Raw genomic sequence first — 229,302 nt, forward strand, 5'->3', positions numbered from 1 at the left:
GAGGGCCGCACGATGGTGGTGGTCACCCATGAAATGGCATTCGCCAGACAAGTGTCGAACCACGTCATGTTTTTGCATCAGGGCAGGGTAGAAGAGCAGGGCGTTCCGGGTATTGTGCTGGAGCAGCCTCGTAGCGAGCGGTTGCAGCAATTCCTGGCGGGGAGCCTAAAATAACGGAAAACACCCGGACGCTGGCGAGGCGCGACGCGCGCAAACTTCTCGGGTAAATCCCCCCGCCGGGTGCTTGATGAGGCATAGTCGCCTGACACCAGGCGGCTCATGCGGTCCTGGTCATAAAAAGGGCGAATGAAGAGTCGCCATGTGATCAGGATCCAGGGAGTCTCATGGGCCATCCATCCATTAAAGATCGTATTGAAAAATCCCGATCTGCCTTGCCCTTGATAGCCGAGCAGGCTGGGGCAACGCTCAAGGTTCGCTCGGTGGTGTTTCTGCTCGTAGCGGTGTGCCTGTCCATGACGGCAATCGTGATTTGGGAAGCCTGGAATTCGCGCCAGTACCATCTGCATGAGAAAGAAGTGGCGATGTCCAACCTGGCGCAGACCCTGGCCTCGCAAGCGCAAGCCTCGATCAAACAAGCCGACACGCTCCTGTTTACCTTGGTGGACCGCCTCGAAAACGATGGCATGGGACCGGCGCAATTGCCCCGACTGCAACGTCTGCTCAGCGCCCAGCGCAGTGAGCTGCCACAGGTCCATGGTTTGTTCGTGTATGACGAAGAAGGGCGCTGGGTCGCCAACTCCAATGGCGCTGAACTGTCCAGTGCGAATAATTCCGACCGTGAATACTTCATCTTCCATCGCGATCATCCTGACCGTGGGCCCCACATCGGTCCGTCGATAAAGAGCCGTTCGAGCGGTGAATGGATCATGACCGTGTCGCGCCGCATCAATCATCCCGACGGCCGCTTTGCCGGCGTGGCATTGGCAACGCTCTATCTCAGCCATTTCCTCGAGCTCTACGACAGCATCGACATGGGCAGTAACGGCGTGATCAACCTGTTTGCCGATGACGCGACCATCGTGGTACGGCGGCCGTTCAAAGAGGCTGAAGTGGGCACCAGCGTGGCAAATGGTCCACTCTTCACCCAGTTGTTGCCCAATGGCGACGCCGGGACTGCAACGATCAGATCGGTGATCGATGGCGTGGAGCGAGTGGTGGGGTTTCGACGGGTCGAGGGGTATCCGTTGACTGTCCTCGCCGCGATCGACAAGGACGAAGTCCTGGCCGGCTGGCGCAAGGAATCAATGCTGAGCGTGGGCATCGTGGCATTGTTGCTGGGGTTCTTGGGCATTTTCGGTTATCGCCTCATTCGTCTCATGAAGCAGCAGAATCATGTCCAGGGCGTATTGCTGGAGGCTCAGGAAAAGCTCATCGAGGTCAATCGCAGCCTTGAGTTGCTGGCCCTGGAAGACGCGCTCACGGGGCTTTCCAATCGGCGCCAGTTTGACTTGTTCATCCAGGCGGAAGTGGGCCGTGCCAGGCGCAGCCTGACCAGCCTTGCCCTGCTGATGATTGACGTCGACCATTTCAAACTGTTCAACGATCGCTATGGCCATTTGGCCGGCGATGAATGCCTGCGCCACATCAGCGCGATCATTGTCGACAACATCAAGCGCCCCGGTGATCTGGCCGCCCGCTATGGCGGTGAAGAGTTTGCGGTGGTGCTGCCCGGGACTGATTATGTCGGGGCGTTTCTGGTGGCGGAAAAAATTCGTCGCGCGGTTCAGCAAGCCGCTATCCAGCACAGTGAGGGTGCCGAGGGCTTGGTAACGGTCAGCCTGGGTGTCGCTGCTTACGATCCGGCGTCACAAGCCCGGCCCAACGATCTGGTCGATGCAGCCGACAAGGCGCTGTACGTGGCCAAGGCCAGCGGGCGGAACATGAGTGTAATTGCCAACTGAACCCAGACAATCCGGTGGTTGCCCTGAACCCGCTGGGCGGACAGGGTCGCCTCGAAAGGCTGTGATCCTTTAGCCGGCCCGGCGTAACTTGCACAATCTGATCAACCGCACATAGACCGCCACGTTGATCGCCAGCACCACGCTGCCCAACCCTAGCTGAATCGTGGGTGTCAGCCCGGCCGGATAAATGATTGGCCACACGTAATGCTCGATGAAACCGTTGCCATAGCCGGTTTGCCCGGCCGCGTGGCGCATCAGGTTTTCCCAGTGGGTGAGCGGGCAGGTCAGCTGGAAGACTTCCACGATCACGCCCCACGCGGCGGCGGGCAGGTGCCACCCGATCAAGTGGCGCCATTTGAGTGCCAGCAGCCCGCCGAACAGCACGAACAGAATGAACAGCAGATGAAACAGCACCAGCCCATCGGCAGCGATTCGGTAAAGCATGTCGACTCCCTGGCGTATCAGGTGAATCGCTTCATGGTACTCGGGTGGGTTGTGCTGGCTCTACCGATTAACGGCGCTTAAGGAAACTCGGCAAATTCGGCGCGCATCCGGCCGTTGTGCTTGGCCTTGTAGAGCAATTTGTCGACCTGTCCGACGAATTCCAGCGCCGTTGTCTCTGGCGAAGCCTTGATTGTGCCGACGCCGAGACTGATGCTCAGCAGCGACGACACTGCCGAGAATTCGTGGGGGATTTGTTGTTGGCGGATCAGGTTCAGGCATTTGCGCGCTACTTGCCTGGCGGATTCGGCATCGGTTTGCGGCAGGAGCCAGACAAACTCTTCACCGCCGATCCGGGCGATGAAGTCTTTCGGTCGATTGGCCGCGAGCGACAGGGTCTGGGCGACACGACGCAAACATTCGTCACCCTTGAGGTGCCCGTAATGGTCATTGAACTGTTTGAAGTAATCGATATCCAGAATGATCAGCGACATGGCTGATCCACTGCGCTGGGCGTCGCTCCATTCGCGCTCCAGCACGGTGTCGAACATGCGCCGGTTGGCGATACCCGTCAGGCCATCCTGGAAGGAGTATTCCTCGAGTTGCTTCTGCAGGCGATTGAGGTGCTCTTCGGTTTTCTTGCGCTCGCTGATGTCGAACATGAAGCCCACCAGCGCTTCCACTTCCCCGTCCTTGCGCACCACGTGCACCACGTCGCGGATCCACACGTAGTCGCCGCTGTGGGTCAGTGCGCGGTAGTCCGCTTCATGGTCCACCCCGGCCCGGGATTGCGACACGCAGAATTCCACCACGTAATCCCGATCATCCGGGTGCATGCGCTCTACCCAGTCGTTGACCGAGGCCCAGCTGGTTTGCTTCCAACCCAGCAACGCCTCTATCTGCGGACCGATGTAGCTGAAGGTCATGGTTTTCCAGTCGATCCGCCAGGGAATCGCTTTGGTCGATTCAAGCAGGGTTTTGTAGACATCGGTATCGACTGAACTCATGGCGGGCCAGACCTCAATGAAAAATTCAGCGCCATCATGTTGCTACTATCGTGTCGAATCAAGCGTGCAGCCGATGAGTGGACAACGTTTGCGGCGCACGATCGCCGCTCAAGTGCGCAAGATTGTTCAAGCCATCGGCCGTGACTGCTGGCACAGTCTGAGGTCTTTCCCTGGTTGTAGAGCGTTATGTCCAACTCACTCATGCCACGCAGTGCCTTTCTTCGCGGCGCCGTGGCGATCATGCCGTTGTCCCTGGCGACCGCGCCCTGGGGGTTGCTGGCCGGTTCCATGGCGATCGAAGCCAATCTCACGCCCCTGCAAGGCCAGGGCCTGTCGAGCATCGTGTTTGCCGGGGCCGCCCAATTGGTGGCGATCGGCATGCTCAAGGGCGGGGCCGGGATCTTTTCGATTCTGCTGACGACGTTGCTGCTGACCTCCCAGCATCTGCTTTATGGGATGAGCCTGCGATCGGTGATTTCACCGTTGCCGGGGCGTTGGCGGATGGGGCTGGGCTTTCTGCTCACTGATGAACTGTTTGCGCTGACCAGTCAGCATGACAAACAACAGTTCAATCGCTGGTACGCGTTGGGTGTCGGCCTGACGTTCTACATTGCCTGGAACCTCTTCACCCTGGCCGGCATCGTGCTGGGCAGCAGCATTCCGGGGCTGGAACACCTGGGGTTGGACTTCTCCATCGCCGCGACTTTCATCGCCCTGATCACCCCGGTGGTGCGCAACGTACCGACCGTGGTGTGCGTGGCGGTGTCGCTGTTCTGTTCGGTGCTGTTCAGCTACTGGCAATGGGGTTCGGCGCTGGTGCTGTCGGGGTTGGCGGGCATGACGGCTGGCTTTGTCTGCAATAAATTCTATGGGGCGCGCACATGATGGTCTGGGCGGTGATTGTCGGAATGGGGGTATTGGTTTTCCTCAACCGTTACGTGTTTCTCGAGCCACGGTTGCCGGTACGCCTGAGCAGCAATGCCCGGCAGTTTCTGGGTTTTGCAGTACCGGGCATGCTGACGGCGATTTGCGGGCCGATTGTGTTTATGCCGGACAAACAATTGAATCTGCACTGGGACAACCCGTACCTCATCAGTTCGCTGGTGGCGGTGGGGTTGGTGCTTTACACCCGCAACACCTTGCTCAGCATGTTGTTGAGCATGGGGTTTTTCTTTTTGCTGCGTTGGTGGCTTTGAACCGGGCGCTTGAAAGTGTTCTACGCTTAATACGGATAAGTGATCCCTTCGGGAAGAGAGGTGGGCATGGCTACTGATCAAAAGCATCCGGAGCCGGAAGACGACATGGATGAACCTACGGAAGAAGAGATCGAAGAGCAGAAGCGTTCGATACCGGACTGGAAACATCCGGACGATGGTAAAGAATTGTCAGAACGTGATGTGGAGATGCCTTTGAAGCCCTGAAAGGGGGGGTGATTGGGTGTACATATCCATTTCTTTGGTAGCGGCTGCTGGCGGTTTCGCCCTTACGGCGAGTCCCTTTTTCAAACGCCAAAAAGGAACCAAAAGGCTTTGCCCCTCCATTCGGTGCCTCGCTAAGGCTCGGCATGCCTTAACGAAGGCATTGCTCCGGGGGCCCGCCGCCATCGGCCATCCATGGCCGGGGGCGGCTACCGCGGCATCCTTGTCGCGGTGCCCCCTGCGCAACGTCTGGGAAAGGGGCGGCAGATCTGAAGCCCAAGCAATGTAGGAGCGAGCTTGCTCGCGATGAATTCGAAGGCAACGCATTTTTCCAGACAGTACGCGTTATCGTTCACGTCCATCGCGAGCAAGCTCGCTCCTACAATGGATATTGGATCGGCGTACCGCTTTTGATCCTCACCACTCATCAGGCCGAGCGTTAGCTCGCCTTCAGCTTTTGATCTTGATGCACCGCCCCCTCGAGAGGCCGAGTGGAGGTTCTGCGCAGTGGGCAACCCGGCATGGATGCCGGGTTAGCCGCCCCCGGCCATGGATGGCCGATGGCGGCGGGCCCACGGAGCAGGACCGGAGCGAGGGCATGCCGAGCCACAGCGAGGCACCGAACGAAAGGGGCAAGAGCGCTTTGGTTACTTTCGCGCTTTTCGAAAGTGACTCGCCGTAAGGGCGGAACCCATAGCGGCCGCTACCAAAAAAACGGATATGCCCCCCACCCCAACTGACAACAATGACACTCAAATCGCCGATATTGATGCGTTCACGTTATCTCCTCAATCAATGCCGCGCCTTGATTTCTGCTATTACCGATCGCTTTACCCACCTTGTGCCACTCGAATACATCACTGGGTTCTCCCTGCAAAAGCGCCATTTGTTCGGCACGCTCTCGGGGCGTTGCCGGATCAAGCCATTCCCTTGCCAGCGCCGCAGACAAGACGACCGGCCTGCGGTCATGAATGTCGAGCATGCCACCCGCGCTGTCCGCCGTGATGATCACGAAGCCGTCGTCGCCCTTTGGTGCACCCCCGCCAGAGGGGAATTGTCCAATCGCCGCGCAAAAAATCGGCGCCCGATCCCGGCGGCGGATAAGCCACGGTTGCACATCGACCCATTCGAACCAGTTGTCGATGGGTACGATCGCGCGGTGCGGCCATAGGGTCCGGAAGAAGGGGCCGTGGGCGACTTTCTCGACCCGCGCATTGATCGGTGCAGCGCGATCCTTCGCCCAATGCGGCCGCCAGCCCCACCGTTGCGAGTCGGCGTGCAGGCCGTCGATTTCCAGATGCAGCAGGGCCAGTTGCGTGGTCGGCGCGGCGTTGTAATGCGCCAAGGGTTCGTCCCCGACGTGGTTGACCAGCGCGTCGGGGATGCTCAGCGCCGCGACGAAATCGTGAATGCCCCGGTACTGCGACAGTCTTCCACACATCGGCTGATCCTCCGGTTGCAGCCTTCAGCTTAGTTGCCTCAGATCACGTGCGCGCCGATCATCGACAATTCGCTCCAGCCGCCTTTTATCCAGTAACTCCTGATACCGGGCCGCGGCGGAACCAAACTCTGTGTACCCTGATCCAACCTCGGCCCGCAGCGACCTGCGGGCTGGCAAAGGATGAACGGGCAAAGGATTTTTGCCGTTTGAAGTGGTGACCGAAACGGTCTGGCCCAAGGCAAAACATGAAACAGTTGTTCAAGGTTCTATCGGCGATCGCCATGGCAGTCAGTCTGCTGGGTTGCATCGCGGCCCCCATCGAAATGACACCGCAGACCGAACAGCGTCTGCGCGCACAACCACCCATCCGCTTTCTGCTGACCTTCGATGACGGTCCCAGCGCATCGAGTTTCTGGAACCCGACCGAAACCGTGCTCGATAGCCTGGCGCGTAATCCGCTGCAGCCGGACATCAAAGCCGTGTTCTTCGTGCAGACCCGTGCATCGCGAGCCGGTGGCAGTGAGATAGGGCGCGAGGTCATGCACCACGAGCGGGACGCCGGACACATTCTGGGCTTTCATACCGCCACGCCTTCGCACACCAACCATCGCTCTCTCGATCCACAGGAACTTGAACAAGCACTCACCAATGGCAGCGCCGACATCGCCGCGATCACCGGCGCACCGCCGACGCTGCTACGCCCGCCATTCTGGAGTTACGACAAGCGTACCTTCGCCGCTTATCAGCAACATGGCTTGCATATGTTGTTGACCGACTTGAGCGCCAATGACGGCAAGATCTGGGGTTTTAACGCCAGCCCCCGGCGGCGGGCTCACTTCCTGCGCTCAATGTCCGAAGTGCGCGAGCGCATTGCGTTGGGAGAGCTGCCGGTGGTGGACGGGGTGATTCCGGTGGTGGTGACTTTTCACGACCTCAATCGCTATACCGCCCGGCACACCCGCGAGTACCTGCAAATCCTGCTCGACAGTGCGCAGGCGACAGGCGTGAAAACCGCAGAGCAACCGTTTTACGACGACACCGCCGCACTGCAACGGGCGGCGATGGCGCGAACAGTGCGCGACAGTTCTCAGCCGGTTGAATTGCCGGGGATCTGGAATTGGATCTGGAAAGGTAATTCCAGTGAATAACTGTTCGAAGTGAGAGGCAGCTAACAGTTTTTCTGGCGCAGAAACGGCAAAGTGCATCTATCCTCAGTGGATCCAATCCGATCAACTGCAGACAGAGGCGCCGGCCATGGTTCCCATCTCAGTCCTTTGCAACATTGTCGAGTCCGGTTTCATGCCGTTGTCCTGCGAATGCACGGAGAGCGGCGGGTTGCTGCAAATCACGGTTTATGAGCCCAGCAGCAGGCGAATCGAGCTGTTGATTCGCGGTGTCTCCACCGAACATCTGGACAGCGTGCGCGCCATCTCCGATTTCATTGGTGAGTTACGCACCGAGATGAGCGCGGGGCGCCGGGCGTTTGCCGGCTGAGCACCAGGTTGTCAGAGACGATCACTGAAACTGTGGCAAGGGAACAAGCTCCCTCGCCGCAGGGCTCACTCTTTAAGTGTCCGGCGTTGATGCCCGCACCTGCGGTTGCAACACCTCGATCACCTTCAAACAATGATTCAACCCCGGTGAAACATCGCCCACCCGCCGACTGAGAATGATCGGCGAGGTTGCGTTATCTTCCAGCAGCGGCGTGAAGCCGATGTCGTCGCGGTGCAGCAATTGCACCGAGGCCGGCACCAGGGTGACGCCGATTCCAGCCCCCACCAGACCGATGGCTGTTTGCAGCTCGTTAGTCCATTGCGCGACGTGGATGCTCACGCCATAGGACTCAAACAGTGCAATAACATGGTCGGCGTAACTGGGTCGCGGGTTGCCGGGGTACAGCACAAAGGGTTCCTTCGCCAGTTCGCGAAGGCTGATGGGGCCGGCCAGCAGTGGATGGCCAGCGGGCAGGGCGGCAACCAGCCGATCTTCGGTCAAGACGGTCTGGATGATCGCCGGGTCGTCGATGCGGATTCGGCCGAAGCCGATATCGATCCGCCCGGCTTTCAGCGCCTGCACCTGTTGCAAGGTGGTCATTTCAGAGAGCCCTAACTCGAGCTCCAGCGTTTCCCGACCGCGCAAGCGGCGAATCAGCTCCGGCAACACGCCGTAGAGTGTCGATGGCGCAAAACCGATGCCCAGCCAGGTCTTTTCGCCCAGGCCGATCCGTCGCGTGTTGTCGCATACCTTACCCAGCTGTTCGAGCAGGGCGGTGGAGTGTTCATGGAAAAACCGCCCGGCGTCAGTCAACTTTAACGGCCGCCCACGCTCCAGCAGCAACACGCCCAGTTCGTCTTCCAGCTGCTGGATCTGCCGGCTCAAGGGAGGTTGGGCGATGTGCAGCAGTTCGGCGGCGCGGGTGAAGTTGAGGGTTTGAGCCAGCACCTGAAAATACCGCAGGTGACGCAATTCCATGGGGCCTCCAAACGTCAATCGGTTGCATACCTTTAAGGTATCAAGCCAGACCAATTCTATATTGGCTTCGGGAAAAAAGCCGTACCAGAATCGGTTCCAGAACTTTAAGAACCTGACGGGTATCGACATGCTTGCAACAGCCATTGAATCGATCGAGACAATCATCGTCGATCTGCCGACCATCCGCCCGCACAAGCTGGCCATGCACACCATGCAGAACCAGACGCTGGTGGTCATTCGCGTGCGCTGCGCCGATGGCATCGAAGGGATCGGCGAGTCCACCACTATTGGTGGTCTGTCATATGGCAACGAAAGCCCGGACAGCATCAAGACCAACATCGATAAACACTTCGCGCCGCTGCTGCTCGGTGAGGACAGCGGCAACGTGAATGCCGCGATGTTGCGCCTGGAGCGCAGCATTCGCGGCAATACATTTGCCAAATCAGGTATTGAAACCGCATTGCTCGACGCCCAGGGCAAACGCCTTGGCCTGCCGGTCAGCGAACTGCTGGGCGGCCGTGTTCGCGATGCGCTACCGGTGGCGTGGACCCTGGCCAGTGGCGACACCGCCAAGGACATCGCCGAAGCGGAAAAAATGCTCGACCTGCGCCGCCACCGGATCTTCAAACTGAAAATCGGTGCCGGTGAAGTCAACCGCGACCTGGCCCACGTCATTGCCATCAAGAAAGCCCTGGGCGACCGCGCCAGCGTGCGGGTCGATGTCAATCAGGCCTGGGACGAGGCGGTCGCTTTGCGTGCCTGCCGGATCCTCGGCAGCAACGGCATCGACCTGATCGAACAACCGATCTCGCGCAATAACCGCTCGGGCATGGTGCGCCTGAATGCCATGAGCCCGGCGCCGATCATGGCCGATGAATCCATTGAATGTGTGGAAGATGCGTTCAATCTGGCCCGCGAAGGCGCGGCGTCGGTATTCGCCCTGAAGATCGCCAAGAATGGAGGACCGCGAGCGGTGCTGCGGACCGCCGCCATTGCTGAAGCGGCCGGTATCGGCCTGTATGGCGGCACCATGCTGGAAGGTGGCATTGGCACACTGGCCTCGGCCCATGCCTTTGTCACCCTGAATAAACTGGCCTGGGACACCGAGTTGTTCGGCCCGTTGCTGCTGACCGAAGACATTCTCAGCGAGCCGCTGGTCTATCGCGATTTCGAGCTGCACGTTCCCAGGACACCAGGCCTGGGTCTGAGCCTGGACGAAGAACGCCTGGCGTTCTTCCGTCGCGACAAGACATCCACCGCCATTCATCAAGCCTGAGGAGAGCATTATGCTGTTCCACGTAAAAATGACCGTGAACCTGCCGGTCGACATGAATCCAGAAGCGGCCGCCAAGCTGAAGGCTGACGAGAAAGCGTTGGCCCAGCGCCTGCAAGATCAAGGCAAATGGCGTCACCTGTGGCGCATTGCGGGGCTCTATGCCAATTACAGCGTATTCGATGTCGACAGCGTTCAAGAGCTACACGACCTGCTGATGCAATTGCCGCTGTACCCCTACATGGCGATCGAAGTCACCGCGATGTGCCGGCATCCTTCTTCCATCCGTGACGACGACCGCTGAACCCAGCCTGTTCAGTTTGCCACGTTAATAATTACAAGATGAGGAACCACCATGAACGTCAAGATTTCCCACACTGCCAGTGCACAGAAATTTCTCGAAGAGGCCAGCGGCCTGCACAATGACGCCGGCAACCCACGCGCCAAAGCCTTGATCTACCGCATTCTGCGCGATTCGGTGAACATCATCGAAGACCTGGCCGTAACGCCGGAAGAATTCTGGAAAGCCGTCAACTACCTCAACGTACTGGGCGCGCGCCAGGAAGCTGGTTTGCTGGTGGCCGGGCTCGGTCTGGAGCATTACCTCGACCTGCTGATGGACGCCGAAGACGAGCAGGCCGGCAAATCCGGTGGCACACCGCGGACCATCGAAGGGCCGCTGTATGTGGCAGGCGCACCGCTGTCGAATTTCGAAGCGCGCCTCGATGACGGCGTCGATCCGGGCGTGGTGCTGTTCATGCAGGGCCAGGTCAAGAACACCGCCGGCGAACCGCTGGCAGGCGCCGTCGTAGACGTCTGGCACGCCAATACCGGCGGCACCTATTCTTACTTCGATACCACGCAATCGGAGTTCAATTTGCGTCGCCGCATCGTCACCGATGCCGAGGGCCGTTACCGTTTCCGCAGCATCGTGCCGTCGGGCTACGGTTGCCCTCCGGACGGTCCGACCCAACAACTGCTCGATCAACTGGGCCGTCATGGTCAGCGACCAGCGCACGTGCACTTCTTCATTTCCGCGCCGGACCATCGTCACCTGACTACCCAGATCAACCTGGATGGCGACCAGTACCTGCACGACGATTTCGCCTACGCCACCCGTGATGAGCTGATCGCAAAAATCACCTTCAGCGATGATCAGGAACGCGCGAAGGCGCACGGCGTCAGCGGCCGCTTTGCTGAAATCGAATTCGATTTCACCTTGCAGTCGTCTGCGCAACCTGAGGAACAACAACGACTTGAACGAGTTCGCGCGCTTGAAGACTGATAGCGCGATATGAGCCACCCTGTGGGAGCGAGCCTGCTCGCGAAAGCGGAGTGGCAGCCAACGTTGATGTTGAAGCTGATGCCCTCTTCGCGAGCAGGCTCGCTCCCACAGTTAAGTTGTCGTACACAATTGCAATGCTCGGCACAAAATTCTTGTGGGAGCGAGCCTGCTCGCGAAGAGGCCAGAATGCTCCCACATGTCAGTCCACTGACACACCGCTGCAAGCACTGCCTTAGAATGGCCCGATGTAATCGATAACAACAACGAGAGTGACCCGATGATGCACGCGCAACTGTTGAGTCAGCGCAGCAGAGTGTTCGACCACGCCGACCCTTATGCGGTGTCGGGGTACGTCAATCAACACGTCGGTAACCATTGCATCCTGATGCCCAGCACCGGTCGGCCGCTGGCCAGTCTTGACCACCGCAAGTTCGCCAGTCTTGACCTGTGCCGCATCAGTTACGGCGCCAGCGTGCGGGTGACCTCGGGCGCACTGGACAGCATTTATCACTTGCAGGTGCTGCTGCGCGGCAACTGCCTGTGGCGTGGCCACGGCGAGGAACATTACTTCGCCCCGGGCGAGTTGCTACTGATCAATCCCGACGATCCCGTGGACCTGACCTATTCCGAGGATTGCGAGAAATTCATCCTGAAAGTCCCGACTCACCTGCTGGAGTCGTTGTGCGACGAGCAGCGTTGGCGGTATCCGGGGCAGGGTGTGCGGTTCCTGGAGAACCGTTATCAACTCAATGAGCTGGAAGGTTTCGTCAATCTGCTGGCGATGATTTGCCAGGAAGCCGAGGCCACCGAGCAGATCCCCAGGGTTCAGGAGCATTACGCGCAGATCATCGTCAGCAAGATGCTTAGCCTGATGAAGACCAATGTCAGCCGGGTCTGCCTCGGCTCACCGGCGGCCACGTTCGAGGTGATCGCCGATTACATTGCGCGCAACCTCAAGCAGGACATCGACAGCGAAGAATTGGCGCGTCAGGCGCGGATGAGCCTGCGCTCGCTGTACGGATTGTTCGAGCGCAACGCTGGCGCCACACCGAAAAACTACATCCGGCAGAAGCGGCTGGAGCGCATTAACGCCTGCCTGAGCGACCCGACCTGCAACGTGCGCAATGTCACGGAGGTGGCGATGGATTACGGCTTCCTGCATTTGGGAAGGTTCTCCGACAGCTACCGCAAGCAGTTCGGCGAATTACCCTCCGACACCCTCAAGCGCCGGCATTGACACAGCGGATGCACCTCATCCCTGTAGGAGCGAGCTCGCTCGCGATGGACTTGAAAGCGCCGCGTTGATTCAGAATGCACGCGTTATCGTTCACGTCCATCGTCGGAACGCCGCCCGGAGCAAGCTCGCTCCTACATGGGTTTGGGTGTTCTGCACAAAACGGATACAGGTCTGCACCCATCGGATAGTCCGCTCCATCCCCCCGTCCTAGCATGGCCTTGCCTGATAAAAACAATGGAGGCGGCGGCCATGTCCCTGCGACCCGAATACCTTCACTCCCTGCTTGAAGACAATCCAGAGCAGGGCATCTATCGCTGCAAGCGCGAGATGTTCACCGACCCACGGTTGTTCGATCTGGAGATGGAACACATCTTCGAAGGCAACTGGCTGTACCTGGCCCACGAAAGCCAGATCCCCAACATCAATGATTTCTACACCACCACCATGGGGCGCCAGTCGGTCTTTATCGCGCGCAACAAGGACGGTGTGCTCAATGCGTTTATCAATGCGTGCAGTCACCGTGGCGCGACGCTGTGCCGGCACAAGTCCGGCAACAAGAGTTCCTATACCTGCCCATTCCACGGTTGGACCTTCAACAATTCCGGCAAGCTGCTCAAGGTCAAGGACCCTGCAGCGGCCGGCTACCCGGCGAGTTTCAACTGCGAAGGCTCCCATGACCTGACCAAAGTCGCGCGCTTCGAGTCCTATCGCGGCTTCCTGTTCGGCAGCCTCAAGGCTGACGTAGTGCCGCTGGTGGAACACCTGGGCGAGTCGGCGAAGATCATCGACATGATCGTCGACCAGTCCGCCGATGGCCTGGAAGTGCTGCGCGGTTCCTCCAGCTACATCTACGAGGGTAACTGGAAACTCACCGCCGAAAACGGCGCCGACGGCTACCACGTCAGCTCGGTGCACTGGAACTACGCCGCCACCCAGAACCAGCGCAAACAACGTGAGGCCGGCGACACCAACCCGACCATGAGTGCCGGCAGTTGGGCGAAGCAGGGCGGTGGTTTTTACTCCTTCGACAAGGGCCACATGTTGCTGTGGACCCGTTGGGCCAACCCCGAGGACCGTCCGCTGTACGAACGTCGCGATGAATTGGCCCAGGACTTCGGCCAGGCCCGCGCCGACTGGATGATCGAGAACTCGCGCAACCTGTGCCTGTACCCGAACGTGTACCTGATGGATCAGTTCAGCTCGCAGATTCGCATTGCGCGGCCGATCTCGGTCAACCGCACCGAAATCACCATTTATTGCATCGCCCCCAAAGGCGAAAGCGACACCGCACGGTCGAGCCGGATTCGTCAGTACGAGGACTTCTTCAACGTCAGTGGCATGGCCACCCCGGACGATCTGGAAGAGTTTCGCTCCTGCCAGACCAGCTATCAGGGCAGTGTCACGACGTGGAACGACATGTCCCGTGGTGCCGAACACTGGATCGATGGCGCCGATGACGCGGCCAAGGAAATCGACCTGCATCCGCTGCTCAGCGGTGTACGCACTGAAGACGAAGGCCTGTTTGTGCTGCAACACAAGTATTGGCAGCAGACGATGCTCAAGGCGCTGGCCGCTGAACAGTCCGAATTGATTGCAGTGGAGGCCGTGCAATGACCATCACCTACGACAGCGTGCGCGATTTCCTCTACCGCGAAGCGCGCTACCTCGATGACCGGCAATGGGACGACTGGCTGGAGTTGTACGCCCCGGACGCGACGTTCTGGATGCCCTCCTGGGACGACAACGACGAACTGACCGAAGACCCGCAGCGCGAAATCTCGCTGATCTGGTACGGCAACCGCACCGGCCTTGAGGACCGTATCTTCCGCATCAAGACCGAACGCTCCAGCGCGAGCATTCCAGACACGCGCACCTCCCACAACATCAGCAACATAGAGCTGCTCGAACAGGCCGACGGGCTGTGCATGGTGCGCTTCAACTGGCACACCTTGAGTTTTCGCTACAAGACCGTCGACAGCTATTTCGGCAGCAGTTTCTACACCCTCGATGTGCGCGGCGAAAACCCGCTGATCAAGGCCAAGAAAGTGATCCTGAAGAACGACTATGTTCGTCAGGTCATCGATGTTTACCACCTCTGAGGCGGCCGTCATGACTCATTCCATTGCGTTCAATTTCGAAGACGGCGTCACCCGTTTCATCGACGCCAACGTGGGCGAAACCGTGGCCGATGCCGCCTATCGCCAGGGCATCAATATTCCGCTGGATTGCCGCGACGGTGCTTGCGGCACGTGCAAGTGTTTCGCCGAGGCCGGTCGTTACGATCTGGGCGAGGAGTACATCGAAGACGCGCTGACGGCCGACGAGGCCGAGCAAGGTTTTGTCCTGACCTGCCAGATGCGTGCCCAGAGCGATTGCGTGGTGCGGGTGCCGGCCTCTTCACAGGTCTGTCGCACGCAACAGGCCAGCTATGATGCGACCATCAGCGCCGTGCGCCAGTTGTCCGACAGCACCATCGCGCTGTCGATCAAGGGTGAGGCGCTGAGCAAACTGGCGTTCCTGCCGGGGCAGTACGTGAACCTGGGGATTCCCGGCAGCGAACAGACGCGCGCTTACTCGTTCAGTTCGTTGCAGCGTGATGGCGAGGTCAGCTTCCTGATTCGTAACGTGCCCGGTGGCTTGATGAGCAGTTTCCTCACTGGCATGGCCAAGGCCGGCGACAGCATGAGCCTGGCCGGGCCATTGGGCAGCTTCTATCTGCGCGACATTCGGCGACCGTTGTTGCTGCTGGCCGGTGGTACAGGGCTGGCGCCGTTTACCGCGATGCTGGAAAAAATCGCCGAACACGGCAGTGAGCACCCACTGCATTTGATCTACGGCGTGACTCACGATTTCGACCTGGTGGAGCTCGACCGACTGGAAGCGCTCGCCGCACGAATTCCGAACTTCAGCTTCAGTGCCTGCGTGGCCAGCCCCGACAGTCAGCACCCGCTCAAGGGCTACGTGACCCAGCACATCGAGCCAAAGCATTTGAACGATGGCGACGTCGATGTCTACCTGTGCGGCCCACCGCCGATGGTCGAGGCAGTCAGTCAGTTCATTCGCGAACAAGGTATTGCGCCGGCGAATTTCTACTACGAAAAATTTGCCGCCAGCGCGGCCTAAACATCTTTTTGTGTCGACTCACTTTTGTAGCAGCTGGCGAAGCCTGCGTTCGGCTGCGCAGCAGTCGTAAAGCCTATGTGCGCGGTCGTCCTGATGCACCGTATTGCTTGATTTAGCGACTGCTTCGCAGCCGAACGCAGGCTTCGCCAGCTGCTACAGATAGCGTTTCCCGCGAAAGCGATTTTCGCAACGAGGTATGTATGAACAGATTTCACGATAAAGTCGCGCTGATCACCGGTGCAGCGCAAGGCATCGGTCGGCGTGTGGCCGAACGCATGGCGGCTGAAGGTGCGCGACTGATCCTGGTCGACCGCTCCGATCTGGTGTTCGAGGTGCAGAAGGATTTGGGGCAGGGCAGCCAGGTGCTGGCCCTGACCGCCGACCTTGAGCAATACAGCGAATGCAACCGCGTGATGCAAACCGCTGTCGAGCGTTTCGGTCGTCTGGATGTGCTGGTCAACAACGTCGGCGGGACGATCTGGACCAAACCGTTCGAGCATTACGAGGCGCAGCAGATCGAAGCCGAAGTCCGCCGCTCGCTGTTCCCGACATTATGGTGCTGCCATGCGGCGCTGCCGTTCATGCTGGCGCAGGGCAGCGGGGCGATCGTCAACGTTTCGTCGATTGCCACGCGCAGTGTCAACCGCGTGCCATACGGCGCGGCGAAGGGCGGAGTGAATGCGCTGACGGCTTGCCTGGCGTTCGAAACGGCCGGCCGTGGGGTTCGGGTCAACGCCACCGCGCCGGGCGGTACTGAAGCGCCGCCACGGGTGATTCCTCGCAACAGCGCCGAACAAAGTGCAGAGGAAAAGGTGTGGTATCAGCAGATTGTCGACCAGACCCTCGACAGCAGTTTGATGAAACGCTACGGCACGCTGGATGAGCAGGCAGGCGCTATTCTGTTTCTGGCCAGCGACGACGCGTCTTACATCACCGGCATGGTCATGCCGGTGGGCGGCGGCGATCAGGGCTGAGGGGATTACAGGCGACGCTGAAACGCCTTGACGATTCTGAGCGTGGCCTCGCTGGTGCTCAGGTTTTGAACGGCGTCCAGCGGATGCCAGATGCAATCGAAGATTTCATTTTGTGGCCGAAGCGCATCAAAGTTCACCACTGAAGCTTCGTAAACATGGTGCCGGGTGCCGCCCATGTCCAACTCCATCAGGTACAGCATGCTGTCAGAAGCGAGACCGGTTTCTTCCTGAAGTTCACGCATGGCGGCGCCCTGCGTGGTTTCACCGCGCTCGACTTTTCCGCCGGGCAACATCCAGCGACACCGTAGCTTGCGCACCAGGAGAATATGGCGGTCCTGCTCACAAATGACGGTTGCTCGTACTTTCATGCGTTACCTGAGCTCGATGTCATAAAACAGTCATAAAAAAGCAATATTCAGGCCGGAGTGGTTGCTTTTCAAGGGTTGGAGCGAGGTGGGTGACGAAAAGTGCAATTGGATGCTGGAATATTGGCGTGACGTCTGGTTGGCACCTGGGTAAAGGTCGGGTGTAAGGTAAGCACGTCAATAGCGGATATCACTGCCGAAAAGGAGGTGACTATGAGCATTCCGGTTCTGAACAAAATGCACCTGAACGGTTATGACGTACTCAGCGTCAATAACGGCCCTTGGCGAGTTTGCACCAAAGGTGACCGACTCGGCGCTTTTGCTAGCCGGGAGGAAGCACTGGCGTATGCGGCGGCACTTCCGGCCTATAGAGCAAGGGCGCGATCGCCGGTCAGTCAGAAGTCAGAGTGAACGTGGGTTTGAAGGCCTGGGATGTCGGTAATGCTGTTTACTTGAAATGGTTATTGGACGGGGCGGCTACCGCGGCTTCCTTGCCGCGGTGCCTCCTGCGTTCGGCCTCTGGGAAAGGGCCGCCAGATCTGAAGCAGAAGCAAAGCAAAGCAACGGCAAGATCAACAGCTTCGCGAGCAGGCTCGCTCCCACAATGGATCGGCGTACAGCGTTTACTTTTCACCGTGCACTTGAAGAACCGAGCCGAAGTAAACAGCATTAAGCAATATCGGGGCTTTTTTTGAAATATTAATACCCACCACCGCCAGTACTGGGGGAAGGTTCCCTGGCCCTTTGCTGTACCGCGCTCCACTCCGCACAGGTCATGAAGCTTGTATGATCAACCTTGCCCCGATCATTGAAACTGACATTGAAGGTCTGCTGATGTCCGGCCTGCACCAGTTTGTAGTCAAAGCACGAACCCGGCTCAACGGTGCGATCGGTGATCGATAAAGGCTGGCCGCCGATCTGCTGGACTTGCTCCTTGCTCATGCCGTTCTCGACCTTGGCGACCAGCGGCTGATCTCGATAGAGACTTGATTCACTGCTGCAACCACCCAATGCCGTCAGTACGACGACCAGCGCGCAAAGGGGCTTGTTCATAGCCGCCCTCCCTCTATTGAGCTTTCGTTCGAGTAATGGTTTTGGCTTTGATTTCTTCGGCGTAGCCCGCCAATCGTTCTTCATCTCCCTGAAACAGCTCGCATAGCCGGGTCGCGGCCTGGGCATCAACCTCATTTCCGGCCTGGCGCAACTGCTCTGCTATGCGCAAAAGTTCCACCGCCGACCATCGCAGATCCGACGCTACGCCTTGCAGGTCGCGCCGAAGTTCTTGTTCAGATTCGTTAAGCCACATGATGACCTCCTGGCAGTCTCCGCTACAAAATAGTAGTCCCATTTCGACGGCGGGGCGGATGTGTTCGTCTGATCCAGCGAGATTGCCTTTTGTCGGGAATATGAAGGCAAATCATCAGATTTGCTGTCGAAGGGGGGGAGTGACTTTTCGCTAGGGTGAGGCGCCAAATGACGACTACCGATGATTTTAGATTTCACGCTCATGAGCTGATGGTTGATTTGGACGCGGCCACCACGGAAATGATGAAACTGATTTCCGCTCATCAGCTGAGCGGCCCGGAATGGGAGCGGGTCACTCGATGGCAGCATGAAGCGTATGAGCGATGGATGACTTATCTGAACGAGCGGTCCTATCCGGATCCGGGCGAAAACAATGCCGTCCCCTGAAATGTGTGTGCAGCGGATGGATGTCTGGACGCCGACGCGTTACATTTCCATTTTTTCAGGATAAGGAAGCGTCATGCGGATGTTCCTAGGGGGAGTTGGGCTGGCGCTGCTGGCAGGTTGTTCATTGCCCGCGTCCCTGGTGCCAGGTGAGCCAAATGTCAGCAAGTACAGTGACAAGACACCAAAAGACTATGCCGCGTGCGTTCTGCCCGCCTGGCAGAAAGAAATCCCCAAAACGGCTCAAGTTTCCATTTCCAACGGCTACAGAATCACTGCGCCCAGCATCATCACGGCGGATGAAATTGTCGACGTCGTGAAGTACAAGGATGGCAGCCATATATCGCTGTATCAGGGGCCGCCCTGGGCGAAATCAACCGTGATGCGCAAGGCCGTGCGGGACTGTTTGTAGGATCGGTCGGAGGCAGTGTTGTTTTGGGATAGCGTTCGGTTCTATGGTTTACCTTAAAAATAGTATGGATATTTAAGGGGTTAGAAGATTTAGTAACTGAATGGTGAATCAAAACATCTTGTTACAAGGCGAAATATTAAGTAATATTCGCTCCGCGTTCACCACCACGGTTTATGCATTTTTAAATCCCGGGCGTCCATCAGCTGCCTGGGATTTTTTTTGCCTGAAATTCAGCGTTGCTATCGCATTCCCTATCGCGAAATGATCCCGTGATCGATGGCGTATTTGACCAGGATCGCACGCCTGATGTTCGGCATGCCTGACTACGACAATCCTGTAGGAGCGAGCTCGCTCCTACGGTAGTTGACTTCGTTGCAGCGCTGGGAGCCGGTTAAGGTTTGGGGTGAACAATCGCAAGTAAATGACTGTTTGCATTGGGTAAGACTATGCTTTACTTATGTTCGTTTACCCCCTGATCAAATAACCATAGTGATCGCATGAACCCATCAGTGAAGCGTGCAACGGCCTTAGCGTTATATCCCGAGGATTCCCGTGAAGCGGCTGCGTTACTCAAGCAGGCGGTGCCGCTGATGGTTCGTCACAATATTCCGCCGAATCCGGTGCACTACGCGCTCTGGTACACCTACAGCAAAGGTGCGGACCCCGAACTTAATCGCCACCTTGATCGAGTGGTGAGGGACTTTGAAAGTTTCCCGCCTGAGTCGGCCACCAAGCTGTTTCGCGAGTACATCATTCGCGACGAGCTGGAAGATGCCCGGGTAGGGCAACAGCAAGCGATCAATCTGGTCGACGGCATGGAGCGGGATGTCTCGCGTAGTGTAAATGGCAGCCTCAACTACCAGAACAGCCTGGGACATTGTCTCGAAATGCTTGATGGTCCAGTTGAGAAGAGCCTTCCCAATATTCTCAATGAGCTGCAACAAAGCACTCAGCTGATGCAGGATCAGCAGGCGCTTTTTCTGTTCCAGCTGCGTGCCGCTCAAAATGAGATCAAAACCCTGCGCGAAAAACTGGAGCAGACCAGTCTGGCTGCCACGCTGGATGGCCTGACCCAACTGCTGAACAGAAATACCTTCAACCGCGTGTTGGAGCAGGCAATCAGCAAAGCGCCGAAAAAAGTGGCGCTGGTCATGCTGGATATTGATCACTTCAAGCAATTCAATGACGAGTACGGCCATCCGTTGGGCGATCGTGTCCTTGAGCATGTCGGTCAGGTGCTGCGCAATTCACTGCCGCCCGAAGCCGTAGCGGCGCGCTATGGGGGTGAAGAGTTCTGTGTGATCCTGCAAGAGTGCGCGGATCTCGACAGCGCCCGTACATTTGCTGAACAGCTGCGCCTGAAAATTCAGTCGCTGCGGATCAAGGCGCGAGGAACCGACACGGTGCTCGACACAATATCGGCGTCCTTCGGAGTGGCCATTTCCAAATCCGGTGACACACTGGAAAGCCTCCTGACCCGTGCCGATGATGCGCTCTACCTGGCCAAGCGCAATGGACGCAATCGAGTGCAGTGACCTTTCAACGCAGTTCTTGCCTGAAACGACGAAGCCCTGAATAGTCAGGGCTTTGTCGTATAAAAATCGGGTCGGACTGCGTTCACGTCGACGACAAACCTCTCATCCGAGCAGGTCTTCTTTCTCACCCAAGGGTGATGATTGACTGGCGCATTCGCGTAGCCAGTTCATAAAAGCCAGTAATCGTTTGGGGATAGTCGCGAGCGGCGGGTGTACCAAATAATAATCGTAGTGGCCTGATCGGCTGAATCCGGCGAGGGGCAGAACGAGTTCGCCGCGATCAACCCGCTTCTGTACCAGTTGTTGACGGCCAATCGCGATACCGGCGTGGTTCATGGCCGCCGTCACACTCAAATCCGAGCGATCGAAGGTCAAGGTGCGTTTGGGAAGTGACGCGAGCAGGTTGTGCTGCTCTGCCCAGAGCGTCCACTCGGCATCATAGGCCGCATGATCCCAGGCCAGGGAGTCATGCAACGTGGTGCAGTGCCTTAAGTTCTCCGGGTTTTCCTGCAGACGATGGCGTCGCGCGTAGTCAGGACTGCACACGGGGGCCAGTTGCTCTCGCATCAATCGGTGGCTGGTCAGCCCGGGAAATTCGCCATTGGCGTAGTACAAGGCCAAATCAATTTTGCGGGTTCGAAAGTCGACGTTGTCATTACCTACCCGCAGATCCAGTGAGACCAATGGGTAACGATCAACAAAGTCCGCCAGCCTGGGAACCAGCCAGCATTGGGCCACTGAGGGCCTTACGTAGAGCGCGATGGAACCGGCAATTTCCGCCTGTGACGATTGCTCAAGGGCCTCGGACAATTCGCCCATCGCATACTGGAGTATTTCGAAGATGCGTTCGCCTTCGTCAGTCAGGCTGACCTGGCGGGTCAGGCGCTGGAACAACTTCATCGCCAACGCGGTTTCCAGCCGACTGATGCGGTGGCTTACGGCGCTGGCGGTTAAACACAGTTCCTGCGCCGCACGGGCGAAGCTCAGGTGACGCGCCGCCACCAAAAAGGTGTGAAGGTTGGCGAACTGGCTGCTGTTGAGCCGGGAACTGATACGAGGAGGGAGGTTGAGCACGACAGTTTTTCCTCAAGCCCAAAAGCCACCCTGCGTTGTACGCAGGGTTAGCGGTCAAACGTACCGGAGGTGGCAAGGCATTCATCTTGCCACATCCGGTTTTGCGCTGACATCGGCGAGTCTGCGCTGCACTCAGGCTGCTCAGGTGCCTGTTGGCCTGATCAACCCTTGGCCAGCAATTCACGACCCTTGGCCAGATAAGCGTCCATCTCGTCCCCCGGCACCATGTTGCCGCCTGTAGCCCAAACCAAATGGGTGGCTCGCGCCATGGCTTGGTTGTCCAGGCCCGCGCGAGCCAGGTAGCCTTGCTGGTCGGCATGGACTCTGGCAATGCCGGGCACGCCGGCGAGCGCGGAGGGCTCAAGGCGAACACCCTCGCTGCGCTCCATCAGTGCCAGCAAGCTGTACATTTCGTCGTCGCTGACGGTGAAGAAACCATCAAGCAAGCGCTGCATGGCCTTGCCGACAAAACCCGAAGCGCGCCCGACGGCCAGGCCGTCAGCGGCCGTCACGTTGTCAATGCCGAAGTCTTGCACGCTCACTTCGTCGTGCAATCCGGTATAGACGCCCAGCATCATGCAGGGCGAGTGGGTGGGCTCGGCGAAGATGCAGTGGACCGCGTCACCGAAGGCCAGCTTCAGGCCGAAGGCTACGCCGCCAGGCGCGCCACCCACGCCGCAGGGCAGATAAACAAACAATGGATGTTGCGCATCGACGGTGATGTTGGCTGCTGCCAATTGCTTTTTCAGGCGCTCGGCGGCCACCGAGTAGCCCAGGAACAGGTTGACCGAGTTTTCATCGTCCACAAAATGGCAGGCTGGATCGGACTCCGCTTGCTTGCGGCCTTGCGCAACGGCCACGCTGTAATCGGAGGAGTACTCAATCACCGTAACGCCGTGTGAGCGCAACTTGTCTTTCTTCCATTGCCGCGCATCCGCCGACATGTGCACGGTCACCTGGAAGCCCAACGCCGCCCCCATGATGCCGATGGACATGCCGAGGTTGCCGGTCGAGCCGACGGCTATTTTGTATTGGCCGAAAAACGCCCGCGCTTGATCGCTGTCCAGCACGGCGTAGTCGTCATCAAGGGTCAGCAGATTTCCGGCCAACGCCAGGTCTTCGGCATGCTTGAGCACTTCATAGATACCCCCGCGCGCCTTGATCGACCCCGAAATGGGTAGATGGCTGTCCCGCTTGAGCCACAGCGCTCCTTGCAATACCCGACCGTAGCGCTCGCTGAGCAATTGCTGCAGTTTTGGCACCGACAGAATGTCCGACTCGATTATGCCGCCACTGCATTGCGTTTCCGGAAACGCACGTCTGAGGTAAGAAGCAAAACGCGTCAGTCGAGCGCTGGCGTCGGCTACGTCTGCGGCCGTCAACCCCACATCGCTCATCGATTCCGCGACCGGCGCCACGGCAGGATTAAACCAAGTGGTTTCTTGCAGCGCGACCAGATCGCGAATCAAGGGGTAGCTGGCGTACCAGCTTTCAAGTGTTCTTCCCAAAATCATAACGTGGTCTCTTTAAACAATCAGGCTGAAAAATACGGGTGGATTCAAACAAAACACGACAGCAGCAGGGTCAGTCCCAGCGCGACCAGCGAAGCCAATACGGTGGCCAAGGTGAATTTCTTCAAGGCTTCGGCGAGCGAGACACCCAAGTATTCCTTGACCACCCAGAAGGCGGAGTCCGTCACATGGGTCCAGCCAATGGCGCCGGCGCCGATGGCAATGCAGATGATTTCCTTACTCACGGTTGGATGAGCGCTCAGCATTGGCATCACCATGCCCGCGGCGCTGATCATCGCCACCGTCGCCGAACCGACGGCGAAGTGCATCAATCCGGCCACCAACCACGCCAGGACGATGGGGTTCATATGCAATTGGGTCAACGTATCGGCCAGCACGTTACCCACGCCGCTGTCGACCAGGATGCCGTTGAATGCGCCACCCGCACCGATGATCAGCAGAATGCTGGCCAGTGGCGGAAAACTCTTTTGTGTGTGCGCGAGCAAGTCAGGCATGGATAAGCCGCGGCGCAGGCCCAGCGCCCAGTAAGCGAATACCACGGCAATGGACAGGGCGATCAGCGGCGTTCCCAGGAACGAAATAACACTGAATATCCCCGAGTCATGAGCCCGGCCGGCCGAGAGGCTCTTCCCTACCATCAGCAGTAGTGGCAGCAGAATAGTCAGCAGCGTCAAGCCAAGGCTTGGCAAGTCCCGGGTCATGCTGTCGTCGCAATGTTCGTCCAGAAAAGCTTCTTGAGTGGCAGGCGCTTCAGTCTTGCAGACCAGCTTGATCCACAGCGGCCCGGCAATAATGGCCGTCGGCAGCGCGACAATGAGGCCGTACACAATCACCTTGCCGACATCGGCGCCCAGCATCCCAGTGATCGCCATAGCGGCAGGGTGCGGGGGCAACATGCAATGAACGGCCATCAGCGACACGGCCAGGGGCACGCCCAGGTACAGAAGGTTGATCCTGGTCTCTTTCGCGACCACATAGATCAGCGGAATCAGCAGGACGAATCCAACTTCGAAGAACACGGGGATGCCCGCAATAAACCCGACGAGCATCATGGCCCATGACGCACGCTCTTTTCCCAACGCGCTCAATAGCGTCTGGGCGATGCGCTCCGCGCCACCGGATTCTTCCAGCATTTTGCCGAGTATGCCGCCAAGGCCAATGATCGTTGCGAGGAACCCCAGTGTTCCACCGACACCTTTTTCATAAGCAGTGACCAGTTGCGCCAGTGGCATGCCTGAACCGATACCCACCACAAAACTCGCCGCGGTCAAGGCCAGGAAGGCGTGGACGCGAACTTTGACGATTAGAAAAACGATCAGAAGGATGGCGCAAAACAACACCAGCAATAGAGTAGGACCGCTGTGCATGGGATCTCCTGGAAGAGCTTTTATTGTTGAAATTAGTGACCGGGATCACTCGGCTTTCCGGCATTAGAGGCCACGGCACAGGGCCTGACAAAGGATGGATTATCAAGGTACAGATGACATGGGATCATCTATGAGGGGGCGTGGGACACCAGGCACTCAAACACCGCTAAAGTCATCTTGATGAACGCTTCGTTTTGGTCGATTGCGGCCAGGTCGCCTCGTGTCGGCGACTTCACCTGATCCTCACAGCTCAACCCAGATTGTGAGTTCCATGATGGCCGCTTCAAGGATGAGTCGATTTTCGTTGACCTTAAGCAGCAGTGAAGGGAGTAGTGAATACCGTTCTCAGTCTCTCCTCGATACCGATGAGTACAGGATGAAAATATGAGTAGCGAACGTTCAAACACCAACGCTGAGCCTTTTCGTATTCCACGCACGATCTGGGCTCTTGGCTTTGTCAGCCTGTTCATGGATCTATCATCCGAGCTGGTACACAGTTTACTGCCTGTGTTTTTGGTCACTACATTGGGGGCCAGTGCATTGGCTGTCGGAGTGATCGAGGGTGTTGCCGAATCGACCGCCATGCTCGTCAAGATATTTTCCGGTGCGATCAGCGACTTCATTGGCCGGCGCAAAGGATTGCTGCTGCTTGGATATGGTTTAGCCGCTCTGACCAAACCACTTTTTCCTCTGGCTCACTCGGTTGAAGTGGTCTTTACCGCACGCTTTCTGGATCGAATTGGCAAAGGCATTCGTGGGGCGCCACGAGACGCTCTGGTCGCAGATGTGGCTCCGCCGGAAATCCGTGGTGCCTGTTTTGGACTGCGCCAGTCGATGGATACCGTCGGGGCTGTTTTTGGCCCTGCGCTGGCCATCGTGCTCATGTTATGGCTCGCCGATATACAGCTTGTCCTGTGGTTCGCAGTGATTCCGGCAGCCGTGGCGGTGGCACTCATTGTCACCGGAGTAAAAGAGCCGACTCATCTCCCCGGCGAACACACATTTCGATCTCCCATTCATTGGAGAGTCCTTCACGACTTCTCCCGCGGGTATTGGTGGGTCGTCATAATCGGAGGGGTGTTTACGCTTGCTCGTTTCAGCGAGGCGTTTCTGGTATTACGAGCGCAACAGATAGGCCTGTCGATCACCTGGACTCCGCTGGTGATGGTGGTGATGTCCCTTCTGTATGCACTGTCCGCTTATCCTGCAGGCTGGTTATCCGATCGCATCAGTCGCAGCAAACTGCTCTGCTTGGGGATGGGGTTGCTCGTCCTGGCGGATCTGGTACTTGCTCAATCCAGTTCTGTCATCACGATGATGCTGGGCGTTGCCTTGTGGGGGCTTCATATGGGATTTAGCCAAGGCATTCTTGCCTCGCTGGTAGCCGATACATCTCCCACGGAACTCAAGGGCACGGCATTCGGCATTTTCAATCTTGTCAGTGGGATATGCATGCTGATCGCCAGCGTTGTTGCAGGCTGGCTCTGGCAAAGCATTGGCTCAGACAGCACGTTCCTCACGGGTGCACTGCTTGCTACAACAGCTCTGTTGTTACTGTTATTCAAGAAGCAGTAAGTGCGGGCAATCTTGCGGGACGCCGTGTCTGGAGCGGCCATGTCGCCTTTCACGGGCGCAGGACACGCGGCCGATCCATGGCAGGAGAGCTTGGTGACGGCAGGTTTTGCGAGCGTTGGGGTTGCCATCATCGTTGCAGCAGTGCTGATGCTCTGGGGGCTGCGCCAACTACCGTCCGCTCAGTAAGTGAGTCGTGGTGATCCATTCCATGTAGTTCCCAGGCCCGCTACTCACCCTTCTCGGCATTCAGGATGGTCAGTTGTCTGTGCTTATGGTCGCCGCCACCTTGCGATGGGTAATCCACTCGTTGATGGCAGACATCACCGCTTTCTCGCGCCCGACAAAACCATGGGGGCTGAAGGCTTCGCAGGCATCACCTCGCGGATTCTTGCTGCCCTCAACCGTGAGCAGCGGAATGTTTTTCTTGCGCTCGACAATACTGGAGTAGCGAGTGACATGGCACGGGTCGTCCTTATTGTGCACGAACAGCTGCGGCACCTTCGCTTGTGACCAGTCGAAGGACGCCATAACGGCGCCGTGAGTATTTGCCCCGCTTGGGTCGGTGAAGGTTGAGGTGTGAATAGCCCCGTCGATCTGTCCACCGAGATTGCGTGCCAGGAATGAGCTTGAGACTGTGCCGTAACTGGTTCCCAGAATATAAACCTTCTGTGCGCCAAACTCTTTTCGTACCGCTGCGATAACGTCGCTGACATCCGCTGCCTGTTCGGCGGAAGAGCGGTAGCGGTCATCGCAAGAAGACAACTTATCCATCGGGCAATCGACCATCACCGTGAAGTTACTGTCGTTGTTCAAAAAGCGCCGGGCCCGAATCACAAAATTCCCGCTCAGGTCATAGGTGATATTCCCGCCTGCGTTCTTCAAATTGAGCACCCCGGGGTAACCGGGAAACAACAGGATTGCTGTAGTGGGCATCTCGCCCTTGCGCTTATCCACCAATATATTCAGTACGCTGCCGCGCTTGAGGGGGACTGCATGGAACGTCTCGATCAGGCCTTCAGCGGCCTTGGCTTCATCTGCCCGAGCGGCTGGGTTCAAGAGCAATAGCAGGCAGCTGAGCATTAGGACGTAGCGGCAGGGCATGATGAACTCCAGCGTCGATCCAGGCAGGGGGGCTCTTTGTTTACTGCTTGCCTATGGAGGGCAGTGGTTTGAACTTACTGGAGGTATAGCAGAGCGAGAGACTCATGGTGATGTCGTGGTGCAAGCTCCTGCAGCCATGATTTTGAAAAAATAGAGGTGCCGCAGCACCTCTATTGTTCAACTACCTGGCCGAGCCGGGAATGAACTCACTGATGCAGTACGAAAGTCGCCAGGGTTTGCAGATCGTCCGGGCTTAACTGCGTGAAAGGCGGCATTGGGATATTCCCCCATTTGCCGGTACCGCCGTGCTGAATGCTGGCCATTACCTTGGCCAGTGCCTGCGGGTCATTGGCATACTTGGCAGCCACATCGTGATAGGCCGGGCCTACGACCTTATGATCGATTGCGTGGCAGGACAGGCAGGTGTTGCTCTGCAGCAAGGCCATGGCGTCGACTTTGGCGACAGGCACCGCCGGGGTTTGGACGGCCGATGGGTTCGAGGCAGCCTGCACATCGGCATCGCTCGCATGGGCACTACCGTAGGTAGCCGCAAGGTAGGCGCCGATGATGCTCACATCCCGATCGCTGATCGGAGCACCATACACATGCTGCATCTTGCTCGCTTCCCCAGTCCACTGCGCCAGGCTCATGCCGGGAGGCTGGAAGTTGATGTAATCGGCGGAATGGCAGGTGGAGCACTTCTGTTGAGCCAATGGGTACCCGGGCAGAGCACTGGGCCTGAGCACAGCCGTTTCGGGCGGCAATGTGATGGATAGTGGCGCGGCACTAGCCATGGCGGCCAAACAAACCTGAGCCGCGCACAGCAAGGTGGTCATACGTTTCATGCGGGGCCCCCTCAGGCGATGGTCACGTGGCTGGTTTCTATGACATGGCGGCGGTAGCCACCGGGGTTCCAGTCGGCTCGCAGTGGCTGCGTCTCGCCCGCACGGTTACTGGCGCGCACCATCAGCTGTGTAGCGCCCTTGCTGGTAAAGGTGACCGGCAGCGTCCACTCGCGGAAGGAAAAACGCCCAAGATCCACCCCAAGCCTGGCTTCGCGCCAACTTTGTCCACCGTCGATTGACACTTCCACCTTGTTGACCCCAACGCCGCCGTCGAACGCAATGCCCTTGAGCTCCACGTCCTTTTTAAGCGGCAACACATCGCCGTGTTTGACGTTGGTGATGAAGCTGCGTACCGGCATCTTGGAAATCGGCTGCGTTTGCGCCGCAGTGGTGCCAGGGGCGACGCAGAAACAATCGTTGTCCGGAACGCGATAACCTTTAGCCATGAAGAAACCGTCGTAGGTGTGGTCGACGACTTCGATCTCACTCAGGTGCTTGACCCAGTACGTGCCGAAATAGCCCGGCACCACCAGACGTATCGGGTAACCGTTGAGGAATGGCAGGTCGGTACCGTTCATCGACCAGGCGATCATGGGCTCGCCGTCCATGGCATGGCTGATGTCCAGGGCCTTGATGAACTCGGGTGTGCTCGGCAGCACTGGCTTATCGAGCCCACGGAATGTCACTTGCTTGGCGTCGGCTTTCACACCTGCCTTTTCCAAAACCGCCTTGAGCGGTACCCCCACCCAGCGGGCATTACCCATTGAACCATTGCCCAACTGAGCACCGAACACGCGCGGCATCGAGAAGCCACGGCTGTTACCCGAACACTGATTGACGGCCACCACTTCTACCGGTTCGGCCAGAGACTTGAGTTCTGCAAGGGAAAGTGACAGCGGTGTGTTGACCGAGCCCTTGATCGTCAGACGGTAACTGTCCGGATCGATGCTGGTAGGGATATTGGCTAGATGGTAACGCACAAAAAAAGCGTCATTCGGCGTGATGGGCCCTTCGTTGAAGATGGGGAATGGCGTCTCAAGGTGCGGCGGGCGGGTGGTCACCAGGGTCAACGGTCGTTTTTGCGGGTATTGCACCAGCGGCCGTGGCCCGGCAGCAAAGGTCACTTCTTCCGGTGTTTCGTCGGCTGCTTTGGCAAGGTTTGCCAATGGAGAAGCTGTCAAAGCCAGTGCGAAGGCATCGCGTAGAACGCGCCGGCGGCTCGGGTTGCCGTTATCAACAAGACTGAACTTCATGCTGTTCTCACTTTGATTTTTTTTATTGAGATGTATCTCACAGCACCCACATACCCCAATGGGGAGGAGAGGCATCCGACGTAGCGTGTAAATGGATTTTCAATTAACTGACCGACTTCGATTAGGCAGCCAGTATCGTCACGCGCAAAGCGACTGCTTTTCATTGAACGTCAGTGACTTAGCATTTGATGACAGGCGGCGCCGACAGGTTAGGTATAGCCAACTAATGACTGACCGGGCATAAGTTGCGCCGGGCTCTCTTTCTGGATCAGGGGATGATAGGCATTAACAAGCCCGCTCAATGGCGGGCAGGGATCAGACCAGTCGGGGAGGGCGTGGCCCAGAAACGAAAGAGCCCGGCATCAAGCCGGGCTCTTTATACACGTGGCCAAATCCCTTTGGCTGACCGCATTGTGCCGGGTCGGTGTGACGAAGGAATGACAGGGAGGCCGAATGTCGCGTGACTGTCAGGCATTTTGGCGATGCTCAGGCAATACGCCTAGGCTCAAGCAAGATCTCACCAGTAACCAAAAGACGAGGTGCAGCATGCGACTGAAAAGCTGGAGTTACACGTTTATGGCTCTTTTTCTATCAGGCTGCGCGTCTTCTGGAGGCTACGTTATCAAGCCAGTAACACCTTCAGCTGTAGCGCTGGATGATAATCAAGTCCGCAGCACCTTGATTGGAAACAAATTAAATAACATTGGAACCTCTGGCCGCCCTTACACATTGAGTTTTAACGCCGACGGGACCGAAATTTTTGAAATGTCAGGCAACCCGCCAGAAACAGAGCGTTGGACCGTCAAAGATGGAGTGATTTGTTTTACTTCTGCCAAAAACCCAAAAGAGTGCTATCGGCTTAAAAAAGATATGGAAGACTACTGGTTGGTGCATCCAGATACTGGGGCGGTCCACTATCACTACACCCTTACCCCCCAATAAGTGGAGAGCGAACGGGTATAGCCAGTCACATCGAATCGCAGGCAAAGAAAAGCCCGCACGGGGCGGGCTGTTTTTTTCACACTGGGCGCTGATCCGTCAGCTGAAGTCAGTGTAGACGGTGCTTGCAGAGGCGCAAGTCAGAAACGGAAAGTCTGGCAAGTGAGGCGATACCCTGGAGGTCACGTATCCGCCTTTCAATGAGTCCATGGCAGGTCCTCAATGAAGCGTCACAACCCTGCGACTTTCGCCAATCCTGATCCGGTCCAGCGCCCGGTTTAGAGAGTCCAGGGCATCAAGGAGGGCTTTCGCCTCGGCCTCTCGACCATCTCCCCATAGGCGCTCGGCCATTTTATTCAGGGCTTGGATAGATCTTTCAATGTCTGCAGCGGTTGCTGTAGTGGTGTCTGTCGGTCGCTTCTTTGGCATGGTCAAAAATCTGAAAATTCGGCAGGGTAGGGCTCAACGGCCTCGGCCAACGCGCCGACGGCAACCTAGCTAATAACAGGGTAGGACTCGACCACGCCGCACGCATGCGCTCATCACGCGAGATTGTCGAGCTGGTCGACTCTCGGCATGACAGCGTGAAGCGGACCATCGAAGGCTTGGCCGAAATAATAGTTGCACACTCAAGGCCCCCGGTTCGACTACCACACGAATGGTACAAGACGATACCGGACCCGTTTCAGGTATGCGGTATAACCGGACAGATTCCTGGCAAGGAAGCGTTCCTCGTCAATGAGTCGCCATATCAGAAATGGCATCATTGCGGCGATTGGGACAAACCCCCAATAGGAGCCTAGCGCTAGCGGTGTGCCAAGAAGGTACAGGGATGCGCTCGCGTACATAGGGTGGCGAACGATTGCATAGGGCCCGGTCGAAATAACCTGCTGATTCTCCGCGACCTCGATCGTTGCTGAAGCGAACGTGTTTTCTTGATACACGAGGAAAATGAGATAAAAACCAATCGCAACAAGCGCATCTCCGGTCATAACACCTGCGAGTGGCAGGGTGGACCAACCCAAGCGGTGGTCAAACGCTGGCACGACAAGAAGGGCTATAAACGCGATTGACGTACACAGCATGATGAACTTCTGAGCGGGTTGCTGTTCCGCCGCCGGACCGCCGCTCATCCGACGCTCAAGAAGCGCCGGGTCCTTTCGCATGAGATAGAACGTAATGAGGACCGATGCGCCTGTGAAGATCAACAAGTACGCCCACGCTTCCCAATAATGAGCGGTCCCCGCGGGGACGAACAGCAGAAGGCTCATCACAACGGCGAGCACGGCAAGTGCCAGCCATGCCCTCGTATTAAGGTTTTTCATAGCAATCCTCCAAGGTGATTTCAGCGTAGCAGCAGGAAATCCAGGGGGGAGGAGGGGGGCTTTTAGACAATGCACGCTGCTCAGATACTCAAACAACTTGGCCGCTTCCGGCGCCAGTTGGGTCTGACTGCTGACCCCCACGAACAAAGTGCGATGAGCCCAGTCATCAGTCAAATCGACAGTCTGAATTCGGCATAGGCGATTACTCGGCGGATGAGGGCATCGCAGCAGTGGCAGTTCTGGTTCGCGTTATTGCCATGTAGTGGGTTACAGCGTTTCTGGTGATCCTGTAATACCGCCAGGGGCTATGTGTCTGCGCTTTTCAGTTACCATTGCGTCTCTAGGAATAGATAGCGACTACTCGCAAGCGTTGCACATGGAAGGGAATCAATAACATGGATGGTGTGCGTTCTGTACAAGTTATCGCCGTGAGCGGCGGAAAGGGCGGCGTCGGCAAGACGACTGTGGCTGTGAATCTTTCATTGGCGCTGGCGAAGCTTGGAAGGCGAGTCGTATTGCTTGATGGCGATCTTGGCTTGGCGAGTATCGATGTCCTGTTGGGGCTCTCCCCGCAGTACACGCTTGCCGATTTAATCGAAGGTCGCTGTGAGCTATCCGATGTACTTTTGCGCGGTCCGGGCGGGATACGAATCGTCCCCGCGGCTTCAGGCATCCTGAGCATGGTGCATTTGTCTCCGGCTCAGCATGCAGGCCTGATCCAGGCCTTCAGTGAAATCGGTGACAGTCTCGATGTGCTGGTGATTGACACCGCTGCGGGCATCGGCTCGTCGGTGGTCAGTCTCGTCCGGGCGGCCCACGAAGTCTTACTGGTGGTCTGCGACGAACCGACCTCGATCACCGATGCCTACGCACTGATCAAACTGCTTAATCGTGATTACGGAATGGACCGTTTCCGGGTGCTGGTCAATATGGCGCAGAGCCCGAAGGAAGGTCCCGCCCTGTTCGCTAAATTGGCCAAAGTCACCGATCGCTTCCTCGACGTAACCCTGCAGTATGTGGGAGCGGTTCCGTACGATGAATGTGCGCGTAGGGCCGTGCGGAAGCAGCGAGCAGTCTACGAACACTTTCCGCGCTCCAAGTGCGCCCAAGCATTTCAGGAAATCGCTTTAAAGGTCGACGCTTGGCCTTTGCTGGATACCCCCAGAGGGCATATGGAGTTCTTCGTTGACCGACTCGTCCATAATTCGAGAAGGTGACATTTCTCTCCCTATATTGTTCGGCAACATCACGTTCAAGGACGGGCGAATTGAACAGGGCAATTTTGACACCTGTCGTGTGACCAAATAAGCCTGCGGAGCTGCTTCCGCATAGCTGGGCGCCGTTACGCAACCTGTAAGGCCATTTGATTACGGTGGTACATATCCAATCGTTATTAGACCGTCTATCCGAAGAACGTCTGGATTTGTATAGACGACTAAAATTTAGAGGGGGATTACTTCAACGCGCCTTTGTTAGGCGGGAGGTTTCTCGATGAAAATCGAATCTTCGCTGGCGTTGATGGTAGCGGTAGGGTGGATCTCCGTGGCTGGTGCAACCCAGGAGCAGATCGACACCGTTCCCTTGAACGCAACTATTTACAATACCGGGCATATCGCTCAGGCCATTCTAACCCCCATGAACAGTAGTGAGACGAAGCTCACATTGCTCGTGGGTGGTATACCCCAGGGCACTGTAATGCCGGCGCACTTGTATACCTATATCTACTCGGGAGGCTGTACCAGGCATGAGCTGAAACCAGCCTATTCACTCAACAATCTAATTACTGACATCTTCAACCACCATGCGGTAATCCGATTCCAGAAGACTGTGCCTCTGGGTTACGACACTCTGCGTTCCGGCCATTACGCGTTGGTGGTGCAGGCAAGCCCGGCGGATGGCAATCAAGATATTTTCTGCGGTGACCTTATCTAAGATCCTCCCCTTGCTTCCACGCAAAAGCGTGGGAGCGGGGAACGAGAAAGCGTGTTGGCCGAACGCTTAGTGCGCCAGTTAAAGCTGGCGGAGGATAGTCGATGAAAGTTCGATACTGGTAAGAAATGGCGAATCAACCAGACCCCAAGTCATGCATGTTGCACAGTGAGGTGCAGGGTGAAGCGTTGACAGGGCAAACCGCTGGGCCAGCCATACAGCCGTGTAATCAGGAATCCGGGATGCCGATGTTGTTAAGCGAAGCACAAGGCAATACGGAGCATGGCGTTATACGCCAGTCATGCTCTGATCCCGCGCGGTCGGAGACCTTGTGCAGGTCGGGAAGTCCTTCGCACAGATACTGGGAGGTCTCAGCGGTGCCCGGTGCGCAAGTACCGGGCGGAGCAGGAAAGGCCAAAAGCCGTAACCCTGCTGTCCACGTTGCTGAGAAGTCGAATACGTCCGTAGTACCTGAGAAGCCATCGAACAAAGGGCGTGGCCCTGCGGAGATAGTGGAGGAAAGGGACGTAGCCAAGTGGAACACCGACATGCCCCCCGTGCCCCGGACACTGAGCCGGATCAGTTGCGCGTCGATAGGACTTGAAGGTGTACGTGAAGCAGCCCAAAGGAACAAGGGGAAGCAGTTTACGGCGGCCAACCATGTGAGTTGAGCAGTTGAGTCACTGTCAGTCGGAACCAAGGTGTGGAAGACGTCCGTTTTTTTAAATTATCGTTCTGATAGTAGAATTAAATACTGTATAAAGAATTGAGCAGGATAAACGGCCTGCTCAGTCACGCCCCATAAAAACAAAAACGGTAACCACCATGTCATTCCTGAAAGGCCTCTCCATCGGTGCCAAGCTTCTCGTGCTGCCCGGGCTATTTGTGCTCGCTCTACTGGTTGTCTCGGCTATGGCCTACTACGGGCTGGCCAAGCAACATGCGGTAATCGAAGAAATCGACCAGTTGCGCTTCCAGCAGTATCGCCAAGTGTTGGAAACCTCGGCCGCCTCGCAGGCGGCGATGGTCGGCGCCTATGCCACAGGCGCGCGCATCCTTGAATCCAGTGGGCAAGCTTCCGCTGAAGAGTTGGAGTCCTATCTTGAGGATATGCAGGGCAGCGTCGACGACATGCGTGCCGGGTTGGACAAGGTGGCCCGCGAGACACGCCTGGGCGAGGAAGAGAAGGCTCTCTATCAGGCGGTGCAGGAGCAGGCTGCCGTGGTCGGGGAGGGCCTTGCCGAATTCAAGCGCACCGCCTTGAGCGACCAGATACAAGCTGCCTCGCTGCTGGGCCGGGTGCGCGCCGACAACAATGGTCTGCAAGGTCAATTCAACCGCCTGCTGGGCCTGCAGGCGGAGCTGACCTCTGGCGCCTTTGCCGAGGCCGGCGCCATGCAACGCCAGGTGTCACGGATGCTTGTCGCGGTACTGCTGGGCGCCAGCGCTCTGGCTATTTTGGTTAGTCTACTATTGCGTGCGCAGATTATCCGACCCATCCGGGAGATTGAACAGGCGTCGATCGACTTGCGAGATGGTGATCTGACCCGGCGCGTGCGCGTCATGGGGCGAGACGAGGTTGCCCACACGGCTCAGGCATTCAACGAACTCATTGATAGCTTCCAGCAGGCAATGCGCAAGGTTGCCAGAGTCGCGGCATCGGTCGGCGCCTCGGCCGAGGAGCTGGTGGGCACCTCGGCGCGCGTGGCCGAAAGCTCCACGGCACAGGCCGGCGCGGTGGGCGCGGTTTCAATGACAATCGAGCAGATGAGCGACGGGATTGCGGCGATCTCCAGCCATGCTGAAAGCCTTCGTAGTTGTGCCGAGGCCAGCTTGCGCGGTACAGAGGACGGACACTTGGCGCTGTCGCGACTGCTCGAAAAAATCGACAGCGTGCGCCTTGCATTCTCGGCAATCCGCGGCTCGGTGGGCGATTTCGTCGAGAGCACCACGGCGATCACCGCCAGCATCGGTCAGGTCAAGGACCTCTCCGCGCAGACCAGCATGCTGGCGCTCAACGCGGCGATCGAGGCGGCGCGGGCAGGTGAGAGCGGACGCGGCTTCAGCGTGGTGGCCGACGAAGTGCGTAACCTTGCACAACGCTCCGCGCTGGCAGCCAACTCGATCAACCAGTTGACGGTGAAGCTGGAGAGTCAGTCCGAGGTCGTCGACGAAGCTCTGCGCGCCGGCACGGTAGCATTGGACGATAGTGGCCGACTGCTGAGTGAGTTGGAAAGTACCCTGCAGCAGGCAGCGGAATTGGTCGGCGATTCCACGCGCGAGGTGGACCGGATTGCCGATGCGGTGAGCGTGCAGAGCGAGGGCGGGCGCGGCATCGTGTTGAACGTCGAGCACATCTCCCGAATGGCTGGCGAGGGTGATGCGATCACTCATCAGGTGTCGAGAGCCGTGGTTTCTTTGCGCGAGCTGTCCGATGAGCTGAACCTGGCGGTGGGACGCTTCCGCTTCGAGACTTGATCGAACCTAGGCTGATTACTGGGGTGTGCTTTTTTGAGTCTTCGGCGTCCTGAATATCAGCAGCAGCGGTATGACGCCAATGGATAACCACATCAGCAACTTGAAGTCATCCAGGTAAGCCACCCAGCTGGCCTGCACGGTGATCATGCTGTCCAGCGCCGCACGTCCACCGGCGGTCAATGGATTGAGCAGGCCGCTCACTGGCCAGGCATCGAACAGCCGATTGAACGGCGTAATGTTCGCACCGATTTCGGCATGATTGATCTGGGTGTTCTGTGCCAGCAGCACCGTCACGATTGAGATGCCAACGCTGGAGCCGACGTTGCGTGACAAATTGTACAAGCCGGTGGCGTCACCACGTAAATTCGGGGGCAGGGTGCTAAAGGCAATGGTAGTCAGTGGGACGAACAACAGGCCCAGGCTCGCGCCCTGGACAAAGCCAACGTAGACGATAGTGTTGATGGACACTGCCGGCGTCCAGCCGGTCATCATGTACATCGACCAGGCAGACAGCACCAGACCGCAAAACAATATCCAGCGAATATCGACTTTGCCGATGATCTTTCCGGCAAGGAACATACTGAGCATTGTCCCCAGGCCGCGCGGCCCCATGACCATGCCAGCCGTGAGCACCGGGTAGCCCATCAGGGTTTGCAGGTAGGGTGTCATTAGCGCCAGTGACGCCAGGTAGGTGATACCAATGATGAAGATAAATACCACCGCCACCGAGTAATTGCGGTCCTTGAACAGTTTCAGGCTGATAAAGGGCTTGTCGTGGGTGAAGGTGTGGACGATGAAAATATACGAAGCGACAGCGGCTACCAGCGCCTCCAGGAGGATTTCCCCAGAGTCGAACCAGCCTAGTTGTTCGCCGCGGTCGAGGAATAATTGAATCGACATAATGGCCACACTGAGCGTACCAAAGCCCAGCCAGTCCAGGCGTGCGGCTTTGTCGGCCGGGGTTTCCCGAATGAAGCGGGTCATGCCGATAAAGGCCAGTAATCCGATAGGCAAGTTGATGAAAAACACCCAGCGCCAGCTAAGGTGCTCTGTTAACCAGCCACCGAGCATCGGCCCCAGCACGGGACCGACCATGACTGATACCCCGAACAAGGCCACTGCCGAGCCTCGGTCTTTCTGCGGGTAAATATCCAGAAGTATGCCTTGCGACAGTGGCACCAATGCCGCCCCTGCCAGCCCTTGCAGCAGGCGAAACAGGATGATTTCTTCCAGGGAACGGGCGATGCCACAGAGCACCGACGCCAAGACAAAACCAAAGATTGACCATAGCAACACACGCTTGCGACCGAAGCGCCGGGCAAGGAACGCCGAGGGCGGCGTCATGATGGCGGTGGCGACGATGTAGGAGGTCAGCACCCAGTTAATCTGATCGGCGCTGGCCGATACGCTGCCCTGCATATAGGGCAGGGCGACGTTGGCGATGGTGGTGTCCAGAGCCTGCATGACCACTGCCAACACCACACACAATGTGATCAGCAACCGCAGCGGCGAGGGTGGCAGTGGCCCGGTCACTTCACTCATGATGGCGTGCGAACAGGTTTGCCAGCGGTTTCGGCAGACCACGGGCGGTGCCGGTATCGATATCAACCACGGCGCTCATACCATGGCGCAGCGCGGGTTTACCACCAGCATCGTCGATACGGATCCGTACTGGAATGCGCTGTACAACCTTCACCCAGTTACCCGTGGTGTTCTGTGCCGGCAATAGCGAAAAGCTTGAACTGGAAGCCGGGCTGATGCTTTCCACGGTGCCATGCCAGGTCACACCGGGGTAGGTGTCCACTTCAATGGTTACGCCTTGGCCAATGTGAATGTTGGTCAGTTCGGTTTCTTTCGGTGACGCGGCCACCCACAGGTGTTCGCTGGACACCAGGCTGAAACCCGATTGTGGCGGTTGCAGGTACGCACCCACTTGCAACGAGTCAACGTTGGTCACGATGCCGTCGAAGGGGGCTGTCACCACGGAGTTGCGCAGATTACGTTCGGCTTCATTCAATGCGGCTAGCGCTTGCAGGTAGGAGGGATGCAGCTCCAGAGGTCTGTCCAGCCGCCCTCCTAGTTGGGCCAGCGCCGCGGCAGCCTGGGCCTTGGCTACCGACACCTGCTGACGGGTATTGTCGAGGTCCTGGTGGGCGTCGTCGTAGATTGTCTTAGATACGGCGGCAACGCTGACCAGCTTTTCCAGCCGTTGGAGATTGGTCTGGTAAAAGGGCAGCTTGGTTTCAGCTTGGGTGATCTCGGCCAGCGATTGGTTGTAGCTGGCCTTGAGGTAAAGGATCTGGTTGCGTGCGCTTTCCAGCTGCGCCTTGGCGCGGGCCAGGGCGATTTCAAAGGGTTCTGGCTTGAGTCGGAACAACACTTGGCCCTTGCTCACGGCTTGGTTGTCATGCACTTCAATGGCCGCGACTATCCCGGCCACATCGGTAGATACCCCCACTCGTTCTGCCTGGATATACGCATTGTCGGTGCTCACGATCTGGCCTCCAAATACATACCAGGCGGCACATACCGCGACGGCGATGGGTGCCAGCAGAAACATGCCGATGCGCCAGCGTTGGCGTGCCGGGGCAGTCGGTTTTTGAGCCGGGCTATCAGGGGCCGGAGCTTCGGGTGCCGACACTTGAGGTTTTTCCAGTGGCTCGAGCGGTCTGGCTTCAGCGTGCACGGCAGGTCGCTGCAATGTTGGCTCAGCCATGCTTCACCTCGCCCGCCACACAGACTGCGGATTCATCCACGGGTTGACCGCAGGCAGTCAGCAAGTGTTCACGCATACGTTCGAGGTACTGCAGCAATTGGTCGTGCTCCTGGATGGAGAAATTCGTCATGGTTTCCAGTCGGGTTTGCTCGCCGATGGTGCGCATGAATTGCAACAGCGGATGGGCGGCCGGGGTGAGAAATAATAAGGAGTAACGGCGGTCGGTGGGGTGGTTGCGGCGCTCAATCAGGCCGCGCTCCTGCATTTTGTCCAGCAAGCGGACCAGCGTGACTGACTCGATTTCCAGCAAGTCAGCCAATCCTTTTTGGTGGATACCCTCATGAATGGAAAGCTTGGCCAGGACTTGCCATTGAGAGCGCGTGAGACCGGCTGCGCGAGCCCATTGTTCAAAGCGTTTACGCATCAAACGGGCAACGTCATGGAGGACAAAGCCGAGGGTGGATTGGGTCATCGTCAGCGCACCTTGGGGTCAATGAGCATGCTCATGGTAATCAGGCTTATGGATTGCTCGCTAGCTATTTCCTATTAGAACATGATCACTATAAGAAAAAATGTCCATTTGTAGGTCGATTAAAAAGCCTGAATGTGCTCATAAAGCCATTTTTATTTGATTTGTCTAGGTGTATGGCGCTTAAGGTTGGGGGTTTTAAGAATATCGACATAATGTAAAATACTGTTTATTTGTGTTTGCCCTATCAACCTCGAAGCACTACCGTTAGCGCTGACTGCGTTCAACGCAATTACCCAAAACACAATAACAATGAGGCAACCCGATGATGACCCCAGGCTGGTGGGCCATGGCGCTTTCCGAGGCCGTGAATGATCAAACGCCATTGGCAGTGGCCTTTGGTGGCGAGGAACTGGTCCTGTTCCGTAACGCCGCCGGTCAAGCCTTTGCTTTGGAGGACCGTTGTCCACATCGACGTGTGCCGCTGGCGTTGGGTCGGGTTGTGGAGTCCGGTTTGCAATGCGGTTATCACGGCTGGACCTTTGATGGCGCCAGTGGTGGCTGTACGCAGATCCCCAATCTGCACGCGGGTGAACGCGTACCTGCGCGTTATGCGGCGCGCGCCTTTGCGGTGAGCGAGGCAAATGGTTTCGTCCATGTGTGGTTGGGTGAGGGAACACCGCAAGGGGAATTGCCCAGCAGAGATTACCAACCGAGCGGACGCGAATTTACCGGGTCCACCATCGTCAACATGAGTCAAGACCAGTATCTGGACGCGATGCTCGATGGCCCGGAATGCTTGCTCGACTTTACCCATGTGCGCCTCACCGATTTTTTCCTTGGCGATCTGCGCAGCGAGCAGGGGCGTGTGGTTTTGGAGCGTGGTGCGGTATGGACCACACAATTTCTGCCGTCGCAGTTTGTGGTGGATTATCCCTTGATTGTGCGCACCGCCGTCGCCTTGCAAAGAGGCATTATTCGTGTGGATTTGCTCAGCGAAGACGAGTTACCGCTCATCACGCTGATGATCTCGACCGGTGCCAACCGTCGTGGCACCACCAGCCTGTGTTGGCGTGGCTACGTGCATGAGCAGGTGCCGGCCAAAGCACCGTTGCGCTGGCGAGTAGCACGCCTGCGCAAACGGGCGCCTTTTCGCGTGAACGGTCTGATTGATGGTATGGCCGTCGCGGCCTTGCTCGAAGCTTCATCCCGCGAGCTGAGAACCTTGCGTCAACCGCACTTGATTCCCGTCAGTGCAGTCGTCTAAGCATTGGAGAACCCACTATGCATGCCGTGCCTTCCTCCATTGATACCCTCCCTGGCAAAGTGCGGGGTGACTGGACGCCGATCAACTACGACCTGCGTGACACCTGGTTCCCGGTTTCCCATAGCCGCGACCTGAGCGCGCGGCCCATCCGCCGCATCATTCATGCTCAGCCCTACTACCTGTGGCGGGACAACGGGCAGCCGGTGGCCGCTGAGTTTCACCCCCATCGCCCCCGTGACAAGCCACTGGTACTGACCGCGTTTACGGGAGGTCGCGGATTTTATCCCTTGGTGGAGCGATACGGCTACATCTGGGTCTGGTACGGCAACCCGGACGCTGCCGACACGCTGTTGCTCCCGCATATTCCGTTCCTACCGCAGGATGGCAGCCTTCCCGGTTACACCCAGCGCACCGTGCGTTTTGATGCGACATCGGCGCTTTCGGTGGAAAACCTGATTGACCTGACCCATGCCGATTTTCTACACGCCAATACCATTGGCGACGGTATCAGTGAATCGGACGTGGTGGAGGTGCAATGGACCTCCGAAACCGTGACCCGCACGCGTACCGTGGCACAAAAGTCAGTCGCGCCGATCATGCGCTGGGTCGGCGGCGTACGCGCCAAGTACCAGGATTTTCGCGCCGTGCTGCACATTCATTTACGCAGTAACGTCTGCATCTCCTATCCGCGTTTTCGTCCCGGCTATGACGTGCCTAACCTGCAACCGTTCTTGCCAGTGGGCAAGCATCGCTCGCGGTGTGATGTCACCTTCAACACCACCGCGGCCCCCGCGCCTTTTCGCTATGTGATGCCGCGCATCAACTACATCATCCAGCCTCAGGACAACTCGGTGGTGCGCCCGCAGAATCAACGCTATTTCGACACCGACGAGCGTCGTGACCTGCATTCGCGCTTCGATACGCCGGGTACTCGGTATCGCTACCAGATGGAGCAGTTGGTCGAACGCCAGCGCGCCGGCCAATTCGCCTACGGCAGCGACGCTGAGCCCGGGCGCGATATCAGTGCCTTGTTGGGCATGAACGACTGACGCCATCACGCGAGGAGTACTGCAATGGATCTGGGTATTGGCGGGCGTATTGCCGTGGTGTGCGCATCCTCCCGAGGGCTTGGCAAAGCCTGTGCGCTGGCATTGGCGCAGGAGGGCTGCGATGTGCTGATCAACGGCCGCGATGCCGAGACCTTGGCACAAACCGCGCAAGACATTTTGCGCAGCTCTGGCCAGTTGCCCCGTACGGTGGTCGCTGACCTGTCCACCATGGCTGGGCGCCAGGCGCTCCTGGCCGCGTGCCCGGTGGTGGATATCCTTGTGACCAATAACGGCGGCCCAGAGCCGGGCCGTCTGGAAGACTGGGACCACGCGACTTGGCTGGCGACCATTGAGGCCAACATGCTCTCGGGCATTCTGCTGATTCAGGCGGTGGTGGGTGGTATGCGCGAGCGTGGTTTTGGCCGCATTGTCAATATCACGTCGGCGATGGTCAAGTCGCCACGCTTGCCCTTGGGACTTTCCACGGCTGCGCGTGCTGGGCTGACGGCTTTCTGCAAAGCGCTGTCAGTCGAGGTCGCGCGGGATAACGTGACCATCAACAATCTGCTGCCTGAGAGTATTGAAACCGACCGTCTGCGTTTCATGACCGAGCAGTTGGCCAAGCATCGGCAACTCAGTGTCGAGCAGGCTCGGGTGGAAATGCTCAAGCCGATAGCGGCGCGTCGATTTGGCCAGCCGAGTGAATTGGCGGCAGCCTGCGCGTTTCTGTGCTCGGCTCAGGCCAGCTATATCACCGGGCAAAATCTACAGATCGACGGAGGCAGTTACTCCGGACTGATTTAGCGGCCCCGGTAATCCTTCCAATCGGCTGGCGGCTCTTCGCTGGCGTCGAAGTCCAGTTCCACTTCAACCCCGTTGGGGTCTTGCATGAAGAGCTGCCAGGTGCGCTCTGAGCCTGGAGCGCGAATGATCTTGAAGCGCACTCCGTGCTTGGCCAGGTGCGCGCACATCGTCTGCAAGCCACCAGCACGAAAGGCCATATGGTCGAGCACACCGCGGCGCGGCTCCGGCATTTGCGTTACGCCCACCACATGCAGGACTGGCTGGTTCTGGGTATACAGCCAGAACCCGGGTACCGGGAAAGGCGGGCGCGGGCCGTCGACCAGACCCAGTACCTCAACGTAGAAATCCCGTGTCGCTGCTAGCTGGTCAGAGACGATGGTGAAATGGTCCATGCGCAGGATCATATAAAGGCCCTTGATCGGTTTACGGGTGGTATCTAAACAAATTATTATTTATTGTTCATATGAGTACTTATGATTCTATATTCGGAATACTAATCTTTATATGGAATATTGTGTCGATGGCTTAGGGTGACGCCATGGATTCGTTCTGCAGCTTTGCTGCAGAACGCTATGAACAGAACAAGACACTAAGGGTGCTTTATGAGTCAGGCAATCCTCGAAGGTATTCGCGTCATCAGCCTGTGTTCCGGCATTGCCGGTTCAGCCGCCGGCTTGCAACTGCGCGAAGCGGGTGCCGAAGTGGTGATGGTTGAGCCACTCGCTAACCCGGCCAGAGATCAACAGGCGCTCTTCGCCGTGCTGAACCGGGGCAAGCGTAGTGTCACCCTTAACCTGGAAAACCCTGCCGACCGCCAGCAGTTGCAATTACTGCTAGCCACCGCCGATGTGCTGCTGCACGACTTCACCCCCGCGGTGGCACAGGCCCTTGGTCTGGCGGACGCGCAGCTCGCTGCCGATTTTCCTCGCCTGGTTATTTCCGCGATCGGCGGCTGGCCCCAACGGCATGCGCTGGCGAATGCCATCCCTCGGGAAACGTTGATCCTGGCGCGCCTGGGCCTGTTGGACGAGCAGCCTGCGCATCGTCCTGGTCCGGTGTTTGTGCGTATGCCATTTGCCAACTGGCTCGCCTGCTGGCTCTGTGTGGTCGGGGTGATGGCGCGGCTGCTGGCGCGCGACCGTGACGGCTGTGGCGGCATCGCTCATACGAGTTTGGCCCAAGCAGCCCTGGTGCCAATGACCATGCATTGGAACCGCGCACAAACGCCGACGCCGGCTTTTGCCAAGGGCCTGGATAAACACATTCCAATTCCATTGCACCAGTGCGCCGATGGTCGCTGGCTGCATGTGCACTATTCGCCGGACAAATCACCGTGGATGGCCGCGGCGCTCGGTGAGCTGGGCGAAACCGAAGTGACTCGCTTGAATGCGCTGTGGCCGCCGAGTCATGTGGCGCCTAACTTCGGCGCCAACAAGGCGATCATCGCCACCCGACCGGCACAGGACTGGGTCGAGCATTTCTGGCAGCACGATGTTGCCGCGCAAATTGCCGGCGTCTTTGGCGACATCTACTTCGATGAGCAAGCGCGCTTGAATGGCTATGTGGTTGAAGTCGACGATGGGCAACTGGGCAAGACTTTGCAACCAGGCCCGGCCTGGCAGGTGCAGCCACCTGCGCGAGTCGGCGGCAGCGCGCCACAGGCTGGTGAAGGGAACGCCGAACTGACAGGACACGACGTTGTGATCCCGGTGCAACGGCAAGCGTCGGACCCCGCACCTCTGCCACCGTTGCACGGCTTGAAAGTACTGGACCTGGGCGCCTACCTGGCCGGGCCGTTTGCTTGCATGCTACTGGCGGACCTTGGTGCCGATGTCATTAAAATCGAGGCACCCAAAGGTGACGCCATGCGCCGGCTGGAGCGGATTTTCAGCGGTACGCAGCGTGGCAAATTGGGGGTGGCGCTGCAATTGGGTGATCAGCAAACCGAGCCCGTTATTGAGGCGCTGGCCCGCTGGGCCGATGTGGTGCACCACAACATGCGGCTGCCGGCCGCACGCAAACTCAAGGTCGACTACGAAAGCCTAAAAGCATTTAACCCGCAGCTGGTGTATTGCCATGTCAGCGCCTACGGCCCGACCGGTCCGCGTGCGGATTGGCCGGGCTTTGACCAACTGATGCAGGCCTCTTGCGGCTGGGAAGTAGAGCAGGGCGGTGAGGGGCAGGCGCCGATGTGGCTGCGCTTTGGCGTGGGCGATTTTTTTGCCGGTTTATCTTCGCTCTATGCCTTGCTGCTGGGATTGTACGAGCGCAACCGCAGCGGCAGCGGGCAAATGGTCAGCTCCTCATTGTTGGGCGCCACGTTGCTGTCGATGAGCGAAGCGGTGGTGCTCGAAGACGGCAGCCTCACGCCGATCGCCCATATGGATGCGCAGCAGACTGGCCTGAGTGACGCACATCGCCTCTATCTGTGCAGTGATGCCTGGTTGGTGGTGGCCGCGGTGCAGCCAGATGAGGTACAGCGCTTCAACGCATTGGTGGGCAGTCAGTCGCAAGATTATTTTTCGGGTCTTACCCGGCAAGCGGCACTCGCAGCCCTGGCTGACGCGCAGGTTCCTGCGCAGGCCGTGCTGGAGGCACAGATGGATGCGTTTCTCGACAGCGCCGAACACGCCGCCGCGGGATTGCATGCCCATTATTCCCATGCGGTGTACGGCGACCTGCAACAAATTGGCGCGTTCTGGGATTTCGGCAATTTGCCGTTGTCGCTGCAGCGCCCGCCACCGGCCCTGGGCCAACATACCCGGCAAGTCCTGGAAACGCTCGGCTTTACCAACGGCGAGCTTGAGCGCCTGGTCTCAGCGGGTCTGGCAGCATTGTAACGGCCGGCTTATTACTCGGCAGCATTCATTGACAAGAACAAGGACTACCCATGTACGAGTTGGATTTCAGCGGCAAAACCGTGCTGGTGATCGGCGGTTCCAGTGGCATCGGCAACGGCATTGCGCAGAACTTTCGCCAGCGCGGCGCCGAGGTATACGTCTGGGGTACGCGAGCCTCGGCAGCCGCTTATCAGGATTCACCCGATTCCAACCTCGAAGGCCTGCACTACGCCCAGGTCGATGTCGCGGATGCGGCGTTGATTGAGGCCGCCAGAGTGCCATTCAGCCGTTTGGATGTGTTAGTGCAAGCGCAAGGAACGGTGCTCTACGACCGTCAGGAGTTTCTGACCGAGGGTTTCAAGCATGTGCTCGACGTCAACCTCACCAGCCTGATGGTGTGTGCGCAGAAATTTCACCCGCTGTTGATGGAGGCCAAAGGGTCGATGATCACGGTCAGCTCCGCTGCCGCGTTCCACTCCACCCGTGGCAATCCGGCCTACAACGCCTCTAAAACCGGCGCCTTTGGGCTGACTCGCACCCTGGCCGAAGCCTGGGCCCGTGACGGTATCCGGGTCAATGGCATTGCCCCGGGCCTGGTGGAAACCAAGCTGACGCGGGTGACCACGAGCAACCCTAAACGCCTCGAAGGCGCGCTGCGCGCGATTCCTCAAGGGCGTTTGGGCACGCCTCAGGACATGGCCAACGTGGCCCTGTTTCTTGCCTCGCCGCTGGCCAGTTATGTGCTCGGCCAAACCCTGTTGGTCGACGGCGGCATGCTGCTGGCCTGATCACTCTTTGCTAGGAGACACACCATGGCCTGGGACTTTGAGACTGACCCCGAATTTCAAGCGGAACTGGATTGGATCGAGCAGTTTGTGCGTGAGGAAGTCGAGCCCCTCGACCACGTATTGGGCAGCCCCTGGAATATCCATGACCCGCTGTTCAAGCAACTGGTCAAACCGTTGCAAGCGCAGGTCAAGGCACGCAAGTTGTGGGCCTGTCACTTGGGTCCGGAACTGGGCGGGGCAGGGTATGGCCAGGTGCGCCTGGCATTGATCAACGAAATTCTTGGCCGGTCGCTGTTTGGCCCGATTGTGTTTGGCTGCCAGGCACCGGACTCAGGCAACGGCGAGATCCTCGCCCATTACGGCACCCCGGCGCAGAAGCAGCGCTACCTGCAGCCGTTGCTCGACGGCGACATCGTGTCCTGCTTCGCCATGACCGAACCGCAAGGCGGGGCGGATCCCTCTGTGTTCACGACTGAAGCGGTGCGTGATGGCGACGACTGGGTGCTGAGTGGCGAAAAATGGTTCGCCTCCAATGCCCGCTATGCGTCGTTCTATATCGTGATGGCGGTGACCGATAAACGCGTGTCGGTGTATGAAGGCATGTCGATGTTTATCGTGGCCGCTGACGCTCCAGGGGTGAGCATTATCCGCAACGTCGGTATCGCCGACGACCCGGCTGCCACCCATGCTTATCTGTCGTTCGACAAGGCACGAGTGCCCGCGAGCGATATGCTCGGCGCACCGGGTCAGGCGTTTGTTGTGGCGCAGGTGCGATTGGGTGGCGGGCGCGTGCACCACGCCATGCGCGTCATTGGCCAGGCGCAAAAAGCCCTTGATGCGCTTTGTGAGCGGTCCCTGTCGCGCAGTACTCAGGGCAGCCGTCTGGCGGACAAGCAGATGGTCCAGGAAAAAATTGCCGACTCATGGGTCGAGCTGGAGCAATTTCGTTTGCTGGTGATGCGCACGGCATGGCGTATCGACAAGTATCAGGACTACAAGCAAGTGCGCAAAGACATCGCCGCAGTGAAGTCTGTCATGCCCAAAGTGCTGCATGACATCGCCGCACGCGCCCTGCATGTGCATGGCTCGTTGGGGGTCAGCGAGGAAATGCCGTTTACCGGCTATATCGTGCGCTCCTTCCAGATGGGACTGGCTGACGGGCCTACCGAGGTGCACAAAGTCACGGTCGCCAAACAACTGCTGCGCGACTATCAGCCCTGCGAGGCGTTGTTCCCCGATTACCACCGGCCCACGGCCGCGGCCCGTGCCCGGGAAAAATACGCCGACGTGCTGGCCACCCTCGGCGAGCGGAACGCATGAACGACTGGGAGGATTTGGTCGACCTGGAGCGCCTGGCGCTCTGGATGGACACCAAGGGCCTGGAACACGGGCCCATCGAGGCTCCGGAGCGCCTGACCGGAGGCACGCAAAATCTGTTGCTGCGTTTTCGGCGTGGCACGCGTGAATTCGTGCTGCGTCGGCCTTCCAGGGAATTGCGCGAAGTCGGCGGTAAAACCATTGCCCGTGAAGCGCGATTGCTCAAGGCATTGGCCGGATCACAGGTGCCCCATGCCGGTTTGATAGCCGACTGCGTTGACCAGACTGTTCTGGGCGCCAGTTTCTACTTGATGGAGCCGGTGCAGGGTTTTAATCCCAACAGCGCGGCGGGTTTGCCGGCGCCTCATGCGCAGCAGCCTGCTATGCGCAGGCGCATGGGGCTGGCGATGGTGGATGCGCTATTACGCCTGGGCGAAATTGACTACCAGGCAGTGGGGCTGGCGGATTTTGGCCGGCCCGAGGGGTTTCATCAGCGTCAGGTCTCACGCTGGCTGGCGCAGCTCGACAGTGTCAAAGACTATCCCGGCTGGCCCGGTGCCGGCGGCCTGCCCGGGCTCGAACGTTTAGCCAACTGGTTGAGCGATCATTGCCCGCAGCAGTTCCAGGCCGGTATCCAGCACGGTGACTTTCACCTGTCCAATGTCATGTTCCGGCACGACGGCGGGGAGCTGGCTGCCGTGGTCGATTGGGAACTGGCAACCATTGGTGATCCGTTGCTCGATCTGGCCTGGCTGGTGGTGACGTGGCCTGGAGCAGACGGTCGCGGGGCGGGCACCATCGAAGTCCATCCCTGGGATGGCTTTTGCAGCAGCGATGAACTGGTCGCCCATTACCGCGCCGGCAGCTCACGCTCGTTGTTGGACTTCACCTGGTACCTGGTATTGGCCGGTTTCAAGCTCGGCATCTTTCTAGAAGTCAGCCATGCTCGTGCTTGTGCAGGCAAAGCCTCCATGGTGACGGGTGAAAAGCACCACGCGTCGGCGCTGCGCTTATTTGCGGCGGCGTTGCAGCGCATTGATCAAACAGCCTGACAAAACCCAAACAAGAGGAATAGCCCATGCAACTGGCCGGTAAACGGATCATCGTCACAGGGGGCGCCCGTGGTATTGGCGCGGCAGTGGTCAAGGCATTTGTGGACGAGGGAGCCTATGTCGTCAGCCTTGATCTGGGCGAAGCCGCCTCGATAGCGGGGGAAGGTGGTGGTTGGGCGCACACACGCGTCTGTGATATCGCTGACAGCGAATCGGTGAATGCAGCCTTTGCCTGGGCTAGCGGACAACTCAACGGTCTGGACGTGCTGGTCCATGCCGCGGGCATCGCGCCAAACGCCAGTGCCGACAGCATCACGCTGGACGAGTGGGAAAAGGTTTTTGCTGTCAATACCCGTGGCACTTTCCTGACCAACCGTGCGGCCTATGAACTGCTCAAGGGCAGCGGCGGGCGGATCATCAACTTCGCCTCTGCCGCAGGTGTGCTCGGACAGCCGGGCAAAGCCCACTACGCCGCCAGCAAAGGCGCCGTGCTGGCATGGACGCGTACGGTGGCGCGGGAATGGGGCCCATTGGGCATTACCGTCAACGCCATCGCTCCGGCAATGTGGACGCCTATGTATGACGCCACCCGCGCGAGTATGAGCGCCGAACAATTGAAGCAACACGATGCGTTTATGGCCGGGCAAGTGCCGATCGGCGGACGACTGGGCGAACCTGCCCGTGACCTGGCCCCCGTGCTGGTATTTCTTGCCGGCGACGGTTCGCGGTTTGTCACCGGTCAGACACTGATGATTGATGGCGGGATGCTGATGCTCAGTTGAGTGGCAGGTGGTGTGCCTGGGGTGAACCCGGCACACCGCCTAGCAGCCGCGGATCAGCTGCAAAAACTCCTGGTGGGTGTTGAACGACTCGCGAAAGGCGCCGAGCATCACCGAAGTGCTCATTATCGAGTTCTGCTTCTCCACACCGCGCATCATCATGCACATGTGCTTGGCCTCGATCACCACCGCCACCCCGGCGGCCTCGGTGACCTGGGCAATGGCGTCGGCGATCTGCCGCGTCAGGTTTTCCTGAATCTGTAAGCGGCGGGCGAACATATCGACAATACGTGCGATTTTCGAAAGCCCCAGCACCTTGCCCGTCGGTATATAAGCGACATGGGCCTTGCCAATAAACGGCAGCAGATGGTGTTCGCACAGGGAGTAAAGTTCGATGTCCCGGACGATGACCATCTCATCGTTGTCCGATTCAAACAATGCGCCATTGACGATGTGTTCGAGGCTTTGCTGGTAGCCATGACACAGGTACTGCATGGCTTTTGCCGCCCGTTTGGGCGTATCCAGCAAGCCTTCACGTTCTGGATCTTCGCCCACGTGGCGGAGAATCTCCCGGTAGTTTCCAGCCAGTTCTTCGTTCATTGGTCGACCTTATTGTTTTAGCCAACATCCCGGGCTTCACCGCGTGCCGCCCGGATTGTCACGCCTTGCCCAAGGGAACTGCGATTTACAGCTGAGTTACGGCGATTTTTCCGGTGATCTGGCCGGCATCGTGGAACAGCCCGGCTGGGCCATTGCGCCACTGTTCCAGCAATTGTGCCTGGCGCTGTTCGGCATGGCCGAGGAAACGCTCTTTGACCGGACCATAACCACGAACGCTGTCTGGCAACTCCGCCAGATCCTGAGCCAAGCTCATTTTGTCGGCAGTCAAGCCAGTCAACACTTCGTCGAGGACGCTTTCGTAGTTGGCCAGCCAATTGCGCTCCACCTTGCGTTCATGGGTACGGCCGAACGGATCGAGCCAGGTGTTGCGCAGGAACTTGAGTTTGGCCATCAGCTTGAAGCCTTGCAGCATCCACGGACCGAAGCTGCGTTTTTTCGGTTCACGGCCTGAGCCGTTATCGTTCAGCAGCGGCGGCGCCAGATGGAAGCGCAGACGGTAGTCGCCCTCGAAGCTGGCCTGGATTTTTTCCAGGAATTGGCCATCGGTGAACAGGCGTGCCACTTCATATTCATCCTTGATGGCCAGCACTTTGAAGTAGTAACGGGCGACGCTTGCCGACAGCTCGCCCGGTTGTCCGAGCAGTGCCGTTTCCGCCTTTATGAATTGCTCGACCCGTTGTCGATAACGCTCGGCATAGGCTTTGTTCTGGTAGGCCGTGAGGAACTCGGTACGTCGAGCCAGCGTTTCTTCCAGGCTTTGCGACAGCTGACGGTCTGCACTCTGCACTTTGCCTGCTTCCAGTTTGCGCAAAACTCGCGGCAAGTCTTCGGCGCTGCGCCGACCCCAGTCAAAGGCCGAGAGATTGAAGGGCACCGCAGTGCCATTCAGTTCGATGGCCTGTAACAGCGCTGCTTTGCCCACCGGCAGCCAGCCTTTCTGGTAGGCATAGCCGAGCATGAAGGTATTGGTGGCAATTGAATCGCCCATCAATGCCGTGGCGATTTTGCTCGCGTCGACAAAGTCCACCTGGTCAGGGCCCACCGCTTCGGCAATTTGTGCCGACATACTCCGGGTCTTGAATTTTGGGTCGGGGTGCTTCAGCAAATCACCGCTTTCCGCTTGCTGGGCGAAGGTGCGCACAAAGGCGCTGGTGATGCTTTCCTCGCTGTTGATCAAGGCATGGGTAACACTGTGACGCAGCTTGGACAGGGTTTCGGTGTTGGCGCTGACCACCAGGTCGCAACCGAGCAGCAGGGCGGCTTCACCTTCGGCAATGCGGGGTGCAAACAGCTGTTCCTGGTGCGCGGCGATGCGGATGTGCGACCACACCGCGCCACCTTTTTGCGCCATGCCGGCCATGTCCAGGTTGAGCGTGCCTTTACCTTCGATAAACGCCGCCATCCCCAGCAGGGCGCCGATGGTGACCACGCCCGTACCGCCCACGCCAGTGACCAGGATGCTGTAAGGCTCATCCAGTGCTACGGTCGCGGGCGTCGGCAAATTCCACTCGTCATCCTTCGCGGCCGCCAGGGCCTTGGGTTTGCGCAAGGAGCCGCCTTCGACAGTGACAAAACTCGGGCAAAAGCCGTTGAGGCACGTGAAGTCTTTATTGCAGGAGGACTGATCGATTTCACGCTTGCGGCCGTACTCGGTTTCCACCGCCACTACCGACATGCAGTTGGACTTGCTGCTGCAATCGCCACAGCCTTCACACACCGCTTCGTTGATCACGACCCGACGTGCCGGGTCCGGGAACTTGCCGCGTTTACGGCGCCGACGTTTTTCCGCGGCACAGGTCTGGTCATAGATGATTGCGGACACACCCTGGAACTGGCGCAACTGTTCTTGCACTTCATCCATCTTGTCGCGACGCAGCACCGGCACGCCGTCTGCCAGATCACGGATGTGTTGATATTTCTCGACATCGTCGCTGACGACCATAATCCGCTGCACACCCTCGGCCGCGAGTTGCCGGCTGATCTGCGCGACGCTGAGGCTGCCGTCCACGGGCTGTCCGCCGGTCATGGCCACGGCATCGTTGTAGAGAATCTTGTAGGTGATTTGCACCTTGGCCGCGATGGCGGCCCGAATCGCAAGAATGCCGGAGTGGAAATAGGTGCCGTCGCCCAGGTTGGCGAAGACGTGCTGGGTCTTGGTGAAAGGCGCCTGGCCGATCCATGCCACACCTTCACCGCCCATCTGGCTGAAGGTCTGGGTCTGCGGGTAAATCCACGCCGCCATATAGTGGCAACCGATACCGGCCAGCGCACGACTGCCCTGCGGGACTTTGGTCGAGGTGTTGTGCGGGCAACCGGAACAGTAGTGGGGCACGCGTTCCATCAGGTTACTGAACTGGCCTTTGCTGGCCAGTTGCGCATCCAGTACTGCCAGGCTCACTTGCAGCGGGCCATTTTGATGCAGGCGCAAAATACGCTTGGCCAGCGCACGGGCGATCATCGCCGGTGTCAGGTCATTGGTGGCCGGCAGTAACCAACCCGTGTGCGGCAGGCTCCATTCGCCCTTGTCGTCAAACTTGCCGACGATGCGTGGGCGTACGTCTTCGCGCCAGTTGTAGAGTTCTTCCTTCAACTGGTATTCGATCATGTGGCGTTTCTCTTCCACCACCACAATTTCTTCCAGCCCCTCGGCAAACTGCCGTACGCCTTCCGCCTCCAGCGGCCAGACCATGCCGACCTTGTAAACACGCAGGCCGATTTGTTGTGCGAGTGTTTCGTCGATACCGAGGATTTTCAGCGCCTGGCACACATCGAGGTAGGACTTTCCGGACGTGATAATGCCGATGCGCGCTTTCGGCGAATCCATCACGATACGGTCGAGACGGTTAACCCGGGCGTAGGCGAGGGCGGCGTACAGCTTGTGTTCCAGCAGTCGCTGTTCCTGCGCCAGGGGCGGGTCTGGCCAGCGGATATTCAAGCCGCCGTCGGGCAACGGGATATCGGGAATGATCGACTGTATGCGATGAACGTCGATGTCGACAACGGCCGCGCTTTCCACCGTATCGGCTACCGCTTTGAGGGCAACCCAGCAACCGGAATAGCGCGACATGGCCCAGCCGTGCATGCCGTAATCGAGGTATTCCTGCACGCCCGAGGGCGCCAGTACCGGCATCATGACCGCTTTGAAAATGTGTTCGGTCTGATGGGGCAGCGAGGAGGAACGGGCGCCATGGTCGTCACCGGCGATGGCCAGCACACCGCCGAATTGTGAGGTGCCGGCAGCGTTGGCGTGACGGAACACATCGCCGCAGCGGTCCACGCCCGGACCCTTGCCGTACCACATACCGAACACGCCGTCGTAGGTTGCGCCTTCGAAGATATTGACCTGTTGCGTACCCCAAATCGACGTGGCAGCTAGATCTTCGTTCATGCCCGGATGGAACACCGTGTGGTGCTCCTTGAGATAGTCCCGGGCCTTCCACAAGGCTTGGTCAAAACCACCCAGCGGTGAGCCGCGGTAGCCGGAAATGAACCCGGCGGTATTCAGACCGTTGGCCAGATCGCGTTGGCGCTGCATCAGAGGCAGGCGCACCAGCGCCTGAATCCCGGTGAGCAAAACTTTTCCGCTGTGCTGGATGTATTTGTCATCCAGAGACGGGGACGCACTCATGTTCATCCTCCAGGCTTTATTGTCATGGCGGTGCCGGGGAGAACGGCGTTGCCTAGTTGTTGGCCGGAGTCTAGGGAGGGGGTTATGGATCGTAAAATCACAAAAACAGCGGAGTGGTATTGGATATTCAAATACCGGAATCTGGGTGGGTTTTTGACGGCTTTGTAGAAGCAGTCGTTTACCGGTGAGGCGTCAATTTCACTTCGGTTATTGCTTGATATCCCCGCAGGAAATATCCATGTTGCCATCGGCCGGTATGGCCCTTATAACCACGGGGTAACCGCCGGAAAACAGCACTGACATTGCCACAGGCGCGCTTTGTGAATAGTCCAGCCACGCGTTGCGGAGATGCGGTTGGTGTTGATCTGGTCATTCATTGCATAGGCGACGGGCCCGTCCCTTGGCTACTGACGCTGGTGAGTCTCCTCGTTTTCAAGCTAAACGATGGTAAGCAGACACGTTGGCGATTGATTTCAGTAAATATATGGACAAATAACTGATATATGTTCAATTATCTGTCCGGGCACTTACTGAAAACAAAACAGAAAAGGAGAAACCCATGCGTGCAGCAGTCATTTCCGAACGCAATGCGGCGCCGGTAGTCGGCGAGTTTCGTGAGCCGCAAGCGCAAGACGGCGCAGTATTGATCGATGTTGAAACTGCAGGTCTTGGCGGCTGGGATGTGTTGGGGGCCTACCGTCTGGGTGTCGAGTATCCCTGTGTGATTCGCGGAGAAGGCGTGGGCCGTGCCCCGGATGGTCGGCGGGTTTATTTCGGAGAGCGCTCGGTATTGCCTTTCGGCGCCTGGGCCGAACGTACGCTGGTGCCGCAAGCCGAAGTGTGGAATGTACCGGACGACGTCGATGATAAAACCGCAATCAGCATGGGCATCGCCGCGACCGGCGCCATCGTGCCGCTGGAAAAAGCACAGATCCAAAAGGGCGAAAAGGTCCTGGTACTGGGCGCCACTGGCACGCTTGGCCAGATCGCCCTGCAACTGGCGCGCGGCATGGGCGCGGGCAAGGTTGTCGGCGCGGCGCGGTCTGCTGAAGCACTGGGGCGTTTGAAGTCGCGCGGCATCGCTGACGAGGTCGTCACTTTGGGCGGCAGCGATGATGTCGCCGCGCTCAAAGAAGCCGCAGACGGCGGCTTTGATGTGGTGCTCGACTTGGTGTGTGGTCAGCCGATGCTGACGTCCCTGAAAGCCACTAATTGGGGCGCACGGATCATGACCATCGGCACCGGCGCCGGTCGTCAGCTCAATCTGGATATTGCCGATCTGTTGTTCCGCAACCTGTCGTGCATCGGCACCGGGCAGCGCCCGCCCGCCGACCGCGAACAAATCTGGCTGCGTCTGCTGAAGATCGCCAAAGAGCAACAGATCCAGGTGGATTACGTTGATTACACGCTCGACCAGGCGGCGCAAGCCTGGGCCGCGCAAGTCAGCGGACCGCACGCCAAGATCACCGCCACGATTCGTCGCTAAAAACCTCCAATGCAGAGCGCCCTTTGAAAGGGCGTCTTCAGCGCTGTAGGTGACGCGCTGATGCAAAGTGATGCATGGGGTGTTTTGCAAGGGTGACAGGTATCAGGAAATCGGATGATCAAGGGCAAAGACATTTCCATGCGTCAGTTGCGTTACTTTATCGCGGCTGCCGACACCGGGCGGTTCTCCCAAGCAGGGTTGAAAGTACACGTGTCGCAATCAGCGATTACCGCGGCGGTGCTGCATCTCGAAGAGACCATGGGCGTCAGCCTGTTCGACCGGTTACCCCATGGCGTGGCGCTGACCGCTGAAGGCAACAAGTTTGCCCAGCACGCCAGGCACATTCTCGACACCTTGCAGGACGCCCTCAGTGAACCGCTTTTCCTTGGCCACGCCATGCAAGGCACCGTGCGCGTGGGCGCCTCCTACACAGTATTGGGTTACTTCCTGCCCGCACTGTTGGCACGGTTCAAGCGTAGCTACCCCCAAGTGGAAATCGATCTGATCGACATGGACCGTCAGAGCATCGAAGAGGCGGTGAGCAATGGTGATCTCGACCTGGGCCTGGCGATCGTATCCAACACACCCAGCCTGAGCGGTTTCGAGCACCAGGTGCTGATTCGTTCCCGTCGGCAACTCTGGCTGGCCAGTCAGCACCCGCTCATGAAAGCCACTTCGATTAACCTCGAAGACGTCGCCGAGCACGCCTATATCCTCGCCACGCTAGACGAAGGTGATACCTCGACGATGCGCTATTGGGAGTCCCGTGGAGTGGCGCCAAAGGTGGCTTTTCGCACCTCATCCATGGAAGCGTTACGCGGGCTGGTAGGGCATGGTTTCGGCGTGACCATTCTCTCGGACATGCTCTACCGGGCCTGGTCCCTGGAAGGCAAGAAGATAGAAATCCGCCCGCTGGTGGACGTTATTCCACCCATGGAGCTTGGGCTGATCTGGTTGCCGGACCATCGTTTGTCGGGACCGGCGCAGGCTTTCCGGCAGTTTCTGATCATGGCCTGCGCCTCGTAGCCTCCCAGGAAACGCAACGCTGATTGCATCGAGTGAACACGCTTTTTGCGGCCTGAGGGGGCCGCTTTTTTTTGGGGGCTGTTTTCCCGAAGACGATGGTTTTTCAATGTTCAGGGAGCGTTTTATTTTTGATAATAAACTGAACACATATTTAAAATATGTTTATATTGTTTTCGCCGTATTTATCCCTCATTTCAACCCGAACGCCCCGCCAATCGGTCGTTCGGTCTGCTGGCTTATTACAACAAGGAGAACGCCATGCTGATTGATGTCCACGCCCACTTGCTGACAGAGGGCATGCTGAACCGCCACGAGTTCTGGGGGCCGTTCATGAAAGTGCAGGGGCTGACCGTGGGGCATTTTTCCCTCGGCACCAAGCAGCCGGCCAAAGCGGCCACCGATGTTGAAGCGCAAGCCAATCTCCTTGCGCGCATGACCCACGCCAGCCGTCGTAAGCTGATGGCCGAGCGGGGTGTCGACAAACTGGTGATGTCCACGCCATCCCACTGCTTCATGTATTGGGCCGGTGATTTCGCCAATGAGTACGCGCGTATCTGCAACGACGAGTTGTCGGCGTTTTGCCGGGTCGATCCCGACCACTTCGACTTCTGGTGCCACGCCAACCTGGCGGACCCGCAAAACGCGGTCAAGGAAATCGAACGCGCGGTGACGCAGTTAGGGGCCAAGGGCGTGTGCGTCGGCGGGGCCAATTTCAATGGCCTGGAAGCGCACGATGAACGCTTGTTTCCCGTCTGGGAAAAGCTCGTTCAGCTGGATGTGCCGATCATGGTGCACGGCTTCAACCAGTCGATTTACTGGGGCGAAAAACACACAGACGACAAGTTTGAAACCACCTCCATCGTGGGTGACTGTGTCGATGAAACGCTGTTTTTCTGGTACCTGATCTGCGGCGGCGCGCTGGATGTATTCCCCACCCTCAAAACATACATCACCCATGCCGGTGGCATGGCGGTATTCCAGTTGGGCCGCTTGAGTGAGCTTAACCGGGCCATGGCACCTGACTCGCGCAACCAGCGACCGTTTATGGATTACATGCAGAACTTTTACTTCGACCTTGACGTCCATGCGCCCGGCTTACGCCGGGGCGTCGCCGAGGTGGTGGGGGCGGAGCGTTTGTTATACGGCACCAACTTTGGTGGCGCCTATGACCATGGCGACCTGACTGAAGGGCTGGGTTTGTCCTCTCAGGATCGTGAGCGGATTCGCAGCGTTAACGCTATCGAACTGCTCAAGCTCAAGGTTCCGACCCACGCTGGCCGGGTACTGACGCCTTGACGGACAGCCTGCCGGCCATGGCCGCCGGGCGGCCCTACCCGCAGCGCAGTGGGCGTCTGCCTCGGCAACTGAGTGAAATCACCGCAGCCTGGCTTACGCAGGTATTGCAGCCGCGCTATCCAGGCATCGAGGTCCTGGCGTTGACAGCAGTGGAGGTCCGTAACGGGCACACCACCAAATTCCGCGCCAGGCTTGAGTTGAACGAGGTCGGTCAGCGCGCGGGCATTCCTGCGAATGTGTGCCTGAAGTCGAACTGGTCCGAGGGTTTCGAGAGCGGTGATATCTGTGAGCTGGAAGCGCGCTTATATCATCTGGCGCGCGGCTGGTCTGACGCGCCATTGCCGACCACCTGGTTCACCGACTGGGACGCCGATGGCGGTGGCCGGGGTGTGGTGATGATGGAAGACCTCGGCCTGGCCGTCGGGCAATTTGGTCATAGCACCGATCACCTTGGCGTGGACGGGGTTGCTCAGGGGCTCGAGTCACTGGCGACGGTGCATGCTGCTACCTGGAACAGTTCGCACTTGCAGGAACAGCGCTGGTTGCCGGTATCAATGGCCAACCCGGTGGACAGCGACGGTCTTTTGCGCATGTATAACTACATCAAGGTCAATCTGCGCAAACCCGAGTATCAGCAACTGCTGCCGAAATGGATGTACGAAACGCCGGAGTTGTTTAGCCATGCGTTCGATGAATTGGCAGCTTTTGAACTGGACCAGACATCACCCAGCTGTTTGATCCATGGTGACTCCCACCAGGGTAATAGTTTCTTGCGCAGTGACGGTCAACGTATCTGGCTGGATTGGCAACTGGCCCGACGTGGCCGGCCATGGCGCGACGTTGTCTATTTCATGCTCGGCGCGCTGACCGTGGTGGAGCGCCGCGCTGAGGCGCCGCGCCTGCTGCGTGTGTACCGGGAAAAATTGATCAGCCTGGGGGCCGAAGGCGTGCTGAGCCAGGACGCTGCCTGGGACCAATTGCGGCGTTGGCCGGTTTGGGGGATGCAGACCTGGATGTCGAACATGGATGACTGGGGGCAGGCCGGATTGCCAATGGTGGAGCGGTTTTTCGCCGCCGCAGAAGATTTCGATACCGTTCGCTTGTTGACCCACGGCCGTAAGCCACGCCGCACACCGATATTGGGGCAGGGTGCACGACCGTTGACGCAAGCGTATCAACACTTATTGGAGAGTTGAGCATGGTCAATCAGGAAGATTTGCGTCTGCAAGGCGCGGATAACTTTCGCAGCTTGAAAGGTATGCCCACCCGTTGTGGTCGTCGCATTGGCGGCGATGTTCTTTTGCGGGCAGACCAGCTGCACGGGTTGACGGCTGAAGACTGGCAGTCACTTCAGCGCCTGGGGTTGCAGACCGTCTGCGATTTACGCAGCGCGGGTGAGCGTGAACGTTACCCGAACCGCTTGCCAGATAGCGCAATTCAGGAGCTTCACCTGGCGGTCATCGGCGATGTCCGTGCCGATCCACGTATTGCCGCGATGCTGGCAGACAACCGGGGGGCGGAGGGCGCCCAGGACATAATGCTGGGCGTTTACCGGCGACTGCCGGGAATGTTGGCGCCCCTCCTGCCAGCGTTGTTTGAACTGTTTTTTGAAGGCAACGGGGCGGTGCTGATTCACTGCACCGCGGGCAAGGACCGCGCCGGCATCGCGGTCATGCTGCTGTTGCACGCACTTGGTGTCGCGCCCGAACACATCATGACCGACTATTTGCGTCCGGCACGGCGTTTCAATCAGTTGAGTGCAGAGCGTCAGGAGGCGATGAGTCACGCGGTGAGCGGAATGGTGGGTCAGCCGGTCAGCGAAGCGACGTTCGACGCGGTAGTGGATGCCCGGCCCGAATATTTGAATGCCGCTTATGCGGTGATCGAGGCCGAGTATGGTGGACTTGATCGCTATCTGCAGCGCTTCAGTGGTTTGAGCACCGCGCACTTGCAGACGTTGCGAGATACCTTGCTGGTCGCCTAGGTCGCAGCCCGGGCCAAAACCCGGGCTGGTTTCCATTGTGCCAATCCAATCCCCAGCAAAATCAACCCGCCACCCACTGCGTGGTACAGGTGCAATGTTTCTCCGAGCAGCACAATCGCCAACACTGCGGTAAACAACGGCACCAGGTTCATCAGCACGGCGGTTTTTTCTGCGCCAAGGGTTTGCAGGCCGCGCATCCATAATCCTGGGGCCAGCGCTGAGGCGAACAGGCCAGCGAATAGCACCAGCGGGATGTTCTTTGCCGTCAGGGCTATCGACGGTGCCAGCACGAAAGGCGGCACCAGCAGCAGGGTGCCACAGATAATTTGCACGTACAGACTTTCCCAAGTTGGCAGGGGAATCTGCCAGCGCTTCACCAGCACGCAGTACAGCGCGTATGACAGCGACGCCAGCAACATCATCAGTTCACCTTGGCCCACTCCATGCTGCCAGAGCGAGGGCAAGTCGCCTGCTGCCAGCAACCAGGTCAGGCCGGTAAACGAAACCAGAGCGCCGACCAGCAACGTTACAGTCGGTCGGGTATTGAGTACCGGGAAGGCCAGCAGCACGGTGAGTAGTGGCATGGTCGCCAGAATCAGGCCCATGGAAGTGGCGCTGACGGTGTGCGCCGCGAAATACGCCAGCGACTGGTAAAGCGACATGCCGAGCAAGCCCAGTAACCACAGTTTGAGCAGATGTGGGCGGATCTGGCGACGCAAGCGCCATACCCTGGGCAACAACACTGGCGACAACACCAGCAATGCAGTCAGCCAACGGTAGAAAGAAATTGCCGCAGGGTCGATCACCCCAACCGACAGACGATTGACCACCGTACTGGCGGCCCAGATCAGTGTGGCAAGGACAGGTAGCAGCAGATTCATCACGGGTGCGCCAACGTTGAGGGTGCGCGGAGCGCACCGGGACCTACGCCGCTTTCGCGGCGATCAGTGAATGCTCAGTTGCGCGCGCGTTACTCGCTGGCAGCATTGCGTGCGGCAATGGCTGCGGCAAAATCGCGCTTGAGTGTCGGGAAGTAAGCAATCTGCCCCCCCATGCCGCCTGCTATGTCGATCGAGGCAGCGCTGATGAAGCTGGCGTACTCGCTGGACAGGAACAGCACCATGCCGGCGACATCTTCCGGTTTGCCGTAACGGCCAATCGGCACCACCTTCATCACCATGGCATCGAACTCCTCTCGGCTGACGCCAGGCCCCATTTCCTTGTAGTGGCGGTCCCACTGGCCAGTGTCGATCCAGCCCATATTCAGGCTGTTGACCAGGATATTGTCTTTGGCCAGCGACATTCCCAGCGAGCGGGAGAGGGCAACGCACGAAGCGCGATTGATCACCGATGGAATGCCGTCCGGGGTCGGTACAGTACCGGCCAGCGCATTGATCTCAATGATTCGTCCCCAACGCTGCTTGCGCATATGAGGGACCACCGCCTGGACAAAGCGGAAATGGCCCATTTGCAGCACATTAGCGTGTTCAAGAATGGCCTCGGGCGTAAGCGTATCGAGGTTGCCACTGCGTCCTTGACCGGCGTTATTGACCAAAATGTCCACGCCCCCCCAGGCTTCGCACACTTCGGCGACAAAGTGTTGAACACCTTGAGTATCGGTTACATCCACCGCACGAGCCAGAACGGCCTGAGCGCTTTCCTGCAACTGACGGGCGGCATCGCTAACGGCTTCCAGGCTACGCGCGCAAATCGCCACACGGGCGCCTTCCAGGGCAAAGGCGCGAGCAATGGCAAGGCCTATGCCTCGCGAGGCTCCGGTTACAATCACGCGTTTTCCGCTCAGATCGATGTTCATTCGGGGCAAGCTCCTGTTGTTCTTCTTTTGAAAGCGAAGGCGCACCAAGGGCGCCCCTGGGATCTATTTACCCGAAAAATGCTTTCAGAGCAAAAAATATTGAACAGTTAATATTTTTATGTGCAATATCGCTTGCCGAGTCTTTCCATGCTTACAGGGGCGCGGAGGGTTTTTGAACGAGGATGTCGTCTGCAATCTTGTAATTCTGTATTGAGAATTGAAATCTTTATATGGAATTATTTTTTTGCCTCGGTTAGTTTGATTGCAGGCTGCAAGGGGGTATTGCCGAGTAGGGGCATAAGCAATACCTCTCGTGAGGCTTAGGCCAGGTGCACGAACCCCGTACTTCATAAAGGCTGCAGTGTTCACCCGACCTTACATAAACGACTGAAAATAAAAAGAAAGGTGGTTGTATGAAAGATAAGACCAAGCAGGGTCGGCAGGTGTTCAGCCGCAGCGTCCTAGCGCTTGCGGTGCTAGGTGGCATGAGTGGCGCCCAGGCAGTTCAGTTCGATATGAGCAACCCTGACTACAAGCTACGGTGGGACAATACCGTGCGCTACAACCTGGGTATGCGCACGGAAGGCCAGGACAGTCGCATCATGAATACCCCGACTTACGATGAGTCGGACGGAAAATTTGGCAAGGGGGATGTTGTAACAAATCGGCTCGATCTGTTTACTGAACTCGATTTTTCCGTCCGCACCGATTGGGGCGCGAGGGTGAGCGCCGCTGGCTGGTACGACCATGCCTACGATGACACCACGGTGAAAAGCAATGTCGGCGGCCTGACCAGCTACCACAATAATCGATACAGCGATGAGGTGGAGCGCTATGTCAACGGTCCCTCCGGTGAGCTCCTCGATGCATTCCTGTGGAAGAACTTCCAGCTCGGTGATGTGCCGGTCAACATCAAAGCAGGGCGTCACACCAATTACTGGGGTGAAGGCTTGCTGTTTGGTGCGCACGCCATGTCTTACTCGCAAGCACCGAGTGATGGCGTAAAAGCGTCAACCAGCCCTGGTATTGAAACAAAAGAAGTATTTCTGCCTCTCGGGCAGGTTTCCGCAAAGGCGCAGCTCACGGATCATCTGTCCGTCGCCGCCCAGTACTTCTATGAGTGGGAAAACACCCGTCTTCCTTACGGTGGTACGTTCACCGGCGTTGGCGACTTCCTTTTCGAAGGGCCAGACCAATTGCCGGTGGGCCCCGGGGCTCTCCAGCACTCGCAATCGGTGTATGGCCGCGACAGCAATGCCAACTGGGGTGTGATGTCCAAGTACAATATGGAGGCGCTTGAATCGACCTTCGGCCTGTACTACCGCCAGTTCGACGACTACCAACCTTGGATGACTCCGCAAATACGTGGCGCACTTGGCGATTACCGTTTGGTGTATCCGCGTGACGTGAAACTTGCCGGTTTGAGCTTTGCCCGAGTGTTTGGTCCCGTTTCCGTCGGTTCCGACCTGTCGTACCGAAAAGACGGTGCACTGAATGCCGTCGGTATAAGCGACGTAGACAATGAAGGCCCGCGCGGCGACACCATCCACTTCGTCTTGAATGGCGTGTATGGGCTGCCGAGCAACTTTATTTCTCAGAACGGTACCTTGGTTGCTGAGTTCGCGTATAGCAACCTTGTCAAAGTCACAGAACATGAGGAGCTGTTCAAGTACAAAGGTAATGCTGCCTGTGTCGATGGGCATACACCCGGGATTCCCGGATCTGGCGGTGTGACCGACGGCTGCTCTACCCGCAACTACTATGCGGCTGCCGTGAACTATACCCCGCAATACCTCAATGTCTTCCCGTCCTGGGACCTGGAAGTGCCGTTGACCGTCAACTACGGCATTCACGGTAACGCGGCGACCGCGGGCGGTGGTAGTGAAGGCGCGCTGGCCTGGTCTACCGGGGTGAAGTTCACTTACGCGCAGTTGTATGAATTCAGCTTGCGATACTCTGATACCGCTAACCAATCCAAGACATTGGCCAATGACACCGTTGGTGGTAATGGTGCCGTGGGTAACACCGACCGCGGCTGGCTCGATTTCACATTCAAAACCTCTTTCTGAACAAAACCAATAAAAACGGAGACAGTCTGAAATGAAAAGACAACTTGCCTTGTCCGTTGTTCTCCTGGGTTTTGCTGCCGCAGCCCTGGCCGCGGCACCCGATGCCCAGGAACTGGGTAAGAGCCTGACGCCCTTTGGCGCGATCAAGGCTGGCAATGCCGAGGGAACCATTCCCGCTTATGAAGGCGGGTACACGAAGATCCCTGAAGGTTTCAAGCCGGACAGTGGATTTTGGGTCGATCCGTTCAAGGAAGAGAAACCGCTGTTTCGAATCGATGCGAAGAATGTCGACAAGTACGCGGATAAATTGAGCGAAGGTCAGCAAATGATGCTCAAGAAATTCCCGGACTACTACTTCGACATTTACCCGACCCACCGCACCACGGCTTATCCGAAGGACGTGCTCGATGCAACGGCGCGTAACGGTGCGGCCAACTGCGTACTGAAAGACGGGCAGGCGGTGGACCCCGCGTGCCGAGGCGGTATTCCGTTCCCGCTGCCGAAAACCGGCAACGAGGTCATGTGGAACCAGCAACTGCGCTACCGGGTCGGTCATGGTTACTCGACTACCTCGTCGTCCAACAGCTGGGTGATCGACGCCAACGGCGTGGTGACCAAGACTGCTGAACAAGCCACGTTCGAAGAAGCCCCTTGGTACCAGGCGGCGCAGGCTGATCGCGATCCGATGATGTACTCGCGCGTGTTTTCGGTGAATGGCTATCCGGCACGTCGCGCCGGTGAAATGGTTGGCCTGAATGACTATCTCGACCCGGCGGCCAAACCGCGCCGCTCCTGGAGTTACTCGCCGGGGCAACGTCGGGTCAAGCTGGCGCCCGAGTTTAACTACGACACCCCGGTGGCCAGCCAGGGCGGTGTGACGCTGTTCGATGAGTTGCAAATGTTCTCAGGTGCTCAGGACCGCTTCGAATACAAGTTGCTGGGTCGCAAAGAGATGTATATCCCTTATAACAACTACAAGTTCTACTTCGACGCCAAGCAAGAAGATCAATTCATGACCCACCACGCCAATCCGGCGCTGGAGCGTTGGGAATTGCACCGAGTGTGGGTCGTGGAAGCAAACCTCAAGCCAGGCATGCGTCATGTGTATGGCAAGCGTACCTACTATCTCGACGAAGACACCTTCGGCGCAGGTCTGTATGACGCGTGGGACAAGAGCGGCGCGCTGTACCGTTCGATCTTCCTCGGCGGTATTCAGATGTACGATAAAACCATTCCGTACAACGTGAAGAACGTGGTCTACGACTTCAACAAAGGCATGTGGGCCTTGCTGAACGACGGACTCAAGGGTGGCTACAAGATCTCCGATACACCACGATCGGAGCGGGAAATGAACGCCGAGGCGATCGTTGCCAAGGAAACCCAGCGCTGAGGTGTGTCGCCTGTCCTGCCCGCCGGTTTGCGCATCAAGCATGGCGGGTAGAACAGGTGTGTTCTGCCATGCGTGATGGTTGAGGAATAAAAATAATGAATAACCCTTTCCCTGTTTCTGTTGTTCCCTCCAAGTCGCATTTGCTGCTTACCATTGCGCTGACTATCGGTGTGAGTGCATGGGTGACGACGCCTGCCTATTGCGCAGCCACCTCGTCCAACGATTCGCTGGACGTGCCGGCGTTCCGGATAGATGAACACCTGCCTGCACCCTTGCTGTCGGTTGCCAGAGCTGGCGATGCGATGATCAGTGTCGGATTGCACGGGCTGATCGAGCGTTCCACCGATGCGGGACGAACTTGGCAACAGGTCGACAGTCCGGTTTCCAGTGACTTGGTGCAAGTACGGTTTCGCGATGAGCGCAATGGCTGGATTGTCGGTCACGACTCTCTGGTGCTGCACACCAGCGATGGCGGTCTCAGCTGGCAGGTGCAGCTCGATGGGCGCCGCCTGTTGACGTTGCTCAATGCGTACTACGGTCCTAGGGCCGAAAAAGGCGACGAGTCGTCAGCCTCGATACTCAAGGAAGTGGCAAGGGCCGCCGGCAGCTCGGCAACCCCAGGTGTATTGGCCGCTCCCTTTCTGGATGTGATGTTCGATGACCAGGGCAGCGGTTTTGCCGTAGGTGCCTTCGGGATGCTTTTGCACAGTACTGACAACGGCCAGAGCTGGGAACCGTGGATCGAGCGCAGTGACAATGACCGGCGCATGCACCTGTATGGCTTGGCTGAGCACGCAGGCACGGTCTATATCAGTGGCGAACAGGGGCTGTTGCTGCGCCTGGATGCCCAGCAACAACGATTCGTGAAAATCGACACGCCCTATACCGGCACCTACTTCGGCGTCCGTGCCTACGATCATCTGCTGTTGGCCTATGGGCTGCGCGGCAATCTGTTCGCCAGCCGTGATGACGGGCAGCAATGGCAACCCGTGGAAACCAACCTCAATAGCAGCCTGGTCAGCATCGTCGAGCAGGGCAACGCCTTGATCGTCGTGAGCCAGGGTGGGCAATTGGTCAGCGTTGACCGGCAGAGTTTACAGGTCACCCCGCTGGCGGATGCGCGAGTGGGTGAGCTGTATGCGGCCAGTGCCACCCATCAAGCCGGGAGCCTGGTTGTCACGCGCTTTAGCGGCGCCAAGGTCATCGATATCGCCCAGGCCAACTGACGCCGCCGGCACGATTCCCCTACGAGAAAGAAAAAATGGTCGAGCAAAAATTCAACAGCGGGATGCCAGTGATTGCCAACTTGGAGGACTTTGACAAGAACTCCGGGGGCTGGTTTGAACGGGTGATTTTCCGGCATCGCATGTTGGTCGTCATTGCCTGCCTGCTCGCCACTATGGTGCTGGGCTTTTTTGCTACACGGCTGCAGGTGAATGCCAGCTTCGAGAAAATGATCCCCAGCTCCAGCCCCTACATCAAAAATTACCTGGCCTATAAAGACCAGCTTCCGGGGTTGGGTAACAGCATTCGCGTGGTGGTGGAAAACAAGACCGGTGATATCTACGACGCCGATTACTTGCTGGCGCTGCAGAAGGTCAACGACACCCTGTACCTGGTCCCGGGTATCGACCGTTCCTGGATGAAGTCGCTGTGGATGCCCATCGTCCGCTGGAAAGAAGTGACGGAGGAGGGCATTGATGGCGGTGCGGTGATGCCTTCGGATTACGACGGCAGCGAAAAGTCAATCAAGGCCCTGCGTCGCAACATCATGCGCGCCGGCATTGTCGGCAACCTGGTGGCCAACGACAGCCAGTCAAGCATGATCGTCGCACCGTTGCTCGACACCAATCCGCAGACCGGAAAACCACTGGACTACGGCGATTTCTCCAAGCAACTGGAAGCGCAGATTCGCTCGCTGGAAAGCGACAAGGTTGGCATCCACATCGTCGGTTTCAGCAAGCTGGTAGGTGACCTCATCGACGGTCTTTATTCGGTGATGCTGTTCTTCGGCGCATCGGTGGTGATCGCCGGGCTGTTCGTCTATTTCTATACCCGGTGTCTGCGCAGCACGTTGCTGCTGGTGAGCGTGGCGGTGGCGGGTGTGGTTTGGTTGCTGGGTTTGATGCAAATCCTCGGCTACGAACTTGACCCGTACTCGATCCTGGTACCGTTCCTGATTTTTGCCATTGGTATTTCCCATGGCACGCAAAAGATGAATGGCATCCTCCAGGACATTGGTCGTGGCACCCATAAATACGTGGCTGCGCGCTATACCTTCCGCCGTTTGTTCCTTACGGGCCTTACCGCGCTTCTGACCAATATCGTTGGTTTTGCCGTGCTGGTGATCATCGATATTCCGGTGATCCGCGACCTCGCCCTGACCACCAGCATCGGTGTCGCCGTGCTGATTTTCACCAAGCTGCTGCTAATTCCGGTGGCGCTGTCGTACCTCGGAGTCAGCAAAAAAGCCGCGCGTATCGCCATCGCCAAAGACCAGGCAGGCGCAGAAAACAGAGGTTTTCTCGGGCGTCTCTGGAGCGGCCTCGACCGCTTCACCGAGCGGCCGATGGCCACTGCGGTAATTGCCGTGTCGCTGGTGGTGACGCTGCTCGGCAGCGTGGTGATGATGCATCTCAAGGTGGGCGATCTGGACCCCGGTGCGCCCGAGTTGCGCGCGGATTCGCGCTATAACCGCGACAACGCCTACATCACCAGTCATTACGGACTTTCCAGTGACCAGTTCGTGGTCATCATGAAGACCAATGAAGACAGCTGCCGTCTGTACCAGTCGCTGCAAAGCATGGACAAACTGGCCTGGCGCCTGCGCCAGACGCCCGGTGTACAAACGACCCAGTCGCTGGCCGAGACCGTGCGGTTGATCAGCTCCGGCATGGCCGAAGGCAGCCCGAAATGGCTGAGTATCAGCCGTGACCAGGCGATCACCAATTCGGCGGTGGATGCGGCGATGATTTCCGCCCCGGGGATCACCAATCAGCAATGTTCAGTGACCCCAATGATCGCCTATCTGGCTGACCACAAGGCCGACACCCTGGGCCGGGTATTGAAAGTCTCCGAAGAGTTCGCCAAGGAAAACAACACCGCCCCTGGCGCAGAACAGCCGGTTGAATTTCTGTTGGCTGCGGGTAATGCCGGCATCGAGGCCGCCACCAACATCGAGGTGGAGAAGGGCATCATCACGATGTACCTGGCGGTTTACGGTGCCACGGCGTTGCTCTGCCTGCTGACCTTCCGCAGCTGGCGCGCAACCTTGGTGGCGCTGATTCCGCTGCTGATGACCACGATCATTTGCAAGGCGTTGATGGTCTGGCTGGGAATCGGCCTCAAAGTGGCCACCTTGCCGGTGATCGCCGTGGGTGTCGGTGTCGGTGTGGACTACGCGTTGTATCTGCTCAGTGTGCAACTGGCGGTGCAGGAACGGGGTGGTAGCTTAGCGGTGGCTTATCGCCGCTCACTGGACTTCACCGGCCGTGTTGTCGCACTCGTGGGCCTGACGATGGCCGCCGGGGTGATTACCTGGGCCTGGTCGCCGATCAAGTTCCAGGCCGACATGGGCATTCTGCTGACCTTCATGTTCCTCTGGAACATGCTCGGTGCGCTCGTGATGATCCCGGCCCTGTCGCATTACCTGCTCAACCCCAAGAGTAATTCCAAGGCCGGTGTGACCCTGGATCTCGAAGACGCCCGCGCGCAGCAAGAACCGCGCAAGCCCGCAACCGGCGCAACTACACACTCGATGGCTGAGCTCGCCGTACCCCGGCGTGCCCGCTGACTAAATAGCCGGGCATAGGCCCAGGCTGGCAATTGTAAGGAGAAAAAAATGTTCGAGTTATTGCTGAGCGCCGACATGATGGTTCCGGACCCGGACGGCATGACGGAAATGTTGGTCGACAAGCTCGGGATCTACAAACACGAGCGCTGGCGCCAGGCGTTCGATAACCACCCGTACATCGCGCACTTTCTGCGTGTACACAAATCCCTGGCGGTATCACCTACACGCATCGAACCTCAGTGGCACCTGGATCGGCCGAACCCTGGCGACCCGTTGTTCCACGACTTTCTGGAAAGTCTGAAAGATTTCCAGGGCCACCATCGGCCGATGATTACCCACTCCATCGTGCTGGCCCTGCACGGCGACAAGTTCGACGCGCTGGTGGACAAACTGATGCGTCGACGCTTGCCATTCCGCATGGCGCAGCGCACCCCGGAAATGCCGTTCGACCGTCTGTGGCTGGGGGCGACTCCCGAGCAACCTTATTACCAGCCTTCGGTGGATGGTGGCTTGTGCATTGAAATCATGCCGACCGAGCCGTTGCAAATGCCGCCGGAAACCTACCAGTTGCCACCGATGCAACCTAGCAACCTCAAGCCCGGCGACATGGTGCGCGTCACTGCCCGTGGCTTCCTGGTGCGCGACCTCGATGAAACCCTGCGCAAGGTATCGACCAACCTCGACTGGGAACCGAGCGGCCCGGTAGAGAACATCCGCAGCGAAGGCTACCGCCGTGCGCGTATGGGATTCACTGTGCCCAACAGCGCCACCCTCGATGTCATCGAAGCCACCTACTGGAACACCGACGCTGGCCGCTACGTCAATAACTGGGGGCCGGGTCCGTACTACATCCGTATCGGTGTCAACGACCTGGCCGCCAAAGCTGAAGATCTGCGAGCACGCGGCACCCGGTTCCAGTGGATCGAATCGTCGGAAGCCGTGGGCGGCCGTCCGCTGATCAAGATCGACCCACAAGAATTCAAGGGTCAAGTCTTCGAGTTCGAGGAGTGCCCTGCATGAGTACAGCGCAAAACCAGCAGCCTCCCGAGGTGATCAACGATGCGGTGCGCCTGGAGCGTGATGCCTCTGTGGGCTGGGTGGTACTGACCCGCCCCGGGCAAATCAATGCGATCAACGATGAGATCCGCCAGGGCATGCCGCAAGCGCTGGCGCTGTTGCAGAAAGACCCTGACATTCGCGTGATTGTGATTCGCGGAGAAGGCGAGCGGGGCTTTTGTGCGGGCGCCGATATCAAGGAGCGCCGCGGCCCGGAGTCCAGCCTGCAAGTGCGCCAGCGTATGGAAAATGTACGCTGGATCGAGACCCTGGACGGCATCACCAAACCGGTGATCGCCGCGATTCATGGCTACTGCATGGGCGGTGGGCTGGAACTGGTGCTGGCGTGTGACATCCGTTTTGCGGCCCCCGATGCCGTGTTCGCGCTACCGGAAACAGGTCTGGGGCTGATCCCCGGTGGAGGTGGCACGCAGCGACTTTCCCGAGTGGTGGCACCGGGTCAGGCGTTGGACATGTTGCTCACCGGTGATCGTGTGGGCGCCGAGCAGGCGCAGCGCATTGGCCTGGTCAGTCGACTGGCCAGTGACAACGCCAGCCTTCTGCAAGAAGTGCGTGCTTTTGCCAAGCGCATCGCCAGCAAGCCACCCACCGCGTCGGCCTTTGTCAAACAGGCCGCGCGGGCGGCGCTGGAAATGGATCTCAAGCGTGGTCTGGACCTGGAGCTTGATCTGTTCGCGTTGCTGGCCCCGACCAAGGACGCCCGCGAAGCGGCCCAAGCCTTCAGCGAGCGGCGCGAACCACGTTTTACCGGCGAGTAAATCTGCACCCCTAAAACAAGAAGGATAAGGGCATGAGTACAGGAAAACTGGCAGGACGAGTGGCCATTATTACCGGCTCCGGTGGCGGCCTGGGCGCTGAATGCGCACGGGTGCTGGCGTCGCACGGTGCAAGTGTTGCGGTGGTCGATATCAATTTCGAGGGGGCCACCGCCGTTGCAAGGTCGTTGATCGACGAAGGCCATCAGGCCTTGGCGATTGCCACCGATGTGTCCTCGGAAGACGACGTGCGGGCGATGGTTGCCCAAGTTAAAGAGCGTTTTGGCCGTATCGACATACTGCACAACAACGCGGCGATTCTGAATGCCGAGCAACGTCAGCTGGACCGTGATTTCGTCAACCTCGACATGCAGGCCTGGGACCGCGCCATCGCCGTCAACCTGCGTGGTGCCGTGCTATGCACCAAGCATGTGATTCCGGTCATGTTGGAAAACGGCAAGGGCTCGATCATCTTCGCCACCTCGGGTCTGGGTATGCAGGGCGATATGTCCCTGACCGGCTACGCCACTTCCAAGGCGGGGCTGATGATGCTGCCACGCATGGTGGCCTCGCAGTACGGCAAGCAAGGCATTCGCGGCAACGCCGTGCAGATCGGACTGGCGCCTTCGGAACACGCCATGCCTGAACCCTTGCTCGACATTCTGCGTGACAACCACTGCACCGCCGAACTGGGCACGCCTCGCCAGATCGCTGATGTCGTGGCCTTCCTTGCCAGTGATGAATCCTCCTTTGTTACCGGCACCACCCTGGTCGCTGACGGCGGTTTCAGCAGCCACACGCCTTCCCTGGTGGCGATGCGCGCGCTGTTTGCGCAGATGGGCCGCACCGGCATGTAACGCTTGCCGCCGCGCACCCTATGCGGTGCGCCGGGGCTGATCTTCGCCGCCACCGCCGCCGTGAGCCGCCGTGGTTGAACTTCGACATGGAAGCATGTGATGAACCCGAACCAAAATGCGAGTAACACGGATTTCGATGTAATTGTGGTCGGTGGTGGCACCAATGGCCTGTCCGCAGGTTGCTACTTGGGCATGGAAGGCAAGAAGGTGTTGGTGCTTGAAGCGTTGGACAAAGTCGGCGGGATGGCTTCGTCGGACTACCTGATACCCGAAGCGCCGCAGCACCTGGTTCACCCCTGTGCCCTGGACATGATGTCGATGCGCGTACATGCCCATGTGCCGAAGGAACTGGGACTGGAGCGCCACGGTTTCAAATCGGTGGAGCTCGCGCCGGGGTATGTGTATCTGCACCCGGATGGACAGTCGCTGATTTTCTGGCGCGACCGCGAGAAAACCGCTGCCGAGATTCGCCGTTTCAGCAGCAAGGACGCCGAGGCGTTTCTTGAGTTCATGAAGGTCATCGACATGTTCCTCGATATCGCGCTGCCAATGATGCGCGTCGATCCGGCGAAGTCGAACCTGGGCGTGAAGCTGAAGATGCTTGGCACCGCGATCAAACACAAAGCCTTGAAACCCGAATTGATGGCGTTGATGACAGGTTCCGCACTGCAGGCGGCGCGTGAACGTTTCGAACATCCTGTGACCATTTCCGCGATGTGTGCACTCACCGGCCTGGCGGGCGATATCAGCGCCGACGGTGGTGGCCTCTATTACGCCTTGCTGGGTTTCCTCCACCGTTTTGGTGTGGGCCGAGTCATCGGCGGTATGCAGCAATTGAGCAATGCCATGCGGGCTCGGCTGGAAGAGCTGGGCGGTCAGGTGCTGGTTTCAGCCAGCGTCAGCGAGATCGTTGCGAAGAATGGTCGGATCAAAGGCGTGAAACTGGTTGATGGCCGGCAGTTTATGGCTCGCGCAGTTATTGCCGGCTGCCATCCCAAGCCAGCACTGGATATGGTCACCCGCGGCGAAATTCCCCAACACCTGCTGACCCGCATCGCCATGGCGCCGGCCAACGGCAAGGGCTCGGGGCCACTTAAGGTGGATGTTGCCTTACGTGGGCAGATTTCCTTGCCGCGTTTTGCTGCAATGCGCGGCGACGGTGTGGACCTACGCAAAACCGTAATGTTGATCGGCACTGAAGAAGCCGTGCTGGAAAACTTCGCCGCCTGTGCCCGAGGCGAGGTCCCGAAGTTGCCCTATATCACCGTGGCCGCACCGAGCGCCGCCGACCCTTCACAAGCACCGGCCGGCCAGGATGTGTTGTACATCTATCCGCCGGTGATGCCGGTGAACCCCAACGAAGGCTGGGACGCGCTGCGTGAGCGAGTGGCCGATCAGGTGCAAAAACAGTTGTACGACTATATCGTGGGGATCGAGGGGCAGGTGATCGGCCGGCACATCGAGGCGGCCCCGGACTTTACTGCGCGCTTGAACACTGTGAATGGCTGCGTGGTGCATATCGATACCACTTCGTTGCGTTCGAGCACCATGCGCCCTGCATACGGTTTGGGAGGCGATACGTTGCCGGTGGCAGGTCTGTATTTAGGTAGCGCCGGCATTCATCCGGGCGGTGGGGTCAACGGCATGGCCGGGCGACTGGCGGCCAAGCGGGTGAGTAAATACCTGAGGAAAAAGGGAAACTGAGCAGGCTCCTACAGGTTGAGTACACATCCAGGGCCGACAGACAAAACCTGTGGGAGCGAGCTTGCTCGCGATGAGTCCGGTGCATTCAACATCAATGGCGCCAGACCCACCGCCATCGCGAGCAAACTCGCTCCTACAAGGGGATTGCGTTTATGCAAAGCGCCGACAACGGTTAAACGCTGTCGGCGTTTTTTTCTGCACCCAACGAAATACTCGCCAGGACAAAGTCAGCCGAATACTGGCGCCAGGTGGCCATGCCTTGCGCTGAGTCAGTGTCCAGTCCAGCCAGTGCCGACATCGAGTAGCGGTTGGTGAACCAGCCCGTGGTTACCAGCGATGCACTCGCCAGCAAAAGGCGTGGGTTAATGTCCGCGCGGAAATCACCGCTGGCGGCCCCACGCACCAGAATGGCGTCGAGCTTGGCGATGAGCGCCGGTGCCATTTCCAGAAAACGGTTGCGTGGTGTTTCGTGAGTGTCGTGGTAGCGAATACCTTCCAGCGCCAGGCTGCCCAGGAAAGGGTCAAAACGGTATTGGTCGAAGAAATGGTTGAGCAAGTTACGCATCGCCAAGGGCGGTGACAGCTGTTCGATATTGAGATTGACCAGCTCTGACATGATGTTGTCCGAAGACTCGTCCAGCACCGCGACAAACAGCCCCTCCTTGGAGTTGTAGTAGTGGTAGACCAGTTGCTTGGTGACGCCGGCGTCCCGGGCAATTTCTTCCACCCGCGCACCGGCCAGCCCTTTTTTTGCGAACTCCACGCGCGCAGCCGCGAGCAGGCGATTCATCGTATTGCGTTTGCCCTGTTCGCCACCTTCTGCTGCCTTTACCGCCACCTCGAACTCCTCATGCCTGTATTGGCCAGGCTATTGATACCTTGAAGCATTTTCCTGGGTGCCTTCGTTTGACCCCGAGTCAAACGAAGCGGACTACCCGTGCAGACGCTAGCGCATACCATAGGTTCGCAGCCGAGCAATCTTGGTGTGCACAAAGAATAAAAACAAGAGACTCGTCGTTGCCACACCCGCAGTTGCCGGTTAGCCGACCTCCGGTTTTCGACCCCGTTGCTGTTGTCGCGATGCAATGCGAGGCCAGTCTCGTTGGTATTCCCCCATGTCGTCATGCGCATGGATAGACAAGCGCATGCGATAGCCGATTGATAGGAGAGCCTGATGAGCAACGAAAGCGCAGCATTGGACCTGGCGACCGCTTATTCCGCCGTATCGGAATTGTTTCGCGGCACTGACCTGGACATTCATGCGGTATGCCGCGAGCAACGGTTGAAATCGCCTATCTATGTCGGGGACTTCATCACCCAGTTCGGGGTTCCGACCAATGCGGGCACCCAACAGGGCACGCGCCCGACCTTCGCCTTGTTCAAATACCAGGACGTGATGACTGTTCTGCGTGATGGCGCGACCTACACCAGCGGTTTTATCGCCGAAGGTCTGGGAGTGTTTTTCGATGGGTTGATCATTCTTGCCATGGACGGTGACGAACACCGCAAGGTGCGCGCCTTGCTGCAACCGGCGTTCATGCCGGAGACCGTGAACAAGTGGCGCCCGCAGATCGATCAGGTGATTCGCGAGGAGTACATCCAGCCGATGTTGCCGGCCAAGAAGGCCGACCTGATGAAGTTCGGCCTCGAACTGCCGATTCGCATCATGTACGCCCTGATGGGCTTCCCCTCGGATGAACCCTCCAAGTACAAACAATATGCTGCCTGGGCCTTGGCCATTGTCGGCGGCAACCAGATTGACCCGAGCAAAATGGTTGAAGCACGACGTCAGGCGGGCATCGCCGTCAAAGGGTTGTATGACGCGCTTGCAGAAGTCGTCGTGCAACGCCGTGCCGAGGGCAGCCTGGGCGATGATGTGGTGGGGCGTTTGCTGCGTGCGGAATACGAAGGGCGCACGCTGGATGACCACGAAGTGATCACCTTCACTCGCTCGCTACTGCCGGCCGCCGGCGAGACCACCACGCGCATGTTCGGATCGGTGATGACCTTGCTGCTCACCACGCCCGGATTGCTCGAACGCGTCAAGGCCGACCGCTCGCTGATCGGCAAGCTGATGGACGAAACCACCCGCTTTGAACCGGTGGCCACCTTCAAGGTGCGCGAAACTGCCAAGGAAGTGGAATTTCACGGTGTAAAAATCCCCAAGGGTTCGTTCGTCCAATGCATGGTGGTGTCCGCCAACCGCGACGAAGACGCTTTTGAAAACCCGGATGTATTCGACATTGACCGCAAGCCAAAACCCTCCTTTGGGTTCGGCTTTGGCCCGCATATGTGCATCGGTCAGTTCGTGGCCAAGGTAGAGATCAGCTGCGCGGTCAACGCGATCCTCGATCTGTTCCCCAATTTGCGCCTAGACCCGACTCAACCGGTGCCGCAGATCGCCGGTGCTCAGTTGCGCGGCGTTACCACGCTCCCGGTGATCTGGGACTGAACCACGTTTCAAACCCGTTTCCAGGCCTTAACAAAAACAACAGAGGGCATTATGAGAACGTTTAAAACCATTCCAGAACGCGGTGATTTCGGCTTTCAACAATTGGTTGGCCCGCACAAAGTCACTGGCGCTTCGATGTCTGCCGAACGCGGCTTCTTTGGCCTGCATTTGAGCAAGAGCTCGCCGTTCGGATCGGTGCGCGATGAGCAGGGCAACATCTATTCATTCGTACGGTCGCTGATGACGCCCAATGGCACGCCGAACCCGACCAAGTTCTTCTATCTGAACAACCACGTCGACAACGTCAACCTGCGTATGGACCACGAAAAAATGGCCCGGCAGGCACTGACGCCACTGCCGGTGCATAACCTGGAAGGTGATACCGCACGCTGGGCCAGCCAACCGGGTGAACCCGGTAACGGCTGGGAGATCACCGCCAACAGCGAACGCTTGACCTGGAAAGAAGAAGGCCTGTTTCACCTCGAAGGCCGTCTGCTCGGCCCGGGATTGCAGTGGTACTTGCCAGGCGTGGAGTGGGGTACCTTTTATGTTTCACAGTTGTGGGATATCGCCGGGGTCTGCGAGGGGCGTCCGGTAAAAGGCGCCATGGCGCTGGACCAGTTCTACATGGCGGAAGGCGGTGCCATCCACTACAAAAAAGACCTGGTGGTGAACAACAACAAGCATGTGATCTGGTGGTCCTTTGTCACCGTTTATAAGGACGGCACGTGGGATACCGGTTCTTTCATGGTCGGTCACGACCACTTGGGTTACGCCATTTTCAACAATGAAAAAGGCGAGGTACGGGTCACCACCGATATCGAAGGGCTTACCGAGCACAAGGAGGGCAGCTACTTCCTGAAGTCCGCCAAAATCGTGCTGGAAGGCAAGGAAGAGTGGGAATTCCTGCCCGACGAGAAGGGCGAAATGATCGACTTTGTCGGTGGCTTCCCGATCACGGCTCAGCAGGAAGGGCGTTGGCGTCGGGTTGGCGATACCCGCGAGCCTTCGCACTGGCTGGGCTGGGGCGAGTCGGACCGGCGTAACGGCTCGGCCCGTAACGTCCCAGGCAAGGACCTCTAAACCAACCGATTTTCCCTGTAGGAGCGGGCTTGCTCGCGATGGACGTGAACGATAACGCGCTAAGTCTGATGCTTAACGGTGCTCTCAGGTTTATCGCGAGCAAGCTCGCTCCTACAGGGGCTTCGCACTGCATCTGTAGTCTCAACTAATAACAACAATGAGGAATCACGATGAAATTCCGCGACAAAGTCGTGTTGGTCACCGGTGCCGGTCGAGGCATGGGGTGCGCCATTGCCCTGGCCTATGCCCGTGAGGGCGCCAAAGTGGTGGTGTCGGCACGCACCGCTCGATTCGGCGAAGAAACCATCGGGCAAATCAAGGCCCTGGGCGGTGAAGCCTGCCTTGTCGGTGGAGACATCGCCGACCGCGAGGCGATCAAGTCGATGGTGCAAGGTGGCGTAGAGCGTTTTGGCGGCCTGGATATCGTGGTGCATTGCGCCGCCGATACCAGTCACGGGCTGATAGCCGAAATGGCCGATGACACCTTCGATCACATCGTACGCAGCAATATTCAGTCGTTGTTCTGGCTGGCAAAGGACAGCGCGCCTTACCTGTCCAAAGCGGTCGACAAAGGCCGACTGATTTTCATCTCCTCCGGTGAAGCCAACCGCAAATACACACCACGACTGATTGCCTATGGTTCCAGCAAGGCGTTCATGAATGCTTTCGCCCGCGGTTTGGCAGTGGAGTTCGGCGCCATGAATATTCTGGTCAACGTCGTTGAGCCTGGGCTGATCGGCACGGACCATATGCTCGAAACCCTGGGCAATGAACTGCCGCATAAACTCGCCGCACATTTCCCGGTGGCGCGCTTGGGCGAGACCGCCGACATTGCCAATGCCGTGATGTTTCTCACCTCAAACGAGGCCTCCTACATCACTGGCACGTCGCTGTTGGTGGATGGCGGCGCCACCATGATCGCGCTGCCCAAAGTCGAAGAAATCCTCAAAGGCCATTAATCATGTCGCGCGTCCGCGATGGCGGCCCGCGCCGGGAGTCAGGTCATGACAACAAATACATGCAATAGCAGCGATACGGCCCACGGTGGCAATGATTTGTCGGAGTTCAAGCGCGGCTGGCGCGTGGTGTTGCTGGGTCTGTTTGGCATCTGCACCAGCATTACCGCGGCGTTGCTGTATGCCTTCGGCACCATGGTTATCCCGCTGGAACAGGCCTTCGGCTGGAGCCGTGGTGACTTGCAGGCCTCGATCACCTTTCTGTTTGCTGGGGTGGCGATTTCCACGCAGGTGGTCGGCTGGCTCTACCGTCGCTACGGTCTACGTCGAGTGGCGATTGTTTCGATCGTGCTGCAGATCGTCGGCTACTTCGCCATCAGCCGAATTCAGGGTTCTATTGGTTGGTTGTATCTGGCATTTTTCAGCATGCCGATCATCTGTGCCGGCACCATTGCGATTACCTGGACGCAACTGGTCAACCTCTGGTTCGAGCGCAACCGTGGTCTGGCGCTGGCCGTGATTCTGTGTGGCACCGGGCTGATGGCGATGATTCTGCCGCCCCTGTTGTCGCGGCTGATTGCGGCCTATGGCTGGCAAGCTGGATTTATTGCATTGGGGGCGATGCCCTTGCTGTTTACGCTGCCCTTTTCATTGATGTGGTTGCGCCTGCCGGCACAGCACGTCAGTAATGAGGCTACGACGCAGAAGGCGCTCCCGGAGCTGACCGGGATGTCTTTCAAACAAGCATTACGTTCGGGGACGTACTGGGGTTTTAACGTCGCGTTGATTCTGTCTGTGTCGTTGACCGTCGGCATGGTCACCAATATGGTGCCGATGCTGCAAAGCAAGGGTTTGAGCGCCCAGCTAGCGACTCAGATTTTCAGTACTTTTGGTATTTCCATTATCGGCGGGCGTTTGTTGGTGGGCTACTTGCTGGACCGCTATTCACCTTCCTTAGTGGCTGCGGTGAGCTTGGCGCTACCCGCGTTGGGCTGTGCGATCTTCCTCTTTAGCGGCGCGCAGAGCATACCGCTGCTGGTGCTTGCTACCCTGTGCATCGGCGCCAGTGCCGGCGCAGAATTCGATTTGGCGGCCTTCCTGATTGCGCGCTATTTCGGCCTGAAAGACTACGCGCGGATCTTTGGTTTGCATTTGTGCCTGATCACCATTGTTTCCGGACTGGTGCCCATGTTGTTCGGTCATCTTTATGATGTTTACGGCAGTTATTCAGCGGTGCTGGTGTGTTGTTTCTGCTGTGCCCTTATCGGTCCGACCATTTTGTTGTGGTTGAAGATGGAACCGGCATTTCTGGCGCACCAGCAACATCTGCAGCAACGGGAACACGCCTGAGCCCCACCTGAGGATGAACGTGACATGAGCATGGACAAACACGCAATCGAGCACTTCTTGCACGGGCAGGTCGACTGCTGGAACAGGGGCGACAAAGAGGGCTTTTTTGCCTATTACCGCAGCGTCTCGGCCAATGGCTTGAGTATCGAATACGTCGGCAGATCCCAGCACGATGCCTGGCAAGTTCTGGATGGCATGTGGGCGCAACAGCAACCGAAGATTCGCGTCGAGGTGCGCCAGTGCATCGTCAATGGCAATGAAGCAGCGTGCCATCACCTGAATGCCTTTCGCGAGCAGGAAGGAGGTATCGAGACGATCGAGTTGTATCGGTTCGAAGAGGGGCAGTTGTTCGTGCGTTATTTCATCAACCAGTAATGGTTAATCACCTGAGTGCGCACAACCTTGTCAAAAAGGCTGTGCGCATTGGCGGCCTAGAGGCCGTCGGTGGAATAGGACAGCTGTCGCCATAGCTCGATTTCCGCGAGCATTTTGTTGAGCTTGTCGCTGACTTGATGGTAAGCATCGGAGCCCGCCAGGTAACGCAACGGTGGATGCTCACTGTTGGCCAAGTGCACCAGCGCGGCACCCAACTTCGCGGGATTACCGGTTTGCTGGTGGTTATAGGCGGCCGAAGCGCCCTTGACCTTGGCGGTGAATGCGGCGTAATCCTCTAGCCCACGGGTACCAAAGACAGCGGAGCTGGGATCGAGAAAGTCGGTGCGGAAAACGCCGGGTTCCACCAGCGTGACCTTGATGCCGAACTGCGCCACTTCCAGGGCCAGGGATTCGGAAAAACCTTCCACGGCAAACTTTGACGCGCAGTACAACGCCGCACCGCCCATCCCCAGCATGCCGGCCATTGAAGACACGTTGAATACCTGGCCGCTACGTTGCTGACGCATGATGGGCAATACGGCGCGACAGACGTTGAACACACCAGATACGTTAGTCGCGAACTGCTTGTCGGCTTCGCTTTTGAAGTTGTCTTCAAAGGGCGCCAGTTGGCCATAACCGGCATTGTTGACCAATACATCGATTCGGCCAAAATGCGCGACGGCAGTCTCTGCTGCGGCAAGCGCCTGGGCTTCGTCGGTAACATCCAGGGCCACCGCCCACACGCGCTCACCGTACTCAGCGAAGACTTTTTGCAGCGGTTCGATACGCCGGCCACTGGCCACAACGCGGTCACCGTCGGCTAATGCGGCTTTGGCAATCGCGGCACCCAGGCCTCGGGCCGCACCGGTAATAAACCAGACTTTGTTCATTGTGTCGCTCCATTCGTTATGCAAAAAAAGCCGCGCTGTAGGAGCGAGCGTGCTCGCGATGGTCGTCAACGATAACGCGTATTTGCTGGATAACACGCGGTGCTCTGGAATCCATCGCGAGCAAGCTCGCTCCTACAATATCCAGCGACGGTCAGTCGCGGTTGGCCGCTTCCCAGGCTTTCAGATCGAAACCCTCGGCGGCGGCTTCGGCTGCCGTCAGCTTGGGCGCGCGGGTAAGAATCTTGCGCGCCGCCATGTGGTCGCCCATGCGATTGCAGGACTCCACGGCCACCAGGCGGTCATTGCGGAAACACAGCACTGAGAGTTGTTTGTCTTTGGCCGAGCCAAGGAGAACCGTGCTGTCGTAGCCGGTGGAGAGACCGGCAATCTGTAGCTTCAGGTTGCCCTGATCGGTCCAGAACCAGGGCAGGGCGCTGTAGGGTGCCGATTTGCCCATCAAGCGTGCGGCCACGGCGCGGGCCTGATCGACGGCGTTCTGCACCGACTCGAGGCGGGTGTGGCGTTCATCGTTTTGCAGGCAAGGGAAGCTGGCGACATCGCCCAATGCGGAAATTCGCGGGTCAGAGGTGAGCAGGGTGGCGTCGACCTTGATGCCGTTCTCGATCGCCAGGTCCGCCTCTGTCGCCAGTTGAGCATTAGGGATTACACCGATACCGAATACCACCAGGTCGGCGGGCAGGACACGACCGTCAGCGGTTTGTACGGCGCAGACTTTTCCATTGTCACCATCAATGCGACTCAATCCCTCGCGGAAGTCGAAGTGCACACCCCATTGTTCATGTGCCTGGCGGAACAGCTCGGACATCTCCCTCGATACCGCTCGCGCCATCGCCCGTTCAGCCAGTTCCAGCACATGGACATTGGCCCCCAGTGCTGCCGCCACTGCTGCGAACTCCAGACCGATGAACCCGGCGCCGATCACCACCACGTTGCGTGCTTCTTTAGCCAGCGGCGCCAAGGCATCGGCATCGGCTTTGGTCTTGATCCCGAACACTTGCGGCAGCTCGGCGCCAGGCACCGGCAGCGGCCGGTTGTGCGCACCGGTGGCCAATACCAAGTGGTCATAACTGACCGCATCACCCGAGGCCAGCACCACGCGACGGTTCAGGCGGTCAATGGCCGTCGCCTGGCCGTGCAACAGCTCGATTCGTTGGGTGGCATAAAAGTCGGCAGGACGAAACAGCAGGTTGGTTTCCTGGATCTTGCCGAGCAGGTAAGCCTTGGACAATGGCGGCCGCTGGTAGGGCAGGCCAGGTTCATCGCCGATCAGGGTAATGCGCCCGTCATAGCCTTCCTGACGCAGGGAAGCAGCGACCTGAAAACCGGCCTGGCCAGCACCGACGATAACGACTGAGGCGAGGGTCATGAGAGCTCCTTGAAGCGCATTCAGAATTGCGATGACGGCAGGTGCAGAACCATGCCGTCCATCTCTTGGCTGATGATCAACTGACAGCTCAAGCGGCTGTTGTCACGGCGTTCGAAGGCGTATTCGAGCATGTCGTTTTCCATGCTTTCCGGCGCCTGGACTTTGCTCAGCCAGGCCTCGTCGACATAGGTGTGACAGGTGGCGCAACTGCAAGCGCCACCGCAGTCGGCAGGAATGCCCGGCACCGAGGCGAAGGTCGCGGCTTGCATCACCGATTGGCCGATGTCACCTTTGACCTGATGGGCCGTGCCGTTATGTTCAATAAACGTCAATGTGGGCATGTTCTGCTCCGATTCTTGTTGAGGGGCTCAGGATTGGATGGGAACTGTTTGGGCATTGAAGCGCGGCACTCGCCCCAGGGTCAGTAGCAGCAGTGGACCGATCAGGCAGCAAGCGGCGCAGTACATCAGCATCGCGGTGTAGGAACCGGTGCGTGCCAGCATGTAGGCGAAGAGCAACGGAGCCAGCGCCGAGGCGACGGTGTTCAAACCTTGATGGACACCAAACAGGCGGCCGTACTCGCGCAAGCCGAAGTAGCGTGCTATCAGGAAGGCGGCAATATCGAATTCTGCCCCGGCACCAAAACCAACCAGCACCGCGGCCAGCGTCAGGGGCGCCAATTCTGTGGTTGGGCTCAGGTAGATGAAACAGCCAACAGCCGGCAGCATCAGGCTGAGCGCAGACACCGCCGGTGGCCACAGGCGATCGAGCAGGTAGCCGATCAACATGCGGCCGAAGATCAGCGAGACACCAAAACCGCTGAAGACCGTAGCGGCCTGCGCGGCGGAGAGCCCCCTTGCTTGCAGCAGGGGGATGGTGCTGGTAACCATCCCGACAACCGAAGACACCACCAGGCTCAGCGCCAGGTTGCAGGTCCAGAGTTTCAGCGAGCCCATGCCTTCCTGAAAACTGACGCCGGACAATTGTTCCAGCGCCGTGCCGTCGTCGCGTCGACCTGCCGCTTCGGGCAGCTTGAACCACAGCAGAATCAACGGCAGCAGTACCAACAGGTTGAGTAGCGCGAGAATCACGAAGGCGGCGCGCCAATCCCATTGCTCAATGCCCCATGACAATAGCCGGGGAATGGTGGCTGCGGTGATGCCGGTGCCGGACAGACCAATGGCCAGGGCCAGGCCGCGATTGCGGTCGAACCAAAGGCTTGTCAGTTGCGTCCAGGTGACCGCCAATGCGCCCATGCCGACGATGGGCAGCAATGCAAAAGCGATGTACATCGACCAGATCGAATGGGTCAGCTGAGTAGTCGCCAGATAACCAAGCGACAAGAGCAGCAGGGATATAACCGTGACGCGCTTCATGCCGTAGCGCAGGTTGAACCAACCTACTAACTGCAATGCCACCACAGCGCCACCAAATAGAAAGGTGATGCAGGCCTGCAGTTCGCTTTTGCTCCAGCCGAAGGCATCACCGAGCGGCAGGACCAATGTGCCAAAGCCATAGAGAAGGGCAGCGTTGATGCTGATGGCAACACCGGCGACAGACAAAATGAGGATTTTCCAGCTCTGCCGGAATTCACGCGGATCGATTGCCGCTTCGTTTTTAGACGGGTGCATAGGGTTGGCTTCCTTATTGGTTTTGTTGAGCCAAGCACTGCTACCGGTGGTGTTTTTGGCCACCGTCAGCAGATTCTTTGAACAGAATCTGATCTTTTATTCAGCATAAAATCAGAAATTTCGCTTTGTCCAGCAGAGCTATCTGACTCATAGACAAACGAATTTCCTGCGTGACACCTACCTTTGAATCAATCTGGAGCCAGCCGTGTTCAACATTGTGGGAGCGAGCTTGCTCGCGATGAGGCCGGGACATTCAACCTGAATGTCGCCTGCCAGGCCGCTATCGCGAGCAAGCTCGCTCCCACACTTGTTCAGCGGCGATTGCCAGCATATCCGCGATAAAAATTAATTGCACATAAAATAAAATAGTGTTCATAATTTACCGAGGCTGGACCTGGTAAAGGAGAAAAAAATGAGTTCAGAAACAGCGCAATTCAAAGCCGTGGCAGACCGTAGCCGCTGCTGTGGTTATGGTTTATGTACCGCGATCTGCCCAAGCCTGTACAAACTTGATGCCGATGGCTTGGTGTACTTCGACGACGCCCGTGTACCGCCGGAGTTGGAGGAAGAGGCCCGTGAAGGCGCTGCCGCCTGCCCCGCGGAAGCCATCTGGCTTGAGCCCATCACCGCGCAAAACGAAGCCGTTTAATGGCGTGAGCGTCAGTCGTCACGTGATAACCACTGAGTTGAGGATGTGCGGATGGGACGTCTACAGAACAAAGTTGCGTTGATTACCGGGACCGGGGGTGGTCAGGGGCGGGCTGCGGCGCTGCGCTTTGCCCGAGAGGGGGCGATTGTGGTTGGTTGCGACTTTATTGCCGAAGGCCATGAGGAGACAGCAGCGTTGATGCGAGCCGAGGGGTTTACCCTGTATGGCTCGGCCCCCGTGGACCTGGGTGATCATGAACAGGCCAAGGCCTGGATCGATGACGCCGTCGCCGAACATGGCCGCATCGACATTCTTTACAACAATGCTTCCGCTGCACGTTTCGGGCCGGTCAACGAGATGTCGATCGAAGACTGGCAGTTCACCATGCGCAACGAAATCGATCTGCTGTTCTATACCACCAAATATGCCTGGCAGCACTTGGCCGAACAGCGTGGGGTGATCATCAACGTCTCTTCCACCGCCGCCTGGGGCGGCTCGAAAGTCACGGGTATTGCCGCGCATTCGGCGGCTAAGGGCGCCGTCGTGTCCTTCACTCGCCAAGTGGCTGTAGAAGGCGCGCCGTTCGGTATCCGCGCGGTCAGCTTGAGCCCGGGCTTTATCGCCACTCCAGGCACCCGGCCATTTCTGGAAGACGCCAAAGTTCGCGCCATGCTGCTGGACGGCGTATTGATGGACCGTCCTGGTGAGCCTGAGGAAGTGGTCGCGATGGCGGTATTTGTCGCCTCGGATGAAGCGTCGTTCATTACCGGTTCGGACTTCGTCATCGACGGCGGGTTGCTGGCGATCTGACACTCTTGGCGTCAGGGCAGGTGCCACAGGCACCGTTTCATCTCGAACAATAACAAGGTGAATAACGTGGACATCATCGGTATCGGTTACATGGGCTTCGAAACCCCCAACCTCGAGGCGTGGCGTGAGTACGGCCCGCAGGTGATGGGCTTTGGCATCGGCAAGAATCCCGAGAGTGACCCTGAGTCGCTGTACTTTAAAATCGACGATCGCCGCCACCGCTTCGCTTTTCACCCAGGCAAGGTCGACCGCATTGCCTATATCGGCTGGGAAGCGGTAGGGCGCATGGCGTTTGAAGATGGCATCAAGAAGCTCGCGGCGGCCAATGTCGAATACACCCGTGGCGATGCTCAGTTGTGTGAAAAGCGTGGTGTGCGCGAATTGGTGCGTTTCCGCGACCCGGTGGGCTACCAGCACGAATTGTTTTACGGGCAAAAGTGGCTGCCGCGTTCGTTCCAGCCAGGGCGGCCACACAGCGGTTTCCTCGCCGATGAACGGGGGGCGGGTCATGTGGTGCTGATCACCCCGGACTACACCCCGGAACTGGAAGACTTCTTGCTCAACGTCATGGGTTTCAGCTGGTATGGCGCCGGTGCGGGCAAAGGGCGCACCGGTTTCTTTCGCTCAAAACTCAACCATCACACCAGCCATGACATTGCCTACGGTCACGGCCCGGGACGCATGGGGGTGCAGCACGTCGGGCTGTTTGTGCGCAAGGTGCGCGATGTTGGTGAAACCTACGACATTGTACGTCAGCGCGAACTGCCGATGATGATGACGCTGGGCCAGCATGCCCAGGATCCACACCTGTCGTTCTACCATTTCACTCCGTCTGGCTTTGCTTTCGAGACCATTGCCGAAGTTGAGCCATGGCAAGGCGATCCGTTCGAGCTGAACCCGGAAAAACTCAGCCTGTGGGGTCACGAAATGGTCGGTCCGATTCTCGGTACCAGCGTCAAAACGCCGGAAGAAGTGCTCGACGCCGAGTACCTGCCCATCTATCTGGCCAAGCGCTGACGTGCGCCTGGCACGGGTCGAGGTAGGCGGGCAGGCGTCCTGGGCGTTGCTGGATGCGCAAACCGAGCGCTTGCGGCGGATCAACGCACCGTTCACCCAGTGGGCCGGGTTAGGGGCGGATCTTGCGTTGAACGCCCTGGACCTTGCTGGCGAATGGTTGCCGTTGTCGGCTGCGCGCCTGCTGGCGCCACTGGAGCCGGGCAGTCGGGTGTTTGGCGTGGGGCTCAATTACCTCAGTCACCTCAAGCGCCTGGGCAGTGATGCGCCGGCGCACCCGCTGGCCTACATTAAGCCAGAGTCAGCGATGGTCGGTGCTTATGACGAGATCGATTATTCACCGCTGACTACCCAGCTCGATTACGAGGTCGAATTGGTCGCTATCGTAGGCCGGCCATTGCTCGATGAACCCCATGCCAGCAGCTGTCTATTGGGATATACGGTGGGCAATGACATCAGTGCGCGGGATGCCGGTAAACAGATAGGCCGTCTGGACCTGTTGACGCAGAAAGCCATGGACCGCACCACCCCGGTGGGGCCCTGGATTGTGACGGCGGACGAACTGGGTGTCACGGGGCAACCTGCACTGGATATGCGCCTGAGTGTTAACGATGAACTGCGCCAGCAGGACAATACCCGGCAAATGATTTTTACCCTGGATGAGCTGCTCAATTATCTGGATGCACGCATCAGTTTGCGTCCGGGTGACCTGGTGTTTACCGGTTCCACCCACGGTGTGGGTCTGGAAAGCGGGCGTTTTTTGCGGCCGGGTGATCGGGTCGAGGCGCACATCGAAGGCATCGGCCGCCTGCGCAATACCATTGCTGCACCACGCCAGCTCAGCCCCGCGCGCGGGGTCGGACGCCTGGGCCAACCGCTGGATAAGTAACCGCTGATTTCGATAGCTGATTTTAATGGGTGTGGACGCTGAGGAGTGATGATGAGCGAGGGTTCGGCGTGGGCGCCATTTCGCAATAATGCATTCCGCGGCTTATGGCTGGCGGGCGCAGTGGTCAATATGGCGATCTGGATGCAAACGGTCGCTGCGGCGTGGATCATGACCACGTTGACAACGTCGGCGGCGATGGTCTCTCTGGTGCAAACCGCCGTGACCCTGCCGGTATTCCTGTTTGCCTTCCCCGGAGGGGTGATTGCCGATCGGGTGGACCGCCGCAGTTGGTTGATCATTACGCAGTGCATGATGCTGTTCGCCGCGCTGGTGCTGTGCCTGCTGGCTTACAGTAAACACTTGGAAACCTGGGGATTACTGGTGTTTACTTTTGTTCTGGGCACCGGCAGTGCGTTGGGAATGTCGGCGTGGATGGTGACCATGGTCGGTGTACTTTCCCGTGACCAGGTGCCGGCGGCCGTCTCGTTGAACGGTATTGCCATCAACGCTACCCGCGCATTGGGGCCGGCGCTTGCCGGTGCCTTGATTGCCTACTGGAACACCACCTCGGTGTTCTTGGTGATAGCACTGTGTATGTTGGCGGTAATGATGTTTCTGTTCCGCCTGGTGCCAAATCCGCCCGCGGTGGGCTTGCCGCCGGAAACCCTGACGGGAGGCATGCGCAGTGGACTGCGCTACATCCGCCATTCGGCGGTGCTGTTCAGTGCCATGAAACAGGTATTGGTATTTACCAGCAGCGCCAGTGCTTTGTGGGCGTTGATGCCGCTGGTGGCCAAGCAGGAATTGGGCATGGACGCCGGTGGTTATGGCTTGCTCATGGCATTTCTTGGCGGCGGCGCCGTGCTGGCTGCACTCAACTTGCCGCGTCTGTATCGCGTATTGAGCATGCGTTATCTGCTGGTGTGCGGCGCCGTCGCCTTTGCCCTCGCGACCCTCACCGCTGCGCTATCCCACAACCGCTATGGGGTCTGCGCGATGATGCTGCTTGCCGGTTTTGGCTGGATGGCGGTCAACGCGACGATCTCCACGGTTGTACAGACTTATGCCGCCAACTGGGTGCGCGCGCGAGTCGCGTCGGTCTATGTGCTGACCTTGATGGGGTCGATGGCCGCCGGCGGTGCGATCTGGGGGGCACTGGCGCAGTATTTGGGTTTGACCCAGAGCCTGTTGCTCTCAGCGCTCTTGTTGCTGGTCGGCATTGTGCTGACCCGCAACGGTCGCGTGGAATTGGGCCAGGAGGCGGACTTCGCCGAAGTGCAATTGACCGACAAACTGCAGCTGGCCAGTCCAGTGTCCTATTCAGACGGTCCTGTTTCGGTGGAGATCGTTTACCAGGTGACGGGGCCAGACCGGGATGACTTTCTGCCAGCCGTCTATGCCGTGGGCAAAACGCGCCGGCGCAACGGTGCGCAAAACTGGCGCCTTTACCGCGACATGGCAGATCAACAGCTTTACAGCGAGCGTTTTATTGTCGAGTCCTGGCTGGAATACTTGCGCCAGCAGATGCGCGTGACCCAGGCAGACCATGCCCAAGAGCTTGTCATCGAGCGTTTTCGTCGCGAGGACCTGCAAACCCGTCGGCTGATCTATCAGCCGCTCGAGAAACTATCTGACTAAAGTGTTCGATTAATTCCCAGATAAAACTTTTACGTCGTTATTCATTCTCAGGCTAGAATGGCGCCACCTTAAAGTTTCTGGATCGGGCATGGACCTCACTGACGTCAACGACAGCACCAAATCGGCGGGCGCGACAATCGTCAAGCCCGTTTCCAACGCCATACGCATCCTGCGTTACCTCAGCGAGGTCGGGACACCGGAACGTTCGGTGGACGTCGCCCGGCAATTGAAGATCAACCCCAGCACCTGTTTCAACATCCTGCGCACGCTGGTGCAAGAGGAGGTGGTCGACTTCAGTGCCATGTCCAAGCGCTATTCGGTGGGTCTGGGCCTGGCGCGCCTGGTTGAACAATTGGTCAGTCAGGGGCATCGCGTACAAATGGCCAAACCCCTCTTGCAGAACCTGGCTGCGCGCCAACGGGTGACCATCACCTTGTGGCGCAAGATGAGTACTGACCGCATTGTCATTGTCAGCTCCGCTGCCAGCCCGACCGATGTGCGCATCGACATGGCCGAAGGCCAACGTCTGCCGATTCTGATGGGGGCCAGCGGACGCTTGTTCGCCACTCAGATCGACCTCGACGACCCGGAGTTGCAGCGCAGTTTTGAGTCAATTCGCTGGGCCCAGCCGCTGTCGCTGGAGGTTTATCGCGAAGAAGTGAGGCAAGCTGCCGAACGTGGATGGGCAATGGACGATGGGCATTTCTCGGGGGGGATTCTTGCCATTGCAGCGCCGGTCTACTCACCGACCAACAGCATCGACTTCACTGTTTCAGCGGTGATGTTCCGCGGTCAACGCGATGAAGAGGGCCTTGCCGAACTGGGCAAGGCACTGATCGAGTTCTGTGGCGAAGTGGCGGGCGTTCTTTACTGAAACGCGCCGTTATTCGCGTACCAGCAGCAGGCTGCCCCCCAGTGGGCCACCACCTGCTGCCACCGTACTTACGCGGTGATCGCGGGTTTGCCGGCCATCGGCACGGCCCCACAGTTGCAGGCACGCTTCGTGTACGTAACCCAGCCCATGGGTGCGTCCGCCAGAGAGTTGTCCGCCATTGGTGTTGATTGGCAAGCTGCCATCCAGTGCTATGCGCGTACCACCCTCGACGAATGCGCCGCTTTCCCCGGTAGGGCACAGGCCCAGGGCTTCCAGCCAGATCATGGTCAAAATCGAAAAACCGTCATACAGCTGCGCGGATTCGACGTCTTGCGGGGTGTAGTCGGTTCGCGCCCACATCATCTGGCCGGCATCGAAGGCTGCCATCTTGGTCAGAGAGATCTGGTCCCATGACCAGGGCTGGTTCAACGCGGCCCCCATGGCCTCGATGCGGATCGGTTTATTGGGCTGGTCCTGGGCGATATCGCGACGTGACAGGATGATAGCGGTGGAGGCATCGCAATGCACATCGCAGTCGAACATGCGCAGCGGTGAGGAAATCATCCGCGATGCCATGTAGTCATCCATGCTCATCGGTGTACGAAACACCGCTTTGGGATTGCGCATGGCGTTCTGTCGACACGTCAGGGCTATTTGCGCCAACTGCTCGGTACGGGTGCCGTATTCATGGAAGTGACGTTGAGCGTACATCGCCATCAGGTTAATACCCGATTGCACGTTGAATGGCGTGAACCACTGCCAGGCATAGCTGCTGTCGCGTCCTTGGGTTTTGTTGGTCAGAGCCCCCACTTGTTTGTTGACCATGCGAGCCGAGGCTTCGGTGATGGTGCGAAATACCAGGACGTGTTTACACAGGCCAGCCGCAATCGCCATGGCACCGTTGATTACGCCGGTGAGTGGGCCGGGCCCTTCGTAACCACCGCCGTACCAGTTGACATTGAGCCCCAGGGCACTTTTCAGCGCGGTGGGACCGACGGGTGAAAACGGGTCGCCATTGTTGTTGTCACCCGGCCAGCAGGCCACGCCATCAATGTCGCTGCGTTGCAGGCCCGCGTCGGCGATGGCTTCCAGGCAAGCATCCAGGGTCAGACGCATCGCTGACTTGTTCGACGGTCGCCCGACTTCCGATTGACCGATGCCGGTGATGGCTACGTCTTTCTCATAACGATGATCGAACATCACTGATCCTTTTCGAACAGGGGCAACCAGACATCCTCGACATTGAGGAAGCTGACCCATACCGGCATGTTGATATGCACCTCCGTGACCGGAGTACCTACCACGTTGCTCACGAACTGCAAGCCGGCTTGTTCAGCCAGTTCGATGATCGCCACTACATAGGGTACTTCCACGTCGGGAGCCCAGGCCTGGTAGTTAACGGTGTAGCTGAGCACTTTGCCTTTGCCGGACACCGCCTCTGGCGCCACCTCAAAGCTTGCACAGTGTGGGCAGAGTGGGGCGGGCGGATGGAAATACCGGCTGCAGGCCGCGCAGCGATGAACGAGCAATTCGCCCTGTTCGCCGCCTTGCCAGAAGGCGCGGTTGTCGGCGTTGAGTGCAGGAAGTTTTCTAGGCATCAGCGGTCCGCAGGTGAGAGTTTGACTTGAAGTCACACAGTATCATTTGTACATATTTTCTAAAAGTGTCATATATACGCACCGACGAAGGCACGAATCGACCATACGTGCCACAAAACAACAGCAAGAGGATTTCGCGATGTCCCAGTCACTACTGGACAAGAGGGTAGTCGTCACCGGCGGGTTTGGTGCGCTTGGCAGCACACTTGGCAAATTCCTGCTGGCGCGTGGCGCCCGGGTCGCCTTACTGGATCGCAGCGAGGCGCCAGCTGCCTTGCTGGACACGGAAAATCTGCTGTGCCTGGGCGGTGTTGACCTGACCTCGGCAGCGTCGGCCAGCGCAGCGTTCGATCAGGTCGCAGCGCAGTTGGGCGGCATAGATGGGTTGGTCAACGTTGCGGGCGGTTTTGCCTGGGAGACTGTCGAAGGCGGTAGCCTGGAGACTTGGGATCGCCTCTATCAGATGAACGTGCGTACCGCAGTGGTCAGTTGCCAGTCGGCGCTGTCGCGCTTGGTGGCCTCAAACGCGGGACGCATCGTCAATATTGGCGCACTGGCTTCGATCAAAGCCGCAACGGGTATGGGGGCTTATGCCGCCTCCAAGTCTGGTGTCGCCCGGTTGACCGAAGCGCTCGCCGAAGAACTTAAAGATCGTGGCGTGACGGTCAACGCTGTTTTGCCCAGCATCATCGACACGCCAGCCAACCGTGTCGACATGCCCGATGCCGACAGCAGCCGCTGGGTGACTCCGGACGCGTTGGCGGCGGTGGTCGCGTTTCTGTTATCCGACGAAGCTGCTGCGGTAACCGGTGCGCTGCTGCCAGTGGGGGGCCGCGTATGAGACTGGTGACCTATACCGATGCTGAAGGCTTTGACCGCGCTGGCGCGTTGCTCAATAAGGATCAGCAGGTGCTCGATCTGCAAAGCGCCTACCGTTTACTGGAAAGTCGCGAGAGTGTGGCGCTGAGCAGTATTCTCGCCTTGGTGGAGGCCGGTGAGCCGGCGTTGGAGTTGGCCCGCTCGCTGGTTGCCAAGGCTCCTACGGCTGCGGTGCTGGAACGTGCCACGGTAAAACTGCGCGCGCCGATCCAGCCGCCCCCGCAAATGCGCGACTGTTCCTGCTTTGAATTGCACCTGCGCCAGAGCTTCGCCGCGGCCCGTCGCGCCCGTGCACTGCGCACTGATGATCCGGAAGCCACCTTGAAGGCAATGAACACTCGCGCCGACGACAGGGTGATCGAGACCTTCAACAAACAGCCCATCTACTACAAGGGCAATCGTTTTGCGGTCATCGGTATCGACGATGAATTCCAATGGCCGAGCTTCAGCCGGGCGATGGATTTCGAACTGGAGTTCGGTTGCTACATCGGCAAGCGTGGCAAGGACATCACTCGTGAAGCCGCCCGTGCGCATATCGTCGGGTACACCATCTTCAACGACATGAGTGCCCGCGACGCCCAGGCCCTGGAAATGCCTGGCATGCTGGGCCCGGCCAAGAGCAAGGATTTCGACACGGCCAACATCATGGGGCCGTGCCTGGTGACCGCCGATGAACTGGGCGATCCCTACGACCTGAATATGGTGGCCCGGGTCAATGGGGAGGAGTGGGGGCGCGGCAATACCCGTGACATGCGCTGGAGCTTTGAAGACGTGATTGCCCACGTGTCGCGCTCGGAAACCCTGTACCCCGGAGAGTTTCTGGGTTCCGGCACGGTCGGCAACGGCTGCGGCCTGGAGCAATTGCGCTATTTGAAACCTGGCGACGTGGTCGAGCTGGAAATCGACGGTATTGGTGTGCTGCGGACTCAGGCGGGTAAGCTGCCTGGCAAGGACTGACGCTTACTTGAATTTTGCCAAGGAATTCGCTTGCCACTCGAAAGTGAATTATATGTACATAAATATCGAAAGTGTCTTATATTTAGTTTAGACCATTGTCGTGACGCTCTGAGTAGGAGGCAATCATGCTAACAAGAACAAGCCCCGTATTGTCTGATGGAACCAAGGTCTCGGACCTCATCTATCCATCCAGCCGTGAAGTGCAAATGCGCGTGTTGTCTGACCGCGAAATTTACGACCTGGAGATGGAAAAAATCTTCGGCAAGATCTGGGTACTCCTGGGTCACGAGTCGGAAATCCCCAATTCCGGAGATTTCATGGTTCGTGACATGGGCTCTGACTCGGTCATTGTTGCCCGCGGCAAGCAGGGCGAAGTGTTTGTGACCCTCAACGTGTGCCCGCATCGCGGCATGCGCATCAGCACCGCCGACTGTGGCAACACGCAAATTCACAAATGCATCTATCACGGCTGGGCCTTCCGCCCCAATGGTGATTTCATCGGCTCGCCCGTCGAGCGCGAATGCATGCATGGCAAGATGCTTCCCAAAGAAGAACTGGGTCTGAAAAAGGCTCGGGTCACCTTGTATGGCGGCCTGGTATTCGCCACCTGGAACATTGAAGGACCTTCGTTTGATGAGTTCCTCGGTGATGCAAAATGGTATTACGACATACTGTTTTGTCGCTCCGACAAGGGCATGGAAGTGCTCGGCCCACCGCAGCGCTTTATCGTCAACGCCAACTGGAAAACTGCTGGTGAGCAATCCGCCGCTGACGGTTTCCACACGCTGACCTTGCACCGTTGGTTGGGCGAAGTGGGTAACTACGCCAAGAAAGGCGAGGGCGAAACAGCCGACCTCAGCCCGGAAATGATCGGCGTCGAAATCAGTTCGCCGCACGGCCATGCGCTGCGTTGCATTGACCTGGCGCGCAAGATCAAGCGCCTGACCGGCCTCGATCCGGCAGAGCTCACCGTGCAGGAGAAGTTAGAGGCATTGCCTCCCGCCGGCATGACCGCTGACATGGTTGAGCAACTGGCACGCAACCTGTCAGAAGACCAGTTGAAAGTGCTCACCAGCATGCCGCCGCAAGTCGGTGGGATGTTCCCGAACATTCTTTTCGGCTTTGTTTACATTCCGCAGCCGGATGGCAGCGTAGTCGGCTCGATGACCCTGCACGCTTACGTGCCGCGCGGGCCGGACAAGCTGGAGTTCGTCAACTGGGTGTTTGCCGAGAAGGACGCTTCCCCTGAGTTGCGCGACAAGATGCTCAAGCAAACCATCCAGCTGTTCGGCACCTCTGGCATGGTCGAGCAGGATGACTCCGATACCTGGCCACACATGACCCTGGCCGCCAAAGGTGCGATGGGCCGCAAGAGTACGCTGAAATACCAGGCCTGTTTTGAAACGGGAGCACCTGAGGGCTGGCCGGGTCCCGGCATCGTCAACGAAGGCTTCACCAAGGACGATACCCAGTGGCACTGGTGGTTGTACTGGCACGAGCTGATGACTGCACCGGACGAGCAATAAGCGTCCGTTGGCCCCGGTTCGATTGCGGTCCTCGCGGGCCGCAGTCGCAGGTAACAGCATTAACAAGTACAAGAATAAAAGTGAGGGAATGACTCATGGCTCAGGTTCAACAACGCGGTGTGGAGGATATCCAGCCGGGTTCCCCTGTCGGTACCAAGCGGGTGCCGGTGGGCTCGCCGATCTACAACGATGTGGTGACCTTTCTCTACGAGGAAGCCACGCTGCTCGACCAGATTCGCCTGCAAGAGTGGGCCGAACGCCTGGACACCGACCTGGTGTACACCGTGCCGTTGCGCCAGACTCGCGTGGCGTCCGAGCTCAGAACCACTATTGTGCGCAGTGTTCAGCATTACCACGATGACTACCGTTCGATCATGGGCCGCATTTTGCGCTTGTCCGGCAAAAGCGCCTGGGCGGAAGATCCGCCCTCGCGTACCCGGCGTCTGGTGACCAACGTGTTTGTCGAAGAAACCGACAAGAGCGATGAGTTTGTGGTGACCAGCTACCTGATGCTGACCCGTAGCCGTTTCAACGATCACCGTGTCGATATCATCAGCGGTGAGCGACGTGATGTGCTGCGCCTGCATGAGGCAGGGTTCAAGTTGTCCCGGCGCGAAGTCATCATTGACCAGGCGGTGCTCGGCACGCCCAATCTGGCCGTCTTCCTCTAGGTTGCATCGGCGGTCCGGTTCTAACCCGGAACGCCGCGTCCTGAGGGCATTGACGGCGCTGCTGTTGACGCAAGAGTGGCAAGGCTAAAGCTTCTGCCTCAGCCACTCCTGGTCCTGAGCACACAACCTCAACTGTTCGTGGCTGAAGTCCAGGGTCGATCCCTTCATTCGGAGCGCCTGTGCCGCGCGTTCGGGTTGCTGGCTGTAGCAGCGGGCGCTGTTCACCGCATGAACTTGCTCGTCGAGGTTGAAGGCGCGTCCCATCGAGATGAGGGTACAGCGGCGTAGTAGCAATGCGGCTTCGGAGACTTCTTCGGTGAGGGCATTGAGTGCCCAGCGTGCCATGCCTTCGCGAAGATTAATGCCGGAGTAGGGGGCGGGCCCTTCGATCATTGTGCCGTTCACTTCCCAGGTCAGCGCTTCTTTGCCATCGCGTATCAAGGTGGCGCGGGTGCGGTTGTCGATGCGCTGGTCGACGCTAATGTCATAGCGGCGTTGGTGGCTGCCTCGCGCGGCCGCTGCAATGGCCAGACCCGCCAGGTCGAGCAGGTGGGTGCATTGATGGCTGGCGTCAGTTTGCCGGGTGACGGAGTGAGCTATACGGTCCAGTTTCATGCCCAGCAACTGCTGTAATTGAACGCACGCCTGCGGGCACATGGTATAGGGAAAGCGCAACGCTTCACCGCCGATGGCCGTGACTTCACCTTCATGGTGATGAACCCATGCACGGAAGTGGTGGAAGTCGTCTTTCAGAGCGGCCCGGACTTCACCTGTGCCTTCGGCTTGATGAGTAATGATGTCTACGCGGCGACGAAATACAGTCATCCTCAATATCCTTGTTCCAGTACTGCTCAGTCTGAAGAAATACGCTATATTTAGACACTATAACCAAGAATGTTCACTAAAAACAAAAAAACGGAGTGGCTATGGCACTGCTAAATGAACAGGTTGCGCTGATTACGGGTGCGGGTGGCGGAATCGGGCGCGGCATCGCGCTGAACTTTGCCAAAGAGGGGGCCGCTGTGGTGGTTGCCGAACTGGATGTCACCAGTGGCGAGGCCGTAGTCGCCGAACTGCAAGCGCTGGGCGCCAAGGCGGTATTCATCAAGACCGACGTGTGCAGCAAGACCGATATCGAAGCCGCCGTGCAATTGGCCGTTGATCAATTTGGTGGCCTGGACATCCTTGTCAACAACGCCTTTGCGCCAACCCCCAATGTCCTTCTGGAAGAAAAAACCGATGCAATGCTGGAGCAAACCCTCGGCTCTACGGTATGGGCTGCCTGGTGGGCAATGAAAGCCGCGCTACCTCATATGAAAGTGCGGGGCGGCGGCAAGATCATTAACTTCTACTCCATCGATATCGAGATCGGTGCCTGGCTGCACGGCGACTACAACACGGCGAAGTCTGCGATCGTCGGACTTACCCGCAGCGCAGCGTCTGAGTGGGGGCGTTTTAACATCCGTGCCAATGCCATTGCTCCTACCGCAATGGGTGCCACCTTCCACAAACTCGCCGCAGAGAACCCCGGCTTTGCCGAAATGTCCGCTTCGATGCGTCCACTGGGCCGCTGTGGCGAGCCTGAGGCCGACATCGGCCCGGTGGTGGTATTCCTCGCGTCCGAGATGTCGCGTTTTATCACTGGCGAAACCATTCATGTCGACGGTGGCCTGCATCTTCCCGGTTATAACTCCCGCCCCAAAGGCATTCCCGTACGCGAATACTGATTTCCCCCGATTAATGTAGGAGCGAGCTTGCTCGCGATGGACGTTAACGAAACGCGTACGTTCCGGTAAAACGCGTTGTCCTTGAATTCATCGCGAGCAAGCTCGCTCCTACAAAGGCGACACCAGGCCCAAGATACGAGAAAGCCCGCTACTAGACGGGCTTTCTACGTTGGATGGCCGATGCCTGCCAGGTAGGGACGGTTACTTCTTGGAGACTACGATCGATGTGGTTTCCAGATCCCAGGTGCTCTGGGTTTTACCTTCATCACGCAGCAAATACTTCAACACCCGACCCTGCGGATTTTTCGGCAAGTTGCTGCGAAACTCGATATAGCGCGGCAGGGCATAGTAGGGCACCGATTCGGTAGCCCAATGGAACAGTTGCTCCGGGTCCAGCGTTACGCCTTCATGCAGCACTGCTGTGACCTTCACATCGTCCTCGCCTTTATCTGACGGCACAGCGTGTACCGCCACTTCGGCCAGCGCCGGGTGAACAGCAAAAGCTGCTTCCATTTCAAAGCTGGAAATGTTTTCGCCCCGGCGGCGCAGGTAGTCCTTCTTGCGATCGACGAAGTAGAAGAAGCCGTCGTCATCGAATTTGCCAATGTCGCCACTGTGGAACCACATGTTGCGCATCAACTTCTGGGTGTCTTCCGGACGGCGCCAATAGCCTTGGAACATGATGTCCGGGCGCAGCGGGCGTACCACGATTTCGCCGGCGCAGTTGGGTGGTACTTCCTGATCGAAGTCGTCGACTATCCTGACATCAAAATCCGCGATGCGTTTTCCCGACGAGCCGGGTGCGGCGTATTCGCCGGCGGCCAGCGAGGTGATGACGCACGCTTCGGTCAGTCCATAGCCGTTGCCGCCAACCAGTTTGGTACCGAAACGCTCGCGCCAGACTTTTTTGGTTTCTTCGGTGTAAGGATTGCCTCGAGCGGTGTGGATCTGCCCGACGCAGCGCAGCATCGCTTCATTATCTGGCGCCTGAGCGAGGAGTCCGCCCATACCGCCAAGGATCGAGGCGATGGTCGCGCCCGAACGCTCCACTTCCTGCCAGAAGTTCGAGACCGAGAAGCGCGGGAGAATAGCGGCACGCGCGCCCACCAGGATGCTGGCGATGATCGATACACACAGCGCATTCATGTGGAACAGTGGCAATGGTGTGATGGTGACGTCATCGGCACTGGCTGGACCGGCCCGCAATTGCAGGCGCGCCAGGTTGCACATGAAGTTGTAGCTGATCATACAGCCCTTGGAAGGGCCTGTGGTCCCTGAGGTGTAAATCAGGCAGGCGAGGTCTGACGGTTGCGGTTTATTGGACAGTGGGGTGGCGTCATGGCCACGCCACTCATCCAGCGGCGCAATGCGAATTCGACAATCGGCTACCGTCTCAAGCGTGCCACGGTGAAGGATGTGCTGGACGTCGTGCAGTTGTTCAGCGAGCGGCGTGATGCGTGGCAGGTAGGCCGCTTCGCAGATCACCACTGAGGTGCCGGTATCGGCGATTTGATGGCGGAGAAACTCGCCCTTGAGCGCGGTGTTTATCGGCACACTCACGGCGCAGAGTTTATTGATGGCCAGCCAGGTGATGACCGCATCGATGTTGTTATCGAGCATTGTCAGCACTGTTTCACCTTTTTTTACGCCCAAGGTGGCGAGGGCGTTGGCCATCTTGGTTGAGAGTGAGTCAACCTGAGCATAAGTGTATAACTCGCCACTAAAATCCAACAATATTTTGTCTGGACACCTTGCTATTGCACGATCTAGCGCTTCGATGACAGTGTCTCGTTCTCCCACTGCCCAGGTTTCTGGATTGCCACTGCTGCCCATGAATATTCTCCTTTTAGGCACCCACAGCTGTTGGTTTGCCTGATTTTATTTTGATTAGAGAATTTGATTCTAAATGCAAAATAGTAAAATGTCTTTAGCGATAATTTGAACATGTAAACTTATTTATGAACATATCCTGTGCTAGTGTTGCACTATCTTTACTCTCTACGAGTCCGTCAACTCATGCCAAAAGCCGCATCCCAGAAAGAAGAAGCGCCTACGCCGGCCATCAAAACAAAAAAAAATACGCTGCCTGATGCACAGACGGGCTCGTTAAAAGCGGTTGAGCGACGTACTGCCGCTAATGCAGTGGCGGGCACCAAGGTCAAGCCGAACCGTCGTTCGGAAGAAACCATCGCCAATATCCTTAAAGCCACTGAAGAGGTGGTGCTGATGTCTGGCGCGGATCGTATTTCAATCCTGGATGTGTGCCAGGTCGCCGGTGTATCGCGCGGCACCTTTTATCGCTATTTCGCCTCGCAAGAAGACCTGTTGGACACCTTTTCCCGGCAGAAACGCGAAAGTTTCCACACCTCGCTGTCGCAGGAATTGGGCGGTATCAGTGATCCCGATGCGCGCCTCAATGCGCTGTTTGCCTATCTCGACAACTACCTTGAGCAAAGTCGTGCCCAGCGGTTGCTGGTGGTCGCCCCTGAATACGCATTGGGCTTCTTTCGGCGGATTTTCCACGATTCGATCGTGCGCTTTCAGGATGGCCTGGACATTGTTTTCGACGATTGGGACGAGCGCCTTGGGGTGCGTCTTGACCGTGAGCTGATCTGCGAAATGATCATTCGTTACGTGATGAGCCAAGTCCTGGTGCCGGAATCGGCGGGGCGGCGTTTGTTCCCGGTACGGGTGAAAAAACTGCTTGGTGCGTTGATCATGGGTTCCACCTCCCGCACCCGCCGCTGACCTCCGATCCCCCCCCCTTCGCTTTAGGCAAAGTCCCCGTATATCGGGGGCTTTGCGTTTCTGCGCGCTATTTTTCGCTTGCCTGCGCACTGCACTTTTTGTTGTCTGACTCCATATTTTGACCTTGTGAGGCGTTTTTTGACTCGGGTAGAAGGCTCTGGCTCGGGCTTCCCCGCAGATTTTTAAATTAAATTGAACAGTATTTTGATTTATGATCAATTTGAATTTAAGCTCTGGTCTTAGCAGTGAGCCCCTCGGCTTCCCCTTTTCGCGGCAGTTTGATCCTGGCCGCGTGAAGGCACCGCGCTAATAACCAACAAAAAAGTGCCAACTTCGAGGAATCTAGACATGCTTATCGATCTACACGCCCACGCACCCCTTCCTGGCTATTACAACCAGCACCCTCACTGGGGGCCGTTCTTCGAGCAACACGCCGACGGCGATATCAAGCTGCGTGTAGGTGATTGGATTCTTGGTCTCGGATCGCCAGAACGTAAGGCTGCCGTGCGCTCCGGCAATGGTCCCAAGCTTGAGGAATATTTTGCTCGCTGGGCTGACCCGAAAGTGCGCCTGGCCGGTATGGATGCCGCTGGACAGAACGTGCAGGTGGTTTCCGTCCCATCCCATTGCTACATGTACTGGACTGAAGCCGAATTTGCCGTACCGTTTGCCCGTACCGTCAACAACACGATGGCTGAATACTGCTCCGCAGCCCCTGATCGCCTAATGTTCTGGGCTCATGTACCTCTCAATGCACCTGAAGCGGCGGCGGCTGAATTGCGCCACGCCTGCACCGAACTGGGCGCTAAAGGTCTGGTCGCCGGCGGCGCCAACTTCGGTGGCCTGGAGTTCGACTCGCCTGAACTCGATGTGGTGTGGAAAACCCTCTGTGACCTGGATCTGCCGATGTTCATTCACGGCTACAACCAGTCGGTTACCTGGGGCAAGAACGCCAACGACGACCGTTATGAAACCACTGCCATCGTGGGCATGCAGTACGACGAAAGCCGTTGTTTCTGGAACCTGATTTGCGGCGGCGTGCTGGATCGCTTCCCCGACCTGAAGGTGTACATCACCCACGGTGGCGGTTATGTACCGTACCAACTCGGCCGTCTGGCCAAGACCAACGAGAACCTTGACGTTAAATACAATAAAAAGCCGTTGCTGGAGTACATGAAAAACTTCTACTTCGACGTAGAACTGCATGAAGTGCCGATGCGCCAGGCTCTGGTCGACATCATCGGTGCGGACCACGTGCTGTACGGCAGCAACTTCGGGGGCAGCGATGCCGTACGCCACGATCTGACCCATGGTCTGAAGTTGTCCGATGCTGACATGCGCAAGATTCGTTATGAAAACGCATGCCGCTTGCTGCACCTGGATCCTGCCAAGTTGGGCAAGGTAGGTGCCTGATGAAACTGGCGCGTTGTGAGTATTTTGCTACAGGCGTTTTTTGGGCTGTCGTGGATGTCGCTCAAGATCAAGTGACCCCCATTTCCGGCGATTTCAAAGACTGGGCGCCCGCGGTGGCGGCAGGGCGCGGTATCAGTTCGGTACGTTTCGCCGGGCCATCGCTGCCTCTGTCAAAGGTGCGCCTGCTGCCCCCGATTGAACCGGTTAACCGGGTGGTGGTGGCGGGTGCCAATTACGCCAAGCACCTGGTGGAATTCGGATTGAAGGCGCCGGCACAGCCGGTGGCTTTTCTCAAGGCCTATGGCGCGCTGATTGGAGCCAATGACCCGATTCGTTTTCCGCCACTGACTGAGGAGCTCGATCACGAAGTTGAGCTGGTGGCAGTGATCGGCACTGACGAGATTGACTTGGAAGACCCGCTCGCTTGCGTGCTCGGTTACACCGTCGGCAATGACGTCAGCGCGCGAGACCTGCAACGCAGCGGGGCGGCAGGTATTGGCATGGATCTTTTTGCGGCTAAAAGCCAGGACCGGACCACCGGCCTTGGGCCCTGGATCGTCACCAAGGACGAGTTTCCTGAGGGTTCACCGCGGCTGCGCCTGACCTTGAAAGTGAATGGCGAAGTGCGCCAGGACGGCTCCACCGGCGAAATGACCTGGGATGTGGGTCAACTGATCCGCTTCGTGCAGCAGCGTTCGAGTTTTGCCAGTGGTGACGTGCTGTTCACCGGTTCGCCGGCGGGGGTGGGGATGGGTACCGGTCTGTTCCTCAAGGAAGGCGATGTGGTCGAAGCCAGCGTCGAAGGCATCGGTACATTGCGCAATGTGGTCAGTAAAAAGAACCGCGCCTAATCGAGAGCCAAACATGAACGCCAATAAAGAAAAAGTCGTCGTCGTCGGTGCCGGTCTGATGGGCACCGGTATTGCACATGCGTTCGCCAGCTCCGGTTTCAATACGCTGTTGGTTGATACCAATGCCGCCTCATTGACGAGTGCGCGGGCAAGCATCGAAAAGATTCTTGCCGATGGTGTGCGTCTAGGCAAAGTCAGTGAAGAAAAAGCGCAGCAATCGTTGGCCAATCTGCTGATCTGTAGCGACTTGAGCGAAGCTGCGATGGGTGCCAACTGGCTGGTGGAGACAGTCTCCGAGCAGTTGGCGGTGAAGAAGGCGGTGATTGGTCAAGCGGCGCCGCTGCTGGCGGAGAACGCCATTATCGCCACCAACACTTCGGCCCTCAGCGTGACCGAGATTGCAGCGTCGGTGGACTGTGCGGATCGCGTGATCGGCATGCACTTCTTCAACCCCGTGCACAAAATGAAACTGGTGGAGCTTGTGCGTGGCTTGGCCACCAGCGATGAAGTGGTGGCGCGCACACGCACCCTGTGCGAGCAGATCGGTAAAACCTCGATCGTCGTCAATGAGTCGCCAGGCCTTACCACCAGCCGCATGTCAGCGCTCTTGGGTAACGAAGCGATGTGGATGTTGCAGGAAGGCACCGCCACTGCCGAAGACATAGACACGGCGCTGCGCTTGGGTTTCAACCACCCGATGGGTCCATTGGAGCTAGGGGATCTGACCGGCTGGGACACCCGGTTGTCGGTACTGCGTTATCTGCACCAGACCTTGGGCGAAAAATTCCGGCCTTGCCCGCTGATCATCAAAATGGTCGCCGCCGGGCGACTGGGTCGCAAGTCTGGGCAGGGGGTTTATCGCTATGAGGAGGGTAAACAAGTACCGGGTTCAGGGCTCAAGGCGAGTGCGCTATGAAAGACATCGTCATTGTTGATGCGGTACGTACACCAATCGGTAAGTTTCGCGGCAGCCTTGCCGGCGTGCGCGCCGATCACCTTGGGTCGTTGGTGATCAGCCGCTTACTGGAGCGTGTCGATGTTTCGCCCACGCTGGTCGATGATGTGATCTTCGGGTGTGTCACGCAGATTGGCGAACAGTCCGCCAATATCGCCCGTACGGCCTTGCTCGGTGCCGGCTGGCCGGTCACCGTTGCGGGGCTGACCATTGATCGTAAATGCGGTTCGGGTGAGGTGGCCGTGCATTTGGCCGCTGGAGCTATTGCGACGGGGGCTGCCGATATCGTGGTGGCGGGTGGCGCGGAAAACATGAGCCGCGTACCCATGGGCAGCAACCGTGAGATCCACGGCGCAGCGTTTGGCTGGATGGCGACGCAGCGCTATGAGCTGACCAGTCAAGGCGAGGCGGCCGAACGTATTGCCGACAAGTGGGCGCTCAGCCGCGATGCGTTGGATGATTTTGCTTTCGCCAGTCACCAGCGCGCAGCTGCTGCATCCGATGCCGGCTATTTCGATAATGAAACTGTGCCGATTGCGGTCGAAGCACTCCGTGAAAAAGAACTGACGGAACCCGCTGCTGTGTTGCGCCACGATGAGACCATTCGTCGTGATACCTCGCGGGAAAAACTGTCGACGCTAAAAACCAGTTTTCGTCCGGACACCGGACGCATTACCGCTGGCAATTCGTCGCAGATCTCCGACGGTGCGGCAGCGTTGCTGTTGATGAGTGCCGACACTGCGAAAAAACTTGGGCTCAGGGCGCGGGCGCGTGTTGTGGCCTACACCACAGTGGGGTCGGATCCGACATTGATGCTCACCGGTCCGATTGACGCCACTCGCAAGGTGCTTGGCAAGGCCGGGCTGGATATCAATGACATCGATCTGTTCGAAGTCAACGAAGCGTTTGCCTCCGTGCCTTTGGCCTGGATGCAGGAAACCGGTGTGCCGCACAGCAAGTTGAACGTCAACGGTGGCGCCATTGCTCTCGGGCACCCATTGGGAGCCAGCGGCGCTCGTTTGATGACCACCCTGTTGAATGAGCTCGAGCGCCGTGGTGGGCGTTATGGGTTGCAGGCGATTTGCTGTGCCGGTGGGATGGGCACGGCGACCATCATCGAAAGGCTCGATTGAGATGGCGCGCTTGCCGTTGATTCCTCTGGGTGCCATGCCGGCCGCGTTGCAAGACGCGGTCGAGCGTGGTCAGCGCAGCCGGATGCTCAGTTCTACGACGCCAGTGCAGGTCTGGGCACATCGACCCAAGGTGGCACTGGCCTGGCTGGAGTTGATGGAGAGCCTGCACAACGACAGCCTGCTCGATGAGCGTTTGCGCGAGCTGGTACGGCTGAAGATTGCCAGCATCACCACCTGCCAGGCTTGCCAGTTGGCGCGCAAATCCGACCGGGTCACCGATGAAGACATTGCGTGCATGGCAACGGACAGCGAGCACTTCACGCTCGCCGAGCGTGCAGCGCTTCGTTATGCCGAGTTGTTCGCCAGCGATTACCTGAGCATCGAGGACGAGCAGTTTGCTCAGCTGGGCGCGTTTTTCTCCACCGCCCAAGTGGTGGAGCTGGGGCTGTACTGCGCGCTGATGTTGGCAGGTGGGCGCATGACATTGGTACAACAGGCCTACTGAGCAGGCTACACGGCTCAAATAATTGATCGAATTATTGATAAGTGTCCAATACATTCCTGCTCAGGCATATTATTAGCCGGAAGGTATAGCCTTTCTGCGAGCTGACTCAAAAAATAATGACAATAACAGCGGAGACGATCATGTCCACATCTGCACAGAGCGTCCTGGCCAAGGTTTTTACCGACGTAGCCAGCAATTATCGCGGCACCAGCAATATCGACCTGCACGCGACCTACCGTGATATGCGCGCCAATTCGCCTGTGCTCCAGGACAACTTCATGGCCCGCCTGGGCGTGCCGACCATCGCCGGGCTGGATGCCAATCGACCCACCTTTACATTGTTCAAATACGACGATGTTATGGCCGTCATGCGTGACGCCGGCACCTTTACCAGCGGCTTTATCGCCGAAGGGCTGGGTGCGTTCTTCGATGGTTTGATCCTCACGGCGATGGACGGTGATGCTCACAAGAGCATGCGCAATCTACTGCAACCGGTGTTCATGCCAGAGACGGTCAATCGCTGGAAAGAAACCCGGATCGACCGCGTGATTCGCGAGGAATACATCAAGCCGATGGTGGCGGCCAAGGGGGCCGACCTGATGGACTTCGCCCTGTATTTCCCGATCCGGGTGATTTACTCGTTGATCGGATTTCCCGAGGATCGCCCTGAGCAAATCGAGCAATACGCCGCCTGGGCACTGGCAATTCTGGCTGGCCCGCAAGTCGATCCGGAAAAGGCTGCCGCCGCCCGTGGCGCTGCGATGCACGCCGCACAAGCGCTATACGACGTGGTGAAGGTGGTGGTGGCCGAACGTCGGGCAGCGGGCGCATCGGGGGATGACTTGATCAGCCGGCTGATCGGTGTCGAGTACCAGGGGCGATCCCTGGACGATCATGAGATCGCCACCTTTGTTCGCTCGCTGCTACCCGCCGCCAGCGAAACTACGACCCGCACCTTCGGCACATTGATGTCATTGCTTTTGCAACATCCGGATGTGCTGGAGCGGGTGCGCAATGATCGCAGCCTGGTGAACAAAGCCATTGATGAAGCGGTGCGCTTTGAGCCGGTGGCCACCTTCAAGGTGCGCCAGGCTGCGAAGGATCTGGAAATTCGCGGTGTACCCATCCCCAAAGGGGCGATGGTGCAATGCATCGTTACTTCCGCCAACCGCGACGAAGACGCGTTCGAAGATGCCGACAAATTCAACATCGACCGAAAACCAAAACCTTCGTTTGGTTTCGGCTTTGGCCCACACATGTGTATCGGTCAGTTCGTTGCCAAAACCGAAATCAATTGCGCACTGAATGCGATCCTCGACTTGATGCCCAATATCCGCCTCGACCCAAATAAGCCGGGGCCGCAGATTGTCGGTGCACAGCTGCGCGGTCCGCATTACCTGCATGTGCTGTGGGATTGATCGGAGTCTGTGCTTCTCGTGTAAATCCTCTGGCTGCTCCGCGACAGGTCATACGCCTGTCGCGGAGCAGTGCGCTCTACCTTCAAGGTCTTAACCTTGTGTATTTGAATTAATATGAACACATTCAACAAAAATGTTTAATTTCGTCAGGATTTGTTCTATGATTCAGGCACAACAACAAGCCCGAATGCGAAGGGGAAAACAATGAAAGTTGAAGATCTGATTCTCGTCAGTGTCGATGACCACGCGATCGAGCCGCCGAATGCTTTTGCTCGCCACATGCCTGCACGCTTCAAGGGTCGTGAGCCTCATGTGGTCAAAAAAGGTGATCGTGATGTGTGGGTCTTCGAGGAACAGGCCACTGGCTACATGGGCCTTAACTCCGTGGTCGGTCGACCTAAAGAGGAATACGGCATGGAGCCGCTGGGCTACGAGCAAATGCGCCGTGGCACCTGGAACATCAAGGACCGCGTCGACGACATGAACGCCAACGGCGTACTCGGTTCATTGTGCTTTCCAACCTTCCCGGGCTTTGCCGGGCAACGTTTCCAGGTACACGCCGACCGCGACGTATCCATGGCCGCTATCCAGGCTTACAACGACTGGCATTTGCACGACTGGTGCAACGCTGCGCCAGGCCGCTTCATTCCGCTGATGCTCGTGCCGTGGTGGGACATGAAGGCCGCCGCCGCCGAAGTCGAGCGTCTGGCCAAACAGGGCGTGCACGCGCTCTCGCTCTCAGACAATCCGACACTTCACGGTTATCCATCGATCCATAGCGATTACTGGGACCCACTGTGGAAGGCCTGCAGCGACAACAAGGTGGTGATCTGCTGCCATATCGGCACCGGTGTGAAAGCCAGCCATGCCTCGGACTTGTCTCCGATCGACGCGTGGATTACCTCCATGCCGATCTCCATCGCCAACTCCGCAGCTGACTGGATCTGGGCGCCGATGTGGAAGAAATTCCCGGACCTGCGCATGGCGCTTTCCGAAGGCGGCATCGGCTGGATTCCTTATCTGCTGGAGCGCGCTGACTTCACTCACCGTCATCACAACGCGTGGACCAACTCCAACTTCGGCGGGAAGATGCCCAGCGACATCTTCAACAAGCACTTCATCACCTGCTTTATCGAAGACAACTTCGGCCTGAAGAACCTCGACTACTTGAACGCCGAGATGGTCACCTGGGAAAGCGATTACCCACACTCCGACTGCACCTGGCCGAACTCGCCAGAAACAGCGTGGGCGGGGTTGCAGCACCTGCCCAAAGAGATGATCGACAAGGTCACTCACTTGAACGCGATGCGTGAGTTCTCCTTCGATCCGTTCACCATTCACGGTCGGGAAAACTGCACGGTCGGCGCGCTGCGCGCTCAGGCCACACACGTTAGCACGGAGCCTGCCCTGGGCCTTGGTGGTGCCGATCATGGTCGCCACGACAACAAGCCGGTCACCTCCGGCGACATCAATGCGATGTTCGCCCAGGCTGACGCGCAAACCGCGTTGTAAGGTGCCGCTGCTCCTACAGTCGTCGGCCAACGGCGACCGTAGGAGAGGCTGCCGTTCAGTGGTCGCTTCATTCGAGGCGATTGCGCCTGTGTTCAGCGTTAGAGAGCGCATATGGCCATCAGTCAATTTATCTACAGCAGCATTCCCCCCGAGGCTGAAGCACTTCGCGCAGAGGTGCGGGCGTTCATTCACGAAACGTTGGCCGATTACCCACCTACCTTGAGTGCGCAGTCCTGGATGGGCTTCAACGCTGAGTTCAGTAAAAAACTCGGCGCCAAGGGATGGGTCGGCATGGCCTTGCCCAAAGCCTACGGTGGTGCGGAGACGGGGCCTTTTGCCCGTTATGTGATTATTGAAGAATTGCTGGCTGCCGGTGCACCGGTATCGGCCCATTGGATTGCCGACCGACAAAGCGGACCGCTGATCAATCGCTTCGGTACCGAGCAACAAAAGCAGCATTACCTACCGGCCATTTGCCGGGGTGAAAGTTACTTCTGCATTGGCATGAGCGAGCCCAATTCCGGCTCGGACCTGGCTTCGATCAAAAGCAACGCCGTACGTGAGGGTGATAGCTGGCTACTCAATGGCCAGAAGGTCTGGACCACTAACGCCCACCATTCGCAGTACATGATTGCCCTGGTGCGTACCGGTGAAAAGCAGGCCGCCCGCCATGAGGGAATGTCGCAGTTTATTGTCGATCTGAGCCTGCCCGGCATCACCATCCGGCCCATTCGCGATCTGGCCGGTGGCGAGCATTTCAACGAAGTGTTTTTCGACAATGTGCGGTTGCCTACCGACGCGCTGATCGGCACGGAAGGCAAAGGTTGGGACCAGGTGACGGCCGAATTGGCTTTCGAGCGTAGCGGTCCTGAGCGTTTCCTCAGCTGTATGGCGTTGTTGAAAACACTGATTGATGCGATGGGCAAGACACCCAATGCGTTACAAGCGCGGGAGGTCGGGCGTCTTTCGGCCAAGCTGCTGACACTGCGCAACATGTCGTTGTCGGTCACGGCACAACTGGCAGCAGGTGAGCACCCAGCCTGGGCGGCCTCTTGCGTGAAAGACTTCGGCAATGCCTTTGAACAGGAAATTCCCGAGGTTGCCCAGCTATTGCTGGAAACCGAGCCACGGCAAGACGGCGGCAGCGAACATGCGCGCGTGCTGGCCTACCTGACACAAATGGCGCCCTCATTCTCACTGCGTGGGGGCACTCGCGAAATTCTGCGCGGCATCATCGCCCGCGGCTTGGGGTTGCGATAATGCGCGAGATATTTGAAACGACGATTGAACGCCTGTTTGCCGATTTGGCGACGCCGGCTTATGTGATGGGCTGTGAAGGCGGCGAATGGCCGGCCGAGTTATGGGCCGCGCTGGACGAGTCGGGTTTTACCCTGGCGGGTGTCACCGAAGCGCTGGGAGGCGCTGAAGCCAGCTGGGCTGATATGTATGTGCTGGTCCGTGCCGCCGGGCGCTTCTCAGTCCCGGCACCCTTGGGTGAGGCCCTGTTCGCCAACTGGCTGCTGAGCAAGACTGGGCTGGAGGGGCGGGCGGGCGCCCTGAGCATGGCTGCTAACACCGATCTGGTGCTTGAAGGTGATCGCGTCTATGGCACCGCCTATTCAGTGCCTTGGGGACGCAATGTTGAAGCGATCGTGGCGATTGCCAATAGCGCAACCGGTGTTCCACACGTGGTGTTGCTACCGCGTAGCGCTGCCAGCGAACTCACGCTTAGTTTGAATGTGGCTGGCGAACCGCGCGATGACCTGGTTTTCACCAGCGCGCAGGTACTGGCGCAAGCGCCGCTCCCCAGCGGGCTCGACGCTAATGTCCTGGAGCTGGGTGGCGCGATGTTGCGCTCGGCGCAAATTGCCGGGGCATTGCACGCTCTATTGGATATGACCGCCAACTACGCCGGCGAACGCAAACAGTTTGGCAAGGCCATCGGTTCGTTTCAGGCTATTCAACAGCAACTGGCCGTATTTGCTGAACAAGCAGCTGCTGCCGGTATCGCGGCCGAGGCGGCGTTCGCAGAGTCCCGATCCGGGCTCGCTGCGCTGACTATTGCCGCGGCAAAAATCAGCACGGCAGAAGCGGCCAGTGTTGGCGCCGGCTTTGCCCATTCGGTGCATGGCGCCATTGGCTTTACCGAGGAATATCCCCTGCACTTGCACACCCGCCGGTTGTGGGCGTGGCGCAGCGAATTCGGTTCGGCGAGCCTTTGGAGTCAACGTCTGGGCGCCCAGGTTTGCCAGGGTGGCAGTCGGGGGTACTGGCCGTTGCTGACCCATCATGGCCAACAACCTTTAAACCGTCTTGTGAGTAATCCGGTATGAGCCCGTTTCTTCAGATCGAGCGCGAGGGCGGTGTCGTCACTGTGCGCATGAACCACCCCGAAACCCGCAATGCCCTGACTACACCTGAGCAGATTCAGGAGTTTGTCGACCTCTGTGCCGAACTGCGTCGCGACACATCGGTGCGGGTCATGGTGCTCACTGGCAATGGCAGCGCGTTCTGTGCCGGCGGCAACGTCAAGGATATGAACGAGCGCGGCGGCATCTTTGCCGGCTCGCCTTATGAGCTGCGTAATACCTACCGTGATGGCATTCAGCGTATTCCCTTGGCGATCTATGAGCTGGATATTCCAGTTATCGCCGCGGTCAACGGCCCGGCGATTGGTGCGGGTCTTGATCTGGCGTGCATGTGCGATATCCGTCTGGCGGCGCCCAAGGCGATTTTCGCCGAGAGTTTCGTGCGTCTGGGCATTGTTCCGGGTGACGGCGGCGCCTGGCTGTTGCCGCGCATCATCGGCATACCGAAAGCCAGCCTGATGGCGTTCACCGGTGACGCTATCGATGCGACCAAAGCGCTGGAATGGGGCCTGGTGGAGCAGGTTTGCACTCACGAAACGCTGCAGTCGGAAGCGCAAGCACTGGCGCGGCGGATCGCCAGCAACCCGGGCCATGCGTTGCGCCTGTGCAAGCGCCTGCTGCGCGAAGGCCAACATATGCGACTCGACTCGCTACTGGAGTTGTCTGCTGCGTACCAGGCGCTGGCGCATCACACCGAGGACCATCAGGAAGCGGTGGCGGCGTTTGTCGACAAGCGCGACCCGCAATACCGGGACCGCTGATTACTCATCGCCAACAACAAGAATCGATCTGGAGTAAGCAAGATGCGTGGCGTATTTCGAGAAGACCACAACATGTTCCGTGATCAGGCCCGCCGTTTCGTCGACCGCGAAATCGTGCCTTACCTGCATGAGTGGGAAAAGAACGGCATCGTTCCCAAGGAAGTCTGGCTCAAGGCCGGTGAGAGCGGATTGTTATGCTCCACGGTGCCCGAAGAATACGGCGGCCCCGGAGGCGACTTCGGTCACTCGGCGGTGATGATCGAAGAACTGGCACGAGCCAACGCTACCGCCGTGGGTTTCACCACGCATTCGGAAATCGTCACCCCTTACATCGTTGCCTACGGTACCGAAAAGCAGAAGCAGCAATGGCTGCCACGTATGGTCAGCGGCGAATTGATTGGCGTGATCGCGATGAGCGAGCCGGGTATCGGCAGCGACCTGCGAGCCATGCGCACATCGGCGCGGCTTGATGGTGATGACTACATCGTCAACGGCCAGAAGACCTTCATCACCAACGGCGGCAACGCTGGATTGGTGGTCACGGCCACCAAGATTGATCCTGCCGCCAAAGAGTTGACCTTGATCTGTATCGAAGAAAGCCGTGCTGGTTTCGCCAAGGGACGTCTGCTGGAAAAGATCGGCCTGAAAGGGCAGGACACCGCGGAGCTGTTTTTTGATGAAGTGCGGGTGCCGGTTGGCAATCGATTGGGCGAGGAGGGTATGGGGTTCAAATACCTGACTCACCAATTGGCCTGGGAACGCTTGATCATTGCTATCCGCGCCGCTCAATCGATTGACACGCTGCTGGAAGAAACCATCGGTTACACCCGTGAGCGCAAGGTCTTTGGCAAACCGGTTCTCGACTTCCAGAACACCCGCTTCAAGCTGGCTGAAGCCAAGGCTCAGGCCACCATGTTGCGGGTGTTCGTCGACGACTGCCTGGCCAAAGTGATGCGCGGCGAGTTGACGCCCGAAATCGCTGCGATGGCCAAACTACTGGGATCGGAAATGCAGGGCAAGCTGCTCGACGAGTTCCTGCAACTGCATGGAGGTTATGGCTTCATGAGCGAATACAAGATCAGCCGCGCCTGGGTCGACGCCCGAGTTGCCCGCATCTATGGCGGCACCTCGGAAATCATGAAAGAAATCATCGGCCGTACCCTTTGAAGCACACCTGCATGAGGCAGACAAATGAGTAACTCCCTTTACGATATTTCGCTGAAGCAGATCGATGGCAGCGCCAGCCGCCTTGGCGACTATCGGGGCAAAGTCCTGTTGGTGGTCAACGTCGCTTCAAAATGCGGCCTGACCCCGCAATACGAGGGCTTGGAAAAACTGTACCAAAGCAAAAGATCCCAAGGTCTGGAAGTGCTGGGTTTTCCTGCCAACAACTTCAAGGAGCAAGAACCGGGTAGCGACACGGAGATCGTTGAGTTCTGTTCAGTGAACTATGCCATTCACTTTCCGTTGTTCTCGAAAATCTCGGTTGTTGGTGCGGACCAGCATCCTCTCTACGCCGAGTTGACTGCTGCACAGCCCGAGTCCACGGGGGAAGGTCCTTTCCGGGAGCGCCTGCAAGGGTATGGCATCCAGTCCGCCAACAAAACGGACGTGCTCTGGAACTTCGAGAAGTTTCTGATCGATCGCCATGGCAAGGTCGTTGCTCGTTTCGCTCCGGACGTTGCGGCTGATGATCCTCGGTTGCTTGAGGCAATCGAAGCTCAATTAGCCAAAGAGGCGTGAAGCGGTGCTGACAGTCGATACGGTTAGCGCGCTTCGTGCGCTCGTGACCCGCGCCCGGGGTGAAAACAAGAAAGTCGCACTGGTGCCGACCATGGGCAATTTGCATGACGGTCATATCGCCCTGATTCATTGCGCAAAGCAGCGAGCGGACTTTGTCGTCGCCAGCATCTTCGTCAACCCACTCCAGTTCGGGGCGAATGAGGATCTGGCCAACTATCCCCGGACGCCCGATGCCGATCGAGAGAAATTGGTCAACGCCGGCTGTGATGTGCTGTTTGCCCCTGCCGTCGAACAGATCTATCCCGATGGAATGCTCGACCAGTCCATCGTCAGTGTGCCGAACGTGTCTGAAGGTCTTTGCGGTGCGGCACGCCCCGGACACTTTGATGGCATGGCAACGGTCGTCATTAAACTGCTGAACATTGTTCAGCCAGACGCGGCGGTTTTCGGGGAAAAGGACTATCAGCAGCTGGCAGTCGTCCGCTCGATGGTCAGGGATCTCAATATGGTGACTGACGTTGTCGGTGCACCGACGATACGGGCCGCGGACGGGCTGGCATTATCGTCGCGCAACGGCTATCTGAGTGACCATGAGCGTTCGGTAGCCCCCGTCCTTTACGCTTGTCTGAAGCAAATGGCGGCGAGTATCCAGGTTGAGAGGCGGGTGGCTGAGCTCCAGCTGATTGAATGTCATCAACGTATAAGCGACGCCGGTTTTCAGCTGGAATACCTTGAAGTCAGGAATGCCCAGGATTTAAAGCCTCTGACAAGCACCGATACTCACTTTGTGATTCTGGTGGCGGCGCGTATCGGCAAAACGCGGCTCATTGACAATCTGACGGTGGACCTTCGGACATCAAAAAGATCACCAGAGGAGTAACAACAATGAGCCTTTATCGAGCTTTCGCTGTTCTAGGCCTGTGTCTTGTGTCCCTTGTCGGCGTTGCTCAACAAACGCCAGTGGATGCCTATGGCGCCGACACCCAGCGAGCCAATGCCTTGCTGGCAAAAGCCGTCGCCGAATACAAAGCCAAAGGCGACAGCTCCCTGGCCGAATTCAGCCGGCAGGGGGCCTATGTCGATGGTGAGCTGTACATCTACGTGGTCGATACCTCCGGTGTGATGCTTGCCAGCGGCGGACCTTCAGTTTCATTGGTCGGCAAACCGGTGTTCAGCGTACTGGACGACGACCTCAAAGCTGTATTCCAGAAAATGATTTCGCAACCAGAAGACGGCATTGTGCGTAGCGCCGAATACCGCTGGTGGAACTGGCAACACGCCAAGGTCGAGCGTAAACGCGTGTTTTATCAGCGTGTCCAGGATCGGGTGATCTCCGTGGGTTACTACATGCCACGGTCCACCCCCGAACAGGCACAACAGCTGCTGCGCCAGATTTCCGGGCAAGTTGCCAGCGACGCGAAAACCACCCTCGGGCTCATTAATCAGCACGACAAACAGCTCACTCAGGAGGACCTGTATGCCTTTGTGGTGGACCTGAAAACCAAGCGGTTTGTCGCTCACGGCTTTACGCCCCGGCTGGTCGGCACCGACTTCAAGTCATTGCGCTCAACTGACGGCAAGCCAATTGGCGAGGAAATTCTCAAGCAGATGAGCGTCCATAAAACAGGGGAAATCGCCTATCTGTGGCGCAACCCCGTTACCGGGCAGAACGAATACAAGAGGACCTTTCTGCAGCGGGTAAACGGGTACGTCGTCGCCGTGGGCTGCTACGCAATCAAGTGATCAAGACTGGGATAACCGGCACCCACAGTAAGGAGCGTGCGCATGACTGATTTGGTATTGCTGCATGGCGGCAACCATGGTTCGTGGTGTTGGGGGGCCTTTGTGGAGGCGCTAAACCAGCAACCCGGCTGTTTCGAACGAGTGATCACGCTGGATATGCCTGGCTGTGGCACAAAGCGCGGCCGTGATGTTGTGTCCCTGCGGCTCGACGATGTGGTTGCCGAACTTAATGAGGACCTGCGTGCACTCGACGTGAACCAGGCCGTCTTGCTGGGGCACTCCATCGCGGGGGTATTGCTGCCGATGACGGTGCTGGCCGCTCCGCAACTGTATTCGCGTTTGGTATACCTGGCTTGCGCATTGCCCAGTGAAGGCCAATCGATTCTGGAGCTACTTGGCACCCAGTTGCATGGTGAAAGCCCGGAACATGTCGGCTGGCCGCTGGACCCCACGCAAACAACTCCTCAAGCGCTGGCCATGGCCATGTTCGGTCAGGATCTGAGTGAACAAACCCTGGGGTGGTTGTTAAACGAAGTGAGCCAGGACACAACGCCACTCTGCGTGGCAACAGACTCCATCAGCCGTGTGGGATACCCGGGAGCGATTCCGGCGAGTTACATCGTCACCTTGCGCGACAACATTCTGCCTGTCGACTGGCAGCGCCGTTTTGCGCAACGTGCCGATGCGGGCGAGATCATCGAGATAGATACGGCACACGAGCCATTCGTATCGCACCCGCAGCTGCTCGCGGATGTCGTACGGGGCATAGAGCGGCATGGGTGATGGGCGATACCGGTGTTTTAAGCCATTACGACGACAAGGCAACTCACAGCCATTGGCTGATCCTGTCCATCATCATCTTCAACTTTATCTCGTACGTATGCAGCGGCTTGCCGCTCGCCGTGTTGCCGGGCTACGTCCTCAATGACCTGGGCCTGACCTCTGTTGTCGCGGGCGTGGCGATCAGCTCACAGTACTTGGCGACACTCCTGGCCCGCCCCTTGGCCGGTGGCGTGGCGGATCGCCTGGGGGCCAAATACGCGGTTGTGTGTGGGTTAAGTGGATTGATGTTGAGCGGCACCCTGACTGCGCTCGCCATTATCCTGCACACCCAACCCTGGTTGACCCTGACGCTATTACTGCTGGGGAGGTTGGTGTTGGGGGCGTCCACGGCCATGATCTCCACGCCCTGCTGCACCTGGGCCATCGGGTTATGTGGCGCCCCTCGGGCAGCACAAGTCATGTCGTGGAACGGAATAGCGGCTTACGGCGGCACGGCTGTTGGCGCGCCACTGGGCGTGCTGCTGCACAAGTCGTTGGGTATCGCCAGTGTGGGGCTGTGCACCGTGTTGCTTGGCTTGGTGTTCCTGCTTTTGGCTCTGGACAAGCGCCCAGCCCCATTGGTTGCAGGCGCTCGGCTGGCCTTTTATCGAGTCCTGTTCGCCGTCATGCCCAATGGTCTGGTCCTGGTTTGCAGCTCGGTGGGGTTTGGCGGGCTGACGGCGTTCGTCGCACTATATTTCGATAGTCTCGGCTGGGACTACGCTGCTTATTGCTTAAGTGGTTTCGGCGCAGGTTTTATCGTTGCCCGATTGTCGTCGCCGGGAATACTACAGCGATTCAGAGGCTACAAGGTGGTGGGCGGCTGCCTGCTTATACAGACCTTGGGCATGTTGCTGATATGGCTCGCGCCGTCTCCCACGCTGGCCATTGGCGGCGGGGTGTTGACCGGGATAGGGGTGTCATGGGTCTATCCGGGGTTAGGCGTGGAGACATTGGCGAGCACTCCAGCCGCTAACCGTAACTCGGCGCTCAGTGCCCTTTCATTATTTTTCGATATTGCAGTGGGGATGGCCGGCCCGGTGATGGGCCTGGTTGCCTCAGGTTTTGGCTTTGCTGCGATATTTCTCTGTGCTGCACTGATGTCAGCAGGCGGGTTTCTAGTGGTGCTCTGCCTATGTTGGCGGAAGGGTCATATACGAGATTAATACTGCTTGTTTAATAGTATCCCTCTGTTTCACATAACTGACGTACAAGTAAGCTCTCCGACGATCTGTCAGCGGAAAAATAACAAAACTAGCAATACCGCTATTGGCCGATTGCTGCGGGTCATGTTGGGTCGGAATCGACCCGAAGCAAGCGCTCAGCGATATCTACGGAGCTATGGGGATTCCAGTACTGAAGAATCCTACTTTTGAAGACGGTAGCGATTTAGTAGCGGCGGAGGCTGGAAAAGACATCATCGACTCGGTCGGTGGGTGCTCGTAGGTTGAGGACAGCACGGCACTGAGTCGATTGCCCAACAGATGCCAGGCGCGTTTCTTCTCTTGGCATAATCGTGATGCAGGTAGTGGCGCCTCGCAGGGGAGCCGGCCAGCATATGGTTTTGGCAGCGATCGATGACGTCCAGGCTGACACCCAAGGCCTGGATCATGGTCGCGTCAGGTATTCTATTTGGTGCAAAAAAAATAATTTAAAAACAGTCGGTTATGAATTGTTTTGTGTTTTGTGTTCCACCATACAACTATGGAAAGACAAGGGCCAAGGTATGGGCTGGAAGGTTTTTCCAAAAACCCAGAAACGACAAAGCCCTGAAAATTCAGGGCTTTGTCGGTACAAATATGGCGGAGGCGATGGGATTCGAACTCATGGACCTGTTACAGTCGACGGTTTTCAAGACCGTTGCCTTAAACCACTCGGCCACACCTCCTTTGCGTTGCGGGCGCCATAATACCTGAATGAAACACACTGTCAAACTCTCTCCATCGCTTGTTACAGAGCGTCTGTTATGATCTTTGCGACTGAACGTTTCAAACCAACAGGAGTGTCGCCATGCGCGAACAGGATTACGCAGTTAATAACAGCGTGCAGGCTGAGCAGCTAGAGGTTAGCCGCGTCCTGCGCAACACTTACGGCTTACTCGCACTCACCCTCGCATTCAGCGGCGTGATGGCGTTCGTTGCCCAGCAGATGCGTGTCGGCTACCCGAACGTTTTCGTGGTGCTGATCGGCTTCTACGGGCTGTTCTTTCTCACCAACAAGCTTCGTGATTCGGCCTGGGGCCTGGTGTGTGCATTTGCCCTGACCGGTTTCATGGGTTTCCTGCTCGGCCCGATCCTCAACCGTTACCTGGGCATGCAGGGCGGCGCTGAAGTGGTCAGTTCGGCCTTTGCAATGACCGCGCTGGTATTCGGCGGCCTGTCGGCCTATGTGCTGATTACTCGTAAAGACATGAGCTTCCTCGGTGGCTTCATCACCGCAGGGTTCTTCGTGCTGCTGGGGGCGACGCTGGCCAGCTTCTTCTTCAAGATCAGCGGTCTGCAACTGGCGATCAGCGCAGGTTTCGTGCTGTTCTCCTCGGTCTGCATTTTGTTCCAGACCAGCGCTATCATTCAGGGCGGCGAGCGCAACTACATCATGGCGACCATCAGCCTGTATGTATCGATCTACAACCTGTTCATCAGCTTGTTGCAGCTGTTCGGCATCATGAGCCGCGATGATTAATCGCCAGCCATGAGTAAAAAACCCGCTACGGCGGGTTTTTTATGGTCTGCGATTTGGATCAAGGGCTATGCCATAGGGGGCAGCCGGCGCTTGACCGGAGTTTTCTTGACGATCGCCGTGTTGGTTTCGGCGTGGGTGTTGAGTCGGTCGAGCAGGGTGTCCAGTTGTTCCATCGAGCGCACATGGAGGCGCGCGATGAAGCAGTCGTCGCCAGTGACTTTGTCGCACTCGGTGAATTCCGGGATGGCCTGGATTTGCCGTTCAACTTCCTGCAACTGTCCCGGCAGTGGGCGGATGCGGACGATCGCCTGGAGTTGATAGCCAAAACATTTGGGGTCTATCTCGACGGTGTAGCCCTTGAGCACGCCTCGTTCTTCAAGGCGGCGCAGACGCTCTGCAACGCTGGGTGAGGACAGGCCGCTGATTTGCGCCAGCGCCTTGAGCGATCGACGTGAGTCTCCCATCAATGCGCTGATCAGCACTTGGTCGATGTCGTCGGTCATGGCGAAACCCCAATTAGGTGATTAATAAAAACTGCCTTGATAAAAAAGGCAGATGCGAAGTTTAGCCTGCTTTTTGCGCTGGAGAAGCTCCTCGGTGGATTGGCATACTTTGGTCTCAAACACAGGAGTCTGATGATGGACAAAACAATTCGTCGCGGGTCATTCGAAATGACCGCCGCCATGCTGATTTCCGGGACCATCGGTTGGTTCGTGCTGGTGTCCGGGCAACCTGTGCTGGACGTGGTGTTCTGGCGTTGCGTATTCGGTGCCGGCACCTTGTTGCTGATCTGCGCAGCGTTCGGTTTCCTGCGTCCCGGCATTCTGACCCTCACCACCTTTCTGCTGGCAGTGATCAGTGGCGTGGCGATTGTCGGCAACTGGGTGCTGTTGTTCGCATCCTATTCCCGCGCCTCGATTGCCATCGGCACCGCAGTGTATAACGTTCAGCCGTTTATGCTGGTGGGCCTGGCCGCGCTATTTCTCAACGAGAAAATCACCCTGCAGAAACTGTTCTGGCTGGGCATTTCGTTTCTCGGGATGCTCGCGATTGTCAGCGCGCATGGCGGTCAGGGTGAGAGCGGTAACGATTACCTGATGGGCATCGCGCTGGCGCTGGGGGCTGCGTTCCTTTATGCGATTGCGGCGTTGATCATTAAACGCCTGACCGGCACGCCGCCGCACCTGATTGCGCTGATTCAGGTCAGCACCGGTGTGTTGTTGCTCGCGCCGTTCGCGCACTTTTCCGCGTTGCCGCAAGCACCGAGTGCTTGGGCCAGCCTGGTGACGCTCGGCATTATTCACACGGGCGTGATGTACGTGCTGCTGTACGGAGCGATTCAAAAGCTGCCGACGGCACTGACCGGCGCGTTGTCGTTCATCTACCCGATTGCGGCGATTCTCGTCGACTGGTTTGCCTTCGGCCATCGTCTGGAGCCGCTGCAATGGATCGGTGTTGCCGCGATTTTGCTGGCCGCCGCTGGCATGCAACAAGGCTGGAGCTTGAAGTTTCGGCGGACAGTTACGCAGTAATCAAATGTTCCAGCGCGGCGCGGTCTTTGCCAATCGCTGACGCATCTCGCCGATGTTGCTGGCCAGCTGCCGGATCAATAACCGGTAACCGTCCAGCGGGTTATAAACCAGCGCGTCCAGGCTTGAATCTGACGTCAACTCAATGGGGCGGTTGAGTGTTTGGGAGGCGCCGGATTTCAACGCCCGCGCCATCCCCACCAGTTGCACCCGAATCCGTCGATGCTCCGCTTTCAACGCCGATTGCAGATGAACCATGGAGTCAGGGGCACTGACATCGGGCCGGGTGTTGCCGAGAATTTCCAGGGTGCTGACACACATCCGCAAATGACGCTGAATCGCGTCGAGTTCGGTCATGGAGATCTTCACTTCCTTGGACACCGACGGCATCAGTGAACGCAGTTGCACCATCACTGTGTTCAAACGGCCAATGAGCCGGTGGTGCTCGTCATCGGCGACCGATTGGCCATTGATGATGCGTCCGTAAATCGTCGCGCAGTCGCGCAACGCATCGGCCAGGTTGTAGCGCCACGAATAAACCGCGTACAGCGGCAGGGCGAAGGAAAACGCCAGGGCCAGGGTGATGCCGATCAGAATGTCCACACCACGCCACAATCCGTCGGTAATCGGATTGTCTCCATGCCCCGCGACGATGAACACAGTAATTGCCGACAGCAGCGCGGTGTAACCTCCCTTGCCAATGGCGTGGTACGAAAAGAAGCCGCAAATCACCGCCATCGCGAAATAGGTCAGCCACGGCATCCCGAGCCACGCTTGTTGAGCCACCAGCAATAAACCGACAGCAGCTCCGATCAAGGTGCCGGTGGCGCGCTCGGCCGCTTTTTTTCCAATGTTGCCGTGGTGCTGCAAACCACCGATCACCACCAGCATCGTTACCGACGCCCACTCGCCGTGGGGCAGGTTGATGCCGGTGGTCAGCAGGATGGATGCCATTAACCCCAGCGATACGCGCACTGCGTGGATTACCCTGGCATGGCGATAGCGCTGATACGGATCCAGCAACGGACGCAGTAGTCGGCGCATCAGCGGCGGCAGATGATTGGCTCCGAATGTACTCAGCCTTGGTCTCCTCAGAAGATGTAATCAGTGGTCAGGAAACTCGAACTCCGTCCGCTGATAATCTCGCTGATCAGCTCTTTATTGGTTTCCTGGAACTTGGTCGCGACCAATGTCCTGATCGAAAACACCCGCAATGCATCATGCACCGACAGTGTGCCCTCGGCGGAGTTCTTGCGGCCGTTGAACGGGAAGGTGTCCGGGCCGCGCTGGCATTGGGCGTTGAGGTTGATGCGTCCGACCTGATTGGCAAAGGTGTCCACCAGACGGCCGACGGCCACCGGGTTGGAGCCAAAGATACTCAACTGCTGGCCGAAGTCCGATTCCAGGACGTAATCAATCACGGTGTCTAAATGCCGGTAAGGCACGATCGGCACGACCGGGCCAAATTGCTCCTCCTGGTAGACGCGCATCTGCGGGGTTACCGGGTACAACACGGCGGGGTAGAAAAACGAGGCGCGGGCTTCACCGCCGTTAGGGTTCACCACGGTGGCGCCTTTGCCGACGGCATCCGCCACCAGCGAGTGCAGGTAATCGACCTTGCCCGACTCCGGCAATGGGGTCAGCGCCACGCCACTTTCCCAAGGCATGCCGGGTTTGAGGCTGGCGAGTTTGACGTTGAATTTCTCGATGAAGGCCTCGACCACGTCTTCGTGGACGAAGAGGATTTTCAGCGCGGTGCAGCGCTGGCCATTGAAGGACAAGGCGCCGGTGATTGCTTCGCTGACGGCGTTGTCGAGATCCACCTCGGGCAACACGATACCGGGGTTTTTCGCATCCAGGCCCAGCGCCGCGCGCAAACGATGAGGTCTCGGATGGAGTTTTTTCAGGTCGCTGGCGGCCTTGTTGGTGCCAATGAACGCAAAGATATCGATCTTGCCGCTGGCCATCAGCGCACTGACGGTTTCGCGACCGCTGCCATAGATCACGTTGATCACCCCGGCCGGGAAGCTGTCGCGGAAGGCTTCGAGCAGCGGGCGGATCAGCAATACCCCAAGCTTGGCCGGCTTGAACACCACGGTGTTACCCATGATCAGCGCCGGAATCAGCGTGGTGAAGGTTTCGTTAAGCGGGTAGTTATAAGGCCCCATGCACAACGCCACGCCCATCGGGACGCGGCGGATCTGGCCGAGGGTGTCCTGTTCCAGTTCGAAGCGACTGGAGCGGCGGTCGAGGTCCTTGAGGGCGTTGACGGTGTCGACGATGTAGTCGCAGGTGCGGTCGAACTCTTTCTCCGAGTCCTTGAGGTTTTTGCCGATTTCCCACATCAGCAACTTGACCACGGCGTCGCGTTGTTCGCGCATGCGTCCCAGGAACGCTTCGACGTGCTGGATACGTTCGGCCACGCGCATCGTCGGCCACAGGCCCTGGCCACGGTCATAGGCACGGACGGCGGCATCGAGGGCGGTCAGCGCGGTGTCGGCGTCGAGCAGCGGCGTGCTGCCGAGGATGACTTGTTCATCGCCATGCTCGCCGGCCAAATACACTGGGCTGCGGACTTGAGCGAGGGGACCGGACCAGGTTTTCAACTCGCCATCGACCAGGTATTCACGTTGCTCGGTCTGGCCGTCGAGGCGGTACTTTTCCGGGATGCTGCTGGCGTCAGGAAACAGGTTGCCAAGGATAGGTGCTGGGGTCATGTCGCTACTCCATGTGATGTCAGCCATGCGCTGGCGGCTCGCCGTTGAGAATTCACTTCAAAGGTTATACGCCTTAATGGATCGGTTTTTTAAGTGCGAGTTGGCGCAGCAGGCGATCTTTTGACCTGGGAACACACAACGGCCGATGCTGCGGTTAAACTTCGAGCTCTTTCTAAAAGGAGTTCATATGAGTTATTACCAGCCGGGCATTCTCGCCACCCCAGTTCCGCCTCAAGCCCGTCATATGTTCTTCGCCCTCGAATCCGTCGCTGCACTGCCCGCGGCCCTTGAAAACCTGAAGGCGCTGGTGGACGGGAAGTCCGTCGTGGTCGGTTTCGGTGAATCCCTGGTTAAAGCCCTGCGGGGTCAAATCGAAGGCCTGCGGACCTTTCCTGCGCTGACCGGCGTTGGCGTCGATAACCCGTCGACCCAGCACGCCCTTTGGTGCTGGCTGCACGGTGTCGACCGTGGCGAATTGCTCCATCGCAGCAACGCCATCGCAGTGGCATTGGCACCGGCCTTGCGTCTGGTGCAGATGAACGAGACCTTCCGCCACATGACTGGCCACGACCTCACCGGCTACGAAGACGGCACCGAAAATCCTCACGACGAAGCCGCCGTGGCTGCTGCGCTGGTGGGTGAAGGCGCTGACGGCATGGTGGGTGGCAGCTTCGCCGCGATCCAGCAGTGGCAGCATGACCTGAAGGGCTTCCACGCGATGCCAGCCCATGAGAAGGACAACATCATGGGCCGCCGCTTGAGCGACAACGAAGAACTCGACGACGCGCCAATCTCGGCCCACGTCAAACGCACCGCCCAGGAAAGCTTTGCCCCTGAAGCGTTCGTGGTTCGCCGCTCGATGCCGTGGATCGAAGGCGACCGCGCCGGTCTGATGTTCCTGGCCTTCGGTTTTTCCCTCGATGCCTTTGAAGCTCAACTGCGCCGGATGAGCGGCCTGGAAGACGGCATCACCGATGGTTTGTACCGCATCAGTCGCCCAATCACCGGCGGCTACTACTGGTGCCCGCCGCTCAAGGACGGTCGTCTGGATCTGCGCGCACTGCATATCGAACGCCGCTGACAATAAGCCTGCCCTGTAGGAGCGAGCTTGCTCGCGAAAAACGTCAATGATAACGCCGGCTTCCTGACGAACCGCGGCGCTTTGACGTCCATCGTCGGAACGCCGCCCGGAGCAAGCTCGCTCCTACAGGGGCGGTGGCCCGGCGAATCTAACCTTATGCTTAAACAATATTTCTCAACCCCCACACCCGCTCTCTAAGATCACGTCATAACTCGTTATAACAAGTGATCTGCCATGACCGAAAACGTTCTATCCCTAAGTAGCGTCCCGCTGCACACCCAACTGCGGGATGTGCTGCGTGCCCGGATCCTCGACGGCGAATACCCGCAAGACAGCCAGATGCCCTCCGAAAGCGAGCTGGGTGCCTTGTTCAATGTCAGCCGCATCACCGTGCGCCAGGCCTTGGGTGATCTGCAGAAAGAAGGGCTGATTTTCAAGATCCACGGCAAGGGCACGTTCGTCGCCAAGCCGAAAACCTTCCAGAACGTCAGCACCCTGCAAGGCCTGGCCGAGTCCATGACCGGTCGCGGCTATGAGGTGATCAACCGCCTGCGCAGTTTCAAATTCATCGCCGCCGACAAACTCGTCGCCGAGCGTCTGCAGGTCGCCGAAGGCGAGATCGTGGCCCAGATCAAGCGCGTCAGGCTGATCAACCGCGAACCCATTTCTCTGGAAATTACTTACCTGCCCAAGGCCATTGGCGAACGCCTGGAGAAGGCTGATCTGGTCACCCGCGACATCTTCCTGATTCTTGAAAATGACTGTGGTCTGGCCCTCGGCCACGCCGACCTGGCCATTGACGCCGTGCTGGCTGACAGCGACCTGACCCAGGCGCTGAACGTCGAACCCGGTTCGCCGATCATGCGCATCGAGCGCTTGACTCACGATGCCAGCGGCCAGCCCGTGGACTTCGAACACCTTTACTACCGCGGCGATGCCTTCCAGTACCGCTTGCGGATCGACCGGCAAAAAGGGGCGCAGGCATGACCCACAGCTCGATGACTAGCAGCTCCATGAATAGAAAGACGCTCGAACAGGAATACGACATTGTCGTGATCGGCGGCGGCACCGCGGGGCCGATGGCGGCGATCAAGGCCAAGGAACACAACCGTGATCTGCGCGTGCTGCTGATCGACAAGGCCAACGTCAAACGCAGCGGCGCGATCAGCATGGGCATGGACGGCCTGAACAACGCGATCATCCCCGGCCACTCGACGCCGGAGCAGTACACCAAGGAAATCACCATCGCCAACGACGGCATCGTCAATCAGGCCGCGGTGTATGCCTATGCAACCCATAGCTTTGAAACGATCGAGCAACTGGACCGCTGGGGCGTGAAATTCGAGAAAGACGAAACCGGCGACTATGCGGTGAAAAAGGTTCACCACATGGGCGCTTACGTGCTGCCGATGCCGGAAGGACACGACATCAAAAAAGTCCTGTACCGCCAGTTGAAGCGGGCGCGGGTGAGCATCACCAATCGCCTCGTCTGCACGCGGTTGCTGACAGACGAAGAGGGCGCGGTCAACGGTGTGATGGGCTTCGATTGCCGCAGCGCCGACTTCCATGTGATCAAGGCCAAAGCGGTCATTCTGTGCTGCGGCGCGGCCGGACGTCTGGGTTTGCCATCCTCGGGTTACCTGATGGGCACCTACGAAAATCCGACCAATGCCGGCGACGGTTACGCCATGGCTTATCACGCCGGGGCCGAACTGGCGAACCTCGAATGCTTCCAGATCAACCCGTTGATCAAGGATTACAACGGCCCGGCCTGCGCCTACGTTACTGGCCCGTTGGGCGGTTACACGGCGAACAACAAGGGCGAGCGCTTTATCGAGTGCGACTACTGGAGCGGGCAAATGATGTGGGAGTTCCACCAGGAACTCGAAAGCGGCAACGGCCCGGTGTTTCTCAAACTCGACCATTTGGCCGAGGAAACCATCCAGAACATCGAAGACATCCTGCACAGCAACGAGCGCCCGAGTCGCGGCCAGTTCCACGCCAATCGCGGTACCGATTACCGTACACAGATGGTCGAGATGCACATCTCCGAGATCGGCTTTTGCAGCGGGCATTCGGCGTCGGGTGTGTGGGTCAACGAGCGGGCAGAGACTTCGGTGAAGGGGCTGTATTCAGCGGGAGACATGGCCGCAGTCCCGCATAACTACATGCTCGGCGCGTTTACCTATGGCTGGTTTGCCGGCACCAACGCGGCGGCGTTTGTGGCTGAGCGCGAGTTTTCGGCGCTGGATCTCGAACAGATCGAAACGGAAAAGGCCCGGGTCTACGCGCCACTGGACCGCGAACACGGTCTGCCACCGGCTCAGGTCGAGTACAAGCTGCGGCGCTTCGTCAACGACTACCTGCAACCGCCGAAAGTGACCAAGAAGATGCAAATCGGCCTGCAACGCTTCAGCGATATCCAGCGCGACCTCGATCAGATCAAGGCCCATAACGCCCACGAACTGATGCGCGCCATGGAAGTCAGCATGATCCGCGACTGCGCGGAAATGGCCGCCCGTGCCTCGCTGTTTCGCGCCGAGAGTCGCTGGGGGCTGTATCACTATCGGGTCGATCACCCGCAACGCAACGACAGCGACTGGTTCTGTCATTGCCACCTGAAGAAGGGTGAAAACGGGTTGATGACCAGTTTCAAGAAAGCCGTCGAGCCTTACATCATCCCGCTGGACGCCGAAGAAATGCAGGCCTACGACCGGCTGCGGGTCGGTGCCGACGCGGCGTGAGTATTACAAAAGAGAGAGACCGCGATATGGCCTATCAGCCCCAGGAAATCTTCTTCCGCTCCAACGCTCCCGTCACGGTTGACGAGGACAAATGCATCGCCCACAAAGGCTGCACCGTGTGCGTCGATGTCTGTCCGATGGACCTGCTGGCCATCAACCCAGCCACGCAAAAGGCCTACATGGCCTTCGATGAATGCTGGTACTGCATGCCGTGTGAAAAGGATTGTCCGACCGGGGCGGTGAAAGTGGAGATCCCCTATCTGTTGCGCTGAAACACAATCCCTGTGGGAGCGAGCCTGCTCGCGAAGAGGCCGGCCCAGCAGGCATCTCCATCCACTGACCCGACGCTTTCGTCGGAACGCCGCCCGGAGCCGGCTCGCTCCCACAGTGGATCGAGTACAGACAACTCAAAGCCATCCGGCAACACCGGACGCTTGATTCAAAACACCCCTCGTTTCCCACCGCGCCCAGATCGTGGCGGAGACGAATATCCAATAAATGATTCGAGGGGAAACACTATGTTATTGCGCGCAGCATTAGCCGGTCTGGTACTGGCCTCATTCACCCTGTCGGCCTCGGCCGAAACCATACGCATTGCTATCGGCACCCAGGACACCACCATCAATTGCGCCGCGGGCGGATTGCTGATTCGTGAGCTCGGTCTGCTCGACAAATACCTGCCCCACGACGGTCCCTACAAAGACGCCAAATACGAGGTCGAGTGGAAGAACTTCACCAGCGGCGCACCGCTGACCAACGAGATGGTCGCCGGCAAACTCGACTTCGGCGCCATGGCCGATTTCCCCGGTGCGTTCAACGGCGTGGCATTCGAAACGGCGGGCAAGCACAGCCTGTTCATCAGCGTCCTGTCGGGTAGCACCAAAGGCAGTGGCAACGGCATCGTGGTGCCGAGCGCGTCGGGCGTTCAGTCCCTGGCCGAGCTCAAGGGCAAGACCATTTCCGTGCCGTTCGCTTCGACGGCCCATGGCATGTTGCTGCGAGCGGTAGCGGCGCAGGGCTGGGACCCGCTTAAAGACGTGAACATCATCGCGCAGCCGCCGGAGGTCGCAGGCTCGGCGTTGCAGGCCGGGAAGATCGATGCTCACGCCGATTTCGTGCCGTTTGCCGAACTGTTCCCGAGCCGTGGCTTCGCTCGCAAAATCTATGACGGTTCCCAGGCCGGCGCACCGACTTTCCATGGTGCATTGGTCGATCAGAGCTACGCGAAGAAGTACCCGGAAATCGTCGTCGCCTATCTGCGCGCGAGCATCGAAGCCAATCAGTTACTCGCCGCTGAACCGGAAAAATACAGTGAGTTGATCGCCAAGGTTACCGGTGTCGATGCCGAGGTGAATTATCTGTTCCATGGTCCGCTCGGTGTACAGACCCGCGACCTGAGCTGGAAGCCGGAATACCGTCAGGCGGTCGGTACCGCTATCGATACGCTCAAGCTGTTGAAGAAAGCTGATCGCGGACTCGATCTGAATGCCTTCATTGATGACCAATACATCCGCGCCGCGTTCAAGGCCTCGAATCTGGACTACACCGCACAACTGGCCAACTACGGGCAGACGCCGCTCAAGGCCATTGATGCATCGACGGGCAAAGCCATAACCGACTTCAGTCATGTCGCCGAGATCTGGGTGCGTGGTGAAGCGAAGGTCCGGCAGTACTCCTCGGCGGAGTCGGCGTTCAGCGCATTGGCGAGCCTGAAGTCGGAAGGCAAAAACATCCGTGCGGTGTATGCCCAGGCGAGTGACAGCGGGATCAAGTTGCTGGCGGATCAGGCGTGGTTTGCCAGTGATGCGAAAGGGCGCCTCAGCGCATTTCTGCTCAAAGGCCAGGCCGAAAAATTCGCCACGGCCCAGGGCGGCAAAGTCTTCGACTTCACCGACGCCACGACCCAGGCCGTCGCCACCCGCTAACCCAAAACACCGCAGACCCCTTGTAGGAGCGAGCTTGCTCGCGATGGTGTGTCAGCCGACAACCATCTAGCTGACACACCTTCGCGAGCAAGCTCGCTCCCACAGGGATCGCAGTCGAGCGCAAATATCGAATTCACCAAAGATCAACGGTGGGAGCGAGCTTGCTCGCGATGGTGTGTCAGTCGACAACCATTTAGCTGACACACCTTCGCGAGCAGGCTCGCTCCCACAGGATCTGGGTTGAGAGGAATTATTGTGTACCGATCATATGCACGCTGGATCCCCAGAGCCGCCTCCTTGCTGCTCTGCCTTCTATTCTGGCAACTCGCCGCGAGCCAACACTGGAACCTTGGCCTGGTCACCTTCGCCAACGTCCCGACCCCGCTGGCAGTTATCGACGCAGCCCTCGGCCTCGGCGAATCGGGCAAACTCGCCCAGCACCTGGGCAGCAGCCTCAGCCGGGTCTTCTCCGGTTACATCGCGGCGCTGGTCATCGGCATCGCCCTCGGCCTGGCCATCGGTCGCTCGAAATGGGCCGAAGACTTATTGCTGCCACCGCTGGAAGTCCTGCGCCCGATCCCGGCAGTCGCCTGGATTCCTTTGGCCATCCTGATGTTCCCGTCGTCTGAAATGTCGATGGTCTTCATCACCTTCACCGGTGCGCTGTTTCCGATCCTGCTCAACACCGTGCACGGCGTCGAGGGTGTCGACCCACGGCTGATCGCCTCGGCCAAAAGCCTCGGGGCAGGGCGACGGGCGATTCTGCGGGAGGTGATCCTGCCGGGCGCCGCGCCGAGCATCATCACGGGCCTCGCCATTGGCATGGGCACTTCATGGTTCTGTCTGGTGACCGCGGAAATGATCGCCGGCCAGTACGGCATTGGCTATTACACCTGGGCGTCCTACACCATTCAGAACTACGCCGACATCGTCGTCGGCATGTTGCTGATCGGCGTTCTCGGGATGGGCAGCAGCCTGCTGATCAAACGTCTGGGCGGGTTGTTCACGCCCTGGCATCGACCACGAGGAAAAACCTGATGAGCGCTTTTCAGCACCCTGAAGGGCGAATCGATATTCGCCAACTGTCCATCAGTCTGGGGGAGGGCAGCGCTGCTTTCGAAGCCGTGCAAGGTCTGGACTGCCAGATCGACCCTGGCCAGTTTGTCTGCATCCTGGGACCCTCCGGTTGCGGCAAATCCACTTTGCTCGGCGCGCTGGCCGGACACCTTCAACCGCGCGCCGGCACGCTCAAAGTCGATGGCGCGCAGGTCTCTGGCCCATCACCGCAACGCGGTATGGTGTTCCAGCACCACACGTTGTTCCCCTGGCGAACCGTGCGTGACAACGTCGCCTTCGGCCTGAAAATGCGCGGCATCGGCAAAACCGAACGCCACCAAGCCGCCGACGAAATCCTCGCGCTGGTGGGGTTGGAAGGCTTCGCCGATCGCTGGCCGGATCAGCTCTCCGGCGGCATGCAGCAACGGGTGGAAATCGCCCGGGTGCTGATCAATCGCCCACGGCTGTTGCTGATGGACGAACCCTTCGGCGCCCTTGATGCCCTGACCCGGCTGAACATGCAGGCGCTGTTGCTGGACATCTGGACGCGGATTCGCACCACCGTAGTGTTCGTCACCCATGACATCGACGAAGCACTGTTCCTCGCCGACCGCCTGCTGGTCATGAGTTCGCGCCCCGGCCGGATCATCGAAGACCTGTGCCTCGATTTCCCGCGGCCACGCACCACCGACCTGGTGACAAGCCATGAGTTCTCCCGCTTGAAGCGCCATTGCCTCCAATTACTGCGTCATGAAGACGGTCGGCAGTTGCCACGCCTGAACCCTCTCGGACTTCCCCCTGAAAACAAACTGCCGCGATTTGCCCTATGACCTCTCTATTCGATGTAACCGATAACGATGACATTCTTGCCCTGCAACCACGCCTGACCGATAACGATCCCGGTGTGCGCCGGATTGCCCTGATCGAACTGGCCGATCTTGAAGAGCCGGACGGCTTGCTTTGGCTGGTCAATCGACTGGCGCAGGACCCGACCGAAGAGGTCCGCGCCGAAGCCGCACGATTGCTCGAAGCCTGGGAGGACGAGTCAGTCGTCGAAGCGTTGTGCCAGGCACTGACCGATCCATCGCCGGCCGTGCAATCCGCCGCCGCGCAAAGCCTCAGCTTGCTGAAAAGCGAAGCGGCGGGTCGGGTGATTCTGCCGTGGACCGGGCATGCCGAGATCTCGGTGCGCATCGCCGCGTTCAGAGCCTTGCGCGAGTTACGTTTCCCCGATGCCGCGGCGGCAGCGCTCATTGCCTTGAACGACGTAGACGCCAGTGTGCGCCGCGAAGCGGTCGGCGTACTCGGCTGGCTCAAACAACTCGATGCGTTGCCGGCCTTGGCCCGATTGGCCAGCCAGGATCCGGACACCGAAGTCCGCCGCGCCGCCACCGGTGCTTTGGGCCTGGCCTGCGACGCTCAAGTGCTGCCGGCACTGCGCCAGGCGTTGCAGGACGAGGCCTGGCAAGTCCGCGAGGAAGCCGCCACCACGTTGGGCAAGGTCGGGCATGCCGACGCCGGTCCGGCATTGGTCGAGGCCTTGAACGACGATTACTGGCAAGTTCGCCTGCGCGCCACCCGCAGCCTCGGCCGCTTGCGGTACGCTCCGGCCCTGCAAGCGTTGATCGAAACCCTCGGCCACCGCATCAGCAACCTGCGCAAGGAAGCCGCCCTGGCCCTCGGAGAACTGGACGATAAAGGCGCCATCGCCGCCTTGGAGGCCGCACAAGATGACGGCGACCCGGAAGTGCGCAAAGCCGTGCGCATCGCCCTGAGTCAGCTGCAATGAACCCGCTGGCGATTGGCAATTCCCAGGGCAAACGGCAGTTGCGGTTGAACTGGCCGGACGGACGCGAGCAGTTGCTAGATCATGCGCAATTACGCCGTCAGTGCCCGTGTTCGCAATGCCGGGCGTTTCGATTGAAAGGCCTGATGCCGATGGTCGACGCTCGGGTGCGAGTGACGGAACTGAACGCGCAGGGCTACGGCCTGCAACTGATCTTCAGCGACGGCCACGAACGCGGCATCTACCCCTGGTCCTATCTCTCGGGACTCACCTGAAACCTGTGTAGGAGCGAGCTTGCTCGCGATGGACGTGAACAATAACGCGTACTGTCTGGAAAAATGCGTCGCCTTCGAATTCCTCGCGAGCAAGCTCGCTCCTACAGGAGGAAGTGGCTGAGCTGACTGGCGGCGCTTGCCAGCAAAAAGCCGAAAGAGTACAAATGTACTCCATGACCACTCTCACTCCCCGCCGTACCGCCATCCTGACCTTTATCCGCGATCGAATCGCCGAACATGGCCAGTCTCCGAGCCTCGCAGAAATCAGCGAGGCGTTCGGCTTCGCCTCGCGCAGCGTGGCGCGCAAGCATGTGCTGGCGCTGACCGAGGCCGGTTTCATCGAGGTCAACCCGCATCAGGCCCGGGGCATTCGTTTGCTCGGACAACCGGCGCGTCCCGAACTGCTGGACATTCCGGTGCTGGGCCGGGTGGCGGCGGGGGCGCCGATCGGGGCCGACGCCGAGGTCCATAGCCGGTTGATGCTCGACCCGTCGATTTTCTCGCGGGTGCCGGACTACATGCTGCGGGTCCAGGGTGATTCGATGATCGAGGATGGCATTCTCGATGGCGATCTGGTGGGTGTGCACCGCAGTCCCGAGGCGATCAACGGCCAGATTGTTGTGGCCCGACTGGACGGGGAAGTCACCATCAAGCGGTTTGAACGGGTCGGCGACGTGGTCCGGTTGCTGCCACGCAACCCGGCCTATCAGCCGATCATCGTCGAAGCCGATCAGGACCTGGCCATCGAAGGGGTGTTCTGCGGGTTGGTGAGGCAAGGGTGATGGGTGCCGTCGTTGCGCTGGATACGCTGTTCAATGGCGGCCAGGTCTGGAAGGGCCGGCCTGCGCCACCGACTGTCAGCCCGCAACCCACCGGGCATGCCGCGCTGGATGCGGCGTTGCCCACCGGTGGCTGGCCGGAAGCGGCGCTGACCGAAATCCTTTTGGCCGGGCAAGGCGTGGGCGAGTTGCAACTGGTGTGGCCGGCACTGGCGCGGCTGTCGGCGGCGGGCGAGCGCATCGTGCTGGTGGCGCCGCCTTACGTGCCGTATCCCCTGGCGTGGCAGAACGCCGGGGTCGATCTTCGGCAGTTGTCGATCATCCAGGCCAGCGAGCGCGATGCGCTGTGGGCGGTGGAACAATGCCTGCGTTCGGGCAGTTGCGGCGCGGTGCTGTGCTGGCCGCACAAAGCGGATGATCGGGCGTTGCGTCGCTTGCAGGTGGCGGCGGAAACCGGCTCGACCCTGGCGTTCGCCTACCGTTCGATCAGTGAAGCGATCAACCCTTCGCCAGCGGCCCTGCGCATCGCCATCGATGCCCAACCTGCGCAATTGCGCGTGCTCAAGTGCCGCGGCGGGTTGGCGCGTTCGGCGCCGATTGCCTTTCCTGTGGGGCATTGAGGTTGCCATGCGCTGGGTTTGCATACTTTTCCCGCAATTGGCGCTGGACGCGGTACTGCGTCAGCGTGCCGACCCCGATGAGCCGCTGGCGCTGCTGACCGGCCCGGCCCAGCGTCGGGTGTTGCAAGCGGTCAACGCTTCGGCACGGGCGCTGGGCTTGCGTCCGGGCCAATCGATGACCGCCGCGCAGGCCTTGAGCAAAGGTTTTGTCACGGCTGAGTACGACGTCGCCGAGATCGAACACTGGCAGCAGTTTCTGGCCGCTTGGGCTTACCGCTTCAGTTCACAGGTCAGCGTGCATTACCCGCGTGCCGTGGTGTTTGAAATCGAATCCAGCCTGGGGTTGTTCGGGCCCTGGCCGCAGTTCGAGGCGCGGTTGCGCACCGAACTCGGCGAGCTGGGTTTTCGCCACCGGATTGTTGCCGCACCGAACCCGGTGGCTGCGCGGGTATTGGCCAATGCATATGACGGTCTGGTGGTGCCCGACGATCAAGCTCTGCAGCACCACCTCGGGCAGTTGCCCGTCGACCGGATCGCTCTGGAACCGGCGGTGGCCACGGCGTTGTCGCGGATGGGGTTGCGCACCTTGAGCCAGGTGCAGGCGTTGCCTCGTCATAGCCTGGCCCGGCGTTTCGAGGCGCAGGTGCTCAAGCATCTGGACGCCTTGTTCGGCACGCGGCAACTGGCGCTGGCGTTTTACTTGCCGCCGGACCGCTTCGATGTGCGCATCGAGCTCAATTTCGATGTGCAGTCCCATCAGGCGTTGCTGTTTCCTTTAAGACGCCTGACCAGTGATTTGTCGGCGTTCCTCTGCGGCCGGGACAGTGGCGTCCAGCGTTTCGACCTGCACCTGGAACACGCCGGGTTGCCGGATAGCGTGATCAAGGTCGGTCTGCTCAGTGCCGAGCGCGATCCGGCGATGCTCTTCGAGCTGGCCCGGGGACGGCTGGAGCAGGTCCAGGTCGAGGCGCCCGTCCGGGGTTTTCGTCTGCGCGCCGAAGATCTGCCGAGCTTTGTCCCGCAATGCCAAGCGCTATTCGACGACCGCCCGCAGCAGTCATTGCCCTGGGAGCAACTGCGCGAACGCTTGCGCGCGCGGCTCGGGGATGACGCGGTGCAGGGCTTGCGGTTCCAGGCGGATCACCGACCGGAGTGTGCGTGGCAGGCGCGTGCCGATAGCCAGCCCTGTGCGGGGTTGTCAGGTGTGCAGCGTCCGGGCTGGTTGCTGACGCAACCGCAGGCGATCCACGAAGGCTCGACGCGCATCCTCATGGGGCCGGAGCGTATTGAGTCCGGTTGGTGGGACGGTGCCGACGTTCGCCGCGACTATTACCTGATCCGGACCCGTACCGGCCAGCAGGGCTGGGCCTATCGCACGGTAGGCGAGGGCGGTCCCTTGTGGCTGCAAGGCTGGTTCGCATGAGCGTCGAGTATGCCGAGCTGCACTGCCTGTCGAACTTCAGTTTCCAGCGCGGTGCTTCCAGTGCCCTTGAGCTCTTTCAACGGGCGAAACAGCAGGGCTATCAGGCCCTGGCGATCACCGATGAATGCACATTGGCCGGCATTGTTCGCGCCTGGCAAGCGGCCAGGTCCGTTGAGCTGTCGCTGATCATCGGCAGTGAAATCCGTATCGAGAACGGCCCGAAACTGGTGCTGCTGGTGGAAAATCTCGAGGGTTACCAAAACCTGTGCCGATTGATTACCCGAGCCCGGCGCCGCACGCACAAAGGCCAGTATCAAGTCGTGCGCGAAGACTTCAGTGAACCCTTGTCGGGTGTGTTGGCGTTGTGGGTGCCGGACACGGTCGATGATATGGCCAACGGTCACTGGCTGAAACAGACCTTCGCTGAGCGCCTGTGGCTGGCGGTGCAGTTGCATTGTGGCCAGGATGATGCCCGACGGCTGGCCGCACTGCTGACCCTGGCCGGCGACCTGCGAATTCCGGCAGTGGCCAGTGGCGATGTACACATGCACGCTCGCGGGCGGCGTGCCTTGCAGGACACCATGACCGCGATCCGTCATCACCTGCCGGTGGCCGAGGCCGGGTTACGCTTGCACCCCAATGGCGAGCGTCATTTGCGCAGCCTTGATGTGCTGCAATCGATCTACCCGCCAACACTGCTGGCTGAAACCTTGACCATCGCCCGGCGCTGCACCTTTGACCTCGGCCAGCTGCGTTATCAGTATCCCCGGGAGTTGGTGCCGCAAGGTCATAGCGCCGACTCCTGGCTGCGCGAACTGACCGAGCGTGGCCTTCGCGAGCGCTGGCCCGAAGGCGCGAGCGAGAAGGTGCGCAGATTGATCGACAAGGAGCTGGGGCTGATCGCCGAGCTGGGTTACGAAAGTTATTTTCTCACCGTGCAGGACATCGTCGCCTTCGCCCGGCGCCAGAAAATTCTCTGTCAGGGGCGAGGCTCTGCAGCCAACTCGGCGGTGTGTTTCGCCTTGGGCATCACCGAGATCGACCCCGACCGGATGAACATGCTGTTCGAGCGCTTTCTGTCCAAGGAGCGCAACGAACCGCCGGACATCGACGTCGATTTCGAGCACGAGCGCCGCGAAGAGGTCCTCCAATACGTGTTCCAGCGTTACGGTCGCACCCGGGCGGCGCTGACCGCCGTGGTCAGCACTTATCACGCTGCCGGGGCGGTGCGCGACGTGGCTAAAGCGTTGGGTTTGCCGCCGGATCAAATCAATGCCCTGGCCGATTGCTGCGGTCACTGGAGCGACCAGACACCGCCTGTCGAGCGCCTGCTTGAAGGCGGGTTCGACCCCGAGAGCCCGGTGTTGCGTCGGGTACTCAGCCTGACTCAACAGTTGATTGGATTCCCCCGGCACCTGTCCCAGCACCCCGGCGGCTTCGTGATTTCCGAACAACCATTGGACAGTCTGGTCCCAGTGGAAAACGCCGCGATGGCCGACCGCACTATCATCCAGTGGGACAAGGACGATCTCGACGCGGTGGGGCTGCTCAAAGTGGACATTCTGGCCTTGGGCATGCTCAGCGCGATTCGTCGCTGTTTCGATTTGCTGCGCCGTCATCGCCATCTGGACTTGAGTCTGGCGACGGTGCCCTCCGAAGACTCACTGACCTACGACATGATCGGCCGTGCCGACACCATCGGCGTGTTCCAGATCGAGTCCCGGGCACAAATGTCGATGCTGCCCAGGCTCAAGCCCCGTCAGTTCTATGATCTGGTGATTGAGGTGGCGATCGTTCGGCCCGGACCTATTCAGGGCGGCATGGTGCACCCGTACTTGCGGCGGCGAAACAAGGAGGAGCCCGAGACCTATCCGTCCCCGGCACTGGAAGCCGTGCTCAAGCGCACCCTGGGCGTGCCGTTGTTTCAAGAACAGGTGATGCAAATTGCAATCGTCTCCGCCGACTACAGCCCCGGGGAGGCCGATCAATTGCGGCGCTCGATGGCCGCCTGGAAACGCCACGGCGGGCTCGAACCGCACAAGGAACGTCTAGCCGCCGGGATGAAAAAAAACGGCTACACGGCCGAGTTTGCCGCGCAAATCTTCGAGCAGATCAAAGGCTTTGGCAGCTATGGTTTTCCCGAGTCCCACGCCGCCAGTTTTGCTTTGCTGACTTACGCCAGCTGCTGGTTGAAATGCCACGAGCCTGCGGCCTTCGCCTGTGCGCTGATCAACAGTTGGCCGATGGGTTTTTACAGCCCGGACCAGATTCTGCAGGACGCGCGGCGGCATCATTTGCAGATTCGCCCGGTGGACGTGCGGGCCAGCGACTGGGATTGCGGCCTTGAACCGGTCATTGGTGCACAGCCGGCGATACGCATGGGGATGCGGATGATCAAGGGCTTTCGCGAGGACGATGCCCGACGCATCGAAGCGGCGCGGTCCAGGGGTGCTTTTGTCGACATTGCCGACCTTGGCGAACGGGCGCAGCTCGATGCGCGTGCGCAAGAACAATTAGCCGATGCCGGGGCGCTGCGCGGGCTGGCGGGTGACCGGCATCGGGCGCGCTGGGAAGTGGCGGGTGTGCAGAAGCAACTCGGCTTGTTCGCCGGCTTGCCGAGTCAGGAAGAAGACGCGGTGTCGTTGCCCAAACCCACGGTGGGCGAAGACCTGCTGGCGGATTACAACAGTGTCGGCACCACCCTCGGGCCGCATCCGCTGGCGTTGCTGCGGGCTGAATTGAAAGCCCGGCGCTGCCGCAGTTCAAAGGAATTGATGACGGTCGAACATGGACGCCCGGTCAGCGTCGCCGGGCTGGTGACCGGTCGACAACGTCCGGGCACTGCCAGTGGTGTAACGTTTGTCACCCTTGAGGACGAGTTCGGCAACGTCAACGTCATTGTCTGGCGCGACCTGGCCGAACGACAGCGGCAGGTGTTGGTCGGCTCGCAGCTGCTCAAGGTCGATGGTCGCTGGGAAAAGGAAGGGGAGGTGCGGCATTTGATTGCCGGACGTCTGAGTGACCTGAGCCCGTTGCTCGACGGCATTAGCGTGCGCAGTCGGGATTTCCACTGATCCGTACCCCTGCTGAATGCAAAACCTGTGGCTGTCGCAGATCCCCTGTGGGAGCGAGCCTGCTCGCGATGGACGTCCGGACAACGCAGTTCGTCAGGCAATCCGCATTATCGTTGATGTTTTTCGCGAGCAAGCTCGCTCCTACATTTGACCTCGGGCCAAAACCTTTCCCCGCCCCCCGGCGCGTCCGTCCACGCCTGCAACGACCGCGTCGGCAAATCAAAATAATCCCGCGTGCGCGCATACCCATGCCCACCCATCCGCCCAATCGCATCGAGTCCCAGCTGATCGATGTACAAGGTTTTCGGGTCGATCAGTTCATCCCGAACATGCGCCATCAGTACTTCCCCAAGGGAAGGGGATCAATCGCGCTCAACGGCACGTGTGCGCTGTAGTCGTCAGCGAACGGGATGGCCGGTTTGAAAAGCGCCTTCCAGTTCGGTCTGCCAAAGGCTCGGTCGCTGTGACTGCGCATCAGTTTTTCGAATTGTTGTTGCGCCTGGCGTTGCAAGGCGGCGTAGTCGATGCCTTGGACCTGGCCATCCTGCATCACGCAGCGGCCGTTGATGTAGCTGGCGATGCAGTCGTCGCCGCGCCCGGCGAGCACCAGGTTTTTCAGCGGGTCAAACAGCGGCCCGAGGTGCAAACCGCGGAGATTGAACACCGTGATGTCGGCCTTCGCTCCCGGCGCCAGACGGCCGAGATCGTCACGGCCCAAGGCCTTGGCACCGCCGAGCGTGGCGGCGTTGTACAGGTCGAGCGTGCTGGTCAACGCGGCGCTGCCCTCCATCAAACGAGCGATGTTCAACCCCTGGCGCATGTTCTCCAACAAGTCCGCCGGCCAGGTGTCAGTGCCCAGTGCGAAGTTGATGCCCTTGGCCCGATAGCGCCCGAAGGAGTTCAGCGCCTCGCCGTCCCGGGCAAACACCACCGGGCAATGCACCAGACTTGCGCCGCCATCCACCACACGTTGCAGGTCGTCATCGCCATCGGTGTAAATGCCGTGAGGCAATAGGCTACGTGGGGTCAACAGGTCCAGTTGCTGCAACCAACCCAGTGGCGACGTGCCGCGCAGTTGCTCAACCATCGCCACCTCACCGAGCCCCTGGCAGCAATGCAAACGCATCGGCGCGTTCAGTTCCCGGCTCAGCGCGGCGGTGCGTTTGAGCAGCGCCGGGGTGCAGGTCTGGATGCGATCCGGCAGCAATGCGCCGCGAATCAAACCGTCGTGCGTGCCGTCGAAATCGTTGAAAAAGCGACAAGCCGCATCGAGTCCGGCCATTCCTCGGGGTTCATCCCAGTGATGCCCCAAGGTGCCGTCGGCCCGCCAGTAACTCATGCCGCTCATGTAGCAGGGGCCGAGGTAAGCCCGCAGCCCCAACTCGGCAGCGACGCCGACCACCGCGGCAAACTCGTCGTAAGTCTCGGCCCACTCACGGTAGTACATCGACGTGATTGGCATGGCCGTGGTGATGCCATTGCGAATCAGCTGAGTGAACGCATAGCGGTATTTGAAGACTTCTTCATCCGCGGTGTAACTCTCCCGTGGACCCGCCGCCAGGTAGTCCTCGGACCACATCCGGCCCATGTCGCGTTCATCGCCGTTGTCCAGCGTCAGCACTGTGGAATCAAGATCCCCCAGCGCATCCAGATCGATAAAGCCGGGGCCGATCAACGCATTGCCGTAGTCGATCCATTGATCTACCAGCCCCCGATAGTCACGGCCCACAAACACAATGCGCGAGCCTTCGAACACCACTTCGCCGTCGCGCCACAACACGTGTTGCGCGCCGTCGAATCCCACCACGCAAGTGGCTTTAAGGCCGATGCGCTTCACAAACGGCTTTCCAGCAGCCGGCCACCGGAGGCAATCAATTCGCCGCCGCGATAGACCTGCCGCACGGGACGCGAAACCACCGCTTCACCCAAGGTTTGCACCGGCATCAGCAAAAAGTCCGCAGGCCGGCCAATCTCCAGTCCATAACCCTCACAGCCCAAGGCCCGGGCACCGTTTATCGTTGCCGCCTCAAACGCCGCCGCCAGTTCCTCGTCCTTGTTCAAGTCAAAACGGAACGCCAAGAGCATTGCCCGCTCCAGCATGTCGCCGTTGCCCATGGGTGACCAGGCATCGCGAATGCCGTCCGAGCCCAGGCACACATTCACCCCGGCCTCACGCAGCGCGAGGAACGGCGGCACCGCGCAATCGGCCGGTGCCGAGCTCATCAGCGAAATCCCCAGGGCCGACAATCGCTCGGCCACCGGTTTGATCTGACTCCACGGCAACATCCCAAGGCAGTACGCGTGACTGATCATGACCCGGCCCTGACGGCCGAAGCGCTCGGTGTAGTCGGCGATCAGCGCGATCTGCCACAGGCCCAGTTCACCTTTGTCATGCAGGTGAATGTCGACGCCACGGTCGAATTCGCTGGCCAGTTTGAACACGAAGTCGAGCTGGGCGATGGGGTCGTTGTCGATGCCGCACGGGTCGAGGCCACCCACATTCTCCACGCCCAGGGCCATGGCTTCGCGCATCAGTCCGGCGGTGCCGGGCCGGCTGATCAGGCCGGTTTGCGGGAACACCACCAGTTGCAGGTCGATCAGGTCGCGGTAGCGCTCGCGCAATTGCTGCATGGCCTCGACATGGCGCAGGCCGAAATCAGGGTCGATGTCGACGTGGCAGCGCAGGGTCAGCGACCCGCGGGCGATGCAGTTTTCCAGCAGGGCGCCGGCGCGTTGGGCAATCGGTGCGTCGACTTCACGCAGGACGCGGCGCTCGTTGCTGATGTAGTCCTTCAAGGTCGGGCCGGCGCTGTTCGGGCGCCAGGGTTGGCCCCAGAGGGTTTTGTCGAGGTGGACGTGGCTTTCCACCAGGGCGGGGGTGAGTAGCTGGTTTTGGCCGTCGATGTCGGTGGGGGCCAGGGCCGCAGTTGATGCCGGACGACGCTGTTTGAACAGGCCGTCTTCCAGAAGCAGGTCTTCGGCGGAGGAACCGTAGGGCCGCACATTGCGCAGCCAGCGGGGATGGGTCATTTTGAACCTCGAATTTTAGGGTGTTAGGGCGGGCCTCATCGCGAGCAAGCTCGCTCCCACAGTGGTTTTGTGTTGAACATGGAATATGTGAACAACCTAATACCCTGTGGGAGCGAGCTTGCTCGCGATGGCCGCGACTCGGTCTCAAGCCAGGTAATCAGCCCTTGAGCTTCGCCCAGATCCGGTCCTGCAGTTCCCGCGCCTTGTTACTGCACTCTTTCTCAGGCCGCAGGCGCGAGGCGAACTCTTCAGGCATGTTGATGGCGTCCATAACCCGCCATTTGGCGTCGATTAGCTTGTCGCTCTGGATCCCGTTGTCATAGGCGATGGCATTGGACACGGCGGCGGCGTTTTCCGGTTTCATCATCCAGTCGATGAAAATTTTCGCGTTGCCGGGGTGCGGTGCGCTTTTCGGTACGGCGAAGTTGTCCTGGAACATCGCCAGGCCTTCACGTGGATAGACGTACCTGATCGTGCTCTTCTGCAACGTGGCCCGGGCGGTAGAACCGTTCCAGTTCTGCATCATGATCACTTCACCGGACGCCATGCGGTCGACGGTGTTGTCCGAGCTGTACATCTTCAAGAACGGTTTCTGTTTTTGCAGCAGTTCCAGAATGCGCTTGGCGTCCTGCGGGTTTTCGCTGCACTCGTCGACGTTCAGGTAATGGCTGGCAGCGTTGATCACACTGCTGGAGGTGTCGAGGGCGGCGAGTTGTCCTTGCAGTTCCTTGCGCGGTTCGAAGAACTCTTTCCACGAGTCGTCCAGTTTGCCGCCGGGCACGCGCGCGCTGTCATAGGAGAACCCGGTGGTGCCCCACAAATACGGTGCCGAGAACTTGCGGCCGGGATCGAAACTCGGGTCGCGAAAGGCGGGTTTGACGTACTGGAAGTTGGGCAGGGTCGAGGTGTCGATTTCCAGCAACAGGTCCTGATTGATCAATGTGCGCATGATCGATTGGGAGGGCACGATCACGTCATACGCCGCGCCGCCGGCCTGCAACTTGGCCAACAGGGTTTCGTTGCTGTCGTAGCCGTCCATGGTGACCTTGATGCCGGTTTCCTTTTCGAACTTGGCCAGCAAATCGACCGGGTAGTAATCGGTCCAGTTATAGAAGAACAGCTCCTTGGGCTCGGCGGCCTGCGCGGTAAAAACAGTGAAGCAACTGAGGGCCAGACCGGCGACGCCATAACGCATGGTTTTCAAGATCATCGCTTTACGCTCCAGAAGGGAAGGACTCATTGGTTTTTGCCGCGCTGTCCCAGCCAGAAGGCCAGCACCACCAGCACGATGGAAATCACCAGCATCAAGGTCGAGATCGCGTTGATCTCCGGCGTCACGCCAGCCTTGATCGCCGAGAAGATGTACACCGGCAAGGTGGTGGAACCCGGACCGGCCACAAAGAATGTCATGATGAAGTCGTCGAGGCTGACCACGAAGGCCAGCACCGAACCGGACAACACCGCCGGCCACAGCAGCGGCAACGTCACCCGGTGAAACACCTGCCAGGGGTTGGCGTACAGATCGTTCGCTGCCTCCAGCAGACTTTTGTCGAGGTCGTTGAGCCGCGCACGAATCGGCAGGTAAGCGAAGGGAATGCAGAAGCCGATGTGTGCAACGATTACCGTCAGCAAACCGAGCTTGATTCCCAGTGCCATGAACAGCAGCAAGGTGGCCACGGCCGTGACGATCTCCGGCAGGATCAGCGGTAAGTTGATCCCGCCTTCGACCATCTTCTGCCCGTAAAACGGCCGGTAAGTCGCCAACGCCGCGAGCAACGCAATGGCCGTGGCGCAGGCCGTGGCGATACTGGCGACAATGATCGAGTTCAGCGCCGCCGTCTGGATCGACGGGTTCGCCAGAATTCGTCCGTACCAGGCGAACGAGAACTCGGTCCACACCGTCGCCGAGCGATTGGCGTTGAAGCTGTAGGCAATCAGCACCAGGATCGGCAGGTACAAATAGGCCAGGATCAGCAGGCTGACTTCGCGGGTCAGCGGCAGTTTTTTCAGGTGCAGGGCGATCATGCGGTGGCTCCCCGACGAAGCGTTTTTGCCGCGCTGCGGCTATAGAGGGCGTAAAGCACCAGGGACAGCAGGAGAATTCCCAGCAGCAGGAACGACAGCGAACTGCCCAGCGGCCAGTTGCGCGCGGTGCCGAACTGTTGCTGGATCAGGTTGCCGATCATCAGCGTCTTGCCACCGCCGAGAATCGCTGGGGTGATGAAGGCGCCGAGGCTCGGCACGAACACCAGCAGCGCACCGGCAATCACCCCCGGCATCGACAGCGGCAGGATGATCCGCTTCAACGCGTGCCAGCGATTGGCACCGAGGTCGTAAGCGGCTTCGACCAGACGCCAGTCGAGTTTTTCCAGAGTCGAGTAGATCGGCAAAATCATGAACGGCAGGAAGCTGTAGACCAGCCCGACGCTGACCGCGAAGTCGTTGTAGAGCAGGGTGATACCGCCGGCCTGAGGGAACAGCGCGTTGAGGCTTTGGGCGACCCAGCCCTGCTCGCGCAGGATGATCAGCCACGCATAGTTGCGGATCAGCAGGTTGGTCCAGAACGGAATGGTGATCAGCAAGACCATGAGGTTGCGTCGGCGCGGTGTCAGGCTCGACATCCACAAGGCCACCGGGAAGCCGAACAGGAAACACAGTAACGTGGTGCCACCGGCCTGGAACACCGAGCGCAACAGCGCTTGGGCGTACACCCAGTTCAACTCCAGTTCACCGTCGAAACCTTCCTGGAAAAACAGCTGCACGTAGCTTTGCAATTGCCAGTTGGCCTGCCAGTCGACACCGCCATACACGTTGCGCGGCAGCAGGCTGATGTAGCCCATGATGCCCAGTGGAATCGCGATCAGGGCCAGCAAGGTCAGAACCACCGGGCTGAGTAACAGCGCGCGGTTGAGGGCGGGAGAAGTGCTGCTGACGCTCATCTCAGGCCTCCATCAACAGGCAGGCGTGGGGCGGCAGGTTGACCGCCACGCGGTCGCCGACCACCCGGCCGCGGTCCAGGCCTTCGTTGTTCTCGCGCAGCATGACCTTGATGTCGTTGTTCAACCGGCACTGGTAAAGGGTGGCGGTGCCGACATACAACACCGCTTCGATCACCCCGCGCAGATGATGCGGCTGCGCCAGGTCGACCAGTTGCGAACGTTCCGGGCGGAACGCCAGTTGCACTTTTGCGCCGTCGAAGCCTTGAGCCGGGCAGGGGATTTCCACCGGCATGCCGCTGGGCACGAAGAGCTTTTCGTTCTGCTGGCCGCGCTTGAGGTGGCCGGGAAGGAAGTTGATGTCGCCGATGAACTGGGCGACGAACTGATGCCTGGGTCGTTCGTAGATTTCGTTGGGGCTGCCGATCTGCAGGATCTTGCCGGCGGACATCACCGCGATGCGATCGGACAGCGTCAGGGCTTCTTCCTGATCATGGGTGACGAATATAAAGGTGATCCCGGCTTCCTTCTGCACGCGCTTGAGTTCGACCTGCATTTCCTTGCGCAGCTTGAGGTCGAGTGCCGACAGCGGTTCGTCCAGCAACAACACTTTGGGTTTCGGCGCCAGGGCACGGGCCAGAGCCACCCGTTGCTGCTGACCACCGGACAACTCGGCGGGTTTGCGCTGGGCCAGGTGCTGCATTTGCACCAGTGCCAGCATCTCATCAACGCGCTGCGCAATTTGCTTGTGATCAAGACCCTGCATCTCGAGGCCGAAGGCGATATTCTGCGCAACACTCATGTGCGGAAACAGTGCGTAGCTCTGGAATACCGTGTTGACCCGGCGCTTGAACGGCGGCAGGTCATTGACCGGTTCGCCCGCGAGACGGATCTCGCCCTCACTGACCTGTTCGAAGCCGGCGATGGTGCGTAGCAAGGTGGTTTTGCCGCAGCCGGAGGGGCCGAGCAGGGTGAAGAATTCATTGTCGGCAATGTCGACTGAAACGTTGTCGAGGGCTGGAGCCAGTCCCGGATCGTCGGAATACCGCTTGGAGACGTTACGCACTTCGATTGCTATTGGTTGACCCATAATGGTGCAATCCTCTAATTATTGTATGCAATATCTGGATGCAATTTAGAAATACCCGGATTAATCTGCTCGTGCAACCCCCTTTTGCAATGGCTGTCATCCGCCACGGGTTGGTTGTTTAGCGCTAAAGGAGTGTTCGAATGGCGGAGAAGAAACTGGAAACAACGGTCGATCGCGTCTACCAAGGGGTTTACGAGGCGATCAGCAAACGTTCATTACGTCCGGGCATGAAGCTCGGCGAGGCATCGTTGGCCGAACTTTTTAATGTCAGCCGGACATCGGTTCGTGCCGCGCTCAAGCAATTGGAAGCCGATGGCCTGGTCACCACCGAACCCAACAAGGGTGCGTCGGTGTCATTACCGAGTGACGAAGAGATTCGCTCACTGTTCGAAACCCGGCGCCTGATCGAGATCGGCATCGTCAGCGAACTGTGCCGCCGACGTGATACGGCAGTGACCCAGGACTTGCGCGATCACCTGTTGCTGGAAGATGAAGCGCACCGCAGTGGCGACCATGAGCGGCTGATTCATCTGCTCGGCGAGTTCCACATCAAGCTCGCGCAAAGCCTGAATAACCCGGTGTTGCTGGACTGGTTCCAGAAGCTGATTTCCCGTGCCTCGCTGTACGCGGCTGCGCTGGATGACGACAGCCACGAAGCTTGTCGCGATGACGAACACCTGCGGCTGATCGAGTACATCGAGGCCGGCAACCAAAGCGCCGCCATCGAACTGACCTGCATGCATTTGAACGGCATCGAGAAAGCCATCCTCGACGTCGCCGCCACGCTGAAAACCGGGTACCACCCGCTCAAGCACTTGATCGATGTGTAGGTGCAGGGTGTAGGAGCGAGCTTGCTCGCGAAGGACGTTAACGAAGACGCGGACTACCTGGATGAACGCGGCGCCCTGACTTCCATCGTCGGAACGCCGCCCGGAGCAAGCTCGCTCCTACGAGGAGGTGAATCAGCTATACCTCTATGAAACCATTGGCGAGCACGATGCTCGAAACAAACGGGCGCAATTAAACGGACACAGAATCAGTCGATGCGGTTTCTAGACGATAGTCACGGGTGTGCGGGTTGGAACGGTGAAATGGCCGGGCGAATTCGCGCGTTCGATTGGAGCTTGACCGAGCTTGGCCCTATCGACTCTTGGCCCAGGAGCCTGAGCGCTGCGGTGCAGTTGATGCTCGCCTCGCCACTGCCGTTGGTGATGCTGTGGGGCCGGCCCGGTTACATGATCTATAACGACGCTTACTCGATATTTGCCGGTGGCCGTCATCCTTACCTGCTGGGTTGCCCGGTGGAGCTGGGCTGGCCCGAGGTCGCCGAGTTCAATCGGCATGTGGTCGACACGTGCCTGGCGGGCGGCACCTTGTCCTATACCAACAAAGTTCTGGTGCTGTTGCGCGATGGCGTCCCCGAAGACGTCTGGATGGACCTCCATTACAGCCCGGTCGCCAATGACGACGGGGCGCCGGCCGGGGTCATGGCGATCGTGGTCGAAACCACTGACCACATGATTTCCGAACGCCGACGCCTGGCCGCCGAAGTGGCCTATCGTGCCGACAACGAACGGGTGCGCCTGGCGCTGAATGCCGGTGCATTGCTCGGCTCGTTCGTCTGGGACATCAAGGCCAATGTGCTGTCCGGTGACGACCGCTTCGCCCGCACGCTTTCCTACCCGCCCGATCAGGACCTGACCGACCTGCCCATCGAAATCGCCGAAGCGCGGATCCATCCGGACGACCGCAGTTGGGTCCAGGAACAGGTCATTCAATCGATGGCAACCGCTGAACCGTTTAACGCCGAATACCGCGTCCTGCGTCCGGATGGCAGTTACTCATGGGTGCTGGCGAGTGGCTGTTGCGAGTTCAATGCGCAGGGCGAGCCGTTTCGATTTCCCGGCGTGTTGATTGACATCCATGAACGCAAAATCGCCGAAGAATCCTTGCTCAAGTTCACCCGTAATCTGGAACAACGTGTCGCCGACGAAGTTGACGCGCGGCTGGCGGCCGAAGAGCAATTGCGCCAATCCCAGAAGCTCGAAGCCATTGGTGGGCTTACCGGCGGGGTGGCCCATGACTTCAATAACCTGTTGCAAGTGATCGCCGGCAACCTGCATTTGCTGGCGCGACACGAGCCAGACAACGCCAACGTGCAGCGCCGGGTCAGCGCTTCGATTGCCGCCGTCGAGCGCGGCGCAAAACTGTCCTCGCAATTGCTCGCGTTCGCGCGTCGCCAGTCATTGTCGCCGGCCGTCTTCATTGCGCGGCAGATCTTCGAAGGCCTGGCAGAACTGTTGCAGCGGGCGCTGGGAGAAACCATCCAGATCAACGTGACCACGCCGCAAGAGCCCTGGCACCTCTATGTGGATCGCAACCAACTGGAGAACGCCATTCTCAATCTGGCGATCAATGCCCGTGACGCGATGAAAGGTGAGGGGACCATCGGCCTGAGCGCCGAAAACATCAGCCTCGATCACCATTTTTGTGCAGGCAAGGGCATCGTCGCCGGCGACTACGTCTGCGTTACGGTGACTGACACCGGTGTCGGCATGTCACCGAAGGTGCTCGCACAGGCTTTCGAACCGTTCTTCACCACCAAGGCCGACGGCCAAGGCACCGGCCTGGGACTGAGCATGGTGTTTGGTTTCGTCAAACAGAGCGGCGGGCATATCGAGATGTCCAGCATCGAGGGGCAGGGCACTCGGGTGCAGCTGTATTTTCCCCGCAGTCTGCGTCCGTTGCAGAGTGAAACGAAGAGCCAAGATGCGCAGCACCGAGGTGGACACGAAACCATTCTGGTGGTCGAGGACAATGAAGCGGTGCGGGTCTCGGCCGTGGAACTATTGCGTGAAGAGGGCTATCAGGTACTGACCGCCACCAACGGCGATGCCGCCATGCAGAGGTTGTTGGAAGGCGTTGCGGTGGACCTGATTTTCACCGACGTGGTCATGCCGGGGCTGATCAAGAGTTCCGACCTGGCCGCCTGGGCCAAGGTGCAGACGCCACCGGTGGCGGTGTTGTTCACCTCCGGTCACACCCGTGACATTATTTCGCGCAATCACCAACTCAGCCCCGATACGTATTTGCTGAGCAAACCCTACGGGCCAGAAGCACTCACCCGAATGGTTCGCACAGTCCTGAACGGCTGAGCACAATCCAAATTGTGGGAGCGAGCTTGCTCGCGATAGCTGTCTGCCAGTTACATTGATGTTAGATGTGCCACCGTCATCGCGAGCAAGCTCGCTCCCACATTGGGTCGGTGTTTTTTTCGCTAGCTAACTAAGGCCATTCGATGACGTCCAAGCGCACCTCCACTCCACCCTCCGGCATGGTCAGGGTGCGCGGCGCCCGGGAACACAACCTCAAAAACGTCGATGTCGACATCCCACGGGACGCCTTGGTGGTGTTCACCGGTGTCTCCGGTTCCGGGAAGTCGTCGCTGGCGTTCTCGACCCTATACGCTGAAGCACAGCGCCGCTATTTCGAATCCGTGGCGCCGTATGCGCGCCGGTTGATCGATCAGGTCGGGGTGCCGGACGTCGACTCCATCGAAGGCTTGCCACCCGCTGTCGCCTTGCAGCAACAGCGCGGTACGCCGAGCACGCGGTCTTCGGTGGGCAGTGTGACCACGTTGTCGAGCCTGATCCGCATGCTGTATTCCCGGGCCGGCAGTTACCCGCCGGGGCAACCGATGCTGTATGCGGAGGACTTTTCGCCGAACACGCCTCAGGGCGCGTGCTCCGAGTGTCATGGCCTGGGCCGGGTGTACGAAGTCACCGAAGCGCTGATGGTGCCCGATCCGAGCCTGACCATTCGCCAGCGCGCCGTCGCTTCCTGGCCCACGGCCTGGCAGGGGCAAAACCTGCGCGACATTCTGGTCACCCTGGGTTATGACGTCGACAAACCCTGGCGCGATCTGCCGAAAAAACTGCGCGACTGGATTCTTTTCACCGAAGAAACACCGACGGTCCCGGTGTATGCCGGGCTCACACCGGCTGAAACCAAAGTCGCCCTGGAGCGCAACATGGAACCGAGTTACCAAGGCACGTTCACCGGTGCCCGGCGCTACATCCTGCATACCTTCAGTCATTCCCAAAGCGCGCTGATGAAGAAGCGCGTCTCGCAATTCATGCTCGGCAGTCCTTGCCCTTTATGCGACGGCAAACGCCTCAAGCGCGAAGCGTTGTCGGTGACCTTCGCCGGGTATGACATCGGCGAGCTGTCGCAGATGCCGTTGTTGCAAGTGGCGCACGTGCTCAAGCCGGTGGCCGCTCACAGCTACCTCGAACAGGCGGATGAGGCGGGCGAGGTGCTGACCCACACTCAAACCCGTGAGGCTCGTGAGCAGCGCGTGGCCCACGGCGCCAGTGGGCACGGCAATGCTCCCGATGTGCGCCACACGCCCAACCTGTCGGTGGAAAAGCGCCTGGCCGCACAACGCATTGCCCAGGACTTGCTGGAGCGGGTCAGCACGCTCACCGATCTGGGACTCGGTTACCTGGCGCTGGAGCGCAGCACGCCGACGTTGTCGTCCGGTGAGTTACAGCGGCTGCGCCTGGCGACGCAATTGGGCTCACAGCTATTCGGTGTGATCTACGTGCTGGATGAACCGTCGGCCGGTCTACATCCGGCGGATGGCGAGGCGCTGTTCGAAGCGCTGCAACGCTTGAAAGCCGCTGGCAACACGTTGTTTGTGGTCGAGCACGACCTGGAAACCATGCGCCGTGCCGACTGGCTGATCGACGTCGGCCCGGCGGCTGGCGAGCATGGCGGTCAGGTTCTGTACAGCGGGCCGCCGCCAGGGCTGGCGGCTGTGACGAACTCACAGACCCGCGCTTACCTGTTCGCCCAGCACGTAACCGAGCCCCGAATCAGCCGCAAGGCAACCGATTGGCTGCGCCTGGAAGGCATCACGCGCAATAACCTGAACAACCTCAGCGCCGAGTTTCCATTGGGCTGTTTCACCTCGGTGACCGGTGTTTCCGGTTCCGGTAAATCGAGCCTGGTCAGCCAGGCGCTGCTGGAATTGGTCGGTGCACATCTCGGGCGTGCGGCCAGTGACAGCGATGCCGAAGCATTGAGCCTTGAGGACGATGCACCGCAAGTCAGCGGCGGTCAGGTCACGGCGGGGCTGGACTCGATCAAGCGCCTGGTGCAAGTCGATCAGAAGCCCATCGGTCGCACGCCACGCTCGAACCTCGCGACCTACACCGGCCTGTTCGACAACGTGCGCAAGCTGTACGCGGCGACGCCCCAGGCACAGTCCGCGGGTTACGACGCGGGCCAGTTCTCCTTCAACGTCGCCAAGGGCCGTTGCCCGACCTGCGAAGGCGAAGGCTTTGTCAGCGTCGAATTGCTGTTCATGCCCAGCGTTTACGCGCCATGTCCGACTTGCCACGGCGCTCGCTACAATCCCGAGACGCTGGCGATTATCTGGCAGGGCTTGAACATCGCCCAGGTGTTGCAGTTGACAGTGGATGAAGCGGTCGAGGTGTTCGCCGAGCAACCGGGCATTCGCCGTTCGCTAGAAGTGCTGCGGGATATCGGGCTGGGTTACCTGCGCCTGGGGCAGCCCGCGACCGAGTTGTCGGGCGGTGAAGCCCAGCGCATCAAACTGGCTACCGAGCTTCAACGCAATCAGCGTGGGGCGACGCTTTACGTACTCGACGAGCCCACCACTGGCTTGCATCCACGCGATGTCGATCGTTTGCTTGAACAGTTGAATACGCTGGTGACAGCAGGGCACACGGTAATCGTCGTCGAGCATGAAATGCGCGTGGTGGCGCAGAGCGATTGGGTGATCGATATCGGACCGGGGGCGGGGGATCAGGGTGGGAAGATTGTGGTGGCGGGGACGCCGGAAACAGTCGCCAAAAGCAAAAAGAGCCGGACGGCGCCGTTTTTGGCCAAGGTGCTCGGCAAGGGTTGATTGGGGAGTGTTTTCGCTAGCCCCTTCGCGAGCAGGCTCGCTCCCACATGGAATTGCGATCAAATGTGGGAGCGAGCCTGCTCGCGAGGGGGGCCTGTCAGGCACCCTCAAAACCCGGGCTACTTGCTTGGGTGTGCGGCCTGCAGTTTTTTTGCCATATCCAGATGTTTTTCCAGCGCAGGTAACGTTTGTTGTGCGAAACCTTTCAGCGCCGTGGCCCCTGCGACTCTGTCGTCGGTCACCGTATTGGCTTCTTTCTTGAATAGTTCGATGGCTTCTTCGTGAGCCTTGACCTGATTGTTGGCGTAGGCCGCATCGAAGGACTCATCACGCATGTCGAGTATTTTTTCCTTGGCCTGTTTCACCAGCGTCGTGTTGTCCGGCACTTTGATGTCATGTTTTTTCGCCAGCGCCGCGAGTTCATCGTTGGCCTTGGAATGGTCGGTGATCATCATGTTGGCAAATGCCTTGATGTCGGCCGATGCGCTTTTTTCCAGGGCGAGTTTGCTGGTTTCGATCTCCGCAATGCCACCGGCGGCCGCATTATCGACAAAGTTATTCGAGGTGGCAGCACAGGCCAGGCCCATGTTTGTGCTCAAAGCGACGGCCAGCGTGAAGTGGCGCAGGGTCAATCCGTCCATTGGTTATTCTCCAGACAGTTTTTATGGTTGATCGAGTGATCGTTATTCAATGGAGGCGGACGCTGAGACAAAGGTTTTATCGCAAATGCAATATGACGACGAACGGACACCGCTGGTCCGATAGGCGGTCGACAGAACCGGTTAACCGAGGCCATTCTGATAGTTGGTGAACGCAATCGATCGCGTTTGCCACCGATCAACAAACGGAGGTGTTCCATGCCGGTGCCACACGACCTTTATCAGGACTTGAAACTTTCAAAGGAAGATATCCAGCAAAGACGCACCAAGGATCCGTTATTGGATTCACTGATCAACAAGTATTCGCAAGCGGACGCTGAGGTGGTAAAGGCTGAAACCGCCAAAACGGATGCACCCACTGACGACGCGCTGAAAAAACTCAAGGAAAAACGCTTGCTGGTCAAGGACAAGATCGTCCAGCAACTCCAGGCGCCGTCCTGAACCACCGACGACCGGTGACTGAATAATTGGAACGGCAATAAATACCGGCACCTCGAATGAATAGAGTCCGAATTTACGGCTCCATGCGAGGTGCCTCATGAGCGGTCCGAAATTTCCCAGTGAAGAACAGGGCGGGTATGACCCGATCCCGACTCATCCCGAGCCTCTGAGCCCAGGACGCACTGCCGTTCACCCCAAAGATGAAGCGGGAATCGACGAATTGCCGGCCGACGAAGGTGCCGCATCGCTTGATGAGGACGACACCACCGCCATGGACCCCGAGCGGGTGCTTGAAGAAACGGATAATGCGGGATCCCGCTGATCCCATGACCCTGTAGTAGCTGGCGAAGCCTGCCTTCGGCTGTGTGTAGGGGCGAGCTTGCTCGCGATGGTCGTTCAGCCACGGAAAATGTGTTGGATGTCCTTCTTCGCGAGCAAGCTCGCTCCTACACACAGCCGAACGCAAGCTTCGCCAGCTGCTACAGGCCGAGTCATTGTTATGGGTTGTTTAGTGCCTTGCTCAGCGGCAACCGGGCCATGTGTTTGGCCTTCAATGACCCGAAATACAACCAGTCGCCGTACTCGCGCACGGTGGTGATCGGCGAATAGTTGTCGCTGCTCCCGTCTTGCAAGTTGGCGATCACTTTACCGTCCACATCCAGCCCCAACGCGAACGCACGCTTCTCCACTGGTTTGGGCAGGAAGGTCATCGCCCGCACAAGCATCTTGCGCACGAACGGGTGTGGCGCCATGGAATCGAGCAATGCATTGCGCGGTGCATACAGCGCCACCCAGAAGCGATCCCGGCCATTGAACGCGAGGTTGTCCGGCAGCCCCGGTAAATTATCGATGAACAGGTCGTGGGTTTTGATCTTCGGCCCGCTCAACCAGTAGCGACTGATGCGATAGGCACCGGTTTCGTTCACCAGTACGTAGGCCTCGTCCGGCCCCAGGGTCACACCGTTGGCAAACTCCAGTTTGTCCAGCAGGACTTCGGTCTTGCCGGTCTGGAAGTCATACCGAAGCAAGCGGCCGTCGCCGCCGTGTTCGATGATGGCCTCGCCGTCCTGGCCGTAGCCAAAGCGACTGGAAGCATCACTGAAATAGGCGTAATGCCCGGACTTGTCGATGGCCACATCGTTTGTGAAACCGAAGGGCACACCGTTGGCGGCGTTGGTCAATGTAATCAACCGGCCCTGGGCATCCAGCGATAGCAAACCCTTGACCCCATCGGCGATCACCAGCAACCCGTTGGGGTGGCGAGCCAGTCCCAACGGGCGGCCGCCGGTATCGGCCAGGACCTTGGTGATGGTGCCGTCGAGGTTGGTACGAATCAACCGACCGTCATGCAGACCGGTGATGAGGAAGTTGTCTTCCAGCAGCAATGCTTCCGGACCGTCGATATTAGGCGCACCGACACGTTTCATGCCTTTGAGGCGCTGGTTGTCGGCGTAGATTCCACTGGTGAGGGAAGGCGCCGGTGGCGGCGTCCAGGCCACCGGTTGCACCTTGGTCGGCATCAGCAGCAGGAACCCGCCGATGCCAACGATTACCAGCAACAAGACGTGGCGAAACTTCACGGATCGTTTCATGCGGGGACTCCTGTCGGAGCAAGGTGTTTTTGCGCCATTTCGCACAAGGCCAGCATCGATGCAGCCGACTCATGATCGATGCGCCGCTTGAGCAGCAGTCGGTTGGCAATGCTCATCAGCAGGCCGCTGAACTGATACTCCAGTGTGCGAACAAACCGTGTGCCGTTACCGTCGCACTCGCATTCATAAGTTAGCGTCAATGACAGGCCATTGTCGCCCTGAGCGCGCCCACTCCAACGACGTCCCGGCAGATACTCGTCAACCACCCAACTCAAATGCCCCTCACGCCCGCCGGCCCGGATCTCTTCTTCGAACCGCGCCCCGGCATGCAACGGGCCTCGCGGTCCCTCGACCTTGAGGGACGACGGATGCCATTGCGGCCAGAGGGTCACGGTGCTGGCGTAGGCGAGCACGTCAATCGGATTTGCGGCAATGTCGATCTGATGCTGCAGGCGGGTCATGACGGTTCTCGTCGGGTGTGGGGCGATCGGCTCCGGCTCCCAGTAGAGGGTGCCGAACAGGTAGTCCATCAGCGGAAAAACGATGTTGAAATTGCGCGTCTGCATCAGCTCGCGGCGGTGATGCAGTTCATGCAGGCGGCGCATCTGGCGGATCCACGGCAGGCGGGCGAGTGGATTTTTGGGTGGCAAGTGCTCGCAGGCATGGAACACTTCATAGGCCAGGTAACCGAGAATCAGGCAGCCGCCGAACAACCCGGCGACGTTGGTATCGAACTGCTCGAGCAGCCACCACAAGGGCAGGGTGATCACTGCGGTGTGCAGCACGATCAGCCAGGCCGGAAACAGAATCACCCGCCAGTCACGGGGGCTGTCGCAGGTCATGTACCCCGGGGCGAAAAAACTGTGATGGTCGCCGGCATGTCGGGCATAGAACATCCGCGCGAAGCTTTTTTTGTGATGCCCTAGGTGCCGATGCACGCTGTACACGCCGAAGTTGAAAAACAGTAGGGTCAGGGGCAGTGCCGTCCACTCCAGTGGCCTGACGTGGTGCACCGTGTTCCAGAATCCCGCGATGGCCAACAACCCGAACAGCAGCACAAATGTGCCGTGCAACCATGGGTTGTAAAACCGATGAATGTCGGCGCGATAGCGGCTGCGGAATGCTTCGGTGGTCTGCCTCACTGCAATCACCTGTATTTTGTTGTTATCTCCAGCAGATTAGTCGATCCCGGCGTTTCGGCTGGCTGAACCTGCAACACAAACACCATGACCCGCTGTAGGCCGAATGCTGGTCAAGGTTCAGCACCGCTGCTGCCTGACGCACTACACTGCAACCGTCTTTCATCCAACGGATTCACCCATGACGGCAAAACCCGCTGCGAACATCCTGGGCACTGTCGAAGGCCTGCGTCTGGCCGGGGGCGAGGCCGGGGCCTGGCGCGAATGGGGGCCTTACCTGAGCGAGCGCCAGTGGGGCACGGTGCGCGAGGACTACAGCGCCGATGGCGACGCCTGGCGGTATTTTCCTCACGATCACGCCCGCAGTCGGGCTTACCGCTGGGGCGAGGACGGGCTCGCCGGGTTTTCCGACAAGGCCCAGCATTGGTGCCTGGGGTTGGGTTTATGGAACGAGCGCGACCCGATTCTCAAGGAGCGCCTGTTCGGCCTGAACAATGCCGAGGGTAATCATGGCGAAGACGTCAAAGAGTTGTATTTTTATGTCGATGGTGTGCCGAGCCATGCCTACATGCGCATGCTCTACAAATACCCTCAGGCCGAATTTCCCTATGCTGACCTGATCGCTGAAAATGCTCGCCGGGGCCTGGCGGATACCGAGTACGAAATCCTCGACACCGGTGTCTTTGAAGACGACCGTTATTTCGATGTAACGGTGGAGTACGCCAAGCATACGGCGGACGATATCTTCATGCGTGTCACTGTGCTCAACCGCTCCGATCAGCCCGCGCGGTTGCACGTATTGCCGCAATTATGGGCGCGCAACACCTGGAGCTGGGTGGTCGACGGCCAGAAGCCGAGCTTGACCCTGGACGGCGATCAGGTTCTGGCCCGGCACCCGCAACTGGCCGATCGGCAGGCCAGCGCCTGGGGTGAGGAAGACTGCGAATGGCTGTTCTGCGAAAACCAGAGCAACTTCCCCAAGCTTGATGGCGTGGCGGCGGACGGACCGTTCAAAGACGGAATCAATGACTTTGTGGTCGATGGTATCAGCGAGGCGATCCGCCGGGACGCGGGAACACGGGTAGCGGCGCATTTCGTATTGAACTTCGAGGGTGGTCAAAGTCGCAGCGTCAACCTGCGGTTTGCCCCGGCAGGCGCTGCCCGGGTGAATGCCAAGACCCTGTTTGAACGTCGCCGTGGTGAAGCCGATGCTTTTTACGCGGCGTTGCAAAGCGCGATCAGCAACCCGGATGCGCGCAACGTTCAGCGCCAGGCCCTGGCCGGCTTGCTCTGGTCGAAGCAGCTGTATTACTTCGACGTCAATCAGTGGCTCGACGGCGATCCGACGCAACCTTCGCCACCGCCCGGCCGCTTGCATATCCGCAATACCCATTGGCGGCACCTGTCGAATATCGACATCGTGTCCATGCCCGACACCTGGGAATATCCCTGGTACGCCTCATGGGATCTGGGCTTGCAGGCCGTAGCGTTCGCCCTGATCGATCCTCAGTTTGCCAAGCATCAATTGTTGCTGCTGGTCAAAGACCGTTTCATGCACCCCAACGGCCAGTTGCCGGCCTATGAATGGCGCTTTGACGACGCCAACCCACCGGTTCATGCATGGGCCTGCTGGCGGGTGTATCAACAGGACAAGGCGCTGACCGGCGCCGGGGACATGGACTTCCTCGAGCGGATTTTCCATAAGCTGCTGCTGAATTTTTCCTGGTGGGTCAACCGCAAGGACGCCGAAGGTCGCAATGTGTTTCAGGGTGGTTTTCTCGGTCTGGATAACATCGCGCTGTTCGACCGCTCGGCAATCTTGCCGCCTGGCTTTCAGCTCGATCAGGCCGATGGCACGGCATGGGTGGCCGCCTATGCGCTGGACCTGATGCGTATCGCCCTGGAACTGGCCAAACGCAACAATGTGTACGTCGACATCGCGGTGAAGTTTTTCGAGCACTTCCTCTACATCGCCGGGGCGATCAATCGGGTCGACTCCGAGGCCGAAGGTTTATGGGACGAACAGGACCGGTTTTTCTACGACGTGCTGCACCGTCCCGATGGCGTGAACGAACCGCTACGCCTGCGCTCGATCGTCGGCCTGATGCCGCTGTTTGCCGTGCAAGTACTGGAGCAGCACGAACACGAGGGCCTGCCGGGATTGCGTGAACGACTGTTGGGGTTTATGCGCCATCGACCGGACCTCGCCAGCCTGGTGTCGCGCTGGACTGAACCGGGCGAAGGCAACCGGATGCTGCTGGCGCTGTTACGCGGTGAACGCACCAAAGACTTGCTCAAACGCATGCTCGACGAAAACGAGTTTCTCAGCGAATTCGGCGTTCGGTCACTGTCCAAGGCCTTCGCTGGACTGCCCTTTGACCTGCAAATCAACGGTGACAAGCTCTGCGCGCACTACGAGCCGGCGGAATCGGAGTCGCGTCTGTATGGCGGCAACTCCAACTGGCGGGGACCTGTGTGGATGCCGATCAATTACATGCTGATCGAATCCTTGCGCGAATTTCACCGCTATTACGATGAGAACTTCTCCGTGGAATACCCCACGGGATCAGGGTTTTTTGCATCGTTGGAGGAAGTTGCCGACGGCCTGAGCCAGCGCCTGACCCGTCTGTTTTTACGCGACGAAGAGGGCAATCGTCCCTCGATGGCGGCGTATCCGCAGTTGCAGGCTGATCCCGCCAGCCGGGATCTGGTGTTATTCCATGAGTATTTTCATGGCGAGACGGGACGCGGGTTGGGTGCCAGTCACCAGACGGGGTGGACGGCGCTGGTCGCGCTGTTATTACAGCCTTGATCGCGTCGATACGAAAGTTTGCTGCCCAACACAGATCCAAGGTGGGAGTGAGCCTGCTCGCGAAGAGGGAGTGTCAGTCGACATTAATGTTGTCTGACACTCCCTCTTCGCGAGCAGGCTCGCTCCCACATGGGATTGTTGGTGTTGCAATATCATCATTAAAACGCAAAACACGAACAGCCAAAGGCCCCCCAGAAACCGGCGAAATCGCTGACCGGTGCCGCGGATAATCTCGCCCGTTCATGGCTGTGGGCATGCACCGCACAAGCCCCGACACACTGGTGAACCTGCGCCGTCAACGGCGCCAGCGGTTTCCAGTGGCCGGGTACTTTGGCCACCGGTGACCATTCAGGCACCACCGGAATGGGCGGCGGGCCGAGCTTCTCAAACTCGACGCTGCCGTAGACGACCTTTCCGTCGACAATCGTCAGCACCGATTCGATCGATTTGATCGCTTCGTCCTCGATGTGGAAATAGTCCGCCGACAGCGCGATCAAGTCCGCCAGTTGCCCGACCTTGATCTGGCCTTTATTGCCTTGCTCGGAAGAAAACCAGGCACTGCCGTGGGTGTAGAGTTCCAGTGCGGTGTCGCGGCTCAAGCCTTGCGGGTAGAGTGCCAGACCGCCGACCGTGCGGCCGCTGACCAGCCAATACAGCGAGGTCCAGGGGTTGTAGCTGGAAACCCGCGTGGCATCGGTGCCGGCTCCAACCGGAATGCCTTCGGCGAGCATGCGAGCGATGGGTGGTGTGTGTTCGGCCGCCTTGGCACCGTAACGGTCGACGAAATACTCACCCTGGAATGCCATGCGGTCCTGGATCGCAATGCCGCCGCCCAGGGCTTTCACCCGTTCCATGTTCTGTGGCGTGATGGTTTCGGCGTGATCGAAGAACCACGGCAAACCATCGAACGGGATGTCGCGATTGACCTTCTCGAACACGTCGAGCATGCGACTGATGGATTCGTTGTAGGTGGCGTGCAGACGGAAGGGCCAGCGTTGCTCAACGAGGTGGCGGACCACGGGTTCGAGTTCTTGCTCCATGGTTTGCGGCAGATCGGGGCGTGGTTCGAGGAAGTCTTCGAAATCCGCCGCCGAGAACACCAACATTTCACCGGCGCCGTTGTGCCGCAGGAAGTCGTTGCCCTGACCGTAGTGGGAGGTGTTGGTCCAGTTTTTGAAATCGCTCAGTTCTTCTTTGGGTTTTTGAGTGAACAGGTTGTAGGCGATACGCACCGTGAGCTGTTGGTCTTTGGCCAGTTGCTGAATGACTTGATAGTCGTCCGGGTAGTTCTGAAAACCGCCGCCGGCATCGATGGCGCTGGTCAGGCCCAGGCGATTGAGTTCACGCATGAACTGGCGGGTCGAGTTGACCTGGTATTCCAGCGGCAGTTTCGGCCCCTTGGCCAGGGTCGAATAGAGAATCATCGCGTTAGGGCGGGCGATCAGCATGCCGGTTGGATCGCCATTGGTATCGCGCTGGATTTCTCCGCCCGGCGGGTTCGGTGTGTCGCGGGTATAACCGACGACCTTCAACGCGGCGCGGTTAAGCAGGGCTCGGTCGTAGAGGTGCAGGACGAACACTGGCGTGTTTGGCGCGGCCTTGTTCAGTTCCTCGAGGGTCGGCAGGCGTTTTTCAGCGAACTGGAATTCGGTCCAGCCCCCGACCACCCGCACCCATTGCGGTGTGGGGGTGCGGTCTGCCTGGTCCTTGAGCAGGCGCAACGCGTCGGCCAGTGACGGTACGCCTTCCCAACGCAGTTCGAGGTTGTAATTGAGGCCGCCACGAATCAGATGCAGGTGCGAATCGTTGAGGCCGGGAACCACGGTGCGGCCATGCAAGTCGATGATTTGACTGCCGGGGCCTTGCAAGGCCATGGCCTGAGCATCGCTGCCGACCACCACGAAGCGGCCGTCCTTGATCGCGACGGCACTGGCCTGGGGTTTCTTGCGATCGACGGTGTGCAGACGTCCGTTGTACAGAATGAGGTCGGCCGGGGCATCGGGCATGGTTTTACTCCCTGCGGTTAGCGGGCTGGTCCAGGCACCGACGGCGCCTGCCGAAAGACTTTGCAGTACACGTTGGTGGTTGAGACCGTCGCGCTCGTCAGTTGGGCTCATGGCCGTGCACTCCGTCAATTAATCGGGGGGCAAACAGCCGACGTCTGACGCATGCGGCCTGAAGGAATATAGACGGCAAAACCACAGACAGCCGCTTCTTGAGGGTGAAAAACGACGAATCCCGCCATAAGGGGCGGGATTCGTTTGCAGCCAGGCGTGCTCCCAGCGGTTGGGAGCGGCGCGCTTAGCTCGGGAACAGCTCGGACAGTTTCATGGCCAGCATCATGTCGCCTTCAGCGCGCAGTTTGCCACCCATGAACGCTTGCATGCCGTCGGTCGAACCGTCAACGATGCCTTCCAGGGTTTCGCCGTCCATCACCAGGGTGACCTGGGCGTCAGGGTTTTCGCCTTCTTTCAGCTCGCAGGTGCTGTCTTTGACGATCAGCGAGAAGTTCTTGGTGTCGTCGATGCGGAAACCGAAAACCAGGTCCAGACCGGCAGCGGCGGCTGGGTTGAACTTGGCTTTCATTGCTTGTACGGCATCAGCTACGGAGGTCATGGTTCGATCCTTTCTTGGGTAATAAGAGCTGGGTGAATACAGCCAGGGTCACAATAGTCCGGACTCAGCGAAACGTAATGAGGTCCGGGGTCTTCAACAGTTGCAAATGCGCATGATTGTTGAAGGAAGCCAGCGTCACCTCGAGACCACGAAACTTCAGGTGGTTGAGCGAGGTGTTGACGATTTGCCAGTTCAGTTCAAATGCCTGTCTGGCAGGCATTTGCGTAATGAGGTGGAGCAGGGCAGTGATGGTGCCGCCGGAGGTGAACACGGCGATTTTCTGGGTGTTGTCGGCGCTGGCGAGAATTCGCTGCAGACCGGCCTGCACCCGCTCGACGAAGCCCAGCCAGCTTTCCAGGCCAGGGGTGTCGTAAGTACCGGCGAGCCAGCGCTCGATGATCAGGGCAAAGATCCGCTGGAATTCGCCACGGTTTTGCGCGGCGTTGCGCAGGATGTGCAGCGCTTGCGGTTCGTCCGGTAACATGGCCGGCAGAAGGGCGCGGATCACCGCGTCGGCGTCGAATTCGTTGAAGGCGCTATCGGTTTCCAGCGTCGGCACTGGCAGGCCCACGGCAGCGTACTGTTCCAGCGCGCTGTTGGCCGTGTGTTGCTGGCGGCGCAGATCACCCGAGAGGCAGCGATCGAAGCTGATACCGAGTTCAGCCAGGTGCTGGCCCAGGATTTCTGCCTGGCGAATACCGGTCGGCGACAGGACGTCATAGTCGTCTGCACCAAAGGAGGCCTGGCCATGTCGAATCAAATAGATACTGCCCACGTCCGCTTCATCCCGGTACGTTGAAGGTTTGGCGAGGTTATGAGGATGGCGATGAGCTGTCAATGAAAAAACATACGCTTGTTTGAAATGTCCGTTACAGGCCTGTACCCAGAGGTTTCACGGCTGGCCGCCGAGCCGGCGCATGGGTATGCTGGAGGTATCCCGCGCGCTTTTACGCAGCGCATCGTTTAAAGGAGTCCCTGTGGAGTTTTTGTCCGAGTACGCCAGTTTCCTGGCTAAAACCGTGACACTGGTGATCGCCATTCTGGTGGTCCTGGCCAGTTTCGCGGCGTTGCGCAGCAAAGGTCGACGCAAGTCGGCCGGCCAGTTGCAAGTCAGCAAACTCAATGATTTCTACAAAGGGCTGCGCGAACGCCTGGAGCAAACCTTGCTCGACAAGGACCAGCTCAAGGCCTTGCGCAAGGTCGAAGCTAAAACCGAGAAGAAGCAAAAGAAGAAACCCGAAGCCAGATCCCGGGTGTTCGTGCTGGATTTTGATGGTGACATCAAGGCCTCGGCCACTGAAAGTCTGCGCCATGAAATCACTGCGCTGCTGACCCTGGCGACGCCGAAGGATGAAGTGGTGCTGCGTCTGGAAAGTGGCGGCGGCATGGTTCACAGCTACGGCCTGGCGTCGTCGCAATTGGCGCGCATTCGTGATGCTGGCGTGCCGTTGACTGTGTGCATCGACAAGGTCGCAGCCAGCGGCGGCTATATGATGGCGTGCATCGGCGAGAAGATCATCAGTGCGCCGTTCGCGATCCTCGGCTCGATCGGCGTGGTGGCGCAGTTGCCCAACGTCAATCGCCTGCTGAAAAAACACGACATCGATTTCGAAGTCCTGACCGCCGGTGAATACAAACGCACCTTGACGGTGTTTGGCGAAAACACCGAGAAGGGCCGGGAGAAGTTTCAGGAAGACCTGGACATCACCCATCAGTTATTCAAGAACTTTGTCTCGCGCTACCGGCCTCAACTGGCCATCGACGAAGTGGCCACGGGTGAGATCTGGCTCGGCGTCGCGGCGCTGGACAAACAGTTGGTGGACGAGCTCAAGACCAGCGACGAATACCTCGCCGAGCGGGCCAAGAAGTCCGAGCTCTATCACCTGCATTACACCGAACGTAAAAGTCTGCAGGAACGCATTGCAATGGCGGCCAGTGGCTCGGTTGATCGCGTATTGCTGACCTGGTGGAGCCGGTTGACCCAGCAACGCTTCTGGTAAGTCTTAACGCAACATCGTTATAAAAAATGAAACCGAGGTTAACCCCCCGGTTTCATTTTTTTTTGCCCTTCAGAAGGGGCCGCGTTCCTTCCGAAAGTAGCGAACTTTCCTAAGGCCACTGTCAATTGCTCCCACTTTTTGGGGGGCTCAAGCTGGGTATGGTGATGCTCTTGAAATGACTGCAATGGAATGCACCATGAATGAGATAACTCGCGACAATAATGCCGGCCCTGATCCCGCCCCGTCTCTGCGAACGCGCGATGATCTGAACGCCGCCGTAGCTTTCGCCCTCCCACAATCCCCAGATCAATTTGCCGAACGCTTGATCAAGGAAAAATGGGGGCAGGAGATTGATCCGGCGACAGCGCAGTTGGTAACACTCGATTACGACTACAAGGGGCGCCCTGCACAAAATGGCATCCATCAGGGGCGGGTGGCGGCTTCGATGTCTCTGGCGCAGGCGTTGCTGCGCAACTATCAGACCGTGGGTGACGGGCGCTTCGGTGAAACAGTGTTTGGCCTGTACACGCCTCCTGACGTCGGGCCGTCAATTCGTGTTGTAGAGCACGTTGATGATTTGACCGAGCCAGGCAACGACTATCACTACGCCTACGAAGGCATTTATCGCCGGACCGTTCCTCAGCGATACGTGCCAGCCACGCAGATCGCCGTAAGGCCTGCTGATTTCAAGAAGTGGGTCTGGGAACTGGATCTTCAGGACCGCTATCAAGCCTATCTTGATCAAGCCTGGCCAGCCGATAAGGTAATCGTCGCAGCCAGTCCCCACGCACTGAAAACGTCGGCCAAGGCAGCCTTCGTCATGGCGGCTTTCCTGCAACGACATGAAAACAGCCTGTCCTCAAAGGGCCTTGAGCTCGCATTGCAAGCGGCAGGACTGGCGCCTGATCAGGCATGGGCAACGCTGACGATCAAAAAATTGCACACGCCATTCAGGCTGCCAGCGAAGCTCAAGACGGGACGTCTGAAGCTGTATCGCTACACCTCGAAGGATATCTGGGGCTGGCGTGATCCTGATGGCAGGATTGTGTTGTACATCCCCGGCAACTCTTCGCCACTGCACGTATTCAGCGATGACGGACAATTGCATCAATGGGTGGTGGAACAGGGCACAAGTGACGCGACGAAACAGGCCCTGGCCACCCATTTTGCCGAGGACGATCGCAAAGATGGCACCTTCCATGCCGGTGTGCTGTCAGCGTTGGATGGCATGTCGGTTTACCCGAAAGAGCACTGGTTGACCCCAGAGGCGGGCTTTTTCAACAACGACGGTTTTTGGGACCCCGCCCAATACATCGATTTCGATGATTCGGCGCTGGACATTGATCCGTTTGCCCAATTGGTACTGACGATGAAGGAGGCTTCGCTGGCCAGTGTCAAAACCATTCGTGACGATGCTCAGGTCAACCGCGATAACTTGAGTGCAGTTGTCGAACCGGTCGTGCAGTGGATCAACCGTTTCGGTCCATTGGCGTTGTTCGTGCCCGGTGGCGAAGGTTTGCTGGCGCTGGCAGGCATCATCGACGCTGGTTATGGGGTTGATCAGGCCATCAACGGCGAAACCTCGAACGATCGTTCTGCGGGTGTGACGCGTACGGTGTTTGGCTTACTCAATGCGCTGCCGCTGGTCGGCGCGAGAGCGGTGGTCAGGGGGGATTCTGTCGAGGTCGGCACCGTTGCAGAGCGCGTCCGCGAGCCCGACACCATTCCCGAGGAGGAAGTTGTCAGGCCTGCGCCGAACCAGGGCGTTACCCCGTTAGCGCCATTGAGCCGCCTGGAACTTATGCGCGGAATCGGTCCGTCGGTGGCATCGTTCAGCGATGACCTATTGGCGCAGATCGGCAAAGTCAGCGCGATTGATGACGATATGCTGCGCCTGATGCAAACCGGACGCCCACCAACGCCGTTGCTGGCCGATACGATCAGTCGCTTCAAGCTCGATCAGGAACTCGGGCAGGCCAGGCAACCTGAATTGTTCAGCAGCCGTTACGCAGCGTTGCAAGCGTCCGAACACGAATGGGTCCGGCTGTTCCAGCAGCAGTATCCGGGACTTCCCAAAAGCGCCATCGAACAAATGCTCGACCGCTACGGCGTGGACATCCGCACGACGCCTGACGCTGCCGAAGTCAGGCAAGCGTTCAAATATCTGGACAGCAAGGCTCGTCAGTATCAACAGCATGTGCGGCTCAATCGTGCCTACGAAGGTTTTTACCTGCGGTCGATCGACAATGTCGAGACGGACACGCTGGCGCTGCACTCCCTCAAGAATCTGCCTGGGTGGCCCAAAGACCTTCGAATAGATGTTCTTGACCATTCGCCTGCCGGGCGGGTTCTGGACCGTTGCGGCCCGCTCGATGCCGCTCACTCTCGACGCATTATCAGGGCAGGCAACCGCTATCAGCAGCAAGGCTTGCAAACGGATTTCTACGAAGCTGTCCTCGGCATCCTGTCAGAGGACGAAAGGTCGGCATTACACTTGATGTCTCCTGATCCGGCCAATGAATTGCGGCTCAAGATTGGCGATCTGGCATTGCCTCGTTCGCAAACCCTGCTCGGGTTGCAGAGGATGGATGGAGGGCTGACTTTCGAGCGTCAGGGCCTGCGCGGTGGAGGTTATCCGTCGACACCTCAAGGCGAAGCCATGACCCACGAGATGATGCGATTGCAGCTCAAGGATATTTATCCCGACTTCACCGATGCGCAAGCCGATGAAGCACTGCAACGCGCGGGCATTAACGCGCAGGTCTATATCGATGGGTTGAACCGGCAGATGCAGCAACTCAACACCGATTTGAGCAGTTGGATGGATCAAGTTGCCGATGATGTCGATGACATGGACCTTCCTTTTCTGGTTGTTGGCGATGCGGCGGCGGAGGGTTTGAGCCCTGCACAAATCGCGGCCTACAACGTCCAGCTGCTGATGGAGGAGACGCAGGACGAGCGAGCCCTGAGAACGGAACTCGCCGAAGAACTGGTCGCTATATGGCAAAAGCGTGGCGATTCCCCACGTACCACGCTGGATATGAACTTCGAAAACTATCACCGATTGCCTACGTTGAATGTGCGGTTCGACGACGTGACCGAGTTGTTGATGCAGGGCTTCCATCTGACCGAGCAAGACAGCTTGAGCGGGTTTCTCGAGAGCTTTCCCAACCTTGAGAGATTGAATCTGGAAAACGTGGACTTGCGTCACTACTTCGTGGCCGGCGATGCAGGTCGCTCTTTGCCGCCGGCCATCGGTCAATTGACACACCTTAGCTCACTCAACCTGCGAGACACACAGCTGGTATTCACGGGTAGTGCCGCTTCACAACTGCGCGACCTGGCCCACCTGCAAATTCTGGACTTGAGTGACAACCCGTTGGGTTTACCACCGACGGTGCTGGGCATGAACGACCTGCGTCAGCTCAACCTGAGGAATACACACATCAGTTGGTGCCCGATCGGTATCAAGGATGAGCCGTATCTGACGTCCCTGGATTTACGGGATAACCAGATAACCCGGGTACCGCCAGCGGTCATCAATCAGGCTGTCGCAGATGATCGCGTGCTGCTATTGGGGAATCCCCTGACGGATGAAGACACGTTGCGCCGGCTGGTCACGCATCGAGAACAAACGGGAATCAATTTATGGCTGGCCGCGCCCGGCGCGGACTATGGTTCGCCGATGGTCTGGCTAAGAGACAGCGACGCAGCGTTGCAACAATCCCGGCAAGCCCTCTGGCAGCGACTGACAGACAAACCTTCCGGTACGCGTTTTTTAGCCGTCATCAGCAGGCTGAGTCTGACGGCCGATTTTCAGGTCAGTTATCTGTCGCTACAGGCGCGAGTCTGGCGATTGTTGCACGAGGCCGATGCTTCCGAGGAAATGTGGGGTCGATTGACTCGCAGCAGCGGGCGGTTTGATCATCCGATGGCAGCTTTTCGGGCGTTGGAGGTTCGAGCCAATCTTTGACTCAAGGGGAGGGGAGCCTTGAACCCCGCAAGGGGTTCAAGGTTTGACGATCAACGGCGACGGAACAGCGGCAGCGGTTCGTCGGTTGCAGCCTGATACGTCACCGAGAAGTCCTTGAGACCTTCCAGTGCTTCGTATGGGTCTTTATCGGCGCGAATGGCAAATGCGTCGAAACCGCAACGATGCAAGTAGAACAGTTGGTCGCGCAGCACATCGCCGATCGCCCGCAGTTCGCCTTTAAAACCATAACGGTCACGCAGCAGGCGGGCGTTGGAGTAGTTGCGACCGTCGGTGAAGGCCGGGAAGTTCAAGGCGATCACCTTGAACTGCTCGACGTCATCACCGATTTCTTCCGCTTCTTCATCGGCGTCCAGCCACACGCCCAAGCCGCCATCGCGGGCCTTGAGCATACGGCTGTGTTCGCGCCACAACTGCAGCGGGACGATCAGGTCGTCGCAGTTGCTGATCTCGTCGATGTTGAAATCCTTGGGCAGCAAGTGCCAGGTTTCGTCGACCACTTCGTTGTTCTTAATTATTCGCTGCATAGACGCGCTCCTTGAAGAGGTCGATGCCAATACGCTGATAGGTGTCGATGAAGCGCTCGTCTTCGGTACGTTGTTCGATGTACACGTCGATCAGCTTTTCGATCACGTCAGGCATGGCGTCCTGGGCGAAGGACGGGCCGAGGATTTTACCCAGGCTGGCGTCGCGACTGGCGCTGCCCCCGAGGGAAACCTGGTAGAACTCTTCGCCTTTCTTGTCCACCCCGAGGATGCCGATGTGACCGACGTGGTGGTGACCACAGGCGTTCATGCAGCCGGAGATGTTCAGGTCCAGTTCGCCGATGTCGAACAGGTAGTCCAGGTCGTCGAAACGGCGCTGGATCGATTCGGCGATCGGGATCGACTTGGCGTTGGCCAGGGAGCAGAAATCGCCACCCGGGCAGCAGATGATGTCGGTCAGCAAGCCGACATTCGGCGTGGCGAAGCCTTGCTCGCGCAATTCGCCCCACATCGCGAACAACTGACTCTGTTCGACGTCAGCCAGAATGATGTTCTGCTCGTGAGAGGTGCGCAGCTGACCGAAGCTGTAACGATCGGCCAGGTCGGCAACGCTGTCGAGCTGCTTGTCGGTGATGTCGCCCGGTGCAACACCGGTCGGCTTCAGGGACAGGGTCACGGCCACATAACCCGGCTTTTTGTGGGCCAGGGTATTGCGGGTGCGCCAGCGGGCAAAACCCGGGTGCTGTTTGTCGAGCTCGGCCAGTTCGGCAGCCTGGTTGTCCAGGGCCTTGTAGTCGGGGTCGACGAAGTGTTTGGCGACGCGATGTACTTCGGCTTCGGTCAGCGTGGTCTGGCCACCGCGAAGGTGTTCCATTTCCGCGTCGACTTTTTGCGCGAAGACTTCAGGCGTCAGGGCTTTGACCAGAATCTTGATCCGCGCCTTGTACTTGTTGTCACGACGGCCGTAGCGGTTGTAAACACGCAGGATGGCGTCGAGGTAGCTCAACAGGTCTTGCCACGGCAGGAATTCATTGATGAACGCGCCCACCACCGGCGTACGGCCCAGGCCACCACCCACCAGCACACGGAAACCCAGCTCGCCTGCGGCGTTGTGCACTGGCTCAAGGCCAATGTCATGGACTTCGATGGCGGCACGGTCGGAGGTCGAACCGTTGATGGCGATCTTGAACTTGCGCGGCAGGTAGGCGAATTCCGGGTGGAACGTCGTCCACTGGCGGACAATCTCGCACCATGGGCGCGGATCGATCAGCTCGTCGGCGGCGACGCCGGCGAACTGGTCGGTGGTGACGTTGCGCAGGCAGTTGCCGCTGGTCTGGATCGCGTGCATCTGCACGGTGGCCAGTTCAGCGAGAATGTCCGGGATGTCTTCCAGCGCCGGCCAGTTGAACTGGACGTTCTGCCGGGTGCTGATGTGGGCATAGCCCTTGTCATAGTCGCGGGCAATCCTGGCCATCATTCGCGCCTGGCGCGAAGTCAGTTGGCCGTAAGGCACCGCCACCCGCAACATCGGCGCGAAGCGTTGGATGTAAAGCCCGTTTTGCAGGCGCAGGGGGCGGAATTCTTCTTCGCTCAGCTCGCCTGCCAGATAGCGTCGGGTTTGATCACGGAACTGCTTGACGCGGTCCTCGATGATCCGCTGATCGTACTCGTCATATACGTACATATAAGTCCTGTTCTCAGGCTTGGGCCGGTCGGATCCAGCTACGATTTTGGCTTGCTGAAGTCTCGATACTGCCTCGGCAATTCTGCGCGCACGGCCGCGCACTCCCAACGGAGCCGGGGCAAGATACCAGTTTGGAGTTATGCGCAAAAGTGATGTTTGAGTATATGCAAAGAACCAAAACGACTAACGCGAACCATTAGTGCTAAACCCGTATTTGTGGTGCGGGCAATCATCGTCTTAACTGTGGTCGAGTCTTTATGCAATCACCGAAAAAACCGACAAGAGGCGATGCAATGAGCAACCCTTCTAAAGCAACAAAACCCGATAGCACAGTCGATGCTTGGGCAATTCTGTTTCTGATCATTCTGGTCGTGGGGACAGCGGTATTCTGGGTCAGCCATCAATAACCGACCCGCGCCCGGGCCCGGTGCCGACGATTGTCGGACAAAAACCGGAATAAACGCCGATTTTCCACACTTCGCTGGCTATAATGCGCGGCGAATTTGCGGGGGCTCGGGCGATCAATGTTGAAGTTTTTCTATGGTGTATTACTGGCGCTGGGTATGGTCGTGGGACCTTGTGCCCAAGCAGCGTCGGTGTTGTTCCTGAATCCGGGAAACACCAAGGAAGCGTTCTGGGTCAGCTACTCCCAGTTCATGCACGCTGCCGCGAAGGACCTGGGCATGGAGCTGAGCATTCAGTATTCCGACCGGGTCCCTGAAACGACCGTCAAGCAGGCCCGCGCAGCCCTGCAAGGGCCAAACCGGCCCGATTATCTGGTGTTCGTCAACGAGCAATATATTGCCCCCGAAATTCTGCGCCTGGCCAAAGGCAGCGGTGTGAAGCTGTTCATCGTCAACAACGCCCTGACCCCGGACCAGATGAAGCTGCTGGGTGCACGGCCTGACAAATATCCCGATTGGGTGGGTAGCCTGGTGCCCAATGACGAGGAGGGCGGCTATTTGATGCTCAAGGAGCTGATCCACCAGCACGGACCGGTGCCCTCGGGTCAGACCATTGAACTGCTGGCCTTTTCCGGTTTGAAGATCACACCGTCCGCGCAATTGCGTGAGAAGGGCTTGAGGCGGGCCTTGGCCGAGCACCCCGAAGTGCACCTGCGCCAGTTGGTATACGGCGGCTGGACCCGCCAGCGGGCCTATGAGCAGGCCAAGCTGTTGTTCAAGCGTTACCCGCAGACCTCGCTGATCTGGACGGCCAATGATGAAATGGGCTTTGGTGTCATGCAGGCCTTTGTCGAAACAGGCGGCGTACCCGGCAAGGACGCACTGTTTGGCACGATCAATACCTCGCCGGCGGCATTGCAGGCGTTGCTGGACCATCGGCTGAGCGTGCTGCTGGGCGGGCATTTCAGTCTGGGTGGTTGGGCACTGGTGCAGTTGCATGACTACGATCAGGGCGTGGATGTCAGCCAGTACGGCGGCCGGGACCGGCAGGTCCCGTTATTGCAGTTGATTGATCGCGAGCAAGCGAAGCGGTTGCTGGCGATGGGGGTGGCGCAGGATTTTGGCGTGGACTTCCAAAAGCTATCGGCCAAGGGCAAACCCGCGTCGTATCGCTACCCGTTCAGCCTGCAAACGTTGATGCACTGAGTCGCCGTCAAACCCCGGCCAGGTGCAGCACCAGTTTCACGACGCCAAACAGCGTCAGGGCGAACACCGCCGTAAACAGAATCCCCAAAATCACGAAATGGCTGGGCTTGCCGTGTGTAAAGTCCCGGGCCCGATTCTTTCCGCTTTGCACGCCGAACGCCGCCGCCATGACACTCTGCAGCATCTGCCAGAAGCTGGGTGGCTTGTTGTCGACCGGGTCGTCCATACATCCCTCGTCACCAATGTGTGAGCTATAAGCATAGACACTCACGCGAATCCCGTGGGAGCGAGCCTGCTCGCGAAGAGGCCCTACCAGTCAACATCAATATCGACTGTCAGTCCGCTATCGCGAGCAGGCTCACTCCCGCAGGCGGGATCAGGTTGAACCGGGCATGTGTGTCCGGCCACAAATCAAATGTGGGAGCGAGCCTGCTCGCGAAGAGGCCCTGCCAGTCAACATCAATATCGACTGTCAGTCCGCCTTCGCGAGCAGGCTCGCTCCCACAGGGGATCAGGTTGAATCGGGCATGTGTGTCCGGCCACAAATCAAATGTGGGAGCGCGCCTGCTCGCGAAGAGGCTATAACTGTCGACATCATCGTCGACTGTCAGTCCGCCTTCGCGAGCAGGCTCGCTCCCACAGGGGATCAGGTTGAATCGGGCATGTGTGTCCGGCCACAAATCAAATGTGGGAGCGCGCCTGCTCGCGAAGAGGCCATAACTGTCGACATCATCGTCGACTGTCAGTCCGCCTTCGCGAGCAGGCTCGCTCCCACAAGGGATTGCTGTTGACCACAGTAATGCGGCCAGGAGGCTTACTTAGTTGTCGTAACCCAGGTTCGGCGCCAGCCACCGCTCGGTCACGCTCAACTCCTGTCCTTTACGCGACGTATAGCTCTGCACCTGATCCTTATCGATCTTGCCCACGGCAAAGTACTGCGCCTGAGGGTGAGCGAAGTACCAGCCGCTGACTGCTGCCGCCGGGAACATTGCGTAGTGCTCGGTAAGGAACACACCGCTGCGCCCGGCGTGCATTTCGCTGGCTTCAGGGTCGAGCAAGGCAAACAGCGTGCCTTTCTCGGTGTGGTCCGGGCACGCCGGGTAACCCGGGGCAGGGCGGATGCCGGTGTATTGCTCTTTGATCAATGCTTCGTTATCGAGCGTCTCGTCCTTGGCGTAACCCCAGTAGTCTTTCCGCACCTGCTGGTGCAGCCACTCGGCGCAGGCCTCGGCCAGACGGTCGGCGAGTGCCTTGACCATGATCGAGTTGTAATCGTCGCCGGCGTCCTGATAGGCCTTGGCCACTTCTTCGGCGCCGATCCCGGCGGTGGTGATGAAGCCACCCACGTAGTCGGTCACTTCGCTGTCCTTCGGTGCAACGAAGTCGGCCAGGGAGAAATTCGGTTTGCCGTCGGTCTTGATGATCTGCTGACGCAGGTGATGCAGCTTGGCCAAGGGCTTGCCGTCATCGCCGTAGACTTCAATGTCATCGTCGCGCACCTGATTGGCGGGCCAGAAGCCGAACACGGCACGGGCGCTGATCAGCTTCTCGTCGATCAGCTTGGCGAGCATTTCCTGAGCGTCGGCGTACAGCGCAGTAGCGGCTTCACCGACCACTTCATCTTCGAGGATGCGCGGGAACTTGCCGGCAAGGTCCCAGGAAATGAAGAACGGCGTCCAGTCGATGTACTCGGCCAGCACTTTCAGGTCAATGTTGTCCAGCACTTTGGCACCGGTGAACGTCGGTTTGACCGGCTCGTAGGTGCTCCAGTCGAACTGTGGCTTCTTGGCGATCGCCGCCGGGTAGCTCAGGCGTTCGGTGCGGGCGCTGCGGTTGGCGGTGCGCTCGCGGACTTCGATGTACTCCAGGCGCGTCTTCTCGACGAACGCCGGTTTCAATTCCTTGGACAGCAACTGCGTCGCCACGCCGACGGCGCGGGAGGCATCGGTCACGTAGATCACCGCGTCGTTGCTGTACTTCGGCTCGATCTTCACCGCCGTGTGCGCCTTGGACGTGGTTGCGCCCCCGATCATCAACGGCAGGTGGAAATCCTGGCGCTGCATCTCGCGGGCCACGTGGACCATTTCATCCAGCGACGGCGTGATCAAACCGGACAGGCCGATGATGTCGCACTTCTGCTCTTTGGCCACTTGCAGGATTTTCTCGGCCGGCACCATCACACCGAGGTCAACGATGTCGTAGCCGTTACAGCCGAGCACCACGCCGACGATGTTTTTGCCGATGTCATGCACGTCGCCTTTTACCGTCGCCATCAGGATCTTGCCCTTGGCTTCCGGTTTGTCGCCTTTTTCCAGTTCGATGAACGGGATCAAATGGGCCACCGCCTGCTTCATTACGCGGGCGGATTTCACCACTTGCGGCAAGAACATTTTGCCGGCGCCGAACAGGTCGCCAACGATGTTCATGCCGGACATCAGCGGGCCTTCGATCACTTCGATCGGACGCGCGAACGACTGACGGGATTCTTCAGTGTCTTCCACGATGTGGGTGGTGATGCCTTTGACCAGCGCATGCTCCAGACGCTTGTTGACGTCCCAGTTGCGCCACTCTTCGGTCTCGGCTTCCTTGACGCTGCCATCGCCCTTGTACTTGTCGGCAATGGCAAGGAGGGCATCGGTACCGTGCGGCGTGCGGTTGAGCACCACGTCTTCGACCGCGTCGCGCAGTTCGGCCGGGATCTGGTCGTAGATCTCCAGTTGGCCGGCGTTGACGATACCCATGGTCAGGCCGTTACGGATCGCATACAGCAGGAACACCGAGTGAATCGCTTCGCGCACCGGGTTGTTGCCACGGAACGAGAACGACACGTTGGACACGCCGCCCGAGGTCAGGGCGTACGGCAGCTCGTCGCGGATATAGGCGCACGCGTTGATGAAGTCCACGGCGTAGTTGTTGTGTTCTTCGATGCCGGTGGCCACGGCGAAGATGTTCGGGTCAAAGATGATGTCTTCCGGCGGGAAGCCGACTTCGTTGACCAGAATGTCGTAGGAGCGTTTGCAGATTTCTTTCTTGCGCGCTTCGGTGTCGGCCTGGCCGGCTTCGTCGAAGGCCATTACCACCACGGCGGCGCCGTAGCGCTTGCACAGTTTGGCGTGATGAATGAACTGCTCGACGCCTTCCTTCATGCTGATCGAGTTGACGATACCCTTGCCCTGAATGCATTTCAGGCCGGCTTCGATCACTTCCCACTTGGAGGAGTCGATCATGATCGGTACGCGGGAGATGTCCGGTTCACCGGCAATCAGATTGAGGAAGGTCACCATGGCCTTCTTCGAATCGAGCATCCCTTCGTCCATGTTGATGTCGATCACCTGAGCGCCGGCTTCGACCTGTTGCAGGGCGACTTCCAGGGCCTCGGTGTAATTGTCTTCACGGATCAGACGGGCAAATTTCGCAGAGCCGGTAATGTTGGTCCGCTCGCCGACGTTAACGAACAGCGAGCTGCGATCGATGGTGAACGGCTCCAGGCCCGACAGGCGGCAAGCCTTCGGGATCTCCGGGATTTCACGCGGCGCGTAACCGGCGACGGCTTTGGCGATGGCTTCGATGTGCCCTGGTGTGGTGCCGCAGCATCCGCCGACAATATTCAGGAAACCACTTTGAGCGAACTCTTCGATGACCTTGGCGGTTTCCGCCGGCAGCTCGTCGTACTCGCCGAATTCGTTCGGCAGGCCGGCGTTCGGGTGCGCGGAGACGTGGGTGCCGGCCTTGTTCGACAGTTCTTCCAGATACGGACGCAACTCGCGAGCGCCGAGGGCGCAGTTCAGTCCAACCGAAATCGGTTTGGCGTGGGCCACGGAGTTCCAGAAGGCTTCGGTGGTCTGGCCGGAGAGGGTGCGGCCGGAGGCATCGGTGATGGTGCCGGAAATCATGATCGGCAGTTCGATGCCTAACTCTTCGAACACGCCTTGCACGGCGAAGATCGCGGCTTTGGCGTTCAGGGTGTCGAAAATGGTTTCGATCAGGATCAGGTCGGCGCCGCCTTCGATCAGGCCTTTGGCGGCCTCGGTGTAGTTTTCCACCAGTTCATCGAAGGTCACGTTGCGATAGCCGGGGTTATTCACGTCTGGCGACAGCGAACACGTGCGGCTGGTCGGCCCGATCACGCCAGCGACAAAGCGGGGTTTGTCCGGGGTTTCCAGGGTCTTGGCGTCGGCCACCTTGCGCGCGAGCCGTGCACCTTCTACGTTTAACTCATACGCCAGGCCCTGCATGCCGTAGTCGGCCAGGGAAACCTGGGTAGCGTTGAAGGTGTTGGTCTCCAGAATGTCGGCGCCGGCGTCCAGGTAAGCTTTTTCGATGGAGCCGATCACGTCCGGGCGCGTCAGCACCAACAGGTCGTTGTTACCTTTGACGTCGCTAGGCCAGTCGGCGAAGCGTTTGCCTCGATAATCCTGCTCCTCGAGCTTGTAGCTCTGGATCATCGTACCCATGCCGCCATCGAGAATCAGGATGCGCTCTTTGAGGGCGTGCTTGAGAGCTTGAAGGCGAACACTGCGATCGGACATTTGGACTACTCGGAAAGACCATGACGAAGGGGCAGGATGATAGCAAACCTGTGCGGATTTAGAGCATGCCCTGGTTTTGCATGAATATCGTTCATGTTGGCGTATGTGCCAGACCGGTAGAATCCCCGCGTTTTTTCAGGAATCAGGACCAGGGACATGTGGTATCGCGTCGTCACCGGCATTTTAATGCTGCTTTTAAGCTGGGGTGCCGCTGCGCAAAGTCCGGCCATTTCCTCTGCAATTTCCTACAGCCGCGACATCCAGCCGATCTTTACCGAAAAGTGCGTGGCCTGCCATGCCTGCAATGACGCCGCCTGTCAGCTCAATCTGGGCAGTGGCGAAGGTGCGGCGCGCGGCGCGACGAAAATCCCGGTCTACGACGGCCAGCGCAGCACCGCCGCGGCGCCGACCCGGCTGTTTTATGACGCCTTCGGCAAGCATGCCTGGCAGCAAAAAGGTTTCTATCCCGTGCTTGACGCCCAGGGCAGTCAGGCCGCGTTGATGGCGCGGATGCTGGAGCTGGGCCACAAAACCCCATTGCAACCCAATGCCAAGCTGCCGGAAGAGATCGTCCTGGGCCTGAATCGGGAAAACATGTGCGCCATGCCCGCGCAGTTCGATGGCTACGCCAGCGCCCACCCGAAAGAAGGAATGCCGTTGGCAGTCACAGGGCTGACCGATCAGCAGTACCAGACACTGCAACGCTGGCTGGCGTCCGGTGCGCCAATTGATGAGGAAGGTCTGGTGCCTTCGGCAAGAGAAGCATTGCAAGTGGTGCAATGGGAAAACCTGCTCAACGCCCCGGGTGCGCGGCAAAGTCTGGTGGGACGCTGGTTGTTCGAGCATTGGTTCCTCGCCCATATGTACTTCAAGGAGGGTGAGCCAGGGCATTTCTTCCAATGGGTCCGTTCGCGCACGCCGACCGGGCAGCCGATCGACCTGATCAACACCCGTCGCCCCAACGACGATCCGGGCATTCAGGTTTATTACCGTTTGTGGCCGGTGCAAGGGGTGATCGTGCAGAAAACCCACATCACCTACCCGCTGAGTGCGCCGAAGATGGCGCGGATAAAAAGCCTTTTCTATAACGGCAACTGGCAGGTCAACGCCTTACCGGGTTACGGACCGGAACGTCGGGCCAATCCGTTCGCTACATTCGAGGCGATCCCGGCCCAGGCGCGATACCAGTTCATGCTGAATACTTTGTGCGCACGTTCATTCGTGGCCCGGTGTGCCGCGGGCAGATCGCCACGGACGTGATCCGTGACAACTTCTGGGCACTGTTCCAGGCGCCGGAGCACGACCTTTACATCACTGACCCGAACTACCGTGGCAAGGCCACGCCGCTGCTGGCAATGCCGGGGCAGAACGACGACGTCGGCAGCGTCCTGAGCCTGTGGCACGACTACCGCGATAGACGTAACGAGTACGAAGCGCTGCGCCGCGACAGCTACGCCGATGCACCGGCGCCGAGTTGGTCGACGTTATGGGCGGGCAACGATAACGCTTTGCTAAGTATTTTCCGGCATTTCGACAGTGCCTCGGTGAACAAGGGGCTGATCGGTGACGTGCCGCAGACCCTGTGGCTGTTCGACTTTCCGCTGTTGGAGCGCACGTATTATCAGTTGGTGGTCAACTTCGACGTGTTCGGCAATGTCTCCCATCAGGCGCAGACACGCCTGTACTTCGACCTGATCCGCAATGGCGCCGAGCAGAACTTCCTGCGCCTGATGCCGGCCGATTCCCGGGACCATTACCTCAACGACTGGTACCAGAACAGCGGGAAATTCAAGATGTGGCTCGATTACGAGGCCATCGACGACGAAAAACCGACGGCGCTGAAACTGGACGAGAAAGACCCGAAACGCGACTTCGTCCTGCAATTGCTGGCTCGTTACGGTGAACTCAATGCCACGCCTGATCCGATCAACCGCTGCGACGGCGCGTATTGCTCGCGTCCGAACATCGACCCGGATTTGCAACGTGCCGAACAGGCCCTGAGTCGCCTGACGTCGCGCCCCGCAGCGGGCCTTGGCGTCATCGATCAACTGCCTGAAGCGACGATGTTGCGAATCGAGACCGCGAGTGGCAAGCGTGAGGTCTACAGCCTGTTGCGCAACCGCGCGCACAGCAACGTCGCGTTCGTGCTGGGTGAATCGCTGCGCTATCAGCCGGGGCTCGACACACTGACCATTTTTCCGGGCGTGCTCAGCAGCTATCCAAACTTTATGTTCAACATCCCGGCCGACCAGGTGCCGGCGTTCGTGGAGGCGATGGAAAACGCCAAGGACGCCAATCGCTTCGAGCAAATCGTCGAGCGCTGGGGTATTCGCCGCAGTCATCCACAATTCTGGTTTTACTTCCATGACCTGAGCCAGTACGTACACGAAACCAACCCGGTGGAAGAGGGCGTGCTGGACATGAACCGCTACGAGAATCTTTGAGCGCGGGCGGGTGTCGCCGCATTACCCTTGTAGGAGCGAGCCTGCTCGCGATGGTGTATCAGCAGCATTGATGTCGACTGACACTCCATCGCGAGCAGGCTCGCTCCTACAGTGGGTTTTCGGTGATTTTCCATCTGGCTCTTTCCCGACAAAAATACTAGGACTTTGTGCGGGGCGATGATTGGCGTAAACTGCGCTCAAGCCTGCGAGGAGTTTCCATGACCGCTATTACCATCACCGACGCCGCCCACGATTATCTGGCTGATCTGCTCTCCAAGCAGAACACCCCAGGCATTGGCATCCGCGTCTTTATCACCCAGCCTGGCACCCAGTACGCCGAAACCTGCATTGCTTACTGCAAGCCGGGCGAAGAAAAACCTGAAGACACGGCGCTGGGGCTGAAAAGCTTCACCGCTTACATCGACTCGTTCAGCGAAGCGTTCCTGGACGACGCGGTCGTCGACTACGCTACCGACCGTATGGGCGGCCAACTGACCATCAAGGCGCCAAACGCCAAAGTACCGATGGTCAACGCCGACAGCCCGGTCAACGAGCGCATCAACTATTACCTGCAAACCGAGATCAACCCGGGGCTGGCCAGCCACGGCGGTCAGGTCAGCCTGATCGATGTGGTCGAGGACGGCATTGCCGTGCTGAAGTTCGGCGGCGGCTGCCAGGGCTGCGGCCAGGCCGATGTCACCCTGCGTGAAGGCATCGAGCGCACGTTGCTCGAGCGTATTCCCGAGCTCAAGGGTGTGCGTGATGTGACTGACCATACGCAGAAAGAAAACGCCTATTACTAAGGTGTTCGCTGCGAAATGAAAAAACGGCACCCGTGAGTGCCGTTTTTTTATGGGTTAAATTCATTGGCCCCATCGCGAGCAGGCTCGCTCCCACAGTTGACCGCATTCCAATGTGGGAGCGAGCCTGCTCGCGATGGGGGTCTATGGACGATACAAATGCGCATGCCCCGCGCGATACAGCGATGATTCGCTGAAGTGATCACTGCCCAACACCCGACCCACCAATATCAACGCCGTACGCCGGAATCCCTTGGCTTCAACCTTTCCGGCAATGTCCTCGATCGTTCCCACCACCCAATCCTGGTCCGGCCACGTCGCCCGGTGGATCACCGCAATCGGGCAGTCCGCGCCGTAATGCGGCAGCAATTCAGCCAGGATCTTCTCCAGATGATTCACCCCCAGATGAATCGCCATGGTCGCCCCGTGTTGCGCCAGACTGCCCAGTTCTTCACCGGCCGGCATCGCCGTTTTGTCGGCGTAGCGGGTCAGGATCACGCTTTGCGAGATGTCCGGCAGTGTCAGTTCTGCGCCCAATAGCGCCGCGCAGGCAGCCGTTGCCGTCACGCCAGGAATGATTTCAAACGGGATATCGAGTTCACGCAGATAACGAATCTGCTCGCCAATGGCGCCATACAGGCTCGGGTCGCCGGAGTGGACACGGGCCACGTCCTGGCCGTTGTCATGGGCGGTCTTGATCAGTTCGATGATCTGTTGCAAATGCAGTTCAGCGCTGTTGACCACGCGTTCGGCACGGTGGCCTTCCAACACGGCGGCGGGCACCAGAGAGCCGGCGTAGATGATCACCGGGCAGTTGCGAATCAGCCGTTGGCCTTTGACGGTGATCAGCTCCGGGTCGCCGGGACCTGCGCCAATGAAGTAGACGGTCATCGTCGGTTCCTGTGAGAAAAAGGGGCAGGGCAAGGCTTCAGATGAAGATTGCTCATGATCGAAGGCGAGGATTATCGAGGATTTTACGCAGGCCCGGCCAATGCCAACGTTGCCTGGGCATATTTTTGTCGCGTAATCAGCAGCTTTGCCGGCACCTGAGCCAGTTGTTCGGCCAGGGCCAGGGCGGTACTTTCCGCCACGCCGTAGCAGCCAGTGCGCTCGAACGCGATCTGTGAATGGTGGCTGAGTTGCAGTTGATAGCCCGCCAACTGTTCGCTGCTGAAAAACATCACTTTTAACCCAAGTTGTGTGGCCAGTTCGATCAGGCCAGGTTCATCGCGCTTCAGATCGATACTGGCCAGGGCCTTGATCTCGTGAAGTTGGATTTGATGAGCCTGTAACGCCTGATCGAGTAGCGCCCGCAGCGTGCTGACAGGGCAGCCGCGCTGGCAGCCCAGGCCGACCACTAAAGTCGGCGCTGTGCGGGTATCAGTCATGCGTGGTAGTGGCCATCGCTTTTGCGGCGGAACAACCAGGCGCTGATCAGGCCCAAGGCCAGCCAGAATCCCATGTTGGTCAGCTGCGAAGCGATTTTGAATTGAGCTTCCAGGGCTTGCGGCGCGAGCATCGAATGCACTTCCGGTTGTGGCGCGCCAATCACGTGCGGAACGGCCAGGATCGCCACACCCAGGGCTTTCATCAGCCAATGACGGCTGAATACGATCAGCGCGATACCGACAGCGGTGGAAGCGGCGGTGCCAATCCACCAGATCTGCCGTTGCGCCAGATCGGCAGCGACCGTGCCTGGCAGTTCAGGCGGCAGACCCAGTGTGGGTGCCAGAACGAAGGTCGCATAACCGGCCAGGCCCCAGAGCAGACCCTGAGAGGTTTTGGTCGGTGCACGCAGGGTGTAAAGACCGGCGAGCATCAGGGCAAAACCGACGGCAACCACCAGGTTGCCGCCCGTGGTCGACAGCACACGCTGCCAGCCGTCTTCCGGCTCCCAGGCCTCTGCATCGTGGGTGTGGCCGGCCATGGCGGCACCGGCGTGTTCATGAACTTCAACGGCTGGCGCGGCTTTCTCATAGGTTTCCGCCTGAAGAATCAGCGGAGCCACCCAAAAGCTTTGCAGCAAGGTCAGTAGCAGGGCGGCCAGCAGCCCGGTAAAACCTGCGGTTTGCGCAATACGCTTGATCATGTCAGCAGGTCTCAATGGCACGGGAAAGCGGAGCTGTGACGGGTATCGTGCGCAGCGTTGTGCACCGCAGCAATGTGCGAGAAACCGGCGAAGTACACAAGGCTAGCGCCAAGAATCGACGCACACACGGCGGCGATCAGGCGTTGGCTCAGGGTTGTGGTGGTGCTGGCGGTGCTGTGGTTGGTGCTGGTGATGGTCGACATGGCGCTTCCCTCTGGTCTGTCGGCAGGTGGATAGAGCGCATGGAAAACCCCTGCGAGTCGGGCACGCAGACGTTCAAACAGCGCCCGCCCACCGCGGGTTTGTTATTCAGTGAACGTAATCGTCACTTTGTGTTGCGGGCCGGTCTCCGGGCTCGCGAGGGGCTTTGGCGTCAGCCGAAACCTGCAAGAATCACCTTCCCATGCCGAACTGCTGGCACAGTGGATTTGATTCTTCACTCGCTTACCGTTGCGGGGGCAGCACCGGACTGACATGGCTTTAGAGTAAAGCACATGATTCACCGGTTTCCCGTTTCACCCTGTGAAGGGCACCCGTAACAAGGTGCGTAGGAGAGCATGGGTGGGGGATGGGCGTCAATTGGCAAAGGTTCTCAACTCGGGACCGAGGTGAGTTCTTCGCGAGCAGGCTCGCTCCCGCAGGGGAATGCGATCACCTGTGGGAGCGAGCCTGCTCGCGAAGGGGCCGGTGCAGGCGCTACAAGACATTGACCCGCCCCCACACCATGCGTAGCCTTGCGCTTTCGAGGTTCTTCGGCGGTTGCCGAAGCTAAGAAGGGAACGCGGTCAATGCCGCGGCTGCCCCCGCAACTGTGAACGGTGATGTTCGCTGCCACGCCACTGCAAACCCAGTCCAACGGGTTCGCGGGAAGGCGCAGTGAATGCCAGGCCAACGGCCCGGCGCACCGTCAGCCAGGAGACCTGCCTCGATACAGATTCTCACTACAACCGGGCGGGGTGATCCGATGGCGAACTCTTCAGGCACGCGCGTCCGCGTTGCCGGTCGTCGTCCCGTTTGCCCGCCACCTTGCCAAAGGGCATCCGATGAAAACACTGGCCAAACTCCCCGTCACCATCGTTACCGGCTTCCTCGGCTCGGGCAAAACCACCTTGCTGCGGCACATGCTCGACAACGCTCAGGGCCGCCGTATCGCGGTGATCGTCAATGAGTTTGGCGAGTTGGGCATCGACGGCGAAATCCTCAAGCAATGCGCGATTGGTTGCACCGAAGAAGAAGCCAATGGCCGCGTCTACGAATTGGCCAACGGCTGCCTGTGCTGCACCGTCCAGGAAGAATTCTTCCCGGTGATGCGCGAACTGGTTGCCCGTCGCGGCGATCTCGACCACATCCTCATCGAAACCTCGGGCCTGGCCCTGCCAAAGCCACTGGTTCAAGCCTTCCAGTGGCCGGAAATCCGCAGCGCCTGCACCGTTGACGCGGTCATCACCGTCGTCGATAGCCCGGCCGTGGCGGCGGGCACTTTCGCTGCATTCCCGGACCAGGTCGACGCCCAGCGCAAACTCGATCCGAACCTGGACCACGAATCGCCACTGCACGAACTGTTTGCCGACCAACTGGCGAGCGCCGACCTGGTGATTCTCAACAAGGCCGACCTGATCAGCCCTGCAGACCTGGCTCGCGTGCGCCTGGAAGTCGCCGAAGAACTGCCGCCCGCGGTGAAAGTCATCGAAGCCAGCAGCGGTCGCGTACCACTGGACGTGTTGATCGGCCTTGGTGCCGGCTCCGAAGAACACATCGACAGCCGTCACAGCCACCACGACCATCACCATGAAGGCGAGGACGATCACGACCACGACGCCTTCGATTCCATTTCGATTGAACTGCCGCAAGCCGACGAAAGCCTGTTGATGGACGCGCTGACCCAGCTGGTGGTCAAGCACGGCATCCTGCGGGTCAAAGGCTTCGCCGCCGTTCCGAACAAACCGATGCGCCTGCTGATCCAGGGCGTGGGCACGCGTTTCGACAAGCATTTCGACCGTCAGTGGGGCGCTGAAGAAGCGCGCACCACGCGTCTGGTACTGATCGGCCAGGAGCTGGACGCCGCTCAACTCGAAGCGCAACTGCGCGCTGCGCTCAGCGTTTAAGCCATGCACCTGCTCAGGACCCAGCCCGGCGGTTTCGTGTCGGATGACAACATTGCCGACCTTGGACAAACCCCCGCCGAGCTGGTGATCCTGTGCAGCGGCGATTCCAGCCTCGCGCTGCTCGCCGAAGCCGCGCAGCAATTGCCCGACGATTACCCGAGCGTGCGCCTGGCAAATCCGATGCAGGTGCAAAATCATGCGTCGGTCGACCTGTATGTCGACGAAGTGCTGCGCCACGCCAAGGTGATTCTGATCTCTTTGCATGGCGGCATCGCTTATTGGCGTTACGGCGTCGAGCGGCTGGTGGAATTGTCCCAGCGTGGCGTGCAGTTGATTCTGGTGCCGGGGGATGACCGCCCCGACCCTGAACTCAGTGACCTGAGCACCGTGGCTGCCAGCGATCGGGACCGGCTCTGGCAGTTTTTGCGTCAGGGCGGCATGAGCAATGCCCTGGATTTTTTCCGCTGCGTGGCCAATCGTTGGCTGGGTCGCGACTATAGCTGGGCCGAGCCGCAAACCCTGCCGCGCACCGCGATCTACCACCCGCACAAAAGCCCCGCTGAACTGAGCGATTGGCAAGCCGACTGGCAGGCCGGACAGCCGGTGGCGGCGGTGCTGTTTTATCGCTCGCACTTGCAGGCGGCAAACACCGGTTTCATCGATATTTTCTGCCAGCGCTTGCAGGCAGCGGGGTTAAACCCGTTGCCCATTGCGGTGGCCAGTTTGAAAGAACCCGGCTGCCTGACGGTGGTCGAGGACCTGTTGGATGAAGCCTGCGCCTCGGTGATTCTCAATACCACCGGCTTCGCCCAGTCCAGCCCCGAAGCGCCGCACTTGCGGCCGTTTCGCCGCAATATCCCGGTGATTCAGGCGATCTGTGCCCAGGACAACGAACCCGGTTGGCGCGCCAGCGAACAAGGCCTCGGTCCACGAGACCTGGCGATGCACATCGCACTGCCGGAACTGGATGGGCGGATCATCAGCCGGCCGATCAGCTTCAAGGACCTGGCCTGGCGCAGCGAGCGCAGCCAGTCGGACGTGGTGTGCTACCGGGCGCAACCGGAACGCATGGATTTTGTCGCTGAACTGGCGCGGCGCTGGATCGACCTGGCGCGCGTACCGAACGGCGAAAAGCGCATTGCGCTGATCCTCGCCAATTACCCGACCCGTGACGGGCGCATCGGCAATGGCGTTGGCCTCGACACACCCGCCGCGGCGCTGAATATCTTGCAGGCGCTTTATCAAGAAGGTTATCCGCTACCAGCCGAGTTGCCCGACAGCGGTACCGCGCTGATCCAGCAATTGCTCGGTGGCGTCAGCAACGACCTCGACACCCTTGATCAGCGTCCCTGCCAGCAAAGCCTTGCGCTGGACGATTACAGCCGAATGTTCAACGCCTTGCCCGAGGCCAATCGCCAAGCCGTGCTCGAACGCTGGGGCACGCCGCAAAACGATCCGATGTTCCGCGGCGGACGGATGATGATTGCTGGTCTGCGCTTTGGCCTGACGTTCGTCGGCATTCAACCGGCGCGCGGTTATCAGGTTGATCCGAGTGCGGTCTATCACGACCCGGACCTGGTGCCGCCCCACGGGTATCTGGCGTTCTACTTCTGGCTGCGTGACACCTACGGTGCCCACGGCGTGATTCACGTTGGCAAGCACGGCAACCTCGAATGGTTGCCGGGCAAAGGTGTCGGGCTGTCGGAAAATTGCTGGCCGGACGCGCTGCTCGGGCCGCTGCCGAACATCTATCCGTTTATCGTCAACGACCCGGGTGAGGGCGCCCAGGCCAAGCGTCGCACTCAGGCGGTGATCATCGATCACCTGATGCCGCCACTGACCCGCGCCGAAACCTACGGGCCGCTGCGTAACCTCGAACTGCTGGCCGATGAATATTACGAAGCGCAACTGCTCGATCCGCGCCGTGCCCGCGAGTTGCAGCGCGACATCCTGCAGCTGGTGCGCGATACGCACATCGACCGCGAACTGCAGCTGGACGAAAAGCTCGACAGCGATGCCGATGCAGCGATCTGGTTGCCGCGTCTGGACACCTACTTATGTGACTTGAAAGAGTCGCAGATCCGCGATGGCCTGCACATCTTCGGCGAATCGCCGACCGGGCGTTTGCGCATAGACACATTGCTGGCAGTGCTGCGTATTCCCCGTGGCGATGGCCGTGGTGCGCAGTCGAGTTTGTTGCGGGCGTTGGCCAAGGCGTTCGAATTGGGCTTCGATCCGCTGGATTGTGCATTGGCCGAACCCTGGACCGGACCTCGCCCGGATGCTTTGTTGTCGATGAACGACGAGCTCTGGCGCACGGCGGGCGACACCCGCGAACGCCTGGAACTGTTCGCCGCTCAACTGATCTCCCAGACGGTGAATGATCCCTGTAGGAGCGAGCTTGCTCGCGATGGTGTGTCAGCCAGATTAATATCGACTGACACTCCGCTTTCGCGAGCAAGCTCGCTCCCACAGGATTTTGTGTGGACTGATGTTAGCGACATCCTCGACCACCTGCGCGAAGTGGTCGCTCCACGCCTCGACGCCTGCGGCCCGGCAGAAATGCGCGGCTTGCTGGACGCCCTGAGCGGGCGTTTCGTCCCGGCCGGCCCGAGCGGTGCTCCCAGTCGGGGTCGACTGGACGTGCTGCCCACCGGGCGCAATTTCTACTCGGTGGACGTGCGCAACCTGCCGACCACTACCGCATGGCGCATCGGTTTCCAGTCAGCGAACCTGATTCTTGAGCGACACTTGCAGGACCATGGCGATCACTTGCGTCAGCTCGGCCTGTCGGTCTGGGGCACCGCGACCATGCGCACGGGCGGCGATGACATCGCCCAGGCCATGGCGCTGATGGGCGTGCGCCCGGTCTGGGCCACTGGCAGTCAGCGCGTCGACGATTTCGAGATCTTGCCGTTGAGCCTGCTGGACCGTCCGCGCGTGGACGTGACCCTGCGCGTCTCCGGGTTCTTTCGTGATGCCTTTGCCAATCTGATCCGCCTGTTCGATGCCGCCGTGCAAGCGGTGGCCGCATTGGATGAGCCGGATGATGTGAACCCGTTGGCCGCCAAAGTGCGTGCGGAGCGCGAGGGGTTGATGCTATCGGGTCTGGATGAAGACGCGGCCAGGCGTCAGGCCGGTTGGCGTATTTTCGGGGCCAAACCCGGTGCTTATGGCGCGGGTGTGCAAGGCGCCATCGACGGTCGCCTGTGGCAAAGCCGCGAAGACCTGGCCGAGGTGTATCTGACCTGGGGCGGCTACGCTTATGGTGGTTCCGATGAAGGCACCGACGCCCGAGACCAGTTCGCCCAACGCCTGAGCCAGGTGCAAGCCGTGCTGCAAAACCAGGACAACCGCGAGCATGACTTGCTCGACTCCAATGACTATTACCAGTTCCAGGGTGGCATGCTCGCCGCCGTGGAAAGCCTCAGCGGCAAAATCGCAGCCAGTTACCATGGCGATCACAGTCAGCCGGATCTACCGAAGATTCGTACCTTGAAGGAGGAGCTGAACCGGGTGATCCGTTCCCGGGCGGCTAATCCGAAGTGGATCGACGGCGTGAAGCGACACGGCTATAAAGGCGCCTTTGAACTGGCGGCGACGGTCGACAATTTATTTGCGTTCGACGCCACCACGCAGCTGATCGACGATCACCAATACGCACTGCTGGCCGATGCCTATTTACTGGATCCGGCGACCCGGGATTTTGTTCGAGAGCATAATCCTCACGCGTTGCGCGACATGACCGAGCGGATGCTGGAAGCGCAGCAACGGGGGATGTGGCAGGCGCCGGGCGAGTATCGTGAGGCGCTGGAGAATTTGTTGCTCGATATAGAAGAAGAGACCTGACACTTTCCCCTGTGGGAGCGAGCTTGCTCGCGAAAGCGGTGGATCATTCAAGATTGATGTTGTCTGACACAGCCCCTTCGCGAGCAGGCTCGCTCCCACATTTGTAGATAGATCACCGACCATGACCGAGATTTAATAATGACCGACACCCCCCATTTCCCGCTCTCCGCCGTGGTCGGCGCCGATGACCTGAAGCTCGCGCTCTGCCTCACCGCCATCGACCCGAAAATCGGCGGTGTGCTGATCGAGGGGCCGCGCGGCATGGCCAAGTCCACCTTGGCCCGCGGCTTGGCGGACCTGCTGGCCAGCGGCCAATTCGTCACCTTGCCACTTGGTGCTACCGAAGAGCGCCTGGTCGGCACCCTCGACCTCGACGCTGCCCTGAGCGAAGGCCGCGCACAATTTTCCCCCGGCGTCCTGGCCAAGGCCGACGGCGGTGTGCTCTATGTCGATGAAGTCAATCTGCTGCCCGATCATCTCGTGGACCTGCTGCTCGACGTGGCCGCCAGCGGCACCAACCTGATCGAGCGCGACGGCATTTCCCATCGGCATTCGGCGAAGTTCGTACTGATTGGCACCATGAACCCGGAAGAGGGCGAGTTGCGTCCGCAGTTGCTTGACCGCTTCGGCCTGAACGTCGCCCTCAGTGGCCATACGGCGCCGGCCGAGCGTGGCCAGATCATTCGCCGTCGTCTGAATTTCGACAGCGATCCTCAACGTTTCTGCGCCGATTGGGAGAGCCAGCAGCAGTCGCTGCGCGAACGTTGTGAGAAGGCGCGCCGCGCACTGGCGAGCATTCCCCTTGACGATGAAGCGCTGGCACACATCACCGAGCGCTGTTTTGCCGCCGGTGTCGACGGCCTGCGCGCCGATCTGGTCTGGTTGCGCGCTGCCCGTGCCCACGCGGCATGGCGAGGTGTGAATGCAATCGCCGAAGCAGATATCGACGCGGTCGCCGAGTTCGCCTTGCGCCATCGTCGCCGCGAACAGACGCCACCGGCACCGCAACAAAACCAGGCACCCTGCGGCCAAAACGCCAGCCCAAGCGAAGGCCAGGGCAATTGGGGCGAGATGCCCGCCCAGGCGTTGCCGGTCGGTGCTCGACGTGAAGTGCCGAGCTGGCCAAAAAAGCCCTAGGCATTCGCCCGCGATCTGATGCGGGGGCGAATGCCAAACCCCGTGCCGGACGGCTGGACAACGGTAGACAGGGCAAGCGTCACGCTGCGCGTAGTGGACCGGTCAATTGGCCCGGTACATTGTTGAACGGCCGCCCGCGGCAGCGCGACGAAGTGTTGTTCCATCTGCGCACCCGTTCGCCACACGAACTGTGGCTGGTGATTGTCGATGCCTCGGCTTCAACTCGCCGCCATCAGGCGTTGAGCGATGCCAAGGGCCTGCTGGCGCAACTGTTCGACGACGCCTATCGCCAGCGCGCCCGCCTGGCCTTGCTGACCGCCAGCGGCCATGCACCAACGTGGCAGGTGCAAGGATTGAAAGCGTCCGCCGGGTTGCGCGACTGGCTGGACAGGCTGGGCGCGGGCGGCGGTACGCCGTTGCTGGCCGCGCTGGGTGAGGCGGGGGGCTGGCTGGTGAGACGACAGAAGCGTTTTCCAGCGGAAAAGCAGCGACTGTTGTTGATCACCGATGGCCGTTTGAAGGCGTGGTCGATGTTGCCGGCGCTCGAATGCCCGGGGCTGCTGATCGACATCGAACGCGGCCCGATCCGGCTTGGACGCGCGAAGCAGTTGGCATTAGCACTGCAAGCCGATTATCGGCATATCGACGAGCTGGTTTCAGGCTGAATTCTTTGCTGTCTATGCTGCCCTCATCGCGAGCAAGCTCGCTCCCACATTAGTCCGCGTTCTATCAAACATGGAGATCAACTGTGGGAGCGAGCTTGCTCGCGATGAGGGCCGGTCAGTCGAAGCCACCATTGAATGCCAGATAGCTAATGCCCCGAACAACCCCGCTGGGGATCTTCGTCAACTCGATCACCTCACTCCCATCGCCTGGCGGTACTGTCGAGTACGGCGTCTGATGTACAACTGATCAAGAATCAACGCCAGCAACGCTGACACCCCGGGCCGGGTCTTGCGCCCACGGCTCAGGCGGTGGAGCTGGAACTTCACCACCGCCATGTTCGCCAGTGCGGCCAACGGTTTGCGTTTCCAGCGAATCGGCGGCAGCTGCGGATGACTGTTCTGGCCGAGGCGCCAGTGTTTAACCAAGTCAGGTTCGAGCGCCAGGGCGGTGCCGATCCCGGCCATGGCGACGCCACTGTCGAGCACCTGTTCAACGATTGCCAGGCGCCGAATCCCGCCTGTCACCATCACCGGCATGCGCGCCACACTGGCCAGCTCACCGGCCATCTCCAGAAAATACGCCTCTCGCGCCAGCGTGCGCCCATCCCGTGCTTCACCTTGCATGGCCGGTGCTTCGTAGCTGCCGCCGGAGAGCTCCAGCAGATCAATCTGTTGGTCGTTGAGCCACTGGATCACTTGCCGCGCATCGTCGGCATCGAAGCCGCCGCGCTGGAAGTCTGCGGAGTTGAGCTTCACTGCGACGCAAAACTGCGGCGACACCGATTTGCGCACGGCGCTAACCACTGCCAACAGCAGACGCGCGCGATTTTCCAGCGAGCCGCCCCATTGATCAGAGCGTTGATTGGTCAGCGGCGACAGGAACTGACTGAGCAGGTAGCCGTGTGCGGCATGAATCTGTACGCCAGTGAACCCGGCTTTTTCCGCCAGCGCTGCGCTGGTGGCGAAGCGTTGAATGACACCTTCGATATCGCGCTCGCTCATGGGTTTGGGCTCGGCAAACATCTTCGAGAACCCGCCCAGATCCAGCGCCACCGCCGAAGGTGCCCACGCCTGTTGGCCGAGGTTGGCCATGGTTTGGCGGCCGGGATGGTTAAGCTGTATCCAGAACTGCGCGCCCCGGGCCCGACCAATGGTTGCCCACTGGCGGAAGCGTTCAAGGTGCCGCTCGTCTTCCAGGACCACGCCACCGGGACCGGTCATGGCGCGGCGGTCGATCATCACGTTACCGGTCAGCAACAGGCCGGCTTCGCCTTCGGCCCACGCCTCATAGAGCTGGAACAAAGCCTGCGCCGGAGCCTGCTCGGTGTCAGCGAGGTTCTCTTCCATCGCGGCTTTGGCGATGCGATTGCCGATGGTCTGGCCGTTGGGCAAATTCAGCGTTTGGAAGGGCGACATGCTTGACTCCTCATTAGTGAAGAGCAGAGGCTAAGCTTAAAGTTAACTTTAATGTCAAGCAGGTAAATCAGGCCATGATGAAGATTGGTGAATTGGCACAGTTGAGCGGTTTAAACCCGTCGCGCATTCGGTTTTACGAGGCACAAGGCCTGATCCGTCAGGTAGAGCGCCAGGCCAACGGTTATCGACGTTATCCGCCGCAAGCGTTGCAAACCCTGGAAATCATCCAGTGTGCCCAGCAGGCCGGCTTCAGTCTGGAAGAGCTAAAGCGGCTCTTGCCGGACGTCACGACGGGCGCGTTCAAGCGCGACGAACTGGTGGCGGGCCTTGAGCGTAAAGTCGAGCAGATTGAAGTGATGCAACAGCACCTGGCGCAGAGCAAGGCGAAGTTGCTGAGAGTGATCGAGGACATCCAGGCACGACCGGAAGGTATCGCCTGCGAGGCGAATGCCGAACGGGTGCTGGCGTCACTCAAGCATTAGGCAGGGCTGCAACGTTCACCGATGCACTGACTGGTCTTGACGTAGCCTGATCTGCATGCTAGCGGGTGCTATACTTCTTGCAGATTGCATGAAGTGGGCAACGTTCCCCACGGTACAGAGACCGACTGCAAATCTCAGTTGACGGCTGCCGGACAGAGGAGGTCTGCAGCAAACACGAGATGGGAGGTGTGGCATGAATCGACACTATTACATCAGTGACAATCTCAACGATCTTGAAACCGTTGAGTATGAATTGGAAGCCAGCGGCATCAACTCCGAACAAATTCACGTGCTCAGTGAAAAAGTGGCTGATGTAGAACAACATCACCTCCACGAGGTTAACTCGTTAATGAAACAAGATGCTGTTCACTCGGGTGAAATTGGTGCGGTGGTCGGTGTGCCACTCGCGGTGCTGGTCCTTGGAGGCGCCTATTGGATGGGCTGGACCGAATCCGCTGCCGGCTGGGTGCCTTTTATCTTCCTTGCCGTTGTTATATTTGGCTTCTGCATCTGGGAAGGTGGATTGTTTGGTATCCAGGTGCCGAACGCTCACTTCCGCAGCTTTAAACAGGTCGTAGAAGAGGGCAAACATATCTTCTTCGTGGATGTTGAACCGAATCAGGAATCGGTTTTGGACCGGGTAATCGAACATCATCCAAAGCTGACTATCGCCGGCACGGGAACGGCAGCCCCTCACTGGACAGTGGCCTGGCAGCACAAATGGCATCAGTTCAAGCGAGTGATATCGGGCTAGCTCCTGGAGACTCAAGGCCATCCGAAAGCTGCTTATTGGCCAAAGAAAATGACCCGGCTGAGGTAAACATAGTCTGCCTCGGTGGCCATCAATCCGACGAGCACCAGTAAACACAAGGGTGGCACCAATATCGCGTAGACCATGGCCAACCGTTCCCAGGCCATATGCATGAAGATGGAGACAATTAAACCTGCCTTCAACAACATGAGCGTGATAATCAGGGACCACCTGAGGTAGCCCTGGAAGTGAAAATAGTCGACAAGATACGACAGCGTACTGAGGACGAATAACAGCCCCCAAATTTTAAGGTACAAACTGATTGGATGTTGCTGACCCTGAGCATGTGCCATCATCCGTGCTCCTCTGACCTACCACAAATAGAAGAAAGCAAAAATAAACACCCACACCAAGTCCACGAAGTGCCAGTAAAGCCCGGCTATCTCGACGATCTGATAGTTTCCGGAGCGCTCATAATTTCCGCGCAATACTTTCAGCGCCACAATGGTGAGGTAGATGACGCCGATTGACACATGCAGTCCGTGGAAACCGGTGATCATGAAAAAACTGGCACCAAATTGCGCCGCCCCCATGGGGTTCCCCCAGGGGCGCACCCCCTCTGCGATGAGTTTGCTCCATTCAAATGCCTGCATGCTGACGAAGGTCAGACCCAAGGCCGCGGTCGCCAGCATCAAGGCCGTTGTTTTCGCCCGATCACGGCGATAGGCGAAATTAACTGCCATGGCCATGGTACCGCTGCTACTGATCAGTACAAAGGTCATGATGGCGATCAGAATAAGTGGGATTTCTCGACCGCCGATCGTCAATGCGAACACTTCACTGGGGTTCGGCCAGGCGGTGGTGATGGTCATGCGTACCGACATGTAGCCGGTTAAAAAACAGGTGAATACAAACGTATCGCTGAGCAGGAATATCCACATCATCGCCTTGCCCCAAGGCACCTGCCTGAAAGCCTCTCTGTCCGAAGACCAGTCGCTGGCAATGCCCGGCCATCCCGGTTCCGGCGGCGAACTGGGTGGATTGGATAAACTGGGCTCACTTGGGGCTGATGGGTGCGATGCCATGGCTTTTCACCTCAGGCCGCAGAATCTGGCGAAGGCTTCATAGGTTGCCGGTGTGCTGGTCAGCAGGGCGAATAGCACGAACCAAAGGCCCAGTAAGTAATGCCAATAGATGGCACAGAGCTCTACGCTGGCGCTGAGTTGTGGCAACGGCACGTGATGCAGGAATTTAGCGACGGTTCTGCCCCAGGCTATTAGCCCGCCCAGCAGGTGAAACCCATGCAGGCCGGTCAACAGGTAGAAGAAACTGTTGGCCGGATTGCTGGCGACAAAGTAGCCCCAGGCGACAAACTGCTGCCAGACCCAGAGTTGTCCCGTCAGAAAGGCAATTGCAAATACGCCCCCCAATGCAAAGCCAATGACAGTTGCGCCCAGTCGAGCCTGTCGTGCGGCCATACGCGACCATTGCATTGCAATGCAGCTGAATACCAGAAAAGCCGAGTTCAGCCATAGCTGCTGCGATAGATTGGCTAACGGCGCCAAGGGCTCTGTCAGGGGTAGCCAGTCGGCCATTTGTGAGCGCTCGATGAAGGCGATCACGAATAGAAAGAATAACGAGCTCACCACGGCCAGGAACAAGCGCAGGCCTATTCTTGCGTTTTGCCTTCTAGCGGCACCCTCGTCGGCCTGGATACCCTCAGGATCACGATTCCAACTGCCGCCGGGGTCAGCGCCGTCGGCGTTTCTCAATAGCAGTCTGTTCATGTTTTAACGTCCGCTATCTTGGTTCCGGCACTGAGTTGCCGCATTTGCTCCAGCTCCTCGTCGGAGACTGTTTGCGGAACGAAATCCTGTTCTATCCCCGGCACACTGTAGTCATAGGCCCAGCGATGCACGACCGGCAGCTTCGCTCCCCAGTTACCGTGTATCGGCGGGGTGTTTGGCGTTTGCCATTCCAGACTGGCCGCGCCCCAGGGATTACTGCCCGCGGGCTTGCCCTTAAATACACTCCAGGTCAGGTTGAACAGGAACAGCAGTTGGGAAACGCCGACAGTTAATGCGACCACCGTAATGAAGGCATTCAAATCGTGCGCCGACTGCGGGATGAAGGCGTAGTTGTCATAGGCGTAGTAACGGCGTGGCATGCCCTGGAAACCCAGGTAGTGCATGGGGAAGAAAATGGCGTAGGTGCCCAGAAAGGTAATCCAGAAATGCAGCTTGCCCAGGGTGTCGTTCGTCATGCGCCCGGTTACTTTCGGGAACCAATGATAAATGCCGCCGAACACCACCAGTACCGGTGCGACACCCATGACCATATGAAAATGGGCTACGACGAAATAGGTGTCCGAGAGCGGAATATCGACGATCACATTGCCGAGAAACAACCCGGTCAGACCGCCGACCAGGAAGGTGACGATAAAGGCCAGGGCAAACAGCATCGGCACGGTCAGATGGATGTCTCCCTGCCACAGGGTCAGCACCCAGTTGTAGACTTTCAGTGCAGTCGGCACCGCAATGATCAAGGTGGTGACAGCGAAGAAAAAGCCAAAGGAGGGGTTCATTCCGCTGACATACATATGGTGCGCCCAGACCACAAAGCTGAGTACGCCAATCGCAATAATGGCCCACACCATCATTCGGTAGCCGAAGATATTTTTTCGCGCATGCGTGCTGATCAAGTCGGAGACCAGACCAAACGCGGGGAGGGCGACAATGTAGACTTCCGGGTGGCCGAAGAACCAGAATAGGTGCTGGAATAATATTGGGCTGCCACCTTGGTGGTCGAGCTGCTGCCCCAGCGAGATGATCGTCGGCATAAAGAAGCTGGTGCCCAACAGTTTGTCAAACAGCATCATGACCGCACTGACAAACAACGCCGGGAAGGCCAGCAAGGCCATAATCGAGGCCATGAAGATTCCCCATACGGAGAGCGGCATGCGAAACAATGTCATGCCGTGTGTGCGCGCCTGCAACACCGTGGTGACGTAGTTCAGCCCGCCCATGGTGGTTGCAACAATAAAAATCGCCAGTGAGACGAGCATCAGTACGATGCCCCACTCGGTCCCCGGTGTCCCCTTGGTAATGGACTGTGGCGGATAGAGCGTCCAGCCCGCACCGGTGGGGCCGCCAGGGACAAAGAAACCGGCGAGCAACACCAGTACCGCTAGCAGGTAGGTCCAGTAACTCAGCATGTTGACATAGGGGAAGACCATGTCACGGGCGCCCACCATCAGTGGGATCAGATAGTTGCCGAAGCCACCCAGAAACAGGGCCGTCAGCAAATAGATGACCATGATCATGCCGTGCATGGTCATCGCCTGATAGTAAGTGCTGGCGTCCATGAACCCCAAACTACCGGGGAAGCCTATCTGCATGCGCATCAAGTCGGACAACACTATGGCGATAATCCCCACGAAGATAGCCGTCAAGGAATATTGAATGGCGATGACCTTGTGGTCCTGACTCCAGATATATTTGGTCAGGAAGCTTTTGGGTTCGTGCAGTGCTTCTGTTTCGGCTTGCTCCGCATAGGCCATCACGTCATCCTCCTGCAGAAGTTTCGGTGTGTTTCTGGCTGCTTTACGGCTACTTTCCTGGCTCCGCCTTGCTCGCATCAGCGTCGGCATTCGCTTTGGATTTGATAAAAGCGATCAGTGCGTCCAACTCCTTATCGCTCGGAGCAAAGACCGGCATGACGGGTGCATAGCCCTTGACGATTTTGGCGCTGGGTTTCAGAACCGATTCTTTTATATAGCCATCATCGACCTTTATCTTCGTATCGTCGGCAAGGGTTTCGGTCTTGCCATACAGGCCCTGCCAGCTGGGGCCGATGCCCTTGCTGCCATCGACGCTGTGGCAGGCCAGACAGCCGAGCGACTGGGCCAGCCGCTGTCCCTGCGCCGCCAAGTCGTCACCTGGGCCCGACGCTTCGCTGGCAGAAGGTTCGGTACCCAGTGATTTGATCAGGGCGATGAGAGCGCCCAGTTCATCTTCATTGAGAGTATAGGTCACCATGACCGGCGGGTAGCCCTGTACCAGTTTGGCCTTCGGATCGAGGATCGACTCTTTCACGTAGGCCTCATCGACCAGCACGCTGGTGCCATCGGCAAGCTGTTCAGTGCGGCCGTACAACCCCTTCCATCCCGGGCCGAGACTGGCGCTGCCATCTTGGCTATGGCAGGCACTGCAGCCGAGGTTTTCGGCCAGCTGACGGCCTTTTTCCAGCACGCTGTCCCGGCTGGGCTTGGGAGCTGTCGCTAGTGTCTGCGCAAAAGTCGGTTGCCTGCTCAGCCATTGATCGAAGGCGTCCTGTTCTTCCACGATCATAAGGCCCCGCATGTTGTAATGACCGACACCACAATATTCAGCGCAAATGGTTTCATAGTTTCCGGTTTTAGTGGGTGTAAACCAAAAGTACGACACCATTCCTGGCACCATGTCCATCTTGCCGCGCATTTGCGGTACATAGAAATCGTGCACCACATCTTTAGCACGCAGTAAAACTTTCACTGGGTGATTGAGCGGAAGGTGAACTTCATTGTTTAATATAAGTACATCGTCCTGCCCGGCAGGATCCTTGGGATCAAGGCCGAAGGGATTGGCGGAATCAACAAACTTAATATTCGATCTGCCCAGCTTTCCGTCTTTGCCGGGAAAGCGAAAGGACCACTGCCACTGCTGGGCAACCACTTCAAGTTCATAAGCATCTTTTGGCACCCGGACGAAATCACTGTAAACAACCAGGCCAGGCGCCAACATCGCGGCAATACCCACCGAGGTAACGATGATTAACCATAGTTCCAGCTTTTTATTTTCTGGCTGGTAGGCCGCCTTGGCACCCACCTTGTGACGATAACGCATCACGGCTACCGCCATAAATCCCGTGACGGCGATGAAGAATATTCCGCAAATGATCAGGGTGATGAACAGGGTGGTGTCTATTGACCCCCAGTTGGAAGCTGCCGGTGTCGCATGCCAAGGCGCCAGTGCGTTAAACAGCACTGATGCAACTACGATTAGAATTAAGATGATTGCCATGGCCATTTTTTGTTCATCCTATTCCTGTTACTTGTTGGTTATGCAACAAAGCCAGCAATAAGTATAGTGCAAGGACGGAGTAAGCGCTTTTTCTAAAAATACCGATGTCTGGATAGGCCAACTTCAACATTAAGTTGATTAACTTAGATCCCGATTGCGCCTGTGTCATGTTAAAAAAACAAAACTAAGGAGGTTGGCCTGCCAGGGCTTCTATCCGCCCCCTGACTCCCTGCCGGGAGGAGAAGGTCCGGTTGCCAGCTATACTCAATTTCTGATGACGGACGGCTTCTGATGACGGACGGCAGTGATCCGCCAGAAACAGCCCTGAAAGACGAACCCTGCCCTTGTGCAGCGGTCAAACGTAGGTGATGGCATTGAGCAGGGACGATAGGTACAGAGTCCAGCAATTCATATTGGAGGCTTCGTCATGAGTGACCTGACGATCGAGGGCTGGTGCAAAACCGGCGCTGCCCAAAAGTCCACCCCGATGGGGGAAATCCGTTTTAACGTCGATGGCCCTCTGCATTTGCGTCTGGAGGCAGCCGAAATACACCTGCAGAAGACCCACGAGCCCGAAGCCATGGTCGATGTCGATATGGATACATTGAATTTGATCATGCCAGAGGGATACGGCCCCTTGTCTGACTGCCAAATGCGTGTCTATTTGCACAACGAATTGCACAACGAACGCGGTCAGTTCCATTTGGTCGGGCACCGAGCGAGCGATGGCAGTTTGATCTATACCAACGCGGTTTTGATTGATCAACTGCTTGAGTAGTGGCTACGTGATTCTCGGCATCGGTCTTGCTTTATACAGGCTGGACCCATCGCGGAGGGTCGCGGGTGCATTTCTCAGCACTTCAAGCTTCAATGGTTTTGCACATCGTCGACCTTGCGCTTGTGCTGATTGTCAAGAATCACCTGACCCCACGGCCGGTAGCGCAGTGAAAAAACCGCGGTTGGATGGCAGCCCGCCGAAGACGCGTCCGGGGTGGCCGGTTCAGCGCGGAACGGCTGACCCTCGGCACTGACCTGACGGAACGCTTCGTGCACGATGCCCACCGAGCAGGGCAGTGCGCTGGCGTAGCTGCTTCGAACCAGCGGTGGCAAGCGCCCGGTGCCTGCACCGTCCTGCCACCAGACGTGGACCTTATTCGCCGCCAACTCCCCCAGCCACTGTGCATTCACCCGAGGCGCGAGCTTGCCGGCACTGAAGGCGCTGACATGCAGCGGCGCATCGAGCTTGCCGGCGAAGTCCTTGAGCTGGCGTTGCAGGGTTGCCCGGCGATCGACCGCCAGGAAATGAACGTCGTCCAGCTCCATCGGCAGATACCAGCCGCTGACTGGAAGCTTCCAGTCCTTGCGCAGAACTTGTTGCTGAGCCAGCGACTGCCCCAGTTGTACCTGCCAGTAAGTCGCCAGCCCGGCGCTGTCCAGTTCATTGATACGCTGGTAATAGGCCGGGTCCATGGCCAGGCCCAGTACCAGGCTCAGGCCTTGCTCATGAGCCAGTTTCAGACTGTCGGCGAGCCAGCCTGAGGGACCGCCGAAGTTCAAGTCGCCATAGGCGGTCCATTGCACGATCAGTGTATGCGCGCCGTGTCTCGCGGTGTCCTGCCAGATCTGCCGCCATTGCGTTTGGCTGAGACTGGCATCAACGTTCAACGGCTGATAGAAAATCCGCTCATCCGCGCGGGCCACCGTGCTGCCGAGTAACAGGCACACCACCCATAGAAGTCGTGTCATCAGAAATTCAACTCCACACCCAACAGCGCGCCACTGCCACCGTCATACAGATTGCCGCCCAGGGACTGCTGATACTCGGTGCGAACCGTCAGGTGTGCACGGTAGGCATTGTAGATATCGTCGTTGAACCACCATTGCCAGCGCAGGCCGATGCCGGTGCGCAGGTCCTGGCGCCAGTCGTTGCTCGGGTCCTGCGTGGCGAACTCGAGAAATCCGTAAGGCATGAGCGTTTGCGCGCCGTTGAACGGCAGCTTCCAGGTGTGCCCCTGCTGGAAACGCGACAGCCATTGGTGATCGCCAGCCTGGGTCCACCAAGCCGCATCGAGGTACAGAAAACGTTCCTCCCAGTCGTTCTCATCGACGCGCCAGTCGTTGCGGAATCGCCCTTGATCGAGGAACGAAGCCGTGGCGCGCAGCAGGTAATCGGTGGTGGTGTGCCCGTCCTGGCGGTGGTCGTTGGCCTGATTCGCGAGCTTTTCGGGGATCAGCAGTTGGCCAAGGCTCAGGCCGTGATTGTCCTGGTCATCGAACTGGCTCTGTTTGTAGAACTCGCCATAGAAGTTGATGTTCGCCGTGCCCCAGGGCTTGTAGCGCAGACCGACGCCAGTGCCGATGGATTCGGCGTAGCTCGACCGGTCCTGTCCGCCGAGCAACACCCGGCCATAGACCGACAGCGTGCTGCCGGCGCGGCTCGGTTCGTCGCCCAGCGCGTGGTCCCACATGGCCAGTTGCACGTTCTGCGACGTCGAGCGGCGCTGGGACCCTGTGCTCTGGTCGGGGCGCAGAAAATCGTTGGTCGACACCCCGGCTGGCGACCAGGTGCTGGCCACAGTACCGCTGTCGCGGCGGGACAGGGTTTCGTGCGCGCGGCGCTGGCGATAACGTCGCGCCTCCAGGCTGCCGTCTTCGTCATCGGCGGCCACCGGGTTTTGCTCCAGATCGATGACCCGGCGCAATTCCTTGCGCGCTTGGGCGCTGTCGGCGACTTCGTCATAGCGCACCGCCAGGGTTTCGCCGAGGCGATAGTCTTCCGGGAAAGCCTGGGTGGCGTTTTGCAGATAGGGAATGGCCCTGGCGCGCTCTTGCGGGGTCACGGCACCCGCCAGACGCATGCCGTAATCGGCGCGATAACGCGGATTGTCTGGTTCCAGGCGCACGGCTTCGGCGAGCCATGCCGTGCTTTGTTCCAGCGCCCCGGCCTTTTGCGCGGTGACCGACGCGGCATAGAAATGCCCGGCATCCGGCGCCTGTTGCAAAGCGAAGCGTTGACGCTGCAAGGCAAGCGCGTGATCGCCCCGAGCGTCGGCAATCGCCGCACCCAAGGCCCATTCATTGGTGCCACGGCTGCGGCTTTGTTGCCAGTAACTTTCTGCGGCCTGGGTGTCGCCCGATGTCAGGGCGCTACGGCTCGCAGTGAGTCGGGCGTTATCGCTCAGCTCGGCATCTGGAACGCTGCGCCAGATCGCCAGGGCGCCGGAAGCGTCACCGGCCGCTTCCAGGGCATAGGCCAACGGCAGGCGAATGCCGCGGTCACCGAGTTTTTCCGCTGTTTGGTAATACACGACCGCTTCGCCGGGCCGCTCCGGCATGGCACAACGACCGAGGGCGCGATAATCGCCGGCGACTTGAGGGTGCGTGCCAATGGCTTGCTGCACCACCTCACACTGACCGTTCTCGGCCAGTTGCGCGAGTAACTGGCCGCGGGTGGCGGGTTCGACGCGGGTCAGCAGCGACACGATGCGTTGCTGCTGCGCCGGGGTCGGCGTCGACGAGGCATACAGCCCCGCGAGTCGTTGCAGCATGGCGGCGGGCAGTTTGCCGTCGTGGCGGTCGTAGGCGTTTTCCAGCAGTTGTTGAACGTGCTCGCGCTGGCCGGCATTCAACGCCAGGTACGTCGCTTGATTGAGCGAAGCAAGGTCACCGGTTTGCTGGTAATGCCGCTCCCACAGCATCGCCGCTTCGGCAGGGCGTCCCAAGGCCTGTACCAGTTCGGCCCGGCGCTTTACCACATCGGCGGTCTGTGGCTGGCTGGCGAGCCAGGCCAAGACTTTGTCGCTCTGTCCCTCTGCTTGCCAGATGTCCAGCAGACGCCCCTGACGACGGCTATCCCAAGGCTCTGGGAGGCGCGTGGTTTGCAGCAGGTCCGTGGCATGCAGGCGTTGGACCAGGATCAGCCACGCCTGCGGATCGTCATCAGCACGGCAGCCACGCAATTGCCTGAGCGCCGCCTCCGGATCACGCCGCGACAGCCATTCGGCGGTCTCAAGACACGGGCGCTGCAACTCATCACTCAAGCGTTGCACCGTTGCGGTGTCACCGGTTTGACGCGCCAGTTCCCACAGCCGTTGCCGTTGCGCGGGATTGGCGAGGTCGCTGGTTGGCAGTGTTTGAATCCAGCGTTGTGCCTGCTCGGTATGGCCCATGGCAATCGCCCGGTCGATCATCGCCAAACGGATCTTGTGCGCCGCTTCAGGGCTAGGCGCTTGTTGCAGCAATTGCTGCAACGGTTTTTCGTCAAGACGTTGTACATAAGCATTGGCCAGCCGCTGCCAGCTTTCGGCGTCCAATTGCTGGCTGGCGGCCAAGGGCGCCAGTTGCTCGATGGTGCCGTTCCAGTCACGCAACTGCTCGGACCAATTGGAGAGCGCCAGGTGCAGAATTTTATCGTCACCTTTAGGTACCAATTGCGCCAGCCACGCGTGTGCTCTGCCGGCACCGCCGAACTTGGCCAGGCTCAGGCTGTAGGCCTGCCACAGACGCACGCGCTGGGTGAGGTTGCTGGTGGCCATCCACTGTTCCACCTGCCCGCTACCGGGTGGATCCTGTTCGATCCAGGTCAAACGAAGGTTGAGCAGGGCCTCGCTGTTTTGCGGGTTATCCGGCAGCGCTTGCACGGCGTCCTTGTAACGCCGTTGCTTGGCCAGCGCTTCCACCAGCAGCGCCCGCGCTTCATCGTTTTTCGGCACCTTGGTCAGCAGGTGGCGCATCAGCCGTTCGACTTCGGCCCAGTTGCCTTTTTTCGCTTCGCGATAGCTGCGGTCCATGTAGGGGAAGCTGCGAAATTGTTCAAAGTCGGTCAACGGCTCGGCCTGTGCCCATGTGCCAGCAATCAGGCTGAGCAGCAGGCTGCCAACCAGCAGAGCACGACGATTGACCGGCTTCATTCGACCTCCCGGGCAATGCTGTACGCGGCGTGCTGTTCGATGGCCTGTTCAACCAGGGCCTGCTCGAGTACTTCCTGGGTGATCATGCCGCGGGAGATAAGGTGTTGACCCAATGACATGTGTTCGACATCGAAGTCGATCAAGGCCTGATTGAACAAGCTGGGAGGGACCATGCCGCGTACTTGCAGAAGATTGCCCAGCAGCACCTGATGATGACCGACACGCTCGAGCAAGGCTTCATCGTCTTGATGACGCTCAAGCACTTCAAGCATGTGATGCACGTCCGCATTTTGACGGGGGCTGGCGTACCAGTAACGAATGCCCAGCGTGACCCGGCCCTGGGGCGCCAGGCGGCAGCGCACCGGGCGCTTCAATTGACGGCTGATGGCACCCAGCGACACCTGGCTGACTGGCCCTTCGGAGGCCAGCACCAACGTGTCACCTTCTTCGGCCACTGGCAGCACGCCGTAGTGTGACGCGACCTTGCGTGGCACGAGGCTGATCAGGCGTTTATCGAGTTTGAACGGGTTGAGTGGGGCCCATTCCATATCCAGTTGCTCGGCCAGGGTTTCCACCAGTTGCGTGCTGTTGATGTGTTCGCGCAGCAGCAATTCGTGACCCAGGCGACGTCGCACAGGGTTGGTGATTGCCGCTTCCAGTTGTTCTTCAGTGAGCAGGCCTTTTTCTACCAGTCGATGACCCAATGGGGTGCGATACGCTTTGGTCAGGGCCGGGAATTCATGGGTGGTTTTGTCCCAGGCCACGCGGCGTGAATCACCCATTTTCATGACCTGTCGCAGCGCCCGCACATTGGCGAAAAAATTGACGAAGTTGCTCCACACCATGCGCGGTGCCGACAGCAGGCCTTGCCCCAAGCCATAATAGCGGGTGACGAACCAGCCGCGCTGGAACAGTCGATTGAGCAGCATCAATCCGTTGAGCCAAAGCAGAATCGAGAGCAGCGCGCTGTCGGAGAGGATCGACGGATAGCGCCAGGCATTCGGCGAAACCACCGTCACCAGCCACATCGCCAGCAGCACCAGGAACAGTAAGTTGACCAGGAAGCTCAGCAAGTAAGTGATCAAGCCGCGGCGGTCACGCCACAGGAAGTAGTTGAGCAAAGCATGGGGGCTCCAGCCGAGGTTCTTGGTGCCCTGAAAGACAATGCCGACGATCCAGCGGGACTTCTGGCGGATGGCGTGCAGCAAGTCCCGGGGGAAATGTTCGCGAACGCAGATCACTTGGGAAAATGCGCGGTTCATGCCGAACACCCAAGGCTGTTCGAGCGCCAGTTTCGGGTCGGTCACCGAGTAGCGGGCGAAGATGCACTTCATGCCTTTTTGCTTGAGACGGAAACCGATGTCGTAGTCCTCGGTCAGGCTCTGTACGTCGAAGGCAATGCCGTCGCCGTCTTCGAGCAAGGCGCTGATGGCCTTGCGGCTGAAGCAAGTGCCGACGCCGGCGCTGGGCACCTGGCCGGTCAGGGCTTCGCGCACGATAACGTCTTTGCCGTGGTTTTCGGCGAACTCGTCGACATAGTGACCGGCGGTGAAACCTTTCCATTCCGGCGCATAGGGGTAGACCGGAATCTGGATCAAGTCCTTGCTTGGGAGCAGGTAGTTATAGAGCCGCAGTTCCATCGGCGAAATCACATCCTCGGCATCGTGCAGGATGAACCCGGCAAACTGGATTTTCGCTTCGCTTTCAAAACGCAGGATCGCGTCGATGACGTTGTTCAGACAGTCAGCCTTGCTCGTGGGGCCGGGGCGGGCGCACACCACTTTGTGCACGTTGGGGAAGTGCCGGCAGACTGCATCGACGTCGGCCTGGGTCTCGGCGTCGTTGGGGTAGGTGCCAACGAAAATCTGATAGTTCTCGTAGTCGAGGGTCGAGGCGGCCAGGCGCGCCATTTCACCGACCACACCGACTTCGTTCCAGGCCGGAACCATGATCGCCAGTGGCTTTTCGGCGATGGCGTAGAGCCGTTCCTCATCGGCGCGCTTGAATTTTTCGTAGATGCGCCAGCGTCGAATCAGCTTGCGGCTCCAGTACACGACGTCGATGAACAGGTCATCGAGCCCGAGCACGAACATCAACAGCGCCAAAGTGATCGCCAGGTATTTAAGACCGAACAGCACATAGGCAAAAAAATCGACAAAATCCAGGCTCATACTGCGCTGTCCGCCGCCGAACGTTCGCTCAACCAGGTGCAGAGACGGGTGGCAATGCGTTCGCTGGCGTGGCCGTCGCCGTAGGGGCTATGGACCCGGCTCATTTGTTTGAAGTACGCCGGGTCATCGAGCAACTGTCTGGACTCCTTGACGATGCGCTCGGTGTCGGTGCCCACCAGCAGCACGGTTCCGGCCTCAAGCACGGATGGCCGTTCGGTTACGTTGCGCAGCACCAGAACCGGTTTGCCGATGGCAGGCGCTTCCTCCTGGACGCCACCGGAATCGGTGAGGATGAACTGCGCTCGGCCCATCAGCCAGACGAAATGCTGATAATCCTGTGGCGCCACCAGATAAATGTTCGGCTTGTCCGACAGCACGCCATACACCGCTTTCTGGACGTGCGGATTCAAGTGCACCGGGTAGACAAATTGTACGTCGGGGTAGCACAGGGCAAGCTCGGCGAGGGCCAGGCAGATGTTGCGGAAACCGCCGCCAAAACTCTCCCGTCGATGACCGGTAATCAGCACCATCCGCCGATTGTCATCAAGCACGGCCAGCGGTGAGTCGGGTGCCGGATGCCAGTGAATGTCCTGCTGATGGGTGCGCATCCAGAGCAGCGCGTCGATCACGGTGTTGCCGGTGACTTCGATACTGGCCTTGGGCACGCCTTCGCGCAGCAGGTTGGCTTCACCTTTGGTGGTCGGCGTGAAATGCAAGTCGGCGATGACGCCGGTCAAGCGACGATTGGCTTCTTCCGGCCAGGGCGAACGCAGGTTACCAGTGCGCAGACCGGCCTCGACATGGCCGATGGGCAAATGGCGATTAAAGGCCGCGAGGGCCGCGATGAAGCTGGTGGTGGTATCACCGTGGACCAGCACGATGTCGGGTTTTATCCGTTCGTAGGCTTTGTCGAGGTGAATCAACAGTTGTTCGGAGAGGCCGTTGAGCGTCTGGCCCTGCGTCATCACTTGAAGGTCCTGGTCAACCGATAGCTCGAAGGAATCCAGCACTTGTTTGAGCATTTCCCGGTGCTGGCCGGTGGAGCAGATATTCAACTCAATACCCGGCCAATGACGCAGAACACGTGCCAGTGGCGCCATCTTGATAGCCTCCGGTCGCGTACCGAAAACCATCATGACCTGGTAAGACATGAGCCCTCCTGAAACAGCACACGCGTTGGGCGCATGGCAATTGAGACTGCTTATCACCTGATATTGAATAAAGCAGTCGATGGCGGGATTGTCCAATGCCGTATCCAGCGCAATCCGTAGCAGCTGGCGAAGCCTGCGTTCGGCTGCGCAGCAGTCGTGAAATCAGGCCGTGCGGTCCTTCAGAACGATCTCACGCTCAGGTTTTACGACCGCTACGCAGCCGAACGCAGGCTTCGCCAGCTGCTACAAAGTGTGTCGCGTGCTTTGCTTCAATGTGAATTGCGACATCCCAATTGTGGTGCAAGTACCCGTGCGCTGTAGCCAACAGTAGCGTTCGTCAGGTGTGCGATTCGTAACGCCAATTTTGTGTTGTCGCGCATCCCTTTGATTCAAAACACTTTTCAATCTCCCCGACATTCCCCCCGCGTCCTGTGGCACACTTTCTGCTGTCTATTCCGTTGTTACATACCGAGTTCCGGTATAACGGAATAAACATCATCCTGGAGTGCTTGCCATGCATCACCGACCTTCCTTGTTCAAAGCGTGTGTTTTTCTTTTCGCCGCGTCGGCCGCTGCCGTGGGTATGGCCCAGGCGGCGGACAGTAAGCTCGATAGCGTGCTGGCCCGTGGGAAATTGATTGTGGGCACGGGCAGTACCAATGCGCCGTGGCACTTCCAGGGGGCGGATGGCAAGTTGCAGGGTTTTGATATCGATATCGGGCGGATGATCGCCAAGGGGTTGTTCAATGATCCGAGCAAAGTCGAATTCGTGGTGCAGTCGTCCGATGCGCGGATTCCCAACCTGCTGACCGACAAGGTCGACATCAGTTGCCAGTTCATTACCGTGACCGCCAGCCGTGCGCAGCAAGTGGCGTTCACGCTGCCTTACTACCGCGAAGGTGTCGGCCTGTTGCTGCCGGCGAACAGCAAGTACAAGGAAATCGAAGACCTGAAGGCCGCCAACGACAGCGTCACCGTTGCAGTGCTGCAGAACGTGTATGCCGAAGAACTGGTGCATCAAGCCTTGCCCAAGGCCAAGGTCGATCAGTACGACAGCGTTGACCTGATGTACCAGGCCGTGAACTCCGGCCGAGCCGACGCCGCAGCCACCGATCAGTCCTCGGTGAAATACCTGATGGTGCAGAACCCTGGGCGTTACCGCAGCCCGGTCTACGCCTGGAGCCCGCAGACTTATGCATGCGCCGTCAAACGTGGCGATCAGGACTGGCTGAACTTCGTTAACACCACCCTGCATGAAGCCATGACCGGCGTTGAGTTCCCGACTTACGCGGCCTCCTTCAAACAGTGGTTCGGTGTCGATCTGCCCACCCCGGCAATCGGTTTCCCCGTCGAATTCAAATGATCCCGTGAGAGCGGGGCGGTTCCGATCGCCCCGTTCAAGGTACTGCTGACCATGAACTATCAGTTGAACTTTGCCGCCGTTTGGCGCGATTTCGACACCTTGCTGGCGGGGCTCGGTCTGGGCCTTGAACTGGCGCTGGTGTCGATCGCCATCGGCTGCGCGATCGGCCTGATGATGGCGTTTGCTTTGCTGTCAAAGCATCGCGCATTGCGGGTACTGGCGTCGGTGTATGTGACGGTGATCCGCAATACGCCGATTCTGGTGTTGATTCTGTTGATCTACTTTGCGTTGCCGAGCCTGGGGATTCGCCTGGACAAGATCCCGTCGTTCATCATCACCCTGTCGCTGTATGCCGGGGCTTACCTGACCGAAGTGTTCCGTGGCGGGTTGTTGAGCATTCCCAAGGGACTGCGTGAGGCCGGCTTGGCCATCGGCCTGGGCGAGTGGCAGGTCAAGGCCTACGTCACTGTGCCGGTGATGCTGCGCAATGTACTGCCGGCCTTGTCGAACAACTTCATTTCGCTGTTCAAGGACACCTCGCTGGCGGCCGCGATTGCCGTGCCGGAGCTGACCTATTACGCGCGCAAGATCAATGTCGAGAGCTACCGGGTGATTGAAACCTGGATGGTGACCACCGCGCTCTATGTTGCGGCCTGTTACCTCATTGCCATGATGCTGCGTTACCTCGAACAGCGTCTGGCGATTCGCCGATAGGAGGCCCCATGTACGAATCCCCTAGTTGGTTACACGAGTTATGGGTGGCGCGGGAAGTCTTGTGGCAAGGCTTTCTGACCAGCGTGCAGGTTTCGGCCCTGGCGATTTTGCTGGGCACGATGGTCGGCATTGTCGCCGGTCTGGTGCTGACCTACGGCAATATCTGGATGCGCGCGCCGTTTCGCTTTTACGTCGACCTGATTCGCGGTACGCCGGTATTTGTATTGGTACTCGCCTGCTTCTATATGGCGCCTGCATTGGGCTGGCAGATCAGCGCGTTTCAGGCCGGTGCCTTGGGGCTGACGTTGTTTTGCGGTTCCCACGTCGCCGAGATCGTGCGCGGCGCGTTGCAAGCGTTGCCCAGTGGGCAGATGGAAGCGAGCAAAGCGATTGGCCTGACGTTTTATCAGTCCCTCGGTTACGTGTTGTTGCCCCAGGCGCTACGGCAGATATTGCCGACCTGGGTCAATTCGTCCACCGAAATCGTCAAGGCGTCGACACTGTTGTCGGTGATCGGGGTGGCGGAAATGCTGCTCAGCACCCAGCAGGTCATCGCCCGGACCTTCATGACCCTGGAGTTTTACCTGTTCGCCGGATTTCTGTTTTTCGTCATCAACTACGGCATCGAATTACTCGGCCGGCACATTGAAAAGCGGGTGGCCTTGCCATGAATCAACCTCAACTCTCAAATGTAAAAGACGCCAACGCACAAAACGGGCAGGCCCTGCTGGACATTCGCGGCTTGCACAAGCAGTACGGCAAGCTCGAAGTGCTCAAGGGCGTCGACCTGACGATGCAGCGCGGCAACGTGGTCACGCTGATTGGCTCCAGCGGTTCGGGCAAGACCACGCTGCTGCGCTGCGTGAACATGCTCGAAGAATTTCAGGGCGGCCAGATCATGCTCGATGGCGAGTCCATCGGTTATGACGAGGTCAACGGCAAGCGTGTGCGTCATGCGGAAAAAGTCATCGCCCGGCATCGCGCGATGACGGGCATGGCGTTCCAGCAGTTCAACCTGTTCCCGCACCTCACCGCGTTGCAGAACGTCACGCTGGGTCTGTTGAAGGTCAAGAAACTGCACAAGGACGAGGCGGTTGCGCTCGCTGAAAAATGGCTGGAGCGGGTCGGCTTGCTGGAGCGACGCAATCACTACCCCGGTCAGTTGTCCGGTGGCCAGCAGCAGCGCGTGGCAATTGCCCGGGCGATTGCGATGAACCCGAGCCTGATGCTGTTTGACGAAGTCACCTCGGCCCTCGATCCGGAGTTGGTCGGCGAAGTGCTGAACGTGATCAAAGGGCTGGCCGAAGACGGCATGACCATGCTGCTGGTGACCCACGAAATGCGATTTGCGTTCGAGGTCTCCGACAAGATCGTTTTCATGAATCAAGGGCGGATCGAAGAGCAGGGGCCTCCCAAGGAACTGTTCGAGCGCCCGAAATCCCCGCGTCTGGCTGAATTTCTCAAGAACACGCGGTTTTAAACATCCACTTTCAAATCAGGAGAAACACCCATGAGCATCACTCGTTACGGCACCGGTAGCACCGCCGGTGGCGGCCAGCCGCGTCCTTTCGCCCGCGCCGTCGAAGCCGATGGCTGGCTGCACGTGTCCGGCCAGGTGCCGGCGGTGGATGGCGAGATCATTGCAGGCGGCATCGTCGAGCAGACTCACCAGACCATGAAGAACCTGATCGCCATTCTCGAAGAGGCCGGTTACGACCTCAAGGACGTGGTCCGCGCCGGTGTGTGGCTGGAGGATCCGCGGGATTTCTGGAGCTTCAACAAGGTTTTTTCCGAGTACTTCAGCCCTGAGCACGCACCGGCCCGGGCCTGTGTACAGGCGAACATGATGGTCGACTGCAAGGTTGAGATCGACTGCATTGCGTACAAGAAAAAGGCCTGAACCGCGGTGACTTCATCGCGACCAGGCTCGCTCCCACAGGGATTGTGTGAACACTGAAGCTCCAATGTGGGAGCGAGCTTGCTCGCGATGGCGGCCTAACGGTCGTCACCGCACTCTGGGTAAACTCCCGGCCACTTTGAATGGGAACCTGAAGACATGACCGAAGACACCATCAAGCGCCGGGCCCGCGGTCTGGACCGGGCGTTCGATATTCTCGATTTCCTCAAGGAGATCGGCCAGCCGCTGCGCCCGAATGATATCGCCAGCGGTATCGGCAGCCCGAAATCCACGGTCTACGAACTGGTGGCGTCCTTGCTGGAACGGCGGATTCTGGAGCCTGTGGGCAAGGACGGTCACGTCTACCTCGGCCGTCAGCTGTACTTCCTCGGGCAGGCGCATTTACGCCATTTCGACCTGACCCGCGAGGCCGATCTCGCCTTGCAGGACATCGTCAGCCAGACCCATGAAACCGCGCAGATGTGCCTGCTCAACGGGCGCAAATACACCGTGGCGCTGATGAAGGAGGGTGAACGGCATTTCCGCATTTCCTCGGACATCGGCGAGAACGCGCCCATCCCTTGGACCGCTTCCGGGCGCCTGCTGCTGGCGCACCTGAGCGACCAGGAAATCGTCGACCTGATCGACCATGACGACTTCATCCTGCCCGGCGGCCAACGCTTGCCGGTGGATCAGTTCCTCAAGGAAATTCGTCAGGCCGGAATCGATGGGTTCTTCTCTTTCGATAGCGTCGCCGACACCTTTACCCATTGCTTCGCCGCCCCGGTCAAAGACCCGAGGGGCGTGGCCATTGCGACTCTGTGCATTGTCGCCCCACGGGACGATGCCAAGACCCATTACAACGACTACCGCCGGGTGCTGATCGACAACGCCAACAGCCTTGCCCGTCGCATCAACGAATAGCAGCGGCCGCTCGCGACCGCGAAATGTGAGGAGTTCGACCATGTCTTCTGCCCAACATACTGCCGCCGTGGAGAAGGGCTTTGCCCAGACCGGCGCCAACCTGGTGCGCGATGTCAGCCTGCCGGCGCTGGTGCTGCACCGTGAAGCACTGGAACACAACATTCGCTGGATGCAGGCCTTTGTCAGCAACAGCGGCGCCGAACTCGCGCCCCACGGCAAAACCAGCATGACGCCTGCGCTATTTCGCCGCCAGCTCGACGCCGGGGCATGGGGCATCACCCTGGCCAGCGCCACGCAAACCCGTGCGGCATATGCCCATGGCGTGCGTCGGGTGCTGATGGCTAACCAGTTGGTCGGTACGCCAAACATGGCGCTGATCGCCGATCTGCTGGCAGATCCGACGTTCGACTTCCATTGCATGGTCGATCACCCGGACAACGTCGCTGACCTGGGGGCGTATTTCGCCTCTCGCGGCGCGCGGCTGAACGTGATGATCGAGTACGGCGTGGTCGGCGGTCGTTGCGGTTGCCGGACTGAAGAAGAAGTGGTCGCACTGGCCAAGGCCATCGCCGCCCAACCAGCGTTGGCGCTGACCGGCATCGAAGGCTATGAAGGCGTGATCCACGGTGATCATGCGGTGACGGGCATCCGCGAATTTGCCGCGTCATTGGTGCGCCTGGCCGTGCAGTTGCAGGACAGCGGCGCGTTCGCCATTCCCAAGCCGATCATTACCGCCTCGGGCTCGGCCTGGTATGACCTGATCGCCGAATCCTTCGAAGCACAGAACGCCGGCGGGCGTTTCCTCAGCGTGCTGCGCCCCGGCAGTTATGTGGCGCACGACCATGGCATCTACAAAGAAGCGCAATGCTGCGTGCTCGACCGCCGCAGCGACCTGCACGAAGGTTTGCGTCCGGCGCTGGAAGTCTGGGCCCATGTGCAGTCGTTGCCGGAGCCGGGGTTTGCAGTGATCGCCCTGGGTAAACGCGACGTGGCCTACGATGCCGGTTTGCCGGTGCCGCTGCTGCGTTACAAGGCCGGTGTGGTGCCGGCGACGGGCGATGACGTCAGCGCTTGCACAGTTACGGCGGTCATGGATCAGCATGCGTTCATGACGGTGGCGCCAGGGGTTGAGTTGCGGGTGGGCGATATCATTTCATTCGGTACTTCGCACCCGTGCCTGACGTTCGACAAGTGGCGGACCGGGTGTCTGGTGGATGAGCAGCTGAATGTCATCGAAACCATGGAAACCTGTTTTTAAGGTTTGAAATCGCGGCGCGGCTATCGCGAGCAAGCTCGCTCCCACAGGGATTGTGTGAACACTGAGATCCAATGTGGGAGCGAGCCTGCTCGCGATGGCGGCCTCCCAGACAACATCGCAACACCAGAGACCCCACACCATGAACACCATCAGCACACTCGGCCCGAACACTCCGCGCATCGCCCTGATCGGCGAATGCATGATCGAGTTGCAGCAACGCGCCGACGGCAGTCTGCAACAGAGCTTCGGTGGCGATACCTTGAACGCGGCGGTCTACCTGTCCCGGGAGCTGGGCGCGGGCGGCACGGTGGATTACGTCACCGCCCTGGGCGATGACAGTTTCAGTGATGCCATGTGCCAGAGCTGGACCGATGAAAACATCGGACTGGGCATGGTTCAGCGTTTACCCGGCCGATTGCCCGGTTTGTATTGCATCCAGACCGACGCCGCCGGCGAGCGGCGTTTTCTTTACTGGCGCAATGAAGCCGCCGTCCGTGATTGCTTCACCACCCCGGCTGCCGCCCCGATCCTGCAAGCACTGCCGGATTACGACGTGCTGTATTTCAGCGGCATTACCTTGGCCGTGCTCGGTGTGCAGGGGCGGGAAAAGTTGCTGGAAACCCTGATCGAAGCCCGGCAACGGGATGCGCGGATCGTGTTCGACAACAACTACCGGCCGCGTCTATGGGCATCGATCGAAGACGCTCAAGCGGCTTATCGCAGTGTTCTGCCTTACGTCGACCTGGCGTTACTGACTGTCGATGACGAACAGGCGTTGTTTGATTTTTCCGATTGCGAGGCAATATTTGCCGCTTACGAGCAGATTGGCACGCCTGAAGTGGTGCTCAAGCGCGGCGCCGAGGCGTGTTTGATTCGCTGTGATGGAGCGTCGTTTGAAGTGCCAGCGCAGGTGGTCGAACGGGTAGTAGACACCACGGCGGCGGGGGATTCATTCAGTGCGGCGTATTTGGCCAGCCGCCTGAAAGGGGGCAGTCCGGTCGACGCGGCGCAGGCCGGGCATCAGCTGGCGAGTCGAGTGATTCAGGTGCCGGGGGCACTGATCCCGAGGTAAGCGGTGAATGGCCGCTGACTGCGCCATCGGTTCGCGAGCAGGCTCGCTCCCACAGTTGAATGCGGTCAACTGTGGGAGCGAGCCTGCTCGCGAAGGGGCCCTCAATCCCGGTAAAACACCTGCACCAGGTGATACCCGAACTTGCTCTTGATCGGCCCATGCACGACCCGCAGCGGCTTCTTGAAAATGACCGCGTCAATCACCCCCACCATCTGACCCGGCCGTACTTCACCCAGGTCGCCGCCGCGTTTGCCGGACGGGCAGGTCGAGTATTTTTTGGCCAGCACATCGAACGCTTCACCCTTGGCGATGCGTTGTTTGAGCTGCTCGGCTTCTTCCGAGGTTTTCACCAGAATATGGCGGGCTTGAGCTTTCATTGGGGCAGATACCTTGTAACGGTGGTGACAGCGGGGCGCGCGATTATGCCTTAACTCAGTCCGGTTGGCCGATCATCGTGCGAATCTTGGTGGCCAACAGGTCGATGGAAAAAGGTTTGGCCACCATGTCCATGCCTTCCTCCAGGAAACCCTGGCGTTCGGTGGCTTTTTCCGCGTAACCGGTCATGAACAGCACTTTGAGTTCGGGACGGTGCTGACGAGCGATTTCCGCCAGTTGTCGACCGTTCATCCCCGGTAGCCCGACATCGGTCACCAGTAGATCGACCCGCAGATCAGACTCCAGCAGGGGCAGGGCGGACTTCGCGTCTTCGGCTTCATGGGCGTGATAACCCAGCTCATTGAGCAGGTCGAGCACCAGCATGCGCACTGCCGGATCGTCTTCCACCAACACCACTGTTTCACCGGCAATCGCCGCCGGCGTTTCGCCCGTCACCGGCATCAGGATATTTTCCGGCTCCACGGCGTACAGCCTTGGCAGGTACAAACGAACGCTGGTGCCCTGGCCGGGCAGGCTGAACAGGCTCACGTGGCCGCCCGATTGCTGGGCAAACCCGTAAATCATCGACAACCCGAGTCCGGTGCCCTGGCCAATGGGTTTGGTGGTGAAAAACGGCTCGAACGCCTTGGCCAACACCGATGGCGTCATGCCGGTGCCGTTGTCGCTGACGGCAATCATCAGGTAATCCCCAGCCTTGACCGGTTCCAGCGTGGAGATTTCACTGCTGTCGAGGTAGACATTGGCGGTTTCGATCAGCAACTCGCCGCCATCGGGCATGGCGTCTCGCGCGTTGATCACCAGGTTGAGCAGGGCGTTTTCCAGTTGGCTGACGTCGGTGCTGACCGGCCAGACTTCATCGGCCAGTTGCAGTTTGAGTTCGATATGTTCGCCCTTGGTACGGCTGAGCAAATCTTCCAGTGAATGAATCAGTTGATTGGCGTTCAGCGGCTTGCGATCCAGCGACTGACGCCGGGAGAACGCCAGCAGTCGGTGGGTCAGCGCGGCGGCGCGATTGGCCGAGGACACCGCAGCTTCGGTGAAACGGCCAATCTCGGCGGCACGCCCGTCGGCGATGTAGCGCTGCATCAAATCGAGGCTGCCGATGATTCCGGTGAGCATGTTGTTGAAGTCATGGGCGATGCCCCCGGTGAGCTGTCCGACCGCTTCCATTTTCTGTGCATGCCGCAAGGCCTCTTCGGCGCGCTCGCGTTCGAACATCTCGTTTTGCAGTTTTTCGTTGGCTTCGGCCAACTGCCGGGTTCGGGCGGCGACCCGTTCCTCCAGGGTTTCGTTGAGATTGCGCAGGGCTTCTTCGGTCTGTTTGCGCTCGGTTTCATCGATCACAAAGATGTAGAAACCATTCACCGCCCCATCCGGGCCGTGACGCGGCAGGAAGTTCATCAGTGCCTGGCGGGTGCTGCCATCGCGGTGCGGGGTGCTGACGCTGAAAGAGCAAGCCTTGCCGGCCAGCGCCTCGGCAATGTGTTCGGCGCGCAAGGCATAGGCTTCCTCGCCCAGCACTTCAAGAATGGTGCGCCCATAAAACTCCTGGGGCGTGAGGCCATACCAGTCCAGGTACGCGGAATTGTTCAGGCGAAAGCGTTCCTCACGGTCCACATAGCTGATCAGGATGGGCATGGCGTTGATGATCAGCTGCAGCTCGGTCTGGCTCTGGCGCAGGGCTTGCTCGGTGTTTTTGCGTTCGGTCAGGTCAAGTGCGGCGCCGAGAAACCGGATCGGCCGGCCATGGTGGTCCTTGTAGCAACGCCCCCGGGCAAACACCCAGCGCAGTTGGCCGCCGGGCTGCAGCAGGCGATATTCTTCAGCGTATTCGCTGCCATGGGCGATCGAGTGCTTGATGCCGCGGGCGATCATGGCGCGGTCCTCCGGGTGCACGGCCTGGAGGTAGGCGCTGATGGGCAGCTGGCTGGCGAGCAGCGGGTCGATCCCGTGCAGTTGGGCGAAGTGGGTGTCGGCAATGAAGCGGTCTTCGCCAATGTCCCAGTCCCAAGTGCCGACGGCGTCAGTGGCGGCGAGGGCCAGTTGCAGTCGCTCTTCGGTTTCGTGCTGGGCCTTGAGGCTGGCCGCCGAGCGCTGTTCGAGTTCGAGGGCGATACGTCGACGCTCGTTGGTTTCAATCGCCGTAACCAGAATCCCGGCGACCTCAGCGCTTTCATCGCGGATCGGGCTGTAGGTCAGGTCCAGCCAGAAGTCGGAGTCGCGACCGTCGCGTTGCAAGGTAAAGCGCTGTTCGCTGTAAGTGCGCACCTGGCCTTGTAGGACGGCGCTGTAAATCGGGTCGGTAAAGTCTTTGAGTTCTGGCCAGATCTGGTGTGTCGGTTGTCCGAAAGCGTGTGGGTGCTTGCTGCCGGCGAGGAGGGCGAAACCGTCGTTGTAGATTTGCGTGAGGTCTGGCCCCCACAGCAACAGCATCGGCATCGGCGAATGAATCACGATGTCCACGGCGGTTCGCAGGCTCTGCGGCCAGGTACTGGCAGCGCCCAGGGGAGTGCGCGTCCAGTCCAGTCTGGCAATCAAGGCCTGGGCATCGCTGCCGATCGGTGATGCGTTCATCTATATGTCCTGCCTAAGTCGGTGTAGCGGCATCTACTATCCTTGCCGGGCGGTAAATGCTGGATGACCCGCGCTGGGCAATGCCAGTTGTGTAGGAGCGAGCTTGCTCGCGATGGACGTAAACGATAAAGCGTATTTTCTGAACAAACGCGCCGCTCTTGAGTCCATCGTCGGAACGCCGCCCGGAGCAAGCTCGCTCCTACATGTGACCCGCGTTGGGTCTTTGTTCATTGAATGCTTCGCGAGTGCTTTTTGCCATGGAAATCGATGCACTGTTGAAGCTGTTGGCCAGCCAGAATGGCTCTGATCTCTACCTGTCCACCGGTGCGCCTCCCAGCGCGCGGTTCGACGGTGTCCTCAAAACGCTGGCGGACCTGCCGTTCAAACCGGGGGAAGTTGCGGCCATCGCCGCGTCCATCATGGACGCCGAACAGCGCCTGGAGTTCGACCGGGAGCTGGAAATGAACCTGGCCATCTCGCTGCCCGGGATCGGACGCTTCCGGGTCAACATCTTCAAGCAGCGTAACGATGTATCGATCGTGGCGCGCAACATCAAACTCGACATTCCGCGTTTCGAAGACCTCAAGCTGCCGCCGGTGCTGCTCGACACCGTAATGCTCAAACAAGGCCTGATGCTGTTTGTCGGCGCCACCGATTCGGGCAAGTCTACTTCTCTGGCGGCGTTGGTCGATTACCGTAACCGCCACAGCAGTGGCCATATCATCACCATCGAGGACCCGGTCGAGTACATCCACCGGCACAAGAAATCAATCATCAACCAGCGGGAAGTCGGCGTCGATACCCGCAGTTTTCATGCCGCCTTGAAAAACACCCTGCGCCAGGCACCGGACGTGGTGCTGATCGGCGAAATCCGCGACCGCGAGACCATGGAGCATGCACTGGCGTTTGCCGATACCGGCCATCTGGTAATTTCCACCCTGCATGCCCATAACGCCCATCAGGCACTGGACCGGATTATCAATTTCTTCCCTGAAGAGCGCCGGTCGCAATTGCTGCATGACTTGGGCAACAACCTCAAAGCATTCGTTTCCCAGCGATTGGTGCGCACCCAAGAGGGTCAGCGCCGGGCAGCGGTTGAAGTGATGCTGGGGACACCGACCATCGGCGATCTGATCCGGCGCAACGAGTTCGACGAGCTCAAGGGGATCATGGCGAAGTCGACGGAACTGGGGATGCAGACGTTCGACTGTGCGCTTTATACGCTCGTCGTGGAAGGTGCGATCACCGAAGAAGAAGCGTTGAAACACGCGGATTCGGTGAACAATTTGAGGTTGCGGCTCAAATTGCACGCCGAGGTATCACCGGGCGCCCATGCGCCGCCCCGCGAATGGGGCCTGATGGACTGACACCGATCCCCTGTAGGAGCGAGCTTGCTCGCGAAGGACTTGAGAGCAGCGCGTTCAATCAGGAAGAACGCGTTATCGTTAACGTCCTTCGCGAGCAAGCTCGCTCCTACAGGCGTCAGTTATTGAGCTCGGGGCGATTGCGGAATTGCTCCAGCGCTTCGGGGTTGGCCAGCGCATCGGTGTTTTTCACCGGTTGGCCCTGCACCACGTTTTTTACCGCCAGCTCGACCACTTTGCCGCTGATCGTCCGGGGAATGTCCGTCACGGCAACAATCTTCGCCGGCACATGGCGGGGCGTGGTGTTGGCACGAATGACCTGGCGAATCTGCTGCTCCAGCGCAGCGTCCAGCGCCACACCGTCACGCAAGCGCACGAACAGCACCACCCGCACGTCATCCTGCCATTGCTGACCGATGGCCACGCTGTCGATGACCTGCGGGACTTTCTCGACCTGACGGTAGATTTCCGCTGTGCCGATCCGCACGCCGCCGGGGTTGAGCACGGCGTCCGAGCGTCCGTGGATCATCATCCCGCCATGAGGCAACTGCTCGGCGTAATCGCCCTGGGCCCAGACACCGGGGAACTGCGTGAAATAGGAGGCGCGCAGTTTCTCTCCCGTGGGGTCATTCCACAGGCCGACGGGCATGGCCGGGAAATGCCGGGTGCAGACCAGCTCGCCTTTCTCGCCGATGACCGGTTGACCCTCGTCATTCCAGACTTCGATGGCCATGCCCAGGCTTTTGCCCTGCATCTCGCCACGGCGTACCGGTTGCAGCGGATTGCCGTTCACAAAGCAGGAAACGATATCGGTGCCACCGGACATCGAGGCCAGGCACAGGTCAGCCTTGAAGTCGCGGTAGACGTAATCGTAGCTCTGCGGCGACAGCGCGGAACCGGTGCAGAGCAGGGTTTTCAGGCTGCTCAACGCATGGCTTTGCCGGGGCTTCACGCCGTTGCTTTCCAGGGTCGCCAGGTACTTGGGGCTGGTGCCGAACACGCTGATGCGTTCGTCGTCGATCAAATCGATCAGACGCTCCGGATCGGGGTGGAACGGTGAACCGTCGTACAGCACCACAGCGCAGTCCACGGCCAGGGCCGACACCAGCCAGTTCCACATCATCCAGCCGCAGGTGGTGTAGTAAAACAGGCGGTCGCCGGGGCCGAGGTCTCCGTGCAGGCCATGTTCCTTGACGTGTTGCAGCAACACGCCGCCGGTGCTGTGAATGATGCATTTCGGCACGCCAGTGGTGCCGCTGGAATAGAGGATGTACAGCGGATGCGCGAAGGGTACGGCAACGAAATCCGGCTCGCCGCCCGGGCTGTAGAAGTCTTCCCACAGCGCCACATCGGCTTGGGTGTGGAAGTCTTCGATACGCGCCCGCGGCCGCGCGTAAGGCACGACGATCAACTGCTGCAACGACGGCAACCGTTCGAGGATTTCATTGACCTTGGCGCTCTGGTCAATCTCTTTGCCGGCGTAGCGGTAGCCGGCGCAGGTGATCAGCACCTTCGGCTCAATCTGGCCGAAGCGGTCGATCACGCCTTGAGTGCCGAAATCCGGCGAAGAACAAGACCAGATCGCGCCCAGGCTGGTGGTGGCGAGCATGGCCACCAGTGTTTGCCAGGTGTTTGGCATGCAGGCGGCCACGCGGTCGCCGACGACGACGCCAGCGGCGATCAAGCTGTTTTGAAAACCGGCGACATGCTCCGCCAGTTCGCCCCAGGTCAACTGTTCGCGTTGGCCGTTCTCGCCAATCGCCACCACCGCGACTGCATCGTCACGGCGCCGCAACAGGTGTTCGGCGAAATTCAGGGTCGCGCCGGGGAACCACTGGGCGCTGGGCATCTGCGGGCCTTCCAGCAGCACCGCGTCCGGCTGTTGATGAAAGCGAATGTCAAAGAAATCGACGATGGCCTGCCAGAACGCGACCCGCTGATCGATGGACCATTGGTGCAGGGCCGGATAGTCGTCGACGTGGAGGTGGTGCCGCTGATTGATGAAGCGCCGAAAGGCCTCCATACGGGTTTTGTTGATGCGCTCGATGCTGGGTTGCCAGAGAATTTCGGACATGGCTTGCCTCTTCTTTTATCTGCAGATCCATTCGCGAGCAGGTCGGATCGCCGCACCGTCGCTCCCACATTGAGTGCGATCCCCTGTGGGAGCGAGCCTGCTGGCGAAGAACGATGACACGGTCTAGCAGATGATCACTGCGCCAACCACCCACCATCAATATTCCACGCCGCACCACGCACCTGGCTACCGGCCTCACTGCACAAAAACAGCACCAGCTCGCCCAATTGGGGCGGCGTCACGAACTCCAGCGACGGCTGCTTCTCGGCCAGCAAATCATGCTGGGCCTGTTGCGGGTCGATTCCGCTCGCGGCGCGGTCATCGATCTGCTTTTGCACCAGCGGGGTCAGCACCCAGCCCGGGCAGATCGCGTTGCAGGTAACGTGGGTGGTGGCCGTTTCCAGCGCCACAACCTTGGTCAAACCGATCACCCCATGCTTGGCCGCTACATAGGCCGCCTTACCCACCGACCCCACCTGGCCATGCACCGAGGCGATGTTGATGATCCGGCCCCACTTCTTCGCACGCATGCGCGGCAGGCACAGTCGGGTGCTGTGAAACACCGATGACAAGTTGATCGCGATGATCGAGTCCCAGCGCTCTACAGGAAAATCCTCCACTGAAGCGACGTGCTGGATGCCGGCGTTATTGACCAGAATGTCGATGCCGCCGAATTCACGCTCGGCGTAAGCAATCATCTCGGCGATCTGCACCGGGTTGCTGACGTCGGCCGGGTGATGACCGACCTTGCCGCCAAACTGCTGGACCTGCGCGATGACTGCGGCGGCATCGCCGAAACCATTGAGAACCACGTTAGCGCCAGCCTTGGCCAGGCTGAGGGCGATGCCCAGGCCAATGCCGCTGGTGGAACCGGTAACCAGTGCAGTCTTGCCCGAAAGAGTCGTCATGAATACCTCACACAATGCCAGTGGCGTAGAAAGTGCCAATCACTACGAAGACCGCCAGGGTCTTGATGATCGTAATACAGAAAATGTCTTTATAGGCCTCACGGTGGGTCAGGCCAGTGACCGCCAGCAACGTGATCACCGCGCCGTTGTGCGGCAGGGTGTCCATGCCACCGCTGGCCATCGCGGCAACCCGGTGCAGCACTTCCAGCGGAATATTGGCGGCGTGGGCGGCGCTGATGAAACTCTCGGACATCGCCGCCAGCGCAATGCTCATGCCGCCCGACGCGGAACCGGTGATGCCGGCCAGCAAGGTAACGGTAATCGCTTCGTTGACCAGCGGGTTGGGGATGCTTTTGAGCCAGTCGGCCAGCACCAGGAAACCCGGCAAGGAGGCGATCACCGCACCGAAACCGTATTCCGAGGCGGTGTTCATCGCCGCGAGCAGCGCGCCACTGACCGCACTTTTACTGCCTTCGGCCAGTTTGCTGCGAATCGCCTGGAAGCCGAATACCAGCACCATGATGATGCCGACCAGCAAGGCTGCCTGAACCGCCCAAATCGCCGTCAATTTGGCGATGTCGGTGGTCACCGGCGCGGCCATGCCCGGCAGTGCGAGGGTGTGGGTCTTGCCGTACCACTGAGGAATCCACTGGGTGAACAACAGGTTCATGATGCCGACCGCCAGTAGCGGCGACAGCGCGATCCAGGGGTTCGGCAGCTTGATATCGGCTGCGGTTTCCGGCTCGTTGCGCAACTCGGTGCCATAGCCTTCACCCGAGCGCTGGGCCTTGTTGCGCTGGCGTTGCAGAAACAGCATGCCGGCGCAGAACACGAAAATCGCGCCAATCACACCCAGCCACGGTGCAGCCCAGGCGGTGGTGTTGAAGAAGGTGCTGGGGATGATGTTCTGAATCTGCGGCGTGCCGGGCAGGGCGTCCATGGTGAAGGAGAACGCGCCGAGGGCAATGGTCGCCGGGATCAGGCGTTTGGGAATGTTGCTCTGGCGGAACATTTCAGCGGCAAACGGGTAGACCGCAAACACCACCACAAACAGCGACACGCCGCCGTAAGTGAGCAGCGCGCAGACCAGCACGATCACCAGCATGGCCTGGCGGGTGCCCAGCAGGCCAATCGCCGCTGCGACGATGGAGCGCGAGAAACCCGACAGTTCGATCAGCTTGCCGAACACGGCACCGAGCAGGAACACCGGGAAATACAGCTTGATGAAACCGACCATCTTCTCCATGAACACCCCGGTGAAGGCTGGGGCGACGGCGGATGGGTCGGTGAGAAGGACAGCGCCAAGGGCAGCAATCGGGGCGAAGAGGATAACGCTGTAGCCACGGTAGGCCGCGAGCATCAGCAGCGCGAGGGCTGCCAAGGCAATGATCACACTCATGGTGTGTCTCCTTGATTGTTATTTTTGTGTGGTGAAGCCTGTGGGAGAGCGCTATAGCGGGTTTCGTGCCAGTCGATTAAATTATTGAAATATAAGGATATTTTGTAATTTTTGAGTGGGTTTCAGGATCAGTGTCTTGAATTTGAGACTTATGTTGTTGATGCCGGCCTCATCGCGAGCAAGCTCGCTCCCACATTTGATCGGGTTTGACCAAGTAACTCGGTCAAATGTGGGAGCGAGCTTGCTCGCGATGGTCTGTCTAACTATGGAGATCTGTGTCTCATTAAAGAGACTCAACAATCCCCAACGCCACCATCTTCTTGTACAACGTCGACCGCCCCAACCCCAGCCGCGCCGCCGCTTCGATCACCTTCCCCTTACATTGCACAAGGGTAGTTTCAATCAACTGGCGGTCAAATCGCTCCCGAGCCTGGCTAAAGGTCTCATGGGCAACCACCTCGACGGCCACCGGCGCGTCACGCTCCACCGGGGTAAATGTCCCTATCGCCGCCCGGATGTCCGCTGCATTCAACATCAATTCATCACTGAGCAACGCCGCACGCTCCAGCACATTGCGCAATTCTCGAATATTGCCCGGCCAGGCATGTTGACCCAACAACGCCAGCGCTTCGCGGTTCAGCTCATGCTGGCTGCGCAGCTCCTCCAGAATTGCTTCACTCAGGGCCGGCAGGTCATCAAGGCGGTCACGCAACGGCGGTACGTTGATCGGCAGCACATTCAGGCGGTAATACAAGTCGGCGCGAAATTCGCCGCGTTTGATCGCCGCTTCCAGGTCGGTGGACGTCGCCGCGATCACCCGCACATCGCTCTGAATGACTTCGTTGGAGCCCACCGGCTCGAATTCCTTTTCCTGCAACACCCGCAGCAGCTTGCTTTGCAACGGTAACGGCATGTCGCCGATTTCATCGAGAAACAGCGTACCGCCCTGGGCGATCTGCAACTTGCCAGCCCGGCCTTTGCGATCGGCGCCGGTAAAGGCCCCGGGAGCGGTGCCGAAGAATTCCGCTTCCAGCAGCGACTCGGGAATCGCTGCGCTGTTGATGCTGACAAACGCTTTGTGCGCCCGTGGCGAAGCGCCGTGAATCGCCTGCGCCAGCAATTCCTTGCCGGTGCCGGTTTCACCAAGCAGCAATACCGGCGACTCGGTGCTGGCACTGCGCCGGGCGCGGCGTTTGACCTCCAGGCTGGCCGCGCTGGTGCCAATGAAATGGGCGAAGTTGTACTTGGTTTGCCGTGCCCGCAGTAGCGAGCGGGTGGAGGCGAGTTCTTCCTGCATGCTCATGTAGCGCTTGAGCATCGGCGACAGGCTGCGCAATTCGTCGAACAAGGCAAAACCGATGGCGCCGATCACCACGCCAGCGTCGTCATGAATCGGCAGGCGCATGACCACCAGCGGTTCTTTTGAGGTGTCCTGCATGTCGAGCAGAATCGGTCGACCGGTACGCACCACGTCGCGCAGCAGGCTGCCGGGGATTACGCTTTCGCAGGCCTTGCCGATGGCCACTTCGGCTGACTCCAGACCAAAACGCCGGGCGTACCGCTCGTTCATCCAGACGATGTTGGCGTCGCGGTCGACAATCACCGTGCCTTCGCTGGACTGCTCGATGATTTCAAACAGCGAGCGGATCGCCAGCAGGCGCACGCGCTGGTAGTCCTTGAGGCTTTCGGTGGTGTTCATGGATTTCATGTCCAGAGTTCGGGGTGGATGTGCCGGCCTCATCGCGAGCAAGCTCGCTCCCACAGGGGATTTGTGAGCGACATAGATCAACTGTGGGAGCGAGCTTGCTCGCGATGGCCGTAACGCGGTTCTATGCCTACCGCGGATGCGCCGCCGCCAACAGCTCTTTGGTGTACGGGTGCTGCGGCGAATCGAACACGTCATGGCTGGCGCCGCTTTCCACCACTTTGCCGTCCTTGATCACGATCATGTCGTGGGCCAGGGCGCGGACCACGGCCAGGTCGTGACTGATGAACAGGTACGTCAGGCCGTGTTTTTCCTGAAGCTGGCGGAGCAGGGCGACCACTTGCTTTTGCACCGTGCGATCCAGCGCCGAGGTCGGTTCGTCCAGCAGAATCAGCGCCGGTTTAAGCACCAGTGCCCGGGCGATGGCGATGCGTTGGCGTTGCCCGCCAGAGAATTCGTGCGGGTAGCGATGCCGGCTTTGCGGGTCGAGGCCGACTTCTTCCAGGGCTCGAATCACTTCGGCCTTGCATTCGTCAGCGCTCAGCTGGCTATGAACTTCAAGGCCTTCGCTGATGATCTGCGCCACCGACATGCGCGGGCTCAGGCTGCCGTAGGGGTCTTGAAACACCACCTGCATTCTTTTGCGCCACGGCCGCAGCTGCTTTTGCGTCAGGCTGTCCAGCGCCGCACCCTCGAAGCGAATGCTGCCCTCGGAATCGAGCAGGCGCAGAATTGCCTGGCCCAGCGTCGATTTGCCGGAACCGGATTCGCCGACAATGCCCAGCGTCTTGCCACGCTGAACATTCAGGCTGATGCCGTCCACGGCTTTCAGATACGTCTTGCGCTGAAACAACCCGTCACTCAGGGCGAATCGCACCGTCAGATTGTCCACTTCCAGCACGTTCTCGCGCTCGGCCCGGGGCAGGGCTTCGCCTTCCGGCTCGGCGTTCAGCAACACGCAGCTGTAAGGGTGTTTCGGCTCGGTGAACAGTGTCTCGCACGGCGCTTGCTCAACGATTTCCCCAGCCTTCATCACGCACACGCGTTGGGCAATGCTGCGCACCAGATTGAGGTCGTGGCTGATCAGCAGCAGGGACATGCCGAGCCGCTGTTGCAGGGATTTGAGCAGCAGCAGGATTTTGCGTTGCACTGTCACGTCGAGCGCGGTGGTGGGCTCGTCGGCGATCAGCAACTCCGGCTCGCAGGCCAGGGCCATGGCAATCATCACCCGTTGTCGCTGGCCACCGGACAGTTGATGCGGATAAGCCTTAAGCCGTTCTTCGGGTTTTTGAATGCCCACCAGATGCAGCAACTCGAGAATCCGTGCTCGCGCGGCCTTGCCGGTCAGGCCTTTGTGCAACAGCAAGGTTTCGCCGATCTGTTTTTCGATGCTGTGCAGCGGATTGAGCGAAGTCATCGGCTCCTGGAAGATCATCGCCATCCGATTGCCGCGCAGCTCTCGCAACACGTTGGGCGGTGCGCCTAGCAGTTCCTTGCCGCGATAACGGATGCTGCCGGTGGACACAGTGTCGGTGTCGGGCAGCAGCTGAAGGATCGAATGCGCCGTTACGGATTTTCCGGAACCCGATTCGCCGACCAGCGCCAGGCATTCACCGGGCCGGATGTCCAGGCATAGGTTGCGCACCACGGTCTGGCCGCTGAAGGCCACGCTGAGGTCACGGATTTCGATCAGGTTGTTCATATCATCTGCCCGCATCATGACCTCGGGTCAAAGGCGTCACGCAACGCCTCCCCGATAAACACCAGTAAAGAAAGAATCAGCGCGAGGGTGAAAAACGCTGTCAGCCCCAGCCACGGTGCTTGCAGGTTCTGCTTGCCCTGGCCGATCAGTTCGCCCAGCGAGGCACTGCCGGCCGGCATGCCGAAGCCTAGGAAATCCAGCGCCGTGAGCGTGGAAATCGCCCCGGTCAGAATGAACGGCAGATAACTCAAGGTTGCGTTCATCGCGTTGGGCAGGATGTGCCGCACGATAACTTTTCGGTCGCTCAGGCCCAGCGCGCGGGCGGCTTTGACGTATTCCAGGTTGCGTCCGCGCAGGAACTCGGCGCGCACCACGTCCACCAGGGCCAGCCAGGAAAACAGCGCCATGATCCCCAGCAACCACCAGAAATTCGGCTCGACGAACCCCGAGAGGATGATCAGCAGGTACAGCACCGGCAGCCCGGACCATACCTCCAGCAATCGCTGACCGATCAGGTCGACCCAGCCGCCGTAATAGCCTTGCAGCGCGCCGGCCGCAATGCCGATCAGGGCGCTGACAAAGGTCAGCATCAAGGCGAACAGAATCGACACCCGCGCACCGAAAATCACCCTGGCCAACACGTCGCGAGCCTGGTCGTCAGTCCCCAGCCAATTAACGCTGGAGGGTGGGCTCGGTGCCGGTTGATTCAGGTCATAGTTCGGCGTGTCGTCGCTGAACGGGATCGGCGGGAACAGCATCCAGCCGCCATCCTTTTGAATCAGTTTCTGCACGTAGTCGCTGCGGTAATCGGCCTGGAAGGGCAGTTGCCCGCCAAACTCCAGCTCGGTGTGACGCTTGAACGCCGGGAAATACAGCGAGCCCTGATAACTGACAATCAGCGGTTTGTCGTTGGCGATCAGTTCGCCACCCAGGCTTAGCAGGAATAACCCGACAAACAACCATAGCGACCACCAGCCACGCCGGTTTTTCTTGAAGCGTTCGAAACGTCGACGGCCTAACGGCGAGAGCTTGAACATCAGGCGTTCCTCGCGGCGAAGTCGATGCGCGGGTCGACCAGGGTGTAGCACAGATCGCCGACGATTTTTATCAAGAGGCCGAACAGTGTGAAGATGAACAGCGAACCAAACACCACCGGATAGTCGCGAGAAACCGCGGCTTCGTAACTCATGCGACCCAGGCCATCGAGGGAGAAAATCACTTCAATCAGCAAGGAACCGGCGAAGAACACGCTGATGAACGCTTGGGGAATCCCCGATACCACCAACAACATCGCGTTGCGGAACACATGTCCGTACAGCACGCGCCGCTCGCTCATGCCTTTGGCCCGCGCGGTCACCACGTACTGGCGGGTGATTTCATTGAGGAAGGAGTTTTTGGTCAGGATGGTCAGGGTCGCGAAACCGCCGATCACCAACGCGGTAACGGGCAGCACCAGGTGCCAGAAGTAATCGGCGATCTTGCCCACGGTCGACAGCGATTCGAAGTTGTCCGACACCAACCCCCGGACCGGGAACCAGTTCAGCGAGGTGCCACCGGCGAAGACCACGATCAGGAACATCGCGAACAGGAACGCCGGCATGGCGTAGCCGATGATGATCGCGGTGCTGCTCCAGATGTCGAAATGGCTGCCATGGTGCACGGCCTTGCGGATGCCCAGCGGAATCGACACCAGATAGGTGATCAGCGTCGCCCAGAGCCCGAGGGAAATGGTGACCGGCATTTTTTCCAGGATCAGGTCGGTGACTGTGGCGCCACGGAAGAAACTCTTGCCGAAGTCCAGGCGCGCGTAACTGCTGAGCATCAGCCACAGGCGTTCATGCGCGGGTTTGTCGAAGCCGTATTGTTTTTCGATGTCCTTGATCATTTGCGGATCGAGCCCGCGACTGGCCCGGGAAGTGCCGGACATGGTTTCGCCGGAACCGCCGCCGACACTGGCCCCGCCAATGCCTTGCAGGTGTGCGATGGCCTGTTCCACCGGGCCGCCCGGTGCCGCCTGAACGATGATGAAGTTGACCAGCAGAATGATCACCAGCGTCGGAATGATCAGCAGCAAGCGCCGCACTATATAAGTCCACATCAGTGCGGCCCTCCGGGTTTGCCGCGACTGATTTTCTCGGCAGTCATCTGTTGGTTAGTCAGCGGCGTGGTGCTCATTTCCCACCAGCTTTCGATGGCTTCGTCATTGCTCGCCTGCTCGGTGGGCATGCCGAAGCGATTCCACCACACGGTGGAGGTGCCCGGCGGGTAATAGTTGGGGATCCAGTAGTAGTTCCATTGCAGCACCCGGTCCAGCGCGTGGGCATAGCGCAGCATTTCCGGCTGGGTGGTGGCGCGGATCAGGCCGGTGATCAAGGTGTCCACCGCCGGATTCTTCAGCGCCATGTAGTTATTGGCACCGGGGTCGGTGGCCGAGGCCGAACCGAAGTAATTGATCAGCTCGCTGCCGGGCGAGGTGGTGACCGGGTAACCGGTGACGATCATGTCGTAGTCGCGGCTCATCAGGCGATTGACGTACTGGGAGGAGTCAATGCGGCGGATGTTCAGGTCGATGCCGATCTGTTTCAACGTGCGCTTATAAGGCAGCAGCAATCGGTCCATGCCGTTCTGGCTGACCAGAAAGGTGAAGCTCAGCGGTTCGCCTTTAGCGTTGACCAGTTGATCGCCATCGGGTTTCCAGCCGGCCTGCTCAAGCAAGTCCAGGGCTTGTAACTGCTTGTTCCGAATCAGGCCGCTGCCATCGGTTTTTGGCGCTTCGAAGACTTGAGTGAACACCTCGTCGGGGATCTGCCCGCGTAATGGTTCAAGAATCGCCAGCTCGCCTGCATCCGGTAATTGTCGGGCGGCGAGGTCGGTGTTGGAAAAGAAGCTGTGCTGGCGGATGTACATGTTTCGCATCATCTGCCGGTTGCTCCACTCGAAATCCCAGAGCATGGCCAGCGCCTGGCGCACCCGTCGATCCTGGAAAATCGGATTTAACAGGTTGAACACAAAGCCCTGGCTCGGTTGTGGCGCTTGTGTGGCCAGGTGCGCCTTTTGCAGGCGACCGTCGCTCAGGGCCGGGCTGTCGTAACCGATCGAGTACCCGGTGGCGGAGAATTCACGGTTGTAGTCGTAGGCTCCACCACGCAGTACCTGGCGCGCCACATCGGTATCGCCAAAGTATTCGATGCTGAAGTGATCGAAATTATAGAGGCCACGGCTGACCGGTAAATCCTTGCCCCACCAGTCGGGATTGCGCTCAAAAGTGATGCTGCGCCCGGAGTCGACCTTGCTTATCGTGTACGGGCCACTTCCCAGTGGCGGCTCGTAACCGCCACCGCCTGCGAAGTCGCGGGTTTTCCACCAGTGTTCGGGAAACACCGGCAGGGTCGCGACGTCCAGTGGCAGGGTACGGTTTTCGTTGCTTTTGAAGTCGAACCGAACCGTCAGAGGTGATTCCACCTCGACGCCTTTGACATCGGCGAACTGGGTGCGATAACGCAGGCTGCCCTGGGTCATCAATAGGTTGAATGTGTAGCGCACGTCTTCGGCAGTGATCGGTGTCCCGTCGGCGAAACGGGCTTTTGGGTTGAGGTAGAAGCGCAGGAACAAGCCATCATCGGGGCGCTCCATTTTCTGCGCGACCAGGCCATACACAGTGTAAGGCTCGTCCAGCGAGCGCTGGGCCAGAGGCGAGTAGAGAAGACCGTCGACCTGCGTAACGCCGATGCCCTTGTCGATGTAGGGCAAGATGTGGTCGAAGTGACCGATTTCGATCGCCGAGCGACGCATTGTGCCGCCCTTGGGGGCTTGCGGATTGGTGTAGGCAAAATGACTGAACCCAGCAGGATACTTTGCCGGTTCGCCGTACACGGTCAGCGCATGTTGCGGCTCAGCATTCACACCGGCAGCGCCCAACAGCAGGGCCACGGCAGTGAACAATAAAGTGGGGAAAAGCAGTCGCATTGTCAGCCTTAAAGCCGGGTGGTCGATATTCGCAATTTGTACGCTACCGGCGCGTCGCTCGCCAGCCGTATCACGTATCCCAAACACAACGGCCCGCCAAAAGGCGGGCCGTTGTGCGTAATACGCAGGTGTTGATCAGTCCTGGCGGCTGGTCACTTCCAGCAGGTGATAACCGAACTGGGTCTTGACCGGGCCTTGCACCACGTTGATCGGTGCGCTGAAGACCACGGCGTCGAACTCTTTGACCATTTGGCCTGGACCGAACGAACCCAGATCGCCGCCCTGGCGGCTGGAAGGGCAAGTTGAATTGGCTTTGGCAACTTCGGCGAAATCAGCGCCGCCTTCGATCTGGGCTTTGAGTTCGTTGCACTTGGCTTCCGAGGCAACCAGGATGTGACGGGCAGTGGCTTTAGCCATGGGTAATTTCTCCTTTCAATGTTCAGTAAAGTGCTGAGCCTACCGGATTCAGTGGTCTATTTCTTCTCAAAATTCCGTCCGGACGGCTCAGCCAGTATGGCATTTCTTTATAAGCCGGCCATTCGCAGGCGTTCGGCATGCTGCACATATAAGTCGATCGGGTCGATCCCCGTGCGAACTCGACCGATGGCCTGGCCGATGCTGTCCAGGTGGTCGAGCGGGTAGTCGGAACGGATCACTTTGCCCAGATGGGAGCTGAATCGGCCGACCATGCCATCGTTCTGCTCCGCTTCGGTGGTGAAATACCGGGAAAAGGCCCGGGATAACCCATGCAGTGGATCGAGCGCGTTGAGCCCTTCATCGAGGGGATTCTTCGACAGGATGCCGCACCAGGAATAATAGCCAACACCGTTAACCCATTCGCGGCCCTTGCCGCCCCAGGTTTTTGGCAACCCTTGGGGGTACTTGTCGTTGAACGCGCCCACGCCTTCGGTGGTGAGCGCGTTGAGCGCGGCGACAGCGTTCTGCGGCAGGTGGCGATGGCCACTGAGCAATGACAGAAAATCGGCAAACAGGGTGGCAACCGTCTCTGCGATATGTTCTGGCAGGCGTCCGGGCGTCAGGGCCTTGCGCAGGAAGTCGGCCAATTCCGAACCATGATTTGGCCCGCTGACGGACGTCACCGAGGCGACGTTGTGTGGCGCTACCGCCGCTGCATAGCGTGCGGCGAGTGCGCCTTGACTGTGACCGATCAGGTTGACTTTTTTCGCGCCGGTTCCTTCCAGCACCCGTTCGATCTGCATCAGCAATTGGTCGCCGCGCGCTTCGTTGCTATGGGTAGCCGACAGGTGCGGGACAAACACCCTGGCGCCAGCCCCTCTGAGGGCGTGTTTGACCTCATGGAACAGCTCGAACTTGCCGATGCGCTCGAAGCCGAAAAACCCGTGGACCAAGAGGATCGGATGGTGAGTGGTTGCATTCCGTTGCATGTTCATACCTTTTCGCGGAAGTTCATGGGTGTGCTTGCGGCTCACTCTAAAGCACTCCTGCGCGTATGCGGTGTATGAAAAAGCCGCTGTAAGCTGATGAAAACGGTATAGAAAAGGTACGAAAGCTCGAATGAAGATGAGGTCTATATCGGAATATTCGGCCATCCTTTAATGGGAGGTAGAGCACATTTGGGTTATGGCCTACCTCCAGAACGTCATTTGACTGTTACCCGTGTTGCGCTCGCAGCCGCGTTGCCGCCTGACGCAACAAGTCCTCCGTCCCGTCCCAGCCAAGGCAACCATCCGTCACCGACACGCCGTAACGCAGCGACGGGCTCAACGGCTGGCAACCTTCGAACAGGTGACTCTCAATCATCATGCCGATCAGCGATCGATCACCTTGCAGACGTTGTTCAAGCACGTCGTTGAACACCGCCGGCTGACGCAACGGATCTTTGCCGCTGTTGGCGTGGCTGCAGTCGACCATGATTCGCGCCGGGATTTTCAGCTTGGTCAGGTCGCTATGCACCTGGGCGATGCTGTCGCGGTCGTAGTTCGGCCCGCGATGGCCTCCGCGCAATACCAGATGAGTGTCCGCATTGCCCGGGGTCTGAATGATCGCCGGGTGTCCCTGGCTGTCGACACCGAAATGACGATGCGGATGGGCGGCCGAGCGCATGGCGTCGCTGGCGACGCCGACACTGCCATCGGTGCCGTTCTTGAAGCCCACCGGCATGCTCAGGCCGCTGGCCATTTCCCGGTGAATTTGCGATTCGGTGGTGCGGGCACCGATGGCCACCCAGCTCAGCAGATCGTCGAAGTAACCAGCGGCCATCGGTTGCAGCAGCTCGGTGGCAATCGGCAACCCAAGACGGAGCATTTCGCGCATCAGCTCACGGGACAACGTCAGGCCACCGGCCATGTCATCACTGCCATCCAGGTGCGGATCGTAGGCCAGGCCTTTCCAGCCGATCGTGGTGCGAGGCTTTTCGACGTAGGCACGCATCACCAACAGCAGTTCATCGCTGACTTCAGCGGCGAGCCGGGCAAGGTTGTTGGCGTATTCGAGGGCTGACTGCGGGTCGTGAATCGAGCAAGGGCCGACGATCACCAGCAGACGGGAGTCTTCACCGTTGAGGATCGCGCGGACCGCGTCGCGGTGGGCAGTGACTTGCTGGGTCAGGGCGTTGCTGAGTGGCAATTGCTGTTTGAGTTGCAACGAGCTGGGCAGACGCAGGGTCAGCGCTTCATTGGCAGGGCTCAGGGTGGACAGCGGCAGAGCGGAGACGGACGAATTCATGTTCAGGCTTCCTGGGCTGGTGGCGGGATCGTTCCCGCGCACTCGGCCCTATTGGGGTGTTCGACAATTAGCCGGATTGGCTGCGTGTGGGTGCTTGCCACCAGTGGGTGACCGATCGGAGGCGGCAGGCTGTCCCGAGCGGAGGCTGCTAAATCGCCAGGCGGTAAAACTGTCGTAACGGTAATAAGTGGCGTAGTTCATTTTCTAAATCCTCTGAATGTCTGGTTGTTGCTAAAAAGTGTCTGGGGCTGAAAAAACAAAACCCCCGGTCGGGAGGCCGACCGGGGGTTGAGAATTCTCTGGTGGCGACCCGTTTAAAGTGGGCGCCGTGTGGGTATCAGGCGCGCCAGTGGCTAAACCAATACCCAAAATAAAAGCTGACCGGAGCGCAAGCGTCGTTCACCCGGGCAGCCGCAACCGAGCGCGGGGCGCTGGCGGTACGAAGCGGTGAGCGGGCGTTGAACATGGTTTGTCTCCGATGGATGCGCCGAGCTTACTAGAGGCCGGTACGCGGATTCAATCAGAAATTGCTATCGATCACCGACGAGGTTTGCTATCGCTTGAGTGCGTCGAAGGTTGTGACACACTCGTGGCCTCGACCCAATACCTCATCACAAGGACGAAACATGACACCACTGACCATCGCGGCCGCTCAATCGATTTCCGTCGCGGGCGACCTTGCTGCCAATATCGCCGGGCATCAACGCTTCATGCAGGTGGCTGCAGAGCAGGGCGTGCAATTGCTGGTGTTCCCGGAGTTATCGTTGACGGGGTACGAGCGTGGACTGGCGGCTGAGCTGGCCATTGTGCCGGGCGCCGAGGTTCTGCAGTCCCTGCGAGATTTCGCGCATAAAGTCGGCGTAACAACGGTTGTCGGTATGCCTATTCGGCTGTCGGAAGATTCGCCAGTATTGATCGGGGCGTTGGTGCTGGGTGCCGATGGTTCGCTGGGGATCTATAGCAAGCAACATTTGCACGCAGGCGAGGAGGTGGCGTTTGCCCCGGGCACCGGTGGCTCGCCCCTGACGATTGGTACCGACACTGTCGCGCTGGCGGTGTGCGCGGATTTTTCCCACGACAGCCATGCGGCAGCGGCGGCGCAGCAAGGCGCGGATATTTATGCGGCCGGCGTGCTGATTACGGAAAACGGCTACGCCCCGGACACGGCCATCTTGCAAGGCTACGCCCGCAGCCATTCGATGGTGGTCCTGATGGCCAATCAGGGTGGTGCGACGGGGGGCTGGGAGTCAGCAGGACGCAGCGCAATCTGGGCGTCTGACGGTTCGCTGATCTCGGTCGCGCCGGCAACCGGCAATCTGATGGTGATTGCTCGGCGCAACGCGCAGGGGTGGCAGGGGCAAATAGTCGCTGTTTCGGAGGCTTGATGGGGTTTGAATTACGTACGGCGACTTCCGGGGACCTCGGTTTTGCTCGCGATCTCACACGCCGCAACATGTTGCGTTATTACCTGCAGCACGATTTGTTGTGGCAGGACGAGGCGTTCGATGTGGGCTGGGCGGGACGTGAAAACTGGTTGGTTGTGCGAGAGGATGTTTCGCTGGGTTATGTGAGCCTGAGCAGAGACGCCAGGGCTTTATACATTCGCGAACTGCACATGCTGGAGGCGTTTCAGGGACAGGGCGCCGGTTCCTGGGTGATCGATCAGGTCGTTGCCATGGCGTGCAAGGAGCGGCGCCCGGCCTTGCGTCTGACGGTTTTTGAAAATAATCCGGCGAAAGCGTTGTATGAGAGAAAGGGCCTCATGGTAGTCGGTGAAGAGGCGTGTTTCCTGAGAATGCAGCGCGATATCGGTGACTTGCCTCGCTGAAACACGCTGGCGGCAAGCCTTTCCAGACGTATTGAAACTTTTTATATGCCGCTTTCCGCTAGGTCTGCCAGTTGCTTTTTGCTAAGGTGTCGGCAACCCAATAGGACCATATCGCGAGGTGTCTGCTTGATTAGGGTGCTAGTAGTCGATGACCATGATCTCGTTCGTACAGGCATTACACGAATGCTGGCTGACATCGATGGCCTGCAAGTAGTCGGCCAGGCTGAGTCAGGCGAAGAGTCCCTGCTCAAGGCGCGT

The 229,302-nt window shown here is 59.0% G+C and carries 201 protein-coding genes, 1 tRNA gene, 4 pseudogenes and 2 riboswitches (2 of these 208 cut by a window edge); of the genes and pseudogenes, 124 read left to right on the plus strand and 82 right to left on the minus strand.

The features are described 5' to 3' along the window. Both AC1MDT_RS04465 and AC1MDT_RS04470 read left to right on the plus strand, forming a co-directional pair. On the plus strand, nt 1-174 hold the 3' portion of the coding sequence (locus AC1MDT_RS04465; protein WP_480420878.1) for an ABC transporter ATP-binding protein. Its footprint begins 594 nt before the window's first position; 174 of the gene's 768 nt are visible here — the last part of the coding sequence; the start codon falls outside the window, past its left edge; the stop codon is at nt 172-174. 170 nt (nt 175-344) lie between these two features. Then, nucleotides 345-1,922, plus strand: coding sequence for a sensor domain-containing diguanylate cyclase (locus tag AC1MDT_RS04470; protein WP_480420879.1), 1,578 nt, complete (start codon nt 345-347; stop codon nt 1,920-1,922). 69 nt (nt 1,923-1,991) lie between these two features. Here the strand turns inward: AC1MDT_RS04470 and AC1MDT_RS04475 are convergent, their stop codons facing one another. Together AC1MDT_RS04475 and AC1MDT_RS04480 are read right to left on the minus strand one after the other, a co-directional pair. Further along, entirely contained in the window at nt 1,992-2,366 is a 375-nt protein-coding gene (locus AC1MDT_RS04475; protein ID WP_480420880.1) for a DUF2784 domain-containing protein, read from the minus strand. 77 nt (nt 2,367-2,443) lie between these two features. Next, nucleotides 2,444-3,370 carry a GGDEF domain-containing protein gene (locus tag AC1MDT_RS04480; RefSeq protein WP_480420881.1) on the minus strand — a complete coding sequence of 309 codons (927 nt, stop codon included), beginning with the start codon at nt 3,368-3,370 and terminating at the stop codon, nt 2,444-2,446. A gap of 186 nt (nt 3,371-3,556) precedes the next feature. Here AC1MDT_RS04480 and AC1MDT_RS04485 point away from each other — a divergent pair, with 186 nt between their 5' ends. The 3 genes from AC1MDT_RS04485 to AC1MDT_RS04495 all read left to right on the plus strand — a co-directional run bounded on the left by AC1MDT_RS04485 (nt 3,557) and on the right by AC1MDT_RS04495 (nt 4,791). Further along, the gene (locus AC1MDT_RS04485) at nt 3,557-4,255 is read left to right on the plus strand and encodes an AzlC family ABC transporter permease (RefSeq protein ID WP_480420882.1); all 699 of its coding nucleotides are present in this window, start codon (nt 3,557-3,559) and stop codon (nt 4,253-4,255) included. After that, nucleotides 4,255-4,566: an AzlD domain-containing protein gene (locus AC1MDT_RS04490; protein WP_414907484.1), complete on the plus strand. Its 312-nt coding sequence runs from the start codon at nt 4,255-4,257 to the stop codon at nt 4,564-4,566. Before AC1MDT_RS04485 ends, AC1MDT_RS04490 begins: the two co-directional genes overlap by 1 nt. 66 nt (nt 4,567-4,632) lie before the next feature. After that, complete coding sequence (locus AC1MDT_RS04495) at nt 4,633-4,791, plus strand: hypothetical protein (RefSeq protein ID WP_480420883.1); 159 nt, start codon at nt 4,633-4,635, stop codon at nt 4,789-4,791. Between the two features lie 772 nt (nt 4,792-5,563). On the opposite strand, the gene AC1MDT_RS04500 is transcribed toward AC1MDT_RS04495, so the two are convergent. Next, a complete protein-coding gene (locus AC1MDT_RS04500) occupies nt 5,564-6,229 on the minus strand; it encodes an SOS response-associated peptidase (RefSeq protein WP_480420884.1) in 666 nt (221 codons plus the stop codon). 245 nt (nt 6,230-6,474) lie between these two features. Here AC1MDT_RS04500 and AC1MDT_RS04505 point away from each other — a divergent pair, with 245 nt between their 5' ends. Together AC1MDT_RS04505 and AC1MDT_RS04510 are read left to right on the plus strand one after the other, a co-directional pair. Then, on the plus strand, nt 6,475-7,377 hold the full coding sequence (locus tag AC1MDT_RS04505) for a polysaccharide deacetylase family protein (protein WP_480420885.1): 903 nt from the start codon (nt 6,475-6,477) through the stop codon (nt 7,375-7,377). A gap of 106 nt (nt 7,378-7,483) precedes the next feature. Continuing rightward, the gene (locus AC1MDT_RS04510; RefSeq protein ID WP_480420886.1) at nt 7,484-7,723 is read left to right on the plus strand and encodes a DUF1652 domain-containing protein; all 240 of its coding nucleotides are present in this window, start codon (nt 7,484-7,486) and stop codon (nt 7,721-7,723) included. 72 nt (nt 7,724-7,795) lie between these two features. Here AC1MDT_RS04510 and AC1MDT_RS04515 read toward each other — a convergent pair whose 3' ends face one another. After that, nucleotides 7,796-8,701: a LysR family transcriptional regulator gene (locus AC1MDT_RS04515; RefSeq protein WP_480420887.1), complete on the minus strand. Its 906-nt coding sequence runs from the start codon at nt 8,699-8,701 to the stop codon at nt 7,796-7,798. A 127-nt stretch (nt 8,702-8,828) separates the two neighbouring features. On the opposite strand from AC1MDT_RS04515, the gene AC1MDT_RS04520 reads away from it, so the two are divergent. The 8 genes from AC1MDT_RS04520 to AC1MDT_RS04555 all read left to right on the plus strand — a co-directional run bounded on the left by AC1MDT_RS04520 (nt 8,829) and on the right by AC1MDT_RS04555 (nt 16,593). After that, nucleotides 8,829-9,977, plus strand: a complete 1,149-nt coding sequence (locus AC1MDT_RS04520; protein WP_480420888.1) for a muconate cycloisomerase family protein — start codon at nt 8,829-8,831, stop codon at nt 9,975-9,977. Between the two features lie 10 nt (nt 9,978-9,987). Continuing rightward, entirely contained in the window at nt 9,988-10,278 is a 291-nt protein-coding gene (gene catC, locus AC1MDT_RS04525) for a muconolactone Delta-isomerase (RefSeq protein WP_414908750.1), read from the plus strand. Between the two features lie 51 nt (nt 10,279-10,329). Beyond that, complete coding sequence (gene catA, locus AC1MDT_RS04530) at nt 10,330-11,259, plus strand: catechol 1,2-dioxygenase (RefSeq protein WP_480420889.1); 930 nt, start codon at nt 10,330-10,332, stop codon at nt 11,257-11,259. Between the two features lie 277 nt (nt 11,260-11,536). Beyond that, entirely contained in the window at nt 11,537-12,496 is a 960-nt protein-coding gene (locus AC1MDT_RS04535) for an AraC family transcriptional regulator (RefSeq protein WP_480420890.1), read from the plus strand. A 249-nt stretch (nt 12,497-12,745) separates the two neighbouring features. Continuing rightward, nucleotides 12,746-14,110, plus strand: coding sequence for a benzoate 1,2-dioxygenase large subunit (gene benA / locus AC1MDT_RS04540; protein WP_480420891.1), 1,365 nt, complete (start codon nt 12,746-12,748; stop codon nt 14,108-14,110). Beyond that, nucleotides 14,107-14,595, plus strand: a complete 489-nt coding sequence (benB, locus tag AC1MDT_RS04545) for a benzoate 1,2-dioxygenase small subunit (protein ID WP_480420893.1) — start codon at nt 14,107-14,109, stop codon at nt 14,593-14,595. Before benA ends, benB begins: the two co-directional genes overlap by 4 nt. Nucleotides 14,596-14,605: 10 nt before the next feature. Next, nucleotides 14,606-15,619 carry a benzoate 1,2-dioxygenase electron transfer component BenC gene (gene benC, locus AC1MDT_RS04550; RefSeq protein WP_201119623.1) on the plus strand — a complete coding sequence of 338 codons (1,014 nt, stop codon included), beginning with the start codon at nt 14,606-14,608 and terminating at the stop codon, nt 15,617-15,619. Between the two features lie 200 nt (nt 15,620-15,819). Beyond that, nucleotides 15,820-16,593 carry a 1,6-dihydroxycyclohexa-2,4-diene-1-carboxylate dehydrogenase gene (locus AC1MDT_RS04555; RefSeq protein ID WP_201119624.1) on the plus strand — a complete coding sequence of 258 codons (774 nt, stop codon included), beginning with the start codon at nt 15,820-15,822 and terminating at the stop codon, nt 16,591-16,593. Between the two features lie 5 nt (nt 16,594-16,598). Here the strand turns inward: AC1MDT_RS04555 and AC1MDT_RS04560 are convergent, their stop codons facing one another. Then, nucleotides 16,599-16,961 (minus strand): NUDIX hydrolase, encoded by a 363-nt coding sequence (locus AC1MDT_RS04560; RefSeq protein ID WP_480420894.1) that lies wholly within the window; start codon nt 16,959-16,961, stop codon nt 16,599-16,601. A gap of 210 nt (nt 16,962-17,171) precedes the next feature. Between AC1MDT_RS04560 and AC1MDT_RS04565 the strand changes: the two genes are divergently transcribed. Then, nucleotides 17,172-17,369, plus strand: coding sequence for a DUF2188 domain-containing protein (locus AC1MDT_RS04565; RefSeq protein WP_480420895.1), 198 nt, complete (start codon nt 17,172-17,174; stop codon nt 17,367-17,369). Nucleotides 17,370-17,657: 288 nt separating this feature from the next. Here AC1MDT_RS04565 and osmE read toward each other — a convergent pair whose 3' ends face one another. Together osmE and AC1MDT_RS04575 are read right to left on the minus strand one after the other, a co-directional pair. Further along, a complete protein-coding gene (osmE, locus tag AC1MDT_RS04570) occupies nt 17,658-18,011 on the minus strand; it encodes an osmotically-inducible lipoprotein OsmE (protein WP_480420896.1) in 354 nt (117 codons plus the stop codon). A 13-nt stretch (nt 18,012-18,024) separates the two neighbouring features. Then, nucleotides 18,025-18,264, minus strand: a complete 240-nt coding sequence (locus tag AC1MDT_RS04575; RefSeq protein WP_480420897.1) for a hypothetical protein — start codon at nt 18,262-18,264, stop codon at nt 18,025-18,027. A gap of 167 nt (nt 18,265-18,431) precedes the next feature. On the opposite strand from AC1MDT_RS04575, the gene AC1MDT_RS04580 reads away from it, so the two are divergent. The 3 genes from AC1MDT_RS04580 to AC1MDT_RS04590 all read left to right on the plus strand — a co-directional run bounded on the left by AC1MDT_RS04580 (nt 18,432) and on the right by AC1MDT_RS04590 (nt 20,594). Further along, on the plus strand, nt 18,432-18,650 hold the full coding sequence (locus tag AC1MDT_RS04580) for a hypothetical protein (RefSeq protein WP_480420898.1): 219 nt from the start codon (nt 18,432-18,434) through the stop codon (nt 18,648-18,650). Nucleotides 18,651-18,723: 73 nt separating this feature from the next. Beyond that, entirely contained in the window at nt 18,724-19,059 is a 336-nt protein-coding gene (locus AC1MDT_RS04585) for a hypothetical protein (RefSeq protein ID WP_480420899.1), read from the plus strand. Nucleotides 19,060-19,556: 497 nt separating this feature from the next. Further along, on the plus strand, nt 19,557-20,594 hold the full coding sequence (locus tag AC1MDT_RS04590; protein ID WP_480420900.1) for a GGDEF domain-containing protein: 1,038 nt from the start codon (nt 19,557-19,559) through the stop codon (nt 20,592-20,594). A gap of 102 nt (nt 20,595-20,696) precedes the next feature. On the opposite strand, the gene dsdC is transcribed toward AC1MDT_RS04590, so the two are convergent. The 4 genes and pseudogenes from dsdC to AC1MDT_RS04610 form a co-directional block, all read right to left on the minus strand. Further along, nucleotides 20,697-21,668 carry a DNA-binding transcriptional regulator DsdC gene (gene dsdC, locus AC1MDT_RS04595; RefSeq protein ID WP_480420901.1) on the minus strand — a complete coding sequence of 324 codons (972 nt, stop codon included), beginning with the start codon at nt 21,666-21,668 and terminating at the stop codon, nt 20,697-20,699. A gap of 161 nt (nt 21,669-21,829) precedes the next feature. Continuing rightward, a complete protein-coding gene (gene dsdA / locus AC1MDT_RS04600; RefSeq protein WP_480420902.1) occupies nt 21,830-23,182 on the minus strand; it encodes a D-serine ammonia-lyase in 1,353 nt (450 codons plus the stop codon). Nucleotides 23,183-23,226: 44 nt separating this feature from the next. Then, nucleotides 23,227-24,567 carry a GntT/GntP/DsdX family permease gene (locus tag AC1MDT_RS04605; RefSeq protein WP_480420903.1) on the minus strand — a complete coding sequence of 447 codons (1,341 nt, stop codon included), beginning with the start codon at nt 24,565-24,567 and terminating at the stop codon, nt 23,227-23,229. Between the two features lie 128 nt (nt 24,568-24,695). Beyond that, nucleotides 24,696-24,888: pseudogene (locus tag AC1MDT_RS04610) on the minus strand (hypothetical protein). A gap of 63 nt (nt 24,889-24,951) precedes the next feature. On the opposite strand from AC1MDT_RS04610, the gene AC1MDT_RS04615 reads away from it, so the two are divergent. Both AC1MDT_RS04615 and AC1MDT_RS04620 read left to right on the plus strand, forming a co-directional pair. Then, the gene (locus AC1MDT_RS04615) at nt 24,952-26,142 is read left to right on the plus strand and encodes an MFS transporter (protein WP_480420904.1); all 1,191 of its coding nucleotides are present in this window, start codon (nt 24,952-24,954) and stop codon (nt 26,140-26,142) included. Between the two features lie 39 nt (nt 26,143-26,181). Next, complete coding sequence (locus tag AC1MDT_RS04620) at nt 26,182-26,328, plus strand: hypothetical protein (protein WP_480420905.1); 147 nt, start codon at nt 26,182-26,184, stop codon at nt 26,326-26,328. A 69-nt stretch (nt 26,329-26,397) separates the two neighbouring features. Here the strand turns inward: AC1MDT_RS04620 and AC1MDT_RS04625 are convergent, their stop codons facing one another. The 3 genes from AC1MDT_RS04625 to sorA form a co-directional block, all read right to left on the minus strand. Further along, nucleotides 26,398-27,243: a serine aminopeptidase domain-containing protein gene (locus AC1MDT_RS04625; protein ID WP_480420906.1), complete on the minus strand. Its 846-nt coding sequence runs from the start codon at nt 27,241-27,243 to the stop codon at nt 26,398-26,400. A gap of 206 nt (nt 27,244-27,449) precedes the next feature. Continuing rightward, nucleotides 27,450-28,088, minus strand: a complete 639-nt coding sequence (gene sorB, locus AC1MDT_RS04630; protein WP_480420907.1) for a SorB family sulfite dehydrogenase c-type cytochrome subunit — start codon at nt 28,086-28,088, stop codon at nt 27,450-27,452. 11 nt (nt 28,089-28,099) lie between these two features. After that, nucleotides 28,100-29,341 carry a SorA family sulfite dehydrogenase catalytic subunit gene (sorA, locus tag AC1MDT_RS04635; protein WP_480420908.1) on the minus strand — a complete coding sequence of 414 codons (1,242 nt, stop codon included), beginning with the start codon at nt 29,339-29,341 and terminating at the stop codon, nt 28,100-28,102. A gap of 546 nt (nt 29,342-29,887) precedes the next feature. Between sorA and AC1MDT_RS04640 the strand changes: the two genes are divergently transcribed. Beyond that, nucleotides 29,888-30,283: a hypothetical protein gene (locus tag AC1MDT_RS04640; RefSeq protein WP_480420909.1), complete on the plus strand. Its 396-nt coding sequence runs from the start codon at nt 29,888-29,890 to the stop codon at nt 30,281-30,283. Nucleotides 30,284-30,499: 216 nt separating this feature from the next. Here AC1MDT_RS04640 and AC1MDT_RS04645 read toward each other — a convergent pair whose 3' ends face one another. Beyond that, nucleotides 30,500-30,709 (minus strand): hypothetical protein, encoded by a 210-nt coding sequence (locus AC1MDT_RS04645; protein ID WP_480420910.1) that lies wholly within the window; start codon nt 30,707-30,709, stop codon nt 30,500-30,502. 218 nt (nt 30,710-30,927) lie between these two features. Then, nucleotides 30,928-31,605, minus strand: coding sequence for a methyltransferase family protein (locus AC1MDT_RS04650; RefSeq protein ID WP_480420911.1), 678 nt, complete (start codon nt 31,603-31,605; stop codon nt 30,928-30,930). 395 nt (nt 31,606-32,000) lie between these two features. Here AC1MDT_RS04650 and AC1MDT_RS04655 point away from each other — a divergent pair, with 395 nt between their 5' ends. The 3 genes from AC1MDT_RS04655 (at nt 32,001) to AC1MDT_RS04665 (ending at nt 36,012) form a co-directional block, all read left to right on the plus strand. After that, entirely contained in the window at nt 32,001-32,822 is an 822-nt protein-coding gene (locus AC1MDT_RS04655) for a MinD/ParA family protein (RefSeq protein ID WP_480420912.1), read from the plus strand. A gap of 274 nt (nt 32,823-33,096) precedes the next feature. Beyond that, nucleotides 33,097-33,537: a hypothetical protein gene (locus tag AC1MDT_RS04660; RefSeq protein WP_480420913.1), complete on the plus strand. Its 441-nt coding sequence runs from the start codon at nt 33,097-33,099 to the stop codon at nt 33,535-33,537. Between the two features lie 822 nt (nt 33,538-34,359). Further along, nucleotides 34,360-36,012 (plus strand): methyl-accepting chemotaxis protein, encoded by a 1,653-nt coding sequence (locus AC1MDT_RS04665; protein ID WP_480420914.1) that lies wholly within the window; start codon nt 34,360-34,362, stop codon nt 36,010-36,012. 15 nt (nt 36,013-36,027) lie between these two features. Here AC1MDT_RS04665 and AC1MDT_RS04670 read toward each other — a convergent pair whose 3' ends face one another. Genes AC1MDT_RS04670 through AC1MDT_RS04680 form a run of 3 tightly spaced genes read right to left on the minus strand, consistent with a single transcriptional unit; the run spans nt 36,028 to nt 39,200 of the window. Next, nucleotides 36,028-37,554: a DHA2 family efflux MFS transporter permease subunit gene (locus AC1MDT_RS04670; RefSeq protein ID WP_480420915.1), complete on the minus strand. Its 1,527-nt coding sequence runs from the start codon at nt 37,552-37,554 to the stop codon at nt 36,028-36,030. Then, nucleotides 37,547-38,728, minus strand: coding sequence for an HlyD family secretion protein (locus tag AC1MDT_RS04675; RefSeq protein ID WP_480420916.1), 1,182 nt, complete (start codon nt 38,726-38,728; stop codon nt 37,547-37,549). The genes AC1MDT_RS04670 and AC1MDT_RS04675 overlap by 8 nt, the downstream gene beginning before the upstream one ends. Next, nucleotides 38,721-39,200, minus strand: a complete 480-nt coding sequence (locus tag AC1MDT_RS04680; RefSeq protein ID WP_480420917.1) for a MarR family winged helix-turn-helix transcriptional regulator — start codon at nt 39,198-39,200, stop codon at nt 38,721-38,723. Before AC1MDT_RS04680 ends, AC1MDT_RS04675 begins: the two co-directional genes overlap by 8 nt. 322 nt (nt 39,201-39,522) lie before the next feature. Here AC1MDT_RS04680 and AC1MDT_RS04685 point away from each other — a divergent pair, with 322 nt between their 5' ends. The 3 genes from AC1MDT_RS04685 to AC1MDT_RS04695 are packed head-to-tail and all read left to right on the plus strand — an operon-like array spanning nt 39,523 to nt 42,317. Next, nucleotides 39,523-40,464, plus strand: coding sequence for a Rieske 2Fe-2S domain-containing protein (locus AC1MDT_RS04685; RefSeq protein ID WP_480420918.1), 942 nt, complete (start codon nt 39,523-39,525; stop codon nt 40,462-40,464). 17 nt (nt 40,465-40,481) lie between these two features. Beyond that, entirely contained in the window at nt 40,482-41,513 is a 1,032-nt protein-coding gene (locus tag AC1MDT_RS04690; RefSeq protein ID WP_480420919.1) for an aromatic ring-hydroxylating oxygenase subunit alpha, read from the plus strand. A 24-nt stretch (nt 41,514-41,537) separates the two neighbouring features. Beyond that, complete coding sequence (locus AC1MDT_RS04695) at nt 41,538-42,317, plus strand: SDR family oxidoreductase (RefSeq protein WP_480420920.1); 780 nt, start codon at nt 41,538-41,540, stop codon at nt 42,315-42,317. On the opposite strand, the gene AC1MDT_RS04700 is transcribed toward AC1MDT_RS04695, so the two are convergent. Beyond that, entirely contained in the window at nt 42,314-42,721 is a 408-nt protein-coding gene (locus tag AC1MDT_RS04700) for a VOC family protein (protein ID WP_480420921.1), read from the minus strand. The genes AC1MDT_RS04695 and AC1MDT_RS04700 overlap by 4 nt on opposite strands. Nucleotides 42,722-42,919: 198 nt before the next feature. Between AC1MDT_RS04700 and AC1MDT_RS04705 the strand changes: the two genes are divergently transcribed. The 5 genes from AC1MDT_RS04705 to AC1MDT_RS04725 are packed head-to-tail and all read left to right on the plus strand — an operon-like array spanning nt 42,920 to nt 49,096. Next, on the plus strand, nt 42,920-45,157 hold the full coding sequence (locus tag AC1MDT_RS04705) for a CoA transferase (protein ID WP_480420922.1): 2,238 nt from the start codon (nt 42,920-42,922) through the stop codon (nt 45,155-45,157). A 50-nt stretch (nt 45,158-45,207) separates the two neighbouring features. Continuing rightward, a complete protein-coding gene (locus AC1MDT_RS04710; protein WP_480420923.1) occupies nt 45,208-45,945 on the plus strand; it encodes an SDR family NAD(P)-dependent oxidoreductase in 738 nt (245 codons plus the stop codon). A gap of 24 nt (nt 45,946-45,969) precedes the next feature. Next, the gene (locus AC1MDT_RS04715) at nt 45,970-47,265 is read left to right on the plus strand and encodes an acyl-CoA dehydrogenase family protein (protein WP_480420924.1); all 1,296 of its coding nucleotides are present in this window, start codon (nt 45,970-45,972) and stop codon (nt 47,263-47,265) included. Continuing rightward, nucleotides 47,262-48,314, plus strand: a complete 1,053-nt coding sequence (locus tag AC1MDT_RS04720; protein ID WP_480420925.1) for a phosphotransferase family protein — start codon at nt 47,262-47,264, stop codon at nt 48,312-48,314. The genes AC1MDT_RS04715 and AC1MDT_RS04720 overlap by 4 nt, the downstream gene beginning before the upstream one ends. A gap of 26 nt (nt 48,315-48,340) precedes the next feature. Then, nucleotides 48,341-49,096: an SDR family NAD(P)-dependent oxidoreductase gene (locus tag AC1MDT_RS04725; protein WP_480420926.1), complete on the plus strand. Its 756-nt coding sequence runs from the start codon at nt 48,341-48,343 to the stop codon at nt 49,094-49,096. 39 nt (nt 49,097-49,135) lie between these two features. On the opposite strand, the gene folE is transcribed toward AC1MDT_RS04725, so the two are convergent. After that, complete coding sequence (gene folE / locus AC1MDT_RS04730) at nt 49,136-49,693, minus strand: GTP cyclohydrolase I FolE (RefSeq protein ID WP_480420927.1); 558 nt, start codon at nt 49,691-49,693, stop codon at nt 49,136-49,138. Nucleotides 49,694-49,778: 85 nt separating this feature from the next. Beyond that, nucleotides 49,779-53,342 (minus strand): indolepyruvate ferredoxin oxidoreductase family protein, encoded by a 3,564-nt coding sequence (locus AC1MDT_RS04735; protein WP_480420928.1) that lies wholly within the window; start codon nt 53,340-53,342, stop codon nt 49,779-49,781. 559 nt (nt 53,343-53,901) lie between these two features. Here AC1MDT_RS04735 and AC1MDT_RS04740 point away from each other — a divergent pair. The 5 genes from AC1MDT_RS04740 to AC1MDT_RS04760 all read left to right on the plus strand — a co-directional run bounded on the left by AC1MDT_RS04740 (nt 53,902) and on the right by AC1MDT_RS04760 (nt 59,134). After that, a complete protein-coding gene (locus AC1MDT_RS04740; RefSeq protein WP_480420929.1) occupies nt 53,902-54,828 on the plus strand; it encodes a quinone oxidoreductase family protein in 927 nt (308 codons plus the stop codon). A 114-nt stretch (nt 54,829-54,942) separates the two neighbouring features. After that, nucleotides 54,943-55,854, plus strand: coding sequence for a LysR family transcriptional regulator (locus AC1MDT_RS04745; RefSeq protein ID WP_480420930.1), 912 nt, complete (start codon nt 54,943-54,945; stop codon nt 55,852-55,854). A 258-nt stretch (nt 55,855-56,112) separates the two neighbouring features. Continuing rightward, the gene (locus AC1MDT_RS04750; RefSeq protein ID WP_480420932.1) at nt 56,113-57,150 is read left to right on the plus strand and encodes an amidohydrolase family protein; all 1,038 of its coding nucleotides are present in this window, start codon (nt 56,113-56,115) and stop codon (nt 57,148-57,150) included. Next, complete coding sequence (locus AC1MDT_RS04755; protein ID WP_480420933.1) at nt 57,147-58,346, plus strand: phosphotransferase; 1,200 nt, start codon at nt 57,147-57,149, stop codon at nt 58,344-58,346. The genes AC1MDT_RS04750 and AC1MDT_RS04755 overlap by 4 nt, the downstream gene beginning before the upstream one ends. Nucleotides 58,347-58,348: 2 nt before the next feature. After that, the gene (locus AC1MDT_RS04760) at nt 58,349-59,134 is read left to right on the plus strand and encodes a tyrosine-protein phosphatase (RefSeq protein ID WP_480420934.1); all 786 of its coding nucleotides are present in this window, start codon (nt 58,349-58,351) and stop codon (nt 59,132-59,134) included. Here the strand turns inward: AC1MDT_RS04760 and AC1MDT_RS04765 are convergent. Beyond that, complete coding sequence (locus tag AC1MDT_RS04765) at nt 59,131-60,015, minus strand: DMT family transporter (RefSeq protein ID WP_480420935.1); 885 nt, start codon at nt 60,013-60,015, stop codon at nt 59,131-59,133. The genes AC1MDT_RS04760 and AC1MDT_RS04765 overlap by 4 nt on opposite strands. Before the next feature lie 89 nt (nt 60,016-60,104). After that, nucleotides 60,105-60,950, minus strand: a complete 846-nt coding sequence (locus tag AC1MDT_RS04770; protein ID WP_480420936.1) for an SDR family oxidoreductase — start codon at nt 60,948-60,950, stop codon at nt 60,105-60,107. A 413-nt stretch (nt 60,951-61,363) separates the two neighbouring features. On the opposite strand from AC1MDT_RS04770, the gene AC1MDT_RS04775 reads away from it, so the two are divergent. The 8 genes from AC1MDT_RS04775 (at nt 61,364) to AC1MDT_RS04810 (ending at nt 72,595) form a co-directional block, all read left to right on the plus strand. Beyond that, complete coding sequence (locus tag AC1MDT_RS04775; RefSeq protein WP_480420937.1) at nt 61,364-63,019, plus strand: DUF1302 domain-containing protein; 1,656 nt, start codon at nt 61,364-61,366, stop codon at nt 63,017-63,019. Nucleotides 63,020-63,050: 31 nt separating this feature from the next. Beyond that, entirely contained in the window at nt 63,051-64,409 is a 1,359-nt protein-coding gene (locus AC1MDT_RS04780; RefSeq protein ID WP_480420938.1) for a DUF1329 domain-containing protein, read from the plus strand. A gap of 95 nt (nt 64,410-64,504) precedes the next feature. After that, nucleotides 64,505-65,635: a WD40/YVTN/BNR-like repeat-containing protein gene (locus tag AC1MDT_RS04785; RefSeq protein WP_480420939.1), complete on the plus strand. Its 1,131-nt coding sequence runs from the start codon at nt 64,505-64,507 to the stop codon at nt 65,633-65,635. 35 nt (nt 65,636-65,670) lie between these two features. Continuing rightward, on the plus strand, nt 65,671-68,202 hold the full coding sequence (locus tag AC1MDT_RS04790; RefSeq protein WP_480420940.1) for an efflux RND transporter permease subunit: 2,532 nt from the start codon (nt 65,671-65,673) through the stop codon (nt 68,200-68,202). Between the two features lie 48 nt (nt 68,203-68,250). Beyond that, on the plus strand, nt 68,251-69,222 hold the full coding sequence (locus tag AC1MDT_RS04795; RefSeq protein WP_480420941.1) for a VOC family protein: 972 nt from the start codon (nt 68,251-68,253) through the stop codon (nt 69,220-69,222). Further along, entirely contained in the window at nt 69,219-70,037 is an 819-nt protein-coding gene (locus tag AC1MDT_RS04800; protein ID WP_480420942.1) for an enoyl-CoA hydratase/isomerase family protein, read from the plus strand. Before AC1MDT_RS04795 ends, AC1MDT_RS04800 begins: the two co-directional genes overlap by 4 nt. Nucleotides 70,038-70,069: 32 nt before the next feature. Continuing rightward, the gene (locus AC1MDT_RS04805; RefSeq protein WP_480420943.1) at nt 70,070-70,891 is read left to right on the plus strand and encodes an SDR family NAD(P)-dependent oxidoreductase; all 822 of its coding nucleotides are present in this window, start codon (nt 70,070-70,072) and stop codon (nt 70,889-70,891) included. A 99-nt stretch (nt 70,892-70,990) separates the two neighbouring features. Continuing rightward, complete coding sequence (locus AC1MDT_RS04810; protein WP_480420944.1) at nt 70,991-72,595, plus strand: phytoene desaturase family protein; 1,605 nt, start codon at nt 70,991-70,993, stop codon at nt 72,593-72,595. Between the two features lie 172 nt (nt 72,596-72,767). On the opposite strand, the gene AC1MDT_RS04815 is transcribed toward AC1MDT_RS04810, so the two are convergent. Beyond that, nucleotides 72,768-73,433: a TetR/AcrR family transcriptional regulator gene (locus AC1MDT_RS04815; RefSeq protein WP_480420945.1), complete on the minus strand. Its 666-nt coding sequence runs from the start codon at nt 73,431-73,433 to the stop codon at nt 72,768-72,770. 336 nt (nt 73,434-73,769) lie between these two features. On the opposite strand from AC1MDT_RS04815, the gene AC1MDT_RS04820 reads away from it, so the two are divergent. The 5 genes from AC1MDT_RS04820 to AC1MDT_RS04840 all read left to right on the plus strand — a co-directional run bounded on the left by AC1MDT_RS04820 (nt 73,770) and on the right by AC1MDT_RS04840 (nt 78,811). Then, nucleotides 73,770-75,047 (plus strand): cytochrome P450, encoded by a 1,278-nt coding sequence (locus tag AC1MDT_RS04820; RefSeq protein ID WP_480420946.1) that lies wholly within the window; start codon nt 73,770-73,772, stop codon nt 75,045-75,047. 51 nt (nt 75,048-75,098) lie between these two features. Continuing rightward, on the plus strand, nt 75,099-76,130 hold the full coding sequence (locus AC1MDT_RS04825; protein WP_480420947.1) for a hypothetical protein: 1,032 nt from the start codon (nt 75,099-75,101) through the stop codon (nt 76,128-76,130). Between the two features lie 170 nt (nt 76,131-76,300). Then, nucleotides 76,301-77,089 (plus strand): SDR family NAD(P)-dependent oxidoreductase, encoded by a 789-nt coding sequence (locus AC1MDT_RS04830; RefSeq protein ID WP_480420948.1) that lies wholly within the window; start codon nt 76,301-76,303, stop codon nt 77,087-77,089. Nucleotides 77,090-77,134: 45 nt separating this feature from the next. After that, nucleotides 77,135-78,436 carry an MFS transporter gene (locus AC1MDT_RS04835; protein ID WP_480420949.1) on the plus strand — a complete coding sequence of 434 codons (1,302 nt, stop codon included), beginning with the start codon at nt 77,135-77,137 and terminating at the stop codon, nt 78,434-78,436. A gap of 24 nt (nt 78,437-78,460) precedes the next feature. Next, complete coding sequence (locus tag AC1MDT_RS04840) at nt 78,461-78,811, plus strand: nuclear transport factor 2 family protein (RefSeq protein WP_480420950.1); 351 nt, start codon at nt 78,461-78,463, stop codon at nt 78,809-78,811. 56 nt (nt 78,812-78,867) lie between these two features. Here the strand turns inward: AC1MDT_RS04840 and AC1MDT_RS04845 are convergent, their stop codons facing one another. The 4 genes from AC1MDT_RS04845 to AC1MDT_RS04860 all read right to left on the minus strand — a co-directional run bounded on the left by AC1MDT_RS04845 (nt 78,868) and on the right by AC1MDT_RS04860 (nt 82,719). Next, entirely contained in the window at nt 78,868-79,701 is an 834-nt protein-coding gene (locus AC1MDT_RS04845) for an oxidoreductase (protein ID WP_480420951.1), read from the minus strand. Between the two features lie 151 nt (nt 79,702-79,852). Continuing rightward, complete coding sequence (locus AC1MDT_RS04850) at nt 79,853-81,088, minus strand: NAD(P)/FAD-dependent oxidoreductase (RefSeq protein ID WP_480420952.1); 1,236 nt, start codon at nt 81,086-81,088, stop codon at nt 79,853-79,855. Nucleotides 81,089-81,108: 20 nt separating this feature from the next. Continuing rightward, the gene (locus AC1MDT_RS04855; protein WP_480420953.1) at nt 81,109-81,429 is read right to left on the minus strand and encodes a 2Fe-2S iron-sulfur cluster-binding protein; all 321 of its coding nucleotides are present in this window, start codon (nt 81,427-81,429) and stop codon (nt 81,109-81,111) included. A gap of 27 nt (nt 81,430-81,456) precedes the next feature. After that, nucleotides 81,457-82,719 carry an MFS transporter gene (locus AC1MDT_RS04860; protein WP_480420954.1) on the minus strand — a complete coding sequence of 421 codons (1,263 nt, stop codon included), beginning with the start codon at nt 82,717-82,719 and terminating at the stop codon, nt 81,457-81,459. A gap of 412 nt (nt 82,720-83,131) precedes the next feature. Between AC1MDT_RS04860 and AC1MDT_RS04865 the strand changes: the two genes are divergently transcribed. From AC1MDT_RS04865 to AC1MDT_RS04890, 6 genes are all read left to right on the plus strand, one after another. Then, nucleotides 83,132-83,368, plus strand: coding sequence for a ferredoxin (locus tag AC1MDT_RS04865; protein WP_480420955.1), 237 nt, complete (start codon nt 83,132-83,134; stop codon nt 83,366-83,368). A gap of 51 nt (nt 83,369-83,419) precedes the next feature. Continuing rightward, a complete protein-coding gene (locus tag AC1MDT_RS04870; protein WP_480420956.1) occupies nt 83,420-84,178 on the plus strand; it encodes an SDR family NAD(P)-dependent oxidoreductase in 759 nt (252 codons plus the stop codon). Between the two features lie 66 nt (nt 84,179-84,244). Continuing rightward, on the plus strand, nt 84,245-85,195 hold the full coding sequence (locus tag AC1MDT_RS04875) for a VOC family protein (protein WP_480420957.1): 951 nt from the start codon (nt 84,245-84,247) through the stop codon (nt 85,193-85,195). A gap of 1 nt (nt 85,196) precedes the next feature. Beyond that, complete coding sequence (locus AC1MDT_RS04880) at nt 85,197-86,081, plus strand: fumarylacetoacetate hydrolase family protein (protein ID WP_480420958.1); 885 nt, start codon at nt 85,197-85,199, stop codon at nt 86,079-86,081. Nucleotides 86,082-86,132: 51 nt separating this feature from the next. Next, a complete protein-coding gene (locus AC1MDT_RS04885) occupies nt 86,133-87,719 on the plus strand; it encodes an MFS transporter (RefSeq protein ID WP_480420959.1) in 1,587 nt (528 codons plus the stop codon). A gap of 88 nt (nt 87,720-87,807) precedes the next feature. Continuing rightward, entirely contained in the window at nt 87,808-88,593 is a 786-nt protein-coding gene (locus tag AC1MDT_RS04890; RefSeq protein ID WP_480420960.1) for an IclR family transcriptional regulator, read from the plus strand. 9 nt (nt 88,594-88,602) lie between these two features. On the opposite strand, the gene AC1MDT_RS04895 is transcribed toward AC1MDT_RS04890, so the two are convergent. Beyond that, nucleotides 88,603-89,793, minus strand: coding sequence for a thiolase family protein (locus AC1MDT_RS04895; RefSeq protein ID WP_480420961.1), 1,191 nt, complete (start codon nt 89,791-89,793; stop codon nt 88,603-88,605). After that, the gene (locus AC1MDT_RS04900) at nt 89,793-90,191 is read right to left on the minus strand and encodes a Zn-ribbon domain-containing OB-fold protein (RefSeq protein ID WP_480420962.1); all 399 of its coding nucleotides are present in this window, start codon (nt 90,189-90,191) and stop codon (nt 89,793-89,795) included. Before AC1MDT_RS04900 ends, AC1MDT_RS04895 begins: the two co-directional genes overlap by 1 nt. 139 nt (nt 90,192-90,330) lie before the next feature. Here AC1MDT_RS04900 and AC1MDT_RS04905 point away from each other — a divergent pair, with 139 nt between their 5' ends. The 4 genes from AC1MDT_RS04905 to AC1MDT_RS04920 all read left to right on the plus strand — a co-directional run bounded on the left by AC1MDT_RS04905 (nt 90,331) and on the right by AC1MDT_RS04920 (nt 94,224). After that, nucleotides 90,331-91,032: an SDR family NAD(P)-dependent oxidoreductase gene (locus AC1MDT_RS04905; protein ID WP_480420963.1), complete on the plus strand. Its 702-nt coding sequence runs from the start codon at nt 90,331-90,333 to the stop codon at nt 91,030-91,032. Further along, on the plus strand, nt 91,029-92,027 hold the full coding sequence (locus AC1MDT_RS04910; RefSeq protein ID WP_480420964.1) for a fumarylacetoacetate hydrolase family protein: 999 nt from the start codon (nt 91,029-91,031) through the stop codon (nt 92,025-92,027). Before AC1MDT_RS04905 ends, AC1MDT_RS04910 begins: the two co-directional genes overlap by 4 nt. Before the next feature lie 125 nt (nt 92,028-92,152). Next, a complete protein-coding gene (locus AC1MDT_RS04915) occupies nt 92,153-93,553 on the plus strand; it encodes a Rieske 2Fe-2S domain-containing protein (RefSeq protein ID WP_480420965.1) in 1,401 nt (466 codons plus the stop codon). Nucleotides 93,554-93,648: 95 nt separating this feature from the next. Then, nucleotides 93,649-94,224 carry an aromatic-ring-hydroxylating dioxygenase subunit beta gene (locus AC1MDT_RS04920; RefSeq protein ID WP_480420966.1) on the plus strand — a complete coding sequence of 192 codons (576 nt, stop codon included), beginning with the start codon at nt 93,649-93,651 and terminating at the stop codon, nt 94,222-94,224. An 84-nt stretch (nt 94,225-94,308) separates the two neighbouring features. On the opposite strand, the gene AC1MDT_RS04925 is transcribed toward AC1MDT_RS04920, so the two are convergent. Beyond that, entirely contained in the window at nt 94,309-95,049 is a 741-nt protein-coding gene (locus AC1MDT_RS04925; protein ID WP_480420967.1) for a DUF2889 domain-containing protein, read from the minus strand. Between the two features lie 101 nt (nt 95,050-95,150). On the opposite strand from AC1MDT_RS04925, the gene AC1MDT_RS04930 reads away from it, so the two are divergent. Beyond that, nucleotides 95,151-95,951: an SDR family NAD(P)-dependent oxidoreductase gene (locus AC1MDT_RS04930; protein ID WP_480420968.1), complete on the plus strand. Its 801-nt coding sequence runs from the start codon at nt 95,151-95,153 to the stop codon at nt 95,949-95,951. 201 nt (nt 95,952-96,152) lie between these two features. Here AC1MDT_RS04930 and AC1MDT_RS04935 read toward each other — a convergent pair whose 3' ends face one another. Next, nucleotides 96,153-97,784 carry an ATP-dependent acyl-CoA ligase gene (locus AC1MDT_RS04935; protein ID WP_480420969.1) on the minus strand — a complete coding sequence of 544 codons (1,632 nt, stop codon included), beginning with the start codon at nt 97,782-97,784 and terminating at the stop codon, nt 96,153-96,155. A 183-nt stretch (nt 97,785-97,967) separates the two neighbouring features. Here AC1MDT_RS04935 and AC1MDT_RS04940 point away from each other — a divergent pair, with 183 nt between their 5' ends. The 17 genes from AC1MDT_RS04940 to AC1MDT_RS05020 all read left to right on the plus strand — a co-directional run bounded on the left by AC1MDT_RS04940 (nt 97,968) and on the right by AC1MDT_RS05020 (nt 115,090). Further along, a complete protein-coding gene (locus AC1MDT_RS04940; RefSeq protein WP_480420970.1) occupies nt 97,968-98,699 on the plus strand; it encodes a TetR/AcrR family transcriptional regulator in 732 nt (243 codons plus the stop codon). 348 nt (nt 98,700-99,047) lie between these two features. Beyond that, on the plus strand, nt 99,048-100,112 hold the full coding sequence (locus AC1MDT_RS04945; RefSeq protein ID WP_480420971.1) for an amidohydrolase family protein: 1,065 nt from the start codon (nt 99,048-99,050) through the stop codon (nt 100,110-100,112). Further along, nucleotides 100,112-100,963, plus strand: coding sequence for a fumarylacetoacetate hydrolase family protein (locus AC1MDT_RS04950; protein ID WP_480420972.1), 852 nt, complete (start codon nt 100,112-100,114; stop codon nt 100,961-100,963). The genes AC1MDT_RS04945 and AC1MDT_RS04950 overlap by 1 nt, the downstream gene beginning before the upstream one ends. Nucleotides 100,964-100,976: 13 nt before the next feature. After that, nucleotides 100,977-101,879 (plus strand): 3-hydroxyacyl-CoA dehydrogenase, encoded by a 903-nt coding sequence (locus tag AC1MDT_RS04955; protein ID WP_480420973.1) that lies wholly within the window; start codon nt 100,977-100,979, stop codon nt 101,877-101,879. Further along, complete coding sequence (locus AC1MDT_RS04960) at nt 101,876-103,051, plus strand: thiolase family protein (protein WP_480420974.1); 1,176 nt, start codon at nt 101,876-101,878, stop codon at nt 103,049-103,051. Before AC1MDT_RS04955 ends, AC1MDT_RS04960 begins: the two co-directional genes overlap by 4 nt. Before the next feature lies 1 nt (nt 103,052). Further along, the gene (locus tag AC1MDT_RS04965; protein WP_480420975.1) at nt 103,053-103,556 is read left to right on the plus strand and encodes a carboxymuconolactone decarboxylase family protein; all 504 of its coding nucleotides are present in this window, start codon (nt 103,053-103,055) and stop codon (nt 103,554-103,556) included. Between the two features lie 140 nt (nt 103,557-103,696). Continuing rightward, entirely contained in the window at nt 103,697-104,974 is a 1,278-nt protein-coding gene (locus tag AC1MDT_RS04970) for a cytochrome P450 (protein WP_480420976.1), read from the plus strand. A 204-nt stretch (nt 104,975-105,178) separates the two neighbouring features. Then, nucleotides 105,179-106,486: an amidohydrolase family protein gene (locus AC1MDT_RS04975; RefSeq protein ID WP_480420977.1), complete on the plus strand. Its 1,308-nt coding sequence runs from the start codon at nt 105,179-105,181 to the stop codon at nt 106,484-106,486. A 111-nt stretch (nt 106,487-106,597) separates the two neighbouring features. Next, nucleotides 106,598-107,746, plus strand: a complete 1,149-nt coding sequence (locus tag AC1MDT_RS04980) for an acyl-CoA dehydrogenase family protein (protein WP_480420978.1) — start codon at nt 106,598-106,600, stop codon at nt 107,744-107,746. Beyond that, nucleotides 107,746-108,819 carry an acyl-CoA dehydrogenase family protein gene (locus AC1MDT_RS04985; RefSeq protein WP_480420979.1) on the plus strand — a complete coding sequence of 358 codons (1,074 nt, stop codon included), beginning with the start codon at nt 107,746-107,748 and terminating at the stop codon, nt 108,817-108,819. The genes AC1MDT_RS04980 and AC1MDT_RS04985 overlap by 1 nt, the downstream gene beginning before the upstream one ends. Next, nucleotides 108,816-109,616: a crotonase/enoyl-CoA hydratase family protein gene (locus tag AC1MDT_RS04990; RefSeq protein WP_480420980.1), complete on the plus strand. Its 801-nt coding sequence runs from the start codon at nt 108,816-108,818 to the stop codon at nt 109,614-109,616. Before AC1MDT_RS04985 ends, AC1MDT_RS04990 begins: the two co-directional genes overlap by 4 nt. Before the next feature lie 42 nt (nt 109,617-109,658). Further along, a complete protein-coding gene (locus AC1MDT_RS04995; protein ID WP_480420981.1) occupies nt 109,659-110,783 on the plus strand; it encodes an acyl-CoA dehydrogenase family protein in 1,125 nt (374 codons plus the stop codon). Between the two features lie 24 nt (nt 110,784-110,807). Next, nucleotides 110,808-111,359 carry a glutathione peroxidase gene (locus tag AC1MDT_RS05000; RefSeq protein ID WP_480420982.1) on the plus strand — a complete coding sequence of 184 codons (552 nt, stop codon included), beginning with the start codon at nt 110,808-110,810 and terminating at the stop codon, nt 111,357-111,359. Between the two features lie 4 nt (nt 111,360-111,363). Then, nucleotides 111,364-112,239, plus strand: a complete 876-nt coding sequence (gene panC / locus AC1MDT_RS05005) for a pantoate--beta-alanine ligase (RefSeq protein ID WP_480420983.1) — start codon at nt 111,364-111,366, stop codon at nt 112,237-112,239. Between the two features lie 5 nt (nt 112,240-112,244). Then, entirely contained in the window at nt 112,245-113,102 is an 858-nt protein-coding gene (locus AC1MDT_RS05010) for a cache domain-containing protein (protein ID WP_480420984.1), read from the plus strand. 42 nt (nt 113,103-113,144) lie between these two features. Then, the gene (locus tag AC1MDT_RS05015; protein ID WP_480420985.1) at nt 113,145-113,885 is read left to right on the plus strand and encodes an alpha/beta fold hydrolase; all 741 of its coding nucleotides are present in this window, start codon (nt 113,145-113,147) and stop codon (nt 113,883-113,885) included. Continuing rightward, nucleotides 113,885-115,090 carry an MFS transporter gene (locus tag AC1MDT_RS05020; protein WP_480420986.1) on the plus strand — a complete coding sequence of 402 codons (1,206 nt, stop codon included), beginning with the start codon at nt 113,885-113,887 and terminating at the stop codon, nt 115,088-115,090. Before AC1MDT_RS05015 ends, AC1MDT_RS05020 begins: the two co-directional genes overlap by 1 nt. Nucleotides 115,091-115,255: 165 nt before the next feature. Here the strand turns inward: AC1MDT_RS05020 and AC1MDT_RS05025 are convergent. Both AC1MDT_RS05025 and AC1MDT_RS05030 read right to left on the minus strand, forming a co-directional pair. Beyond that, nucleotides 115,256-115,542 (minus strand): annotated as a pseudogene (locus tag AC1MDT_RS05025) (site-specific integrase); the annotation flags it as partial. A 182-nt stretch (nt 115,543-115,724) separates the two neighbouring features. Beyond that, nucleotides 115,725-115,812: transfer RNA gene (locus AC1MDT_RS05030), tRNA-Ser, on the minus strand. Between the two features lie 122 nt (nt 115,813-115,934). Between AC1MDT_RS05030 and AC1MDT_RS05035 the strand changes: the two genes are divergently transcribed. Continuing rightward, complete coding sequence (locus tag AC1MDT_RS05035; protein ID WP_480420987.1) at nt 115,935-116,606, plus strand: Bax inhibitor-1/YccA family protein; 672 nt, start codon at nt 115,935-115,937, stop codon at nt 116,604-116,606. Nucleotides 116,607-116,671: 65 nt separating this feature from the next. Here the strand turns inward: AC1MDT_RS05035 and AC1MDT_RS05040 are convergent, their stop codons facing one another. Continuing rightward, entirely contained in the window at nt 116,672-117,109 is a 438-nt protein-coding gene (locus AC1MDT_RS05040) for an Lrp/AsnC family transcriptional regulator (RefSeq protein WP_480420988.1), read from the minus strand. A 135-nt stretch (nt 117,110-117,244) separates the two neighbouring features. Between AC1MDT_RS05040 and AC1MDT_RS05045 the strand changes: the two genes are divergently transcribed. After that, a complete protein-coding gene (locus AC1MDT_RS05045) occupies nt 117,245-118,138 on the plus strand; it encodes a DMT family transporter (RefSeq protein WP_480422705.1) in 894 nt (297 codons plus the stop codon). On the opposite strand, the gene AC1MDT_RS05050 is transcribed toward AC1MDT_RS05045, so the two are convergent. Both AC1MDT_RS05050 and AC1MDT_RS05055 read right to left on the minus strand, forming a co-directional pair. Further along, on the minus strand, nt 118,139-119,179 hold the full coding sequence (locus AC1MDT_RS05050; protein ID WP_480420989.1) for an FUSC family protein: 1,041 nt from the start codon (nt 119,177-119,179) through the stop codon (nt 118,139-118,141). A gap of 47 nt (nt 119,180-119,226) precedes the next feature. Then, nucleotides 119,227-120,852 (minus strand): NADP-dependent glyceraldehyde-3-phosphate dehydrogenase, encoded by a 1,626-nt coding sequence (locus AC1MDT_RS05055; protein ID WP_480420990.1) that lies wholly within the window; start codon nt 120,850-120,852, stop codon nt 119,227-119,229. 187 nt (nt 120,853-121,039) lie between these two features. Between AC1MDT_RS05055 and AC1MDT_RS05060 the strand changes: the two genes are divergently transcribed. The 13 genes from AC1MDT_RS05060 to AC1MDT_RS05120 all read left to right on the plus strand — a co-directional run bounded on the left by AC1MDT_RS05060 (nt 121,040) and on the right by AC1MDT_RS05120 (nt 135,615). Further along, the gene (locus AC1MDT_RS05060; protein ID WP_480420991.1) at nt 121,040-121,933 is read left to right on the plus strand and encodes a Dyp-type peroxidase; all 894 of its coding nucleotides are present in this window, start codon (nt 121,040-121,042) and stop codon (nt 121,931-121,933) included. Between the two features lie 234 nt (nt 121,934-122,167). Then, complete coding sequence (locus AC1MDT_RS05065) at nt 122,168-122,920, plus strand: GntR family transcriptional regulator (protein WP_480420992.1); 753 nt, start codon at nt 122,168-122,170, stop codon at nt 122,918-122,920. 26 nt (nt 122,921-122,946) lie between these two features. Continuing rightward, the gene (locus tag AC1MDT_RS05070) at nt 122,947-124,677 is read left to right on the plus strand and encodes a fumarate reductase/succinate dehydrogenase flavoprotein subunit (RefSeq protein ID WP_480420993.1); all 1,731 of its coding nucleotides are present in this window, start codon (nt 122,947-122,949) and stop codon (nt 124,675-124,677) included. 26 nt (nt 124,678-124,703) lie between these two features. Further along, nucleotides 124,704-124,949 carry a 4Fe-4S dicluster domain-containing protein gene (locus AC1MDT_RS05075; protein ID WP_003180418.1) on the plus strand — a complete coding sequence of 82 codons (246 nt, stop codon included), beginning with the start codon at nt 124,704-124,706 and terminating at the stop codon, nt 124,947-124,949. 246 nt (nt 124,950-125,195) lie between these two features. Next, the gene (locus tag AC1MDT_RS05080) at nt 125,196-126,602 is read left to right on the plus strand and encodes an ABC transporter substrate-binding protein (protein WP_480420994.1); all 1,407 of its coding nucleotides are present in this window, start codon (nt 125,196-125,198) and stop codon (nt 126,600-126,602) included. 255 nt (nt 126,603-126,857) lie between these two features. Then, nucleotides 126,858-127,640 carry an ABC transporter permease gene (locus AC1MDT_RS05085; RefSeq protein WP_480420995.1) on the plus strand — a complete coding sequence of 261 codons (783 nt, stop codon included), beginning with the start codon at nt 126,858-126,860 and terminating at the stop codon, nt 127,638-127,640. After that, nucleotides 127,640-128,488, plus strand: coding sequence for an ABC transporter ATP-binding protein (locus AC1MDT_RS05090; protein WP_480420996.1), 849 nt, complete (start codon nt 127,640-127,642; stop codon nt 128,486-128,488). The genes AC1MDT_RS05085 and AC1MDT_RS05090 overlap by 1 nt, the downstream gene beginning before the upstream one ends. Next, entirely contained in the window at nt 128,485-129,447 is a 963-nt protein-coding gene (locus AC1MDT_RS05095) for a HEAT repeat domain-containing protein (protein ID WP_480420997.1), read from the plus strand. Before AC1MDT_RS05090 ends, AC1MDT_RS05095 begins: the two co-directional genes overlap by 4 nt. Further along, nucleotides 129,444-129,719, plus strand: coding sequence for a DUF971 domain-containing protein (locus tag AC1MDT_RS05100; RefSeq protein WP_480420998.1), 276 nt, complete (start codon nt 129,444-129,446; stop codon nt 129,717-129,719). The genes AC1MDT_RS05095 and AC1MDT_RS05100 overlap by 4 nt, the downstream gene beginning before the upstream one ends. Nucleotides 129,720-129,883: 164 nt before the next feature. Further along, entirely contained in the window at nt 129,884-130,501 is a 618-nt protein-coding gene (gene lexA / locus AC1MDT_RS05105) for a transcriptional repressor LexA (RefSeq protein WP_480420999.1), read from the plus strand. Further along, complete coding sequence (gene imuA / locus AC1MDT_RS05110) at nt 130,501-131,118, plus strand: translesion DNA synthesis-associated protein ImuA (RefSeq protein ID WP_480421000.1); 618 nt, start codon at nt 130,501-130,503, stop codon at nt 131,116-131,118. Before lexA ends, imuA begins: the two co-directional genes overlap by 1 nt. Before the next feature lie 7 nt (nt 131,119-131,125). Next, complete coding sequence (locus AC1MDT_RS05115) at nt 131,126-132,541, plus strand: Y-family DNA polymerase (protein ID WP_480421001.1); 1,416 nt, start codon at nt 131,126-131,128, stop codon at nt 132,539-132,541. Then, complete coding sequence (locus AC1MDT_RS05120; protein ID WP_480421002.1) at nt 132,517-135,615, plus strand: error-prone DNA polymerase; 3,099 nt, start codon at nt 132,517-132,519, stop codon at nt 135,613-135,615. The genes AC1MDT_RS05115 and AC1MDT_RS05120 overlap by 25 nt, the downstream gene beginning before the upstream one ends. A 107-nt stretch (nt 135,616-135,722) precedes the next feature. On the opposite strand, the pseudogene AC1MDT_RS05125 reads toward AC1MDT_RS05120, so the two are convergent. The 7 genes and pseudogenes from AC1MDT_RS05125 to AC1MDT_RS05155 all read right to left on the minus strand — a co-directional run. Then, nucleotides 135,723-135,965: pseudogene (locus AC1MDT_RS05125) on the minus strand (hypothetical protein); the annotation flags it as partial. Further along, nucleotides 135,953-137,452, minus strand: a complete 1,500-nt coding sequence (locus tag AC1MDT_RS05130) for an amidohydrolase family protein (protein WP_480421003.1) — start codon at nt 137,450-137,452, stop codon at nt 135,953-135,955. The pseudogene AC1MDT_RS05125 and the gene AC1MDT_RS05130, both read right to left, overlap by 13 nt. Next, entirely contained in the window at nt 137,449-138,645 is a 1,197-nt protein-coding gene (locus AC1MDT_RS05135; RefSeq protein WP_480421004.1) for an amidohydrolase family protein, read from the minus strand. Before AC1MDT_RS05135 ends, AC1MDT_RS05130 begins: the two co-directional genes overlap by 4 nt. 157 nt (nt 138,646-138,802) lie before the next feature. After that, nucleotides 138,803-139,855: an extracellular solute-binding protein gene (locus AC1MDT_RS05140; protein ID WP_480422706.1), complete on the minus strand. Its 1,053-nt coding sequence runs from the start codon at nt 139,853-139,855 to the stop codon at nt 138,803-138,805. 26 nt (nt 139,856-139,881) lie between these two features. Next, complete coding sequence (locus tag AC1MDT_RS05145; protein ID WP_480421005.1) at nt 139,882-140,670, minus strand: ABC transporter permease; 789 nt, start codon at nt 140,668-140,670, stop codon at nt 139,882-139,884. After that, nucleotides 140,667-141,584: an ABC transporter permease gene (locus AC1MDT_RS05150; RefSeq protein ID WP_480421006.1), complete on the minus strand. Its 918-nt coding sequence runs from the start codon at nt 141,582-141,584 to the stop codon at nt 140,667-140,669. Before AC1MDT_RS05150 ends, AC1MDT_RS05145 begins: the two co-directional genes overlap by 4 nt. A gap of 1 nt (nt 141,585) precedes the next feature. Continuing rightward, on the minus strand, nt 141,586-142,671 hold the full coding sequence (locus AC1MDT_RS05155; RefSeq protein WP_480421007.1) for an ABC transporter ATP-binding protein: 1,086 nt from the start codon (nt 142,669-142,671) through the stop codon (nt 141,586-141,588). Between the two features lie 140 nt (nt 142,672-142,811). On the opposite strand from AC1MDT_RS05155, the gene AC1MDT_RS05160 reads away from it, so the two are divergent. The 3 genes from AC1MDT_RS05160 to AC1MDT_RS05170 all read left to right on the plus strand — a co-directional run bounded on the left by AC1MDT_RS05160 (nt 142,812) and on the right by AC1MDT_RS05170 (nt 148,606). Further along, nucleotides 142,812-143,501: a GntR family transcriptional regulator gene (locus AC1MDT_RS05160; protein ID WP_480421008.1), complete on the plus strand. Its 690-nt coding sequence runs from the start codon at nt 142,812-142,814 to the stop codon at nt 143,499-143,501. Nucleotides 143,502-143,714: 213 nt separating this feature from the next. Further along, nucleotides 143,715-145,826: a hybrid sensor histidine kinase/response regulator gene (locus tag AC1MDT_RS05165; protein ID WP_480421009.1), complete on the plus strand. Its 2,112-nt coding sequence runs from the start codon at nt 143,715-143,717 to the stop codon at nt 145,824-145,826. A gap of 143 nt (nt 145,827-145,969) precedes the next feature. Continuing rightward, nucleotides 145,970-148,606: an excinuclease ABC subunit UvrA gene (locus tag AC1MDT_RS05170; RefSeq protein ID WP_480421010.1), complete on the plus strand. Its 2,637-nt coding sequence runs from the start codon at nt 145,970-145,972 to the stop codon at nt 148,604-148,606. 119 nt (nt 148,607-148,725) lie between these two features. Here AC1MDT_RS05170 and AC1MDT_RS05175 read toward each other — a convergent pair whose 3' ends face one another. Beyond that, nucleotides 148,726-149,247, minus strand: a complete 522-nt coding sequence (locus AC1MDT_RS05175; protein WP_480421011.1) for a DUF4142 domain-containing protein — start codon at nt 149,245-149,247, stop codon at nt 148,726-148,728. Nucleotides 149,248-149,463: 216 nt separating this feature from the next. On the opposite strand from AC1MDT_RS05175, the gene AC1MDT_RS05180 reads away from it, so the two are divergent. Both AC1MDT_RS05180 and AC1MDT_RS05185 read left to right on the plus strand, forming a co-directional pair. Then, the gene (locus tag AC1MDT_RS05180) at nt 149,464-149,706 is read left to right on the plus strand and encodes a DUF465 domain-containing protein (RefSeq protein WP_480421012.1); all 243 of its coding nucleotides are present in this window, start codon (nt 149,464-149,466) and stop codon (nt 149,704-149,706) included. Between the two features lie 97 nt (nt 149,707-149,803). After that, entirely contained in the window at nt 149,804-150,028 is a 225-nt protein-coding gene (locus AC1MDT_RS05185) for a hypothetical protein (RefSeq protein ID WP_480421013.1), read from the plus strand. Nucleotides 150,029-150,203: 175 nt separating this feature from the next. On the opposite strand, the gene AC1MDT_RS05190 is transcribed toward AC1MDT_RS05185, so the two are convergent. Then, complete coding sequence (locus tag AC1MDT_RS05190; RefSeq protein WP_480421014.1) at nt 150,204-151,298, minus strand: SMP-30/gluconolactonase/LRE family protein; 1,095 nt, start codon at nt 151,296-151,298, stop codon at nt 150,204-150,206. Next, the gene (locus tag AC1MDT_RS05195; protein ID WP_480421015.1) at nt 151,295-152,440 is read right to left on the minus strand and encodes an SRPBCC family protein; all 1,146 of its coding nucleotides are present in this window, start codon (nt 152,438-152,440) and stop codon (nt 151,295-151,297) included. The genes AC1MDT_RS05190 and AC1MDT_RS05195 overlap by 4 nt, the downstream gene beginning before the upstream one ends. A 178-nt stretch (nt 152,441-152,618) precedes the next feature. Between AC1MDT_RS05195 and AC1MDT_RS05200 the strand changes: the two genes are divergently transcribed. Continuing rightward, nucleotides 152,619-155,249 carry an MGH1-like glycoside hydrolase domain-containing protein gene (locus AC1MDT_RS05200; protein ID WP_480421016.1) on the plus strand — a complete coding sequence of 877 codons (2,631 nt, stop codon included), beginning with the start codon at nt 152,619-152,621 and terminating at the stop codon, nt 155,247-155,249. 158 nt (nt 155,250-155,407) lie between these two features. Here the strand turns inward: AC1MDT_RS05200 and AC1MDT_RS05205 are convergent, their stop codons facing one another. From AC1MDT_RS05205 to AC1MDT_RS05215, 3 genes are all read right to left on the minus strand, one after another. After that, nucleotides 155,408-157,255: an amidohydrolase gene (locus AC1MDT_RS05205; protein ID WP_480422707.1), complete on the minus strand. Its 1,848-nt coding sequence runs from the start codon at nt 157,253-157,255 to the stop codon at nt 155,408-155,410. Nucleotides 157,256-157,550: 295 nt separating this feature from the next. Then, nucleotides 157,551-157,865, minus strand: coding sequence for an SCP2 sterol-binding domain-containing protein (locus tag AC1MDT_RS05210; RefSeq protein WP_019690779.1), 315 nt, complete (start codon nt 157,863-157,865; stop codon nt 157,551-157,553). A gap of 64 nt (nt 157,866-157,929) precedes the next feature. Then, nucleotides 157,930-158,640, minus strand: coding sequence for a histidine phosphatase family protein (locus AC1MDT_RS05215; RefSeq protein ID WP_480421017.1), 711 nt, complete (start codon nt 158,638-158,640; stop codon nt 157,930-157,932). A gap of 202 nt (nt 158,641-158,842) precedes the next feature. On the opposite strand from AC1MDT_RS05215, the gene sohB reads away from it, so the two are divergent. Together sohB and AC1MDT_RS05225 are read left to right on the plus strand one after the other, a co-directional pair. Then, a complete protein-coding gene (gene sohB, locus AC1MDT_RS05220; protein WP_480421018.1) occupies nt 158,843-159,865 on the plus strand; it encodes a protease SohB in 1,023 nt (340 codons plus the stop codon). Between the two features lie 196 nt (nt 159,866-160,061). Beyond that, nucleotides 160,062-163,838 (plus strand): dermonecrotic toxin domain-containing protein, encoded by a 3,777-nt coding sequence (locus AC1MDT_RS05225; protein ID WP_480421019.1) that lies wholly within the window; start codon nt 160,062-160,064, stop codon nt 163,836-163,838. A 50-nt stretch (nt 163,839-163,888) separates the two neighbouring features. Here AC1MDT_RS05225 and AC1MDT_RS05230 read toward each other — a convergent pair whose 3' ends face one another. Both AC1MDT_RS05230 and AC1MDT_RS05235 read right to left on the minus strand, forming a co-directional pair. Beyond that, the gene (locus AC1MDT_RS05230; protein WP_201119698.1) at nt 163,889-164,383 is read right to left on the minus strand and encodes a DUF934 domain-containing protein; all 495 of its coding nucleotides are present in this window, start codon (nt 164,381-164,383) and stop codon (nt 163,889-163,891) included. Beyond that, nucleotides 164,367-166,025 carry a nitrite/sulfite reductase gene (locus AC1MDT_RS05235; protein WP_480421020.1) on the minus strand — a complete coding sequence of 553 codons (1,659 nt, stop codon included), beginning with the start codon at nt 166,023-166,025 and terminating at the stop codon, nt 164,367-164,369. The genes AC1MDT_RS05230 and AC1MDT_RS05235 overlap by 17 nt, the downstream gene beginning before the upstream one ends. A 524-nt stretch (nt 166,026-166,549) precedes the next feature. On the opposite strand from AC1MDT_RS05235, the gene AC1MDT_RS05240 reads away from it, so the two are divergent. Beyond that, nucleotides 166,550-167,635, plus strand: a complete 1,086-nt coding sequence (locus AC1MDT_RS05240) for an ABC transporter substrate-binding protein (RefSeq protein ID WP_480421021.1) — start codon at nt 166,550-166,552, stop codon at nt 167,633-167,635. Between the two features lie 7 nt (nt 167,636-167,642). Here the strand turns inward: AC1MDT_RS05240 and AC1MDT_RS05245 are convergent, their stop codons facing one another. Together AC1MDT_RS05245 and metH are read right to left on the minus strand one after the other, a co-directional pair. Further along, nucleotides 167,643-167,861, minus strand: coding sequence for a DUF2970 domain-containing protein (locus AC1MDT_RS05245; protein WP_480421022.1), 219 nt, complete (start codon nt 167,859-167,861; stop codon nt 167,643-167,645). A 592-nt stretch (nt 167,862-168,453) separates the two neighbouring features. Beyond that, nucleotides 168,454-172,164 carry a methionine synthase gene (gene metH / locus AC1MDT_RS05250; protein WP_480421023.1) on the minus strand — a complete coding sequence of 1,237 codons (3,711 nt, stop codon included), beginning with the start codon at nt 172,162-172,164 and terminating at the stop codon, nt 168,454-168,456. Between the two features lie 156 nt (nt 172,165-172,320). On the opposite strand from metH, the pseudogene AC1MDT_RS05255 reads away from it, so the two are divergent. Further along, a pseudogene (locus tag AC1MDT_RS05255) lies at nt 172,321-174,608 on the plus strand (fatty acid cis/trans isomerase). A gap of 218 nt (nt 174,609-174,826) precedes the next feature. Beyond that, nucleotides 174,827-175,411, plus strand: a complete 585-nt coding sequence (gene nfuA / locus AC1MDT_RS05260; protein ID WP_007898222.1) for a Fe-S biogenesis protein NfuA — start codon at nt 174,827-174,829, stop codon at nt 175,409-175,411. Nucleotides 175,412-175,552: 141 nt separating this feature from the next. Here nfuA and cobM read toward each other — a convergent pair whose 3' ends face one another. The 4 genes from cobM to AC1MDT_RS05280 all read right to left on the minus strand — a co-directional run bounded on the left by cobM (nt 175,553) and on the right by AC1MDT_RS05280 (nt 177,700). Further along, on the minus strand, nt 175,553-176,299 hold the full coding sequence (gene cobM, locus AC1MDT_RS05265) for a precorrin-4 C(11)-methyltransferase (RefSeq protein WP_480421024.1): 747 nt from the start codon (nt 176,297-176,299) through the stop codon (nt 175,553-175,555). Between the two features lie 83 nt (nt 176,300-176,382). Next, nucleotides 176,383-176,796: a cobalamin biosynthesis protein gene (locus AC1MDT_RS05270; RefSeq protein WP_480421025.1), complete on the minus strand. Its 414-nt coding sequence runs from the start codon at nt 176,794-176,796 to the stop codon at nt 176,383-176,385. Further along, entirely contained in the window at nt 176,793-177,497 is a 705-nt protein-coding gene (locus AC1MDT_RS05275) for a CbtA family protein (protein WP_480421026.1), read from the minus strand. The genes AC1MDT_RS05270 and AC1MDT_RS05275 overlap by 4 nt, the downstream gene beginning before the upstream one ends. Before the next feature lie 11 nt (nt 177,498-177,508). Beyond that, entirely contained in the window at nt 177,509-177,700 is a 192-nt protein-coding gene (locus AC1MDT_RS05280; protein WP_480421027.1) for a CbtB domain-containing protein, read from the minus strand. Nucleotides 177,701-177,820: 120 nt separating this feature from the next. After that, nucleotides 177,821-178,049, minus strand: a riboswitch (cobalamin riboswitch). A gap of 176 nt (nt 178,050-178,225) precedes the next feature. Continuing rightward, a riboswitch (cobalamin riboswitch) is annotated at nt 178,226-178,439 on the plus strand. Between the two features lie 101 nt (nt 178,440-178,540). On the opposite strand from AC1MDT_RS05280, the gene cobW reads away from it, so the two are divergent. From cobW to AC1MDT_RS05300, 4 genes are all read left to right on the plus strand, one after another. After that, complete coding sequence (gene cobW, locus AC1MDT_RS05285; protein ID WP_480421028.1) at nt 178,541-179,602, plus strand: cobalamin biosynthesis protein CobW; 1,062 nt, start codon at nt 178,541-178,543, stop codon at nt 179,600-179,602. A 3-nt stretch (nt 179,603-179,605) separates the two neighbouring features. Beyond that, the gene (gene cobN, locus AC1MDT_RS05290; protein ID WP_480421029.1) at nt 179,606-183,451 is read left to right on the plus strand and encodes a cobaltochelatase subunit CobN; all 3,846 of its coding nucleotides are present in this window, start codon (nt 179,606-179,608) and stop codon (nt 183,449-183,451) included. Nucleotides 183,452-183,589: 138 nt separating this feature from the next. Beyond that, nucleotides 183,590-184,588 (plus strand): magnesium chelatase ATPase subunit I, encoded by a 999-nt coding sequence (locus tag AC1MDT_RS05295; RefSeq protein WP_480421031.1) that lies wholly within the window; start codon nt 183,590-183,592, stop codon nt 184,586-184,588. Between the two features lie 119 nt (nt 184,589-184,707). Further along, nucleotides 184,708-185,253 carry a vWA domain-containing protein gene (locus tag AC1MDT_RS05300; RefSeq protein WP_480421033.1) on the plus strand — a complete coding sequence of 182 codons (546 nt, stop codon included), beginning with the start codon at nt 184,708-184,710 and terminating at the stop codon, nt 185,251-185,253. A gap of 189 nt (nt 185,254-185,442) precedes the next feature. On the opposite strand, the gene AC1MDT_RS05305 is transcribed toward AC1MDT_RS05300, so the two are convergent. After that, nucleotides 185,443-186,669, minus strand: a complete 1,227-nt coding sequence (locus AC1MDT_RS05305) for an NADH:flavin oxidoreductase/NADH oxidase family protein (RefSeq protein WP_480421034.1) — start codon at nt 186,667-186,669, stop codon at nt 185,443-185,445. A 77-nt stretch (nt 186,670-186,746) separates the two neighbouring features. Here AC1MDT_RS05305 and AC1MDT_RS05310 point away from each other — a divergent pair, with 77 nt between their 5' ends. Together AC1MDT_RS05310 and AC1MDT_RS05315 are read left to right on the plus strand one after the other, a co-directional pair. After that, complete coding sequence (locus tag AC1MDT_RS05310) at nt 186,747-187,151, plus strand: MerR family transcriptional regulator (protein WP_480422708.1); 405 nt, start codon at nt 186,747-186,749, stop codon at nt 187,149-187,151. A 193-nt stretch (nt 187,152-187,344) separates the two neighbouring features. Beyond that, nucleotides 187,345-187,905 carry a magnesium transporter gene (locus AC1MDT_RS05315; protein WP_480421035.1) on the plus strand — a complete coding sequence of 187 codons (561 nt, stop codon included), beginning with the start codon at nt 187,345-187,347 and terminating at the stop codon, nt 187,903-187,905. Between the two features lie 32 nt (nt 187,906-187,937). Here the strand turns inward: AC1MDT_RS05315 and AC1MDT_RS05320 are convergent, their stop codons facing one another. Genes AC1MDT_RS05320 through AC1MDT_RS05340 form a run of 5 tightly spaced genes read right to left on the minus strand, consistent with a single transcriptional unit; the run spans nt 187,938 to nt 192,968 of the window. Next, nucleotides 187,938-188,255, minus strand: a complete 318-nt coding sequence (locus AC1MDT_RS05320; protein ID WP_201119715.1) for a cytochrome C oxidase subunit IV family protein — start codon at nt 188,253-188,255, stop codon at nt 187,938-187,940. A gap of 18 nt (nt 188,256-188,273) precedes the next feature. After that, nucleotides 188,274-188,987: a heme-copper oxidase subunit III family protein gene (locus tag AC1MDT_RS05325; RefSeq protein WP_480421036.1), complete on the minus strand. Its 714-nt coding sequence runs from the start codon at nt 188,985-188,987 to the stop codon at nt 188,274-188,276. A gap of 6 nt (nt 188,988-188,993) precedes the next feature. After that, nucleotides 188,994-189,689: a cytochrome c oxidase subunit 3 gene (locus AC1MDT_RS05330; RefSeq protein ID WP_480421037.1), complete on the minus strand. Its 696-nt coding sequence runs from the start codon at nt 189,687-189,689 to the stop codon at nt 188,994-188,996. Beyond that, a complete protein-coding gene (ctaD, locus tag AC1MDT_RS05335) occupies nt 189,686-191,461 on the minus strand; it encodes a cytochrome c oxidase subunit I (protein WP_480422709.1) in 1,776 nt (591 codons plus the stop codon). The genes AC1MDT_RS05330 and ctaD overlap by 4 nt, the downstream gene beginning before the upstream one ends. A 49-nt stretch (nt 191,462-191,510) precedes the next feature. Continuing rightward, on the minus strand, nt 191,511-192,968 hold the full coding sequence (locus tag AC1MDT_RS05340) for a c-type cytochrome (RefSeq protein ID WP_480421039.1): 1,458 nt from the start codon (nt 192,966-192,968) through the stop codon (nt 191,511-191,513). A 421-nt stretch (nt 192,969-193,389) separates the two neighbouring features. Here AC1MDT_RS05340 and AC1MDT_RS05345 point away from each other — a divergent pair, with 421 nt between their 5' ends. Beyond that, nucleotides 193,390-193,740 (plus strand): hypothetical protein, encoded by a 351-nt coding sequence (locus AC1MDT_RS05345; protein WP_480421041.1) that lies wholly within the window; start codon nt 193,390-193,392, stop codon nt 193,738-193,740. 89 nt (nt 193,741-193,829) lie between these two features. Here the strand turns inward: AC1MDT_RS05345 and AC1MDT_RS05350 are convergent, their stop codons facing one another. Genes AC1MDT_RS05350 through wecB form a run of 4 tightly spaced genes read right to left on the minus strand, consistent with a single transcriptional unit; the run spans nt 193,830 to nt 201,194 of the window. Further along, complete coding sequence (locus AC1MDT_RS05350) at nt 193,830-194,708, minus strand: DUF4434 family protein (protein ID WP_480421043.1); 879 nt, start codon at nt 194,706-194,708, stop codon at nt 193,830-193,832. Further along, a complete protein-coding gene (locus AC1MDT_RS05355) occupies nt 194,708-197,872 on the minus strand; it encodes an NfrA family protein (protein WP_480421044.1) in 3,165 nt (1,054 codons plus the stop codon). The genes AC1MDT_RS05350 and AC1MDT_RS05355 overlap by 1 nt, the downstream gene beginning before the upstream one ends. Next, nucleotides 197,869-200,043, minus strand: coding sequence for a cyclic di-3',5'-guanylate-activated glycosyltransferase NfrB (nfrB, locus tag AC1MDT_RS05360; protein WP_480421045.1), 2,175 nt, complete (start codon nt 200,041-200,043; stop codon nt 197,869-197,871). The genes AC1MDT_RS05355 and nfrB overlap by 4 nt, the downstream gene beginning before the upstream one ends. Beyond that, a complete protein-coding gene (gene wecB, locus AC1MDT_RS05365; RefSeq protein ID WP_480421046.1) occupies nt 200,040-201,194 on the minus strand; it encodes a non-hydrolyzing UDP-N-acetylglucosamine 2-epimerase in 1,155 nt (384 codons plus the stop codon). The genes nfrB and wecB overlap by 4 nt, the downstream gene beginning before the upstream one ends. Before the next feature lie 514 nt (nt 201,195-201,708). On the opposite strand from wecB, the gene AC1MDT_RS05370 reads away from it, so the two are divergent. From AC1MDT_RS05370 to AC1MDT_RS05405, 8 genes are all read left to right on the plus strand, one after another. Beyond that, nucleotides 201,709-202,557 carry a transporter substrate-binding domain-containing protein gene (locus AC1MDT_RS05370; RefSeq protein ID WP_480421047.1) on the plus strand — a complete coding sequence of 283 codons (849 nt, stop codon included), beginning with the start codon at nt 201,709-201,711 and terminating at the stop codon, nt 202,555-202,557. Nucleotides 202,558-202,608: 51 nt separating this feature from the next. Next, nucleotides 202,609-203,271, plus strand: coding sequence for an amino acid ABC transporter permease (locus AC1MDT_RS05375; RefSeq protein ID WP_480421048.1), 663 nt, complete (start codon nt 202,609-202,611; stop codon nt 203,269-203,271). A gap of 8 nt (nt 203,272-203,279) precedes the next feature. Then, on the plus strand, nt 203,280-203,942 hold the full coding sequence (locus AC1MDT_RS05380; protein ID WP_480421049.1) for an amino acid ABC transporter permease: 663 nt from the start codon (nt 203,280-203,282) through the stop codon (nt 203,940-203,942). Then, nucleotides 203,939-204,751: an amino acid ABC transporter ATP-binding protein gene (locus tag AC1MDT_RS05385; protein WP_480421050.1), complete on the plus strand. Its 813-nt coding sequence runs from the start codon at nt 203,939-203,941 to the stop codon at nt 204,749-204,751. Before AC1MDT_RS05380 ends, AC1MDT_RS05385 begins: the two co-directional genes overlap by 4 nt. Before the next feature lie 30 nt (nt 204,752-204,781). Next, complete coding sequence (locus tag AC1MDT_RS05390) at nt 204,782-205,171, plus strand: RidA family protein (RefSeq protein WP_414907143.1); 390 nt, start codon at nt 204,782-204,784, stop codon at nt 205,169-205,171. 156 nt (nt 205,172-205,327) lie between these two features. Then, the gene (locus AC1MDT_RS05395; protein ID WP_480421051.1) at nt 205,328-206,092 is read left to right on the plus strand and encodes an IclR family transcriptional regulator; all 765 of its coding nucleotides are present in this window, start codon (nt 205,328-205,330) and stop codon (nt 206,090-206,092) included. 40 nt (nt 206,093-206,132) lie between these two features. Continuing rightward, nucleotides 206,133-207,350 (plus strand): amino acid deaminase, encoded by a 1,218-nt coding sequence (locus AC1MDT_RS05400; RefSeq protein ID WP_480421052.1) that lies wholly within the window; start codon nt 206,133-206,135, stop codon nt 207,348-207,350. 139 nt (nt 207,351-207,489) lie between these two features. Further along, on the plus strand, nt 207,490-208,422 hold the full coding sequence (locus AC1MDT_RS05405) for a sugar kinase (RefSeq protein ID WP_480421053.1): 933 nt from the start codon (nt 207,490-207,492) through the stop codon (nt 208,420-208,422). A 101-nt stretch (nt 208,423-208,523) separates the two neighbouring features. Here AC1MDT_RS05405 and AC1MDT_RS05410 read toward each other — a convergent pair whose 3' ends face one another. After that, nucleotides 208,524-208,799 (minus strand): peptidylprolyl isomerase, encoded by a 276-nt coding sequence (locus AC1MDT_RS05410; protein WP_007898282.1) that lies wholly within the window; start codon nt 208,797-208,799, stop codon nt 208,524-208,526. 55 nt (nt 208,800-208,854) lie between these two features. Next, nucleotides 208,855-211,392: a hybrid sensor histidine kinase/response regulator gene (locus AC1MDT_RS05415; RefSeq protein WP_480421054.1), complete on the minus strand. Its 2,538-nt coding sequence runs from the start codon at nt 211,390-211,392 to the stop codon at nt 208,855-208,857. Between the two features lie 257 nt (nt 211,393-211,649). Here AC1MDT_RS05415 and AC1MDT_RS05420 point away from each other — a divergent pair, with 257 nt between their 5' ends. Continuing rightward, nucleotides 211,650-212,759: a PilT/PilU family type 4a pilus ATPase gene (locus AC1MDT_RS05420; protein WP_480421055.1), complete on the plus strand. Its 1,110-nt coding sequence runs from the start codon at nt 211,650-211,652 to the stop codon at nt 212,757-212,759. 115 nt (nt 212,760-212,874) lie between these two features. Here the strand turns inward: AC1MDT_RS05420 and AC1MDT_RS05425 are convergent, their stop codons facing one another. From AC1MDT_RS05425 to AC1MDT_RS05475, 11 genes are all read right to left on the minus strand, one after another. Continuing rightward, complete coding sequence (locus AC1MDT_RS05425; RefSeq protein WP_480421056.1) at nt 212,875-214,830, minus strand: acetoacetate--CoA ligase; 1,956 nt, start codon at nt 214,828-214,830, stop codon at nt 212,875-212,877. Nucleotides 214,831-214,964: 134 nt separating this feature from the next. Next, complete coding sequence (locus AC1MDT_RS05430; protein ID WP_480421057.1) at nt 214,965-215,738, minus strand: 3-hydroxybutyrate dehydrogenase; 774 nt, start codon at nt 215,736-215,738, stop codon at nt 214,965-214,967. Between the two features lie 7 nt (nt 215,739-215,745). Next, nucleotides 215,746-217,137 (minus strand): GntP family permease, encoded by a 1,392-nt coding sequence (locus AC1MDT_RS05435; RefSeq protein WP_480421058.1) that lies wholly within the window; start codon nt 217,135-217,137, stop codon nt 215,746-215,748. 283 nt (nt 217,138-217,420) lie between these two features. Next, nucleotides 217,421-218,836, minus strand: a complete 1,416-nt coding sequence (locus AC1MDT_RS05440; RefSeq protein ID WP_480421059.1) for a sigma-54 interaction domain-containing protein — start codon at nt 218,834-218,836, stop codon at nt 217,421-217,423. A 136-nt stretch (nt 218,837-218,972) separates the two neighbouring features. After that, nucleotides 218,973-220,544 (minus strand): ABC transporter ATP-binding protein, encoded by a 1,572-nt coding sequence (locus AC1MDT_RS05445; RefSeq protein ID WP_480421060.1) that lies wholly within the window; start codon nt 220,542-220,544, stop codon nt 218,973-218,975. Nucleotides 220,545-220,558: 14 nt separating this feature from the next. Continuing rightward, complete coding sequence (locus AC1MDT_RS05450) at nt 220,559-221,581, minus strand: ABC transporter permease (protein ID WP_480421061.1); 1,023 nt, start codon at nt 221,579-221,581, stop codon at nt 220,559-220,561. Next, entirely contained in the window at nt 221,581-222,642 is a 1,062-nt protein-coding gene (locus tag AC1MDT_RS05455; RefSeq protein WP_480421062.1) for a microcin C ABC transporter permease YejB, read from the minus strand. Before AC1MDT_RS05455 ends, AC1MDT_RS05450 begins: the two co-directional genes overlap by 1 nt. Further along, nucleotides 222,642-224,510 (minus strand): extracellular solute-binding protein, encoded by a 1,869-nt coding sequence (locus AC1MDT_RS05460; RefSeq protein ID WP_480421063.1) that lies wholly within the window; start codon nt 224,508-224,510, stop codon nt 222,642-222,644. The genes AC1MDT_RS05455 and AC1MDT_RS05460 overlap by 1 nt, the downstream gene beginning before the upstream one ends. Before the next feature lie 135 nt (nt 224,511-224,645). Further along, nucleotides 224,646-224,927 carry a peptidylprolyl isomerase gene (locus tag AC1MDT_RS05465; protein ID WP_046048458.1) on the minus strand — a complete coding sequence of 94 codons (282 nt, stop codon included), beginning with the start codon at nt 224,925-224,927 and terminating at the stop codon, nt 224,646-224,648. Nucleotides 224,928-225,034: 107 nt separating this feature from the next. Beyond that, entirely contained in the window at nt 225,035-225,916 is an 882-nt protein-coding gene (locus tag AC1MDT_RS05470; RefSeq protein WP_480421064.1) for an esterase/lipase family protein, read from the minus strand. A gap of 226 nt (nt 225,917-226,142) precedes the next feature. Beyond that, entirely contained in the window at nt 226,143-227,216 is a 1,074-nt protein-coding gene (locus tag AC1MDT_RS05475) for a 3-deoxy-7-phosphoheptulonate synthase (protein ID WP_480421065.1), read from the minus strand. A 626-nt stretch (nt 227,217-227,842) separates the two neighbouring features. Between AC1MDT_RS05475 and AC1MDT_RS05480 the strand changes: the two genes are divergently transcribed. The 3 genes from AC1MDT_RS05480 to gacA all read left to right on the plus strand — a co-directional run. After that, nucleotides 227,843-228,601, plus strand: a complete 759-nt coding sequence (locus tag AC1MDT_RS05480; RefSeq protein WP_480421066.1) for a carbon-nitrogen hydrolase family protein — start codon at nt 227,843-227,845, stop codon at nt 228,599-228,601. Further along, nucleotides 228,601-229,044 carry a GNAT family N-acetyltransferase gene (locus AC1MDT_RS05485; protein WP_480421067.1) on the plus strand — a complete coding sequence of 148 codons (444 nt, stop codon included), beginning with the start codon at nt 228,601-228,603 and terminating at the stop codon, nt 229,042-229,044. The genes AC1MDT_RS05480 and AC1MDT_RS05485 overlap by 1 nt, the downstream gene beginning before the upstream one ends. 126 nt (nt 229,045-229,170) lie before the next feature. After that, on the plus strand, nt 229,171-229,302 hold the beginning of the coding sequence (gene gacA / locus AC1MDT_RS05490) for a response regulator transcription factor GacA (RefSeq protein ID WP_008015884.1). The gene runs 510 nt beyond the window's last position; 132 of the gene's 642 nt are visible here — the first part of the coding sequence; its start codon is at nt 229,171-229,173; its stop codon lies beyond the right edge, outside the window.

The sequence above is a fragment of the Pseudomonas sp. ASL7 genome, assembly GCF_056680375.1.

Coding starts and splice junctions, on each gene's coding strand:
- AC1MDT_RS04470 (WP_480420879.1), top strand. CDS start 345: ATGGGCCATCCATCCATTAAAGATCGTATTGAAAAATCCCGATCTGCC.
- AC1MDT_RS04475 (WP_480420880.1), bottom strand. CDS start 2,366: ATGCTTTACCGAATCGCTGCCGATGGGCTGGTGCTGTTTCATCTGCTG.
- AC1MDT_RS04480 (WP_480420881.1), bottom strand. CDS start 3,370: ATGAGTTCAGTCGATACCGATGTCTACAAAACCCTGCTTGAATCGACC.
- AC1MDT_RS04485 (WP_480420882.1), top strand. CDS start 3,557: ATGTCCAACTCACTCATGCCACGCAGTGCCTTTCTTCGCGGCGCCGTG.
- AC1MDT_RS04490 (WP_414907484.1), top strand. CDS start 4,255: ATGGTCTGGGCGGTGATTGTCGGAATGGGGGTATTGGTTTTCCTCAAC.
- AC1MDT_RS04495 (WP_480420883.1), top strand. CDS start 4,633: ATGGCTACTGATCAAAAGCATCCGGAGCCGGAAGACGACATGGATGAA.
- AC1MDT_RS04500 (WP_480420884.1), bottom strand. CDS start 6,229: ATGTGTGGAAGACTGTCGCAGTACCGGGGCATTCACGATTTCGTCGCG.
- AC1MDT_RS04505 (WP_480420885.1), top strand. CDS start 6,475: ATGAAACAGTTGTTCAAGGTTCTATCGGCGATCGCCATGGCAGTCAGT.
- AC1MDT_RS04510 (WP_480420886.1), top strand. CDS start 7,484: ATGGTTCCCATCTCAGTCCTTTGCAACATTGTCGAGTCCGGTTTCATG.
- AC1MDT_RS04515 (WP_480420887.1), bottom strand. CDS start 8,701: ATGGAATTGCGTCACCTGCGGTATTTTCAGGTGCTGGCTCAAACCCTC.
- AC1MDT_RS04520 (WP_480420888.1), top strand. CDS start 8,829: ATGCTTGCAACAGCCATTGAATCGATCGAGACAATCATCGTCGATCTG.
- catC (WP_414908750.1), top strand. CDS start 9,988: ATGCTGTTCCACGTAAAAATGACCGTGAACCTGCCGGTCGACATGAAT.
- catA (WP_480420889.1), top strand. CDS start 10,330: ATGAACGTCAAGATTTCCCACACTGCCAGTGCACAGAAATTTCTCGAA.
- AC1MDT_RS04535 (WP_480420890.1), top strand. CDS start 11,537: ATGATGCACGCGCAACTGTTGAGTCAGCGCAGCAGAGTGTTCGACCAC.
- benA (WP_480420891.1), top strand. CDS start 12,746: ATGTCCCTGCGACCCGAATACCTTCACTCCCTGCTTGAAGACAATCCA.
- benB (WP_480420893.1), top strand. CDS start 14,107: ATGACCATCACCTACGACAGCGTGCGCGATTTCCTCTACCGCGAAGCG.
- benC (WP_201119623.1), top strand. CDS start 14,606: ATGACTCATTCCATTGCGTTCAATTTCGAAGACGGCGTCACCCGTTTC.
- AC1MDT_RS04555 (WP_201119624.1), top strand. CDS start 15,820: ATGAACAGATTTCACGATAAAGTCGCGCTGATCACCGGTGCAGCGCAA.
- AC1MDT_RS04560 (WP_480420894.1), bottom strand. CDS start 16,961: ATGAAAGTACGAGCAACCGTCATTTGTGAGCAGGACCGCCATATTCTC.
- AC1MDT_RS04565 (WP_480420895.1), top strand. CDS start 17,172: ATGAGCATTCCGGTTCTGAACAAAATGCACCTGAACGGTTATGACGTA.
- osmE (WP_480420896.1), bottom strand. CDS start 18,011: ATGAACAAGCCCCTTTGCGCGCTGGTCGTCGTACTGACGGCATTGGGT.
- AC1MDT_RS04575 (WP_480420897.1), bottom strand. CDS start 18,264: ATGTGGCTTAACGAATCTGAACAAGAACTTCGGCGCGACCTGCAAGGC.
- AC1MDT_RS04580 (WP_480420898.1), top strand. CDS start 18,432: ATGACGACTACCGATGATTTTAGATTTCACGCTCATGAGCTGATGGTT.
- AC1MDT_RS04585 (WP_480420899.1), top strand. CDS start 18,724: ATGCGGATGTTCCTAGGGGGAGTTGGGCTGGCGCTGCTGGCAGGTTGT.
- AC1MDT_RS04590 (WP_480420900.1), top strand. CDS start 19,557: ATGAACCCATCAGTGAAGCGTGCAACGGCCTTAGCGTTATATCCCGAG.
- dsdA (WP_480420902.1), bottom strand. CDS start 23,182: ATGATTTTGGGAAGAACACTTGAAAGCTGGTACGCCAGCTACCCCTTG.
- AC1MDT_RS04605 (WP_480420903.1), bottom strand. CDS start 24,567: ATGCACAGCGGTCCTACTCTATTGCTGGTGTTGTTTTGCGCCATCCTT.
- AC1MDT_RS04615 (WP_480420904.1), top strand. CDS start 24,952: ATGAGTAGCGAACGTTCAAACACCAACGCTGAGCCTTTTCGTATTCCA.
- AC1MDT_RS04620 (WP_480420905.1), top strand. CDS start 26,182: ATGTCGCCTTTCACGGGCGCAGGACACGCGGCCGATCCATGGCAGGAG.
- AC1MDT_RS04625 (WP_480420906.1), bottom strand. CDS start 27,243: ATGCCCTGCCGCTACGTCCTAATGCTCAGCTGCCTGCTATTGCTCTTG.
- sorB (WP_480420907.1), bottom strand. CDS start 28,088: ATGAAACGTATGACCACCTTGCTGTGCGCGGCTCAGGTTTGTTTGGCC.
- sorA (WP_480420908.1), bottom strand. CDS start 29,341: ATGAAGTTCAGTCTTGTTGATAACGGCAACCCGAGCCGCCGGCGCGTT.
- AC1MDT_RS04640 (WP_480420909.1), top strand. CDS start 29,888: ATGCGACTGAAAAGCTGGAGTTACACGTTTATGGCTCTTTTTCTATCA.
- AC1MDT_RS04645 (WP_480420910.1), bottom strand. CDS start 30,709: ATGCCAAAGAAGCGACCGACAGACACCACTACAGCAACCGCTGCAGAC.
- AC1MDT_RS04650 (WP_480420911.1), bottom strand. CDS start 31,605: ATGAAAAACCTTAATACGAGGGCATGGCTGGCACTTGCCGTGCTCGCC.
- AC1MDT_RS04655 (WP_480420912.1), top strand. CDS start 32,001: ATGGATGGTGTGCGTTCTGTACAAGTTATCGCCGTGAGCGGCGGAAAG.
- AC1MDT_RS04660 (WP_480420913.1), top strand. CDS start 33,097: ATGAAAATCGAATCTTCGCTGGCGTTGATGGTAGCGGTAGGGTGGATC.
- AC1MDT_RS04665 (WP_480420914.1), top strand. CDS start 34,360: ATGTCATTCCTGAAAGGCCTCTCCATCGGTGCCAAGCTTCTCGTGCTG.
- AC1MDT_RS04670 (WP_480420915.1), bottom strand. CDS start 37,554: ATGAGTGAAGTGACCGGGCCACTGCCACCCTCGCCGCTGCGGTTGCTG.
- AC1MDT_RS04675 (WP_480420916.1), bottom strand. CDS start 38,728: ATGGCTGAGCCAACATTGCAGCGACCTGCCGTGCACGCTGAAGCCAGA.
- AC1MDT_RS04680 (WP_480420917.1), bottom strand. CDS start 39,200: ATGACCCAATCCACCCTCGGCTTTGTCCTCCATGACGTTGCCCGTTTG.
- AC1MDT_RS04685 (WP_480420918.1), top strand. CDS start 39,523: ATGATGACCCCAGGCTGGTGGGCCATGGCGCTTTCCGAGGCCGTGAAT.
- AC1MDT_RS04690 (WP_480420919.1), top strand. CDS start 40,482: ATGCATGCCGTGCCTTCCTCCATTGATACCCTCCCTGGCAAAGTGCGG.
- AC1MDT_RS04695 (WP_480420920.1), top strand. CDS start 41,538: ATGGATCTGGGTATTGGCGGGCGTATTGCCGTGGTGTGCGCATCCTCC.
- AC1MDT_RS04700 (WP_480420921.1), bottom strand. CDS start 42,721: ATGATCCTGCGCATGGACCATTTCACCATCGTCTCTGACCAGCTAGCA.
- AC1MDT_RS04705 (WP_480420922.1), top strand. CDS start 42,920: ATGAGTCAGGCAATCCTCGAAGGTATTCGCGTCATCAGCCTGTGTTCC.
- AC1MDT_RS04710 (WP_480420923.1), top strand. CDS start 45,208: ATGTACGAGTTGGATTTCAGCGGCAAAACCGTGCTGGTGATCGGCGGT.
- AC1MDT_RS04715 (WP_480420924.1), top strand. CDS start 45,970: ATGGCCTGGGACTTTGAGACTGACCCCGAATTTCAAGCGGAACTGGAT.
- AC1MDT_RS04720 (WP_480420925.1), top strand. CDS start 47,262: ATGAACGACTGGGAGGATTTGGTCGACCTGGAGCGCCTGGCGCTCTGG.
- AC1MDT_RS04725 (WP_480420926.1), top strand. CDS start 48,341: ATGCAACTGGCCGGTAAACGGATCATCGTCACAGGGGGCGCCCGTGGT.
- folE (WP_480420927.1), bottom strand. CDS start 49,693: ATGAACGAAGAACTGGCTGGAAACTACCGGGAGATTCTCCGCCACGTG.
- AC1MDT_RS04735 (WP_480420928.1), bottom strand. CDS start 53,342: ATGAGTGCGTCCCCGTCTCTGGATGACAAATACATCCAGCACAGCGGA.
- AC1MDT_RS04740 (WP_480420929.1), top strand. CDS start 53,902: ATGCGTGCAGCAGTCATTTCCGAACGCAATGCGGCGCCGGTAGTCGGC.
- AC1MDT_RS04745 (WP_480420930.1), top strand. CDS start 54,943: ATGATCAAGGGCAAAGACATTTCCATGCGTCAGTTGCGTTACTTTATC.
- AC1MDT_RS04750 (WP_480420932.1), top strand. CDS start 56,113: ATGCTGATTGATGTCCACGCCCACTTGCTGACAGAGGGCATGCTGAAC.
- AC1MDT_RS04760 (WP_480420934.1), top strand. CDS start 58,349: ATGGTCAATCAGGAAGATTTGCGTCTGCAAGGCGCGGATAACTTTCGC.
- AC1MDT_RS04765 (WP_480420935.1), bottom strand. CDS start 60,015: ATGAATCTGCTGCTACCTGTCCTTGCCACACTGATCTGGGCCGCCAGT.
- AC1MDT_RS04770 (WP_480420936.1), bottom strand. CDS start 60,950: ATGAACATCGATCTGAGCGGAAAACGCGTGATTGTAACCGGAGCCTCG.
- AC1MDT_RS04775 (WP_480420937.1), top strand. CDS start 61,364: ATGAAAGATAAGACCAAGCAGGGTCGGCAGGTGTTCAGCCGCAGCGTC.
- AC1MDT_RS04780 (WP_480420938.1), top strand. CDS start 63,051: ATGAAAAGACAACTTGCCTTGTCCGTTGTTCTCCTGGGTTTTGCTGCC.
- AC1MDT_RS04785 (WP_480420939.1), top strand. CDS start 64,505: ATGAATAACCCTTTCCCTGTTTCTGTTGTTCCCTCCAAGTCGCATTTG.
- AC1MDT_RS04790 (WP_480420940.1), top strand. CDS start 65,671: ATGGTCGAGCAAAAATTCAACAGCGGGATGCCAGTGATTGCCAACTTG.
- AC1MDT_RS04795 (WP_480420941.1), top strand. CDS start 68,251: ATGTTCGAGTTATTGCTGAGCGCCGACATGATGGTTCCGGACCCGGAC.
- AC1MDT_RS04800 (WP_480420942.1), top strand. CDS start 69,219: ATGAGTACAGCGCAAAACCAGCAGCCTCCCGAGGTGATCAACGATGCG.
- AC1MDT_RS04805 (WP_480420943.1), top strand. CDS start 70,070: ATGAGTACAGGAAAACTGGCAGGACGAGTGGCCATTATTACCGGCTCC.
- AC1MDT_RS04810 (WP_480420944.1), top strand. CDS start 70,991: ATGAACCCGAACCAAAATGCGAGTAACACGGATTTCGATGTAATTGTG.
- AC1MDT_RS04820 (WP_480420946.1), top strand. CDS start 73,770: ATGAGCAACGAAAGCGCAGCATTGGACCTGGCGACCGCTTATTCCGCC.
- AC1MDT_RS04825 (WP_480420947.1), top strand. CDS start 75,099: ATGAGAACGTTTAAAACCATTCCAGAACGCGGTGATTTCGGCTTTCAA.
- AC1MDT_RS04830 (WP_480420948.1), top strand. CDS start 76,301: ATGAAATTCCGCGACAAAGTCGTGTTGGTCACCGGTGCCGGTCGAGGC.
- AC1MDT_RS04835 (WP_480420949.1), top strand. CDS start 77,135: ATGACAACAAATACATGCAATAGCAGCGATACGGCCCACGGTGGCAAT.
- AC1MDT_RS04840 (WP_480420950.1), top strand. CDS start 78,461: ATGAGCATGGACAAACACGCAATCGAGCACTTCTTGCACGGGCAGGTC.
- AC1MDT_RS04845 (WP_480420951.1), bottom strand. CDS start 79,701: ATGAACAAAGTCTGGTTTATTACCGGTGCGGCCCGAGGCCTGGGTGCC.
- AC1MDT_RS04850 (WP_480420952.1), bottom strand. CDS start 81,088: ATGACCCTCGCCTCAGTCGTTATCGTCGGTGCTGGCCAGGCCGGTTTT.
- AC1MDT_RS04855 (WP_480420953.1), bottom strand. CDS start 81,429: ATGCCCACATTGACGTTTATTGAACATAACGGCACGGCCCATCAGGTC.
- AC1MDT_RS04860 (WP_480420954.1), bottom strand. CDS start 82,719: ATGCACCCGTCTAAAAACGAAGCGGCAATCGATCCGCGTGAATTCCGG.
- AC1MDT_RS04865 (WP_480420955.1), top strand. CDS start 83,132: ATGAGTTCAGAAACAGCGCAATTCAAAGCCGTGGCAGACCGTAGCCGC.
- AC1MDT_RS04870 (WP_480420956.1), top strand. CDS start 83,420: ATGGGACGTCTACAGAACAAAGTTGCGTTGATTACCGGGACCGGGGGT.
- AC1MDT_RS04885 (WP_480420959.1), top strand. CDS start 86,133: ATGAGCGAGGGTTCGGCGTGGGCGCCATTTCGCAATAATGCATTCCGC.
- AC1MDT_RS04890 (WP_480420960.1), top strand. CDS start 87,808: ATGGACCTCACTGACGTCAACGACAGCACCAAATCGGCGGGCGCGACA.
- AC1MDT_RS04895 (WP_480420961.1), bottom strand. CDS start 89,793: ATGTTCGATCATCGTTATGAGAAAGACGTAGCCATCACCGGCATCGGT.
- AC1MDT_RS04900 (WP_480420962.1), bottom strand. CDS start 90,191: ATGCCTAGAAAACTTCCTGCACTCAACGCCGACAACCGCGCCTTCTGG.
- AC1MDT_RS04905 (WP_480420963.1), top strand. CDS start 90,331: ATGTCCCAGTCACTACTGGACAAGAGGGTAGTCGTCACCGGCGGGTTT.
- AC1MDT_RS04910 (WP_480420964.1), top strand. CDS start 91,029: ATGAGACTGGTGACCTATACCGATGCTGAAGGCTTTGACCGCGCTGGC.
- AC1MDT_RS04915 (WP_480420965.1), top strand. CDS start 92,153: ATGCTAACAAGAACAAGCCCCGTATTGTCTGATGGAACCAAGGTCTCG.
- AC1MDT_RS04920 (WP_480420966.1), top strand. CDS start 93,649: ATGGCTCAGGTTCAACAACGCGGTGTGGAGGATATCCAGCCGGGTTCC.
- AC1MDT_RS04925 (WP_480420967.1), bottom strand. CDS start 95,049: ATGACTGTATTTCGTCGCCGCGTAGACATCATTACTCATCAAGCCGAA.
- AC1MDT_RS04930 (WP_480420968.1), top strand. CDS start 95,151: ATGGCACTGCTAAATGAACAGGTTGCGCTGATTACGGGTGCGGGTGGC.
- AC1MDT_RS04935 (WP_480420969.1), bottom strand. CDS start 97,784: ATGGGCAGCAGTGGCAATCCAGAAACCTGGGCAGTGGGAGAACGAGAC.
- AC1MDT_RS04940 (WP_480420970.1), top strand. CDS start 97,968: ATGCCAAAAGCCGCATCCCAGAAAGAAGAAGCGCCTACGCCGGCCATC.
- AC1MDT_RS04945 (WP_480420971.1), top strand. CDS start 99,048: ATGCTTATCGATCTACACGCCCACGCACCCCTTCCTGGCTATTACAAC.
- AC1MDT_RS04950 (WP_480420972.1), top strand. CDS start 100,112: ATGAAACTGGCGCGTTGTGAGTATTTTGCTACAGGCGTTTTTTGGGCT.
- AC1MDT_RS04955 (WP_480420973.1), top strand. CDS start 100,977: ATGAACGCCAATAAAGAAAAAGTCGTCGTCGTCGGTGCCGGTCTGATG.
- AC1MDT_RS04960 (WP_480420974.1), top strand. CDS start 101,876: ATGAAAGACATCGTCATTGTTGATGCGGTACGTACACCAATCGGTAAG.
- AC1MDT_RS04965 (WP_480420975.1), top strand. CDS start 103,053: ATGGCGCGCTTGCCGTTGATTCCTCTGGGTGCCATGCCGGCCGCGTTG.
- AC1MDT_RS04970 (WP_480420976.1), top strand. CDS start 103,697: ATGTCCACATCTGCACAGAGCGTCCTGGCCAAGGTTTTTACCGACGTA.
- AC1MDT_RS04975 (WP_480420977.1), top strand. CDS start 105,179: ATGAAAGTTGAAGATCTGATTCTCGTCAGTGTCGATGACCACGCGATC.
- AC1MDT_RS04980 (WP_480420978.1), top strand. CDS start 106,598: ATGGCCATCAGTCAATTTATCTACAGCAGCATTCCCCCCGAGGCTGAA.
- AC1MDT_RS04985 (WP_480420979.1), top strand. CDS start 107,746: ATGCGCGAGATATTTGAAACGACGATTGAACGCCTGTTTGCCGATTTG.
- AC1MDT_RS04990 (WP_480420980.1), top strand. CDS start 108,816: ATGAGCCCGTTTCTTCAGATCGAGCGCGAGGGCGGTGTCGTCACTGTG.
- AC1MDT_RS04995 (WP_480420981.1), top strand. CDS start 109,659: ATGCGTGGCGTATTTCGAGAAGACCACAACATGTTCCGTGATCAGGCC.
- AC1MDT_RS05000 (WP_480420982.1), top strand. CDS start 110,808: ATGAGTAACTCCCTTTACGATATTTCGCTGAAGCAGATCGATGGCAGC.
- AC1MDT_RS05010 (WP_480420984.1), top strand. CDS start 112,245: ATGAGCCTTTATCGAGCTTTCGCTGTTCTAGGCCTGTGTCTTGTGTCC.
- AC1MDT_RS05015 (WP_480420985.1), top strand. CDS start 113,145: ATGACTGATTTGGTATTGCTGCATGGCGGCAACCATGGTTCGTGGTGT.
- AC1MDT_RS05020 (WP_480420986.1), top strand. CDS start 113,885: ATGGGCGATACCGGTGTTTTAAGCCATTACGACGACAAGGCAACTCAC.
- AC1MDT_RS05035 (WP_480420987.1), top strand. CDS start 115,935: ATGCGCGAACAGGATTACGCAGTTAATAACAGCGTGCAGGCTGAGCAG.
- AC1MDT_RS05040 (WP_480420988.1), bottom strand. CDS start 117,109: ATGACCGACGACATCGACCAAGTGCTGATCAGCGCATTGATGGGAGAC.
- AC1MDT_RS05045 (WP_480422705.1), top strand. CDS start 117,245: ATGGACAAAACAATTCGTCGCGGGTCATTCGAAATGACCGCCGCCATG.
- AC1MDT_RS05050 (WP_480420989.1), bottom strand. CDS start 119,179: ATGCGCCGACTACTGCGTCCGTTGCTGGATCCGTATCAGCGCTATCGC.
- AC1MDT_RS05055 (WP_480420990.1), bottom strand. CDS start 120,852: ATGACCCCAGCACCTATCCTTGGCAACCTGTTTCCTGACGCCAGCAGC.
- AC1MDT_RS05060 (WP_480420991.1), top strand. CDS start 121,040: ATGAGTTATTACCAGCCGGGCATTCTCGCCACCCCAGTTCCGCCTCAA.
- AC1MDT_RS05065 (WP_480420992.1), top strand. CDS start 122,168: ATGACCGAAAACGTTCTATCCCTAAGTAGCGTCCCGCTGCACACCCAA.
- AC1MDT_RS05070 (WP_480420993.1), top strand. CDS start 122,947: ATGAATAGAAAGACGCTCGAACAGGAATACGACATTGTCGTGATCGGC.
- AC1MDT_RS05075 (WP_003180418.1), top strand. CDS start 124,704: ATGGCCTATCAGCCCCAGGAAATCTTCTTCCGCTCCAACGCTCCCGTC.
- AC1MDT_RS05080 (WP_480420994.1), top strand. CDS start 125,196: ATGTTATTGCGCGCAGCATTAGCCGGTCTGGTACTGGCCTCATTCACC.
- AC1MDT_RS05090 (WP_480420996.1), top strand. CDS start 127,640: ATGAGCGCTTTTCAGCACCCTGAAGGGCGAATCGATATTCGCCAACTG.
- AC1MDT_RS05095 (WP_480420997.1), top strand. CDS start 128,485: ATGACCTCTCTATTCGATGTAACCGATAACGATGACATTCTTGCCCTG.
- AC1MDT_RS05100 (WP_480420998.1), top strand. CDS start 129,444: ATGAACCCGCTGGCGATTGGCAATTCCCAGGGCAAACGGCAGTTGCGG.
- lexA (WP_480420999.1), top strand. CDS start 129,884: ATGTACTCCATGACCACTCTCACTCCCCGCCGTACCGCCATCCTGACC.
- imuA (WP_480421000.1), top strand. CDS start 130,501: ATGGGTGCCGTCGTTGCGCTGGATACGCTGTTCAATGGCGGCCAGGTC.
- AC1MDT_RS05115 (WP_480421001.1), top strand. CDS start 131,126: ATGCGCTGGGTTTGCATACTTTTCCCGCAATTGGCGCTGGACGCGGTA.
- AC1MDT_RS05135 (WP_480421004.1), bottom strand. CDS start 138,645: ATGACCCATCCCCGCTGGCTGCGCAATGTGCGGCCCTACGGTTCCTCC.
- AC1MDT_RS05140 (WP_480422706.1), bottom strand. CDS start 139,855: ATGATCTTGAAAACCATGCGTTATGGCGTCGCCGGTCTGGCCCTCAGT.
- AC1MDT_RS05145 (WP_480421005.1), bottom strand. CDS start 140,670: ATGATCGCCCTGCACCTGAAAAAACTGCCGCTGACCCGCGAAGTCAGC.
- AC1MDT_RS05150 (WP_480421006.1), bottom strand. CDS start 141,584: ATGAGCGTCAGCAGCACTTCTCCCGCCCTCAACCGCGCGCTGTTACTC.
- AC1MDT_RS05155 (WP_480421007.1), bottom strand. CDS start 142,671: ATGGGTCAACCAATAGCAATCGAAGTGCGTAACGTCTCCAAGCGGTAT.
- AC1MDT_RS05160 (WP_480421008.1), top strand. CDS start 142,812: ATGGCGGAGAAGAAACTGGAAACAACGGTCGATCGCGTCTACCAAGGG.
- AC1MDT_RS05165 (WP_480421009.1), top strand. CDS start 143,715: ATGCGGTTTCTAGACGATAGTCACGGGTGTGCGGGTTGGAACGGTGAA.
- AC1MDT_RS05170 (WP_480421010.1), top strand. CDS start 145,970: ATGACGTCCAAGCGCACCTCCACTCCACCCTCCGGCATGGTCAGGGTG.
- AC1MDT_RS05175 (WP_480421011.1), bottom strand. CDS start 149,247: ATGGACGGATTGACCCTGCGCCACTTCACGCTGGCCGTCGCTTTGAGC.
- AC1MDT_RS05180 (WP_480421012.1), top strand. CDS start 149,464: ATGCCGGTGCCACACGACCTTTATCAGGACTTGAAACTTTCAAAGGAA.
- AC1MDT_RS05185 (WP_480421013.1), top strand. CDS start 149,804: ATGAGCGGTCCGAAATTTCCCAGTGAAGAACAGGGCGGGTATGACCCG.
- AC1MDT_RS05190 (WP_480421014.1), bottom strand. CDS start 151,298: ATGAAACGATCCGTGAAGTTTCGCCACGTCTTGTTGCTGGTAATCGTT.
- AC1MDT_RS05200 (WP_480421016.1), top strand. CDS start 152,619: ATGACGGCAAAACCCGCTGCGAACATCCTGGGCACTGTCGAAGGCCTG.
- AC1MDT_RS05205 (WP_480422707.1), bottom strand. CDS start 157,255: ATGCCCGATGCCCCGGCCGACCTCATTCTGTACAACGGACGTCTGCAC.
- AC1MDT_RS05210 (WP_019690779.1), bottom strand. CDS start 157,865: ATGACCTCCGTAGCTGATGCCGTACAAGCAATGAAAGCCAAGTTCAAC.
- AC1MDT_RS05225 (WP_480421019.1), top strand. CDS start 160,062: ATGAATGAGATAACTCGCGACAATAATGCCGGCCCTGATCCCGCCCCG.
- AC1MDT_RS05230 (WP_201119698.1), bottom strand. CDS start 164,383: ATGCAGCGAATAATTAAGAACAACGAAGTGGTCGACGAAACCTGGCAC.
- AC1MDT_RS05235 (WP_480421020.1), bottom strand. CDS start 166,025: ATGTACGTATATGACGAGTACGATCAGCGGATCATCGAGGACCGCGTC.
- AC1MDT_RS05240 (WP_480421021.1), top strand. CDS start 166,550: ATGTTGAAGTTTTTCTATGGTGTATTACTGGCGCTGGGTATGGTCGTG.
- AC1MDT_RS05245 (WP_480421022.1), bottom strand. CDS start 167,861: ATGGACGACCCGGTCGACAACAAGCCACCCAGCTTCTGGCAGATGCTG.
- metH (WP_480421023.1), bottom strand. CDS start 172,164: ATGTCCGATCGCAGTGTTCGCCTTCAAGCTCTCAAGCACGCCCTCAAA.
- nfuA (WP_007898222.1), top strand. CDS start 174,827: ATGACCGCTATTACCATCACCGACGCCGCCCACGATTATCTGGCTGAT.
- cobM (WP_480421024.1), bottom strand. CDS start 176,299: ATGACCGTCTACTTCATTGGCGCAGGTCCCGGCGACCCGGAGCTGATC.
- AC1MDT_RS05270 (WP_480421025.1), bottom strand. CDS start 176,796: ATGACTGATACCCGCACAGCGCCGACTTTAGTGGTCGGCCTGGGCTGC.
- AC1MDT_RS05275 (WP_480421026.1), bottom strand. CDS start 177,497: ATGATCAAGCGTATTGCGCAAACCGCAGGTTTTACCGGGCTGCTGGCC.
- AC1MDT_RS05280 (WP_480421027.1), bottom strand. CDS start 177,700: ATGTCGACCATCACCAGCACCAACCACAGCACCGCCAGCACCACCACA.
- cobW (WP_480421028.1), top strand. CDS start 178,541: ATGAAAACACTGGCCAAACTCCCCGTCACCATCGTTACCGGCTTCCTC.
- cobN (WP_480421029.1), top strand. CDS start 179,606: ATGCACCTGCTCAGGACCCAGCCCGGCGGTTTCGTGTCGGATGACAAC.
- AC1MDT_RS05295 (WP_480421031.1), top strand. CDS start 183,590: ATGACCGACACCCCCCATTTCCCGCTCTCCGCCGTGGTCGGCGCCGAT.
- AC1MDT_RS05305 (WP_480421034.1), bottom strand. CDS start 186,669: ATGTCGCCCTTCCAAACGCTGAATTTGCCCAACGGCCAGACCATCGGC.
- AC1MDT_RS05310 (WP_480422708.1), top strand. CDS start 186,747: ATGAAGATTGGTGAATTGGCACAGTTGAGCGGTTTAAACCCGTCGCGC.
- AC1MDT_RS05315 (WP_480421035.1), top strand. CDS start 187,345: ATGAATCGACACTATTACATCAGTGACAATCTCAACGATCTTGAAACC.
- AC1MDT_RS05320 (WP_201119715.1), bottom strand. CDS start 188,255: ATGGCACATGCTCAGGGTCAGCAACATCCAATCAGTTTGTACCTTAAA.
- AC1MDT_RS05325 (WP_480421036.1), bottom strand. CDS start 188,987: ATGGCATCGCACCCATCAGCCCCAAGTGAGCCCAGTTTATCCAATCCA.
- AC1MDT_RS05330 (WP_480421037.1), bottom strand. CDS start 189,689: ATGAACAGACTGCTATTGAGAAACGCCGACGGCGCTGACCCCGGCGGC.
- ctaD (WP_480422709.1), bottom strand. CDS start 191,461: ATGGCCTATGCGGAGCAAGCCGAAACAGAAGCACTGCACGAACCCAAA.
- AC1MDT_RS05340 (WP_480421039.1), bottom strand. CDS start 192,968: ATGGCCATGGCAATCATCTTAATTCTAATCGTAGTTGCATCAGTGCTG.
- AC1MDT_RS05345 (WP_480421041.1), top strand. CDS start 193,390: ATGAGTGACCTGACGATCGAGGGCTGGTGCAAAACCGGCGCTGCCCAA.
- AC1MDT_RS05350 (WP_480421043.1), bottom strand. CDS start 194,708: ATGACACGACTTCTATGGGTGGTGTGCCTGTTACTCGGCAGCACGGTG.
- AC1MDT_RS05355 (WP_480421044.1), bottom strand. CDS start 197,872: ATGAAGCCGGTCAATCGTCGTGCTCTGCTGGTTGGCAGCCTGCTGCTC.
- nfrB (WP_480421045.1), bottom strand. CDS start 200,043: ATGAGCCTGGATTTTGTCGATTTTTTTGCCTATGTGCTGTTCGGTCTT.
- wecB (WP_480421046.1), bottom strand. CDS start 201,194: ATGTCTTACCAGGTCATGATGGTTTTCGGTACGCGACCGGAGGCTATC.
- AC1MDT_RS05370 (WP_480421047.1), top strand. CDS start 201,709: ATGCATCACCGACCTTCCTTGTTCAAAGCGTGTGTTTTTCTTTTCGCC.
- AC1MDT_RS05375 (WP_480421048.1), top strand. CDS start 202,609: ATGAACTATCAGTTGAACTTTGCCGCCGTTTGGCGCGATTTCGACACC.
- AC1MDT_RS05380 (WP_480421049.1), top strand. CDS start 203,280: ATGTACGAATCCCCTAGTTGGTTACACGAGTTATGGGTGGCGCGGGAA.
- AC1MDT_RS05385 (WP_480421050.1), top strand. CDS start 203,939: ATGAATCAACCTCAACTCTCAAATGTAAAAGACGCCAACGCACAAAAC.
- AC1MDT_RS05390 (WP_414907143.1), top strand. CDS start 204,782: ATGAGCATCACTCGTTACGGCACCGGTAGCACCGCCGGTGGCGGCCAG.
- AC1MDT_RS05395 (WP_480421051.1), top strand. CDS start 205,328: ATGACCGAAGACACCATCAAGCGCCGGGCCCGCGGTCTGGACCGGGCG.
- AC1MDT_RS05400 (WP_480421052.1), top strand. CDS start 206,133: ATGTCTTCTGCCCAACATACTGCCGCCGTGGAGAAGGGCTTTGCCCAG.
- AC1MDT_RS05405 (WP_480421053.1), top strand. CDS start 207,490: ATGAACACCATCAGCACACTCGGCCCGAACACTCCGCGCATCGCCCTG.
- AC1MDT_RS05410 (WP_007898282.1), bottom strand. CDS start 208,799: ATGAAAGCTCAAGCCCGCCATATTCTGGTGAAAACCTCGGAAGAAGCC.
- AC1MDT_RS05415 (WP_480421054.1), bottom strand. CDS start 211,392: ATGAACGCATCACCGATCGGCAGCGATGCCCAGGCCTTGATTGCCAGA.
- AC1MDT_RS05420 (WP_480421055.1), top strand. CDS start 211,650: ATGGAAATCGATGCACTGTTGAAGCTGTTGGCCAGCCAGAATGGCTCT.
- AC1MDT_RS05425 (WP_480421056.1), bottom strand. CDS start 214,830: ATGTCCGAAATTCTCTGGCAACCCAGCATCGAGCGCATCAACAAAACC.
- AC1MDT_RS05430 (WP_480421057.1), bottom strand. CDS start 215,738: ATGACGACTCTTTCGGGCAAGACTGCACTGGTTACCGGTTCCACCAGC.
- AC1MDT_RS05435 (WP_480421058.1), bottom strand. CDS start 217,137: ATGAGTGTGATCATTGCCTTGGCAGCCCTCGCGCTGCTGATGCTCGCG.
- AC1MDT_RS05440 (WP_480421059.1), bottom strand. CDS start 218,836: ATGAACACCACCGAAAGCCTCAAGGACTACCAGCGCGTGCGCCTGCTG.
- AC1MDT_RS05445 (WP_480421060.1), bottom strand. CDS start 220,544: ATGAACAACCTGATCGAAATCCGTGACCTCAGCGTGGCCTTCAGCGGC.
- AC1MDT_RS05450 (WP_480421061.1), bottom strand. CDS start 221,581: ATGTTCAAGCTCTCGCCGTTAGGCCGTCGACGTTTCGAACGCTTCAAG.
- AC1MDT_RS05455 (WP_480421062.1), bottom strand. CDS start 222,642: ATGTGGACTTATATAGTGCGGCGCTTGCTGCTGATCATTCCGACGCTG.
- AC1MDT_RS05460 (WP_480421063.1), bottom strand. CDS start 224,510: ATGCGACTGCTTTTCCCCACTTTATTGTTCACTGCCGTGGCCCTGCTG.
- AC1MDT_RS05465 (WP_046048458.1), bottom strand. CDS start 224,927: ATGGCTAAAGCCACTGCCCGTCACATCCTGGTTGCCTCGGAAGCCAAG.
- AC1MDT_RS05470 (WP_480421064.1), bottom strand. CDS start 225,916: ATGCAACGGAATGCAACCACTCACCATCCGATCCTCTTGGTCCACGGG.
- AC1MDT_RS05475 (WP_480421065.1), bottom strand. CDS start 227,216: ATGAATTCGTCCGTCTCCGCTCTGCCGCTGTCCACCCTGAGCCCTGCC.
- AC1MDT_RS05480 (WP_480421066.1), top strand. CDS start 227,843: ATGACACCACTGACCATCGCGGCCGCTCAATCGATTTCCGTCGCGGGC.
- AC1MDT_RS05485 (WP_480421067.1), top strand. CDS start 228,601: ATGGGGTTTGAATTACGTACGGCGACTTCCGGGGACCTCGGTTTTGCT.